Below are 230,686 nucleotides of genomic sequence, written 5' to 3'. Positions count from 1 at the left end.
CCTGATTCCCTTAAATGGGACATAAGAGTATCTCTGTCTAAACTCTTACTATTTAACAACAAGGAATAAAACCAGTGGTTATTTCTCGCCCTCTCACAAAATGGAAGGAGGGAAACGTCAGTCCAGTCTTTCAATATACTCTTATAGTAATTGTAGTTATAAGTCTTTCGATCAATGTAATCCTCCAGACATTCCAACTGACCAACGCCAAGAGCCGCCTGAATATTCGTCATCCGGTAGTTATAGCCGATTTCATTGTGAACATAAGAAAAGGGATCATCCTTTGCCTGAGCAGAGAGATAGACAGCTTTTATAAGATCCTCATCCCGCCTTGCGGTTATCATTCCGCCACCGCCAGTGGTGATGATCTTATTGCCATTAAAGGAATACGCTCCAAAATCTCCTATGGTACCTGCAAATTTCCCTTTTAAGCTACCTTTGGTATATCTGGTGCCAAGTGCCTCCGTGGCATCTTCAATGAGTTTTAAATCATACTGGCTGCATAGGCGTAGAAGGGTTTCCATATCAGCCATATTTCCAAAGACGTGTACCACTAAGACTGCTTTTATGATCCGACCGGAAGAACGGTTTAAGAGTCCTTCTTTCGTTTTTTCACATTCTGATTTTAAAAACTCTGAAAGCTTTACGCAATCCAGATTCAGGGTGTCGTCACAGTCCATGAAAACTGGATGGGCACCTAAATACGCAATGGGATTAATGGCAGCTATAAAAGTGAGAGTAGGAACAATGACCTCCTGATTTCGTTCAATACCAGAAAGGAGCATGGAAAGGTGGAGGGCGGCAGTTCCGCTTTGTAGGGCAGCAGTGGCCGGTACCTTTAAGTAGTCAGCCATTTCTTTTTCAAATCTGGTCACATAGCTTCCTGCGGTTGAGACCCAGCCATTACAAATGGCATCGTCCATATAGTTTTTTTCATTTCCTTTTAAAACAGGAACAGATAAAGGTATCATTTGACTCCCTTCCTATTTCCTTAGATATTGTATCGGTCTGTCCGAAAGTGGTTTTGGTTCTTTTCAATCCACGCGATGGTGTTTTTAAGGCCAAGTGAAAGGGGATACTCCTGTTTCCAATGGGTTAACCTGGTAAGTTTTGCATTGGAGCCAAGAAGTCTGGTGACTTCGCTCATCTTTGGGCGGAGCCTCTGATCCTCGCAGACGATCTTTGCTTCCGGATTGATCTGCTTGATAAGCTCTTTTGCCAGATCGCCAATGGAGATCTCTATGCCGCTTGCTATATTAATTTCTTCCCCTATGGTGTTTTTAGATGTTTCGATTTCCATAAAGCCATTAGCAATGTCCTTTACATAATTAAAATCCCTGGTAGGTGTCAGACTCCCCAGATGGATCTCCTTGTTTCCAGCCAGAAGCTGACTAATAATGGTCGGTATGACCGCTCTGTCAGACTGCCTGGGTCCGTAGGCATTAAAAGGACGGACAATGGTGACTGGCAGGGAGAAGCTGCGGTAAAAGGATAGGGCTAGCTGGTCCGCACCAATTTTTGTGGCGGCATAAGGAGACTGGGCCTTCTTTGGATGCTCCTCGTCTATGGGAACGTACTCCGCACTTCCATACACCTCAGAAGTAGAGGTGATTAATACCTTTTTTGTTCCCAAGTCTCTGGCTGCCTGTAGAACGTTTAAAGTGCCTTTTATATTGGTATCCACATAAGAATCCGGTGACTCATAACTGTATGGAATGGCAATTAAGGCAGCTAAGTGAAATACAGATTCCACATGGGAAAGAGCAGATCTTACTCCGCTAGGATCTCTGATGTCTCCGCTGATGATTTCTATTTCATCTTTGATGTGAGCCGGTAACGTATCCAGCCAGCCAAATTGATGAAATGAATTATAGCAGGCAAATGCCTTGACCTGATATCCCTTAAGAACTAGTTCTTCCGTTAGATGGCTTCCAATAAAACCATCGGCCCCTGTGACAAGCACTTTTTTCATTGCAACCTCCCTTCGCCATGACCATTGTCGAATACCTTGATTCGATACGTGCTAGTTCTGTCAGAAACCGGAAAGCAGAATTCCCCATATCGGTTGGTGAGGGTATGACCCAGATAAACACCAGAAAAATCTTCTTCCTGAAGATCCTCATTATAGACCGGAACCAGACGTTCCAGTATAACTACGGCTTCTCGAACCGGTGCCCGGCTGGTATCTCGTACCAGACCTTTAATTACTGCGTATGCCATGGCTTGGTCCTTTCCTCATCTCTTAGGATTGGCTCATAAATGTCAAGTTGATAATCAATGTTAGAATTTTTCTCCACTGTCACAGCAAATTCGCCAAACTGATTGGTCACGACATAACCCAAAATCTTTCTCTGCCAAAGAGAATTAACCGCCGTGATTCTTACCACAGCCCCTTCAATGGCCTCACCGCGTGTATTAAAGACCGTGCCAGTTAACAATACTTCACAGAAGGCTTCCATGGAAATTACAACCTGAGCTACGTTACAGTTATTAAATTTGCCAGGCGGGATAATCAGTTCTGTATAGCCGCTCAAGAGAAGACCTCCTTTTATTTAGAAATTATGGGAGCAAAAACCGTCAGTTCATACTTCATCTTTGGATTTGCTTCAAGGGAGAAAAGATAACATCCTGCCTCATCGGTCACTGCAAAGCCAAGTAAGATCCGTTCTTGTTTTTCATCATCAATCTGAGTGACTAAAACCGTTGCGCCAGTGCAAGGAGTCTGGTTTTGGGTGTAAATAGTTCCCTTAATAATCTGGTGATGTTTTCTTGAAAGCTGAAAGTTATAGTGGTTTTCTTTCCATGGCAGAAGCTTAGAACCACTGATTATAAAAGAATTATTCCTGGAAACGCCCATATCAGATGCCCCCCATTACCCAATTATTCGTTTTGCGTATAGACGGTTACGTTTAGTTCCTGAATGTTCTTAGTGTCATCTCCGTCTATGATATTGCCTTCTTGCTCTTTGCCGTTTACAATCATTTTATTAATCTTAATTTCTTTATATCTACTGTCAATGATATCGCTCTTATTCTCACTTTCCATATAAAACCTCTTTCTTCTTGGCAGATTTACTAAACTATATGCGATTCATAGAATTCTGATACCGTGATACTGGCTGTCTCCTTTACTTCGGACAGGATCTGATGCAACTTTAAAAAGTATTCATTAAAAAAGCTGGCCTGGTATTGCAGGTCAGAAGTCAGCTTGTCGTAATCCTTAGCCTGCATGGAAATGTTCTTTTCCTTTATTTCATAGAGAAATTCACTGAAGTAGCCGCCCAAATAGCTGCTGTAAGAGTTGTTCTCAAAGGAGTTTACAAGTTGCAGGATGTAGAGGATGCGTTGAAGGTCAATATCATCTTCTTCCACCTCTACCAGGGATTTTGTCTTGTTTTCCAAACGAATGAGTTGACATAACTCCAACCCTTGGTCCGTTTTTGTTAAGGAGTCTTCTAAAAAATCCATAAGAGAATCAATGGTCTCCTTTGCATCCAAAGTTAGCTCATGGCTTGGAAGGCATGGAATCTTTTTCTTAGAAAAGTCAGTTTGAAAAAGAATCTCGCTCAGCTCCTTGTGGGGCGCTCCCTCTATCCGGGCTCCATAAGAGCAGTTATAAAAACGGACTCTTTCTAGGTCTTTATATTGGCTGATATAAAGTTCCAGGTTCTTTCTAAAGTAATCAAGGGTCACGGTTGTTCCAATCAGATTGCCGTAGATATCTTTTACAAAGGTCTGAGGGCGATAATCCAAAGTACTGTCATAAGAAAAGGTAGCGCTGTCTGCATGATGCTTTTGATGGGTATAAGCTAGATCCTGCCCGGTTAAAAGTATAGGAGAGCAGCCAAGCATATTTGCGATATCAATACAGGCATGGGAGACAGAGCCGCCGCAGTAGACTGCTTTTAAATGTTCCATACCCTTTATGGTGCGGGAAAGTAACATGGAAATAAATATCTTTTCCCCTTGATAATTTTTTAAAAGGTAGCGGTTGCTGTATTCATAAAAGGCCAGAGGCACCTTAAGGCCTAGATGATCCTTCATCATATCAAAATTGGCATTCACAGGGTCCACTGAAACGATCATATCAGGGAGGATGCCATTTTTAATCAGGGCGTCCACCGTTCTGCTTCCAGTGATGACAAAACAATTCTTTACCAGATCTTTGTACCGCTTCATATCTTCCATGTTCTTATCAAGAGAAGCCCCCCCAGATACTACGATGGCGGGAACCCCTGTGTTTGAAAATAGATAGCGATGAATAGGGGTGGACTCAGGGATTATCTTCATATTTGCAATCATATTTTTGACGAATATCTTTTTGAAACGTTTCGCCAAAGACACCTGGGAAGCCGATTTTATAATGGTCCAATCCAGATGTTCAATGAGCCGCTCATATTCTTTTTTATAAAGCGTGCTATAGTTTCCAAAAGAATAGAAAAAAATATTGTTAAAGTTCTTAAAATTAATAGTTTCTTCAAAGATTTGTTTTACGATATCTTCCTGATAATACACCAGCTTGATATTGTCCTCAAGATCCAGGGTAAAGCGACGGTGTATTGTTTTGTTCGGCTCAAAGATGAAAACTTGGTTCTTTTGGCACAGCCTCTTTTTTAATTCTGGCAAATAAGAGCCTGTATCCACACCAAACAAAAAGATCAAGGAATCAAATTTTAGGTCCTCCAATGTCTCAAGAAGATTTGTAATTTCATTCCTATAATTTGTCTGATCTGCCAGGAAATGATATTCCCGTTCCTTTTTTATGCGGGTAACAAAGAATCCATCAGAAGTTTTTATTTTTTTCATTGTATCCTCCCAAAAGGATGCCTTATCGGCTTTTTTCATATGGCTGAAAATGCCAGAAGCTTATATTGTCTGCCAGGAATGTTGGGAAGAGTGATTCCATAGGAGCCGTCTAAAAGAGTGAAGGTTATTCCCAGACGGATGGTCTTATTAGGATCAGCGGTGTCAAGAATACGGATTTCAACAGCCACATTTGGCAAAGGCTCTCCTTTTGGACTATATACGATTCCGGTAAGAAACAAAAAAGAATTACAATGTAGAGTTACATCCGCAGTAATAATTCCAGAACAAATCACCTGACAGCCCGTGAAGCATAAGTTTGACATTATTCATCGCCTCCTTTGTAAGGGGTGTCCTGGCACTGTGCTTTGGACACCCCTAAGTGTTTATTTGCTGTAAAATCTCAATCTAAGTGCAACGCCAGCTCTGGTCGTAATGCCATAAGTTGCATTCGCATCAGTAAAGGTCACTAGATCAGGTTCAGCCGTTGTCGGGTTTGTGCTTTCCCAAATAGCAACAGCACCACTTCTTAAGATCGTATTACTGAAAACCGCAGTACCTCTAAGCAGTAGAAGTCCCCAGCTCGTTGTAGATAGCTTTGCAATAATCACTTGTCCGGAATCAGCAGCGGAAGCCAAAATTGATTTTGTAATTGGTTTATAATTAGCCATAAAAACGCCCCCTTATATTCTCATTAGAAATACGTATTTCTATTTTATAGTATGTTTCTATTTAGATAGAGTGACAGGGCAGTCCAAATATGGACTCTCTGTAATTATTTAAAGATTAGAACACAAAAAATGGCAGGCATGGATAAGTCCATACCTGCCAAAAGTAAAGTGTTGATGTCAAACATATAAGATTACCGTTTCTTAAAGAACCCCTTGTCATAAAGCAAACCAAGGACCAGTCCAAATACCAATCCAATTCCAAGATTATTAATAATTGACCCGAAAACTAAGCCCATGCAGAGGCCCATGGCTAAGCCATTTTGATAAGAATCATCTTTATTATTAGAGAAATTTGACATATTATGTACCCCTTATTTATTTTAGTTTATTGTACCTCAGGGGTAGGGGGAAGTACACTGGTATATTCTGAGAAAGTAAGCAAATAGTCGTGTCCATATATAAGTATAGACATAGAAAGTACAACAGATTATAATGGTAAAGAGTATTTAATATGGTAACGTTAAAAAAAATCAGATTCTGCAAACATAACTTAAAGGGCTTTTCTTAGCCTCGTAATGATAAAAATATTAGAAGACTGAGGTAGGAAAAATGACACGATTATTCGAAAAAATAGAAGTTACCGATCTAAGACCAATCAGGCAAATCGTACTAGAAAAACTTAGAAAGGCGATTATGGATGGAAGTTTTGAACCAGGCGATCGATTGGTGGAAACTGCCATAGCAGAGGGGATGGGAGTAAGCAGAACCCCTGTAAGAGAAGCATTCCGGCAATTAGAAATTGAAGGACTCGCGGAAAATGTCCCAAGAAGAGGAACCGTTGTAAAAGGAATCTCCAAATCAGATATTTTAGAAATCTACCAAATCAGGGAAGTTCTTGAGGGGCTTGCCTTCCGGTTGGCATGTTCGAATATATCGGAAGCTAAAATCATAGAACTAAAGAATAAACTGATTAAGATGGATGAGTGTATTGATCATGACGAGATCTATGAATACTGGAAATACCATGGAGAATTTCATGATAGTATTTTGTATCTAAGTAACAATCAAAGACTCATTGACCAAATGAAGCAAATCTATGAATATCTATCTAAGCTGAGAAATTTCACCCTGGTTATGAATAAAAGACGAAGAGTGGCAATGACAGAACACAAAGCATTGATAGAGGCCTTCGAGAAAAAAGATAAGGATTTAGCAGAACAAATAGGCCGGGATCATACCTTAAGTGCCAAGCAATTTCTAACAAATGAAATCCATTTGTTTTAATCCGTTTGAGTGAAACCTATGTTACAAAGCAATTCTAATAGATAGAATTGCTGTTAAATGGATAAAATTGCATCATATTTCAAAGGATTTTTACAGGCATCATATAACGTGTATACAAAGTGCATAATAAAACACTAAAAAATCACTTTTTTTTGTAAAAGTGATTGCAAATATGAAAAACATATACTATAATACGCTTAGCTAGCAAACATTTTTCGACACAATACGTGTCATTTTTTAAATTGTATACAGGGATACAAGTACACAATAAAAATTGTATACAGGGATACAAAAGAGAATATACAGATACGCTATGGTATTACGTTCCATTTAAATTTGAAGAGGTGTTCTACTATAGTACGAGTGTTCCTGTAGATTCAGAAGAACAATAACAATTGATACTCTTTTAAAGGTACTCAATATATTTGTTTGGATTAACACCATAGTAATTTGTTAAGGAGTGAGGATTGATGAGAAATTTAAACTGTAGTATTTACCGAGGTGGAACTAGCAAAGGGGTCTTTTTACTAGAAGAAGATTTAAAAGCGTTGTCATCTGATCTGGACCAGGTACTTCTTAAAGTCATGGGTAGTCCTGATATTCGTCAGATTGATGGTTTGGGAGGTGCTGTATCTACAACCAGCAAAGTTGCAATTATTTCAAAGGAGATTGAGAACCATTGGGATGTAAACTACACGTTTGCGCAAGTGTTGGTAGATAAGCCAATCGTGTCATACGCAGGGAACTGTGGGAATATCTCTTCTGCGGTTGGAATCTTTGCAATTGAAAATAAGCTGGTGGATATAAAAGATCCAGTAACAACCGTCAAAATCTACAATACTAATACAAAAAAAGTAATTGAAGAAAGCATTCCGACCCCCAATGGTGAGCTTCTGTATACGGAAGATTTTCAAATTGCTGGTGTTCCAGGAAAAGGATTGAAAATAGACTTAACGTTTGTAAAGCCTGCAGGTTCCCTCACTGGAAAATTGCTTCCTACTGGAAATCCAACCGACGTTTACCAGGTAGATGGAGTTGGTGAGGTAGAGGTGACCATCGTTGATGCAAGCAACCCTTTGGTATATGTTGATGCCAGACAAATCGGCTTAACAGGATATGAAAAGGTAAGTGACATTGATGGTGATAAAGCATTATTGGAGAAGTTAGAACGAATCAGAGGAATGGCAGCAAAACAACTGGGGTTGGTAAGTCGTGTGGAGAATAGTTCCACAGAATCACCAGGAGTTCCAAAGTTAACATTAGTAGCTCCTTCCAAGGACTATCAAGATGTGGAAGGAACCCTGATCAGTGAATCAGACTATGATTTGTCTATTAGGATGATGAGCATGCAAAAGGCACATAAGAGCATTGCATTAACAGGGGCATTGTGCACGTTTGCGGCAAGCGTTATACCAGATACGATTCCAAATCGTTTGGTAAAAAAGCATACATCTGACCATGAAAAAAGCACCTTTACATTAGGTCATAGTAGTGGGACGATTAGCGGCAGTATAGATTATGAGATTTTAAATGATGGTGGTGTGGAGGTACATTCTGTTACTTCTTACCGCACAGCCCGTAAAATTTTTACTGGCACTGTGTTTTTTAACTAAAATACTTATTTAAGGAGAGTGGAGTCGTATGTTAGCATTGTTGGGTTACTTAATGATTATCGTTTTTATGGTTTTACTTTTGAAGAAAAAGATTTCTCCGTTTGCAGGCTTGATTTTGGTTCCATTGGGGTTTGGATTTATCGTAGCGGCATACATGAAAGTTCCTATGCTTGATGTGTTTGATTGGATTTATCAAGGTCTCTATTACCAGTTTAATGGCACTAAAGTAAAAACTGGTGTAGCACCTACAATTACTCTATTATTATTTGCAATCTTATACTTCTCTATCATGCTTGATGTTGGTCTTTTTGATCCACTAAGCAAGGTATTGATCAAATGGGCTAAAGGTGATCCTCTTAGACTCTGCTTAGCAACTGCAGCAATTTCAATGGTAGTATCCCTAGATGGTGATGGAACAACTACAGTTCTTATTGTAACCGCAGCTGTTTTATCCCTGTTTAAGAAGATGAAGATGAAGCAATTATATCTCGCTGTATTAATCGCGATTCCTAACTCCATCATGAACCTGGTTCCTTGGAGTGGACCAATGGCACGAGCGATGCCGGTTTTAAACATCGGACCTAAGGAATTTTTTGTACCACTGATTCCTGGAATGATTGGAGCCATTGTATTAACCGTTTATATGGCTTACTCCTACGGTAAGAAGGAGCGTGCACGTTTAGGATACTCATCTGGTTCCAGCATTATTAATGATAAAGACTTAGAAAATATTATCACCTCCATTAACGAAGATCCAGAAGGATTAAAAGCACCTAAATTATTACCATTCAACTTTGCATTAACCGTACTTATTATGGTATTACTGATTCTTGATGTTATAAATGGCGGAATCTTATTCTTAATCGGTACCGCAATTGCTGTTATTGTGAACTTTAAAGATCCTAATCTTCAGCAAAAAAGACTTACTGCAAATGGCGCAGAAGCATTAGGACCAGTTAGTTTGGTATTTGGTGCAGGCGTAATCATGGGAATCTTAAACGGCAGTGGCATTAGTTCCGCAATGGCACAGCAGATCGTTTCTCTTTTACCAGCAAACATGGGTGGATATATTCCATTGTTACTTGCCTTAATCTCATTACCTGGATTATTCTTCCTTCCTAATGACGCGTTCTACTTTGGTATTTTACCTGTAATTGCACCAATTGCATATAGTTTCGGCGCTACTCCAGTGGATATTGGTGTTGCATCTTTAATGGGACAAGCCGTTCGTTTTGCCAGCCCATTGGTTGCTTTCTTATATGTATTGGTAGATCGTACAGAAGTAAGCTTTGTTGATTATCAAAAAGAGTATTTAAAATGGGGAATCCCAAGTTTCTTTATCCAGTTGGTAATAGCAGTTTTAATTGGTGCGATTCCAGTACCATTCTTATATTAATTTTATACGAAGTAGAAGGTGGCTGTCACAGTAGCTGGATAACACAGCATCTGTGACAGCCAAATTATAAATACTGCAACAGTATGTTACAAAGAAATGCCGTAGATTGCAGCCGATATATTTCAGGCGTTATCTATATTCCTTTTAAGAATTTGGTACAAACGTGTTATTCATTTAAAATGATAGTAACATGCGGTTTTTAATTGTAAACACAAGGAGGACAAAATGATAAATTTATTTAATAAAGGAGCTTTTCTTGTTGATAATAAGGAACTTATCTCTGAGGAGAACATTGCAGAGTTAGAAAATTACAGCAAGGAGCCAATTGATAAGGAACAAGCAAAAAAGGGAACGATCACTTATGATATTTTAAAAAAGCATAACCAGTCCGATTCCATGAAGAGCTTAAGACTTAAATTTGATTCTATGACCTCTCATGATCTGACCTATGTAGGAATTATCCAGACTGCAAAGGCTTCTGGAATGACTGAATTTCCAATTCCGTATGTGTTAACCAATTGCCACAACTCACTTTGCGCAGTTGGTGGCACCATAAATGGAGATGATCATACCTTTGGTATGTCCGCCGCAAAACGATATGGTGGAATCTTTGTACCTCCTCATGTTGCCGTCATTCATCAGTTCATGCGAGAGACCATGGCTGGTTGTGAGAAGATGATTATTGGCTCTGACAGCCATACCAGATACGGTGCACTAGGTACCATGGCAGTTGGCGAAGGCGGAGGCGAGCTGGTGAAACAGATTTTAGGTGATACCTATGATATCGAATATCCAGACGTTGTAGCTATTTATTTAGATGGAAAACCACAGCCAGGAATTGGACCTCAAGATATTGCATTAGCAATTATCGGTCAAGTATTTAAAAATGGCTATGTAAAAAATAAAGTTATGGAATTTGTAGGCCCTGGTATCGCAAATCTTTCAACTGATTTCCGTAATGGCATTGATGTAATGACAACAGAGACCGCTTGTTTAACCTCCATCTGGCAGACAGATGAAGATACGAAACAGTATTTAACCATTCATGGCAGAGCAGATGATTACAAAGAGCTGCAACCAAAGTCAGTGGCATATTATGACGGCGCAGTTTATGTGGATCTAAGCAAAGTGGAATCAATGATTGCTTTACCATTCCATCCAAGCAATGTATTTTCAATCAAGGCTTTGAATGAAAACTTATCTGATATTTTACACGGCGTAGAGGTTGAAGCCAAAAAGCTGATTAACAATCCTAAGATTGACTTTAAGCTGACCGATAAGATTCAAAATAATCAATTAAAGGTACAGCAGGGAATCATCGCTGGATGTGCCGGTGGAAATTATAATAACATTATTGAGGCAGCGGAGATATTATCCAGTGCAGGTTCCATAGATAAAGATTACAGTTTGTCTATTTATCCATCTTCCATACCAGTTTATATGGAATTAGCCCAAAAAGGAATTGTATCTGAATTAATGGCAACTGGTGCGATTGTTAAGACCGCATTTTGTGGTCCTTGCTTTGGTGCAGGAGACACACCTTCTAACAATGGGTTAAGTATTCGTCATACAACAAGGAACTTCATTAACCGAGACGGTTCTAAGCCAGGAAATGGACAGATGACTTCAGTGGCGTTAATGGATGCACGTTCCATTGCAGCAACTACAATTAATAATGGCATACTGACTCCAGCAACTGAGGTCGTAAAGGATTATCCAGTCTACGACTACACCTTTGATGGTTCCGCTTACGAAAAAAGAGTATATCAGGGATTCTTGGAACCTCATGAAGAAGATGAATTAGTCTATGGCCCTAATATAAAGGACTGGCCAAATATGAGTTCCTTGGGTGATCATGTGCTCCTGCGTGTCTGCTCTAAGATTCTTGACGATGTTACGACCACAGATGAACTGATTCCTTCTGGAGAAACTTCTTCTTACCGCTCTAACCCACTTGGGTTAGCAGAGTATACCTTATCAAGAAGAGATCCGGAATATGTTGAAAGAGCTAAAGCCGTAGCTGCCTTAGAAATAGACAGAGCTGAAAACAACGTGGTACCTTCTGAGTTAAGCGCTGTTTACAATCAAATCAAATCCATCTATCCAAATGTTGAACATGAACTTCAATCCATAGAGATTGGTGGTGTCATCTACTGCACAAAACCAGGTGATGGGTCTGCACGTGAACAAGCTGCCAGTTGCCAAAGAGTGTTAGGCGGATTAGCAAACATCTGTAAAGAATATGCCACAAAACGATATCGTTCCAATGTGATCAACTGGGGAATGCTGCCATTCCAGATGGTAGAAAGTCCAGAGTTTGAAGTAGATGATTATATCTTTATCCCTGACATTAAAAAAGCCATTGCTACAGGTGAGAAGAAAATAACTGGTTATATCATCGGAGACACAATCAAGGAGATTCATTTATATTGGGAAGCGTTAACCGATAATGAAAAAGCGATTGTTTTATCTGGTTCCTTAATTAATTATAACCGTGATAAGATTTCATTAGAGAATCAATAATTCTACCCCCAGACCAAATGTTACCCTATTCCAAGCTTATTAATTACTGCCCCGAATGCCAAACCCGACAGAGGTCCATGGCTAATCCATATCATTTTAGTTCATTGTACCTCAGGGCGGGGGCAAGTACACTGACATTATGAGTGTACCAGTAAAATAGCAGGCGCTATTGCGTGACCAAATGAAAAATGGTATACTTTCTAACATATTATTTTATAAGAATTAAGGAAGAGTGGTTTATGAATAGATTAGAAAAGGTTAGAGAATACGTAGATAACGTGCTGTTAAAGGTCTTGGATGAAGAGTACAGAAGATGTGGTTACATGCACCTATATGGGGTCTCCCAGGCGTGTGTTATGATAGCTATGAAACGGAAGGAAAATGCAGAACTGGCAGCAATTGCAGGTATGCTTCATGATATATATTCCTATATAACCATGGATACAAAAGATCATGCTCATAAAGGTTCAGCAATGGCCAGAGAGATCTTAAACTCTCTTTCTGTTTTTGAATCCCAGGAGATCGAGCAGATCTGCAGTGCGATTTACAATCACAGCAGCAAAGAGAATACACACGACTCCTTTGATGAAGTATTAATTGATGGGGATGTGATGCAGCATTGCTTGTACAATCCTTCCTTCCCGGTTCACGAGAAAGAAAAGGCCAGGTATGAGCAGTTAAAGGCAGAGTTTGGACTGTAAGCAGTAACATTAGAAGGAAGGTCATACCTGGTCTTTTTTAACTTTTATATTTGCCAATATACAATAAAGTACCTTGAAATCGTATTAAAAAGTATTTTATAGTTAATTTTCTCCAAATACTGCTTTATAATCAGCCTGAAATTTTGCAATGCCCTGAGTAGTAAGCGGATGGTTCACCATTTGTTCCAAAATCTTATAAGGAACTGTTGAAATATCGGCACCTGCTTTTGCGCAATCAGTTACATGAATGGGGTTGCGGATACTGGCAGCAATTATTTCGGTTTTTATTTGACCTATTTTAAAAATCTCGGCTATTTCCTTGATCAGAACAATGCCTTTCATGGAAATATCCTCAAGACGTCCTAGAAACGGCGAGACATAAGTAGCTCCTGCACGTGCAGCCAAAAGAGCCTGTGCAGCGGAAAATACCAGAGTTACATTGGTCTTGATGCCTTCTTCATTCAATACCTTAACCGCTTTGAGTCCATCTATTGTCATTGGAATTTTAACCACCATATTTGGATGAATGGCGGCGATCTTTCTTCCTTCCTGGATCATGCCTTCCGCATCAACAGTTGTCGCCTTAACTTCCCCGCTGATGGGTCCATCAACTATAGATGTGATTTCCTTAATAACTTCGCCGAAGACTCTCCCTTCTTTAGCAATCAGGGAAGGGTTTGTGGTAACGCCACAGATGATTCCCATATCATTGGCTTTTATGATATCTTCTACGTTGGCTGTGTCAACAAAAAATTTCATATTCTCCTCATCTTCCTTTATGCAAGACTTCTAATAGCTACAATTTGATCATTATCAAGCATTAATATATCGCTGTTTTCCATAGAAGTATTGGAATCCTCTATTAAAATCATTTTTGTATCTTTTTGTGTAATGGTATTGTGCCACAAGGTAGCCGGTATGTTAAATACCTTCCCAGGCTCCATTTTAACAGAACCAAATTCCAGACCCTTCTCTGTTTCATTGGCATAAATAAGGGTGCAAGCACCTTCCGTTAAAACAAAGAGTTCATCCGTTTTATTATGCCTTTCCAGACAATCCATACCTGTAACGTCATTGGCAGGTTTCCAGTTTTTTATGCCAACGGTCCATTTCTCATTCTCAAATACTCTCTGCATGCCTTCTCCGGCAAATTCATAATCTGCTATAATCATTTTTACTATAACCCTCCAATTTTTTAAAAGTTTAAAAGTTCTCTGCAAGCCTTTACCACGTGCCCGGCGGTTAGTCCATAAGCTTCAAAAAGCTGGTCTGGCTTTCCTGATTTTCCGAATTTATCCTGGATCCCCAGACTTTTGAATCTGGCTCCATTATGACCTGCCAGAACCTCTGCAACTGCTGATCCAAGGCCACCGATCACGGAGTGCTCCTCCAGTGTGACAATTGCTTTGCAGGTTTCATTCATTTTTAAGATGATGTCTTTGTCAATGGGTTTGATGGTATGCATGTTCACAACGCAAGTATGTATGCCTTCTTTCTCAAGTCCTTTGGCAGCCTTTAAAGCTTCGGGAATCATCAGACCGCAGGATATAATACAGAAGTCATTTCCTTCTTTCATTACATTGGCTTTTCCTGGAATAAAGGGTGTATCAGATGTAGTAATATCATCACAGACCGGCCTTGCTACACGGATGTAAACTGGTCCGTTGATTTCGGCTGCCGCCATGACCGCTTTCTCTGTTTCCGCAGGATCGCAGGGTACAAAAATGGTCATATGAGGCATCTCTCTCATAAGTGCAATATCTTCAATGGACTGGTGGCTTCCTCCGTCCTCTCCTACAGAAAGTCCGGAATGTGAAAATCCAAACTTTACATTTGCATTGGTGTAGCAAATGGAATTTCTTATCTGCTCATAGGCGCGGCCTGCACCGAATAGGGCAAATGTACTTGCAAAAGGGATATATCCTTTATTTGCAAAGCCTGCCGCCGTACACATTAAGTTCGCCTCTGCGATTCCCATATTAAAGAAACGGTCTGGAAATTCCTCTTTAAACATACAGGTCTGGGTGGCATGTGCAAGATCTGCATCAAGTACCACTACTTTTTCGTTTTCTGCCCCTAATTTTACCAGGGATTCTCCATAAGCAACTCTCAAAGACTTTCCCATTATACTACCTCCTGCTCTTTCATTGCCTGGTCAAATTCTTCTGCATTTATTGCTCTTCCATGCCAGCCATACTGGTTCTCCATAAATGAAACACCTTTTCCCTTGATGGTTTTGCAACAGATAAATTTCGGTTTTCCTGATACCGGAGTCTTTAAAGCCTTTGTTATAGCAACGACATCATGTCCTTCAACTTCCATGCACTCGAACCCGAAAGCATCAAATTTCTTAATGATATCTCCAAGGCCCATTACTTCTTCGTTGCTTCCGTCAATCTGAAGCCTGTTGTAATCCAGCATAAAAGTCAAATTATCCAACTTGTAATGCGCGGCTGCCATTGCAGCTTCCCATACAAGACCTTCCTGGCATTCTCCATCCCCAAGAACTGCGTACACATTATAAGACTCCCCTCCGTGCTTTGCCGCAAGTGCCATGCCCATTGCAAGAGATGCTCCCTGCCCCAAAGAACCGGTATTCATATCGATTCCCGGTGTCTTTGTACAGTCTGGATGCCCCTGAAGGTGACTGTCAATTTGTCTGAGTCCTGCCAAATCCTCCATTGGGAAATAACCGATGTCTGCAAGGATTGCATATAATGCTGGGCAAGCATGTCCTTTGCTTAATACAAGGCGGTCCCTGTCTTGTTTATCCGGATTCTCAGGGTCTACGTCCATCACTTCATAATAGAGCGCCATAAGCATCTCTACACAGGATAAGGAACCTCCTGGATGCCCTGACTGACAGGCAAATAACATTTTGAGTATTTCTGCCCTCAATTCCTTTGCTTTCAAATCGTACTGCATAAATATTTCCTCCTTATTATCGGCTTAACCTTTTACAGCTCCCGCTGTCAGGCCTTCCACTAATCGTTTCTGCGCAAAAAAGAACATAATACATACTGGAATGATGGTTATAATTCCTCCTGCTGTAAGCAAATCCCACTGAACTCCAAGCTGTCCGATCAGGCTTTTTAACGCGACCGGAATGGTACGTGTTTCTGCATTGGTAAACATCACGGCAAATGTATATTCATTCCAGGATGTCATAAAGATATAAACTCCGGTAGCAACCAAGCATGGTCCCAGAATCGGAAGGATGATTCTTACAAATGCGACACCTCTGTTGCAGCCATCTACCAGGGCTGCTTCCTCAAGGGACATGGGAAGGTCATTTAAAAATCCTAATAATAACCATACGGAAAAAGGAATGGTAAATGTAGTATAAGATAAAACCAGTGAGGTCGGTGTGTACAAAAGCCCCATCTTACGCATAATGGAATACAGCGGAATGAGCAGCAATACGGTTGGAAACATATTATTGCAGAGGAACGTACACATCAGAATCTTTCTTCCGGCAAACTGGTATCTGGAAAATGCATATGCCGCAAGGGTCGATGCTGTTAATGATACCAGGGTCGTCATAGTAGCCACAAGAAAGCTGTTTTTGATCGCCCCAAAGAAATTCACCGTTGTCGTAAAAAGCTTCCGGTAAGACTCAAGCGTAAAAGCTCTGGGCCAATAGGTAACTACCGTGCCGTATAATTCATCCTCAGGCTTTACCGATGTAATGAGAGTCCAATAAAATGGAAACAGAATAAAAAGCAGAATCACAATCAGAGGAAGGTAAACGCAAAATATCTTTTTCATATCCACTTGCTTCATCTTCTTATACCTCCTCTTTAAAATTCATTTTCAGATACGGTACTGCCACAAATAACAGTAGTACTGCCATTAATAATGCCATTGCGGATGCATAACCCAGATTCAACGCATTTCCCTTATTGAAAATATAAACACTGAGCGTCTGAGTAGAATAGGCTGGTCCGCCTTCTGTCATATTAAAAATCACATCTACAGAATTGGCAACCCAGATGATACGAAGCAGCGCCGTTACAAAAATAGTATTTTTAATGGAAGGAATGGTTATTAAAATAAGTTTCTGCCAGGCTGACGCCCCATCAATGTCTGATGCCTCGTAAATATCTGTCGATACTCCCTGTAAAGCTGCCAGAAGCATGAGTGCAAAAAACGGAATTCCCTGCCAGATAATCGTCACAATGACACTTGGAAACGCGGTTGTCACCTGAGAAAGAAAGGGTATTTTATCGGTAATGAAATGGACTTTTAACAGCAGGTCGTTTAATACGCCAAAGTTACCGTCATAGATCCATCTCCACATTAACCCGATTAAAACGCCTGGTGTAACCCAGGGGATCATGCTGACTGCCCGTACTACTCCCCTCCCCTTAAACTCCTTATTTAAAAGAAGGGCCAGAATAAAGCCGAACAGAAATTGAAAGCCCACACCACATACCACCCAGATTATGGTCCGGGTGAGAGAACCCCAGAAGAGCGGATCCCTGCATGCTGCCGCATAATTGGAAAATCCGTTAAATGCAATCTCCTTGGGTCTTCTAAGATCATAGTTCTGAAAGCTCATAATAATTGCATTGATAACCGGTATAAACACGACGCACAGGATAATAAACACAGCCGGAGCAACTAATACATACGGCCATATTGTTCGTTTCTTAACCATTCGTATTTTCCTCCTAAATGGATGGGGCTGCATAGGAAGCAGCCCTGACATATAAGTTATCTATTGATAAAGTCCATCCTGAAGGGTCCTCATGCACTGTTCGGGGGTAATGCTTCCGGTCAGCGCCTGAGAAACGGTATTCGGCCAAAGACTGGAAATCCATTCTGTTGTGGTATCAAGAATCGGAACAATACCTGCATAACCCTGTCCATCAATTGAGGCTTTCATAAAACGGTTATTCTGGAAGAAATCAGATGCCTGAATACTCTTGCTTACAGGAACATTTCCAGTTCCCTCACACCACATTTTCTGACCTTCTCCTGCCGCTAGATAGGATACCCACTCAAAAGCAGCCGCTTTGTTCTCACAGGAGTTAAATATAACGGTTTCCGTATCTCCCATTGAGGTCCACTGTCCCTTGCCTGTCGGGAATGGGAAAGCAGATACATCGTCTCCAAATACCTTTTCCATATCCTTGCTGGATCCAGTATGGTGAATGGTCATTGCAGTAAGCCCGGACTTGAAATTAGCAATGATTTCACTAAATCCGTCACTGATTGCTGTAGGAGGTACATAGCCTTTTTTATAAACATCAACAAAATCCTGCATCCCCTGTACTGCTTCCGGAGTGGTTAAATCCTTAAAACTTCCTCCCCGTCCATTGACAAAACTGCCCCATGGTTCCTGGCCTCCCTTTGCACCTCTCATACCAAAGCCGTATACGTCGGTCTTTCCGTCTCCGTTTGTATCCATGGTGCATTTTTCGATTGCCTCTAAAAATTCTTCGTAGGTCTTAGGTACCTCAATTCCTGCCTTTTTGAAGATAGATGGCCTGTAATATACATACAGAACCTGGATATTCCATGGCATTACATAGACTCGTTCCATGTCTCCAGCCTCTACCATAATGTTATAAATATTTTCATCAATATCAGATTTTTTGTCCCAGGCATCAATGAAAGGTGTTAAATCAGCTAAGAGATCATTGTTAACAAATAATGGCGTGGAAGTTAACTTCCAGGTTGCGCAGTCGATATCTCCCCCGCCCATCTTGGCATTAAACAGATTTTCGGAATAAGCACCTCCATCCCACGGGGTTTCTTCCCCAACTACCGTAATACCTTTTCCGTTTTCTGCGTTGAATTTCTTGATGATATCCTGCATGAGCTGGGAATAATCCGTATTATCTGCCCAGTAGCGGAATTTAATGGTACACGGTTTTATTTCGCCCGTAGATGCCTGTCCGTCCTTTGCTGTGGAGGTGGCTGTAACTGCCCCTGTCGTCTCTTTCTTCGTTGTCTCTGCTGTCTCTGTGTTCTCCTTGCCCCCCGCAGAACAGCCTGTCATTGTTCCAGCCGCCATAAGAGCCGCCATGGCAATTGCCATTGTTTTCTTACCAAGTAATCTTTGTTTCATGTTGGTTCCTCCCTCTCCCTTACATCATTTAAAGTTTCCCATACATGCCTTTCTGCCAGAAATTTAGCTTCCATATAGTTGCCGCTGGCTATTGCTTTATAGATACCCCTGTGGCTTCGTTTTGCCCGCTTAAAGCTCTCCAGGTCATTATGGGTTTCCACATGACTGCGCCGGATGGATTCATTAATAATAGGAACCACCCGAATCAATACTTCATTATGAGTACATTCAGCAACAGCCGTATGGAATTGAATATCCATCTCCGCCGTAGAAGTGCTGTTAATTTGAATCTGATCCATTTCCGCGACCAGTCTCTCAAGATTCTTTATATCCGAAGGCGTAGCTCTCTGCACGGCCAGACCAGCAATCTGTGGTTCAATGAGCATACGTGTTTCAAAAAGGTTCTTTAATAAATATCTCTGATCCGTAAAATGCAGTCCCAGAGGATCTTCTCCAATTCCCGTTCCCGCACTGACAAAAGTTCCACTTCCCTGACGTATGACTACAACATTTTCTGCTCTTAAAAACTTCATAGCTTCTCTTAAGGTAGACCGGCTCACCCCAAACAGTACGGTCAGCTCCTTTTCCGTAGGAAGTCGGTCGCCGGGTTTCATTTCCCGTTGTATAATCATTGTTTTTACCTTTTGTGCAGTCGCCATAGGAAGTACATCAATATTTTGCAACTCATTTGAATTTCTACGCATGCCCTACTCCTTTTTTATTATTCAATAGATAAAATGCATATAAATATTAAGTTTTTTGTAATTAATTTAGTAGTTTTGTCCTTGCATCTATCCATAGACTAGCATAACATATGATGTATGTAAATATCATTTTCACGTTTATTCTGATTTTTATTATTATATTACAATGTTTTCAGTTTATATTGTGCAAAATGTACATTTTTTAAGTAAAATTCATCATACCTTTGATAATAGATCATACCAATTGGTATGTTTTTAATCTTTTACCAATTGGGGAAGGATTTAGTTTATGAGTAAACTTGATATCTATATCAATAAAATCTTTAAATAAGTTTAAAAAAATCAGGATAAAATGTGGAATTCTATCCCTAATTTTATATATTTTATAATCTGTTTGAAGGACTAACTTACATAAGACCAGAGCAAATTAGGAAAAATAGTATTAATTATAGAATGTGACACAAACTGGTTAGCAATAACTAACTAAAAAACATAATTAACTCTTTCTTTTTTGAAAAAATAGATTTATTCTGTAAGGGTATGAAAAATTATAGAATATATGAGATCGGGTTTGCTGTAATAGAAAAAACATAGAAGGAGGATTTAATAATGGAGAATACAAATAGAAAAGAGAATAGAAAAGGTCATAATCCACAGCTTGGATTAAAAGAATTGCTTCATTATGTCGGTCCGGGGCTGTTAGTAACAGTAGGGTTTATTGATCCTGGTAACTGGGCTTCTAATATTGCTGCAGGTTCTGAATATGGATACAAGCTTCTCTGGATGGTAACGTTATCAACAATTATGTTAATTATCCTTCAGCATAATGTGGCTCACCTTGGGATTGTGACCGGTGATTGCTTAGCGGAATCTGCAAATAAGAATCTAAAGCCCTGGCTGTCAAAAATCGTTTTATCAACAGCAGTTTTGGCTGCAATTTCAACGGCGCTTGCAGAAATACTTGGTGGTGCCATTGCTCTTAATCTTTTATTTAAGATACCTGTTAAATTGGCCTCGGTCATGATATTGGTTCTAATATTATGGATGCTTTTTACAAATTCCTATCAGAAGCTGGAAAAGTGGATCATAGGTTTTGTTTCCATCATAGGTTTGTCATTTATATATGAATTGAGTCTGGTTCATGTGGATTTTAATCATGCGGTTGCCGGTTGGACGACGATTGACATCCCTCAGGGCTCCATGCTCATAATCATGTCTGTTTTAGGGGCTGTAGTTATGCCCCACAATTTATTTCTGCACTCGGAAATCATTCAGAGCAGACAGTGGAACCTTGAAGATGAATCAGTAAAAAAATTACAGCTGAAATATGAGTTTGCGGATACCCTGTTTTCCATGCTGATTGGCTGGGCAATCAACAGTGCTATGATCATATTGGCTGCCACCACCTTTTTTAATAAAGGAATACACATAACGGAACTAGGCCAGGCGGCAACCATGCTGGAGCCGTTGGCAGGAAAGGGAGCAGCTCTGATTTTTGCCGGGGCCTTATTATTTTCCGGAATTGCATCGACGACTACGGCAGGCATGGCCGGAGGCTCAATAATTGCAGGAATGTTTGATGAGCCTTATGATCCAAAGGATCCCCATACAAAGTTTGGAGTGATTGGGATTTTAGTATCTGCAACTCTTTTGATCTTTTTAATAACAGATCCATTGAAAGGATTAATCTATAGCCAGATGTTTTTAAGTATTCAGCTTCCAATCACTGTATTCTTGCAGATTTATTTAACCTCTTCGGAACGGGTTATGGGAAAATATAAAAATTCACTCAAACATAAAATGGCCTTGATTCTCATTGGTATCATACTGACGATTCTGAATATAATGCTGCTCGTCAGTATGATAAAAGGATAAAGGGTTGGAACTAAAATACATCTGATAGATGGTATAAGAAATGATAAACGGTACCCTAATAGTGAAACGCAGCCTTTTTTTCTGTGACTGTGGCTTCCTATTGGGGTACCGTTTCTCATTTAAATTCCTGCCATCTGGTAGGTAAACTGTCCGGCCTGATCGATTCCATAAAAGTCTGCAAAAGAGAGATGGAACACTTCGGTCTTTACCCCATCCAGGCAAATATCATTTTTAATCAGGTACTGATAGATGCCGGTATAGTCAATGTCACCCTGAATTAAAATGCTCTTTAAACAGCCGTTACGAAGAATGGCCTTTTTATAGCTTTTGGAATCTTCACGAATGATGACCTTATCCCCTTCTAAGGCAATCCCATCGCCCAGGGACAGGGTAGTAAGGCCATAGAAGTTCATGGTGTTTTTCATGCCGTATTTATCTTCGTAAAGCATTCGATTGCCGCACATGTTATACCCGGCAGTCTTTCCTTGCTTCATGGCATTTGGCCAGATTCCGGCAATTCCATTCACATCTCCAGCGGCATATACATGGTCGCATGAGGTCTTTAAGCAATCGTCTACTTGAATAAAACGATCCACTGCAATGTCGCTGTCACCAATACATGCCACAGAAGGGCTGACACCCGCAGCCACCACCACCATATCACACTCAATGAGAGAACCGTCATCAAGCATGACAGAAGTGATCTCATCGGTTTCAGGCATGGTGCTTAACACTGTTTTTCTCCCAAGAATGAACTTACAGCCGTGTTGTTCAAACAAGTTCTGATATGTATTTCCAGCCGTTTCATCGAGCTGTTTTGGAAGAATCCTGTCTGCCATTTCCAGCACGGTTACGTCCTTTCCTTGCTCCAGAAACGCATAAGCGGCATCCATACCAACAAGACCGGAACCCACAACTAAAATCCGCTGTGATTTCTCTGCAAACGATCTGATCTTTTTGGCATCGGATAGATGACGAAGTCCGAATACATTTTTCGCCTCTCTGAAATTCATAATAGGAGGAATGATGCTGTCCGCACCAGTGGCAATAAGGAGGAGGTCGTAAGGGATCTTAGACGCATCCTCAAGGCCTACTTCCTGATTCTTGGTATCAATGGCAACTGCCTTTTTCTTGATCCAGGTGATACGGGAACGATCAAAAAAGTCTTCTGGAACAAAGGAAAGAGTTTTTTCATCCCGTTCATGGCTTAAATACTTATGAAGCATACAACGGGAATGCACCGTTTCATCTGGCGATATCATAATGATTCTAGCATCCGCCTCCAGCTCCCTGATGGTTTTCGCTGCACTGATTCCAGCAGCGCCTACACCAATGATTACATGTGTCATACTTACACCTCCTCCACATAGATTGCTCCGGTTGGACATGATTTTACGCAGCTTGGTGAAAATCCATGGTCCGCGCAGAAATCACACTTAATCACCTTGGTTTTTGTGTTGGTATCTGCCTTTAACACTCCGTATGGGCAGTTCATGACACACATAAAGCAGGACCCGCATGCGGACTCATCATAGAGAACAAGCCCGGTATCCTTATCTTTTTTAAGCGCTCCGCTCATACAGGATATCACGCATTCCGGCTGATCACAGTGACGGCAAAAAATAGGAGTGTAGCCTCCGGGGCCGCCTTTTTCAATGTGATTGCGGGATTCGTGCTGAGGATCTGAAAGATTTAAGTTGTAAATAGAGCCTCCATCTGTCCGGTGTGCCTGCATACATGCTATAAAACAATTCTTGCAGCCATCGCATTTGGCTGCGTCTATGAATATCCGTTTCATATGCCACCCTCCTATATATTAAGACCCTCACGTTTCTCCATGATGATTTGCTCCAGGATATCAGCACTTTCTTTTGCATCCGGATTAATGATCACCTGTCCGCCTGTCAGACTCTTCATGCCTTCTGTTAATACCTTAACTGCGACATCACTTCCGGTCACAAATGGTGGTAAGCCTAAGTGAAGGGGAAGGCCAAGGGCAAGACCAAAGCAACCGTCTGCAATCGCCTGTTCCTCCAGCCACTGTGCAGCAGAAAGAACTAGAGGAAGCTTAGGAAGATCTACGCCAAGTTCAGCCGCAATTTCAGTTGCTACGATTTCCAGACGTCCGATGGCAAGACATGGGCCAAAGTTAAGCACAGGAGGAATTCCAAGTGTCTTACATACCTCTCTTAAGTTAGGACCAGCAAGCTCAGCCGCTTCTGGCGTCATAAGACCGCAGTTTTCAATGCCACCTGAGGAACAGCCTGCCGTTAAGACGATGATGTCTCTGGCAATCAGCTCTTTGGTAAGGGCTACGGTAAGAACATCATGGCCACCAGCCGTTAAGTTAGAACAGCCAACAATGCCTGCGATTCCTTTAATCTTACCAGCAACAATAAGGTCTATCAGAGGCTTCCAGTTTCCACCTAGGAAGTTTCTTAAGGAGCCTTCACTAACACCCGTAAGGGTATTGTCATTTCCGTGTTCTGGAAGCAGATTAAGAGGAATTATGCCACGGCGTTCGGTATAAGACTCAATTACCTTATCAATGATCTTTTCACTCTGTTCTCCCCTGTGCTCGAAGTCAAATTTCATTAACTCTGCGTTGGACTTCTTAGCCACATCATCAAGGCAGATCTGCTTAATCTTTAATTCGTCACAGATAGGCTCGATTCCAGGTAAGGTACAGTTAAACTCAGAGAGAACCGCATCAATGGCACCCGTAGCAAGAACCGCTTCGCTGGTGTAGTTGTTGCCGGCATGACCGTCAAATACTTCAGGGTAAAGAGCTCCTCTTAACTGCAGATCCTGTCCGACACAGGTACAGCCTACCAGCTTAAAGCCCTTGGCACCAACTGCTTTTGCTTTTGCAATCGCTTCCGGAGAAATTAATTTATCCTGTAGGTCCACAAAGATGGTATGCTGATGCCCGGTGATCATAATGTTTATGTAGTCTGGATTGATAACGCGAAGACCGACTGGAGCCAGACGAAGCTGAGGTTGACCCAGAAGTACATCGTTTAACAGGTTAGTCAGGGTAAGGCCGTAAATACCCGTGGAAATACCTAGTCTTAAACAGTCTACCAACATATCAAGGGGATCGGAGTTTAAGTTAGTAGAGCACTTTACTACGCCCTTAAATACCTCACTCTTTGCGCCGCCAGGCATAATGCCAAGCTCTCTCCAGCGTGCAACACGAGGAGCATAAGCAACCTTCTCAGTGAGAGCCATCTCCACGTATTCTGGCTTGTATAGATCAGCCAGTACCGCATCTGCAATCTTTTCTGCCTTCTGATAGATATCTGCCTCTTCAATGCCAAAAATCTCAGCCAAATGCTCCAGGGATTCCATTCCCTTTAATGCGCCTTTTGCCTGAGCTGTCTTTTTGAGATTGAGGGCTGTATTTTCCACTACATGTATGTAACAGCCGCTTCCGGAAGCCACTGCTCTTAAAAAGTTTCTTGCCACGATGGTGTCCGCATCCGCACCGCAGATTCCTCTTTTAGCATTTGGAGTGATCCGGCATGGCCCGTTGGCACAAAGGCGACAGCATACGCCCTGGAGTCCGAAACCGCATTTCGTACTCTGTTTTTCCACACGGTGATGGGAAGTTTCCATCGGCAGTGCAGAAATAAACGCTTCCAGTGGCTTGTCAGCACTTTCACACGTATTACATCCATAACATTGATTCATTTTCTTCCTCCTTATGAAACTGTACTGTTTTAGTATAGATTAAGACAAAAAATTTATTCTAAAAAAATCTTAGCCAAAGAATATTTTTTTAAGTCCTGGTTTAGATTTTTTTGAATTCTTGCAAATTCACAATGGACGTGACATGGGCTTTTATGAGAATGGACGGGACAATCAAACCCAGTCTGCATGCATTCAATCAGCAGCATCTTAGGATCAATGACGGTAATGATATCGTATAAGGTTATTTGTTTCAAGTCGCAATTGAGAGAATATCCCCCAGTACTTCCCCGATAGCTTTTAATATAACCCGATTTTTCAAGCTTTCTGGCAATCTTGTAGGCATTGGCAAGGGTGATCTGTTCCTTCTCACTAATAGAAGGAATGCTGTCAGTTTCCCCATTTGATAGTGCCCGGATAATGCGTATTGCGTAGTCACATTCTTTCGTTATGAGCATGAAACACCTCCGTGTTATAAGATTAACATACTGTACCTAAATGGTCAAGATTTATCAGTTAGTAATTTCCCCGCCGAAGCGGGGAGAATTGATTAAGATTCAGGATAAAGAAGACGTTCATCCTCAATTCCATAAAGTACGGTATCAAGGAATTTTCTGGCTAGATATCTTGCCATGTTAAGGTTCATATCCTGGTAATTGCCACAGTCTCTGGCACTGGCCCCTGGAATCTCCTCTTCAAAATCTCGGATAAATTCATACAGTTCTGTAATAAGCGGCACAATATCTCTTGATTTGTAGTCTCCGCTTAAAAGTAGGTAAAAGCCAGTACGGCATCCCATTGGTCCAAAGTAAATAATCTTGGAGCCGTAGGTTTCATGATTTCTTAAAAAGGTAGCAGCTAAATGTTCGATGGCATGCATCTCTGCTGTATTCATCACCGGTTCAAAATTAGGGCGAGTCATGCGGATATCGAATGTTGTGATAAGCGCTTCCCCGACCTGGTCTTTTCTAGAGACATAGATGCCCGGAAGAAGCTTTAAGTGATTAATGGTAAAGCTTGTGATCTTTTCCATATTATCATATCCTTTCTTATATGGTGATGGGTCATTGGTTTCATTTATGGTTTCTTATGGTGAAATTATAATAAAAATTCCGTTTTTCTGCAACCATTTCTACAAATAAGTGGAAAAGAAAGTGTTTTTAACATAAAAGCAACAAAATGTGGCGAAAAAGCAATGGTCAGGTGATTTATGTGAGTCACGGTTCTATGTTAATATATTAAAAAAACAAGGAGGTAGGTTCCTATGATTTTCTCGGATAAATTATTGATTTTAAGAAAAAGTAAAGGTCTGACCCAAGAGGAGTTAGCAGAACAGTTTCATGTATCAAGGCAGGCCATAGCAAAATGGGAGAGATGCTTCTTTCATGGAGGTAAGATTAAATAAAAAAAAGGTAAGTGGCTCTCTGGAAGTAAAGTTCAGAAAATCGCTTACCTTTTCACTTGGTTTTATAAAGGGTTTACACCGTTATCTCAATGCTACTGTAAGATCCCATCGAGTCACCAGGAAAAGACAGAGAAAATCATTCATGAAATTTAGGTTAGGGCTCATACCATAGTATGAGTAGTGGGAAGGAGCGTCATGAATGGAAGAATGGTTTCGATTATCAGAGGATGAAGCCCTGTCTCAGCTTCAAGCGAAGTGGTCTGGGCTCGATCCCGCAGAAATTATAAAGCGTAGAGAAAAATATGGAGAAAATGCACTGTTAAAAGCAAAGCGCAAAAGTGCATTCCAGGTCTTTTTGGATCAGTTTAAGGATCTGCTGGTAATCATTCTGATTATAGCAGCGGTCATTTCCATGATATCTGGTGACGTTGAAAGTACCGGTGTCATTTTTGCAGTGTTATTACTAAATGCGGTCTTAGGAACCGTGGAAAATCAAAAGGCAGAAAAAACGTTAGACAGCTTAATGGCATTGTCCGCACCAGTTGCCGTGGTTATGAGAGAAGGCACAATTCAGCAGATTTTATCTGCGGAGCTGGTGCCGGGAGACATCCTTCTTTTGGAAGCAGGAGATATGGTTGCGGCAGATGGAAGAATCCTTGAAAATTACTCCATGCTGGTCAATGAAAGCTCCCTTACAGGAGAATCCCTAAATGTAGAAAAAAGAACAGGGAAAATCCGGGATGAGAAGGTACCTCTTGCTGAGCAAAACAACATGGTTTTTTCCGGCTCTCTCGTGGCAGCAGGCAGGGCGAAGGTGCTGGTGACTGGAACAGGCATGGATACGGAAATTGGAAGAATCGCCTCCTTAATGAATGATACCGGAGAAAAGAAAACACCCCTTCAAATTAGCTTAGATCAGTTTGGTAGCAGGCTTGCAGCAGGAATTTTATTGATTTGCGCTCTTGTCTTTGGCTTAAGCATATACCGGCGTATGCCGGTTTTGGATTCCTTGATGTTTGCCGTGGCCCTTGCTGTGGCGGCCATTCCTGAGGCATTAAGCTCCATTGTCACCATCGTTCAGGCCATGGGAACCCAAAAGATGGCCCGGGAAAATGCCATTATAAAAGATTTAAAGGCAGTGGAAAGTCTTGGCTGTGTTTCGGTCATCTGTTCTGATAAAACAGGAACCCTGACTCAGAACCGTATGACGGTCCAACAGATTTATGTAAACAACCGACTTTACCCTCCCGAGCTTTTAAATCCGGAAATTCCAGTACATAAATATCTGCTCTACGATGCAGTTCTAAATAATGATTCCGCATACCATGATGGAAAACCACTTGGAGATCCTACAGAGGCGGCTCTGCTTCAAATGGCAGAGCGGGCTGGTGCAGAAGAAGAGGTCATTAAGTCCCATTATCCAAGAATTGGAGAGATTCCGTTTGATTCCCAGAGAAAGCTAATGAGCACACTTCACCCCATAGAAGGCAAAAAGATGCTTTTCACCAAGGGGGCACAAGATGTGCTTCTTCCAAGACTTACCGGCATCTGGACCAGTGAGGGCATTCGCCCCATAAGGGATGGAGACCTTCATACCTTGGTGGAACAAAATGAGGAGTTCTCCATTCAAGGTTTAAGGGTCCTCACCTTTGTATGCAGGGAAATGGGGGAGAATGAGACGCTATCTGAGAAATCAGAACAAGGTTATATCTTTTTAGGCATGGTAGCCATGATGGATCCGCCTCGGCCTGAGACAAAGAACGCCGTATTAAATGCCAGGAAGGCTGGTATCCGTCCTGTTATGATAACAGGTGACCATAAAATAACAGCCTCTTCCATTGCAGAAAAAATCGGAATCATGGGAGATGGAGATTTAGCCATTAGCGGCCCCGAGCTTGATGATATGACCGATGAGGATCTTGACAAAAGACTAGAAAAGATCAGTGTCTATGCCAGAGTATCCCCAGAGCATAAGATAAGAATTGTTCGAGCCTGGCAGAAAAAAGGCCATATCGTTGCTATGACCGGAGATGGGGTCAACGATGCACCTGCCCTAAAGCAGGCGGACATCGGGGTTGCCATGGGCAAAATGGGAACCGAGGTGTCAAAGGATGCCTCCGCCATGATACTAACAGACGATAACTTTGCAACCATTATAAAGGCAGTGGCAAATGGAAGAAATGTGTACCGGAACATAAGAAACGCCATTAAGTTTCTCCTATCTGGAAACATGGCAGGAATCTTATGCGTCCTATATACCTCCATACGGGGGTTACCAGTGCCCTTTGCCCCAGTTCATCTTTTATTTATCAACTTATTAACCGACTCCCTTCCAGCCATTGCCATTGGCATGGAACGGGCGGAGGCGGATTTGCTGGCTCAAAAACCAAGAAATCCAAAAGAAGGAATCTTAACCAAGCGGTTTGTCCTCCAGCTTCTCCTTCAAGGGGCATTGATTGCGGTCTTTACCATGAGTGCATACGGCACTGGACTGGTCACAGGAAGCGAAGCAGCGGCAAGCACCATGGCATTTTCCACCTTAACTCTGGCGAGGTTATTCCATGGCTTTAACTGCCGAAGCAGCCATTCCATATTAAAGATTGGATTAAGGAGCAACTTATGGAGCATCATGGCCTTTGAAGCAGGGGCTGTGCTTCTGGCAGCGGTGCTGTTTATTCCCGGACTCCATACTCTTTTTTACGTGGCAGATCTCACTGGGAAACAGTTTCTTACGATCCTCATATTTGCTTTTATTCCCACTCTTGTAATCCAGGCTTTTAAGACCATAAGGGAAAGCCTTTATTGATAAAATAGTGCTCTTAAAACTTGACATGATATATGAAATCATGTTAATATTAACTATATTTAATAAATAGCCTAAGAGATGAAAGAGCCAGGTGATGAGTGCGGGGAACCGTTCATTTCCGAGGCTCTTTCTTTGCAGTTTGGGAAAAATTTAACAGACCGCAGAGAAGGTATGATTGGAAGGGGAAATTATTATGGGAAGTTACGTTATTGCTCTGGATCAGGGTACCACAAGCTCTAGGTGCATCCTGTTTGATGAACAGGGAAACATCTGCAGCGTTGCACAAAAGGAGTTTACACAGATTTTTCCACAGCCAGGCTGGGTAGAGCATGACCCAATGGAGATCTGGTCCTCACAGCTTTCTGTGACTATGGAGGCCATGGGTAAGATTGGTGCTCATAACAGTGACATTGCTGCTATTGGCATTACCAATCAGAGGGAGACCACCATTGTGTGGGATAAGGAAACCGGAGAACCGATTTATCATGCCATCGTGTGGCAGTGCAGAAGAACCGCAGATAGAATTGAGCGGTTAAAGTCCGATGGTCTGGAAAGTCTGATTGTAGAACGTACTGGACTGATACCAGATGCCTATTTCTCTGGAAGCAAGATCGAATGGATTTTGGATCATGTTGAGGGGGCCAGAGAACGGGCAGAACGAGGAGAACTTCTCTTTGGAACGGTTGATACATGGTTAATCTGGAACTTAACCAAGGGCTGCATTCATGTAACGGATTATACCAATGCGTCCAGAACCATGCTTTTTGATATTCATAAGAAGTGCTGGGACGAAGACATTTTAGATTATTTCCGCATTCCAAAGTCCATGCTTCCAGATGTGAAGCCGTCAAGCTGCGTTTACGGATACACCTCTTCTGACGTTATGGGAGGAAAGATTCCAATTGCAGGGGCAGCAGGAGATCAGCAGGCAGCCTTGTTTGGCCAGTGCTGTTTTGAAGCGGGAGAAGTGAAGAATACCTATGGAACTGGTTGCTTCCTTTTAATGAATACAGGGAATAAAGCAGTTCGTTCCGAGCACGGCCTTTTGACCACCATTGCAGCCAGTGACCAGGAACAGATTCAGTATGCCTTAGAGGGCAGTGTCTTTGTGGCAGGAGCCGCCGTTCAGTGGCTTCGAGATGAGATGCGTATGGTTCGTTCCGCTTCTCAGACAGAGGAATACTGTGGAGCAGTAGAGGATACGGGGGGCGTATATATGGTTCCTGCCTTTGCCGGACTTGGAGCCCCTTACTGGGATCAGTACGCCAGAGGAACCATCGTTGGAGTGACTAGAGGAACCAGCAAGGAACAGTTCATTCGTGCCACCGTAGAGTCAATGGCTTATCAGGTGTCGGATTTAATAGAAGCAATGGAGCAGGATTCTGAGATTCATTTAAAGCAGTTAAGAGTCGATGGCGGCGCTTGTGCCAACAGTTTTCTCATGCAGTTTCAGTCCGACTTATTAAACACCCAGATTTTAAGGCCCAAATGCATCGAGACCACGGCTCTTGGAGCGGCATACTTAGCAGGCCTAGCCGTAGGGTATTGGAAGGACAAAGAGGAAATTAAGAAAAACTGGAAGGTAGCTAATACCTTTGAAAGCCACATGGAAGAGGAACGCAGGAAAAAGCTGATCAAAGGCTGGAAAAAAGCCATTAAATGCGCCCGCTTCTGGTCGGAAGACGAGGACTAGAAACATCTTGACACTAAGTCTTACCTGTGATAGCATGAAATTAATTAAATAACAACCCTTTGAGACGAGAGAGTAAGGAGATAACACGGAGAAATCCGTTTATTTTCCTTGCTCTCTTTTGATTTTAACTTGAATATTCACTGCATATATGGAGGAGAAAACATGAAGGAAATGTATTACGATGCGGCAATCATTGGAGGCGGAGTCATCGGGTGTGCAATCGCAAGAGAGCTGGCTCGTTACGATATGAAGATTTGTGTGGCAGAACGGGAGGAGGACGTCTGTTCTGGTACAACAAAGGCTAACAGCGCCATCGTCCATGCGGGATATGACGCATCCCCTGGTTCCTTAAAAGCAAGGTTTAATCTGGAAGGCAATCGCATGATGGAGGAACTTTCTAAGGAGCTTGACTTTCCTTTTATTAGGAATGGTTCCCTGGTGCTTTGCCTTGATGAAGAAGATCTGCCAAATCTCCAGGCTCTGTTAGAAAAAGGGGTTAACAACGGAGTGGAAGGTCTTACGATTCTATCTGGAGATGAAGTTCGTGCCATAGAGCCCAACGTGACCGATCAGGTAGTAGGAGCTCTTTATGCGCCTACCGGAGGGATTGTCTGCCCCTTTGGCCTTAATATTGCCCTTGCAGAAAATGCCTGTGATAACGGAGTGGAGTTTTTCTTAAACACAGAAATCCTCGGGATTGAAAAAACCACAGAAGGATTTGATTTAAAGACTCCAGATTCCATCATTCACGCTAAGTTTGTCATCAACGCAGCAGGCGTATATGCAGATCAGTTCCACAACATGGTCAGTGAGAAAACCTTAACCATTATTCCAAGAAAAGGAGATTATCTTCTTCTAGATAAACAGGCAGGAGCTCACGTGAATCATACTATTTTCCAGCTCCCTGGAAAGATGGGAAAAGGAGTTTTAGTCACCAAAACCGTTCATGGAAACCTTTTAATAGGGCCGTCTGCGACTGATGTGGAAAGCAAAGAAGATGTAAGGACCACAGCCGACGAGCTTACAGAAATCACCAAAAAGGCCGCCTATGTGGTAAAAGATATTCCATTTCGTAAGGTAATCACCTCTTTTTCTGGCTTACGGGCTCATGAGGTAGGTGGAGACTTTGTCATTGGAGAGGTATTAGACGCTCCTGGATTTTTCGATGCTGCGGGCATTGAATCCCCTGGTCTAACCAGTGCACCTGCCATTGGAGTTTATGTGGCTGAGCTAGTGGCAAAGAAAGCAGATGCGAAGAAGAGAGCAGACTTTAATGGGGTTCGAAAAGGAATTGTACACCCAGAAAAGCTGACCATAGAAGAGCGTGGAAATCTAATTAAAGAAGATCCAAGGTATGGCACCATCATTTGCCGTTGTGAAGGCGTCAGTGAAGGAGAAATCGTAGATTCCATTACAAGGACTCTGGGTGCTGTTTCCTTAGATGGTGTCAAACGCCGGGTTCGTGCTGGCATGGGACGGTGTCAGGCTGGATTTTGCGGACCTAAGACCATAGAGATTCTAGCTAGAGAGACGAACCGAGCGCCAGAAGACATCTGTAAGAACCGGCCAGGATCTAACATGCTGAAAAAGGAAGAGAAAGGGGCAGCAAATGACAGAGCATGACATTATAATCATAGGGGGTGGCCCGGCAGGTCTAGCAGCAGCCGTAGCCGCAAGAAAAGCAGGGATAACTGACATTTTGATTCTGGAACGAGATGAGTTCTTAGGGGGAATTCTAAATCAGTGCATCCACAACGGCTTTGGCCTTCATACCTTTAAAGAAGAACTGACTGGACCGGAATATGCTGCCCGTTTTATTCAGATGGTGGAAGAAGAGCATATCCCTTACCTATTAAATACCATGGTACTGGATATCAATTCCAATAAAGAAGTTACCATTATAAATAAGGAATCTGGCCTGACAATCATTAAGGCACGTGCCATCATACTCGCCATGGGATGCAGAGAACGCCCAAGAGGAGCCTTAAACATACCAGGATATCGTCCCGCAGGAATCTATTCCGCAGGTACCGCCCAGCGTTTTGTTAACATGGAAGGCAAGACCGTAGGAAAAGAAGTGGCTATCTTAGGTTCCGGAGATATCGGACTTATTATGGCAAGACGTATGACCTTAGAGGGAGCCAAGGTAAAGGTTGTGGCAGAATTGATGCCTTATTCCGGCGGTCTAAAGAGAAATATCGTCCAGTGTCTTGACGACTACGGCATTCCTCTGAAGTTAAGCCATACCGTCATAGCAATCGAAGGAAAAGATCGGTTGACTGGAATCACGCTTGCTCAGGTAGATGAAAATAGAAAACCAATTTCTGGAACAGAAGAATATATCAGTTGCGATACCCTTTTACTTTCCGTAGGTCTTTTACCAGAAAATGAGCTTTCCGAAGGAGCTGGAGTAGACTTAAATCCTGTGACCTCAGGTCCATTTGTGGATGATCGTCTGGAAACCAGCACAAAGGGCATCTTTGCCTGTGGCAATGTGCTCCATGTCCACGATCTGGTGGATTATGTATCCGAGGAGGCTTCCCTCGCTGGTGTCAGCGCAGCAGCTTTTCTAAAGGAAGGGCAGAAAAAGTATGCCGACATGGTAGAAATTGCAGCGGAACATGGAGTTCGTTATACCGTTCCTCAAAGGCTAGATAAAGAACACATGGAAGATCAGATCACAGTTCGTTTTCGGGTAGCAGACGTATATCAGGACCGTTATATCAGTGTATATTACGATGGAGAGCGTGTCTCCCATAAAAAGAAACGGGTTCTGGCTCCAGGTGAGATGGAACAGGTAATCCTTAAGAAGGAAAACCTAAAGGATTACCCAGACCTTAAAAAAATTGTTATCTGTACGGAGGTGGAGTAACATGGAGATAAGAGAACTGACCTGTATCCGCTGTCCTTTGGGTTGTCAGCTGAAAGTCACCATAGAGGAAGATGAGATTAACGTAACAGGCAATTCCTGTGGCAGAGGAATTGAATACGGGAAAAAGGAAGTCTTAAGTCCCACCAGAATGGTGACCTCCTCGGTCCGTGTCTTAGGAGGAAAACATGATATGGTTTCCGTTAAGACCAGTCAGGACATTCCAAAGGATAAGATATTTGACTGCATGGAAGAAATCCGTAAGGTTACAGTCAATGCGCCAGTTTCCATTGGTGATGTAATTATAAAGGATTGTGCTAAAACTGGTGTATCTATTGTTGCAACCAGAGATGTAGAAGTGGTATTATAAAGATACAATGAAGATAAATGGGCCCGGCTAGGTCAGAAAGTGAGGGGAATTCCCTCTCTTTTTCCACTCTGCCGGGATTTTTATTTTCAAATAAAATGGATAAAGGTTTAAAATAGCCTTGACGGTGGGGAAAAGGATTGATAAAGTAGAACAAGATCCATATTTTGTGGGTGTGGAGGAATTTTGATGAAAGCAATGGAACTGTTGGAGACATCTCCAGTGATTGCAGCGGTTAAGGATGAAAACGGACTTCATAAATGCTTTGAATCAGAATGCCAGATGGTATTTGTCCTGTATGGTAATATTTTAAATATTGGCGAAATCGTACGGCAGATTAAAGAACACGGAAAGTATGCGATTGTACATGCGGATCTGGCTCAGGGATTAAGCTCCAGGGATATTGCTGTGGATTTTTTAAAGCAGAATACATTAGCGGATGGGATTATCAGTACGAAACCTCTTCTGGTAAAGCGGGCTGTTGAGCTTGGCCTAATCGGGGTGCAGAGAACCTTTATCATCGATTCTCTTGCCATGAGTACCATGAAGAAACAGATTGATACCTTTCATCCGGATGTGGTGGAGGTTATGCCTGGTGTTATGCCCAAGGTGTTGAAAGAGATACGTGCCTATACAAATATTCCCATTATTGCAGGCGGACTGATATCTGATAAAAAGGATATCATAGCGGCCTTTTCCGCAGGCGCGGATGCAATCTCCACTACCAAGGAAGAGTTATGGTTCATGTAAAAGGAGGATGCAATGAAATTAGTTACATACGAGGTTGACCGAAGAAGAGATATCGGGGTCATGAGCAAGGATGAGACATGGGTCTTTCCTCTTAGGGCTTTTGGTATGGAGTACAAAGAGATGCTGGAGGTAGTAAAGGGACTGAGCCAGTCAGAGCTTGATTTATTAGATCATGCTTCAGGGCTTGACCCTTACAGCAATAACATCGTCGGAGCCGCTATGAGAAAAGAGGTAAAGCTTCTTGCTCCAATTTCCAGACCAGAACAAGATATTATCTGCCTGGGGATCAATTACATGGATCATGCTGAAGAATCCGCCCGCTTTAAAAAAGAACAATTCGACGGAACTCGTGCCAACGCTGTTTATTTCTCCAAGCGAGTGAATGAAGCAGTTGGTCCTTACGGAGACATAGAAAGTCATAGCGACATGGTAGACAGCCTGGATTATGAGGTGGAGTTAGCCGTTATCATCGGAAAAGATGCAAAGAATGTACCGGCAGAAAAGGTTCGGGATTATATCTTTGGCTACACCATCATAAATGATGTCAGTGCCCGTAATGTGCAAAACACCCATAAGCAGTGGTACTTCGGAAAAAGTCTTGATGGCTTTACTCCTATGGGACCTTGTATTTTAACTGCCGGCTCCATCTCTTACCCACCAGAACTTAACATTGAGTCCAGGGTAAATGGAGAATTAAGGCAGAGCAGCAATACAAGTCTCATGATCTTTCACATCGACCATATCGTCAGCGAGCTGTCTAAGGGCATGACCCTTCGGGCAGGAACCATCATTTCCACCGGTACACCAAAGGGTGTGGGAATGGGCTTTGATCCGCCTCGGTTTTTAAAGGCTGGTGACGAAGTGGAATGTAGTATTGATGGAATTGGAGTCATTGTCAATAAGGTAAATTAGAATTACAAAAGATGCGTTTCTGCAAAATTGGAAGCGCATTTTTTTTATCAGGACATGGGTTTTGGGGATTTATATTAAGAGTAAGGAGAATGGTATAATATGGATATCTTTGCTTTGATTGGGTCTTTTGGGGGAGGAATCATTGGAGCTTACATAGGGGCTGTTCCCATATTTATATTTGCGGCAATCCTTGCCATCGCAGGTGCAGTGTCAGCCATGTCAGGGGGAGGAAGCTTTATTCTGGAATACGTTGCCTTTGGCTCCTACTTAGGGCCTCACATCGCTTTTGCAGGAGGTGTGGCTGCTACAGCCTATGCCGGTAAGAAGAAGAAAATCAAAAGTGGTTTGGAGCTGTCCACTCCACTCTTTGGAATCGGGGATCCAATGACTCTCTTGGTAGGAGGTTTTTTTGGCGTTCTGGGATTTCTGATCCACTATGTGGCAGGCACTCTTCTTCACTTTAACACAGATTTGCCAGCCATTACGGTGTTCCTGTCAGCAATCATTGCACGATATGCCTTTGGAACCGGCGGGTTGATGGGAAAGATAAAACCGAAGGAGAAGAGGACGTATTTTACCGGGGGGAAAAGTTTTTGGTGTAATGTGTTACTTGGAGCAGGAGTGGGTACGGCAACAGGCTTTGTGTATCAGTCCATGGTAAATGGAGGGGTATCCACAGAGGCTATGGCCAGCTTCCCGGCACTTTGCTTTGGAATTGCAGGAACTTCTCTTATTTTTGCCCATTCTGGTGCTGATGTTCCGTCGACTCATCACATTGCCATACTTTCTGCCTTGGCAGCCGTCTCTTCTGGGAATCCGTTTATGGGCGTCGTATTTGGCATTGCGGCATCCTTGTTTGGTGATTTCATAGCCAGTACCATTAACAGCCATTGTGATACCCATGTGGATCCGCCGGCTTGTACTATCTTTCTTTTTACATTTTTAATCAATCTCTTGTTTGGAAGTGGACTTTTAAATATTTAATTTTACATAGAAAGGCGTCCCGTCAGCCGATAAGGCATTGACGGGGCGCCTATTTTTATTTTATAGGAAAGTTCTACGAACTCCCCTATAAAATAAAAAGCACTCCGTGCAGGATGCACATGACGCTTAAGAGGATGATGTCACTAAAGTGACAGCGCGTCAGCGCCAGAGTCTGACAAGTCAGACTCTATCTTGTAATTCTCGGACAAGCAACATGCAGGTTGTGCCTGAAATCATACCAGTTATGGGAAAGAAGGCCTCATAGCCTTTCTTATGTGTTAAAGTCTAACTACCACTCAAATTAGTGGTAATTAGTATGGAGGAGGATGAAAAAATGTTACAGATCAATATTGATGACGTTATGAAAATTGTCAATCTCTGCGTGCCTTATCTCATCGGCCTTGGCATAGCAGCCATTGCCGTAATCGCCGTATTTATCGCATGCAGAAAGAAAAAGGGTGCCGTAAAATATCTAATCAGAAGCCAGGGGATTATGGCTCTTGTTTTGGCACTTGTGATTACGGTGAATTTAATCTGCTGGGGGCCAATGGCAAGCCTTATATCCCTAGCCACTGGAAGTGGAACGATTTCAGAAGAGACTTCCAATAAGGCAACAAAGCTTTGTACTGAAATTGCAGAAGAAGGAATTGTACTGTTAAAAAATGATTCCGACCTTCTTCCCTTAAAAACAGATTCAAACCTGAATGTATTTGGCTGGGCTTCTACCAATCCATGTTACGGTGGAACCGGCTCTGGTTCTCTCTCAGATGCATATGAGACTGTGTCTCTGCTTCAGGGTTTGGAGCACGCAGGTTTTAAGTTAAATACGGCATTGTCTGACTTTTATAAGGCTTACCGGGCAGACCGTCCAAGTGTAGGAATGTGGGAGCAGGACTGGACTCTTCCTGAGCCAGTGAAGACATCTTACAGCCAGGAGCTTTTATCTGGTGCTAAGACTTTTTCTGACACAGCCATGATTGTCATTACTCGTGTGGGCGGGGAAGGCGCAGATCTTCCAGATGATGTGAGCAAAGTAACGTATACAGATAATTCCAAAGACTATAAGGACTTTGAAGATGGAGACCATTACCTGAAACTTAGTAAGACAGAAAAAGATATGGTAGATCAGGTATGCTCAAACTTTGATAATGTTGTTTTCGTATACAATGGTGCAAATGCCATGGAGTTAGGGTTTTTAGAGGATTACAAACAAATTAAAAGTGCCATCTGGTGTCCTGGAACCGGTCAATCCGGCTTCGAGGCATTGGGAGAGATTGTAAGTGGAACTGTAAATCCATCTGGAAAAACCAGTGACACTTTTGTAAGGGACTTAACAGATACCCCTCAATATAACAACTTTGGCAGTTTCGTTTACGACAACATGGAGGATTTCGCAGGAAAGGCATTTAAAGGGGAAGCTACCTATCCAAGCTTTATCAATTATGTGGACGGCATTTATGTAGGATACCGTTTCTTTGAAACTGCGGCAGAGGAAGGTTTGATCGACTATGATAAGTCCGTTATGTATCCGTTTGGCTATGGACTTTCCTATACTACATTCACCCAAAAGATGGGAGAGATGACCCAGTCAGACGGTAAGATTTCCTTTGATGTGACAGTCACAAATACTGGAAATACGGCTGGTAAGGATGTAGTTGAGGTTTATTATAATCCTCCTTATACAAACGGTGGGATTGAGAAAGCGTCTGCAAATCTAGCGGCATATGATAAAACCGGACTCCTAAAACCAGGAGACTCAGAGACGGTATCCATCTCATTCCTTGCAGAAGACATGGCATCCTATGATTCCAAGGGAAGCGGGGGTTACGTTTTGGATGCGGGAGACTACGGCATTTCCATTCGAAATGATTCTCATCGCGTCATAGAGGAACAGAACGTTACCGTTTCCTCCCAGATTGTATACAATGAATCCAATCCACGTTCCACCGATACTATAGCTACGGTAAATCAGTTTGAAGAGGCAAAAGGAGACTTAAAGGTTCTTTCCAGAGCAGATGGGTTTGCAAACTATAAAGAAGCAACAGCACCTCCTAAGACCATGACCATGCCGGAGAACTATAAAGAGACCTTTCTAAACAATAAAAACTACAACCCAGAGGATTATAATAATGCATCCGATGAGATGCCAGTAACCGGAGCAAAAAATGGATTGGCACTTGCCTCCATGCGAGGTCTGCCTTATGATGATCCTCAGTGGGAGAAACTTCTTGACCAGCTAACAGCAACAGAGATGGACACCATGGTCGCCATAGGCGGATATCAGACCTCTGCGGCTAAGAGTGTAAAGAAGGTAGGAACCGTAGATTGTGATGGACCTGCGTCTATTAATAATAACTTTACAGGGGTTGGCTCCATCGGCTTCCCGTCAGCCGTTATGATTGCATGTACATGGAACGATGATATTGCCGAAGCCTTTGGAGAGAGCATTGGAACCATGGCAGATGAGATGGGTGTATCCGGCTGGTACGCACCGGCTATGAATACCCACCGTTCCGCCTTTGGTGGACGTAACTTTGAGTATTACTCAGAAGATGGCTTACTAGGCGGCAAAATGGCTGCCAGTGCCTTAAGAGGAGCGGAGAAGCTTGGTGTATACGGTTATATCAAACATTTCGCATTTAATGATCAGGAAACAAACCGAAACAATATGCTTTGTACCTGGTCTGAGGAACAGGCCCTTCGTGAGATATATCTAAAGCCTTTTGAAATCGCAGTTAAGGAAGGTAAAGCAAAAGCTGTCATGTCATCCTTTAACTATATTGGAACGGAATATGCAGGAGCATCCAATACCCTTCTTAATACCGTATTAAGAGAGGAATGGGGCTTTAAGGGATTTGTACTCACGGATTATTTTGGTGGATACGGATACCAGAATGCAGATCAAGAAATTAGAAATGGAAACGATTCCATGTTGGTTGCTTATGATACGGAAACCAATCATCTAAAAGATACCACCAGCGCCACCAGTTTAAAAGCCATGAGGCAGTCTGCTAAGAATATTATGTATACGGTTGTCAACAGCCGAGCTTACGAAGGAGACAACGCAAAGGGAGGCTTAATGAACTGGCAGATTACAGCCATTGCAATCAATGTAGTTCTGGCGGCAGGCTTCCTATTCCTGGAGATGCGGATGATAAAACGCTATAAAAGCAAACTGGAGCTAGGACAGACAAAGGAAACAACCTCAACAGAAGGAAAAACAGATGAAGTATAAACACATTCTTGAAGCAATGACACTGGAAGAAAAGGCGGCCATTCTTAGTGGTAAAAACGTGTGGCAGACTCGCAACATCGACCGCCTGAATATTCCCTCCATCTTCTGCGCCGATGGACCCCACGGGGTCCGGAGGCAGGCTAGTTCGGGAGACCACCTAGGGCTGAACCCTTCTCTTCCTGCCACCTGTTTTCCAACCGCAGCCTCCGTTGCCAATAGCTGGGACGAAGCGCTGTGTGAAGAAATCGGCAATGCACTGGGTGAGGAGGCAAAATCCCAAGGAGTAAACGTTCTCTTAGGGCCTGGACTTAATATCAAAAGAAGTCCTCTCTGTGGAAGAAACTTTGAGTATTTCTCAGAAGATCCATACCATGCTGGGAAACTGGCTGCCTCTTATGTCAGGGGAATCCAGGAACAGGGTGTGTACGCCTGTCCCAAGCACTTTGCAGTCAACAGCCAAGAGCTTAGACGAATGGCAATGAATGCCGTACTAGATGAGCGTACCTTAAGGGAAATCTATTTAGAAGGCTTTGAAATTGCTGTCAAAGAAGGCAAGGCCAAGTCCATCATGACCAGTTATAATGAGGTGAACGGGACCTATACAAATGAAAATAAACATCTGCTAAAAGATATCCTAAGGGATGAGTGGGGCTTTGATGGCCTTGTCATCACGGACTGGGGCGGCTCCAACGATCATGCAAAAGGCGTTGCTGCAGGTTCCCACTTAGAGATGCCATCTCCTGGTCTGGATTCCGCCAGAGGCCTTTTAAAGGCCCTAGAAGACGGCAGCTTGACCATGGAGGAGCTGGATACTTGCGTAGAAGGTCTTCTAGAAGCTGTGTTTGACTTAAACCAGAAAGAAAATCAAAAGAAGACTTCATTTGATCAAAAAACACACCACAGGCTGGCGGAAAAAGCGGCAGAGGAAAGCGTTGTTCTGCTTAAAAATGAGGGGCAATTGCTCCCCTTACCATCAGGCTGTAAGGTAGCTCTGATTGGAGACTTTGCAGTTGAACCAAGGTATCAGGGCGCAGGTTCCTCCCTGGTCATGCCTTTGAACCTGGAAACAATGGAAGGAACTATAAAGCAATATCCCTTAAACGTAGTAGGAGTGGCAAAAGGATATCTGCGAAATGGAAAAGAAGATGCAAGCTTGCAATCTCAGGCAGTTGAGCTGGCAAAGAAAGCCGATGTGGTTTTATACTGCTTTGGACTAGATGAACTAAGTGAAACCGAAGGAATGGATCGCACCCACATGAGGCTTCCCAAAAACCAGATAAAGCTTCTTAAGTCCCTGGCTGATGCGAACCCTTCCATCGTTGGAATCCTTAGTGCTGGATCTGCCATTGAGATGCCTTGGCAGGAACATTGCAACTCGATTCTTCACGGTTACTTAAGCGGCGAGGCAGGACCAGGGGCCATCCTTCGTATCATCACAGGGGCAGTCAATCCGTCTGGACACTTAAATGAGACATATCCTCTAACGTATGAGGATACGCCCTCCTGTGAGTACTTCCCAGGCAAGGAACGAAACAGTGAATACCGAGAGAGTTTATACGTAGGATATCGCTATTACCAGACTGCAGAAATCCCGGTTCAATATCCTTTTGGATACGGTCTCTCCTATACCACCTTTGAGTATTCAGAACTTGAAGTCATAAAAGAAGGCGTCCGCTTTCGCCTAAAGAATACGGGAAGTTATGACGGAAAGGAAGTAGCCCAGCTTTATGTAGGCGGTCCAAATCAAAGAGTATTTCGCCCACACATGGAGTTAAAGGGATTTGCTAAGATATTCTTAAAAGCAGGAGAAAGCCAGCAGGTATTCATCGCGTTTGATGATAAGGCATTCCGTTACTGGAACACAGCCACAAAGCAGTTTGAAGTAGAAGGTGGCCAATATACCATATCCATTGGAAGAAACGTAGCCGATGTAAGGCTTAAGGGGACCATAGAGGTAGAAGGTACTACTGAGATTTTCCCCTATGATCCAGAGACGTTAAAATCTTATTATACCGCTAAGGTATGTGATGTTAAGACCGAAGAATTTGAAGCCCTATTAGGGCACCCAGTACCAGACGCAAGCTGGTTGGGAGACCTTGATTTAAACGATGCTCTCTGTCAGATGTATTATGCAAAGAGCCCTCTGGCAAGGCTGATTTATCGGATACTCACAGGGTTAAAGAATAAAAGTGAAGCAAAAGGAAAACCAAACCTGAACCTTCTATTCATCTATAATATGCCATTTCGCGGTATTGCAAAAATGACTGGAGGTGCAGTCAGCATGGAGATGGCAGAAGGAATGGTTTTAACGGTGAACGGGCATTTCTTAAAAGGAATGAAAAAGATCATCGTTGGATTCTTTGCCAATAGAAAAGCAAATCAGGCATATGAGAAAAAGCTTTCAGAGAAATAAAGGGGGGAATAACATGCTTACAGGCATAAAAGCAGGGTGGAAGACATTTTCCAAAAAGCACCCCACAGTGGCTCAGTTTTTAATCTTTTTTTTGGTATCCAACGGAATTACAGTACTTCAAATGATACTGATGCCGGTCTTTAAGGGCGCTTTTGGAATGACTTCACTGGTAAATACGGACTTTCAAGTATGGCACGTGGGGTCAAATACCGACGGTACGCCTTACTATATCTTTAATTATGCAGCAGGAGAGCTGTCAAAAGGCGGAGGTGGCGGCCTGGCCTACTTCCTGGCAGTTGAAATCACCATGGCAATCGCTCAGGTAATCAACTTTTTCCTGCAACGAAACGTAACATTTAAGGCAAATAACAGTGCAGCAAAGGCCGCCGTGTGGTATGTGATTGCTTATATTATCATAACCATAGGGGCAGCAGCTCTTCAAGGTGTTTATAAGGCTCCTATCTACAATCTCTTTATGAGTGGTTTGGATATGGGAGCAGGGGGAGAGGCAGTTGCTGACGTGATCACAATGCTGATTAATTCCGCAATTTCCTTTTGGGTATTTTTTCCTATATTTAAAGTTATATTTAAAAACTAAAAAGACATGGCCTGTGGTTATCCTACTAAATTAGTAGTGACCAAAGGTAAAAAGATACGTCTTGATACGGCATTTAAAAGCCCTATCAAGACGTATCTTTGTTAACCATATATCAATTATCTCTGCTATTTCTACCATTCAAATCATCCCAGATATCTTCGCCACCCCAGTTATTCCAAGGCCGGTATCAGAATCTTTAGGACAAACCACTGATCTCTTGAAGTGACCGTCATGGACCCGCCATATTTTAATGCGGCAGCCTGTATGCTCTTAAGACCATAGCCATGAAACCGCTTATTATTCTTTGTGGTAGAAGGCAGACCCCGGTCAGCCATAAGAAGCGGGTTTTCTAAATAATTCTCACACTGGATCATCAAAAACCCATTAATCTTGCATACCGTAAGAGTGACCAGTCGTTTTTCCGTGTCTTCATACTGGGAAACACATTCAATGGCATTATCAAGGGCATTGCCAAAGATAGAGCAGATGTCCTTTACGTGGAGAAAGGAGACCAACTTTCCATCTGCCATACAGGTAAAGGATATCTTATTTTGGCTGCAATAAGTACTTTTTGTAGTAAGCACCACATCAAGTACCTGGTTTCCGGTATTAACGAGAGCTTCTTGGGTCAAGATAGCATTCTCCATCTCCTTTAAGTATTGCTCCTTCTTTAAAGGATCGGATTCTGCCCGGATAGCAATCATGTAATGCTTTAAGTCATGAAACTCCCTTCGAAGCAGTTCTGTGTTGTCAAGAGCCATACGGTACTGATCGTATTGACGTTGTAAAACTACGTTCATGGCATGGTTTTCACCACGTATTTGAAGTTCCTTTCTCCTGTTTTGCTGGGCAAAGAGCATAATAAGCCCACCAAAATCCACCAGAGTACGGACATAGAGTAAAGAGCTTGTAGCGCTGGAAAATGGAGTGTTTGGCATGACAAAACTAATATTGCTAATAAGGAAAGCGCCAAGTCCCATGGATGCAGTGCCAAGGAGCTCCTTTCCTTCCACCTCCATGCCTTCCTCTTTTTGAATATGTTCCCGCTCCAGAAAGTAATATCCAACATAAATACATGAATAGGTGACCGCCATAACCGTAAGGGAAATGGTCTTACTTTCCCTCTGAAACATAAGAGCCCACCATACATAAAGCTGCCACTGTAGGGAAGCGGCAAACTCAGCCAGTACAAAGGCCCGAATACATAGGAATAAAGCATCATAATGAGAGATCTGACAGGAAATATAAATGCATAGATAAATCATAAGGATAGCAGTCATCATTCCCGGAAACCACAAAAATAAGGGAAGCTTACCTGCGATGTGATGAAAAGAAAGGAACAGGCCGAGCATGCCAGTAATAAAAGCAGCAAGCCAAAAGCCCTTTATTTTTCTTCTCAACATGAGGATATACAAAGAACATGCAATCCATTCCGCAAGGGCGGTGTAGGAACGGGGAGTATTCATCAGTTCCGCTAAGTTCATTTTAACCTCCCAGATAATCCGTCAGGCAGTCCATAAACAACTTTTTCCTGGTACGGCTTAAGGGTATCTGCTTTGTGGAAAGGAGCAGAACATGATTGTTAAGGATTCCTGTCACATGGCTTAGATTCACAAGATAAGCATGATGGCACTTGGAAAAACCATATGGTTTTAACGTTTCTTCCATCCGCTTCATGGGGCCCGGAACCACATGGTTTCCTTTTTCCGTGTGAATTAGAAGCTGGTGAAGCTGACTTTCAATATAGGAAACAGATTCTAAATTCACACGCATGGTGCCGCCATCCACATCAACCGTTATGTAGTGAACTTCCTTTTTCTTGTTTATTTTAAGCACTGCCTTTTTTAATAGCTGAGAAAAGGAGAGATAGGGAACTGGCTTTAATACATACCCAAGGGCATCCACAAGATAACCTTCCAGGGCAAACTGAGTGGAAGAGGTGATAAAGATAAAAGTCACTTCCTCATCAAATTCCCGTATCTTCTCTGCCGTTTTCATACCATTTAAGTGCTTCATCTGTATATCAAGCAAAATAATATCATAATCTGGGGTATAATCCGATATGATATCCAGGCCATCGGAAAACACCTGAATCCTAAAATGCTCTTCGTGTTCCGTTTCATACCTTAAAAGATAGCTTTTTAATGTTTCTACGTACTGGTCTTCGTCTTCCACAATAGCAATATTGATCATGGGTCATCCTCAATGAATTCCTGTATTTTTCTAATGTAAGTATACCATGATAAAGAGAAAAAACCAAGGCGCGAAAAAACCGGCCAGGGATTTCCCCAGCCGGTTTTACTCATTAATAATTTTCCACTTTTCTTTCAAAATAAGCTTTTGGGTGTGCACAGGTCGGACAAATTTCCGGGGCATCAGGTCCCTCATGGATGTAACCGCAGTTACGGCACTTCCAGCCAAGAGGCGCGTCACCCTTAAAGGTCTTGTCTTTTTTCAAACTGTCAAGAAGCTTTAAGTAGCGCTTTTCATGGGCAGCTTCCACTTTTCCAACGAATTCGAATCTGAATGCCAGCGCTTCAAATCCTTCATCTCTGGCGTCCTGGGCCATACGCTTATACATGTCGGTCCACTCATAGTTTTCCCCTTCGGCAGCCGCCTCAAGGTTTCCTTCCATGGTACCAACCCCATGAAGTTCCTTAAACCACATCTTTGCATGTTCCTTTTCCTGGTCAGCAGTTTCCAGATATAAGGCAGCCATCTGCTCATATCCGGCCTTTTTGGCTGCCGACGCAAAAAAAGTGTACTTGTTTCTTGCCATAGATTCCCCGGCAAATGCATCCTTTAAATTCTGTTCTGTTTTTGTTCCCGCATATTTTGACATCTTAAACCCTCCTACAATTAATTACTATTGGCTGATCTCGTATGTGAAATGGATGAGCGATTAACCGAAATATCTCTCCAATAAGCCCTTAAATGCCTTACCGTGACGAGCTTCATCCTTAGCCATCTCATGAACGGTATCATGGATTGCGTCAAGATTTAATTCTTTAGCCCGTTTTGCAAGATCAAACTTACCAGCAGTCGCACCGTTTTCAGCAGCAACTCTTAATTCAAGGTTCTTCTTTGTGCTAGAAGTTACAACTTCACCAAGTAATTCTGCAAACTTAGAAGCGTGCTCAGCTTCTTCAAAAGCAGCTTTCTCATAGTATAAGCCAACCTCTGGATATCCTTCTCTGTGAGCCGCTCTTGACATAGCAAGATACATACCAACTTCAGAACACTCGCCCTCAAAGTTAGCTCTTAAATCCTTCATAATATCTTCTGGAGAACCCTGAGCAACACCAATTTCATGCTCGCAGGCCCAGGACATATCTGCATCCTGTAATTTGAACTTTTCAGAACCAGCTTTACAAATTGGACAAAATTCTGGAGCCGCCTCTCCTTCGTGAACATAACCGCATACAGTACAAACCCATTTCTTCATGATCTCATGTCTCCTTTATATTTGATTTTTATTTATTATGTTGTTGCAATCAAAAACAGTAATGATTACTGATATTAATTTAGCACAACTTTATCCTGATGTCAAGTCTTATTAAGAATTATTTCTCAAACACTGATTGCAGGTACCATAAAAATAAATGGTATGGCTATCCACCTGGCCATCCGCATATTCCTGGGCCAGATGATTAATTTCCTCCATAGTATCGAGACGCAGGTCCTTCACCTGCCCACATGTTCTGCAGACAAAATGATAATGTGGTGATGTGACGGCATCAAAATGATCTGCACCGTCTCCGCATGTCAGCTTCTGTATCTCACCAAGTTCTACAAGGAGATTTAAGTTCCGGTAAACAGTACCGAGGCTGATGTTTGGGTAATCCTCTCGGATGGCGGTGTATAGAGCGTCGGCAGTGGGGTGGTCATGCCTTGCCATCAGACAAGCTTTAATCGATTCCCGTTGACGGCTATACTTTAATGTTTTCATGGCCGCTTCCTTCCTATAATGATAATTATATTAGTAATTGTTACTATTTAATAATAGTAGATTCCCCACGCTTTGTCAATGTGTTGCAAGAAACTGTTATATGTTTTCTTTGGAAATTCGTATAAACTCTTTTGTGGCTTGTGATAAGTATCTTCCCCGGTGACAACCAAAGGCAAGAACCCCATGGCTGCGACTGTAATTTAGGGAATAATAATTAAGTCCAGTTTTTCTAACAACTCCATCTTTGTTATCTGTATTTCCAGAAACAAACATTCTGGGATAAAAAGTAATTCCCATGCCCTTTGCTGCAAGTGCTAAAACCGTCTCGATATTTTCTGTCTCAAGTAGAATGGTAGGAGATAGCTGGGCATCTTCAAAGATCTCATCTGCAATGGTTCTGACCCTATTTCCTTTATGAATAAGAAGATAAGGGCAATCCCTTAACAAAAGGATATCAGGATTTTCTTCCAGCCTTTTTTTTATCTCATCTTGCTCCCCAGGAAAAAATAAATCAAGGATCTGATCAGGAACTACAAGTAGAATCTCTTCCTCACAGATTGGGATTGATTCCACGTTCTCTACCTTAAAGGGCAAAAGATCCACCATTAAATCAATCTCACCATGAATTAATGCAGAGCTTAGCTCCTGGGAATTCCCCTCCACCAGATTCAGCTCGATGTTTGGAAACTTCTCGCGGTAAGCAGGGAGAATGGCAGGAAGAAGAAATCGGCCTCTGGTATGGGACACCCCAATGGAAAGCTGTCCTGTAGTAAAATCTTTAATGTCTGAAAGTTCTCGGTAGGTCTCGTCCTTAAGATCCAAAAGCTGCTTGGCTCTTGTTTTTAATGATCGTCCCGCATAAGTTAAGGTAAGGGGCATGGTACGGTTAAAAAGCTGTACCCCAAATTCCTTTTCCATATTAGAAATATGATTGCTTAAAGACTGTTGGGAGATATAGAGCCGTTTGGCGGCTCTTGTAATGTTTAATTCTTCTGCAACTGCAAGAAAGTATTCAATGTTTAGGAAGTTAATCATAAATAAGCCTCCAGCTTGGGAATAAAGGGAAGAAGCAGGTCTAAGGAACCGTTTACAATAAGTTCTTCCGGAAAATCCAATTCTGTTATGAGTTCCCAGGCTCTTTTATGATTGCCCACATCAGCCTCAACATGGGCGTCGCTGTTAAGAATAATGCTGGTTTTGTAATGCTTGCATTTCTCAAGCAATGCAATGTAGTTTTCCTTTGCATTCTGGCGAACGCTTAAAGGGTGAAGGGAGCTTGCATTGACCTCAAGAAGTGTATGATTTGAAGCAGCTGCGGCTGCCAGGGTATCATAATCAATAGGAAAACGGCTGTCATCTGGATGTCCGATGATATGGATCGATGGATTTTCTATGGCACCTACGTAAGCACTGGTGTTTTCAGAAACTGTTCCGCTTTTAAAGCATGGTTCGTGAATACTTGCGACCCCATAATCAAGTTTTTCTAAAAGTCCCTTTCTTAAATCCACTCTTCCTTTATAATCCAAAATATTTAATTCTGCCCCCATTAAAATATTGATTCCAAAGAGCTTTCTTGGTATCACTCTAAAATTTATAAAATAAAACTCATTGCATGTTCCAGGCATCTTAGGAGCGTGGTCCGTGGAGCCAAAAAGGGTCAGACCTTTTTCGGAAGCTGATCTTGCCATCTCATATAACGTGTTGTATGCATGTCCGCTGGCAATGGTGTGGGTATGCAAATCCATTATGTCGTTCATGTTCTTGTCCTTTCTATATCGACGCCCGGCGTATGAGACCGGAACAACTATGGTCGATTAAGTAGAATATATCACACTTTTCCATAGAAAACTATAGAAATATCAGGCTGGATGTGTTAAAAATATAGTAAGATTTTACGCAAAAAATAAGGAATTATGAGTGGAGGAAAATAATATGAGCAAAGAACGAAAGGAAGCCGATTTCGTAGAAGAGAAAGTTGAAACTATGGCTGATTACATGGATGAGTTAGAAGCTTCTTTTAAGAGAGTACGAAAGGGAGATGTGCTGACAGGAACCGTTGTGAGTGTAACAGAAGAATCCGTGTTGCTGGATTTAAAGTATTTTTCAGGAGGTATCATTCATAAAGAAGATATAAACGGGGATCCTGACTTTCACTTAATTCAGGAAATCCATCCAGGAGATGAAATCACTGCCACCGTAGTAAGAGCGGATGACGGTGAAGGAAATGTCCTTTTATCTGCAAAGCTTTTAGGGGATCAAAAAGCATGGGAAACCCTAAATACATTATTAAATGAAAGAACCATTGTACCTGCTAAGATCACAGAGATCGTCAAAGGCGGAGCAGTTGCTTACTTAGAAGGAATCCGTGGATTCATTCCTGCCTCTAAGCTGGCTGCGGCCTATGTAGAAGACCTGGAATCCTACCAAGGAAAAACCATTGAGGTCACAGTAGTTACCGCAGACGAGGAGAACAAAAAGCTCATCTTATCTGGAAGAGAACCTGCACTCTTAGTTCAGAATGAGGAAAAAAAGGTAAAGATCTCCAAATGTCAGGTAGGAGCGGTCATGGAAGGAACGGTAGACAGCTTAAAGGACTACGGTGCTTTTGTAAACCTGGAAAACGGACTAACTGGTCTTTTACACATCTCCCAGATCAGCAACCAGAGAATTAAGAATCCTAGTGCCGTATTAAAAGAGGGTCAAAAGATAACCGTAAAGATTCTATCCACAGCAGACAATAAGATCAGTTTAAGCATGAAGGCGGTTGTAGAGGATGAAGAAGCCAATGTAGAGGTTTTTGATTATAAAGAAAGTGGCAGTGCCTCTACAGACTTATCCGCACTGCTAAAAGGATTAAAATTTTAGAAACTCGGGAAAAATATATAAAATACCTTGTTTCTATGGTATAATATCATTATGAGCAGGGGCTACCGGCGACGGGATGCCCCTGTCTCACTGATCCGTATTACGGGCAAAGGAGAGGGGGATGAGGAATGAATGTTCCCAATTCATTTAACCAGGTTGACCAATGGAAATCAGTCATGTTTTTGTATGACTCAGCATTAAAAGAAATCAGTACGAAAATAGAGATACTTAATAACGAGTTTGTTCATATCTATAATTACAACCCGATTGAACACGTAAAGTCTAGGCTGAAGACGCCAGACAGCATTGTAAAGAAGCTTAAGCGCTATGGCTTTGAGGTGACCATCGATAATATGGTGGAGAAGCTCAACGACATCGCCGGAATCAGAATTATCTGTTCTTTTACCTCTGATATTTATCAGATCGCTCAGATGATTGCAAAGCAAAGCGATGTTACGGTGCTTTACGTTAAGGATTATATTAAAATCCCAAAACCAAACGGGTACAAGAGTTATCACATGGTAGTGACCATCCCTATCTATTTAACAGATGGGCCGGTGGATACTAAGGTGGAGATCCAGATCAGGACCGTTGCCATGGATTTTTGGGCGAGTCTTGAGCATAAGATTTATTATAAATTTGAAGGCAATGCCCCTGCGTATTTACAGCAGGAATTAAAGGCCTGTGCAGATGTGGTAAATATGTTGGATGCAAAGATGTTTTCTCTAAACCAGGCTATTTTGGAGCTGAGCGCTCAAACCCATGAAGATTTAGGTGGGGAGAGACGGTTTCGGAAGGAAGATTTGGAAGAAAAGCCATGATGGATCGCTTTGACACAAAGAAGGTCATGTTATGAGCACATTAACAAAAGACACCATAAGGATTCTTAAATATAACAGGAAGAATGCGTTCTTTTTTTCTCTGGCATTTCGTCTGATAACGACTACCTTGTATTTGTTTGCTTTGGACAGGGGGCTTTTGATCGCCCTTAAATTAGCGGGGTATAGTTATTTGACGGTTGCCAACATCGGTGGTTTTCTCTTAAAGCCATGGACAATAATTATCATGGCAGTTCTGGTTTTTTTCGGCATGCTCATTCTCGTTTTAGAGACTGGATGCTTTCTTACGCTTTTCCAGGGAATTTATTATACCAGAAAGCTAAAACCGTGGGAGATTTTGGCAGGAGGCATTATTAAGCTTCGGGATGAGATCCTTAAAAGGAACTGGAGGTTGGGACTTTTGATCCTGGCCAACTATAGCTTGACGAACCTGTATCTCATATACCGGTTTTTTACTCATATAAAGCCACTTGATTTTATCATGACGCAGGTGCTTTCCCAGCCACTTGGAAAGGCGATCCTAATTTTCCTTATTATTCTGACTCTTGCCGCAGTCGTTCCAGGTCTTTATGCGTTTCATGCCTGTATGATTGAGCAGAAGAATTTTAAGGAAGGATATCTTAGAAGCTGGTGGTTGTTAAGACATAGGATTCCTAAGGTATTATTATTGCTGACAATTTATTACGGTACGTTTGCGGTGCTGTTAAAGCTAGTTTACTCTTTTTGCGTTTTGATTACTGCCGTGGCAGTGACTCTGTTTACGGACAACAGGCTGGCACTTGCGTTCCTTCCCGCCGCCTGCGGACGGATTGACTTAGTCCTTCTTTTTATAAGCAGTATGCTTCTCGCCATGGGAAATTATGGCGCATTAAGCGTCCAGTATTTTCAGTTTAGCAGCAGAGTTCTTAAAAAAGCAGGAAACATCTCTGATTCTGGTGCCCGTTGGGCAAATAAAAAGACTGCGCTTGCCTCCATCTCAGTGGCGGTGGTTTTCAGTCTGGCCACCTTGTTTTATGTGGTCTATAATGGTTCCGCTATCGCCGGGGGAATCCTTGGTACCGTACAAATTACAGCACATCGGGGAAGCTCAAAAGAAGCACCGGAGAATACCATGGCAGCCATTAAACAAGCGGTCAATGATCTTGCAGATTTCGTTGAGATTGATGTTCAAGAGACTGCTGATGGTGTGGTGGTGCTTGGACATGATTCCAGTTTAAGGCGAGTGGCAGGTGTGAACCGGTCCATAGGCTCTTATTCCCTTGAAGAGTTAAAAGGACTTGATGTGGGAGGATGGTTTTCTGGCGATTTTAAAGGAGAAGAAATCCCCACCCTGGAAGAAGTGATGGAATACTGTAAAGGTAAGATTAACTTAAATATTGAGATCAAGAGTGGGGGAGATGACAGTCTCCTACCGGAAAAGGTGGCATTACTCATAGACAAGTACCAGATGAATGAGCAGTGTGTGGTCACTTCCTCACGGTTTCTCTATCTTACCAGAATTAAAAAGCTTGATGAAAAAATTCGTACTGGATATATTGTCTCAGCCGCATACGGCAATTATTATTCCAGTGATGACATCGATTTGATTAGTTTGCAGTCAAGTTTTGTGACGGAACGACTGGTGGAAGCCGCCCATTTAAAGGGGAAGGCAGTTCATGCCTGGACGGTGAATTCAAAAAGTGAGATGGAGCGGATGAAGATGCTTTCCGTTGACAATATCATTACAGATTACCCGGTTCTTGCAAGAGAGATCATATACCGGGAGGAAGCCGCAGAGAATCTTTTGGAGTACTTAAGACTGGTGCTTAGATAGATGGGAGACAAGAAATGAAGGTTGTTTTACAGCGTGTGGCCAAGGCGGCTGTTACGGTGGACGGGACCGTTACAGGAGCAATTGAACGAGGCTTTCTACTGTTTATTGGCGTATCCCATACGGATACCAAAGAAATTGTAGATAAGATGGCAGATAAGATCTGTAAGCTTAGGATCTTCGAAGATGAAAACGGAAAGACCAATCTTTCTCTTTCTGATGTATCAGGAGAGATTTTAGCGGTGAGTCAGTTTACCTTGTATGCAGATTGCAAAAAGGGAAACCGCCCTAGCTTTACAGGGGCTGGCGAGCCAGAACATGCAAACCATCTGTATGAATATATGACAGAACGACTGAAATCCCACTCGATCCGGGTGGAAAAAGGAATTTTCGGGGCTGATATGAAGGTGGAACTTTTAAACGATGGACCCTTTACACTGGTCCTAGACAGCGATGAAATTTGCGGTTTGCAGGGCTGATACACAAAGCCCCTGCGCATACCTATAGAGAAAATGGAGGATTCAAACATGGAGAAAACAAAAGGACAGATATTACAGGAAGAACTGACTTTTAAGTTCCCTCATATCGGTAAAGATGCACCTCACCAGATGGAAGAAGCTGAGAGGTTTTGTGAGGGCTACAAACGGTTTTTAGACAATGGTAAGACGGAAAGAGAATGTGTAAGAGAAGCCGTAGCCATGCTTGAGATGCAGGGTTATGTTCCTTTTGCTTCCGGCGTTAAATACAAAGCTGGAGACAAGGTATATTATGTAAATAGAGGAAAGGCCATTATAGCCACAACCTTTGGAAAAGAAGGCTTAGAAAAAGGAGTTCGTATCAATGGAGCTCATATCGACTCACCAAGACTAGACTTAAAGCCAAATCCAGTCTATGAGAAAAATGATCTTGCTTATTTTAAGACTCACTATTACGGCGGAATCCGCAAATACCAGTGGGGAACCACTCCTTTAGCCATGCATGGCGTCATCATTAAAAAGAATGGAGAAGTGGTAGAAGTCAACATTGGTGAAAAGCCAGGAGATCCAGTTCTTTGCATTACCGATTTGCTTCCTCACCTTGCAGCAGAACAAAATGATAGAAAGTTAAGAGATGGCTTAAAAGGAGAAGAGCTTAACATCCTCATCGGCTCCATTCCTTTTGTAGATGATGCAGATTTAAAAGATCCTGTAAAACTTCTCGCCTTAAAGCTTCTTCATGACCGTTACGGAATTACAGAAGCGGATTTCTTACGAGCAGAGATTGAACTGGTACCAGCACAGAAAGCAAGTGACGTGGGATTTGACCGTAGCATGATCGGTGCTTATGGACAAGATGACAGAGTGTGTGCCTACACCGCACTTATGGCAGAGATTGATGCCGTAATGCCAAGGTATACCACGGTTACCGTTCTTGCAGACAAAGAAGAGATCGGTTCTGATGGAAATACAGGACTTAATTCTGATTTTGTGCTTCACTTTATTGAGGACCTAGCTGAGATGGCAGATGTGCCTGTAAGAAACATTCTTCGCAATTCCATGTGCTTATCCTCTGATGTGAATGCAGCGTATGACCCAACCTTCTCTCAGGTATATGAAGAACGCAATGCCTGCTTTTTAAACAAGGGCTGTGTTATAACAAAGTATACCGGTGTAAGAGGAAAAGGCGGTTCTAACGACGCCAGCGCAGAGCTGATGGCAAAGGTAATCGCTATGATGGAAGAAGATGGAATATACTGGCAGATCGGAGAACTTGGAGCAGTTGACCAGGGCGGCGGCGGCACCATTGCCAAGTACATAGCAGCTATGGATGTGGATGTAGTAGACCTTGGTGTGCCGATTCTTTCCATGCACTCACCTTTCGAGCTTTCTTCTAAACTTGATGTGTTTAATACATTTAAAGCGTTTCGAGCTTTTTACAAATAAGAAAAGAAATTTTGAAATTTTTGTTAATTTCCGTAAAATGCTTTTTTTCCCATTCCCAATATGGTATAACAGACAGGAAGTGTTTTTATTGTTAAACATTAAAATAGAAAGAAAAAGGATTGTATGATGAAGAAAATTTTTAAAGTATGCATGTGTGGTCTTGTGGCCGCTACCCTTATTTCAGGCTGTTCCAAAAAAGAAGTAAAAGAAACAACACAGGCAAGCACAGAAGCGACTGAGTCCTCTGCCCAGGAAACGACGGCATTAAAGGATCTGACAGATATTGAAAACGGAAAAGTAACCCTTGGTGAATATAAAGGCATTGAAGTGAAAAAAGATGCAGTAGAAGTAACGGATGATGAGCTGAAACAGGCCATTGACCAGGATCTTGCTGCTCATGAGAAAAAGGTTGATGTAGACCGTGCCATCAAAGACGGAGACGTGGTTAATGTTGACTATGCTGGTACAAAAGACGGCGTTGCATTTGACGGAGGAACAGCACAAGGTTATGATCTTACCATCGGTTCCAACCAGTTCATCGAAGGATTCGAGAGTGGATTAGTTGGCGCAAAAAAAGGGGACAAGGTATCTTTAAATCTTACATTCCCAGAGAATTACCAGAATAAAGACCTTGCAGGAAAGCCAGTTGTATTTGAAGTGACTGTAAATTCCGTAAAGGAAAAACAGGTTGCTGAATTAAATGACGCTTATGTACAGGAAAATACAAAGTCAAAGACAGTTGACGAGTATAAGGAAGAAACAAAGCAGACTCTTCTAAAGAAGAAAAGCGATGAAGCAGATCAGAAGGTAAAGAATGATATTTATACTGCTATTTCTGCGAATGCAAAGGTTGAGCCAGATCAGAAAGCGGTTGATGCCAATTATGATAACCTGATCACCAGATATACCAATCAGGCAGCTACCTATGGTATGGACTTTACTACCTTTATAGGAGCATTTACCGGAATGAAAGAGGAAGACTTTACAAAAGCTGCTAAAACTCAGGCAGAAGAAATTGTAAAGCAGAGACTTATCGTAAATGCAATTGCTGAAAAAGAGAAAATCGCTATTACCGATGATGATCGTAAAGAGGTTGCTACCCAGTTAGGTTATGAGAACGCAGAAGAACTGGTTAAGGCAGAAGGACAGTTTGAAGTCAATGACTATGTTATGAATAACAAGGTAATGGAATTCCTTTTGAAGAATGCAGTAGTTAAATAATATTTTACGACAGGAGGAACCTTTATGCAGCTTTTAAAGGACAGAATACGTAAGGACGGTAAGATCAAGTCCGGTGACGTACTTAAGGTAGATAGTTTCTTAAATCACCAGATGGATATTAAACTGTTTGTTGAGGTCGGAAAAGAGTTTAAAAGACGATTTGCTGATTGTGAAGTCAATAAAATCTTAACGATTGAGGCCTCCGGAATCGGAATCGCCTGTATTGTTGCCCAGTATTTTGATGTGCCAGTGGTATTTGCAAAAAAATCAAAGACAAAGAATATTGCAGGTGACGTATACACCACACAGGTGGAGTCTTATACACACGGAAGAACGTATGATGTTTTGGTCTCTAAGGAGTTTATTGGTTCAGGAGACAAAGTACTACTGATTGATGATTTCTTAGCCAACGGAAAAGCGTTGGAAGGACTGGCTGCCATTGTAAAGGATTCTGGCGCAGAGTTAGTAGGCGCAGGCATCGTGATTGAAAAAGGTTTTCAGCCGGGCGGTGATCGGTTGAGAGCGGAAGGTGTAAAGGTGGAATCCCTTGCGATTGTAGAAAGCATGGACGAGACTACCGGCACCATTTGTTTTAGAGGTGATAGATGAACAAAGGACGTAAGGCGCTGTTCTTTGACATAGACGGCACTCTGACTTCTGAGTCAACCCGGCAAATCCCGGTGAGTGCTATGGAGGCCATCGCTCAGGCAAGAAAGAACGGTCATCTGGTATTTATCAATACCGGAAGAACTTATAGCCTGATCGAGCCTGTGAGGCGTATGATAGAAGTAGACGGATATTGCTGCGGCTGTGGTACCAGAGTCGTAGCTGGCGAGAAGGTCTTATATTCTACTACCATACCTCGTACAAGAGGCAGCGAGATTAAAAAAATCATAATACAACATAAACTTGACGGAATGCTGGAAGGAACTGAGGAATGCTATTTCAGAAAAGAAGAACCTTGGATGCCGGAGGCAGTGAGAATGAAATCCCAGATGATCAAGGAAGGAAAAGTTTCCTCCTTTGGCTGGGAAGAGGACTGTTACGATTTTGATAAGTTCTTTGTCCAGGCTGATGAAAACAGCGATGTCAAAGGATTTTACCAGGCTCTGGAAAAAGACATTGATATCATCGACCGGGGAAATGGCTTCTATGAATGCGTCCCTGAAGGACATTCTAAGGCCACCGGGATTGAACTGGTCATGAAACATTACGGCATTGAGTTATCCGATGTCTATGTGTTCGGAGACAGTACCAACGATCTTCCCATGTTCCAACTTGCTAAGAACTGCGTACTTATGGGACATCATAGTGTAGAGTTAGAGCCGTATGCCACTTTCTTTACGAAGAATGTGGAAGATGATGGTGTGGCTTATGCGATGAAGGAACTAGGACTTATCTAGTTTAATAAAGAAAAAGAGGAAAGACCAATAGCTTATATTTAGCGGTGGTCTTTCCTCTTTTTTTATAGCGAGCAATAATTAATTTACCTTTTGTCTTTTTGCACCATGAAATCTCTTACATTTTAACAATGGTACATGTCTTTGTTTGGTTCTTTTATGGAGCTACATATATTTTATTGCGTTAGCAGGAGATAATAGCTTTCAGTTTTTTCTGGGGTATCTCCATTAAGGATAACTATTCTATCTGAGAGAGTAACAAAAATATAGGGGGGATTGTTCCGATGAACATATACAGAGCAATTGTTATATCCCTGTACATAAAAGCTTCCTATATAAAAATTATTGCCATCTCCGCCATTGCGTTTTCTCATTTTAGGTAGATCTTTCACCTGCTTAACTTCTTGTATGTCAGACAAAGAAAAAGAGTCATTGCGCATTGGTGCATTTACAAAAACAACATTATTTTTCACCTCAAGATCAACAGATCCAAAGTCCAGCGGCATTATAAATATAGAAAGAGCTATGGTTCCTATTATAATTGCGGCAAGAAAAATATAAGTCAGCTTGCCAAACCATGATGCCATATTAGTTGTTGTTCCGATGCCAAACCGCTTTTCAACCCATATGCGTTTGTCGTTTGGGTTATAGTAGTTTCCCGTCACCCAAAACTGACTCTCATCTGTGTCAATTCCAATATTCTGTCTCTCTTCAATATACCATCCCTTATCTTTTTTCAATTGATATAATTTGTTGAAATATTTTTTCTGAATGATAAAGTTACGATAGAAAACGAGACAACACCAAGCCAAAACGTATAAAATACTAATCGAATCATATTTAGAAATGATTAGAAGGGGAAGTATAAGCAAAGCAGATAATAATCCTGCTGAAGTGTAGGTTTTATGATAATCTTGAATAATTTTCAGTACTTCATTATTCTCAAGCTCTGAGTGGGGCAGTGACACGCCAAGAAGAATATCTCCATTTGCTTTTTCGGCAGTTTTGTTTGTCAAGAGTATGGTTAACAAAATCACTGTTGTAACAAATACGTAAATTATAATAGAAATCATGTATACCTCCTTCAAATTTGAAAAAGAATCCGCGTACAAATATACGAAGAAATTAATATAAGTACAATAAAATATTTGTTTTTTAACTATTGCTTTAGTTCTAACTTTATTATAACACTCATTATAATTACTGCTAGCTATTTTTATGAAATTCGCTTTGGCATATGTAACTATATTGTGATATTGGTTGAGGTTTATTATTTTATAGAATATAATTAGAGTAACAATGTTAAATAGGGGGATTTGTATGAAAAAGTTAATAATTTTAGTATCTTTGGTGTTCTCAATCTTCGGTTCTATTGTAAGTTATGCAGATGAATGGAAACAGGATTCTACTGGTTGGCAATATGTACTGAATGATGGTTCTTCTCTAAGAGATAGATGGTTTCAGGAACCGGGAACCGAACAAATTTATCATTTTGATTCAAATGGGTATATGCAGTCAGGGGTCGTGACTGCGGATGGAAAGGAATACTATTTTAATGAATCAGGAGTGCTACAGACCAGTGCAGTAATACCAGATGGGCGTATGACATCTAGTAAAGGAGCAATATTTAGTGACGTAAATGATGGAGTGACGTTCCTTATAACTTGGGCCACTGATGTGAAAGTTGGAAATAGTAAAACTGTTTCGATAGCCATTAAGAATATATGTGATAAACCGATTACGATTAAAAGCAATCTAAAAATAGTTAGAAATGAAAAAATGAATAACTTATATCTGTTTGACCCTAATTCATATAGTTTTTATGAGGAAAAAACTATAAATCCCAATGAAGTCGTTGGTATGAATTTTGTTGCACCTAATATATCAGAATTTTATACAGACGAAACCAGCTTTATTGTGATACCAGTTGTAATAGGTAATAAAGAATATGGTTGTTACGTATATACACGAACAAAAATCACCCTTCATGAATCGGCGGAGAGATTGAATGAGATTGGTAGTGTTATCAATCAATAATTTTACTGGATACGAAGTATCGGATTAGTCCGTAAAAAGTGCATTAAAAGAGGAAAGACCATCAGCGGTAAATTTGCTGATGGTCTTTCCTTCTTTTATAGAATACATTTTATGCTGTGCATCACTACTTGGGTAGTATATTACTTATTTAAACATGTAATTGCCCATCAAGATTGCGTGAGGTGGTTAAAGGATTCTTCATCTAAGTTAATGGTTTCCTTGTTTTCACAAAGAGATAACATATATTGTAAAAATTGCTCCCTGTGTCCGTCTCTTTCACAGTAGTATTGATTGACTTTGGGGTCATAATGAAATGTAACCTTTGTATTAACTGCAGGCTTGTATTCAATAATTGAATCTGCAAGGCATACCAAATCGTCTTTCAATTCTTGATCTGTTATTTCCCTATCTAAGCTTAAGATTAGTGCAGATATTAAGTTTCTGTTATCATACCATTCTGTTTCAGAAGCATAATAATTTGGGTATAAAAAATGAAAATCCCACATTAATTCTCCGGGACGATGATGATCTTCAAATAAAATCAATGCAATATCCTTTGACTGATATTCTACAGCGAAAATCATTTTATTCTTTAAATTGGCTTCCAATTTTAATATATAATTAACCATTATTATCTATTTAAAATACTCCTAGCCACACTAAGTCCATTAGCAGATGCCTGCTGAAGTCCTCTGGTTACAGAAGCCCCATCACCAATAGCCCGAAGTCCTTTGACACTGGTCTCAAAGTCAGTATTTACCACAACTTTATTGGAGTAGAATTTAACTTCAACGCCATATAATAAAGTCTCATCACTAGCAATTCCTGGAGTTACTTTATCAAGGGCCAGAAGCATCTCTTTTATGTCAACCATAATACGATGTGGGAATACCAAAGATAAGTCTCCTGGTACGGCATCTTTTAAGGTAGGAATGATGTTATTTCTGCATAATCTCTCTTCCGTAGTTCTACGACCTCTCTGGAAATCACCAAAGGTCTGTACTAGAATTCGGCCATCGCAAAGCATGTTGCTGAGCTGGGCAATGTGTTTGCCATATTCAATCGGGGTCTTAAATGGTTTTGTAAAGTTTTTGGATACAAGAATGGCAAAGTTTGTGTTGTCCGTCTTGTATTCCTGGGATTTATAAGCATGACCGTTAACAACAGCCAGTCCATTTTCATAATATTCTGTGGCTACTTCACCGGATGGATTGGTGCAGAAGGTGCGCACCTTATCGTCAAAGGTAGGAGTGTAATACACAAGCTTGGCTTCGTAAAGGTTCTTATTTAAGAACTCCATGACCTCGTCCCGGACTTCAACCCGGACACCGATGTCTACGGTTCCAACCATTGTTTCAATGTTATGATCGTTGCAGATGTGACTAAACCAGTCAGAGCCTTCTCTACCGATTGCGGAAACGATTTCATCAGCGTAGATTACTTCGTCCTTGTCGGTAATGATGCCGCTTGCCTGATTGTCCTTAATGATAATGTCTTTTACCATGGTATTAAAGGACATCTCCACGCCCTGATCCAGCAGATGCTCTTGGAGGCGGGTATAGATTTTATAGCCTTCTTCCGTACCTAGATGGCGGATGGGACATTCAATCAGCTTTAAGTTGGCGTTAATGGCTTTTCGGCGGATCTCCTGGATCTCCTTTTGCTTGTCAATGCCGTAAACATTCTCATCGGCACCGAATTTCAAATAGATATTATCAGATTCTTTTAGTAGTTCTACGGTTTTATCGTATCCTAAAATTTCAGGGAGATTCCCTCCAACGTCAGGAGATAAGGAGAGTTTTCCGTCTGAGAAAGCTCCGGCTCCGGCAAAGCCTGTGGTGATGGAACAGGGCTTGCAGCCAACGCATGCCTTAGTAGTACGTTTGGGGCACTTTCGGTTCTCGATTCGGCGTCCCTTTTCAATCATAAGTATCTTAAGTTCCGGTTTCTTCTCAATCAGTTCATAGGCGCAGAATATGCCGGAGGGGCCCGCACCAATAATGATCACATCGTATTTTTTGTTTGCATCCTTCATGAACATCACTCCTTTTTCCTTCTAACCCTTAGAAATAGCCACTATGCAGTCAGTAAAAATAAATACCATTATGGAACATAAATAAGCGCAACGGTATCATTTTATCATAATAAATATAGGAAATACAAGGGATAAGATCTTAAAACTTCTGTGTTGGCCTTTACATCTTTTTTTGGAACTGTTAGAATGATAAAAGCAGCGTTAGATCCTAATCGGGAAAATCTAGCGCTTTTCAGGCGTTTAAAAGCCATTCATGTCATGAATCAAATATACCGTTAATATAGACAATAATAAGGAGAAACATCATGTTTATCATCGCAGGATTAGGCAACCCATCAAGAGAATATGAAAAGACCAGACATAACGTAGGATTTGAAGCCATTGATCTTCTGGCGGACAAACTTTTAGTTAATTTAACCGATAAAAAGCACAGGGCTTGCTGTGGGATCGGAATGATCGGTACGGAGAAAGTTATATTATCAAAGCCTCAGACTTATATGAATTTAAGTGGAGAGAGCATTGGTTCCATGGCAGATTATTATAAGGTGGAACCAGATCATATCATCGTAATCTGCGATGATATTAATTTAGAAGAAGGTCAATTAAGAATCCGGGCAAAAGGAAGTGCAGGAGGCCACAACGGTCTGAAAAGTATCATCAATCATTTAGGATCACAGGAATTTTTAAGAATTCGTGTAGGTGTCGGTGAGAAACCAAAGGAAATGGATCTTGCAGACTATGTCCTTGGACGTTTTCCAAAGGCGCAGGAAGCCTTGATGGAGGATGCCTATAAGGCTGCGGCAGAAGCTTCTATCATGGTGGTGGAAGACGGTGCTGATGCGGCTATGAATTTGTATAATAGGAAGAAATAAGGAGATCTCATGAGCGGACTATTTGAAAAACCATTGAGGGAGCTTAAGGATTTTGAAGACCTCTCAAAAGATCTGGAGAAAAAGGCCGGGCCAATCGCGGCCAGCGGCTGCATGGATTCCCAAAAGGTTCACTTAATGTACGAAGCAGCAAAGAATGCTGGAATGAAGCTTGTGGTGACCTATGATGATACCAGAGCCAGAGAGATTTTTGAGGATTTAAGCTATTTTGATAGCAATGTTTGGTTATATCCAGCCAGGGATCTTTTGTTTTTCAATGCTGATATCCATGGAAACCTGCTGACCAAGCAGCGTATGACTGTGTTTCGCCGTTTGATGGAGGAAACCTCCGGCTGGGTAGTTACTACTATTGACGGTCTTATGGATCACTTACTTCCATTAAAATATATGAAACACCAGGTGCTTTCCGTAAAAAGCGGTCAAACCATTGAAGTGGAGACCTGGAAGAAACGTCTTTTAGAGCTGGGATATGAGCGCATGGGACAGGTAGACGGCATGGGGCAGTTTTCCATACGAGGAGGAATTATTGACGTATTTTCCTTAACCGAAGAACTTCCGATTCGAATCGAGCTTTGGGATGACGAAGTGGATTCCATTCGTACCTTTGACCTTGAAAGCCAAAGATCCATTGATCAGCTAGAAGAAATTCAGATTTATCCTGCGACTGAGATGGCGTTAACAAAGGACCAGATCGAAGAAGGCATAGAAGCGATTCAAAAAGAAATAAAGAAATATGAAAAGGATTTAAAGGCGCAAACCAAGGTAGAAGAGGCTCTGCGCATCCGTTCCATCATCAATGAACTTTTAGAAGGGCTTAAGGAGGGATTTAAGCAGCAAGGACTTGATGGCTATATCCATTATTTCTGTCCGGACAGTGTTTCCTTTTTTGAGTATTTTCATAAGGAAGATTCTGAAATATTCCTGGATGAACCGGAGCGGTTAAAGGAAAAAGGGGAAACCGTGGAAATGGAGTTTCGGGAAAGCATGATTCACCGTCTGGAGAATGGTTATCTGCTTCCTGGTCAAACCAGCCTTCTTTTTACCGCAAAGGAAATGCTTGCAAGAACCCAGACAAAGTCAACCGTCTATCTCACTGGACTGGAGCAGAAACTCACTGGGTTTGCAGTAAAAAATCGCTACAGCTTTCAGGTGAAAAATGTAAGCGCTTATCAAAATGGCTTTGAGCTTTTAATTAAGGATTTAGCCAGATGGAAAAAGGAAGGTTACCGGGTAGTATTATTGTCCGCCTCAAGAACCAGAGCAAGCCGCCTTGCCGGTGATTTAAGAGAGTATGACCTAAGAGCCTATTGTCCAGATGACGGCGGAGAAAACCATGAGGTAAAGCCTGGAGAAATCCTAGTTACCTACGGCAAACTCCACCGGGGCTTTGAATATCCTATGATCAAATTTATCGTGATTACCGAAGGCGATATGTTTGGAGGAGAGAAAAAGAAGCGGAAGAAGAAAAAGACTGCTTATGAAGGCACCAAGATTCAAAACTTCTCTGACCTTTCCATAGGAGATTACGTGGTTCATGAAGACCATGGCCTTGGAGTCTACCGGGGAATTGAAAAGATAGAGCAAGATGGAGTGATTAAAGATTATCTAAAGGTAGAATACGCGGATAACGGAAATCTTTATCTTCCAGCTACCAGACTTGACGGCATCCAAAAATATGCTGGGGCAGAAGCCAAGAAGCCAAAGCTTAACCGTTTGGGCGGAGAACAGTGGAACAAGACAAAGACAAGAGTGAAAAGCGCAGTAAAAGAGATCGCAAAGGATCTTGTCATGTTGTATGCCGCAAGACAACAGACCCATGGCTTCCAGTATTGTGGTGATACCGTTTGGCAAAAGGAATTTGAAGAAATGTTTCCTTATGATGAAACAGAGGATCAGTGGGATGCGATTGAAGCCACGAAGGAAGACATGGAAAGCAAGAAAATCATGGATCGACTGATCTGCGGTGATGTAGGCTACGGAAAAACAGAGATTGCTCTAAGAGCTGCATTTAAAGCCGCACAGGATGGAAAACAGGTGGTCTATCTGGTTCCTACCACGATTTTAGCTCAACAGCATTACAATACCTTTGCTCAAAGAATGAAGGATTTTCCTATTCGGGTGGATTTGATGTCAAGATTTCGTACACCGGGACAGATAAAGAAAACCATCGAAGATTTAAAACGTGGCATGGTAGATATCGTAATCGGAACTCACCGGGTATTGTCAAAAGACGTGTTGTTTAAGGATTTGGGGCTTCTTATCATTGATGAGGAACAGCGTTTTGGTGTAACACATAAAGAAAAGATCAAGCAGCTAAAGGATAATATCGATGTTCTTACCTTAACGGCAACCCCGATACCAAGGACTCTTCACATGAGTCTCGTTGGAATCCGGGATATGAGTGTGTTGGAAGAACCACCTGTGGACCGAATGCCCATTCAGACCTATGTCATGGAACACAACGATGAGATGGTTCGTGAAGCCATTCACCGCGAGCTATCCAGAGATGGTCAGGTGTATTATGTATACAATAGGGTTAGCAACATCGATGAGATTGCAAACCACATCGCAAAGCTGGTACCAGAAGCCAATGTAACCTTTGCTCATGGACAGATGCATGAACACGAACTAGAAAAGATCATGTTTGACTTTGTAAATGGAGAAATTGATGTTTTGGTCTGCACGACCATCATTGAGACAGGTCTCGATATACCGAATGCTAACACCATGATCATACAGGATGCAGACCGTATGGGCTTATCCCAGCTTTATCAGCTTAGGGGCCGGGTAGGACGTTCCAGCCGTATTTCCTATGCGTTTCTCATGTACAAACGAGATAAGCTTTTAAGAGAAGAGGCAGAAAAAAGACTGCAGGCCATTCGTGAATTTACAGAACTTGGTTCTGGTATTAAGATCGCCATGCGTGATTTGGAGATTCGAGGAGCTGGTAATGTTTTGGGCGCCGAACAGCACGGACACATGGAATCGGTAGGATATGATCTTTACTGTAAGCTGCTAAATCAAGCTGTGTTAGAGCTGAAAGGAGAGCGAAAAGAAGAGGAAACCTACAATACCGTGGTGGACTGTGATATCGATGCTTATATTCCCACATCCTATATTAAGAATGAGTATCAGAAGCTTGATATTTACAAGCGGATTTCCAGCATTGAGAGTGAAGACGAATACATGGATATGCAGGATGAATTAATGGACCGTTTTGGAGATATACCAAAGCCGGTTGAGAATTTACTAAAGGTTGCTGCCATTAAGGCATTGGCACACAGTGCCTATGTGATTGAGGTTAATATAAACAGGCAGGAAGTACGCCTGACCATGTATAAGAATGCCAAGCTCAAAGTGGAGGGAATACCAAAGATCGTGGAGCAGTACCGGGGGGATTTAAAGTTCCTTATGGGAGAGGAACCCAGGTTTACCTATCTGGATCGGAAGAAAAATCTGTCTACAGATATCATGATAGGCCAGGCAGAGACGCTATTAAAGCAAATTGGAGAGTTGTCAGAAAAGTTTGTGTAAAATAACAAATTTAAACAAAAATAAAATGCCGTTTGGTTGATTTTTTGGTATTTTGTGATATACTAATAGTAGAAGAAGGGATTTAGTCCCAGATGCTTTCTTACTTTCAAAGTTTTCTTTTCGGAGAAAGGTGGTAGCTATGGACGTTTTAAGTATGTATCTTCTACAAAGAGTATCAGATGAACTGACGATTCAACGGAATGGTTCTTTTGAGAACCGATTTGTTTCTCCCATTCCGGACAATGCAGCAGCAAGAGTCGCTCATGAAGGTTATATAACTTCCTCAAAAGAGGTTTCTCAGCGCGTCAGACAAGGTGATTATTAACCTGGGGTGCTAACAGTCTTTCTTCTAAAACCTTAAGTTTCATAACAATTTAGACTAAGAATCAGGGTACGGTCTTTTTTTAAGCACCGTACCCTGATTTTAAATTTTGGGAAAAATGGCAGACTTAAGTATAATCTTCCACTTTCGTAGCAAAATAATATTAGTGATCTTAAATTGCACAAGATGGAGGAATTTTAATTATGAAAGCAACTGGTATTGTAAGAAGAATTGATGACCTGGGACGGGTGGTTATACCAAAAGAGATCAGAAGGACACTTCGATTAAGAGAAGGAACTCCGCTTGAGATATTCACAGACCGTGAAGGAGAAATCATTCTTAAGAAATATTCCCCTATGGTAGAGCTGACAGCATTTGCCTCACAGTATGCAGAAGCAATGGCACAGTCAACAGGACTTACTGTTTGTATCACAGACAGAGACCAGGTCATAGCGGTAGCAGGTGGTTCCAAAAAAGAGTTGATGCAAAAAACAATCAGCAAGCAATTAGAGACCGTCATTAATGAAAGGACGGTAATGATTGCAGGAAAAGATGAAAAAGGATTTATCCCTCTTACTGGGGAAGTTTTAGAAGGGATAACTGCCCAGGTGATAGCTCCCATTATCTGTGAAGGTGATGCCATCGGTGCAGTCGCTCTTTTAAGCAGAGAAGCAAGAGCTCGTTTTGGAGATATGGAAACAAAGCTTGCAAACACGGCTGCCGGTTTCTTGGGTCGCCAGATGGAAGGATAAAAAATAGCAATGGAACCGTTAGGAGGTGACTAAGATGAAGATAATTATGCCGGAAGAAGATGATTATAGTGATGGCGATATTCCAGAAATTGATACAGAACCATACGAAGATGGATTTTACGTAGAGCCACTGCCAGAATCCGAGCGCCCAAGAAGGGATGGCCCGGGGGGAAATTAATAAAAGACAGCCGCCGATCGGACAGAATGTAGATCTGTACCAACCGGCGGCTGTCTTTTGTAATTTATTTAATAGATCGTTTGATCTCCATCTTTAATGCAGTAGTTAAGCTTTACGCCAAGCTCATCCATCCACTGCCTTGTTTCAAGAGTTTTCCAATCACCACTTCCGATGCCAGAGCCGCCATCGTTATTCCACAACCAGAGAGGGCAGGGCCAAAGGGCAATCTTAGGATTGATGGCTGCGTAGACGTCTCTGTTAACGCCGTACTGACCGTGATGGGACATCTGTACGATATCACTCTTTAAATCCTCCTTTGTGGTCTGCTCCAGGAGAATCTTTCCAGCATCTGGTCCCATGTCTCCCAGAACCAAGATGCTTACGTTATTTAAGAAAAATTTATAAGCAACGGAACTATTATTGACAGAGGTAGCATCTAAAAGGTAAGGATCATTTAATACCTTTGCACGAATTTGTCCTACTTTTATTTCCTCTCCTTTGCGGACTACATGGAGCTTCTCCGCAGGAAGTGTAGCAAGAGCAGATCTTAAATCATTGACCAGATTGGATCTTGATGATTCTACCTTGTCATACCAGGACTGATCTGCCAAAGAGTAATAGACATTGTCAATGGTAATCTTTCTTCCTGGATTGTTAAGAATCTGCACCAGTGCTCCTACGTGATCTGAGTGAGGGTGGGTAATGAACCAGGCAGAAACTCGTCCGCCTTTCTTTTCAATGACGTCTGTCAGATGATCCGCATCAATATCCCAGCCTCCGTCAATGACAATCAGATTTCCATTCTTATCTTGTAAGACCATAGAGAGCATCTGTCGTTTGTCGTAGTTGGCTAAAAGAGATAAGCTGCCACCATTAAAGAGCCGTGATCCAGGCCCGGTTGCAATGGATGGGCCAAATCCCATGGAATTTGCTTTTAAATTTCCGTCTCCTGATGTAGGAGAGATGGTCTGAATGTGAAACGCAGTAAATACAATGTTTAGAAACAGCATACAAGCCGCTAACTTTTTCCATATATTAAATTCTTTCATAGCTACCTCCGGTATCAATAAATTATTCCTTATTATATCGGAATCCGTTCCATTTTAACAGTGGATTAGGACAAATGTCAGAAAATCGTCAGAATTGGAAGGAACATCCAAAGGTATATGCTATAATCTTAAAAAAGGAGGTTTCGTATATGCATACTTTTGACGATTTAGTAAATATTACAAATAAACTGCGTTCCAAAGATGGATGCCCCTGGGATAAGGAGCAGACACACGAGAGTCTAAAACAATATCTGCTAGAGGAAGCCGGCGAGGTGATAGAAGCCATTGATCATAACGATCAGGAAAATCTGTGTGAGGAACTTGGAGATATTCTCTTTCAAGTTATGATTCACAGCCAGATCGCAAAAGAAAATCAATCTTTCACCATAGACGATGTTGTAAATGGAATCTGTGAAAAAATGATACGCAGGCATCCTCATGTTTTTGGAGATAAAAAGGTGATTTCGTCGGAAGAGGGAGAAGCCCTGTGGAAAGCTATAAAATTGCAGGAGAAAGCCCGTCAAAAGAGCGAAAAACCTTGACAAAAACAGGAGAAACAGCTATAAATGATATAGTAATCGTGTTAAAGCGAAAAGTCGTAGCTCGAAGCTACATTTTTAGGAGGAAGATATCAATGAACAAAGCAGAGTTAATCACAGCAGTATCAGAAAAGGCAGAGCTGTCCAAAAAGGATGCAGAGAAGGCAGTGAAAGCTTTGACAGATGTTATATCTGAAGAGTTAGTAAAGGGCGAGAAAATCCAGTTAGTAGGTTTTGGTACATTTGAAGTATCTGAAAGAGCTGCAAGAGAAGGAAGAAACCCAAAGAGCGGAGAAGTTATGAACATTCCTGCTTCTAAGACACCAAAGTTCAAAGCTGGTAAAGCTTTAAAGGACATGGTTAACGCATAAACTATGAGGTTGGACAAGTTTCTTAAGGTTTCACGCCTAATTAAGAGAAGAACCGTTGCCAACGATGCCTGTGATGCAGGCCGCGTGCTTGTGAATGACAAGCCAGCAAAAGCTTCCTTAAACGTCAAGCAAGGCGACGTGATCGAGATACATTTTGGAACCAGTTCGGTTAAAGTAGAGGTTCTTGATGTATTGGAAACGGTGAAAAAGGATGAGGCGAAGGAACTTTACCGGTATCTTTAGCTTTTAATCTTATACGTATGATAAATTTCAGGAATAATGGAGAGTCCCTCCTAATATACTTAAGACAGGTATATTAGGAGGTTTTTCTTATGGATGAGAAGATGAATATTCGCCCTCACAGGCTAACAATAGAAAACCGTGCCTCCGGTACGTTAACAGGAATACGAGAAGTGGTGTCTTTTGATGAGAATCAGGTGATTTTGGACACAGATCAGGGGCTTTTAACCTTAAAGGGAAAAGACCTTCATGTCAGTCGCTTGACTTTGGAAAAGGGAGAAGTGGATCTAAACGGTAACATTGAAAGTTTAAATTATTCCTCCAATGAGGCACTTCGCCGGTCCGGCGAATCCCTGTTTTCCAGGCTGTTTAAATAAGGATCAGAAGGAGCCATATGAGTATTCATATCGTATATGAGGTAAAACTTCTGCTCTACAGCTTTCTAACGGGAGCAGGGCTTATGATGACATATGACCTGTTGCGTGTTTTCCGCATCTTTATCCCCCACTCCTATGTATTTATTGGGATCGAGGACATGGTATTTTGGATTTATGCTTCTTTGACCTCGTTTTCTCTTCTTTATGAACAGATAGATGGTGGACTAAGAGGTTATGTGATTGTCGGAATCTTTCTTGGGATGTTTATTTATGACAAGACCATAAGCAGGTTTTTTCTAAAGTTCTTGAAAAAATTTTGGAAATATCTTAAAATGAAAATGCGTATATTATTCCGCCGAAAAAGGCGACAATAGGGGCGACTGGTGAATGTATGAGCGTGATAGGAAAAACAAGAAGAAAAAGAAAAGACAAGTGGGGTAATCGTATGGCCCTCATTGGTATTACTTTTGTTGTATTTAGCCTAGCTGTGACAGTTACGATCAAAGGCACATCTTTAAAGGGAAGAGAGCGAGAGTATGCCATCCGTCTTGAAAACCTGGAAGCGCAGGTGGACAAGGAGAAGGAGCGAGCCAAAAAGCTGGAAGATTACCGGGTTTATGTCCAAACAAAACAATACATAGAAGAGGTGGCAAAGCAAAAGCTTGGCCTTGTAAAGCCTGATGAAATTTTGCTTAAGCCCTCTCAAAGGCAGTAATTTTTTCTGACCGTCCCTTAAAGTCCTAAAAAACGTGGCTTATGAAGGAAAATCACCCTTTAAGTACAACTTAATGTCCATAAAAACGTGGATATTTAAGTGGAAAGCTGTCGTACGATTTTAAATGATGAGTCAGCTATTTTGACAAAATATATTCCTTCCGTCTGTATATAATGTGGTCTAAAACATGTAACAGGCAGGAGGGATTTTTGTGTTCAGACGTAAACCAGCACATTACGATATGGCGAATGTGAACGTATATACGGCAAAGAGATTAAACGACATGGCAAATTCATTGGGTGAGCTTGCCAGGGCGTGCACAGATGAACTGTCAGCAGATCAGGGACTTACAAAGGAAGATGGTGTGGCTGCATTAGAGACCGCGGCAGCGATGGTATGTGCAGGATGCAACAAGTGCTTTATACAACCGGGAAAAGAGCAGGACAATCAGTATTATATGCAATATCTGATTCGTGCGTTTGAACAAAAGGGGAGCGTGGACTACGGGGATATGCCCCGTTTTTTTCTGGAAACCTGTAAAAGAAAAGATGAATATATGGTTCATTTAAATCGGGGCCTTGGAAGAGCCACCATGAATCTGGCGTGGAAAAACCGTTTTCTGGAAAGCCGTGATGCGGTCATCGTCCAGTTTAAGGAACTTGCTGTAATCTTAGAGGAATTTTCCCATCAGGTGGAGCATGCTGTTGACATCACCCCAGAATGGGAGGATGAAGTAAAGAAGGCATTTAAGCGAAACCATATTGTGATAGAAAAGATGCTCATTCTGGAATATGAAAACCGTCAAAGAGAAGCATACTTAACCATGAGGACCATGAACGGTCGTTGTGTGACTGTAAAAGATGCTGCGGAAATTTTAGAAGATGCCATGGAAGATGGGGAGTGGACGGTGGCACCAGACGGAAGGAATCTGGTGACAAAGCAATCCGATACCCTCCGTTTTGTAGAAAAGGGAGAATACAGGGTCATCTACGGAGCAGCCAAAGCCGTAAAGAGCGGAGAAGAGGTATCTGGAGATAATTATACCTTTGGACAGGTACAGCCTGGACAAGTCATTATGAGCCTTTCAGACGGTATGGGAAGCGGTAAGGGGGCAGAGGAAGAAAGTCGCCAGGTCATTGAGTTAACCCAAAGGCTTTTAGAAGCTGGATTTTCCACAAGGGCGGCCTTGAAAATGGTGAATACCGTTCTTTTATTAACTGGGATATCCCAACACCCTGCGACTCTTGATATGTGCTGCATCGATTTAAAATCTGGTATTTTAGAAGCCATGAAGCTGGGAGCAGCAGCAACCTACATACTTAGTGAAAAAGGGGTGGAGCTTTTAGAAGCAGGGGAGGTGCCAATGGGTATCTTAAACCCGGTGGAGCCGGTGCTCCTGTCTAAAAAGCTATGGGATGACAACCGGATCATCATGGTAAGCGACGGGATATTAGATGCCCTTCCTGATGATGACAAAGAGCTTATGCTAAAAGAGTTTATTGCCCGCATGCCAGTGAAAAATCCTCAGGATATGGCAGACCGGATTTTGTTGTTTGCCAGATCCTTTACGGAAACAGCAGCCGACGATATGACGGTTTTAACTGCTGGCATTTGGAAAAGAAAATAATAATTGCAACAGACATGTTTTACGGGTATATTTATAATAAAGAGGGGAGAGAATCAACTAAGGAAGGTGGCTTAATGTACAAAACGATATTGGAATTTATCAGACGGAACCGGCTTTTGCTTCCGGGGGACCGCGTCATCGTGGCGTTTTCCGGAGGAGCCGATTCGGTCTGTCTTCTTGTAATTTTAAATGAATTAAAAGATGTACTGGAAATTTCGTTAAAAGCGGTCCACGTCCATCACGGGCTTAGGGGCCTGGAAGCAGACAGGGATAGTGAATATGCAAAGGAGCTTACGGCGTCCCTTTCCCTGCCTTTTTCCTGCGCCCATGTAGACGTTACAGGCTATGCCAAGGAGCACAGGCTGTCGGTAGAGGAAGCCGGAAGGCATCTGCGTTATGAGATATTGGAACAGGAACGCATTCTTTTTGGTGGCAACAAAATCGCAGTTGCTCATCATAAAGATGATCAGGCGGAGACCATTTTATATCATTTGTTTCGGGGGACCGGTTTAAAAGGGCTTGGAGGAATAAGGCCAGAAAGAGACCGGATTGTCCGGCCTTTGCTGTCTGTTGGCAAGAGGGAAATTCTTGCATATCTGGAGGAAAAAGGGATATCTTATTGTGAGGACTCTACAAATTCCCACACCGACTATGCCAGAAACCGGATACGAGGAATTCTTCTTCCCGCCATCAAAGAGCAGATCAATGCCCGCGCTGCGGATAATATTATTCATGCCGGGGAGATGGCTGCCAAAGCCGACGAATATCTGGAAAAACAGGCACAAGTCCTCCTAAAGGAGTGGGGATGCTTTAAACGGGATGAAAATGACGCCCTTGTTTCCAGTGGAATTAAGATAAAAGGGCTTATATCCCAAGAGGATATTTTAGTGACCTATGTCATAAGGGCCATGATTCGTATGGTTTTAGGTTCCATGAAGGATATTTCAATGATTCATGTGGAAAGTGCAAAAGCCTTATTAGACTCACCTGCAGGCAAGCAAGTTGACCTCCCAGGTATGGTAACGGCTCTTAGAAGTTCCGACTGCTTGTGGATAAAGAGTCAACATAAGAAGGAAGCTGTGGATAATCCTTTAGATAACATACTTCCCAAAGTTGATTTTAACGTCTTTCCCTATAAAAAAGGTCAGGAAATTCCCCAAAACGGGTATACGAAATGGTTCGATTATGATAAAATCAAATGTGCACTCTCTGTGAGGTATCGGCAAATCGGAGATTACCTGACACTGACCGGAGGCGGCAGAAAGACCGTCAAGGCTTTTATGATTGATGAAAAGATTCCCAAAGAGGATCGTGGAAAAATCCCATTAATTGTGGATGGTTCCCATGTCCTATGGGTCATCGGATACCGGATCAGTGAATACTATAAGATAACAGAAGATACCCATACAGTAATAGAAATGCAATTAGACGGAGGAAAAAACAATGGATGATAAGATACGTGTAATGTTATCAGAGGAAGAGGTAGCAGCAAGGATTAATGAGATTGCAGCACAGGTCAGTAAGGATTATGAAGGAAAGAAACTTCATTTGATTTGTATTTTAAAAGGAGGAGTCTTCTTCACCTGCGAACTTTCTAAAAGAATCACACTGCCACTTACTATGGATTTCATGTCCGTATCAAGTTACGGCTCAGGTACCGTTTCTAGCGGTATCGTAAAGATAGTAAAGGACCTTGATGATCCCATCGAAGGAAAGGATGTTTTGATCGTCGAGGATATTATCGATTCCGGAAATACTCTATCCTATTTAATCGAAGTGTTAAAACAGAGAAATCCAAACAGCATTGAGCTTTGTACCCTGCTTGATAAACCGGAACGTCGGGTGAAGAAGCAGGTTCAGGTAAAGTATACTTGCTTTACCGTACCAGATCAGTTTATCATTGGATATGGTCTTGATTACGATCAGATATACAGGAATTTGCCATATATTGGAGTTATAGAACAGCAATAAGGAGGCAGCATGTTGAAACAACAGCAACCATTTAAAGGCTTGGGATTTCTGCTCCTTCTGGTTATCATGCTTATATTTGCCAGCAGGCTACCCCAGAAAAGTGAGATTATCACCAACCAGGAGCTTATGCAGGTGATTGATAATGGAACCATAGCTTCGGCTACCATCCGGCAGAGCGACCCGCCACCAACGGGAAAAATTGATATGACGATGTCCGATGGCACGTCAAAGCAGGCCAATGTATCCAATGTACTTGGAATCCAGGACCGCTTGGACCGCAATGGAATTACCTATACAGTGGATGCAGTTCAGAAGGAAAACCTGTTTTTGACCATTACACTGCCGCTTATACTTACAGCAGTAGCAATGGTGTTTTTGTTCATGGTCATGAATGCCAGAGCAGGAGCAGGAAGCGCCAATAACAAGATGATGAATTTTGGAAAAAGCAGGGCGCTGCTTGCAAAGGAAGCCAACAAGGTGAATTTCAGCAAAGTGGCAGGACTTGAAGAAGAAAAAGAAGAGCTGGAGGAAGTGGTGGATTTCCTCAAAAATCCCCAGAAGTATACCAGTGTAGGCGCCAGAATTCCCAAGGGAATTCTTTTAGTAGGACCTCCAGGAACCGGTAAGACCCTTCTTGGCAAGGCAGTAGCAGGCGAGGCCGGCGTGCCATTTTTCTCTATTTCAGGTTCCGACTTTGTGGAAATGTTTGTAGGTGTTGGTGCATCCCGTGTTAGGGATTTATTTGAAGAAGGTAAAAAGCATGCCCCTTGTATCATTTTCATCGATGAAATTGATGCTGTTGCCCGCCGAAGAGGTACGGGTATGGGCGGCGGCCATGATGAAAGAGAACAAACTTTAAACCAGCTTCTCGTAGAGATGGATGGGTTTGGAATCAATGAAGGCATCATCGTAATGGCAGCCACCAACCGTGTGGATATTCTAGATCCTGCCATCCTTCGTCCCGGCCGTTTTGACCGGAAGGTTGGAGTAGGAAAGCCAGATGTAAAGGGAAGAGAAGATATTTTAAAAGTTCATTCCAAGGAAAAACCATTGGGCGAAGACGTAGATCTGAAAAGAGTTGCTCAGACCACATCCGGATTTACAGGAGCAGATCTTGAGAATCTGATGAATGAAGCCGCCATTTATACAGCCAGACACAGTAAGAAGTTTATCAGTCAGGCAGATATTGATAAGGCATTTGTAAAGGTTGGCATTGGTGCCGAGAAAAAGAGTAAGGTCATTAGCGAGAAGGAAAAGAAGATCACAGCCTACCACGAAGCAGGCCATGCGATTTTATTCCATCTGCTTCCGGATCAGGGACCGGTTCATACCATTTCCATTATTCCGACGGGAATGAGTGCTGCCGGATACACCATGCCTCTGCCGGAAAAAGATCATATGTTTAATACCAAGGGTACGATGCTGCAAAATATTATGGTAGATTTGGGTGGTAGAATCGCGGAAGAACTTATCTTCGGCGACATTACAACCGGAGCTTCTCAGGATATCAAGCAGGCTACCGCAATGGCCCGTGCCATGGTGACCCAGTACGGCATGTCTGATAAAGTGGGCATGATTAATTATGGCGACGACGGTGATGAAGTCTTCATTGGAAGGGATCTGGCCCATACGAAGAACTTTGGAGGTGAGATTGCCAACACCATTGACAATGAAGTAAAGCGGATTATTGATGAATGCTATGAGAAAGCAAAGGAAATCATCGTGAAACATGAAGATGTGCTTCATAGCTGCTGTAAACTGCTTATGGAAAAAGAAAAAATTGGCCAGAAGGAATTTGAAGAACTTTTCGAAAATCCTACGGAAGTGATATAAGCTTAAGATGGCTTAAACAAATTAAAAGTGCAGTATCCGGTAAATTATCTAAGTTTACGCTCCGGAAACTGCACTTTTTTGTGATCTATCGCTATGAGTTGAAAAAATGCATAAAAATCTATTTTGAAAAAAATGATGTTTGTGCACACTTATTTTCATCATCGTGGTATATTAATAAATGTAAACCCCCCCAATACATTATATAGTTTTTGCTACACCCCATAAGAAACGAAATACCTTCTCCGAAAAACGGTCAGCTACCCCGCTGACCGTTTTTTATTATATAGGGGAGTTCTACGAACTCCCCTATATAATAAAAAGCACTCCATGCAGGATGCACATGACGCTTAAGAGGAAGATGTCACTAAAGTGACAGCGCGTCAGCGCCAGAGTCTGACAAGTCAGACTCTTTCTTAATATCTTTTTTAAGGAAAAGGCGGGGTTGTATAATTGAAACCAATCAGATAAAATAGAGATAGAGTAGGAATGAAAGGAAAGAAAGAGCATATGTGCGTTCAGCCAGAGGCTTTGAATAGAGAGGCGTTATTTACCGACGAGACTGGCAACTTTCGGTTTCCTGCGGAGCCAGAAGAAGGGGAAGAAGTAGCATTTCTCTTCCGTACTGCCGCTAACAATGTGGATACAGTGGCTTTTGTAGAGGAAAGCAGTGGAAAAGTGACTGCTATGAGTAAAACAAATTCGGATGAGATATTTGACTATTATGAAAGCAGACTGACCGCAGGCAAAGAACCCATTCGGTACTGTTTTCAGGTAAAGAAGGCAAATGAGGTCTGCTATTACAGCCGTCTAGGTGTGGAAGATGAACTTCCTACTAACGGTTGCTTCCTCCTTGTTCCTGGGTTTTCCACACCAGACTGGGCAAAAGGCGCTGTTATGTACCAGATCTTCGTAGACCGTTTCTGCAATGGGGATTTGGCTAACGATGTAGTGGACAATGAGTATGTGTACTTAAAACAGAATGTTGTCCATTCAAAGGACTGGAATAAGTATCCTGATCAGTTTGATGTATGCAGTTTCTATGGTGGAGATTTACAAGGAGTATGGGATAAGCTTGATTACCTTGAGAAACTGGGTGTTGAGGTCATCTATCTAAACCCCATATTCGTATCTCCCTCAAATCACAAATACGATTGCCAGGATTACGATTATATTGATCCCCATTACGGCGTGATTGCAAGAGATGGTGGGGAGACAGTAAATCCCGAGGAGTTTCACAATCGAAATGCCACTAAATATATGATCCGAACCACCGCTGAGGAAAACTTAAAAGCCAGCAACCAATTCTTTTCCAGATTGATAGGAGAGATTCACAAGCGGGGCATGAAGGTCATACTTGACGGAGTATTCAATCATTGCGGTTCTTTTCACAAATGGCTGGACGGAGAAGGAATCTATGATCTGTCAGGCAAGTATGAGCCGGGAGCATATAAAACAGAAGGCAGTCCTTATCATTCTTTTTTTAAATTTAACGAACAAGTTTGGCCTGATAATAACTCTTATGAGGGCTGGTGGGGCCATTTGACATTGCCAAAGCTTAATTATGAGGGCTCTAATACTCTTTGCCAGAATATCCTTGATATCGCTACCAAATGGGTCTCAGAACCTTATTGTGCAGATGGCTGGCGCCTTGATGTAGCTGCTGATTTGGGTCACAGCAGTGCCTTTAATCACAGCTTCTGGAAGGACTTTAGAAATGCGGTGAAAGCAGCCAATAAAGATGCCATCGTGCTTGCGGAGCATTATGGTGATCCTTCTGAATGGTTAAAAGGGGATGAATGGGATACGGTCATGAATTACGATGCATTCATGGAGCCGGTATCCTGGTTCTTGACCGGAATGGAAAAGCATAGCGATGAGAAGAATTTAAGGCTGTTTGGAGATGGGAATGCCTTTTTCAAATCAATGAATTATCATATGAGCCGAATGATGTCTGGTTCCTTGTTAACTGCCATGAATCAGTTGTCCAATCATGATCATTCCCGCTTCCTGACCAGGACCAACCAAAAGATCGGTCGTATCACAACAGATGGGCCAGAGGCTGCTTTAGAAGGCATCAGCTACGGAGTATTTCGCCAAGGCGTGATGATTCAGATGACCTGGCCGGGAGCACCCGGTATTTACTATGGCGATGAAGCAGGCGTTTGCGGCTGGACAGATCCCGACAATCGAAGAACGTATCCATGGGGGAATGAAAACATGGAGCTCATCGAATTCCACCGCTATATGACTGGGCTGCATCGGACAGTTAAGGCTCTGCGCCTTGGCTCCTTAAAGCCTCTTTTGGCAGGAGATCATTTGATCGCCTACGGACGCTTTTTGGGCGAGAGTATCTGTGTGGTGGCGGTAAATGGCCATACGAAAGAGCAGGAAATGCAGATACTAGTATGGCAGCTTGGATTAAAGGACGGCGAGAGCATATCCAGGGTTATGTTGACTTATGAGAGTGGTTATAATGTAGGGAAAATATCTGTTCCAGTGATAGACGGCAAAGTGGTGGTTACCATGCCACCAGTCAGTTCGATTTTACTGGCTACAGACTAAAATTGTAACTTGTACAAATGTTGGGATGTTCATTGAATTCCATAATACGCCTATGATATAATAAATTTACTTACAAGGAAGGAGTGATGATATGTCAACGAATGATGCCTTGAAAATGTTATATAAAGAGTGCCTGAAATTAGATCCGAATGAGGCCACGCAGTTGATCCTTGGGGCAGAGACAGAAGAAGAGCAGGAGTTTTATTCTATGGTCAGTGACCTTGTCCTCCAGCAAAGGCAGAGAAAAGTAATTGAGGAGAATCGGTTTTGATGAAACGATATGTTATTTTTGCAGGTGTCAATGGGGCTGGAAAGTCTACACTGTACCTAACTTTTCCCAAATATCAGCAGATGCCCAGAATTAATACTGATGAAATTCTTAGGACGTTTGGAGATTGGAGAATCACAGGTGACGTTATGAAAGCCGGAAAACTGGCTGTTCAGGAATTGAAGCGGTGTTTGTCTGATGGAATTTCCTTTAATCAGGAAACAACGCTCTGTGGTAAGACCATCTTTAAAACAATAGAAACAGCTAGGAATCAGGGATATTACATTGAATTATATTATGTGGGAGTTAACTCTGTGGAACTGGCAAAACAGAGGATTGCTTACCGAGTATCTAAAGGCGGGCATGGAATACCGGACAAAGATGTTGAAAAGCGGTATCTGGAAACGTTTCAGAACCTAAAGACTATTCTTCCCATGTGCAATCTGGCTTCTCTGTATGATAATACTAAGCAATTTAGAAGAATTGCCATCTATAAAGATGGAATACCGGTCCGCATTTCTCATAATATGCCTGAGTGGTTTCAACGAATACAATAGGAATTACCTTTGCTGTTTTCGTTTGTGAATTAATATTTTTTGTCGAAATAACTTGATTTATTTAGGATGATATGATAGAATAACAATCGCTTGTTAAAAAGCATGGGCGGGTTCCCGAGCGGCCAAAGGGGGCAGACTGTAAATCTGTTGTCGACGACTTCGAAGGTTCGAATCCTTCTCCGCCCAGTTATAACTTTATATGTGAAATAAAAACCGGTATGTTGCAATCAACATACCGGTTTTTTGTATTTGTTTTATATTCTTTTTGCCGCAAGCCGTTTGTATAGCTGAAAGAAATATTTATTCCGCCATCAAAGCTGCCATAGTAACGTAGTTGTAAGGCTTATTAAAATGAGGAAGGAAGAAAATATCCGTCAGTTTTAATTTGTCGATGGTCACCTGTTCCTGAATGGCAAGAGAGAACATATGGATGGCCATTGAAATATCATATTCGGAACACATCTGAGCACCTAAGATGATACGTGTCTTCTTGTCGTATACGATGCGGATCTTGACCTTGTAATTGTCGTGCTCGATAAAATCTGGTTTTTGAGTATCTTCATAATCTGTAGCAACTGCATCGTAACCTAGACTTTTGGCTTTATCCAGTGTGATTCCTGTTGATACCATCTTCAGATCCCAGATGCAGATACCGTTGGAACCTTGAACACCAATGGATTTTAGTGGTGTTTCACAAGCATTATGAGCCGCTACGATACCAGAGCGTACTGCATTGGTAGCTAGAGCGATGTAACTTGTTTTTTGAATGGCATTATCATATACGGTAGCACAGTCACCGATTGCATAGACATCTGGCTGACTTGTCTGCTGATGTTCGTTTACCAGATAAGCTCCATTTTTAAACAGCTCCAGACTATCTTTTCCCAACTGACTGTTTGGTTTAAAACCGATTCCTAGTACTACCATATCGGCTGGATATTCATGCTTGTCTGTAACGATCTTCTCAACTTTGCCGATTCCCTTGATACTAGTGACGGTCTCTTCGTAGGCCAGTTTGATTCCATGGCTTTCTAAGTTCTTTGACATAATATCTGTAAACTCTCTGTCGTAATAACCTGACAGACAGGTGCTGGCGGTATCAATTAAAGTAACCTTTTTACCAATCCGGTTAAATGCTTCTGCAAGTTCAACGCCAATATATCCGGCACCTACCACAACCACATTTCGGATCAAGCCATCGTGAAGCTTATCGATGACTTCTTTGGCATTTTGAAATAATTTTACATACTGAACATTCTTAAGATCGGTGCCCTCAATGGTTGGTGCGATTGGAAGAGATCCTGTTGCAAGTATGAGTTTGTCATAAGGGGTCTGATAGTTCTGCCCGTCTTTACCGGTTGCAAATACCAGTTTTTTATCAAAGTCAATATGATATACGATGGTCTCTAAATAGACCTTAGCACCCTTTTGTTCAAAGATTTCTTTGCTACAATAAAACAACCCTTCTGAAGATGAAATCTGATTTCCGATCCATAGAGCCATACCGCATCCAAGGAAACTGATGTTGTCATTGGAATCAAATATAGTCACTTCTTTATCCTTATAGTTATCTAAAATCGTGTTAATCGCCGCGGTACCGGCGTGGTTTGCTCCAATTACTACGATACGTTCCATATAATACCTCCTAAAATGGTTTATTCTCATTTATTATTGTATTAGCAGAAATACAATTCTGCTTAAGTTGATTCTACCACTTATTTGACAAGTGGACAATTGCTTCTTAATTTATTTTTTATCATGAACCAATTTTTGCAGCGGTATCCTGAATTATTCTCATTCTTAATAAGAGGGTTTATAAAAAAAGGATGCAATCGAATGAAGTTCAGAATAAATTTCCCATGAAAACAGTTGACAAGAACGGTGCGGTTTTGTATAATACATTATGTTGTTCATTGGTGAGTTCTTTTGTTTTGGCAAATAGGATAAGCTTATGATTACGTTTGATGCCGGCGTGGCGGAACTGGCAGACGCACAGGACTTAAAATCCTGCGGGCTTAATCGCCCGTACCGGTTCGATTCCGGTCGCCGGCATTCATTGTGGGAAACCTTGTACTCGATTTTGAGGACAAGGTTTTTTTGTTATCTGAATATATTAAAGGTTCTTTCGCATGTAAAAAATGTTGATAGTTAAAATCTACAAGTTTCAATGACCGTCTGCGCTCCTAGAACTACTGGCGTGGCACAAGCGGCTGAGACAGAGCAATGCCAGGTGGAAAGTAAATAACGTTAAATATTTGCGAAAAATGGAACATGTATCAATCGATCATAAACATGAAAAGGAATAGGTGAGTAAGAGATTTACAATTCAATTGTAAAAGTTGCGTAAGTTATTGTAAAACGTTGGTAAAGTCCCTATAGTTATCTGAAAACTAACCGATATATTTACTGGATCTCAAGAAATACCTGAGACAAAGGCTAAATATACATTGGAGGTTAGAAGCATGAACAGACACCGTAAGGGAATAAAAAAGGATTTGGTATTATTTACTTTAACCTGTATCGCCTGTATTGTATTTCTGTTGTCTGTAAGTTCCATTTATCTTATCTATGATACCGCTCACCGATCCCTTGCCAAGAGTTTAAAGGAAACCTCAGAGCTTGTCTCAGAAAAGATTACACAGCAGTTAAAAGAATACTCCATCATTGCAGAGTCCATTGGTCTCTATGAGAAGGGCAATGCCGAGCGTGGGGGAAATATTGGCATATTCCTTACTATTTCAAGTTCTCAGTATGGGCTAAATAAGATCGATATCATATCGGAGGACGGTACCTCCATGGCGAGCAAAAAGTCTTACAAGGACAACGGTGCCTATCAAAAGGCAAAAGAGGGAACCCCCTTTTTATCCGATCCCATCGTGGGAAATGACTCGGTGTCTTTTCAATACGCATATCCTTTTGGGGATCTTGTGATCATGCTGGAAATACCGTACTCCGTATTTGAATCCATCATAAGCCAAGCAAAGCTAGGAAGCACTGGAAGTACCTACATATTGGATAGCAACGGATTGAAGGTGGCAGCCGACGAATTTTCTGTTGTACTGGGACGGCAAAACAGCATTGAGGATGGGAAAAAAGCTCCGGGTAAGAGTCCTGAACTTGCCTCCCTTGAAGCGGACATGATAGGAGGTGGGTCTGGATTTCGTTTTTATAAAGATGGAGGAGTTAAAAAGATTGGTTCCTATGCCCCGATTAAAGATACCAACGGTTGGTCCGTGAATGTGACGGCTCTTCAGTCTGAATTTATGTCTGGGATAAAGACCTCAGTCATCTCGGCTGCAGTTTTGGGAGTCTTATCCCTATTGGTCAGTATTTTTGCCGTAGTGCAAATTACAAATCGGATTACAAGGCCAATTAACCATGTGGTGGATTCCTTAAATCGATTCTCAGAGGGAGATCTTAATATGGAACTAACCATCAAACGTGATGATGAGATCGGAAGAATCTCTCATAGCATCAATGAAATGGCAGCTAAATATAAAGATATCATTCAGGATATCTCCATGTATCTTCATCAGATTTCAAAGGGAAATCTGTCCGTGCAAAGCGGCTGTGAGTATCCGGGAGAGTTTAACAGCATCCGCACAAGCATGGAGTCTATATCTGTTGCCCTAAGCAGTACCTTAAGAAAGGTCCAGATCTCGGCTCAAGCCGTAAACAACGGAGCAGGCCAGGTATCCGATGTCTCCCAGGCCCTTGCATCAGGAAGCCAGGAACAGGCGGCGGCCGTAGAGGAGCTTAATGCCTCCATACAGGCTGTTCACCAGCAGGCAGAGATGAATGTAGAGCATGTTCGTATGGCTTCTACCTATGCAAGTCAGTCTGGCCTCAAAGTAGGGTTGGGAAATCAATATATGGAAAGTCTTAAGGAGGCGATTGAGGATATTAGTACCTCTTCCGGAAAGATAAGCAATATCACAAAGATGATTGAAGACATCGCATTCCAGACAAACCTGTTAGCATTAAATGCAGCCGTGGAGGCCGCTCGGGCAGGAAGCGCAGGTAGTGGATTTGCGGTTGTGGCAGGAGAGGTAAGGAATCTGGCTGTTAAATCAGCAGAAGCCGCAAAGCAGACTTCAGGATTAATTGAACATTCCGCAAAGGCTGTATTAGAGGGGAAAAGGCTTACTTTAGAGACTGGGAGAGTGCTGAAAGAGATTGCGGATCAGGCTGGTCAGATGGATACCTCTATGAAAGCGGTAGAAGCGTCTTCCATGGATCAGGTGCAGGCCATAGAACAGATTAATGACGGTTTATCCCAGGTTTCGGCAGTCATTCAGGCGAATGCATCGACTGCAGAAGAAAGTTCTGCGGCGGGAGAGGAACTTGAGGGACAAGCTCAGATGCTCTACGGTGAGGTGGACCGATTCTGCTTGTGTGAAGAGGTTGTTTTCCAGAAACCGGGTGAGGAAGGGTCATTTTCATAAAAATGTAGTTTTTATCTCATACTAAGAAAAAAGAAATGAGGTAATTACATGAATGCAGACGCAGAGTTGCTAAATTTTATATACCAAAATTCCCAGATGGGAGTGGAAACCATTGGACAGCTTCTCTCCATATCAGAAGAGGAAGATTTTAAAAATCATCTTTCGGAAGAACTTCAGGAATACAAGCAGATCCATGAAACAGCGAGAGAACTTTTAAACCAGCATGGGCTAAAAGAAAAAGACATCGGCACAATGGAAAAGATCATGGCTTACCTAGCGATCGATATGAAAACATTTGTGGATAAAACCCCTTCCCACATGGCAGAGATGTTGATAATGGGAGGAACCAGGGGAATCATCGACTGTATCAAGAGGATTCGACAGTATGAGGGAGAATCGAAAGAGGATATTGTATCCCTCATGAACCATCTCCTGAAGGTGGAGGAGAATCATTTGGATCGCTTGAAGAAGGTATTATAACATCGTATAATAGAGATATGTCTATATGCGAGGAGGAGTCAGGTGAGAAGATTAAGGGTGAGAAAAATAAAGGTACGAGTGAAAACGCAGGTACAAAGAAGGAGCTTATGCAAGAGGCTGAAACTCATTTTGCATAAACTCCTTTTGTTTAGGCTTCTGTTTTCCAGAAACCGTGAAGATTGCAGTAGGCATAAGCAGCTTTTGGAGAATCGCCTTCTTCTAAGGTGAAGTAAGCCACTGGATCACAATCCTTATCAAGACAAACTCTCATCAGGCAACCAGCAGTTGTGAACAGACTGACCCAAGCGATGCTGTGTTCCTCGGACATGGGATGAAAGATACTTCCTACCTTAACGGTTACATGATTTCCATTGGTTTCAATCACTGGAGTATGTTTTTCTGTGGCGCCGTCAGAGGTATTTGGCTCTAGGATCTCAAAGGGTCTTAAGCTATCGGGAATTGCGGCGTTTGGGGTGCCTAAAATGGCTTCCATAATAATGTTGTGGTTTTGGTCGGTCAAAAATACAGGTTCGTTTCTCATGGGAATCCTCCAATCATATTGATATCATTTATCAGAATTCCCAAATGAAGGCAGAAACATGATACCAACTTTTACCAATAAGAGAGGAAAGGATTTATTGCAATCAATTTTTTGTTCCTGAAAAGTAGGAAAGGTAAATTATACTTATCTCGATGGAAAGATATTTAATTTCATTATATTTTTTGTATAATTTAGAAAACTTCCCTTGACAAAAAGGCGGAAATCTTGTAAAATTACTCATGTTCCAAGCGGTTAGCCCAGATAGCTCAGTTGGTAGAGCAGTGGACTGAAAATCCACGTGTCGCTGGTTCGATTCCGGCTTTGGGCATTGTACAATTTGTACAATTATTTTCAAACTTAATCATACATGCGGGTGTAGTTCAATGGTAGAACACTAGCCTTCCAAGCTAGATACGTGGGTTCGATTCCCATCACCCGCTTTTTTCATGCCAACAAACCGGTGATACGAGATTTCCTTTAGAAGTCTTGTATCACCGGTTTTTTTGTTTTTGCGAATACAGGCACATGGAATCCTTAATACAGAGTTCTTCCTTGGGAAAAAGATAACAATGCCCAATGAAAGTGAGAAAGTTGGATCGTTAGAATAAAATCTTTATAAAAATTATTGATAGACTTTTAGAATTATATAAAAAGACAATCTTAAAACACCAAAGACTTGATATTTGGTCATGATATTGTGAAATAAATAACATTAAATAATCGATTATGTTCTATTTCAAATCACATTTCCTCCAAATAACCTGATAAAGATAAAACAATAGTTTAAATATAAAAACCTATAAAATAACTGGGTTTTAGGTAAAATCAAAAAGAATCAAACGGGAAGTCGCTTAAACTTGTTGCTACTTTGTCAAATAAAAAACAGAGTAAGTCAATTAAATATCAATCCTATGTTAAAATTTTAATTAATTTGACATAACAGATCTCTAGCATATAATGAACAGTACAGAAACGTACTAATAAAAGCGGCTACAAACATATATATGAGGTTATGAAAGGAGATTGAATTATGGCGAACATAGAACTTCAAAAGAAATATCAACTTTTTATAGGAGGACAGTGGAAGGATGCTTCCGATGGGAAGACCTTCGTTACCACATCTCCTGCTGACGGTTCCATTCTTGCAGAATGTGCGGAAGCAACAAGAGAAGACGTAGACGATGCTGTGAAAGAGGCATGGAAGGCATTTGAAACATGGAAGCATGTATCCGTGAAAGAAAGAGCCGCTATTTTAAATAAAATCGCAGATATTATAGATGAGAACAGAGAACACCTTGCTAAGGTGGAATCTTTGGATAATGGAAAGCCAATCAGAGAGACCATGAACGTGGATATTCCTTTGGCTGCTCAGCACTTTCGGTATTTCGCTGGCTGTATTTTAGCGGATGAAGGAACTGCCAATATTCTTGATGGTAACACCTTAAGTCTGATCTTAAGAGAGCCAATCGGTGTAGTTGGTCAGATCGTACCTTGGAACTTTCCTTTCTTAATGGCTTCCTGGAAGCTGGCGCCGGTACTGGCAAGTGGTTGCTGTACTGTTTTTAAAAGCTCCAGTACAACTCCATTAAGCGTTTTAGAGTTAGCAAGACTAGTTCAAGATGTGATTCCAGCAGGTGTATTTAACGTAATTACAGGTGCTGGTTCCAAATCTGGACAGTATATATTAGAACATAACGGATTTAGAAAGCTTGCCTTTACTGGATCTACAGAAGTTGGTAGGAGTGTAGCACTTGCTGCGGCTGAAAAGTTGATCCCAGCAACTCTAGAGCTTGGTGGTAAATCAGCTAATATTTTCTTTGAGGATTGTGACTGGGAGATGGCTATGGATGGAATCCAGCTTGGAATTTTATTTAATCAGGGCCAGGTCTGCTGCGCAGGCTCCAGAGTTTTTGTTCAAGAAAGCATTTACGATAAATTCGTAGAAGAGGCTGTGAAACGATTTAACCAGGTTAAAGTTGGGCTTCCTTTAGAAGACGATACTCAGATGGGGAGCCAGGTTAACAATGGTCAGTTAAAGAAGATCTTAGGTTATGTAGATATTGCGAAATCCGAAGGTGCTACTGTACTTTGCGGAGGTGAAAAACTGAGTGAAAATGGCCTTGAAAATGGTGCGTTTATGAAACCTACTTTGCTTGGCAATGTAACCAACGAGATGCGAGTGGCACAGGAAGAAATCTTTGGGCCGGTGGCATGTATCATTAAGTTCAAAACAGAAGATGAAGTTGTAAAGATGGCAAATGACAGTGAATTTGGCCTTGGCGGAGCCGTATGGACACGAGACATCAATCGTGCGATACGAGTAGCAAGATCCGTAGAGACTGGTCGTATGTGGGTGAATACCTATAATAGCATCCCTGAGGGCGCACCGTTTGGAGGCGTTAAAACTTCCGGAGTTGGACGTGAGACTCATAAGGTAATGCTTGAGCATTACAGCCAGATGAAGAATATCATAATCAATTTAAATGAAGTTCCTTCCGGTTTTTATCCAAAGAAGTAATACATTATTTATATAAAATAAAGTAGATCCCCAATTTTCCGGATTCATAAGGTAAATCATGGTTTAAAAAATGCCGTAGGATTTTTCGTCCTACGGCATTTCTCTTGTCTAAAAAAGATTCATGTCTGTCTATTCCACAAGGTGAGATGGTTGTTGAGAATGGCGATATCTACATACACCGATTGTATGGTTTATAACTTTTATTTTTTCGTTGCAAGTACAGCATTGGTAATGATATCAAGCTGTGTTGACATGGATATTATGTCATTAAACCAAAACATATTACTGGAGGCTTGGATTAGACGACCTTCCTTTACGGCAGGCAAATTATTCCATACGGGATTGCCGGACAAAGCATCTGCACTGGTATTTAAAAGAATATAATCACCGATATATTCTGGCATTGCCTCGAAGGAAAGATCCACACTTTGAGTTGTTTTAAACTCTTCTGTTTCAAAAACGGCCTGGAGTTTTTCAGGAGCCGAAAAGCCGATAAAGTCATATACAAGTGCGCCCCCTCGCCCTCCTTGAAATGCCCGAAGAAAACCTTCCCGTATGTCGATACAAATCATGTTTTTTTCAAGCAAACCAGCTTCTTTCAGTTCTTTTTTTGCTGATCCAAGCTTTTTCTCAAAATCCTGAATTAGTTCTTCTGCCTCTTCCGTGCGGTTAAACACATCCCCGAAAAAACGGAGTCTTTCCTGATACTCCATATTAAAATAGTCACATGCCAACGTTGGAGCTATCTTAGAAAGAGATTGATAGACCTGTTCGTCCTTTGTGTTCCATAAGATCAGGTCAGGGTCCAATGCCATGATCTCTTCCTTGTTTATGGAAAATGCATCAATGACTGTAATATCTTCTGCTTGGCTTTCAAACGCGGAACCGGTATTAAAAGAAGTTGCAACAGGTGTTACGCCAAGTGCCAGTAAATCACCTTGTACAAAAATAACGACTACCCGCTTTGGATTCACTGGTATTTCTACGTCCCCATACTCCATATGAATCGTTCTTGTTTCTGGATTAGCCCCATTTGTTGCCTCCGCTTTTGGTGCTTGTGTTTCCACTTTAGTGGTTGGCTCGGAATTGGCACTGCTGGTATTTGCTGGGGAAGCAGCGCAAGCTGACATCATAAGCATCAGCGACAGTGCAGCTAGAACGACTGCTTTGCTTCGTATCTGTTTAAACATTAAATTTGCTCCTTTTTCTTTGGGTTTTTATCTCCGCGCTTGCAGATGGATTTTAATAGAGGCGAAGTGTGCCCTAATTATAGTCACTAGTTCATAATATGTGTATAGCTAAACTGATTGAATCAACTTGTATGCAATGTTATATGAATAAAACAAAAAGGCATTTTTGTGTAAATAGGATAGTATATTATAAAAGTTTAAAAAATATATGGTTAAAATGATTATAATGTGATTGATTTTTGTCGAATTATGTGTTATGTTTTACAAAAGAGAATGAGATGGTGTATTTCAATTAAAACAATATTGGAGAGCTGATGTGCAATTATCGGGATACTGATGTGCAATCATCATTCTTGATACATAATAGGATCTTCAAAGGGGGTAAAACGAATGACAGAATTAGATATCGAAAAGAACAGTTCCAGAGATGATGTTTATGATCAGCTTCGCAATCAGATATTAAATATGGATATTAAGCCTGGTGAGCGGCTAAGTGAAAATCTATTATCCACTCAGATGAATGTGGGAAGATCCTCGGTCAGGGAAGCTCTTTCCCGACTGGTGGAAGAGGGCTATATTGTTGTTTATCCTCAAAGAGGGAGCGAGGTTACATTGATTGATACAGAACGCATCCGCCAGGCTGTCTTTTCCCATACGGTATTGGAACAGGCAATGATCGTAGAGCTTTGCCGCCAGGGACTAAAAAAGGAACAGCTTAGCTGTCTGGAGGAGGTCTTAACAAGGCAAAAGTCAGAGAGTAACCAGCTAAACATCATGGATTTTCTCATGATGGAACAGGAGCTTCATTATCTCTTATCCTCATTTTGTGGAAGAGAGTATTCCTGGGAGATGTTTCGCACCTTGGACTGTGATCTTTTAAGACTTAACTATCTGCAATATACCACATTTAACTATAGAATCGATATGTCTTCTTTAACCAGCTGGGAGCACTCTCAGGTGGAGGGGCGTCTTTTGGTGGATCATTTAAGACGGCGGGATGCGGAAGCAGCCTCGCTCATCTGCGCCAACCATTTTAATACTATTTTATGGAATGCAGGGACGCTTCAGGAAATCTATCCACAGTTCTTTTCCGGACAGGCTTAAGGTACCTGACCGGATAGAAATAAATGCATCAATGAATTTATGAGAAGAAAGGAGATTGGGGTAACAGGGGGGTAAGGAAAAGTGATGTTTTTACGAGGCCATAGTAGCGAGAGTGTATGGAGAATGAAAAGTTGAGGAGGTATTTGCGTGGAGTACATCATTGGTATTATTCTATTAATTTCTTTCTTTGGTCTGGCGTATTACTGTATCAAAGGACATAACCTAATGGTTGGTTTTTTACTTATTACCCTTTTATGGACAATTATACCGCTTGGCGGAACTTTGTTCGTAAGCCAGGGATTTCTGGAATCCAATCCGGTGCTTAATTTCGGAAAGGACAACACCTTAATCGCGGCTCTTAATAAGATTTATCAGTCTGCACCTGAAGGATGGGGAACAACGCTGGTTAATGTGTGCTGGGGCGCCTGGTTTGGACGGGTTCTTATGGATACAGGAATTGCTTCCACATTAATTCGTAAGACTGTAGAGCTTGGGGGAGATAAGCCCTTTGTTACGGTAGCGCTTCTTAATACGGTTACTGCTTTGATCTTTACCGCTATGACAGGAGCTGGCCCGGTTATTGCAATCGGTGTTATCGTTCTACCAATTTTAATGTCACTTGGTATTCCAAAATCCATTGCTTTGTTTACCTTTATGGGTTCAGTTGCAGCGGGAATTTATTTGAATCCTGTAAACTTTGCCCAGTACCGTGCATTTTTTGTAGCACCAGATCAGCTTGCTGATTTTAATCTCGGCTGGTATGCGTCTCACTGGGGTTATGCAGCCCTTATTATCATGCTTATCAGTACCACGCTGTTGTCTGCTTTCTATCTAAAACGTGCAAAAACCGTTCATGCCTGGGCGGCTCAGACGCGTGGGGCGGCTTCCGAACAGAAGAATGCACCGTTTTATACCTTGATTCTTCCAGTCGTTCCGGTCATTCTTAAGATTTGGCTGGATTTCTCCGTAATTGGTGGTTTTGTAATTGCTGGATTTTTGGCACTGTTCCTGTGCGGAAGAATGAAAGGCAACTTTAAAGAAAATTGCCAGCTTGTAAACAAACTGTATTATGATGGTGTGGTCGATACAGCTCCACTGGTAGGATTTTTGCTTACACTTCCCATGTTCAACGCAGTGGCAGCCCTTGCATCTCCATATTTTAAGGTGATCCTTGGAAATGTTATGCCTAGAAGCGAGATCGTAGTTTGTATCGTATTTGCAGTACTGCTTTGCATGGGATTGTTCCGTGGCCCTATGACATTAGTCGGATGTGGTGCGGCAACACTTGGAGTATTATCAAATGTCGCATCCTTTTCCGTTCCTTTCTTATATGCAGTTTTCGTCATTCCGACCATTACAGTTAACATCGGCTGCTGTATTACCCAGTCCTGGGTGGCCTGGGGACTTGCATATACAAAGGTGGAATCAAAGGACTTCCTAAAGCTGTCCATTCCCAATGCATATCTTACCGGTATTTTGCAGTATGTCGCAGTCTTTATAATGTTGGGAGGCTTGGGAGCTACATGGTTTTTGAAGTAATATAATCCATAAAATATAGATGACATGTCCGGGCGCAGCGATTGCACTCGGACGGTTTTCACCATTAGAAAATGAGGATTTTAAGACAAGGGAAAGGGAAAAAGCAAAATGGCAGAACGTATTCAAAGAGCGGTACGCATGGGAATTGACGTAGGCGGTACATATACCAAGTGCGTGGCCATGGACAATGATACCCATGAGATTATAGGGAAAAATGAAGTAAAGACAACACATGATCATAAGGATGGCGTGGCTGCCGGAGTAGTAAAGAGCTTTCAAAATTGTATGTCGGAAAATAATATCTCACCTGAGGATGTGGTATTCGTAGCCCATTCTACCACACAGGCCACCAATGCCTTTATTGAAGGTGACGTAGCCAGCGTAGGTGTGGTTGGAGTGGCTGGAGGCGGAATCGAAGGATTTTTAGCAAAACGCCAGCTGGCTTTAAAAGATATCATACTAGATGAAAAAGTCGGGCGGATGATTAAGGTATATAATTCCTTTGTTAAGAAAAAAATGCTTACGGAAGAGGTTATTAATAAAAATATTGGGGAACTTCTAGCCGAAGGCGCCCAGGTGATCGTTGCTTCCATGGCCTTTGGAGTAGATAGCATGGGAGAGGAACAGCTCATACACGATTGTGCCAAAAAAAGAGGCGTTCCCGTAACGATGGCTTCTGATATTACAAAACTGTATGGACTGACCAGACGAACCCGAACGGCAGCAATCAATGCTTCCATTCTTCCAAAGATGATGGCAACCGCCAATGCAACGGAAAGTTCCGTAAAATCAGCAGGAGTAAAGGTTCCCTTGATGATCATGAGAGGTGACGGCGGTGTAATGGAAATCAACGAAATGCGCAAACGCCCCATTTTAACGGCGCTTTCCGGTCCGGCTGCTTCGGTTATGGGTTCCCTTATGTATCTTCGGGCCTCCAATGCCATCTATTTTGAAGTGGGAGGAACCACCACAAACATTGGCGTTATTAAAAATGGACGCCCTGGGGTGGATTATGCTAAGATTGGTGGGCATGATACTTATATCAATTCCCTGGATGTACGGATTCTCGGCTGTGCGGGAGGCTCCATGGTTCGGATCAATGACAAATGTGTGGTTGACGTAGGCCCTCGTTCTGCTCATATAGCCGGATGCGAATACGCCTGTTTCATGCCTGAGGATGAGATTGTGAATCCTCAGATTGAGATGGTTAGCCCAAAGCCTGGAGATCCGGGAGATTATGTCACCCTACGGCTGGAAAACGGCAAAAAGATCTGTTTTACCAATACGGATGCTGCCAATGTTCTGGGGTTGATTGATGAAAAATATTTTGCTCACGGCAATGCAGCTTCTGCCCGCAAGGCCATGAAGCCTGTGGCAGATAAGCTTGGAATCACAGTTGAGGAACTGGCTACCCAGATTCTTGATAAAGATTTTGAAAAGGTAAGTGCCTGCATCAAAGCCCTTGCCGAAAAGTACAAGCTAGATCATGACAGTATGCGTCTGGTAGGCTGCGGCGGGGGAGCCGCCTCTCTGGTGCCATATTGCGCTGGGAAATTAGGTCTACAGTACAGCATTCCTGAACATGCGGAGGTAATATCTTCTATTGGCGTTTCCCTCTCCATGGTTCGAGACGTGGTAGAACGAGTCATCCCAAATCCCACACAGGAAGACATCAAAGAATTGAAAAAAGAGGCTTCCGATCTTGCAGTCAGCTCTGGTGCTTCTCCGGATACGGTAGAAGTCCATATTGAGATTGATAACCAGACCGGAAAGGTTACAGCCATTGCCACTGGTTCAACCGAAGTAAAGACCACAGACTTATTAAAAGAGTGTGAGGAAGCAGAAGCCTGTAAGCTTGCCGAAGAGGATTTTGGCCCTAAGGTAACAGGAATACATCTGGCTGAAAAAACAAATAAGTTCTATGTATACACAGGGGAAAAAGAAGGGAAAAATCCTCTTCGTATCGTAGATAAAAAAGGATTTATTAAGGTGCAGTGTTCCGAAGGTCTGGTAGAAAAATGCAAGGTAAAAGATTACGAAGAAGTAGTGGAGCAGATATGGAAAGAAAATGCCATATTTAAAACGGATACGGTGCTTCGGCCTGACTTTTTCGTATGCATAGGCCCAAGAGTCTGCGATTACAGTGCTGTGGACTTAGAACAGATCATGCTGCTCATGAATCTGGACCTGGGAGATCGAGAACCAGATGAGGAGATCATGATCATAGCTTCAATCAGGGAGAGTTAAATCAATTATGACGAGGCAAGAATTCCGAAGTGCATTAAAACCCATAACAGACGGATTGTTTGGAAAACAGAATACAAGGGGTTATGAAAGACCAAAGTTTACCGTGCGCCCCTTAGAGGAGATGTTAAAAGATCTGGCAGATATTCCGGTGGAGGAATGGTACGGCTATGCTTTTTCCAGGGAGCCATTAAACGGGAAATTTACGGATGAGCAGAGACGAGACTGGATGAGAAAGAGTCTGGACTGCGGACGGGAATACGCACAAAAGGTAAGAAAAGAGTATGGGACCAGTGATCCCGTTAAGCTTGCTGACTCGCTTTCCATGAGCGTTTCCTACCCGGAGGTTCCAGATAAGACGGATCGGGTGCTTTTTGCAGAGTATCGGATTCCCAATAAAATCTGCATCTATATGGATGCGGTGAATAAAGCAAACAAGCTATTGTTAGAACCTCAGGTATTAGAGATCCTTACAGAGGAACTTGATGTCTGCCGCCTTCTTTTATCCCATGAGCTTTTTCATTTTGTGGAAGAAACGTATCGGCAGGAGATCTTTACCCAGACAGAAAAGGTGCGCCTGTGGTCTTTGGGATTTCTTCATAATGATTCCATCGTCATTGCCTTAAGTGAGATTGCAGCCATGGGATTTGCGAAGGAGCTGATGGGACTTTCCTATTCTCCTTACTTAATGGATGTTTTCTTAGTCTATGGGTATTCTCCCCAGGAGGCCAGCGGTCTTTATGAGGAGATGATGGAGCTTTCGGGAAGAAAAAATCACAACTATAAATTGATATAAGCAAAAGGAGATATTATGAGTCTGAAAATTCCGTATGAAACCGTACTTGAGACAGTAAAAAAAGCGTTGATAAATAGTGGCCTTTCAGAGGAACAGGCACAAACATGCGCCGAGATCCACGCCCAGTCCAGTGCAGATGGAGTTGAGAGCCATGGATTGAACCGGGTTCCCCGCTTTGTAGAATATATTCAAAAAGGTTTTATTAATCCAAAGGGAGAACCAGAGCTGGTAGGAGGAAAAGGTGCTGTTGAAAATTACGACGGACATCTAGGAATCGGAATCACCAATGCACTTTTTTGTGCAGACAGAGCAATGGCTCTTGCTAAGGACCATGGAATTGGCTGCGTTGCCTTAAAAAATTCTACTCATTGGATGAGGGGCGGCACTTATGCGTGGAAAATGGCGGAAGCAGGCTTTATGGGAATTAGCTGGATTAATACAGAAAGCTGTATGCCTCTGTGGGGCAGCGATGAGCCGGGAGTAGGCAATAATCCCTTCTGTATCGCCATTCCAAGAGAGGATGGGCCAATTGTTCTTGATATGGCTATGAGCCAATACGCTTACGGAAAGTTGGGAGTATACCGTCTGGCAGGTAAGAAGCTGCCGTTTCCCGGTGGATTTGATCAGGATGGAAACTTAACGGATGATCCGGGCGCCATTGAAGACAGCAGGAGAATCCTTCCTACGGGTTATTGGAAAGGAAGCGGTATGGCCATCGCTCTTGACCTTGCAGCGGCTTTAATGGCAAATGGATACAGCGGTTTGGATATGGATGAAGCTGACAAAGGAAGCTGTACCGGATGCTGTCAGATATTTATCGCTTACGATCCTTATTTATTTGGTTCCAAGGAAGAGATCCAGGCAATGTTAAACCGCCGCGTAGCAGCAGCCGATGCCAGCCATCCAGAAAAAGAAGGTGCGCATGTTACCTGTCCGGGAGAAAGAACCTATGCGTCCAGAGAACGCAGCATGAAAGAAGGGGTTTCGGTTGATGAGACCATCTGGCAGCAGGTGGTAGCGATCTCAGAAGGAGATTTAAACACAAAAGATATTGCAAGTAAATAAGAATGGTTGCCAGTTAACAGGCAAATAAAACGATAGGAGAAAGCTCATGTTCTATTCAAATATAGGAATTGCTGAGAAGTATAATTATCTGGAAGAAAAATTCAAAAAGGGATATCAGTGGCTGAAAGAGACGGATATATTATCCCTGCCAGAAGGAAGCTACCCGATTTCAGGAGAAGAAGTGGTTGCCAATGTTCAGGAATATACCACAGTATTAGCAGACCAGGGCTTCTTTGAGACCCATGAAAAGTATTTTGATATCCAGTATGTGGCATCAGGAAGAGAACAGTTTGGCGTATGCAAAAGAGAAGGGCTGAAGGTTAAGGAGCGGATTGAGGAAAAGGATTTAATCTTTTATGAAGAACCTCTTCACAGCGGAAGTGTCCTTTTGGAAGAAGGAGATTTAATCGTTGTGGCACCAGAAGATGCCCATAAGCCACGCTTAGTGGCTGGAGAGCCTTGTAAGGTTAAAAAGGTGGTCATTAAAGTGGCTTTGTAAAAAAAACCTCCTTTTTTGGAGGCCTGACGGAAAACTATATAAGATTCATCTTAAGGGGCATCATCAAATGACGAATTAGTGCCTGATAGGCCTGTTCGGTATCTCCCTCTATTAAAAGCTGGTATATCTGACAGTGCTCCTCGTAGGTGGTTTCAGCCCGCCCTGTAATGGTTAATGCGCCGTAAGTGGTTAAATGAATCGTATAGAGAAGCCTCTGGAACAAGTGGTTGAACTCATTGTTTCTTGCAAATTGGACCAGGGACATATGAAACTGATGATCCGCCTCGGTAAATGACTCCGGAAAGCTTTTGGAGGTGAGGGCCGCCTTCTGGCGGCTTAGAGATTCTTTCATATCCTCTAGAAGCTTTTGCCTGCGGGATTCGTCCTCACAGAAAGCAAATAAATGGACGCAAAAGCCCTCGATGGCGCACCGGGCTTCAATGGATTCTGTCATGGTCTCCTTATTGAGACTTCGGATTTTAAAGCCCCGACTAGGCATGATCGTGATATAGCCGTCCTGGGAAAGACATTGAAGTGCTTCCCGAAGAGGCGTTCTGGAAATACCAAGTTCCTTTGCAAGCCTTGTCTCCGAATACAGAACGCCGGAGTCAAGGGATTTTGATAAGATCAGTTCTTTAATGGTATGGTAAGCCTGGGATTGAAGGGAACCTGTTTCGTTCATGGGAATCTCCTGACATAGGTTTTTGTTGACAACCGGTGCCATCTGGCCCGGGTCTTATGGGGAATATCATACCTTAGAAAAATAGGTAAGTCAATAAAAAAACATTGACCGGTATACCGGTATACCGATATAATAAAGGGACTGGATGATTACATATAATACAAAACAGGAGGAATTAATATGAGCGTATTTCAGTTAGGCAATGGATTAAGAGTAATTGATTTGACAAAGGAACTGGATCCAGCAACAGAATCAAGAAGATGTCATTTATTCCGTTTCAATACTGGTGGACCGATTCCGGATTTCCATACCATTATGGATCTGACCAGCCACTTGGGAACCCACGTGGAATGTCCTTATCATCACAATGACAACTGGACGGATGTACAGGGACTTCCAATCACTGCCTTTATGGGACGTGCCATTTATGTAAATATCACTCATATGGCTCCCAATGAAAAGATTAAGGGAGAAGATTTGGAAAAAGCTTGCGGTGACCGGATTAAAGAAGGGGATATCGTGATTTTAGATTCCCAGTATAAGGTGCCCCCATTTACCCCTGTTTCCAATACTCCTGGAGATAAGAGACTCTTTATCTGCAAAGAGACGGCTGAATGGCTGAAAGAAAAGAAAGTAAAATCCGTAGGCTTTGGCGACGGGGTTTCCATTGAAAGCAACAATACGGATGTGTCCGCATTCCACGATGTGCTCATGGAGGTTAATGTGGTGTTCCTTGAAGTGCTTAAGAATTTAGAAGAGTTGAAAACGGATACTTTCTTTATGTCCTACACCCCTCTTCCAATCAAAGGACTGGATTCCTGTCCAATCCGCGCCTATGCCATTGAGGGCATTGCAGAGTTTTCCAACTAACAGAAGGAGAGATTATGAAAATTGCAGTAATCGGAGCGGGGGCTATGGGTTCCATTTATGGCTGTCACTTATCTCTTAATCATGATGTGTATATGGTAGATACTTCACCCTCTGTGGTGGAGCATATTAACCTGGAGGGAATCCGCTTAAGTGAGAATGGAGAAGAGAATGTTTACTTACCCAAAGCGGCTTTAGCACCTGCGGAGTTAGGAAGTATGGACCTTATTCTCTTATTTGTCAAATCCCTGTATTCCAAAACTGCGTTAACCTCCAATCAGGGACTCATTGGCCCAGATACTTATGTGATGACCTTGCAAAATGGTTCTGGCCATGAAGATATTTTGGAGGAATTTGTTTCCAGGGACCATATCATAATCGGTACCACAGAAGATAACGGCGTAGTGATCAGTACCGGCTGCATCCGAAGAGGAGGCGCAGGCAATACAAACATAGGGATGCTCACTGAGGATAAGGAGGCGTTCCTCCCCAGGCTTAAAGAAGCATTTGAAAGCTGCGGCTTTTTGGTAAGGATTCACGAGAACATACAGCAGCTTATCTGGGATAAACTCTTTACCAATGTGTCGTTAAGTGCAGTTACGGCTATCTTGCAGGTGGATATGGGGTATATCGCAGCCAATGAACATGCATGGAAGATGACAACATCGCTGATCAAAGAAGCGGCAGAGGTAGCAAGGGGACTGGGTCTTATGGCAGATGAGACTGAAATCATGGATAAAGTGAGGAAAACTTCTCAGATGTCGCCAAACGGCTGTACCTCGATTCGTTCCGACCTACAGAATGGACGAAAAACAGAGGTGGATAACATCAGTGGTTCTGTGGTAAGAACCGCAGGGAAGCTAGGCATTCCGGTACCAACTCACGCGTTTGCGGTGGAGACGATCCATGCCATGGAGGAGAGAAGCCAGGCTTAAAATCTGGCTTTTCAGGGGTGATATGATGATAAGGGGGATTATACATCATGAAAAAATTATATGTTGCTTCCGTAACACCTTTTGATAAAGAGGAAAGGATCAATGAAGCGGCTTTAAGAATGCTATGGGAAAGGAATCTTTCTGAAGGAGCTAGCGGTTTTTTTATCGGGGGAAGCTCAGGGGAATGTTTTTTATTGACCAGAGAGGAGCGGGTCCGCTCCTTTGAACTGGCGTCAGAATACAAGGACAGAGGAGATATCTTTGCACATGTAGGCGCAATCAGCACAGAAGAAGCAGTTTTTTATGCGAAAGAAGCGGTAAAGGCGGGAATTGAAAACATCGCAGCTACGCCACCCATTTATTTTGGATTTTCGGAGAAGGAAATCGCAGGTTATTACTATGATATTGCAGAGGCGGCTGGACGCCCAGTCCTTTATTATAACATTCCGTCCAGTACTCACAAAGATCTTGATGTGAACCACCCTGAAGTAAAGGCGCTTTTAAAGTCTGGTGCGATCAATTCCATCAAGCACACCAACTTAAACCTTCTTCAAATGGATCGGATTCGCAGCGTCAATCCAAAAATCCAATGCTTTGGAGGATTTGAAAGCTGTATGGTAGCATTCCTTGCCTTTGGATGCGAAGGTTTTATCGGCAGCAGCTTTAATTTCATGCTTCCCCAGTTTAAGCACCTTCTAAATCTGTTTCAGGAGGGAAAACTGGAAGAGGCCAGAATTTTGCAGACGAAATGCAATAACATACTAGATGTACTGTTGAAAAATGGACTTTGTGCGAATTTAAAATATATCCTGTCTGCTCAGGGGATACCGGTGGGAGAGGTGCGAAAGCCTTTTATGCCACTGACACAGGACCGTGCGGCGGAAATGGATCAGGTGCTATCTGAGTACCTGGAGATTCGGTAACAAAAGGAATGCAAGAAAACGAATAAAGGAGAAAATCAATATGAAAGCCGTACAAATCGTAAAACCCGGGCAACTAACAATCATTGACATAGAAAAACCGGAGCTTTCCGGTCCGGATCAGGTATTGGTTAAAATGACGGCAGCAGGGATCTGTGGATCTGATGTAGGGATTTATCATGGAAGCAATGCTGCGGCTACCTATCCCAGAATCATTGGTCATGAAATGGTAGGAAAAGTCGTGGAAACGGGTTCCGGGGTTACCCATATAAAGGTGGGGGAACGGGTCATTGTCAATCAGGTAACAAGCTGCGGACACTGTTATCCATGTCGGATCGGACGTGGAAATGTCTGCGATCATCTTGCTGTTCGGGGAGTCCATATTGACGGGGGCTATCGGGAATACATTGCTGTGCCAGAGTCGGACTGTTATCTTTTGCCTGATTCCATCTCCGATGAGGATGCGGTTATGATCGAGCCTACAACCATAGGCATCCAGGCCTGTACCAGGGCGGAACTTAACAAGGATGACATGCTGTTGATTTATGGTTCCGGTGCTCTGGGAAGCTCTATTTTAAAGACGGCGAGCCTGATCTGCGAACATATCATTGTGGCAGATGTTCAGGAAAGCAAGCTGGAGGCGGCAAGGAGAAATGGGGCAGTCTATACCATCAATACCAGAGAAGAGGACCTAGTCTCAAAAGTAAAAGAATACACAAATGGACATGGAGCTACGGTTTCGATTGATGCGGTGTGCAATAAAGATTCTTTAAGCCAGCTTTTAGATGCAACAGGAAATGCCGGACGTGTAATTACCATGGGATTTTCAACTTCCCCCACAGAGATTAGCCAGTTTGCCATAACCTCAAAGGAATTGGATGTAAGAGGCTCTAGACTTCAGAATAAGATGTTTGGAAAGGCCATTGATTTAATCCGGGAAGGAAAGCTGGACCTTTTGGGCTCCGTTTCCCATACCTTCCCTCTTACGAAAGCTCAGGAAGCATTTGATTTTGTGGACAGCCGTGATCCTTCCATTCGGAAAGTGGTTTTGACCTTTGATTTTTAAAACTGGCATTCTGCCGCAAAAAAAAAAGGTTCCTCCTGCATCAAAACAGAAGGAACCTCTTTTTTTTCTCCGGCAATGTTAATGCACTATCTAAGAGATAATTATAAACCCTGGTCATAGCCTCTTTTTGCACCCATTCTGGTGAATCCCGGTATCCGCCATGCATGGTGGTGGTTACCTCCATCTGAGATAGGATCATGTCAAATTCCGGAGAGCGAAAAAGGGAGTTACCCCCCATACGAGACAATGCATTTAGATACTGGATATCCCAATGGGGAACGATGGCGATGCTGATGGCTGGAAGTCTTTTTCCGGTAAAGGAAACCTCATCACTGGGAGGAAGATATTTTACAAGAAGGCCATTGTGGGAATCTAAGACTTTTTTGGAACAAAAGGAGCGGACTGGCTCCTTTTTTGCATTTCCACGGTCATAGACTGCAATGGTATCCCCGTAGCCGCAGACATCTAAATTAATTACCCCGGAAATGGTGTCCATCTCATGACTAGAGGCAAAAAGGCGGCTTCCTGTATTGCCAGTCTCCTCCCCGTCAAAAAAAGCGAAGCGGGCAGGAATTTCCTTTTCCCGTAGAGTTTTTGCCAGTTCAATTAAAATGCACATAGAGGCGGCGTTGTCGTTTGCCCCAAAGCTGCCTGGGACTGCATCGTAATGAGCACAGAACAAAAGACCGGGTTCACCGCTCCAGGGAGTTAATAGATAGTTCACGATCCCTCTTGGCGCTTTCGAGGAAGGCCCTTCTTCCTGAATGTAAAAGGATAGGTTTTCTTCTTTAAGGACTGCCTTTAAGGTTTCTCTTCGTTCGTCTGGATCTTTTAAAGAAAGCTGGCGTATAAACTTGTCTACTATCATAGCACACTCTCCTGTGAAGGATGTTCCGTTAGACAGCTTTTTAGTGGCACTTTAATGACGATCTTGCGGATGGGAGCCGGGGAACTGCCTGTCCAAATAGCGGGAATGTGGACATCCCAGGGGAAATAAATAGCAAAAGAACCTGGAATCAGACGAATTCGCCCTTCCGGTGCAGCTTCCTTGTTCTGATAAAACAGGATGTCTCTGGGGGTATCAAGAAGATCTTCGTCTACAATACCTGTGCCGTCATCGCTGTAAAAACCAGCCTCTTCCGGTCCGCCGGAGGCAAGAAATTGAACGTCTATGTTCTTTCGGTGGATTTCCGGGCGAAGGCTTTCTCTGGGTGCAGTGTTTAGATCTAATACCTGAAGGGTCATTGGCACTCCGGAAAGTTCCAACTGAAATACACCAGGCTCATGAGCAGCCATGTCGTGGTCTTTTAAAAAGCAGATGGCGTCGGAAAGCGGTTTTGGCATAAGGGACAGTTCCCCTTCAAGCATGGAGTTTTGAATGTTTCCAAAAATCATAAGTATTCCTCCCCAATTGTATTATATTATATTGTCAGGTATTTCGTCTGATTCTTTGTTCCTTTGGTCTGTAAAGTAATGTGGGTTAACTTCCATTAAGGCAGGAAGAAGGAGAAAGATTCTTGATAGGTGATGGTGATAAATGGTGCATGCAAGGTCCGTATCCCTCTGTGCCATTGCGTCGGTTAAGCTTGTCAGATCCAACATATAATTCCTTGTTGTTCCGATCTCTTCTGTGGAAAGATAAAGAAACCGCTGCAAATCCATTCCTGCGATCTGGACAGACTCCCATATATAATCCATCTTCCCCCCAAGCTCGTATAAATGTTTGTAATAGTCGGTGATCAGTCTGGCAGACTGGGTTAAATCACCGTGGGAGAGGTGGTCTTCCATTTCCTCAAGGATCAGGTAAAGGATATCGAATTGAGGGCGCTTTACATTGCGAATAAAAATATTTTTGATCATGGAAGATCCAAGCTGTCCATGAATCCAAAGTGTTTGTTCAATTCTTCTCGTATCAATCTTTGAAACAAAGGCCCCCTTTTGAGGGATGATGTCCACCAGATTCTTTCTGGAAAGCTTATTGAACGTATCATTGACGGGTGTACGGCTAATACCCAGAGCATCAGCAAACTCAATTTCATTCATCTTCCTACCGGGAGGAAGATGGAGATTCAGAATAAAATATCGGAGCACCCGGTAGGCGTATTGTCTGGCGTCTTCGCTAGCCTTCCGGGGGGATATTTTCTGAAGCGGTAAGAGTGACATGTAAAACTCCGTTCTGCCGTGAGATTTAGCGGCACTGTTTATAGAAACGATCCTCACAGGGATCGCCTTTTTGTTCTGCTTTTTATCTGTAATTATACCATGAAAGCGAATATAATGGAAACTTAAAAGGAAAAATAAGTGATCCATTTTGAATTATAAAAAAATTGGAAAATAAATGTTAGAATTTGGAGATATGGGTAAAATGACTAGGTAGGATGAGAGACTCAACTGATATATCATGAGGTAAAAAGGCAAAGCTTTGATAGTGAAACAATGTATAAAGTACAACAACAAAACGTGAGTTACAAGATAATTTTGTGAGTAATATACAAAAAAATAAGCTCAAAACCGGTATATTGACCATATACATACTGATATTTTAGTACTAATATATTAGTATCAACAGTGGGCATGAGCCCTCTGTGGGGAAGCAGAAAATAGGTCGATTTTTCTGCGGGTTACCAATCAAAACATTTTATTTTTAAGGAGGATTCGTATGAACATCAATGTAATCATCGGTATTATCATGATTTTGTCTTTCCTTGGCATGGTATGGTACTGTGTAAAGGGACTCAATCTTATGGTGGGGTTTGCGGTCATGGCTACATTCTGGACCGTACTTGCGATGGTGGGAAATTCATTTTCACCAAATTCCGCGATGGAAGGTAAGTCTATTATTGACGTGCTGACCTATGTGTACGCAGAAGGACCGGCAGGCTATGCAAAATCAATTCTCGTTAACGTATTTTTCGGTGCATTCTTTGGTAGAGTTCTGGTTGATACCGGAATTGCAGCAACCATAATCCGTAAGGTCGTTGAACTTGGCGGTGACAAGCCTAGATTTACCATGGGCCTGTTATGCGTCGCTACCGCAATCATCTTTATGTCAATGACTGGTATCGGTCCTGTTATCTCCATCGCAGTTATCGTGCTTCCAATCATGCTTTCCTTGGGAATTCCTGCACCAGTAGCTATGTTTAGTTTCATGGGTTCCATTATGGCAGGAATCTTTGGAAACATTGTAAACTTCAAACAGTATCAGACTATTTATGCAGGTTTTAATAAAGAAGCAGAGGCTTATACCTACAACGACTATTTTAAGATCGGAATAATCTGTATGATCGTTGCTCTGGTAGTAGTACTTATTGTAGCTAATATCTCCATGAATAAAAAGACCTCACATGCCTGGGCAGCATCTAAATCTCAGACAAGTGACAATGCTCCAGCTATTTCTTGGATTTCAATTATTCTTCCAGTTATTGGCGTAGTAGCATTTAAGCTTCCAATTATTCTTGGATTCTGCATTTCCGCTATTTTCGCACTTGTTACCACTGGAAAGATGAAAGGTTCTTATTCAGAAATCTGCAGACTTTTTGCAAAGCTGTTTACAGACGGTTCCATTGACGTGGCTCCTATGATTGGATTCCTTCTTTCCTTGTCCATGTTCAACAATGCGGCAACTTATGCAGCACCTTACTTCACCGCAATCCTTGGCGGATTGGTTCCAAAGACAGCCATTTTATTGGCAATCACCTTTGCAGTACTCACTCCTCTTGGCTTCTTTAGAGGCCCATTAAACTTAGTTGGAGCAGGAACCGCTATTTTAGCAGTTGTGATTTCTGTTATTCCAAATGCACCAGTAGCATTTTTATTCCCTCTGTTTGCAATTACAACCATTGCACCTCAGCATCTTGATATCACTCAGTCATGGGTAGCTTGGGGATTTGGTTACACCAAGGTTTCTACTAAAGACTATATGAAAATGTCAATCCCAACCGGCTGGATCATAGGTGCGATCTGCTGTATCCTCGTATTTGTTCTTTACGGCGGATTAATGTAAATCACAGGGAACTGGCGGCAATCGCCAGTTCCCTTGTTAAAAGGGATCAAAGGAAGAAAGGAGATTCTTAAAATGGGAAGATCAGTAAGAATGGGCATCGATGTGGGAGGCACCCATACCAAGGCAGTAGCCATAGACAATGCCACTCACGAAATCATTGGGAAATCTTCTGTGAAAACAACACATGATGATCCCAGAGGCGTAGCCGCAGGAGTTGTTAAATCGTTTATGAACTGTTTAAAAGAAAATAATATCAGCCCTGATGACGTGGTTTTCGTGGCACATTCCACGACTCAGGCTACCAACGCTTTGATTGAGGGCGATGTGGCAAAGGTTGGTGTTATCGGAATGGCAAAGGGAGGCCTTGAAGGCTTTCTTGCAAAAAAACAGACAAAAATTGCAGATATCGATCTGGGAAACCAGAAAAAGATTAATATTATAAACGAATTTATCAATGTAAAGAAAATGAATCATTCCGTGGTAACTAGTACCATAGATTCCATGAAGCAAGCAGGAGCGCAGGTATTTGTTTCCTCCATGGCATTTGGAGTTGATGATGGAGGTCCAGAGCAGGAAGTATATGAAGTAGCCAGTGAAAAGGGAATACCAATTACCATGGCTTCTGATATTACAAAACTCTACGGACTGACAAGACGTACCAGAACCGCAGCCATCAATGCTTCCATCCTTCCAAAGATGCTTGATACTGCAAGCTCTACAGAAAATTCCGTAAGGGAAGCCGGTGTTCATGTACCTCTTATGATCATGAGAGGTGACGGCGGAGTTATGGAAATTACCGAGATGAAAAAACGTCCGGTTCTTACCATGTTATCGGGACCAGCAGCTTCCGTTATGGGATCCCTGATGTACCTTCGTGCATCCAACGGTGTTTACTTCGAGGTTGGAGGAACGACAACAAACATCGGAGTTATTAAAAATGGTCGTCCAGCCATTGACTACTCTATCGTAGGTGGTCACCCAACCTATATTTCTTCTCTTGACGTACGAGTTCTTGGCGTAGCAGGTGGTTCCATGGTCCGTGCAAACAAACAGGGAATCGTTGATGTAGGACCTCGTTCTGCTCATATTGCAGGACTGGATTATTCCGTATTTACAGACACAGATAAAATAAAAGGCCCAAAAGTAGAGTTCTTTTCTCCAAAGGCCGGAGATCCCGATGATTATGTAAGAATCCGCATGGAAGACGGCTCTGCCGTAACGATTACAAATTCCTGTGCAGCCAATGTACTTGGGCTTGTAAAGGAAGAGCATTTTTCTCACGGAAATGTAGAATCCGCTAAAAAGGCCATCAAAGCCCTTGCAGATTACTGCAATACTACGGTAGAAGATATTGCCAAACAGATTATGGAAAAGGCTTATATAAAGATTGAGCCTGTAATCTTAGAACTGGCTGAAAAATACAAACTGGAAAAAGATCAGATTTCACTGGTAGGTGTTGGAGGGGGAGCTGCTTCCCTGATCGTCTATTTTAGTGAGAAGATGGGAGTTAAATACTCCATTCCTGAAAATGCAGAAGTTATTTCCTCTATCGGTGTGGCCCTTTCCATGGTCCGTGACGTGGTAGAACGTATCATTCCATCTCCATCAAAAGAGGACATCAAATCAATTAAGAATGAAGCTTTAAATAAAGCCATTGAATCAGGCGCAACTGCGGAATCTGTGGAAATCCACATTGAGATTGATCCACAGACCTCAAAAGTTACTGCCATCGCAACAGGTTCAACGGAAGTTAAGACAGCAGATCTTATGACAGAGTGCGATGAAAACGAAGCACGCCATCTGGCAGCTCAGGATATGAGAATCCCAGATGAGGCGGTGAAGCTTCTTACAAGTTCCAATTATTTCTATATATATGGAGACCTCTCTGATGCAGACGGCGCAGGCGGTATACGTATTGTAGATAAGAAAGGATTCATCAAAGTTCAAAGAGGCCGTGGTATGTGCTTAAAAGCCACTGCAAGCAACTGTAATGAGGGCCTTAAGAAACTTTGGGAAGATATGGCGGTATATCAGACAGACTTAATTATCAGACCGGATTTTTACCTCTGTATGGGCGCCCGAGTTATGGATTTCTCTGCTCAGGATTTCGAGCAGCTTGAACTGTTAGTAGACCTTGAGATTTCCTCTTTGGAAGAGAATGAAGAGATTCTTATCGTAGCGGCAAATAGAAAACAGGGCTAAGTTATTTGGAGAAAGATATGGACAATAAACAGCTTAAAACGATAGCAGAAGAACTGTTTCAGGTGAAAGACAAATCCTGGGGAATGTACGCATTCTCCAGGGATATTCTTAAAAATAAAGTAGCAGACAAAGACAAGGAAGCCATGATAGAACAGGCGATTCGCTGTGGCGAAGAGACTGCGGTCTGGGCAATGAAAGAATTTGGCACCAGTAATCCCTGGGAGATGGCAAAAAAACTGAAACTTAAAGTGGAATTTACAGACAGAGGGCAGATAGCAGACAGAGTGTTATTTGCCCTTTTTACTCCTCCTGACCGAGTTGAGATCATGACAGAACCAATCGAGCATTTGGGTGGTGAATCTGGATTAGACGGACTCATTACAAAGGAGGAAATCATAAGACTCATTCTGGGGCATGAGATATTTCATTACCTGGAAGATGAGATAGAGGGAATCTATACTAGAAATGAAAAAATTATCCTGTGGAACTTCCTTGGATATAAGAATAAATCCACACTTCGAGCCTTGTCAGAGATCGGAGGAATGTACTTTTCCAGGAAAATCAATGAAATTTCATATTCACCATTTGCTTTAGACATACTTTTGTATTATAATTATAGTCCAGATGAGGCCCTGAAGATGTACAGGGAAGTATTAAGCTTTTAACAGGAGGCATTAATGGGCGAAACAGACAACAGCCAGGTAGAACCTATATATGATATTTTGCGGACGGATATACTGGATTTAAGGCTGCGCCCTGGAATGATAATTAGCATTAAGGACATTAGCGAATCCTATCAGGTTGGCAGAACCCCAGTGCGTGATGCACTTATAAGCCTTTCCAAGGAAGGACTTATTACCTTTCTGCCTCAAAGAGGCACCATGATCTCCAAAATCGATTATGATAAGGTAAGGAATGAACGGTTCTTAAGAACCTGCGTGGAAGAAAATGTCATTCTGGAATTCATGGCAGTATGTAACTTAAAAGCTATAACCGCACTTGAAATGTCATTAGAGAGGCAAGAGCAGCTTGAAAAAGATGGTGATATCCGGGCTTTTCTATCCGAAGACTCTTATTTTCACTCCATTTTTTATGATGGAGCAAACAAAGGTTACTGCAACGACATTTTGACGGCCAATTCCGGCCATTACCGGAGAATACGACTTCTTTTTATGGCGGATTCCGGGATTGAAAAGGGAATTGTTAAGCAACACAGAGAACTTGTAGATGCTGTACTTGCAAAGGATTCGGAACGCCTTCACACCATATTGAATCATCACTTAAACCGGTTGGTTAGCAAGGAAAGACCTTTGGTAGCCAAATATGCAGATCTTTTTGATCATGAGCAGACAGAAACCAAAAGAGCTGCTGATATGCTGGGAGTGGATTTTCTTGTGGACACAAAACTCAAATATCATACATAGAGGGGGGTGCAAAAATGCATTTCCCCTCTTGCATTTCCCGGATACATATGGTATAATCTTTATGTCTTTAATTGAAGTATTTTTTACAAACATGCGCGAGTGGCTCAGTGGTGGAGCACGACCTTGCCAAGGTCGGGGCCGCGGGTTCGAGTCCCGTCTCGCGCTCTCTATTTTTTAATTTTGGGTTTCCAGATGATGGAGATCCTTTTTTTTTGTGGCAGGAAATTACGTCCTAGTACATAATAAGCCTTATTAGGCGGGATGCACATGACAACACATTTCAGGTAGATTCTCACTATCGTGACAGTATGTCACCCCTAGAGTCTGGCAATCCAGACGTTTGTTATTTATTGTCTTTGCAATTATTAAATGTTTATTTTAACAGAATAAGGCATTGCATTTAAGGATAGGAAATAATATAATACGGAATTAAATGATCGAAATAAATACCAAGGAGGTTGTTATGTCACATATAAAAAATATATGGAAGGTCTTTGTTGGCGATTTAAAGCATATTACCATGAATCCAGTGTCAATACTTATTGCGCTGGGACTGATTATCATACCATCCCTTTATGCCTGGTTTAACATCGCGGCAAGCTGGGATCCTTATGGCAATACAAAAGGGCTTAAAGTTGCAGTTGTGAATGAAGATAAAGGGGCATCAATTGACAGTATTTTCGATTCGGATATTGATGATTCCTCCATTAACATCGGTGAGATGGTCATGGATGAACTGAGGAAAAACGATAAAATCGGCTGGCAATTTGTGGATAATGCAAACGCCATCGACGGAGTGCAGTCAGGTAAGTACTATGCTGCAGTGGTAATTCCGGAGGATTTCAGCCAGAAAATATCAAGTGTTTTGTCCTCAAAGATTGAACGACCAGTATTGCAGTATTATGTAAATGAAAAAAAGAATGCCATTGCTACGAAGATTACAGGCAAAGGCGTGGAGACAGTTCAACTTCAGATTAACGAGACCTTTATCAATACAACATCAAAAGTCATGGCGAAGGTTTTAAACAAACGTTCGGAGGGTTGGAGTGTTGATAAAGAAACAAATAGAAACGATGCCATAGGCACCTTAACCGATGCGAAAAATGATTTAGCTCAGGTTTTGGATACCATTTCTATGCTTCAATCCACGTTAAAGACGGTAAATTCTTTAAACGATGGGGTGAAGGGAACCCTTCCAGATATGGATAAGTTAATCAGTTCTGGTGGGCAGACGGCAGGTAGTGCCAAGAATTTAATCGATTCAAGCAGAGGTTTTTCTGGCATCATGACGGATGCATTGAAAGACACTTTAGATAATATTGTTAAAATAGAAGAAACTGTTTATAAGACCTTTGATGCGGTTGGAAAGCTTTCCAATACATCGGCGGATGCAGCAGCTGATTCCTTAAAGAATTTACAGGGACTCTTACAAGCCGGCTTAGAGCAGATTAACGCGGTTAACAAGATTCTTACTGGAATTAATAAGCTTCTCCCGATTCCGATTCCGGATGGAACTGCGCTTTCGCAGCAGCTTACGGCTCTGGCAAAGCAGCAGCAGGATGCCATTGCAAAACTTGCCGCAGCTGAGAAGACAGTGCGTCAGACAAAACATTTACCAAGTGATGTGGAATCCGATATTGGGGATACTCTCGATGGACTTTATAATACTACTTCAGATACTTTGAATTTCTATACCGGAAGAGTTGAGGTTCCACTTAATGACACTCTGGATAAGACTTATGATGCCTTAGGTGCAACATCAGGAGCCCTAGATAGCATGGGTAGCTTAATTGGGCAGGTAGACGGAACCTTATCAAGTGTTACCGCTTCATCTCAGACTTTAATTGAGACTTTGGACAGCACCAAGAGCATGATTGGCAGAAGCCAGGAACGAATCGATGATATGATCGAGAACGTGAATAAGGTGGTTGACAGCAAGCAGCTCAATAAGATTATGGATATTATGAAGAACGATCCAGAGCAGTTTAGTGAATTTATGAAAACACCTACGGATATGGTTACCAACAAGATGTATCCGATTGAGTTTTATGGATCAGCCATGGTACCTTTTTATACCACACTTGCCATTTGGGTAGGTGGTATGCTTTTGGTGGCTTTGCTTAAATGCAAGGTTGAAGATAGCAGGGCTGTGGGGCTAGAGCTTTATGAGACTTATCTAGGAAGATATATGACATTTTTACTCATGGGAACGGCTCAGGCGCTTGTCGCCGCTTTGGGAGATATTTACCTGCTAAAGGCTCAGTGTCTCTACCCTGGAAAATTTATACTGGCGGCAATCATAGCCAGCTTTATTTTCAACAGCATTATCTATTCCTTGACGGTCTCCTTTGGAGATGTAGGTAAAGCTATTTCTATTATATTTATGGTAATTCAGGTTGCAGGCTCCGGTGGAACATTCCCCATCCAGGTAACACCTCGGTTCTTCCAGGTGGTGAATCCTCTGCTACCATTTACTCATATCATTAATGCGATGAGAGAGTGTGTCGGTGGAATGTACCAGAATGATTATTGGAGATATATAGGATACGTATTAGTCTTTATTCCTATTTCATTGCTGGTTGGTATTGTATTGCGGAAGAAGGTGCATGAACTTAATGAATTCTTTGAAGAAAAACTCAGTGAAACAGGAATGTTCTAAAAATAAAAAAAAATTCTACATACCAGGAAAGAAATCATGGGTAACTAGGTTGTGTGCCGTGGTTTTGACCTTGGCGATTGTCTTATGCGTTGCATGGTATGTGGTGCCTATGTATTACGCCAAATTTTATTTGACTCGTTCTGCACTTCAGACGAAAGAGAAGCTTTTCACCTTGTGGAATCAGGATGAGGGAGTTGGAAATGCTTACGAGGACCATCTAAAACTGGTAGCAGATGAAGTGAGGTGGAATGGACATTCTGTCCTTCTCCTTCCAGGAGGTCTTGGAATCTCCTTTACAGAGCAGCGCGGTGAGGATGACGGTTTTTCTCAGGGAAGCCTTAACGTGTATTTCCTGGGAGCCATCAGGGAAGGCATCTCTTATTGGGCGGACAACGAAAATGTAGTATTCCATATTCCTGGAATCACACAGATATCCGCTCAGACCACTCAGGAATCTTTGAAAAATTCTCTTGGATTTACCTTGACTCCAGGAAAGAAGAGCAAGGTGAAGAATCAGCTTGAGACCATTGGGAAGAATTCCATACATATGATGGCGAAAAGCCAGATCCGTTTTGTCAGTAGAGACAAAAGCGGTGTTGTCATAGAGGCTGATGTTCCTGCGGCTGTGTTTGATTCCTTCTTAAGTGAGGTGGGAGATTTTGTGTTAGACGGTCCATTAAAGGATATGAAGGAATGGGGGCAGATACTTAAAGATGATAAGACCCAAGGGGAGTCTAAGCGCATCATAATCTCCATTGATAAGAACATGAACTTAAACAAGATTGAAGTGGACGGACTGGGAACTTTTACGTTGGCGATGGAAAATAACCAAGGGCTTTCCCTAAGCGGGAATGTATCTCTAAATGACAGAAGTTTTGCGTTTGATTCCAAACTGTACTTTGGATATGGAATAGAAGGGAAACGTTCTTTTCAGATATCAAGTTTAAATATCGATACCGATAACGGCAAGTCAAGTCTCCGTCTAGAACTAAGTGGTGGATACCAGGGTGGCAAGATTTCTTCCGAGGCGATGGAGCGGGATAAATTCAATGCTGGAATAGAACAGCCGGAGCAGAATGGGATTGATAGTTACAAGGAAAACTTCTTGAAAAAAATCCGTCTTCTGGGCTTTGATATGAATGAATAAAAAAATGTGTTGACAAATACAACTGTAACTTTTATAATAACAGTAAGCAATCTGATATTACAAAGGTTACAGTTTTATATATTTATACTAAAACACAGGATAATCCAAACAATTATGATAAAACTATAAAATGAGTCAAATTACATGGTATAAGGATCATTTTAATTAAGGAGGAATATATATGGCAGTCGTAACATTAACACAGAATAATTTTGAATCAGAGGTAGTGAATAGTAAGGGCATCGTGCTCGTAGATTTCTGGGCAACTTGGTGTGGTCCTTGCAAGATGTTTGCACCGATTATGGATGAGATAGCATCAGATAATATTCCTGATTTAAAGGTTGGTAAAATTGACGTAGACGAAAACCAGGAACTGGCAGGCCAGTTTAAGGTAATGAGCATTCCGACCGTAGGCATCTTTAAGGACGGCAAGCTTGAAGTTACTTCTGTAGGTGTAAAGTCCAAAAAAGAGATCATGGAAATGGTAGATCGTTTAAAGTAATTCTTATGGCCGCAGGTGATTCGAGAAGATCAAGAGCCTGCGGCCTTTTTTTACATATTTTAATACTTTTCAAAATGTGTTTTATAGATTAATATAGTAGTATAAGTTGTGGTTGACCTTCCCCTATACAGGAAGGATTATACTTAGAATATATACATGGGGCGTGTAGAAAAGGCAAATGAACTAGATGATGTAGATAGGACTATGCTATGGGGGCTTACATGAAAGACGAAAAATTGTTTTCTATTGGAGAAGTAAGTAAGATTTGCAATATTTCTACCAAGGCTTTGCGTTTTTATGATAAGATCGGTATTATATCTCCCGATATGATCTGTAAGGAGAACAGCTACCGGTATTATAATAAAGAAACGCTTCTTACCGTCCCGGTTGTAAAGTATTATAAACAGATGGGATTTAAGCTGGAAGAGATGCAAGGGCTCGTGGAAGGAAATACGTATTATTATCTTGAGCAGAATTTCCACAACAAGATTGAACAGCTCCGTTTTCAGGAGCAGCAGATTCATAACAGCTATATTGCGGTAAAAGACTGGTATGAGCTGATCCAGGAAGCTAAGATGGTGCGTGAAAACGATGTCCACGACGTTGCGGTGAAGTATATTCCTGCAGTTACATACTGTTGTCTGGAACAGGATTTTGATTACAACTATATGGAATCAGTCATTAATATAGAATGGACGAATTACTTAGAACGGGCAGAGAATGAGATTACTGGAGCAGTGATCTTAAAGTTCCAGTCCTTTGAGGACAAGATGAAAGGCACCTGTAAGCGTGCCACCATCATGCAGGAAGCGATTCATCCCTGTACGGAATGTATGGACCGCCAGGTCTATGGAGGGTTTATGACTGCTTCCGTTTATCACATCGGGAATCTTGATACAATCGATGAAGAATACGAGAGGATACTTACCTGGGCCGAGAAAAAAGGTTATAAATGCGGCAAGGAGAGTTATGAGCGGTATGTGGTGGACTATTGGACCACTAGAGACCCAGATGAATTTGTTACTGAGGTCAATGTACCTATCTACAGGTAGTGTCTGCCTCTGACATAGAATCAAGTTGATTCTGTGTCAGAGGTTTTTTTGGGTTTTGACGGTTTATTGTTTTATGTGAACCTGATTTACATATATTTAGGCGCATATGAGGAATTATTATCACTCATCCAGTTTTTGGACTTAAAAAAAAACAAAAACAGGTTGACATTCCCCATAGGGGTAAGACCTATACTAAATGCATAGAAAAACGCATGACACCTTTTGAAAATTAGTAACATTAACTGATTAACTGGTGTGAGGTGTTTTCTAGACGTTTTCAGCTGAACGTAGAGTAACAAAAGAGTGTATTTTTGTGCTCAATCCAATTGGGGGAGGAATTTTAAAAATGACAGAAACACGAAAGAGATTTAAAAAAATCGGTATCACAGCAGGTATCATATCCGGTCTTATGTATGGTCTTTACACAACCTTCGTATTGATCGCTGGTAAATATGAACCGCTAAAGGGAGCAGCAGATGTTCTTCCAGGACTTTCAGGAGCGCTGATACTGGCTTATGTAGCTTCAGGTCTTAATGATTTTTTCGCAGGCATATGGCTTACGATCTACAACATTAAAACCGGACGTATTAAAGAACTGGGCAGAAGTCTTAAACTGTTTCCTGGCAAGATTTCACTTGTAGGATCTTTTGTTGGCGGACCGATTGCGAGTGGCGCTTATCTATTAGGACTTAGCATGGCGGGAGCGTATGCAATCCCCATCTCAGCGATGTATATCCTTTTTGGAGCGTTTTTCTCAAGAATCATCTTAAAGCAGAAGATTATACCAAGAGTAGGCGTAGGAATGATGATTTGTGTGGTTGGAGCGATTGTTATCAACTGGGTGAAACCAGAAGGAAGCACTAACTTTACACTGGGTATTATCTTCGCATTCATCGCAGCCGTTGGTTGGGCTCTGGAAGGTGTTTTTGCAGCCTACGGAAGTGCTATGCTGGATTCCGATGTACTTATCAACATTCGTCAGTTGTTATCAGGTATCGTAGATTTATTTGTAATTCTACCAATCTTAGGTGGAATGGGTCTTTTAGGAAGTACAATGTTATCTGTACCACCAATTGGCTGGCTTTTACTTTCTGGATTATGTGCGGCTGTTTCCTATTTATGCTGGTACAAATCCAACAGTACAGTAGGCTGTGCGGTAGGAATGTCATTAAACATCACCTACGCATTCTGGGGCGTGCTATTTTGTATTTTGTTCATAGATCAGCCTATCACCCCAACAATTGTAGTTGGCTCTATAATTATTATCTTAGGTGCTATTTTAGTTTCCCTAAACCCAATGGAACTGTTTACTAAAAAGGAGGATTAAGAAATGAAATATGATGCATTAGGAATGATCGAAACAAGGGGCCTGATCGGCTCAATTGAAGCTGCAGACGCTATGGTAAAGGCAGCAAACGTAACATTAATGGGTAAAGAATTTGTAGGTGGCGGACTTGTTACTATTATGGTAAGAGGTGATGTAGGAGCTGTTAAGGCAGCAACTGATGCAGGCGCAGCCGCAGCACAGAGAGTTGGAGAGTTAGTTTCTGTTCATGTAATTCCACGTCCTCATGCAGAGGTTGAGTCAATTCTCCCAAAGGATAAGAAGGAGATTAAGTAATGAGCAACCAAGGAATGACAGCCGCATCTGCGGATAAGCAAATGGCAGCTATCAACAAGAAGTTCAGAGTGACTGGTATATCTACCGGTGCATTTTCAGGACTTACCTACGGAATCTATACAGTCTTAGTACTCTTAGCGGGACGTTATGCTCCCCTTGCAGGTGCAGCTGGACTGTTAGCTGGACCTTATGTATGTTCCGGTTTAAATGATCTTTTCGCAGGCATCTGGCTAACAATCTACAATGCGAAGAGCGGCCGTATCCGTGAGATGGGAAGAAGTCTTAATACATTCCCTGGTAAAATGATTGTACTTGGTTCCATTCTAGGAGGTCCGATCGCCAATGGAGCTTACCTGGTAGGCCTTGCCCTAGCTGGAGCTTATGCGATCCCAATCTCTGCGTTATGCGCTTTGTTCGGTGCAATTTTTGCAAGGATCTTTTTAAAGCAGAAGATCACAAAGAGAGTTACTGCTGGTATGCTGGTGTGTGTAGTTGGAGCTATTATCATCAACTGGGCAAAACCAGAAGGCAGCCCTAACTTTACTTTGGGAATCATCTGTGCATTTATCGCAGCTATTAGCTGGGCTTTAGAAGGAGTTTGTTCTACTTATGGCGGAGCTATGATTGATACTGATGTTGCAGTTAACTTACGTCAGCTCATTTCAGGTATCGTGGATCTATTTATAATTCTTCCTATCGTTGGAGGTCTTGGACTTTTAGGCGGAACTCTCTCAGCAGGAGTACCTGTAATCTGGCTTGCAGTTGCAGGCTTAAGTGCAGCCGTATCTTTCGTATGCTGGTATAAGAGCAATTCAACCGTAGGTTGTGCAGTTGGTATGTCCTTAAATGTTACCTATGCCTTCTGGGGCGTATTCTTCTGTATCCTTTTCCTGGGACAGGCAATTACCCCTACAATTGTAATCGGTTCTATCGTAATCGTATTAGGTGCGATTTTAGTTACTATGAATCCACTTGATTTAATCAAGAAAGGGGAATAAACGTATGTTATTACCTGCAAGAACAGCAGTTTTAAATTATTTATACGGCGTTAAAAATGCAGACGTTGATCAGATTATGGAGGCATTAAAGCCAGAATATGGCAATGAACGTCAGTTTACAAAAGATCGTTACATTGATCATGTTATGTCATTGGAAGCCAACGGAATGGTAAATTTAAGCAGCCACGATCTGGACAAGAACGGAGTTTTGCGTATGTTCTACGAAATCAACGACGATGGAAAAACAGCTGTTGATAAATACGTAGACAAAAAGTACCGCCACAAATAATTCGAGGAGGTTTACTCAAGGTGAGATATTACGGAGATGAAGCGTTAGGGTTAGTGGAAACCATTGGACTGGTTCCGGCACTGGAAGCTGCAGATAAGATGTTAAAAGCAGCTGATGTTGAATTGATTTCTTATGAAAATGTAGGCTCCACATTAGTTACTATTATGGTAAAGGGTGATGTAGCAGCAGTACGTTCTTCCGTAGATGCGGGTGCAGAAGCAGCCGCAGCCATCGGTAAACTGACGGCACATAATGTTATGCCAAGACCAATCAAAGAGGTTGGTGACATTGTATCAGTACATGATATTGACGCATAAAGAGAGGGAAACAGTATATGGAAAGATATGAAGCCATAGGCGCGATTGAAACATTTGGTTTGGTATTCGTACTGGAAGCGGCTGATGCAATGTGTAAGGCAGCAGAAGTAGAACTAGTTGGATATGAGAACGTTGCTTCCGGCTATATCTCAGTTATCGTACAGGGTGATGTCGGCGCCTGTAAGACTGCGGTAGAAGCAGGAATCAAAGCTGTTAGCAATATGGGAGCTGAAGTATACAGCTCTGTGGTTATCCCAAGACCTCATCCTGATCTGGCTAAGATCGTGAAGAGATATGCGATCCCCACTGCTCCTGCAGAGGTATAACAGACATCCCGAACGAAGGGAGATATGGAAATGAGTTTTATAGATAAAGACCTGCTCTCCATTCAGGAGGCCAGGATTTTAATGGAAAGCGCACGAGAAGCCAGAGAAAGCATGCTTACCTTCCCCCAAGAGAAGCTTGATTCTATCGTAGGTATCCTTGCTGTGGCGGCTAAGGAAATGGCGGAGGAACTAGCGATCCTATCTGCAGAAGAAACTGGATATGGACGCTGGCAGGATAAATTTGTGAAGAACACATTTGTCTGTGAAACTCTAAAAGAACAGTTAGAAGACTTAACCTGTGTCGGAATTCTCAAAGAAGATTTTGAGAAGAAGACTATGGATATCGGTGTTCCGGTAGGAGTCATCGCAGCCTTAACACCAGCAGTAAGCCCCGTATCCACAGCGATTTATAATGTGTTAATCGCTGTGAAATCCGGAAATCCAATCGTGATTGCTCCCCATGAAAGAGCAAAAAAGGTAACTGGGAAGCTCCTTAGCCGGATGCAGGAAGCAGGAAGATCTTGCGGACTGCCGGAAGGTGCCATTGGTTATTTAAAGACAATAACAGAAGCGGGTGTATTGGAACTAATTTATCACCCCGCAGCGGCTATGGTGATCAACACTGGAGTGCCGGAGTTTTGCAAAAAGGCAGCACAAAGCGGAAAGCCTTACATCTATGGTGGAACAGGAAATGGTCCTGTGTTTATAGAACGGACCGCGGATGTAAGACAAGCCGTGTCAGATATTATTATCAGTCGAACCTTTGATTATGGAATCGTATCTGCAGCCGAGCAGTATGTGGTTGTAGATGGTGTAATCGCAGCAGAAGTAAAAGCAGAGATGTTAAAGAACAGTGCCTATTTCATGGACAGCCAAGAAGAAAAGATGTTAATTGATCTTCTTTGTCTGGAAAGCGGAAAGGCTGATACAGAGATTATGGGAAGACCGGCTGTCTGGCTTGCAAAGCGGGCAGGGTTTGATGTCCCTGACTCCACTACGGTTCTGGTTTCCGAACAGAAGTATATCTCTGAGAGAAATCCATTTGCGAAAGAACTTCTCTGTCCTGTTCTTGCTTATTACATTGAGCACGACTGGATGCATGCTTGCGAGAAATGCATGAGCCTTTTGGTAAATGAAAGCCATGGTCACACCTTGGTGATTCATTCCAGGGACGAGGAAGTAATTCGTCAGTTCGCATTAAAAAAACCAGTCGGTAGAGTTCTTGTTAACACTCCCGCAACCCTTGGAAGTATGGGAGCAACGACGAATTTGTTCCCGGCCATGACCTTAGGAAGCATCACGTCAGGTGCAGGAATGACTGCAGATAATGTCTCCCCCATGAACTTCATATATACCCGCAAGGTAGGTTATGGAGTCCGCAAAGCTGAGGAATTCTTAAAGCTGACGGATCGGTCTTTTAACGGTTATGAACCCGCTTCAAGCGAAAAAAACGGTGTCGATGAGACTAAGGCTCTGTTAAAACAGATCTTAGAGGCGCTGTCCAAAGAACTGGACGAGAAATAATAGAAAGAGAGGGAAATCGTATTGGATATTCGTGAATTTTCTAATAAATTTGTAGAAGCGACTAAAAGCATGTCTCCGGAAGAGAGATCTTCCCTGATGAAGATGTTCGAAAGTGTTTCTGATGAAATAAATAAAAAGGAGTCCGCTCCTAAGAATGACTTTGTAGGAGCTGAGGAGGGTACAGAGATACCTGATAGCATCACTACTAGACTTCAGAAATTAAAAGATAACTACTTAACACATAGACCTACCATTACAACACACCGCGCTCGTGCAATCACTAAGATTGCAAAAGAGAACCCTGGTATGCCAAAGATCATGCTTCGCGCGAAGTGCTTCCGTTATTGCTGCGAAACAGCTCCTCTTGTAATCCAGGATAACGAACTTATCGTAGGTGCTCCTAACGGCGCTCCTCGTGCAGGCGCATTCTCTCCTGATATTGCTTGGAGATGGATGTTAGATGAGATCGACACCATCGGATCACGTGCTCAGGATCCATTCTACATCTCTGATGAAGATAAGAAGATCATGAAAGAAGAACTGTTCCCATACTGGGAAGGCAAATCTGTTGATGAGTACTGTGAAGACCAGTACCGTGAAGCTGGTGTTTGGGAATTATCCGGTGAATCCTTTGTATCTGACTGTTCTTACCACGCAATCAATGGTGGCGGCGATTCAAACCCTGGTTACGACGTAATCTTAATGAAGAAGGGTATGCTGGATATTCAGCAGGAAGCGAAGGATCATTTAAAAGAACTTGATTATCAAAATCCTGGTGATATCGAAAAGATCTACTTCTATAAGTCCATCATCGATACCACAGAAGGCGTTATGATTTACGCGAAGAGACTTTCTGACTATGCAAAAGAACTTGCAGATAAAGAAACAAATCCAAAGCGTAAGGCTGATCTTTATAAAATTGCTGAAGTAAATGCTTATGTACCTGCTCACAAGCCAAGAACTTACTGGGAAGCAATCCAGTCAGTTTGGACCATTGAATCCCTTCTTGTAGTAGAAGAGAATCAGACTGGTATGTCCATCGGACGTGTGGATCAGTACATGTATGAATATTACAAAGACGATATCCAGTCCGGCCGTATGAATGATTTCCAGGCTTTCGAGCTTTCTGGCTGTATGTTAATTAAGATGTCTGAGATGATGTGGATCACCAGCGAGGGCGGTTCTAAGTTCTTCGCAGGATATCAGCCATTCGTAAATATGTGCGTTGGTGGTGTAACCCGTAGCGGACAGGATGCAACCAATGATTTAACTTACCTTTTAATGGATGCCGTACGTCTTGTAAAAATTTATCAGCCATCATTAGCTTGTCGTATCCATAATAAGTCCCCAAAAAGGTACTTAAAGAAAATCGTAGATGTTGTTCGTTCTGGTATGGGCTTCCCAGCTTGTCACTTTGACGATGCACACATCAAGATGATGCTTGCTAAGGGCGTTAGCATTGAAGATGCACGTGACTACTGTCTGATGGGCTGTGTTGAGCCTCAGAAGTCTGGACGTTTATATCAGTGGACCTCTACCGCTTATACTCAATGGCCAATCTGTATCGAGCTTGTTTTAAACAAGGGTGTTCCATTATGGTATGGCAAACAGGTTTGCCCGGATATGGGTGACTTAAATAGCTTTAAGACTTATGAGGAATTTGAAACAGCAGTAAGAGAAGAGATTAAATACATCACAAAATGGTCTTCTGTTGCAACTGTAATTTCTCAGCGTATTCATAGAGAATTAGCTCCAAAGCCATTAATGTCCATCATGTATGAAGGATGTATGGAAAAAGCTTTAGATGTATCTGCTGGTGGCGCAATGTACAATTTTGGACCTGGTGTTGTTTGGTCTGGTCTTGCAACTTATGCAGATTCCATGGCAGCAATTAAAAAGCTGGTATTCGATGAAAAGAAATACACACTTGAGCAGTTAAACACAGCATTAAAGGCTGACTTCGTAGGATACGAGCAGGTTCGTACCGATTGCCTCAATGCTCCAAAATACGGAAATGACGACGATTATGCAGATTTAATTGCAGCTGATCTGGTTGACTTTACCGAGCATGAGCACAGAAAATATAAAACATTATACTCTGTGTTAAGCCACGGAACCTTATCCATTTCAAACAACACTCCATTTGGACAGTTGACTGGTGCTACTGCCAACGGACGTCATGCATGGCTTCCTCTTTCAGACGGTATCAGCCCAACTCAGGGTGCTGACTTTAAGGGACCAACCGCTATCATCAAATCCGTATCTAAGATGTCAAATGACAGCATGAACATTGGTATGGTACACAACTTTAAGATCATGGCAGGACTTCTTGATACACCAGAAGGAGAAGAGAGCTTAATCGGACTTCTTCGTACCGCTTGTATGTTTGGTAACGGTGAGATGCAGTTCAACTATCTGGATAACAACACTTTAATTGAGGCTCAAAAGCATCCAGAACTCTACCGTGACTTAATCGTACGTGTAGCTGGATACAGTGCATTCTTCGTTGAGCTTTGCAAAGACGTACAGGATGAGATCATCAGCAGAACCATGCTCACACATTTCTAAAAGGAAACGGAGATTAATCACTATGGACCATGGAAATACAGGAGAGATTGAACGTAAGGCGCTAATCTTTAATGTCCAGAAGTACAATATGTATGACGGGCCGGGTATCAGAACTATGGTATTCTTTAAAGGCTGTCCGCTCCGGTGTAAATGGTGTGCCAACCCGGAAGGGCTGGAACGGAAATTCCAGGTGATGTATAAAAGAAATTCCTGTGTAGACTGCGGGGCATGCGTTGACGTATGTCCTGTGGGAATCCATGTGATACTTAACGAGACCGGTAAGCATGAAATAGTGCGGGAAAAGGACTGCATCGGCTGTATGAAATGCGTAAAGGTATGTCCAAATGCAGCGCTTAACATTGCTGGAGAGGTGAAAACCATTTCAGAACTGTTAAAGATCGTGGAGGAGGATGTAGCGTTTTATGACATTTCTGGCGGAGGGGTAACCCTTGGCGGCGGCGAAGTAACCGCTCAGCCAGAAGCAGCCTTAAACCTTTTAATGGCCTGTAAGCGGGAAGGAATCAATACAGCGATTGAAACCTGCGGTTATACAAAAACGGAAACGATATTAAAGATTGCAGAATACGTAGATTTATTTCTCTTTGACATAAAGCATATGGATCCCGTGAAACACAACGAGTTGGTAGGAGTAAGCAATGAGCTGATTTTAACCAATATAAAGGAACTTTTACACCGTCGCTATAACGTAAAGGTACGTATGCCTATGTTAAAGGGAATTAACGATAGCAGAGAAGAGATTGATGCGGTTATCAAATTTTTGATGCCGTTCCGTGACGATAAGAATTTTAAGGGAGTTGATTTACTGCCATATCATAAGCTGGGTGTGAACAAATACAATCAGCTTGATATGAAGTATCCCATTGACGGCGATCCAAGCTTAAATGCAGAGGATCTAGACCGGATCGAAGGATGGATGAAAGAATATCAATTTCCGGTTACTGTGGTGAAGCACTAGGAAAGGGGAAAACGTCGTGGTAGAGATGCAGCGTGTCATAGAGGAATCGGTTCCAGGAAAACAGGTAACCATTGCCCATGTCATTGCATCCCCCATCGGGGAGGTATATGAGTGTCTGGGCATTGATGCACTTGGCGCCATCGGAATTTTGACCTTATCTCCATATGAAACGTCCATTATTGCAGCGGATATTGCAGCAAAAGCAGCGGACGTGGAAATTGGATTTTTAGACCGGTTTACCGGATCTGTCATCATTGCAGGCGACGTGGATAGTGTGGAAACTGCTTTAACTGCCGTATGCGAAACTTTAAATCGCGTACTTGGCTACACGGTTCCACCTGTTACTAAGACATGAGAAAGAAGAGAATCATGATCATTGGTGCAGGCGGCAGTGGGAAAACTTCGTTGGCTAATGTTTTTAATGACATTGATGAGCCGGCGAGGCGGACCCAAAACATGGTATATGGGAAAAGAACCCTGGATGTTCCTGGAGTCTACTTAGAAAGTCCCTGGATGCACAAGCATATTATTGCAGCGGCCCAGGACGCATCTCATGTACTGATGCTGGTAGACCAGTCTTCATGCCGGGAAAGCTACCCGCCTGGATTTGCAAAAGCGTTCCGGGTTCCGGTAATCGGAGTCATTACTAGAAGCGGAGAAAAGCCTGAAAATGATGGCTGGTGTATCCGTCAGTTGAAAAAAACAGGAGTTACAGAACCTTACCACCATATAAATCTTGGGGACCAGACTGGTCTTAGTGATTTAGTGGAAGCAATCAAATAACATGAAATACCCAAGGGTATACCTGAATGTCCAGAAAGCAGGACAAATTTAGTGAAAGGAGGGAAATGTAACGTGGAGCAATTTGTAATGAACACAAAGGTTTATATGGGATCTTCTTGTCTTGATAGGATAAAGGAGCTTCCAATCAACAAGGCTTATATCATCTGTGATCCTTTTATGGCTCAGTCCGGAAAGGTAAGCATGATTACAGACCTGTTAACCGAAAAGGGAAGCAGCTTTGAAGTGTTTTCTGAAGTAGTACCAGATCCTACCATTGAAGTAGTTTCTAAGGCAATCGGTAATATGCAAAGCTTTGGACCAGATGCCATCATCGCACTTGGCGGCGGATCTGCCATCGATACAGCAAAAGCGGCAAGCCACATCTATACACAGATGTGCAATGCAAAGCTTTATCTGGTCGCAGTTCCAACCACCAGCGGTACTGGCAGTGAAGTGACGAATTTTTCTGTTATCTCAGATCCTCAGGCTCAGGCAAAATACCCGCTGCGTTCTGACAGCATGATGCCTGATGTGGCATTTTTAGATCCACGCTTTACTGTATCGGTTCCGCCTCATATTACGGCAGATACCGGAATGGATGTACTGACACATGCACTAGAAGCTTATGTTTCAACCAGTGCTGGTGATTTTACAGATGCATTTGCAGAAAAAGCAGTGAAGCTAGTTTGGAACTATCTTGCCACAACCGTAGAAAATGGAAACGATATAGAAGCTAGAACCCATATGCACAATGCATCCTGTCTGGCAGGTGTTGCCTTTAACGGTGCAGGATTAGGACTTTGCCATAGTATGGCTCATGCCCTTGGAGCAAAATTCCATATTCCTCACGGAAGAAGCAATGCAATTTTACTTCCTCATATCATCAGTTATAACGCAGGCTTAGAAGAAGCCGGAGAATACGATGCCTGCAACCGCTATATGGCGATTGCCAATATGCTTGGATTCGCAGCTGGAACAGATAAAGCCACGGTACACGGCCTGGTGCGTCATATAAAGAACCTTATGACTAAGATTAAGATTCCGCAGCAGATCACGGATTTAAACGTAGATCGTGATGAATTTTTACAGGCTGTAGAAGAAATGGCAGAGAAGGCTCTTCATGATAACTGCACATTAACGAACCCAAGAGTTCCGACAGCAGAAGATATTGCAAATATCTATCGCAAATTGTGTAAGGGGGGATTTTAATGAAATTCATCACAGAAGATGATTTAAGAATTTTGTTTCGTAGAGAACCCTTTACCTCTTATGATTTGTTAGGAGGAACAAGACTTACGCCCGGAGCAAGACAGTATTTGGTGGATAAGAAAATTTCCTTTTGTGACGATCCAATGTCCATAAAAAGAAAAACTTTTAAACCAGAAGAGAAAAAGGTAGAGACAAAAGAACCTGAGGCCAATAAGCAGGTTACAATAAGTGGACTGCTTGAGCTTAAGAAGAAAACGCTTCAGGCTCAGTTCTTAGAAACAGGACTTTTACTCATGGAACGGGACGTACTTTTAGCACAGCAAGTATTTGACCTTGAACGGAAGCTTTCGGACGTGGGGAAAGAAAGTAACGAAGAGGACATTACCATTCAGGTTTGTACCGGCTTTCATAAAGATAATATAAAAGAACCCTTTGATGATTGCTTTGATATTTCCGGCTTTCACGCCCAGTCAGAAAAAGGAAAAGAAATTGTGTTGCTTCACCGTTTGCGCTGTAGTGTAAGAGAGCTGGCGGCAGAAGCAGGAGACAATCGTTTTAACCCGGTGATTAACCGTTTATCTCAACTCATCTGTTTGGAATACGGAGGAAAAGCATGTCAAAGAAAGTAATTAATTTTGATAGCTGCAATGAGCTGGTAAGCCAGTTTGAAGCAGTCGTAAAGCATCCTGTATCAGGAAGCTCCTCTGTATACTATACGGGAGTCGATTTGGGAACCGCGTGTGTGGTACTAGCTGTGCTTGATGAAAATTATAAGCCAGTGGCAGGTGCTTACCGGTATGCAGATGTAGTCCGTGACGGTATGGTTGTCGATTATATCGGTGCGATCCGAATCGTTAGAGAGCTTAAGGCAGAACTTGAGGAAAAGCTTAATACAGAGCTGATTTATGCAGCAGCAGCAATTCCCCCAGGAACGGACGCTCTCGACGGAGGTGCTATAAAGAATGTGGTGCAGGGTGCGGGATTTGAAATTACTGCCCTTCTTGATGAGCCTACGGCAGCAAATGCAGTATTAAAAATTGAAAATGGAGCAGTCGTGGATATCGGCGGCGGAACCACAGGTATTTCTATCTTAAAGGATGGAAAAGTGGTATATGTTGCAGATGAACCCACTGGCGGAACCCATTTCTCTCTGGTGATATCCGGAGCGTATAATATGAACTTTCAGGACGCAGACGTTTATAAGCGAGAGGAAAAACACCACAAGGAGCTGCTTCCGGTCTTAAAACCGGTAGTTGAAAAGGTAGCATCTATTATAAAACATCACATCGAAGGTCATGACGTAGAAGAGATCTACCTGGTAGGTGGAACTTGCTGTCTGATTGGAATCGAAGGAATCATAGAAAAACAGACGGGAATCAAGACAAGAAAACCTGATAACCCAATGTTTGTAACTCCTCTTGGAATCGCATTCTCCTGTACACAGGAGGAAATGGCATAAAAAGGAAGTGGACGTATGGAATACCGGATCATTAAATCACCGTCAAAAGGAACCATTGATATTTTAAACCGCAGAAAAGGCTCCGGCGCCTCAACCCCCATCGGGCCGGTGGATGCAGTTGGGCTCATTCAGGGGCGAATCATAGAGATGGTCTGCGCCGCCGATGTAGCGGAAAAAGCTGTTGGCGTAACGGTAGAAGATATCAGGGGAAGCTGCCCACAGAACATGATTATGCTGGCGATATTTGGAGATACGGCATCGGTAGAGGCAGCGCTGGAAGAGATAAAAATAAGAGAGAAGAGAGGTACCATGGAATGGTAGCAGCAAGACTGATCGACAACATTTGGGCAACCAGAAAAGCCGACACCTTAAACGGTTATAAATTCATGCTTGCTGAGATTATCGGTGGTACCAGGGAAGGCGAGCGGATGATCGTAGCCGATATCATCAGTGCAGGCATCGGCGATCGTGTGATCGTTTCTACTGGCTCTTCTGCCAGACGAATGCTTGGAAGCGATGAGATTCCTATCGATGCAGTGGTAATTGGAATCATTGATGAAGATTGCCAATTTATATAGAAGGGAAGTGATCATATGAAGCAGTTGATTTGTGCAAAAGATGTAGAGATGCTCCATAAAGAAGGCAAAAAGGTTTGTTACATGGAATGCGGAAGCATTATCACTCCATCCGCAAAGGATGCAGCAGATGCTTTTGGTATTACCTTCTGTGACAAGGCAGAGGAAAAACCACAGATCCAGCCAGCACTTGCAGGTATGGATATTGACAGTGATAAAATTTATATGGTACTAAAGGCACTGATGGAAAAAGGAATGTTAAATGACATTTTAAAGCCATATGAGTCAGAAAACCATGGAAATGGCCTTAAAGTAGTACGTGGAAGCTCCGTGAAAATGGACGTATTTGACACAGGGGATCCTAATGTAAAAGCTTACTATCAGGAATTGGTAAGCAAAGAAGAATCCAAGATGAGCGCAGGTTTTCTCGTAATCGACCATTCTGAATTTGAATGGGAGTTAACATACGAAGAGATCGATTATGTCATTGAAGGAACTCTTACAGTGACAATTGACGGAAAGACTTATACGGCAAAGGCAGGAGATGTCCTTTACGTACCATCAGGATCTAAGGTGATCTGGGGTTCCCCGGATAAAGCGAGAGTATTCTACTCGACGTATCCGGCAAACTGGGCAGATCTGGTTTAAGGAGGTAGACGATGCAGGCACTTGGCTTTATAGAAACAAAAGGTCTGTTGGTTGCGATTGAAGCCGCCGATGCCATGTTAAAGGCAGCAGATGTATCTCTGGTAGAAAAGACTACGGTCGGCGGAGGTCTTATCTCTGTAACAGTAACTGGTGATGTGGCAGCAGTAAAAGCAGCGGTAGATGCAGGGGCAGCAGCGGTAGAGAGATTAGACGCCACCGCACTGATCACACGCCATGTGATCCCAAGACCTCATGAGGAGCTTGTGGTAGTCATTGGCGGTGGAACAGAACCTGATGATGAACCAGTGCCAGTACCGGCACAGGAGCTAGAAATCCAGGCACAACCAGTGGTAGTATTGACAGAAGAAGAACCTTCCTGTGATACAGAGACGGTGGGTACCATTAAAAAAGAGACCGTTGATGTTTGGATGAAACAGGATGGTCTTCACGAGACCATGAAGATACTTGAAGATATGAAGGTAACAGAGCTTAGGACGCTTGCCCGCGAATATCATGAATTCAGCATAGCTGGACGAGAGATATCAAAGGCAAATAAAACCCTGCTGCTGGAAGAATTCGGGAAATATTATGGACAAAATGATTAAGATTTTTAGAAGAGGAGAATCAGAACATGGAAAATTTTGATTATGATTTACGTTCCATTCAAGAAGCAAGGGATTTAGCAAGATGCGGAGAAGCAGCTTCAAAAGCAATCGCAAAATATACAGATGAGCAGATCGATGCTATCTTAAGAAGTATGGCAAAAGCAGGAGAAGAGCATGCTCTTTGTCTTGGCGAAATGGCAGCAGAAGAAACTGGATTTGGTGTAGCAATGGATAAGGCGTATAAAAACCACGCAGCATCCACTCTCCTTTACGATCAGATCAAGGGTATGAAGACAACCGGCATTCTTTCTGAGGATACTGTAACAAGAACCATTGAGGTTGCTGAGCCAGTAGGTCTTATCATGGGTATTGTTCCTTCCACAAACCCTACTTCAACTGTATTTTTCAAATCCATGATCGCAATTAAGTCAGGAAATGCAATTGTATTTTCCCCACATCCATCTGCTGCAAAATGTACTTTAAAAGCAACCGAAGTGATGCGTAATGCAGCGATCGCAGCAGGCGCTCCAGAAGGAATCATTAGCTGTGTGACAATGCCTTCTATGGGTTCTACCAATGAACTGATGAAGTGTAAGGAAGTTTCTATTATCATCGCTACCGGCGGCCCTGGAATGGTGAAAGCGGCTTACAGTGCAGGAAAGCCAGCCATCGGCGTTGGCGCAGGAAACTCTCCAGCATACATCGAAAAGACAGCAGATGTAAAGCATGCAGTAAGAACGATTATGGCAAGCAAGACCTTTGACTATGGTACAATTTGTGCTTCTGAGCAGTCTATCATCTGTGAGGAAAGCAACCATGCAGAAGTAGTATCCGAGTTAAAGAGCCAGGGCGGCTACTTTATGACAAAAGAAGAGACAGACAAGGTTTGCAACCTGTTATTTAAAAACGGACATAACATGAATGCAAAATTTGTAGGACGTTCTCCTCAGGTAATCGCTGCAGCTGCAGGAATCCAGATTCCAGAAGGAACCAGAGTTTTAATCGGTAAGCAGGAAGGCGTAGGAGAAGGATATCCGTTATCCTATGAAAAACTGACTACCGTACTTGGCTTCTATACCGTTAAAGATTGGGAAGAAGCTTGCGGACTTAGCATCCGTCTGTTACAAAACGGTATCGGACATACCATGAGCATTCATACTCAGGACCGTGATAAGGTTATTAAGTTTGCTGCGAAGCCAGCTTCCAGAATCCTTGTTAACACAGGCGGAAGCCAGGGTGGAACAGGAATCAGTACAGGTCTTCCAATTGCCTTCACCTTAGGCTGCGGAACCTGTGGTGGAAGTTCTGTTTCTGAGAATGTAAGTCCAAAGCACTTAATCAACATCAAGACAGTTGCTTATGGTTTAAAAGATTGTTCTACCATTGTAGAAGATGATAATACTTTTATGTGGAAGAATGGAAACACAAAGACATCTAGCAGCCCAGCAGATTTTGTATCTTCCTTTGATAAGAAGGAAACAACTCCGGCAGCATCTTGTCAGAGTGGTTGTGATGACAATGAAAAGTTAGCAGCTCTTGTAAAAGAGATCGTGCTGGCTATGAAGGGTCAGTAATCACAACTGGGAAAGGAAAGTATTATGGATAAATACGAAGCAGTGATTCAACTTTTAATGGAAGCTGTGAAAACAGATTCTACAAAAGATGATTCCAAAATACCAGTAGGTGTTTCCAATCGTCACATACATCTGTCCCAGGAAGATTTAGATGCTCTTTTTGGTAAGGGATATGAGCTTACCAATATGAAGGAGTTATCTCAGCCAGGACAGTATGCCTGTAAGGAGACAGTGACCATCTGTGGCCCTAAGGGAGCCATTGAGAAGGTTCGTATCTTAGGACCAGTCAGAAAGCAAACTCAGGTGGAGATTTTAGCAGCCGATATCTTTAAGCTTGGTAAAAAGGCTCAGCCAAAGATGTCCGGTGATTTAGCCGGCACACCAGGAATCACACTGGTTGGACCAAAAGGTTCTATCGAGACAAAAGAGGGCTTAATCATCGCCCAGAGACATATTCACTTGAATCCATCAGATGCGCTGAAATTTGGCGTTCACGATGGTCAGGAAGTAAGCATTAAGACAGAAGGAATCCGCGGAGGCATTTTTGATCACGTAGCCATTCGTGTAACAGATACTTCCAGTTTGGAAATCCATTTAGACACAGAAGAAGCCAATGCCATGGGCCTTGGCGGATCTTCAACCGTTACCATTGTTAAATAAGTGAACCAATAAAAATTTATATATATAATCAGGAGGATTAATAATATGAAATATGATGCATTAGGAATGATCGAAACTAAAGGTTTAATCGGATCCATCGAAGCAGCAGACGCTATGGTTAAGGCAGCAAACGTTACATTAATTGGTAAAGAATTTGTAGGCGGCGGACTTGTTACTATTATGGTAAGAGGCGATGTTGGTGCTGTTAAGGCAGCTACTGATGCAGGTGCTGCAGCAGCTCAGCGCGTAGGTGAACTTGTTTCTGTACATGTAATTCCACGTCCACACGCAGAAGTAGAAACAATTCTTCCAGGAATAAAAGAGGTTTAATTAAAGCCTTTTGTGGGGTCTGTCGTTCTCCGGTAATAGGAGAACGACAGGCCCCTTTTCCTATTTCATCTTTTATCTGGGAATCTTGTTCCCATGGACAAACCAGATCGAACCCGGTATAATATCAGTTGCATGAAATAAAAATACATCCATTCGACCCCATAGATAACGTAATAGAAAGAAGAGGTTTTATATGATAAAAGAGGACAAGGCGCTGACTCTTGAAATTGTTGCAGGAATTGGGATTTTTACAGGAGTTGCCATGGTTTTGGCACTTTTTATCTCCCCTCGTCCGGCTGTTTTTGCAGGTCTTATTTTAGGCATGGTTATGTCGTTAGCAATGTTTTTGTCCATGGCAGCCGTTCTTAAACTTTGTTTAAAAACCCAAAGTAAGAAGTTTACAGCTGTATTTAGTGTAACAAGCTCAATGACTAGATATATGATTATGTTCGCGGTTCTTTTAGTGGTGATTAAGCGGTATTCAGACTTGTTTGATCCTATCGCTTTGGTAGTGGGGATTTTTGGAGTGAAAGCTGGGGCTTTTTTACAGCCGGTGATTCACCGTATGATAAATAGAAAGAAGTAATTCTCCATAATCTGGATAAAAAGCCATATAATATAGATGAAAATAGTGATTTATGGTATACTATAAGGCAGATAAAACAGAACAGGGAGAAGGTATACATGAAAAAGACGTCATTGGTTATTATGGCTGCTGGTATTGGAAGCCGGTTCGGGGGTGGAATTAAGCAGCTAGAACCGGTAGGTCCAAGTGGTGAGATTATCATGGATTATTCCATTCACGATGCACTGGAAGCTGGATTTAACAAGATTGTGTTTATCATTCGTAAGGATATTGAACAGGATTTTAAAGAAGTGATTGGTAAGAGAATAGAGAAGGTCGCACCTGTTTCTTATGCGTATCAAGATGTCAATGATCTTCCTAAGGGTTTTATAAAGCCGGAAGATCGAACAAAGCCATGGGGCACCGGTCAGGCCATCCTGTGTGCAAAAGAGGTAATCAATGAACCTTTTGCAGTAATCAACGCAGACGATTACTACGGAAAAGAAGGCTTTGTAAAAATTCACGATTATCTTGTAAACCACATGGATTGTAAAGCTCTTCCTTATGATATTTGCATGGCAGGATTTGTCCTTGGCAATACCTTAAGCGAGAACGGCGGAGTGACTCGTGGAATTTGTCAGGTGGATGAAGGCGGCATATTAAAGGAAGTCATTGAAACCTATGAGCTAAGAAGAAGTGGGATAGAAGCCGAAGGAAAAAGAGAAGGAGGAGAATCCGTTCTCGTACCTCTTACCCAGAATGTATCTATGAATATGTGGGGGCTGTCTCCAGAATTTTTAGAGGAGCTGGAGAGGGGATTTCCTGTATTTCTTCAGGGAATTGAAAAAGGAGATATAAAATCTGAATATCTGCTTCCTAAAATCATTGATAAGCTCGTGCAAAACAATGAGGCAAAGGTCCAAGTTCTTGAGACAAAAGACAAATGGTTTGGAGTGACCTACAAAGAAGATAAAGAGGCGGTTGCAGCGTCCATAAAAACCTTGATTACGGACGGTGTTTATAAAACTCCATTGTTTGAACTGGGCAAATAAATAAAAAGGGTGTTTTTCTGAGGATTGTGAAATGATCAGAAAAGCGCCCTTTTTTTGTAAATCAACACACCATTGTATCAAATGTTTCATAATATGGTGTTGTATAAGATTATAGCAGGGAGTGAGAACAGCCGTGCCGAATGACTCGGATTATACTTATGGTAATGATATGGACCAAATGGAGCCATATATGTTTTCTGACGACAAGAGCCTTGTCAAAAGCCCCGTAGAGAATAAGGATTTTATCGTTCAGGATTTGGAATACTTACAGGGGTTGTACCCAGGACATATCAAACGCCTGCAGGAATATGTGGTTTCTGCATGTGATCATCTGGATTATAAGAACAGTCCCATTTATGATGAATTTCCAGACCGCATACTGATTCACCAAATTTGTGATTCCATCTGCAGTCAAATTCTTACGGATGGTATTTTACCAGAGGGACAACTGCCGGAAGCTGGCAGTGAAGCCTTTGATCCTGGTAATTCTTCCGTAGAGATTGAGGAGTGGGGGGAGGAAGCGAATGAGCGTGAGCTGCTTTCCAAACAAAACTCCAATTCTTGGGGACCACCCGGACCAAATCGTCCCTGGGGCCCACCTTGGGGGCCACCACCTGGACCAAACCGTCCCTGGGGGCCACCGTGGGGACCGCCACCTGGACCAAACCGTCCATGGGGTCCGCCTTGGGGACCGTCTCCCGGACCAAATCCACCGTGTGGAAATCCATGGGGGCCACCGTGCAAAAATCCATGGGGACCAAATCCTGGGCCAAATCCACCATGGGGCCCACCTTGGGGACCACCTGGACCAAGACCTGGAAAGAATAACCCGTGGTTAACCGATGTGGTTTCCGTACTGCTTTTAAATGAGATGCATCGCAGAAGATGCGCTTCAGGACGTTGTAGATAATAAAAGAGGCGTGTTTCATCCTAACTATCAATGTTAGTGTTGAAACACGCTCTTTCTATTATAATAACGGCAGATATGCAATGCCCAATCCCCCTGTAACAGGATTTGTATAAATCTCGCAGGACACATCATAAACCTCACCAATTAGCTGACTGGTTAGCAGCTCTTTTGGAGTTCCCTGTGAAACTAACTTTCCTTGTTTCATGACATAAAGATAATCACAGTATTCTGCAGCAAGCTCCAAATCATGGAGAGCGGCTAGTGTGCCGATATTCATTTGCTTGACAATGGATAGGATCTGCAACTGATATTTAATATCCAGATGATTGGTGGGTTCATCCATGACCAGAAAGGAAGGCTGCTGTGCGATGGCACGTGCCAAAATAACACGCTGCTTTTCGCCACCTGACAGGGTAAGATAACTTCGATCCTCATATCCGTTTAAACTAACCTGTTCTAGTGCAGACGTAACAATCTTATGATCCTCCTCCGTATCCCTTTCCATAAATTTCTTATGGGGAGTCCGGCCCATTAAAACCATCTCTTCTACGGTAAAGTCAAAGCTAAGATCATTAAACTGGCCAACCACGCCCATGATACGGGAGACTGACCGAGGTTCTGAATTTAAGACATCCAAATCGCCCAGATGAATGCTTCCCTCTCTAGACTTAATGACCTTGTAAATGCTCTTAAGAAGCGTAGACTTTCCACAGCCGTTTGGTCCTATTAATCCAACAAACTGATTATTCTTTACTCTAATCGAAATATCATTAACAATATCCGTATTGGCCAATGTAACAATCATATTCTCTGCTCTAAGTTCCATCTTGTTATCTCCCTCCAAAACCATACCCCTTTTTCATAAGCATGTACATGAACATAGGAGCACCAATCATGGATGTAATGATACCAATCGGCAGCTCACTTTGGTGAATCAAAGTACGTGCTAAAATATCAGCCCAGATAAGAAAAACAGAACCAAACAAAATAGAAATAGGAACTAGTTTTTTATGGTCAGACCCCATTACCCCTCTAATAATGTGTGGAATAATGAGCCCAACAAAACCGATGGTACCGCAACTGGCAACAATAATTCCAGTGACTAACGCAGAAATCAGCATAAAAATACGAAGATTTCGATTTAAGGATATACCAAGTGTGACAGCAGCTTCACTCCCCAGTAACATGGTGTTTAGAACCCTGGACTGAGTTAAAAAGAATATAGAAGCAGCTCCGATACTAACTGCTACCAAAGGAAGTTTATCCCAAGTTGCAGAAGCAATGCTTCCCATAGTCCAGAAAGTTACTGTTTTAATGCTTTCTGAATTGTTTGCAAAATATACAATAAAATTAGAAAAGGAATTGCACAATGCATTGATCACCATGCCTGCAAGTACAAGCTTCACGGAGGTTACCTTACCCTTCACACCAGCAATGGTCAACACTAAAAGTGCAGCTCCAAAAGCTCCTGCAAAAGCCCATACAGCCACTCCCATCTGCCCAAGTACTCCAGGGATACTAAACCCTAACATAATGGCAAACGTAGCGCCTAATGCACCGCCAGAGGAAATACCCAAGATATAAGGGTCTGCCAGAGGATTTTGTACGGAAGCCTGTATTACCACACCGCAAAGTGAAAGTCCAGCGCCAATAAGCATGGACATTAAAGCCCTGGGCATACGGATATGCCAGATAATATCAGCAAAGGACGCTTGGGAAATCCCTTCCAATGAACCAATTCTCATACCGGAGCCCTTGTAAAGTAAGATACGAAAGGTATCACTAAGAGAGATGGAAACTTGCCCGATTGAAACTGAACAGCCAATGGAAAATACTATAAAAACAATTAGGAAGAGGATCAACAGTACAAATGTCCTGTGTTGTCCTCTCCCTTTTTTATGATACCCTGTTGTTATGTGACTTTGTGTCTTCATAATAATGACTCCTTAGTAATTCTCATTCTGTTTTTCGCCAGTTAGCTTAGTCTAACTAAAGTTCAATATAACATACCATAAATCTGCTGTCAATATAAATGACTATCTCATAGCCGAGATAAAAATTGAGAGAACGGGTTGACAAAACGGCTCATTCCTTGTATATTTTACTGGTTAGTCAAAACTAACTAATAACCCATAAAAAGGAGAAATACATTTGAACGTTACTTGGAAAAAACAGATTGTAGGCGTTTCTTTGCTTGCACTTATGGTCGCAGGGGTGACTGGATGCGCTACCAAATCTCCCTCAGGCAATACAAAAAATGAACCTGCCAAAGAGCAGATAAATGATTCAGCAGCCTATCCTTTAACGGTATCTAATTATAGTATTAATGATGGCGTTTGGACAGCAAAAGAACAGGTATTTCAGGCGGCACCTTCTCGTGTGGTTGCCAACAACCAGTCCACGGCAGAATTATTAATTCGCCTGGGACTTACGGATTCCATGGTGGGTGTTGCTGCTCTTTACGGAGAAACGGAAGAAGATATAGCAAAAGAATTTGCAAAAATCCCCGTACTCAATCAAGAATATGTTGGAAAAGAAATAACACTTGGAGCAAATCCTGATTTGGTCATGGGTCGAGGTGATTTGTTTGCAAATTCAGAATGGGGCGTGGGAACGGTTGATGAATTAAATTCATTGGGTGTTCATACCTATATCTTTAATACCTGTAAACGGGGAGCCACCCTTGACGCTTTGTTTCAAGATATTGAGGAGATTGGCAAAATATTTAATGTTCAGGATAATGCTACCACCTTTGCAGACGGTCTGCATACAAGAATCGATCAGTTGACTAAAAAGCTGTCTGGCACGGAGAAAACCCTTACCTTTTCCTCCGTTTCTTATAGCGATGGAACAGTCACTGCCTATGCAGGAACCTCTGACACCTTCCAAAACGATGCATTGAACCTTATAAAATTGGATAACGCATTTAAGGATGCATCAGGTGAAATTACATTAGAACAACTTATTTCAACCAACCCTGACATTTTGCTTATTTCCCGTTATGCCGGTGGTCCTAGTCCGGAGGAGTCGATTGAGTCCATTTACAACATGCCCTCACTTCAATCTCTCACTGCCGTTAAAAACCGTCAGATTTATATCATTGATTTCAGTCATTTCTGGGGCTACAGTTACCAGATTTTAGACGGCGTAGAAAGGCTTGCATCAGAGATCTACCCAGAACAAATGAAATAATGCCTTTAAAGATAATACAAATCGGTGCCAGGACCCAAATCCTGACACCGATTTGTTTTGTTTCCTATAGTAAATAAACCATCTTTTAAACTAATGTGTCCAAACTAGCTTTCGCTTTCAGTAAAACACCTCCAGTGATTTACATAACTTTAGCAAGAATCTTTCCATAAAACTACTTATAAACCCCGGATAAGCCAGTGGATTAACGAATGTTTAAGAAAGTTTTCATTGTAGTTTTGTCTATAATTGTATACAATAATAAGATAAAATGTAAAATCAAAGGAAGTCCTACTATGAATCGAACGATTAAAAAAATTGCAATATTATCTGCGGTTTTTCTTGCAGCCACCGCAGCTTATTTTATATGGAATCAAAATACCACGGAAAGAAAAGATGCCATGGTTTATACCTCCATGGATGAATCATCTCTACCCGTTGTTTATACCGATATATATGGCAAAAAGATGAATCTGCTTCACGGATATAACCAGGACATGAAACAAACCGTTTCCAGAGAAGCGCTGACACTTCTTCCTGCTGACCGGTCTTTAGGCATTCAGATCTCAGATTACAGTGGTGGCATAAAAGGCATCAGCTATGAGGTCCGCAGCCTTGATATGCAGCGGCTGGTGGAGCGGACAACCGTGGATAAATGGAATCAGGAGGACAACGGTGTCTTAGCTTCCCTTCCCATCCAAAACCTTTTGTCAAAGGATAAGGAATACCTTCTTGTCCTTAGTTTGGACACATCAAACAATGGAACGCTCCAATATTATACAAGGATCATGTGGACGGACAACAGCAATGCAAAGGATATGATTGATTTTGCTGTGGACTTCACCACCAAGACATTTAATTACGATCAGGCAAAAGACCTCACTACCTATTTAGAAAGCAATAATACCGAGGACAATACCTCTCTAAGCCATGTTTCCATACGATCTAGCTTTTCCCAGCTCACCTGGGGAGGCCTTTCGGTCACACCAGTTGGAGAGATTCAGGCGACCCTTAAGGATCTAAATGGAATCATGTGTAGCGTTCAGTTGAAATATATGGTGTCCAGAGGGGAAGGCGATTCAAAAGAGCTTTACGAAGTTGAAGATAATTTCACCATGAAATGGGACAGCAGAAGAATCTATCTTATGGATTTTAACCGGGATACCAGTCAGGTCTTTTCTGGACAAAGAGACCTGTTTTCCGGGAAGCGGATTCTTCTTGGAATTGTTGATCCAGATGAAGTAAGAACGGCAAAAAGTCCTTCTGGAAATATTCTTTCCTATGTGGTGAACCGGGACCTTTGGACCTTTGACCAAAAGGGAAAACATGGAGTCAAAGTATTTTCCTTCCGAAGCAAAGAGGATGACAATCTTAGAAGCGGCTATAACCAACATGACATCAAGGTTCTTTCTATCAGTGACAATGGAGATGTGAATTTTCTGGTTTACGGTTATATGAACCGTGGAATCCATGAAGGAAGCATGGGAATTGCCATGTATCAGTATAGTAGTCAAAACAATGCCATTGAAGAACAATTTTTTACTCCGGTCACCTTGTCCTTTGAGATGCTAAAAGAAGATATGGAACAGCTTGCTCATATCGGGAGCAATGGAATGCTTTATCTAATGGCAGACCGGTCCGTGTATGGTATTGACTTAAACAGCAACGAATATATGGTTCTTGCAGACTCCTTATTGGAAGGGGGATATGCAGTCAGTGGTACGGAACGCCATTTGGCATGGCAGGAGGGAAGCGATATCTACGGAGCCGGAGTGATCCATCTTATGAACCTTGATACTGGAATAAAAAGAGAGATTACAGGTGGGCAAAAGGATAGGTACCGTCCTCTTGGATTCGTTGGAGATGATTTTATCTACGGAATAGCCGAAGATGGGGATAAATGGATCCAAAACGGCAGAATCATAGATGCGCCCATGCACCGAATCGAAATTGTGGATCAGAGTGGAAAGATCCTAAAAGAATATGAACAGGAAAATGTCTATATTTCTGATGTATCAGTCGATGATAGCAGAATCCATCTGACTCAGGTGGTGAAGTCTGGAGAGCAGTCTTATGTTCCTTCCAAAAGGGATACCATTGTCTGCAATCAGGAGATTACCAATGCGGATATGGAAGGAATTGGTTCCGTCGCTTCACAGGACCGGAAAAAGGTTTACTTTATCCAGCTTGGAAAAGAAGCAGAAAGCAAAGATGTAAGGATCACGGTGCCCAAAAAGGTTGCCTATGAGACCACGGAGGTAGTGGAGTTAAAGGGCAATCAAAAGACACAAGAAAACCGTTATTATGCCTACAGTGGCGGCCATCTTATTGGAAGCAGACGTGATTTTACAGATGCACTGGAGCTAGCCTATGACAGAATGGGAGTTGTGACGGATCAGAATCAGGAGATTTTATGGAACCGTGTCAATCGTCCTCCTATTCGGAATATGAAAGACCCTATGAAAAACGGTGCCACATTTGTACGCAATCTAGAAGATTTTAACGGGGATAGAACCGTAAGAGAAGGCGTTCTTATGATTGATGCCAGAGGCAGCAATTTAAACCAGGTTCTGTATTTTGTAGGTAGGGGTTGTCCAGTGGCAGCCTATACAGGTCAGGGCGGTTATCTGCTTATATCTGGCTACGATCAGTACAATGTAACACTCTACAATCCGACGACTGGTGACAGTCAGAAGATGGGGATTAATGATGCATCTTCTTTCTTTGCAGAGCGTGGAAATGACTTTGTCTGCGGGCTATTTCGGGAATAGAAAAAGCGTTCTCTTTACAAATTCTCAGGATGTGTTATAATTGTGAAAGACTAATCAAAAATACGTAAGAAATTTTTAATAGATAAAGTGATAATCAGAGGTGTGAAATGGAGCAGTATATTATGAAGGGCGGAAATCCCCTGGTGGGCGAAGTGACCATCGGTGGAGCGAAGAATGCCGCTTTGGGAATTCTGGCAGCAGCTATTATGACAGACGATGATGTTCTGATTGATAATTTACCCGATGTTCGGGATATAAACGTATTACTGGAAGCAATTGAAGAGATCGGTGCAAAGGTAGAGCGCATCGACAGACATACGGTTCGCATCAACGGAGGAACCATTCGTGAAGTATCAGTTGATGACGAATATATTCGTAAGATCAGGGCTTCTTACTATTTTATCGGAGCCATGCTTGGCAAATACAAAAGTGCTCAGGTTCCTCTTCCGGGAGGCTGTAACATTGGAAGCAGACCCATTGATCAGCACTTAAAGGGATTTCGTGCACTTGGCGCGGAATTAAAGATTGAGCGGGGGGCGGTCATTGCCCATGCAATAGATCTTGTGGGAAGCCATATCTATTTAGATGTAGTCAGTGTTGGAGCTACCATTAATGTAATGATGGCGGCAACTCTTGCAGAAGGACAGACTATTTTAGAGAATGTGGCAAAAGAACCTCACGTCGTTGACGTTGCAAACTTTTTAAACAGCATGGGTGCAAGCATCAAAGGAGCTGGAACAGATACCATCCGCATCCTCGGGGTTGACAAACTTCATGGAACTGAATACTCCATTATCCCTGATCAGATTGAAGCAGGAACCTTTATGTGTGCTGCAGCAATCACCAGAGGGGATGTTATGGTTAAGAACGTAATTCCAAAGCATTTGGAAGCCATTACAGCCAAGCTCCTTGAGATGGGTTGTGAAGTGGTAGAGTTTGACGATGCCGTTCGAGTGGTTGGTAAGACCAATCAAAAACATACAGACATAAAGACTCTTCCTTACCCTGGATTCCCTACGGATATGCAGCCTCAGATGGCGGTTACTCTGGCGCTTGCAAATGGAACCAGCGTAGTGACAGAGAGCATATTTGAAAACCGTTTCCGTTACGTGGATGAACTGTCCCGCATGGGCGCTAGCGTAAAGGTTGAGGGGAATGTAGCTGTAATTGACGGAGTTGGCGGCTTTAGTGGTGCCTTTGTTAATGCTCCAGATCTTCGTGCAGGTGCAGCTCTGGTTATCGCAGGACTTGCAGCAGATGGATATACAGTGGTTGATGAAATCGGTTATATTCAGAGAGGTTACGAGTGTTTTGAAGAGAAGCTTCAAGGACTTGGAGCCATGATTGAAAAGATAGATTCCGATAAGGAAGCGAAAAAATTTAAATTAAAAGTAGGCTAGGCGGGGATATTTCCGCTATGTCAACAGAGGGGGTGGAATTCTTAGGATTCCACCCCCTCTTTGCGTTTGCACCATTTTAAATTCATGTCATTAAAATAATCGAATTTCACAACTTCTGGAATTGCATGCTCCAGCACATTTCATAAGCACTGTATATTTTAGAGTAAAATGATCTAAAGACCGTGATTATAAAGGGAAAGGACATTTCTCTGTATAACCGTGCAGAAAAGGTGAACACTCTGGTCTGAGCAATAACATTTTTAAACAGCACTTGACAAGTGTAATGCGGTGTAATATAGTGTTATACATGGAGGATATATGAATAAAAAACTTGAAATTATCATTAATTTTAAAACTAGTGTGCCATTTTATGAACAGATTGTTAATCAAATAAAGGCATCTATTTTAAATAGGGAGTTGGATGATGGAGAATTGCTACCTTCCGTAAGAACTTTAGCAAAAGAACTTGAAATAAGTATATTAACTGTTCAGAAGGCTTTTGAATCACTTAGACAAGAAGGAATAATTGAGTCTGTGGTTGGAAAGGGAAACTATGTGAAATACGATTATATACATAAAATAGAGGATGAAGATATTCAAAGCTTTGAATCTAGGATTGAGAGTATTGTACGTGAGGCAAAAAAACGAAATTTATCTGAAAACGAATTAATTAACTTAGTAAGATTGTTTTATTGTGATTAGAGTATGAAGAGATGGGGGTCATAATGAGTAATATTCTGGAAATAAACAATGTATCGAAAAGCTATCAAAATTTCATGCTGCAGAATGTTAGTTTCGCATTACCTGAAGGTTGTATAATGGGACTTATTGGTATAAATGGAGCTGGAAAAACTACACTTATTAATTCTGTATTAAATCTTATTAGAATTGATCAGGGAGACATAAAAATATTTGGTATGGAACATGGCAACTTAACAACTGATGCTAAAGAAAAACTAGGCGTTGTTTATGATGAGAACTGTCTTCCGGAAGGATTAAATATTAAGGAAATTTGTAATGTTTTTTGCAGGATATATAAAAGTTGGGATGAAAAATTGTATTATAGTATAATAGAGAAAATGGAGATACCAAGCAGTGTGAGTATTGGTAAAATGTCCCGTGGAAATAAAATTAAAGTGAATTTAGTCGTTGCATTAACCCATCATCCCAGATTGTTAATTTTAGATGAGATTACAGCCTCGTTAGATCCTATTATGAGAAATAATGTACTTGCCATATTTAGAGAGTTTGTCCAAGATGAGAAGAATAGTATACTGTTTTCTTCACATATAACGACTGATTTAGAAAATGTGGCAGATTATATTACGTTTATTGATAATGGAAAACTGATTTTTTCAATGAATAAAGATTCATTGCTTGATGATAATTTGTTGATTCGATGTAAAGAATCTGAGTTTGCGAGACTTGATAAGACATTTATTACGGCGTATGAGAATAAGCCAAACGGGGTTATTGCTTTAGCTTCGAATCAACTTAAACAGTATTGTTTAGACGAATTGATTAATTTTGAAGAACCTACAATTGAAGAAATCATGTTATTGATAACTAAGGGGGTAAGGTGATGAGTGGATTAATGATTAAGGATCTATATAATATAAAAGGTGCTATTAAATTATATACAATAATAATTGTATGTTTAATAGCATATTGTGTGTTTACAAATAAAGGTTTTGTTATCCCTATTGTTCCAATTATTATTGGGAGTACGATTTTAACTTCAACATTCCGAATAGATAGTCAGGTTAAATGGACAAAGTATATTGTCCAATCACCTTTGTCAAAAAAAGACATTATAATTTCTAAATATTTACTTCTTATCTTTCTTATAGTGATTAGCACTGTAATAGGAATCTTATTTTCAATTCCAAACCTTATAAGTAATAGGATATCCATGCAAGCTTTAGGTCAATTGTCCCTAATGGGAATTAATATTGCGTTATATTCCGGTACACTCTTAACATCAGTAAATTATCTTTTTGGAGAAGCAACTGAAAAAATTGAAATTTTTACTATTCTTTCATATGTGGTTTCAACAGCCACAATTCTTGGAATATATAAGTTGATTAAGGTGATATCAGATTTTTCTTTTATCAACATAGGGGCCAGTGTGTTAATTATTAATGTTGTTATCTGCCTTATATTATGGAGTATCACAATAAAAATTTATCAGGAAAAAGAAATATCATTACAAAATGTTTCTCAATAATTCTTAATGAAGGAAAAGCCAGTACTTAATCAGACTTAATCCTAAGATTAACCAAATCAAAAGAGGTTAGACGAATTATCAAAAACACCTTTTTAGACAAGGATTCTTTTGGCAATCAGGCATTGGATTACATAAAAGAATACATGGATGTGGATATTGTTTTTTATGGATATCCTGATGGCGAAAAAAAGGATTATGAAGTTGCGAAACAGATTAGTATCATTACCCCCAAAAGCAAAATTATTATTTTATCTTAAACATCTGCATTGTCCTATGGGATAGTTGTTTTTTAGGGCTTTTGCGCTGTGCGAGGATTAGAAGATAAGCTGAAACAATCAAAACTCAATTTTCATTATTGTGTTATAATTTAATATCATTTATTCTAAACGTGTAATGTTGCATAATATTTAACCAAATGGTCAGATTTGTACGACTAAATGGTTGGAATGCAGAGTTAATGCTACCAAACTAATGGTAAGTCGTCTGTTGCTGCCCATTATTGAATTAGTTGGCAATTAAGACATACATGTGTAAAGGAGGTACATTTGTTATGCGTTACAAAAAATTATATTTAGTGCAGGTATTTTTGATTTTGATTTTGTTGCTGCTATCAACGGGCTGTTCAAGAAAAACGTATAAGATCAATAATAAATCCATTGTTCTTGATACAGAAAATAAAGAGTTTAGAGACGGAGAGACGAGGTATGGGTACAAAATTTATGATTCAACGATAACGTTATACTATCCGGAGGGATATAGATTCACGTATGATCCGTATACTGATGATTCTGCTGTTTTTGATGGAGACAACGATGAATATTTACAACTGAAGGAAAAATATGCTGATCCAGAAGAATTGATTAGAATTCTCCGTTCACAGCCTAAGCGTGAAGGCGTCTTAGGATTCATGGGAATTATGTTTTTAGGTATAGGGATGATATATTGTTTTTATCCTAATATGTTTTATACTATACGTGGAAGAGGACAAAGTCAATTTCGTGTTCCTTCTAAAGGTGAATTTCCAACTATAAAAAAAATATCTATTTTTCTAATTATACTTGGAGTCTTATTAATAATGTTATATTTAATTGGTTAATGAACTTATTTTCGCTCCTTCAATTAATGATTTTCTTTACAGCTACAACGGTTTTTTACTGGAACAATTATAGTGTCACTTTTCTTTGGGCGGTATTGGCCGATACCCTTATTTTGCGACTAAAGAAAGTGTGCATCTTTGTATTATTACAGTCATAAAGGAAAGTAAAGGATAATTATTCGCAGAAGGTGTTGATATCTACGTTATTGTAATAAGCCCACTTGCCAGTTAGGCAGATCATATAGACACCACACCACAAATTATGTTAGAATAACTGAGGAAATAAGGAATGCCTACTTTGACCAGTAAGAGGCAGGGGTAGGCAGTTAAGCGGAGGTAACAACAATGAGTAAAAAACCGGTTCTAGTAATCATGGCGGCAGGTATGGGGAGTCGTTACGGAGGATTAAAGCAGATTGATCCAGTGGATGAGTATGGGAATAAGATTATCGACTTTTCCATATACGATGCTGTTTCAGCTGGATTTGAAACGGTTGTTTTTATCATAAAGAAAGCCATTGAAAAAGAATTTAAGGAAAACATCGGAGACAGATTAAAAGATCATGTAAAGGTGGAGTATGTATACCAAGAGCTTGATAAGCTTCCTAAGGGGTATGCGGTTCCGGAAGAAAGGGTGAAACCCTGGGGAACTGGTCATGCCATTCTTTGCTGTCAGGATGTGATTGACGGTCCTTTCGCCGTAATCAACGCTGACGACTATTACGGAAGAAGCGCATTTCAGGCCATCTATAATCAGCTTGTAAACGTCTCTGATGATGAGAATATATATCACTATGCCATGGTAGGTTATGAACTTTACAATACGCTCACCGAAAATGGCCATGTGGCAAGAGGTGTTTGTACCGTAGATGAAGATGGAAAACTTCAAGATATCCATGAGCGGACTCGAATTGAAAAGCATGGAACTATGGCTGAATATACAGAAGATGACGGCAAAAACTGGACTAAACTGTCCGAAGAAACTCTGGTTTCTATGAACCTGTGGGGATTTACAGAAAGCATCTTAAGAGAGTTATCTTCCCGTTTTATCAGCTTTCTAGAGGGGGAGCTGCCTAAAAACCCAGTTAAATGTGAATACTTCCTTCCCTTTGTAGTGGATGAACTGCTAAAAGAAGAGAAGGCTTCCGTATCAGTGTTAAAAAGCTCAGACCGCTGGTATGGCGTGACCTATAAAGAGGATAAGGAGACGGTGGTAGAGGCTATCAGACAACTTAAAAAATCAGGTCTTTATCCGGAAATTCTTTGGGAAGAGAAGAAAAGTTACAGATAGAAATGCACTTGACAGCCAATTATGAATAGGTTAGAATATAGGTGCAATAATTAGTACCTTACAATTGAATAACAAATGAAAAGTACGTAATATCCCTTATTCAGAGTGATGGAGATACAAAGGATCTGTGAAGTCACGGCAACCCCCGCAACACGATGGCATAAAGCCATAAGATAGCTGCTGGAAGGTGCCAACCTGAGCGAGAAATCGAGCAATAAGAGGATTTGATTCAGTTTATCAAGTCCGCATTTGCAGCGGACTTTTCTTTTTGTTATTCCCCCATCTAAAAAAAGGAGGAATTACATCATGGAAAAATTATTATTTACATCCGAGTCAGTTACAGAGGGACATCCGGATAAAATGTGTGACCAGATCTCTGACGCCATTCTTGATGAGCTGTTAAAGCAGGACCCTATGAGTCGTGTGGCTTGCGAGACTTGTACCACAACTGGTATTGTTATGGTTATGGGAGAGGTTACCACAAATGCCTACGTGGATATTCAGAAGATCGTACGTGAAACCGTTAAGGAAATCGGCTATGACCGTGCAAAATACGGTTTTGATTACGATACCTGCGGCGTAATGGTAGCTCTTGATGAACAGTCCAAAGATATTGCTATGGGCGTTGACCGCGCACTGGAAGCAAAAGAAAATAAAATGTCTGATGCAGAGATCGATGCCATCGGAGCAGGAGACCAGGGAATGATGTTCGGTTTTGCAACTAACGAAACCGAAGAATTTATGCCATATCCTATTTCACTGGCTCACAAGCTTGCTCTTCAGCTGACAAAAGTTAGAAAAGATGGAACCTTAACTTATCTTCGTCCAGACGGTAAGACACAGGTAACCGTTGAATATAGTGAAGGTGGTAAGCCAATTCGTTTGGATGCCGTAGTCTTATCCACACAGCATGATGAAAATGTAAGCCAGGAGCAGATTCACAAAGACATCAAAAAGTATGTATTTGATGAAATTCTCCCAGCAGAATTAGTAGATGATAACACGAAATTCTTTATTAACCCAACTGGCCGTTTCGTTATCGGCGGACCTCACGGTGACAGCGGTTTAACTGGCCGTAAGATCATTGTTGACACCTACGGCGGCTATGCTCGTCACGGCGGCGGTGCCTTCTCTGGTAAGGATTGTACCAAGGTAGACCGTTCTGCTGCTTATGCAGCCCGCTACGTGGCTAAGAACATCGTTGCAGCAGGCCTTGCTGACAAGTGTGAGATTCAGCTTTCTTATGCCATCGGAGTTGCTCACCCGACTTCCGTTATGGTAGATACCTTTGGAACCGGAAAGTTAAGCAATGAAAAGCTGGTAGGTATCATACGTGAAAACTTTGACCTTCGTCCAGCAGGTATCATTAAGATGTTAGATCTTCGTCGTCCGATCTATAAGCAGACCGCTGCTTACGGACACTTTGGAAGAAATGATTTAAATCTTCCTTGGGAGAAGCTAGATAAAACAGAACTTCTTAAAAAATATTTATAATATAGCCATTAATTGTTAAAAGCTGCGGCAGCAGGTAGGGTAAAACCACCTGTTGCCGTAGCTTTTTAAATTTTAGAATTGTTTTATAAATTGTTACGGCCATTTGTGTTATAATATCATTACATTATATAATTTTTTTGTTATGTATTAAGACAGTAGCATAGGAGAAGTGAGAATAGTGAAATTAAAATTAAAAACCCGATTGGTGGTTGCATTTATAATTATCACGGTGATCCCCCTGACTCTTATATTCGGTGTTGTGACAGGACTTAACAGTTATCAGAGGAATGCTTTTCGAAAAGCATATAATCTGACGGATCAGATCGATCTGATTTCCGGCAATACCATTCAGATTTTTAGCCGCTTGACCAGCCACGAGGTAAATGAGATCGGCCAGTTGATTCAAAGCGATCCAGAGCGGCTTGGCGACAAGGAATACCTGGACAAGTTAAATAACACATTGTCAAGAAAGTACGCCTATGTGATTGTTCGAAAGGGCGATACGGTAATCTTTGATGGCAACAGTCACATCACCCAGGCCCTATATGACCAGCTCCCAAAGTATGAGGAGATGGACAGCACTCTGGATGGTGCTATTTATCTAGATGGGGAAAGTCAGCATCTGGTGAAGCAAATTGATTTTTTATTTCCGGATAAAGGTTTAGGAAGCGTATTTATCGTATCCAATATAGATGGGCTCCTTCCTGAGATCAAACTAATGATGTGGGAGATGCTTCTTGCTGGTATTATGATCATTGTATTTACCGATGCTATCCTTATGATGTGGGTATATCGTTCTGTCATAAGCCCCTTGGGACGTCTAGAGGTAGCCACGAAGAAGATACGGGATGGAAACTTAGATTTTTCACTAGAGATTGAAGAGGATGACGAGATCGGACAACTTTGTCAAGACTTTGAAGAGATGAGGATCCGTCTAAAGGAATCGGCAGAAGAAAAGATTGAATACGATAAAGAAAATAAAGAGCTGATCAGTAACATATCCCATGATTTGAAAACACCGATTACAGCCATCAAAGGGTATGTAGAGGGAATTATGGATGGTGTTGCTTCGTCTCCTGAAAAGCTGGATCGTTATATCCGCACCATTTATAACAAAGCCAACGATATGGATAAGTTAATTGATGAGCTGACCTTTTATTCTAAGATCGATACCAACAAGATTCCCTATACCTTTTCAAAAATCAGTGTTTCCAATTATTTTAGGGACTGTGTCGATGAGGTTGGGCTTGAGATGGAGGCCAGAAGCATTGAGCTTGGTTATTTCAATTATGTAGATGAAGATGTGGTGATTATAGCCGATGCAGAACAGCTTCGCCGTGTGATTAATAATATTGTCAGCAATTCAGTCAAATATATGGATAAGAGAAACGGAATCATTAATATTCGGATTAAGGATGTAGGTGATTTTATCCAGGTAGGCATAGAGGATAATGGCAAGGGGATTTCAGCAAAGGATCTACCCAATATTTTTGACCGGTTCTATCGAACGGATTCCTCAAGGAATTCGTCTCAGGGAGGCAGCGGAATCGGTTTGTCCATCGTGAAGAAGATTATTGAGGATCATGGCGGAAGGATTTGGGCCAGCAGCAAGGAAGGGATTGGAACGGAGATCCATTTTGTGTTAAGAAAATACCAGGAGGTCATATAGAAATGAGCAGAATACTGATTGTAGAAGATGAGGTTAGCATCGCAGAACTTGAGAAGGATTATCTGGAGCTTAGCGGCTTTGAAGTAGAGATTGAAAATAACGGGAAGGAAGGACTGGCGTTAGCGTTACGTGAGGATTTTGACCTGTTGATACTGGATCTGATGCTTCCTGGGATCGATGGCTTTGAGATCTGCCGAAAGGTGCGCGAGGTAAAGAATACTCCTATTATTATGGTATCTGCAAAAAAAGAGGATATAGATAAAATCCGTGGTCTTGGACTGGGAGCCGATGATTATATCACAAAGCCTTTTAGCCCCAGTGAGATGGTAGCCCGAGTGAAGGCTCATATGGCTCGCTACGAGCGTCTGATTGGAAGCGGAACACCGGACAATGAGATTGTAGAGATCCGTGGACTTAAGGTCGATCGGACAGCCAGAAGGGTATGGATCAACGGAGAAGAAAAGAATTTTACGACTAAGGAATTCGATCTTTTAACATTCCTTGCACAAAATCCCAATCACGTATATACAAAAGAGGAATTATTTAATAAAATATGGGATATGGAATCCATTGGGGATATTGCCACGGTAACCGTCCATATTAAGAAGATCAGGGAAAAAATCGAATTTAATACGGCGAAACCTCAGTATATTGAAACCATCTGGGGCGTTGGCTACCGGTTTAAAGTCTAAGGTCTGTAAGTTTGGGCGAAAAGCAAATATGCTGGCTGTGCGAAGGTGTAATCCTGGCACAGCCATTTTTGTTTTGAGGGAAAGGGAAGCGAAGATGAAGGAAAAATTATATGAAATACCATTAAATGATGCCATGGATGAGAATGATGAATGCCCATTTTGTTATTTGGAGCGGAAAGCGGAGCAGGAATTAATGGACTTTGCGCTGGGCTCCTGTGCCTCTTACATGGAACCTGATACCAGGGAATCGACTGACCAGGAAGGATTTTGCCGTACCCATCAAAAAAAGATGTTTGATTACGGAAATGCCCTTGGTAATGGGTGGATTCTTAAGACTTATTATAAAAAACTGATGAAAGAGATGAAGGAAGAGTTTGGCAGCTTTGCCCCACAAAAGACTTCCTTAAAAGATCGATTGACTAAAAAAGTGAGTAACGGAAATTCTATCCGGGATTGGGTCACTTCCAGAGAAAAGACATGTTATATCTGTGACCGCTTTTCAAAGCGTTATGAACGTTACGTGGTTACCTTTTTTCATCTCTATAAGAATGATTCTGCTTTTCGCGAAAAGCTAACAAAGAGCAAGGGTTTTTGTTTTCACCACTTTGGGGATTTATGCAACGGGGCTGATAAGTACTTGACTGATGGGGAACGGAAGGAATTTTACCCTATCCTATTTCAGTTGATGGAAGAAAATATGGAACGGATGTCAGGGGATATTGACTGGTTCATAGAAAAATTCGATTATATCAATAAGGATGCAGACTGGAAACAGTCAAAGGACGCCATACAAAGAGGAATGCAAAAGATCCGGGGCGGCTATCCTGCCGACCCAGTCTATAAGCTCAAATAATTCGTTACTGGTTGAGACGCTTAAATTGCCCAGGGGTACAGCCTGTTGTCTGACGAAAGGTGCGGATAAAGTTAGAATAATCATGAAACCCAGATAGATAACAGGCTTCGGAAACGGTATGTCCCTTTAATAAAAACTCCTTTGCCAGGGCCACCCGTTTTACCACAATGTACTGGAAGATGCTGCTTTCTGTTTCTGATTTGAATAAATGGCTTAGATAATACTTGTCAAGAGATAAGGCGTGGGAGATCGAATCCAGTGTCATGGGTGATGTTAAATTTTCATCAATATAACCCATGATGGCCTGTGCCTTATGAGGTCTTGGTGAGGTATTCTTGGAGCCAGTCTTTTTGTATGTTTTATTAATCAGGATTAAGATCTGAAGTAACGTTGTAAGTTCCGTTAAATCACTGCCAAATGAGCCGTGATTTTTTTTTGCCTCAATTAAAGTGTTTGCCATGGCAATCAGGGAATCATTTTCTTCCTTGGAAAGAGAGATTAAGTTGTTTACTCCTGGCTCCCTGTGGAAACAATCAAGTAAATTGGTGTGGGGTGTGGAGTAAGGGCGTATAAAAGCTGGTTTTACGTGGATAACAAGGCGGGTAAAGGGTTCGTTGTTTGTATTAATGGCTTTGTGTATCTCTCGGTTGGAGAATAGGATTAAGTTTCCAGGACTCATGTCATAACACGCATTCTCCACAAAATACTGGATATGTCCGTCCAAAAGGAGATAAATCTCATGGCTGTTATGCATGTGAAAATCTACATTTCCTGCCGCATGGCTGGTGGTGAAGTCACAACTAAAGGGTTCGGAAAATTCACTGTAGTGGTAAAGATTTTCCTTTTTCATGGGAGCCTCCTTAAAAAGACAATCTGTGCATGTTTCTAGTCAATCTACGCAAACAAATTGCGTTAATAAAAGTATATAATAAATCTATCATAGAAACGGCAAAAAGAAAAGGGGATGGAATCATGGTTTGGGTTGGCATCGTTGGGTGTGGTGGTATCGGAAGGGTTCATGCCAAAAGTTTAAAGGGACTTTCAAACGTCAATCTTTGTGCTTTTGCAGATATCCAGAAAGAACGAGCGGAAGAATACTCCAAGGAATATACGGGAGGAGAAGCAGGGGTCTATGGCTCGCTGGAAGAGATGCTTGAATATGGGGATTTGGATGCAATCCATATCTGTACTCCACATTCTTGTCATGTAGACCTGGCTGTAGCAGGATTAAAAAAAGGAATATCTGTATTTATGGAAAAACCTCCTGCAATAACCAGAGAGCAGTTTTGCTTGCTTTCTGAGGCGGAGAAAGAAAGCAAAGGGCGACTTGGCATTTGTTTTCAAAACCGTTATAACGAGACGAGTAAAGAGGTTGGCCGGATTTTAAGAGAAGGAATTCTTGGTAAGGTAAAGGGAGGAAGAGCCTTTGTAACCTGGAACCGGGGGGAAACCTACTATACAGAAAGCGGCTGGCGGGGAAGCCTTAATACTGAGGGTGGCGGAGTCTTAATTAACCAGTCGGTTCATACCCTGGACCTTTTGCTTTATTGGCTTGGGAAGCCGATGAAAACGGAGGCAACTATTAGTAACCATCATCTAAAAAATGTTGTAGAGGTAGAAGATACGGTAGAAGCTTATATGGAATTTACCGAAGGAGAGGATCCGGTACGGGCCACATTTTACGCCACAACGGCTTTTGGATATGATGCTCCTATCTTGATTGAACTGGTATGCGAAAAAGGCGTGGTGAGACTGGAAGGTGGCTCTGTTTGGTACAGGACCTGGGAAGAGGAAGAACCGATTTATTTCCAGGAGGCAAAGGGATTGGCTCCTGGAAAGGAATACTGGGGGAGAGGACACGAAGCTTGTATTAAGGACTTTTATCACTGCATTGAAACAGGAGAGGCTTATGGAAATGATTTGCCTTCTGTTGAAAATACATTTAATACGGTAATGGACATTTATGAATCAGCTAGAAATAAGGAGAGATGATGATGGAAAAGGTAAAACTAGGCATTATTGGAATCGGGAATATGGGATCTGGTCATTTAAAGAGCTTATTGGAAGCAAAGCTTCCTGAGCTTACCGTAACTGCGGTAGCAGACAGGCAGGAGAGCCGAAGGACCTGGGCGAAAGAAACCTTGCCGGAATCAGTGGCTATCTTTGAGGAAGGGATAGATTTGATCGATTCAGGAGCTTGTGATGCAGTGCTGATTGCAGTTCCTCATTATCAGCATCCGGAGCTGACCATATACGCCTTAAATAAAGGTCTTCACGTATTGTGTGAAAAACCGGCTGGCGTTTATACCAAGCAGGTACGGGAAATGAATGAGGCGGCAAAGAAAAGTGACCGTGTGTTTGCCATGATGTTTAATCAGAGAACCAATTGCATTTATCGTAAAATGCATGAGCTGGTGACTGGTGGAGAACTTGGAGCCATTAAGAGAGTCAACTGGATCGTAACCGATTGGTATCGCACCCAGTCCTATTATGATTCTGGAAGCTGGAGAGCAACCTGGGATGGAGAAGGTGGCGGAGTTTTATTGAATCAGTGTCCTCATAACATGGATCTTCTCCAGTGGATCTGTGGAATGCCAAGTAAGGTGAGAGCATTCTGCCACAATGGGAAATGGCATGACATTGAGGTGGAAGACGACGTGACGGCTTACATGGAATATCCAAATGGGGCCACGGGCGTATTTGTGACCACTACAGCCGATGCACCTGGTACCAATCGGTTTGAAGTCACCCTGGAAATGGGCAAGCTTGTCTGTGAAGATAATAAGCTAACGCTTCACAAGCTGTCTGAGAATGAGCGTACTTTCTGTAAGACGGCAAAAGGCGGATTTGATACGCCGGAATGTACCGTAACCGAAGTGGAGACAGATGGGCTTAATGAGCAGCATATGGGAATAATGAAGGCATTTGCCAATCGAATTCTTCATAAAACACCACTTGTGGCAGAAGGGGTGGAAGGCATCAATGGCCTGACCTTATCAAATGCCATGCATTTATCTAGCTGGCTGGAGAAAGATATTGAACTTCCTTTTGATGAAGATCTATTCTTAGAGGAATTGACAAAGCGCCGTAAGGCTTCTAAGAAAAAGGAAGGCTCTGGAGTGGTATTTAGCACAGAAGGAAGCTATTGAGATAGACACATTTAATCGTAGAGAACGATATAAAAAATAGGCTGTTACTGGCACGAAAAAAGGAGAATTGGTTATGTGGGAAGGGATTAAACTATCTGGATTTGCAGATGAAATTGATACGGACTTAAGCAAGCAGATTCAGGTCTTAAAAAAGCTTAATATACATCATGTAGAGATGCGTGGGGTCAATGGAAAAGGCCTTGTAGAATATAGCGTGGGTGAAGCAAAGGAAATCAAAAAGCAGTTAACGGATTCGGGAATTCAACTATCTTCTGTTGGTTCTCCCATTGGTAAAATCAAAATCACCGATGATTTCACACCACACATGGAGCTTTATAAGCATACCGTTGAGATTGCCCATGAGATGGAGACACCTTATATACGTATGTTTAGCTTTTTCATGCCTGAGAATGAAAGTTATGACCCATACCGTGGAAAGGTTATGGACCAGATGGGACAGTTTGTGGATTATGCAAAAACCAGCAATATCATTCTTCTTCATGAAAATGAAAAAGATATCTATGGAGATATGGCAGATCGCTGCTTGGAACTTATGAAGGAGTTTTATGGAGAGCATTTTAAGGCAGTGTTTGACTTCGCAAACTTTGTCCAGTGCAAACAGGATACCATAGCGGCATACGAGATGTTAAAACCGTATATTGCTTACATTCACATTAAGGATGCCTTGTGGTCTGACGGCAGCGTAGTTCCAGCAGGTTATGGGGATGGGAATGTGGAAAAGATTCTTATAATGTTAAAAGACAGTGGATATCAGGGCTTCTTATCTCTGGAGCCACATCTGGCTGATTTTGCTGGATTTAGTGCTTTAGAGCAGAGTGCGGTAGAGAAGAAAAAGCTGAGTGGGGAAGAATCGTTTACCATTGCTTGCGAAGCACTTAGGAAGATACTTGAGAGATTATAGAATACACACTATAGTTACAGATTATAGACTATGGATTACAGATTAAAGACTATAGATTACAGATTAAAGACGATAGGTAATAGAGTGGAATGCCCTGACAGTGGTTTGAAAGACCAGTCAGGGCATTTTTGGACTTATTCTCCTCCGTTCATTTTCTTAATAAAAGCGGTGGGAGTCATTCCCGTATGCTTTTTAAAGATCTGGCTGAAATACTGAGGATTGTTACCGCAGCCCACCTGCTCTGCTACCATTTGAATCTGCTCTGCATTTCCTTTCGTTAGGAGCTGTTTCGCTTTTTGTATGCGAAGCGTTGTCAGGTAATTGGAGAATTTCTGCTTTGTTTCCTTCATGAAACGAGCACTGACATAATCCACATTCATAAATAAATAATTTTCTGCGATCCATTTTAAAGTTAAATTGGGATTATTTAAGTTAGTCTCTACATATTGCATGACCTTCTCAATGAATGTGCTGCAGGACTGGGGATTTTCATAGGGACGTTTTAGGATATGTAAAATCTTTTCTAGGAGCATGGAGCGTAGGTTTTCAATGTCGGTTTGTTCATTTAGGGACATTAAGTATTCGGTGGCTTCCAGAGAAGAGTAATACCGGTTTCCTGTTGTGAACTTAATTACCATGCGAGAGCCTGCCTGCTTTAAAAAATCCAGATTATTAATATTGTCTAGCGTATTTTTTAATTCCTCTAGGAAGATATCGGCCTGGGGGCTTTTTGATTGCATAAGGGAAGTAGTGAGCTGTTCAATTTTAGCAATCAGATTCTTATAATTGCAGATAGGAACTGGCTGAAGACCATTCATAAAATAAATCATGCCGTACCGTCTGACCTTGCCGGTCAATGTCTCAATTAGGCTGGAAAGGTTTGAAAATGTAGTTCTTATGTACTGGAGCTCAATAGGCAGTTCTCCCAAAGACAGTGACTTCATAAAGGCATCAAAGGTTTCATAGGAGACTTGATGGCTCTCAAAAAACAGGATCAGGGTATTCTTTACATAAAGGCTGTAAATCGTGATTCCTGGCGCATGTTCCTTCATATAGAAGGAAACCTGGTCTAAAACCGATGTTAAATATTCCTCTTCCAGATAATGCAGATAACACATCTCGTAGCCAGTGTTAAAAAAATCCATGAAGCCAGAATAAGAATTCCATTCCCGTTCGGAGGACTCTTGAAGAAAGATCCCCTCATTTATGACGTTAGCCAAAACGCTGTGATGGAGGTTGTCGGTCAGGGCCTTTTGCCTGTCCTTAAGATCCTGAAATGCGCGACGGTGGTAATACTCCTTTACCACATCCTTCATGCTTTCAATAATCTGGCCTTCGTTGCAGGGCTTTAATAAATAGTGATGGACCCGGTATTTCATGGCCTGTTTGGCGTATTCAAACTCTCCAAATCCAGAAAGAATGATAAATTGAGTGCTCAAATCAGTTTGTGAGATCCGACTCACCAGATCAAGACCGGATAAGCCTGGCATGCGGATGTCGGTAAGAACAATGTCAGGTGTTTCATCAAGGATCATGTTATAGGCTTCAATCCCGTCGCTGCAGGTGCCAATCAGTTCAATCCCCAGACTCTTCCAGTCAATTAGAGTGGAGATGGATTCCCGTATCATCCGCTCATCGTCTGCAATCATTAATTTTAACATGGTTCTTCTCCTTTCTGGCACTCCCCCTCTTCCATTTCTATGGGAAGAGGAATGGTGAGTCTTGCAATGGCTTGCTCCTTTTCATTATAAAGTTCAAGGCTTCCTGCAGATCCATAGGTCAGCTCCATCCGCTCCTGAATGTTTAAAAGGCCAATCCCAAACCCATGAGGGGTAATCTGATGGGCTTTTAACTTTTCTAAGAGCTTGTCTTCAAAGGTGGAGCCATTATTGATTACCAATACATGAAGGACGTTGTCCTCTTGTTCTGCCACAATCTGTATCTTGCATCCTTCCGTGTTTTCTTCCAGGCCGTATCTTATGGCATTCTCAACCAGAGGTTGAAGGGTCAGCTTAAGGACGCAGCAGTCTAGAAGATGGGGAGGTACTATGACCTGGTATTCCAAACGGTCCTCGTATCGGTATTTTTGAATGGTCATATAACACTGTACCATCTCAAGCTCTGTACGAAGCGGCACCTGCTTGCATTTTTGATCCAGTGTGATTCTTAAGAGGGTTCCAAGGGCCTCTGCCATAGAGGAGATATCCCTGGCTCCAAGGGTTTTTGCTCTCCAGTTAATGGATTCTAAGGTATTGTATAAAAAGTGAGGATTCATCTGGTTTTCCAGGGCTTTTAGCTGGGCTTCCTTTTTTAAGATCTCGTTTAGATAATTGGTCCGTATGAGGTCATTGACCGCTAATACCATCTCGTCAAAACGAGTATGTAAGACTCCGACCTCATCATTTCGCCCTCGGTAATCGTAATGTACGAAGAGACTATGGTTGTTGCCGTCAGCTAAATTGTTCATCTTAAGAAGTAGGATATTAAAATGCCTGGTGATGGAATCAATAAGAATGGAGGATAGGGACATGGCAGCAGCTACTGCTAAAAGGGTAATGATGATGCATAGATTAAGGCTCACCTTAAGGGAAGTTACGATGTTATCATAGGGAATCATGCACACGAAATCCCAGTTCAGATCAGGCACTCCTCTCTTCACATAGAAATAATTTCTGGTTTCTAATTTCACCTGTCCATACCTGGAATCAAAAAGCTTTAAAAGTCCTTCTTCAGACGGCAGAGTTGAAGAGTTATAAATAAATTTGCCATCGTGATAAAGAATATATCCAGCCTTTTCATTGAGTCGGCTGGTATCCGTAAAGGAGTTCATAAGCTGGTTAATGTCAATGTTAACAATTAAATTCCCAATGGAATCCAGTTTCAAAAACTGAGAACGTCTTATGTTCTTTACCATGAAAAGCCCATATTCCTGGCTGTAGTCCGTGACCCACAAGGTTTTTCCTTTTCCTTCCTCTGCCCGCCGAATCAAATCTTTTTTTATGGTATCGGGAAGTTTTTCCCTGCTCATGATGTGGGTATGTATGGAAATGTTATCTTGATAAAGACTCATGTAATTAATGTTGTTTTTACGGAAGTTAAAGTAATACTCATTTAAGGTTGTATACAGGGTTTTGTAAGCAATGGTGCGGTCCTGGGTCAAGGTAGAATCTTTATAGACTCCAAGGCCTTTTTGCATGGAGTTATCAGCTAAGAGCATATCTGCCATGGTGCCGATGTTCTCCAGCCGATTATTTAACTCCTGTGCAGAAAAGGAAAGTGTGGTGGCGACGGTCTGGTGCAATACCTTTTGATGAGCGAGAGAGGTTATGTGAATACTAAGGAAGGAGGTAAGAACTAAGAGCAGGATACTGATAAACACAATGGACTGTATCTTCTTTTTTAAGGACAAGTTGCGGATAAAAGCTTTCATAGGCTGCCCCTCTTTTCCTGTGTAGTAATATCTATAAGGAAATTATATACAAAATATAGAACAAACACAATTAATAAGTCGTGAAAATATACATTATATACAATGAACTCGGTTTTTTCCACTTCTAACTCGGTTTTACGCATATACGTCTGGAAATACGAAACGTATAATGAAATTACCTAAGATGAGTTAAAAAGGAGGAAGGTATTATGAAAAAAAGAATGGCATTGCTCATGACAGGGGTTCTTGCTGTAGCATCTCTTGCGGGTTGTGGGGGAAGCAAGACTTCTGCCACAACTGCAGCTCCTGAGACCACCAAGGAGACACAGACTACGGCAGCGGCAAAGCAAGATGGGGGAAAGCTTACTATGAGCTGGTGGGGGAACCAGGTCCGTAATGAAAGAACCCAGGCAGCACTTGATCTGTATGCAGAAAAGAATCCTGGAATTACCATTGAAGGACAGTTTTCAGAGTGGTCGGATTACTGGAATAAGCTTGCTACATCGGCAGCGGGACAATCCATTCCTGACATTGTCCAGATGGATTATATGTACATCGACCAGTATGTGAAGAATGATTTGCTGGTGGACTTAAAGCCGTACATAGACGATAAGACTCTTGATGTTTCTAACATTACAGAGAATACCATGGCCACCGGTACCGTGGAGGGAGGGGTATATGCCATCTGTGCGGGGATTAACTCACCGGCTATGATGTACAACAAGACACTTCTTGACCAGAACGGCATTACAGTTAAGGATTATTTAACCATTGATGAGTTTGAGGAACTTTGCCGTCAGATTTATAAAAAGACCGGATATAAGACCTCCATCGTTTATGGAACCGCTCAGACCTATCTGGATTACTTTATGAGAGCCTATGATGTGGTGCTCTTTGGAGATAAAAAGATGGGGGGAACAAAGGAAAGCTACATTCCTTTCTTTGAGATGTATACGAGAGGCTTAAAAGAGGGCTGGCTCATAGATCCGGGCGTATTTGCTGAAATTTCTGTAGGTTCCGTGGAACAAGATCCTATGGTTTACGGCTCAAGCCCAGACACCATGTCCTGGTGTGCGTTTGCAAACTCCAACCAGCTTACTGCGATTCAGAAGGCAGCACCAGAAGGTGTGACCGTAGGAATGACCACATGGCCATCTCCTGATCCAAAGAAATCCGGCTACTTAAAATCCAGCCAGTTCTTCTCCATTGGTGCCCATACAAAGAATGCGGAAGAAGCTGTTAAGGTATTAAACTTCCTGGTAAATTCAAGCGACGCAAACAACATTCTCTTAGGCGAGCGTGGAGTTCCAGCTTCCAGTAAGATTGCAGAGGAACTTTCTCCTAAGATGGATCCAATCAACCAGGAAATCATTCGATATATCAATGAAGTCATAACTCCAAACAGTTCACCCATCAATCCACCTCAACCTGATGGAGCAAGTGAGGTATTCAACCTCTTAAATCAGGTACAGGAACAGTTATGCTACGGCGCTTACGATGCTGCAACCGCTGCAGAGGAATTCTACAACGGTGCCAATAAGATCATGAGCCAGAAATAATGAATTGGGGCAGAGTAGGCTCTGCCCCTTTTTTCGAGATCTTTTCTTTGAGAACGGAGGGGACGTATTTGAACCATAGGAAAAGAGAGAGTTTCAGACAATTTATGAATAAAGAAAGCACGGCAGGATTTGTGTTCAGCCTTCCGTTTACCATTGGATTTTTTGTGTTTATGGTAGTTCCCATGGGACTTTCTTTGTTTTATTCTTTTTGCGATTACAATATATTGGCACCACCAGTTTTTGTAGGAGCGAAAAATTACATTAAGATGTTTACGGATGATGTCATCTTTTTAAAAACCATTGGGGTCACCTTTTATTTTGCACTTGTATCCGTGCCCCTTCGTCTTGTATTTGCCTTAATGGTTGCCTTGATCTTATATAAGACCACCAGAATAACCGGATTCTACCGAGCTGCTTATTACCTGCCCTCCATCATTGGAGGTTCTGTAGCCGTAGCCATTCTATGGAAGCGTATGTTTGCTACTGATGGGGTGGTAAATCAGCTTTTAAGACTTTCCGGTGTTAATTCCAGCTTTCCATGGCTTGGCAATGTGAATACGGCAATCTGGACCCTCATTATTTTGGCGGTGTGGCAGTTTGGTTCTTCCATGTTGATTTTTCTATCCTCTCTAAAGCAGATTCCGGTGACTCTTTATGAGGCTGCCAGAGTGGATGGAGCGGGGAAAGTATCCCAGTTCTTTCGAATTACCCTGCCTCTATTGACCCCCACCATCTTCTTTAATCTAGTGATGCAGATGATTAACGGATTCCTTGCCTTTACCCAGTGCTTTATCATCACCCAGGGAAAGCCTTTAAACTCTACCTTATTCTACACCGTTTACATGTATCAGCAATCCTTTGAATTCTACAATACAGGATATGGTGCGGCACTGGCATGGGTCATGTTAGCGATCATTGGTTTTATTACTATGATATTATTTGCAACCAAGAGATTCTGGGTTTATACGGGAGGAGTGTGACACCATGAAGACAAAGAAACGAATGGGTGACATTGTTTATCATATCCTGGTATGTGGATTTGGCCTTATTATGGTCTATCCTCTGATCTGGATGATCATGAGCTCCTTTAAGGAAACCAGCACTATCTTTACCACAGCCGGACAATTAATTCCTAAGAAGTTCGTCCTGACTAATTATGCCACGGGCTGGAGGGGATTTGCAAAGACTGGTTTTGTGGTGTTTTTTCGTAATTCCTTTTTTATTGCGGTGGTGGCTACTCTAGGAACCGTTTTTTCTTCTGCGTTTGTTGCTTACGGCCTTGCACGGTGTAAGTTCTTTGGTAGAAAGTTTCTCTTTGTTGCCATGCTTTTGTCCATGATGCTGCCAGCTCAGGTACTTATGATTCCTCAGTATTTATGGTTTCAGAAGCTTGGCTGGGTGGGGAGCTATCGTCCTCTTATCATCCCTTATTACTTTGCCATTCAGGGCTTTTTCATCTACCTGATGATTAATTTCATTGATGGCATTCCAAGAGAGCTTGATGAAGCAGCAAAGATTGACGGCTGTTCCTATTACAGTATTTTTGCCCGGATCATGCTGCCATTAATAACTCCGGCTATGATTACAGCCAGTATATTTTCCTTTATGTGGCGTTGGGATGACTTTTTATCTGCCCTGCTCTACGTCAACGAATCTGCGAAGTATCCAGTCAGCTTGGCACTAAAGCTTTTTAGTGACCCAGGTTCTTCCTCGGATTACGGCGCTATGTTCGCCATGGCCACCTTATCCATTCTCCCGGCAGTGATTATCTTCATCTGCCTGCAGAAATATTTGGTGGAAGGCATTAGCACTTCCGGTTTAAAGGGTTAAAAAACGGCAGAGGACTTATAAAAAACAGCTTTTTTATAAGTCTTTGCCGTTTATTTTTCATTTCAGCTATTTTTCTTCGGATAGAATTGATATAATTGGGCCAATTTAAACACATTCGTAAAAAGACAGAACATTACAGATGAAATTGTCAGATTGGAGGAAATTATGAGATACAATGTATTGGATTTCGGAGCTAAGGGCGATGGAATCACCAATGATGCAGAGGCAATTCAAAAAGCCATAGACACATGTACCAGTGAGGGAGGCGGAAGAGTCTTTCTTCCCGGCGGTCATACTTATAACAGCGGTTCTATCCTACTTAAGTCCAACGTGGATTTCCACCTGGAGATGGGGGCGGTGTTAAAGGCCAGCGACAACTTAAATGATTATTACCCTCTGGCAAACGGAGGCAAAATCGTAGCCCATGAATCCGGGCTTCCTTCTTTTTTAAACAGCGAATACAACGGCAGACCATTTCACGCGTTTCTCTATGGATTTGACCAGAAGAATGTGGCAATCACTGGTTTTGGCACCATTGATGCCAATGAGAAGATTTTTTACGGGACAGACTCTGGTTATCATATTGAAGGAACTTATTATCCAAGAATTCCGCTTATGCTTTTGGAGAAATTTGAGCATCTGACCATTCAGGATGTGACTCTCATTAACTGTGCGTTTTGGACCGTTCATCTTGTGGGCTGTAACGATGTATTAATCCAGGGTATCCGTCTTCTTAATAACCTACAGATGGCAAACTCGGATGGAATCGACCCAGATCACTGTACCAACGTCCGTATCATCGGATGCCACATTGAGTGTGGAGACGATGCCATTGTTTTAAAAAACTCAGGAGATTACAATCAATATGGTCCTTGCGAAAACATCGTAATTTCAAACTGCACCTTAATCTCCACCAGTGCAGCCATTAAGTTTGGCACCGAAGGGGAATGTAGCTTCCGTAACATATTGGTAGAAAATTGTACCATCAGCAGAAGTAATCGTGGTATCTCTCTTCAAATTAGAGATGGTGGAAACGTGGAAAATGTTGTGTTTTCCAATATCGTCATTGAGACACGCCGGTTTTCTCATGAGTGGTGGGGAAGAGCCGAGCCGATCTGCATTACCGTACAAGATCGTAAGCCTGGGGTAAAGGCTGGAATGGTCAGAAATGTCCGGTTCCAGAACATTACCTGCAAAGGGGAAAATGGAATCTTTATTCGAGGAAGTGAAGATAATTACGTGGAAGATGTGAGCTTTGACCACATCCATCTGACCCTGGAAAAGACTTCCCGTTGGGACATTGAGGGATATGATATCCGTCCTTGCCAGGGTGATGGTGTGATTCGAACTAAGATATCTGGAATCTATGCGGATTATGCAAGAGATATCTCATTTGAACATATAAAAATCAATGTGGAAGAGAGTATGCAGCCCTATTATAAAGAAGATGTCACTCTGCTTCATACAGAGGAAATTATAATCTAACTACTGCCTCTGTGGCAATGCGGATGGCGCAACCTTGTTCCTCGCAGTAGGAGCAGAATGCATCATCTGGCATCTGATCGGTTAGTATCGAGTCAAACTGACTCACATCTCCAAAGGTCATAAGGGAGGCACGGCCAAACTTTGAGGAATCAGCCAGAAGATAATGCTTCTGGCTTTTTTTAATTGCCGCTTTTTTTACGTTATATTCTTCCGTAGAAGCATTACAGATTCCGGCCTGGGTGGAAATTCCGGTGCAAGCCATAAACGCCCTGACAATATTAAAGTCCTCTAAATATTCCACGCAGGAGCTTCCCACAAGAGAAGCAGTATCTCTTTTTAAGGAACCAGGTAAAACGATCAAGTTGATGTTTGCATAATTCATGGCCTTATTTATGACCTGAACGCTGTTTGTTATGACAGTAACCGTATTCAAATGGGTCAAGTAGTCCACAATATTCATGGTCGTAGTTCCGCTATCTATAAATATGATATCACGTTCTCTGACATAGGAAGCGGCTAAGGCTGCGATCTGCTGTTTTTTATGTGCATTCTGATTGGCCCTCTCGTGAAAGGTAATTAGTTCTGGAATGGGAGAGACCGATTCCAGGGCAATCACACCGCCGTATACCTTTTCTACCGTTCCTCTTGATACCAGGACCTCTAAGTCTCTTCTAAGTGTATTTTTTGATATTTCAAAGACTTCGCACAGGCTATCAATGGAGGCAGTCTTGTGTTCCAGAATATATTGTTCTAATTCGTCAATACGGGAAATTCTCATGTTAAACTCCTTTTATGGCTGCCCCATTGGCAACCTTTCTGATGGAATTATAACAGATGCACAAAAAAATATCAACAAGTAACCAAGAAGTGATCATATTGTGGAAAAAAACTGGAAGAATCTCTTGACCATACCCATGAAAAGTGCTAGAATATAACCAAAATACAACAACAATTAAATCAAAACATTATCATAAATAGGAAAGGAGCGTAATAATGGGAAGAGAGTTTATTATGCCTGGAACAATCTTAAGTGGAGACAATGCCCTCTTTGATGCCAGGGCTCATTTAAAAGAACAAGGGAATAAGGCCTTAATTGTCACCGATGAGATGATGGTGAAGCTTGGAAATGTGGAGATTTTAACGGGACTTTTAAAAGATGAGAACATTTCCTATTCCGTATTTGACGGGATTAATGGAGAGCCTACAGATACCATGATTGAAGCAGGTTTATCCTCCTATCAAGAGGAAGGTTGTGATTTCCTAATCGCACTGGGAGGCGGAAGTCCCATTGATTCCATGAAGGCAATTGCTGCGTTATCTGCTTGTGGTGGCGTGATCTCTGATTACATGGGTAAGGTCATCAAAGGAGAACTTCCTCCTATGACCGCCATTCCTACCACAGCCGGTACCGGTTCTGAGGCAACACAGTTTACCATTATTACAGATACCAAAAAGGACATTAAGATGCTTTTAAAGGGTCCGGTGCTGATGCCAGATCTTGCAATCATTGACCCAAGGTTTACCATGACAGCTCCACCTAAGATAACAGCGGCAACGGGACTTGACGCCTTAACTCATGCAATGGAGGCTTATACCTCAAGAAAAGCACAGCCCTTATCTGACTCCTTTGCCTTATCAGCCGTAAAAAGAATCTTTGCCTGGCTTCCAAAGGCTTACCATAATGGGGAGGACAAAAAAGCCAGAGAAGAGATGGCTCTGGCTGCTTTAGAAGCTGGCATCGCTTTTAACAATGCTTCAGTCACCTTGGTTCATGGAATGAGCCGCCCCATTGGAGCACTATTTCATGTTCCCCACGGTATTTCCAATGCCATGCTTTTAAAAGAATGTTTCCGGTTTGCTCTTGATGGAGCGTATGACCGGTTTGCAGTTATGGCAAGAGAGATCGGAGTAGCAGGAGAAGCGGATACGGATGAAGTGGCTGCAAAGGCATTTTTACAGGCTGTGATTGGAATTGTAGAGGAACTTGAGATTCCCTCACTTTCTGGATATGGTATAAACAGGGAAGCATTTTTTACAGTCATTGATAAGATGGCAGGGGATGCCATGGAAAGTGGAAGTCCTTCCAATACCAGGAAAGACATGACAAAGGACGATGTAACCGAGATTTACCGCAGACTTTTCAATTGAAGCGGGGATAAAGGAGAAGCGTATGGCATTAGTAACAATGAAGGAATTGCTTGATCAGGCAAAGATGAAACATGGGGCCGTTGGAGCCTTTAGCGTGGGGAACCTTGAGATGGTAAAGGGAGCGGTGAAGGCGGCTGAGGATATGAATACCCCTATCATTTTACAGATTGCAGAGGTTAGGCTTCCTCATTCTCCACTGGCTCTCATGGCTCCCATGATGGTGGAGGCGGCAAAGAAATCTTCTGTGGATATTGCCGTTCATCTGGATCATGGGAAGACACTAGATGTGCTTCATCAGGCGCTGGAATATGGGTTCACTTCGATTATGATGGACGGTTCCACCCTTCCTTTTGAAGAGAATATAGAAAAGACGTTGCAGGCGGCTGACCTTGCTAAGAAGTACGGAGCCACACTGGAAGCGGAGCTTGGTCTGGTGGGCGGAAGTGAGGATGGCAGTGTTGATGAAGGGATTCGCTGCACCAACCCAGAGGATGCTAAGGTTTTTCTAAAACGGACCGAAGTGGACGCCTTGGCAGTTGCCATTGGAAACGCCCATGGCAATTATCCGGTGGCGCCTCGTCTGGCCTTTGATGTGTTAGGAGCCATTGGTAAGATCACAGATGCACCTTTGGTGCTTCATGGAGGAACCGGGATTACACCAGAGGATTTTAGAATCGCCATTTCACTTGGCATACGCAAGATCAACATTGCCACTGCAAGCTTTGACAGCTTGACCAGAGAGGCAATCAAATATCTGGGGAGTGAAGGAAAACACGATTATTTTGGGTTAAATGAAGCTATGGTAAAAGGCGTTTACGATAATGTTACACAGCACATCCGCATTTTTAATTGTGCAGAACCGCTGTAGTCAGGAGGGAAAGCATGCAGTATATTACATTTGATGAGAAAAGACCGATGGATTTAGTCTTACTAGGCAGAGTTGCCGTTGATTTTAACCCGGTGGATTATTTCCATCCCCTGGCAGAGTGCACCACCTTTAAAAAGTATGTGGGCGGATCGCCGGCTAACATCGCAGTTGGTGTTTCCAGACATGGATTAAAGGCAGGATTTTTTGCAAGAGTATCCGATGATCAGTTCGGAGATTTTGTAACAGACTTTTTCAAAAAAGAAGGAATCGATGTAACCAAGATCCGCCGCTGTGAGCACGGAGAAAAGATTGGCCTGACATTTACGGAAATTTTATCTCCTACGGAAAGCAGTATTTTAATGTATCGCAACTGCATTGCAGATTTGCAGCTTGATCCGGCGGATATTGATGAAGAATATATAAAGAATACAAAGGCAATCCTGATTTCCGGAACGTCTCTTGCAGCCAGCCCTTCCAGAGAAGCAGCTCTTAAGGCAGTGATGCTTGCAAAGAAGAATGGCACAGTCATTATATTTGATATTGATTACCGTCCTTATAACTGGGTCAGTGAGGATGAGATATCCATCTACTATTCTTTGGTAGCAAAGGAATCGGATATTATCATGGGTTCTAGAGAGGAATTTAACTTAACGGAACGATTAATCGAAGAAGGTCGTTCCGATGAGGAGAGTGCGGCTGCATGGCATAAGGAACAGGCAAAGATCGTCATTATTAAGCATGGGAAGGAAGGCTCCACTGCTTATACAAACGATGGAAACCGCTATAGCATCAAGCCTTTCCCAGTTACGGCTCTTAAATCCTTTGGTGGCGGGGATGGATATGGTTCCGGTTTCTTATATGGATTGTTTGAAGGCTGGGAGATGATTGATTGTCTGGAGTTTGGTAGTGCAGAAGCAGCGATGATGGTTGCAAGTCACTCTTGTTCTGAGGATCTTCCGGGACCGGATGAAGTTCATGCATTTATCAAAGAAAGCAAGGAAAAATACGGCGAAATGATCGCCAGAGCATAAAGAAGGGAGACAAGGGTTATGGGGTACACCAAAATGACGGTTGCGCAGGCACTGGTAAAGTTTTTAGATAACCAGTATGTGGAGCGAGACGGAGAAGTAACAAAGTTTGTAGAAGGAGTCTTCACCATTTTCGGTCACGGAATCGTGGTAGGTCTTGGTCAGGCTCTGGATGAAAATCCAGGAAGCTTAAAGGTATATCAGGGACGAAACGAACAGGGAATGGCTCACGTGGCAGCAGGATATGCCAAGCAGAACAACAGAAAGAAAATCATTGCCTGTTCTTCCTCCATTGGACCAGGTGCAGCCAATATGGTAACAGCCGCAGCCTGTGCCACCGTAAATAACATTCCTCTTCTCCTCCTTCCTGGTGATACTTACGCCACCAGACAGCCAGACCCAGTGCTGCAGCAGTTGGAGCAAAGCTATGGCCCATCGATCACCACCAACGATGCCTTCCGGTCTGTGTGCAAGTTCTGGGACCGCATCGTTCGACCGGAACAATTGATGTCAACTATGATCAATGCCATGAGAGTTCTTACGGATCCAGCAGAAACAGGCGCAGTCTGCGTCGCACTTTCTCAAGATGCGGAAGGGGAATCTTATGAATATCCAGATTATTTCTTTGAGAAACGGGTGCATAGAATCTCCCGTCCGGTGCCAACCAAAGAAGACTTAAACGACTTGATCGCAATGATTGTAAAGAGCAAAAAACCAATGGTGATCTGCGGCGGTGGCGTTCGGTATTCAGAAGCCGGTGAGGAACTGATGAAGTTCTGTGAGACATTCCACATACCATTTGCGGAAACTCAGGCTGGTAAGAGTGCTTGTAAATCCTCTCATCCTTATAACCTAGGAGGGTTAGGCGTGACTGGAAACTTATCTGCAAATACCATTGTAGAAGAGGCCGATTTAATTATTTCCGTAGGAAGCCGTTTGTCAGACTTTACCACTGGCTCCAAGAACCAGTTTAAAAATCCCGAAATGAAAATGGCATCCATTAACATTTCCAGATTCCATGCCTATAAGATGGACTCATTTCCAATCGTGGCGGATGCAAAGGCAGCTCTTAGTGTGTTGTCAGAACGTTTGGAAGAACAGGGATATGTATCTGGTTATGACGGTGAAATTGAGGCAGCAAAGAAAGCTTGGGATGAGGAGATGGATCACCTTTCCACTTACTGTTATGATGATGATTTTGAACCTCTGGTGAAAGCCAGAAACCCTGTATCCATTGAGGAGTTCGTTGCACTGACTGGCGGTATGATCACTCAGACGGCGGCAATTTCCTTAATCCGCAGTGAGATTGATTCTGACGCCATCGTAGTCGGGGCATCCGGTAGTCTTCCAGGATGCTTACAGAGAATGTGGACCACGGATCAAACAGATGCTTATCACATGGAATACGGTTATTCCTGTATGGGCTATGAGATTGCGGCAAGTCTTGGCGCAAAGATGGCATCACCAAAGCAGGAAGTATACTCCATGTGCGGAGACGGAAGCTTCCAGATGCTTCATGGCGAACTTTTAACCTCTCTTCAGGAGGGAATGAAGATTAACGTTCTTTTGTTTGACAACTGCGGCTTTGGCTGTATCAACAATCTCCAGATGTCAAATGGCATTGGAAATCTGGCAACAGAATTCCGTTATCGCAGTGAAGACGGGGCACTAAACGGTGGACTGATACCAGTGGATTATGCAAAGGTATGTGAAGGATATGGGGTTAAAACCTACACAGCAAAAACACTGGATGAATTAAAGGCAGCACTTGCAGATGCGAAGAAACAGACCGTTTCCACCTTAATTGATATCAAGGTACTTCCAAAGACCATGACAGAAGGTTACAATTCATGGTGGAATGTGGGACTTGCAAGTGTGACCGGAGATGAAGGGCAGCAAAAAGCATATGAAACTCTGATTGAAAACCGCGGTAAGGCAAGGCGGTATTAAATAATAAAATAGGGAAGGGATACCAATATGTTAAACAAGGAGAAAGTAAAATTAGGAATTGCACCAATCGCATGGACCAATGATGATCTTCCAGATCTTGGAGGGGAGAATACCTTTGAGCAGTGTGTCAGCGAGATGGCACTGGCCGGATTCACTGGCTCTGAGGTGGGAAATAAGTATCCAAAGGATGTGGAGGTCTTAAAAAAGGCCCTAAAGTTAAGAGGAGTCGAGATCTGCAACGCATGGTTTTCCACCTTCTTAATCAGCAAGCCATACGAGGAGACGGAGGCAGAATTTAGAAAGCATGTGGCTTTCCTTGCAGCTATGGGGGCGAAAGTAGTTGGAGTTTCGGAACAAAGCTATAGCACACAGGGAATGCTTGATCAGCCTGTATTTGAAGGCAAACATGAGATGGATGATAAGGAATGGGATCTTTTATGCAACGGTTTAAATCGCCTTGGAAAAGTATCCAAAGAAGAGTATGGGGTTCATCTTACCTTCCACCATCACATGGGAACCGTTGTTCAAAGTGCAACCGAGGTAGAGCGCATGATGGCAGGAACTGATCCGGAATACGTTAGCCTCTTATTTGACAGCGGACACTTTGCTTACTGCAACGAGGATCCGGTGGCTATGATTACCAAATATGTGGACCGCATTAAGCATGTACATTTAAAGGATATTCGTCCAGATGTGGTAAAACAGGTAAGGGAAGAAAAAATGAGCTTCCTTGCAGGGGTACGGGCAGGTGCTTTCACCATTCCTGGAGATGGCTGCGTAAGCTTTGATCCTATCTTTAAAGTATTAGAGGACGCTTCTTATGAAGGCTACATGGTAGTGGAAGCGGAGCAGGATCCAGCAAAGGCAAACCCACTGGAGTACGCCATGAGTGCAAGAAAATTCATCTCAGAAAAAACTGGTCTTTAATACATCAAACATGAAAAGGAGAAGGAAATTATGGTAACTGTAGGAATTATTGGAGCTGGAAGAATCGGAAAAGTTCATACGACTAGCATCTGCAACATAGTAAAGAATGCAACAATCAAAACCATTGCTGACCCATTTATGAACGAGGAGACTGCCAATTGGGCAAAAGGCATGGGTGTCAATCATACCACCAAGGATTATAAGGAGATTTTAGCGGATCCTGAAATCGATGCCGTTTTAATTTGTTCTTCCACCAACACCCATTCCCCTATCTCTGTGGAAGCAATTAAGGCTGGTAAACACGTTTTCTGTGAAAAGCCAATTGACCATGACGTTGATAAAATCAAAGATGTCATTGAGGCATTAAAGGATAGCAAGGTGAAGTATCAGGTAGGTTTTAACCGTCGTTTTGATCACAACTTTGAGGCAGTTAAGAATGCAGTCGTAGCAGGTAAAATTGGAGAGCCTCATATCATTAAGGTAACCTCCAGAGATCCAGAGCCACCAAGTGCAGAGTACGCAGCCGTTTCTGGCGGTATGTTCCTTGATATGACCATTCATGATTTTGATATGGTGCGTTTCCTTGCAGGCTGTGACGCAGAGGAGATCTACGTTCAGTCAGCAGTCTTAGTTGATCGAGCCATTGGAGAAGCAGGAGACGTGGATACCGCAGTCATCACCATTAAGATGGAGAATGGCGCCATAGCAGTGATTGATAACTCCAGAAAGGCTGTTTATGGCTATGATCAGAGAGCAGAGGTATTTGGCTCCAAGGGTATGGTGGCAACTGCCAATGATACCGAATCCAGTGCAGTACTCAGCACCGCAGACGGTGTGACCGGAGAAAAACCTCTCTACTTCTTCTTAGAGCGCTACATGCAGTCCTTTGCAAAAGAAGTAAACTGCTTTATTGAAGCCATTGAAAACAATACAGATACTCCTCTTGGGGTGTTAGATGGATTAAAGCCAGTACTTATGGGAATCGCAGCAAAGAAATCCGTAGAAGAGCACAGACCTGTTAAAATTTCAGAAATTACAATGTAAGTGATAGAAAGGAAGAAAGGAGTTGCCATGAGCCAATTATTTAGCTACCCGGAGTTTGATCAGGAGGGAGTTAAGACCCTGTGTAAAGCCGGAGACGCGAACAATGATATGTTAATGGATATTGCTGTCTATGAGTTAAAGAAAGGAGAGGAACGCACCTTTTCCTATCCTCTAAGCGAGATGGCAGTCCTACTTCTCACCGGGGAAATCACCTTTTCCTGGGAAGGGAAGGAGGAGTGTGGAACGCGTAGCAGTTTCATTGAGGAAGGCCCTTACTGTCTTCATGTTTCCAAGGAAATAACCGTTACTGTGACTGCAAAGGCCGACAGCCAGGTCTTAGTTCAGTGTACCGAAAATGAGAATACATTTGAAAGCATATTCTACCGGCCAGAGGATTGCACCAATGATACGTTTGGTGAGGGACTTTGGGAAAATAAAATGAAGCGTACGGTTCGCACCATCTTTGATTACAGCAATGCTCCTTATTCCAATATGGTAAATGGAGAAGTAATTACCCATCAAGGCGGCTGGTCAAGCTACACCCCCCACGAGCATCCCCAGCCAGAGGTGTATTACTATCGTTACGAACGGCCAGAGGGCTTTGGCGCCTGCTTTATTGGCGAGGAAGCCTTTAAGATCAAGGACGGAAGCTGTGCAGCCATTCCTGGAGGGAAGACCCACCCTCAGACAACTGCACCTGGATTTCCCATGTATTACTGCTGGATGATCCGCCATCTTCCTGGTAATCCCTGGACAACAAGAGTCGATGACCCAAGATATAACTGGGTCAAGGAAGTGAACTAAAAAACAGAGAGATGCCCTTTCGATTGACAGGGCATCTCTCTGTTTACATAGCGGCTATTTTTATCAGAATAGAAGCCTTTTTTGATTTTCATCAAAATCCTGACTGTAAGTGCCGGTTTCCAACTTATCGTCCCCCGGTTTGTACTGGTCAAATGAGTCTCTGGAAGAGGATGAAGCCTTTTCTTTCTTTTTGGTATCGGCTTTTAAGTCATCGATCTTACGCTCGACTTCGGCTAATTCTTTTTTCAGGCTGGCATATTCCTTACTGGGCTTGGTTGAGAATGGTTCATTCGCCGCTTTCAATTTTTGTTCCAACTGGGCCTTTTTTCCTTGTAAGTCCTTAATGGCTGCGTTGTTGTCTTCAGAATCAATGCTGCCAATAGAATCGGTATTTGCGCCAAATTGGTTTGGGGCGGCACTTGTGGTACTGCTTATGTTCATAATAAAACCTCCTGTCTTTTGTGATGGTTTCATTATAAAAATATAGCCATTTTACTGCAATGGATTTGGTGTCAATGGTATGTTTGGTGTTGTGGAATGAGAAACAGGACATTTAACCGAAAAAAATCAGGTCCATCTTCGATGGAAATAGTGCCATTGTATTTTTGTGCAACTGCTTTTATGTTATTTAGGCCAATGCCAAAAACAATGGGTGAACTGTCTTTCATACACCGACTGTTTTCTGCTTCAATCATAAAGAAGCTTCCCTTTTGCATGGCAGATAAGAGAAGGTATTTGTTTCCTTCTGTTAAGGTACTTAATGCATTGATTGCATTGTCTACCGCGTTGGAAAAAACGATACATAAATCAAGATCATCCAAGGAACTCTTAGCTGGGATTTTAACCGTACAGTCAACATGGATTTCTTTTTGGGCGGCTAACCCCAGCTTGCTGCTTAGCAGCATATCGATGACAGTGTTGCCTGTGCTGCAGGGAAATGAGGTCTTATCTGTTACATCTTTTAGCTTTCCAAGGTATTCCTGAGCCTTAATCAGTTCTTCTTTCTGAATCAGGTTTTCAAGGATGGTCCAGTGATTTTTAATATCATGACGAAAAGAGCGAGTCTGCTCGTAACGGTATTTTAATTCATCAATGTAATCCTGCTGGGAGGCGGCCTGCTGTTCTAACATGGTGTTTTTTAGCTCCAGTTCAAATCCGGTGAGAAGCCGGTGATAGGCATATAGAACTGCTACTAGGCACCCCAGAGCAGACAATTCCAGAATCATATGGCCTGCGTTCGTAAGCTGTGACAGAAAGCCTATGCTGGAGGAGCTACTGATAATAAATTGCAGAATCAGCAGTATAAATAGAGTTGGGAGCAATAAGATCAGTACCTGCTGTGTCAATGCTATTTTCCGCCCGTAAAAGGACTTTATAGTATACCGGTAAGCAATAAAGACCGAGATTACGGAAGTAAGAGAAATGGCAGCAAGAAGCAGTTTTTCAAAATTGCCAAGGGGAACCCCCCAGCCATAAACAATTTGAGTCATTGTCTGAAATAATCCGTTTATGATCTGCATGATGGTTATGGCTAGGATTGCGGTGATTCCCGACAGCCAGGGCCTGCATCTTAAAATAAGGCAGCCAAATGAAAACAAAGCAAGCACTTCTATTGCTGTGGTGAAAATAAATGACATCTTAACGTATATTTCCAGGCCATATATGATATACATCAGAGCGGTGTAGAAAACATAGTGGTGCTTCTTTAACGGCACGTGCGTGAATGTTCCGAAAAAATACAGTTCAGAAAGAGCCAGAAGGCCGTTTAACAAACAAAAGAAGAATAGAATGTTTATAAAGTCCATGGTATCACCGGCCTTTCATATAAAGCAGCACAGCGGAAAGAAATTCCTGCTGTTTTAATCTTGAAATTGGAATCTGCTCGCTGTTTTCTAAGTGAGCCATTCCCTTTTCACAACTGTTGACAAATTTTAAATTTACCAGATAGCTGCGATGGCATCGAAAAAAGCATGGATCAAGCTGTTTTTCCAGTTCTTTGATTTTACAGTAGTAATCAATGACCTCATTTTTGGTATGTACATAGATAATCCGGTTAATGATTTCGCAGTAAAGTATATCATCAAACCGGACGATTTTGCAGTAGGATCCTTTTTGTATGGAAAGACGCCGGTTCTTCTGCTCGCTGATATAATGGAGAATCCGGTCCATGGTGCGGGAAAAACGCTTTGGCGATATGGGCTTTAATATATAATCTGAGGCTTCCACTTCAAATGCGTCATATACATATTCCGGAGATATGGTAACAAAGACCAGAAAGGAATTCTTCCCGGCCTTACGCATTTTTTGCGCGGCTTCCATTCCGGTTATTCCATTCATTTGGATATCCAGAAATATAATATCGTAATGAGTATCTTTTTGAAGCAGGGATCTTGCGTCTTGAAATAAGTCAATTTCAAATTGGCAGGACTGCATCATGAGATAACCCGTTATTCTTTCTTTTAAGTCGGAAACCATAGTTTCCTCGTCATCACATATGGCAAGTTTAATCAAAATAGTACCTCACTTTTATATTGATACAAGTTATCATACAATTAATAAAATGCCTATGCAAGATAAGAATACAAGAAATGCACAGTAAAATAGGTAAGAATCGCAAATTCTGAGGTGACGGATCCAATCAAACATGATAAATTAGTAGCATATTTATAATATATCAGTATGAACAGAAAAGGGGTAAGGAAATGATTTATGTCAAACAAATGCTGGTGGGAGTAATCGAGAAGTACGATCTCGTCTATCAGACCAGCTTGTTTATAAGAATCATTGTGGCAGGGATTTTTGGTTATCTCATCGGGTATGAGAGAAAAAACCGCTACAAAGGTGCCGGAATGAGGACTCATGCCATTGTGGCCATGGGAGCTGCCCTTATGATGGTAGTTTCTAAGTACGGGTTTCGGGATATTCCTAATTTTGACCCGTCAAGAATTGCGTCTCAAATCGTTTCCGGTATCGGTTTTCTGGGTGCAGGAGTTATATTTATAAAAAACAACTCCGTAAGCGGACTGACTACAGCTGCTGGTATTTGGGCAACGGCAGGAGTTGGCATGGCAATTGGATCTGGCTCTTATTTTGTGGGTTGCGGGGCAAGCTTGCTTCTTATCTTCACCCAGATTATCCTTCATGATGTGCCCTTTTTATCCAAAGAGCCTTACCGGAGTATGCTAAAGATCAACACCTCCCACTACGATTCCATTATCACAGAACTTTTTAATATGTTTACCGAAGAAAAGATCAAGGTTTTAAATGTGAAAATAGGGAAATCTAAAGATAGTACCAAGGTAGAATTAGACCTGCTATTTCCACCGGGATATGAAAAAAACAATTTGATTATCAAGTGGTCTGCGGATAAGCGGATTGATTCCATCAGCGGATAAGAGTTAAATTGAACCCTGCTAATCCGTGTAATTAAGAAACCATAACAAGGACAATTAAAAAAGCAGGTTAAAATGATAAAACATCTGACAGCGGATTTACACACCCATACGGATGTGAGCAAACACGGCTACAGTACCGTCTATGAGAATATTATGGCTGCAAAGGCGGCCGGGCTCTCCTATATAGGAATCAGTAACCATGGCCCGGCCCACGAAGACGGAGCCCCTGAGGGACATTTTCGAAATTTACGAATTTTACCTGAAATCGTAGAAGGAATTCGGGTCTACCGGGGAGCAGAATTAAACATTACAGATTATAATGGAAGCATTGACCTAAGCGGGGACACCATGAAAGACAGGCTTGATTATACCATTGCCTCCTTTCATGACGAGGTGATACTTCCAGGAACAAAAGAGGACCACACAAGAGCCTATCTAAATGTGGCAGCAAATCCCTTGGTGGACATCATCGGCCATAGCGGGACTAAGTGCTTTACCTATGATTATGAACGTGTCATACCTGAGTTTGGGAAGTATGGGAAGGCAGTAGAAATCAATGAGGCGACCTTTCATGTAAGAAAGGAATCGAGAGAAAACTGCATGAGGATTGCCAGATTATGTGCCATTCATAAGGTTTTTGTGATGGTCAATTCAGATGCCCATTTTTGCAAGCTGGTGGGAGTTTTTCCAAATGCCTTAGAAATGCTTGAGGCAATAAATTTCCCGGAAGAACTGATTGTCAATGGGGACGGGAAGCGACTGGAAACGTGGCTGCAAAGGAAGAAATTACAAAAGGAGCAAGGAACATGAGATATTACGTTGGTATCGATCTTGGGGGAACAAATATTGCAGCAGGACTGGTGGGAGAGGATGGCACCTTAATAAAGCAGATGTCCGTTCCAACGAAAAGCGGGAGAAGCGCCAGAGAAATCGTAAAAGATATGGCAAGTCTTGCAAAGAAAGTGGCTGAAATGGGAGAGATTCCATGGGAGAACATAGAAGCAGTAGGGGTTGGCGTTCCAGGAACGGCTAACCGGGATACAGGCATGGTGGAATATGCCAATAATCTTGGGTTTTATGATGAACCAATGGTCTCCATGTTAAAAGAGGAACTTCCAGGCAAGTCCATTCGGTTTGATAACGATGCCAATGCCGCCGCATGGGGAGAATATGTGGCAGGCAGCGGAAAAGGAAGCAAATCCATGCTGGCAGTCACTCTTGGAACTGGGGTGGGTGGTGGTATTATTTTAGATGGCAAACTGTTTCGCGGTGTGAATTATGCAGCAGGAGAGTTCGGTCACTTTGTTATCGACAGAAATGGGATTCCTTGTAACTGTGGGAGACGAGGATGCTTTGAAACTTATGCATCCGCTACCGCATTGGTGGCCCAGACAAAGGAAGCCATGGAACAACACCCAGAATCCCTTTTGTGGGAGCTGTGCGGCAAGAACATAGACCTAGTTGAAGGAAGGACCTTGTTTGACGGTGTGAGGCAAGGAGATGAGATTGCAAAGCAAGTTTTAAGTCAATTCATCGAGTACCTGGCTACGGGTTTGGTAGATTTAATTAATATTTTTCAGCCAGAGGTCCTCTGCATTGGCGGCGGGATCAGTAAGGCAGGGGACCTTCTATTAAAACCCCTTCAGGCCATCATTGACAAAGAAGATTACGCGGCTACCTCCCGTAACAGGACGAAAATTACGGTTGCAACGCTGGATAACGATGCAGGCCTTATTGGTGCAGCACTGTTAGAATCATAGAAAAGAGGACAATCAGGATGAAACGATACATGGAACATATGATCCGTTCTGCAGAAATAAGAGTGGATCAATTTATAAGCCTGCAAGTGAAAGATGTAAGAGATGTTTTTTACGGAGGGATGAAACGTCCTCTTTTAGAAGTAAAGCCAACCATATATGTTATGGCGGATGCAGCCAGCGTCTATTTGAATGAGAAAAGCCGCTATTATAAAAATGAGACTCTCTTAAAGGCAATGGAGGCAGCTCTCACCTTTATTAAACGCTGCCAGAGAGAAGACGGAAGCTTTGATTACCCGTCTTGTAACTTTAAATCAGCGCCAGATACTTCCTTTTGCTTTAAGCGCCTCATCGCCACGTATCGTCTGTTTTTAAAATACACCGGGGAAGAAGAACTTGTGACCTTAAAAACAGGTTACCGTTCTGTTCTCATTAAGGCACTGAACGCACTTTTAATCGGAGGCTTCCACACACCGAATCATCGCTGGGGCATTACGGCTGCCCTTATGCAGGGAGCCAATCTGGTAAAGGAGGAAAATCCTGAACTGTCTCTGGCGCTTACAAAACGGGCACAGCAGTATCTTTTAGAGGGAATAGACGGCAACGAAGAGGGAGAATACGCAGAGCGCTCCACAGGCAATTACAATGCAGTGGTTAACAATGCCATGATGGCGATGTATGAGGAATCTGGTGATGACTCCTACCTTTTATATGTAGAGCGAAATTTAAAGATGATGCTTTACTACATCGATCCGGATGATACCATATTTACCCAGAATTCCACAAGGCAGGATCAAGGCAAGGCGGATTACCCGGACAAGTATTTATACCAGTATTTATACATGGCGGCTAAGACAGGCCTAGAAGTTTTTGATCATGCAGCTCATAAGATTATAAGGGACAATACAGAGCGTGGAGATATGGCACCAGAGTGTCTTCATATTATTATGCTTCATGATTTTATGATGGAGTATGAGTTCAAAGGTTATGGATTTTTAGAGACCTATCATAAACACTTTGAAGAGGCAGGCGTAATCCGTGGAAAAACACCAGAGTATGGATACAGTATATTAAAAGGAAGAAGTTCCTTCTTATTTCTCAAATTTAAAGAGACTCTTATCTACTTAAAAATAGGTGAAAGCTACTGTGATATCCGTAATTTTATTCCTCATACCATAGAAGAAAAAGATGGTGTTTGTGTACTTACTTCTGTAGCAAAAGGCTGGTATTATCTTCCTTTTTCAGAAAAACAAGACACCAGTGACTGGTGGAAGATGGATCATAGCAAGAGAGAAATTCTAAACAGCAGTGAGATTAAGATGACCGTTACCTTAAAGGAACTTTCCGATGGAATGGAAATTAATGTAAAAGCGGAAGGGCTTGATCAGGTGCCATTACGTGTTGAAATCTGCATTCCGGCTGGGAGCATTCTGGAAAATGAACATTTCCATATCCGGGGAGCAAAGGGAGAAGAAATGGTGCTCCGGGATGGATTCTTGACTTTACATCATGAAAATCAAAAACTATTGTTAGGCCCTGGTTATGGAACCCATGAATTTGGGGGACATTATTCTGGAGAAGAGATCAACGAATCCGGTTTCACCATATACTTTAACGACTACACTCCTTATGATAGAACCTTTTCCATCCGAAGTGTGTAAGTTGTAAAAGAAGAATAAGGAGAAGATTCCGGTGCAAAGATGCACCGGAATTTTTGCAACTAAGGGAGATTTATCAAACGGCGACAAGAGGAAAATCCAGAAAATATAGGTATAAACATTTAAACATATAAAAAATATAGGAAATTAAAGAAAACCAGTTGCAAAAACCTATGAAGTGAGTATATAATAAACTATATTTTTAATAAAAGACGGCTACCAGAGTTACTGGATTTTCATATACGTCGTGGATTGACTAGAATAGGAAGGAGTTATTTATGAAAAAAACATTAAAAAGAAGTGGGTTAGCTCTCATATCATCTCTCGTGATTCTTGGAGTTCTAACTGCTTGCGGAGGAAAAGATCCGGGGGCAGGAAATAATACAACTGCAAGTGGAGCAGGTGAAACAACAAAGGCAGGGGAAACCACTGCTGGAACCAAGACCGGAAGCGAAAGTACATTTACTTATGCCATCGCAGGTGATCCAGGAGCCAATGTAAATGTTATTACAACAAGCGATCGTTTTGGACTTATGACACTCAAGATGATCTATTCCCCCCTATATATGTATAACGCAGATGGAATCAATTACTTCCTTGCAAAGAGCATCGATGCTTCTGATGATAACTTAACTTACACCGTACACTTAAGAGATGATGTGAAGTGGTCTGATGGTGAGAAATTTACGGCTGATGATGTAGTATTTACCTTTGAAGCCATGGAAAAAGAAGAGAATGTAGGTTGGGCTTATTCCCAGCTTGTTTATCCAGAAGGAAGTGTAAAAGTTACAAAAGTTGATGATTATACTGTTTCCTTTACCATGCCAGTGATCAATGCAGCAGCGGAAGAGATGCTTTCCCAGATTTTCATCATGCCAAAGCATGTTTATGAGAATGTGACCAGTTTTGAAAACAATGAAGTGAATTCAAAGCCAGTTGGAACTGGACCTTATGTGATGTCTGAGTACTCCGCAGGTTCTTATGTGAAATTCACAAAGAATGAGAATTATTTCCTTGGAGCACCTTCCATCGATAACATTGTTTATCGAATCATTGAAAATGAGAACACAGCGAAAACAGCCATTCAAAGTGGTGAAGTAGATGCCTGGATTGGTACCCCTGCTCAGGTAGAGCAGATGGACTTAAAGTCTAACAACTTAACTGTGAAGCCTTATCAGGAAGGCCGCGTTGGCTATCTGATGATGAATGCAAAGCGTATGAATGATGAAAACTTAAGAAAAGCGATTCTGTATGCGATTGATAAAAAGGCCATTGCAGACGCTATCTTCTTAGATGCTGCTAACTACGATCTGCCATGGAGCTTTATGCCTCCTAACAGTGAGTTCTTTACAGAGGACGTTGAAAAGTATGGTCAGAATCTGGAGAAGTCAAAAGAATTCCTTGCAGCTTCCGGTAATAAAGCACCAGAACTTACTCTTGCATACAGTGCCACAGACAGCATTCAGTCAACCACTGCAATTTTAGTTCAGGAACAGCTTCAGAAGGTAGGCATTAAGGTAAACTTAACGGGAGTGGACTCCACTGCATTAAGTCAGCAGATGAAAAAGGAAGATAACTCCTACGATATGTACTTTGGTGGTTATATTATGGGAATTGACCCAGATACCTTTACCAGCCTCTTTGAAAGCGGCAACAGCCACAACTATATGCATTATGATTATCCTGAAATCGATGACCTTTTCTCTCAGGGACGCAAAGAAACTGACAAAGCAAAGAGAAAAGTGATCTATACAGAGCTTCAGAAGAAGTTACAAGATACGGCTTGTTTTTATCCGCTGTATTCCAATAAGCGTCTTTTAGTGGTATCAGATAAAATCGCAGGGATTGAGGAAGCGAAGTTAGTTCCTGTTTATACCTTTGAAGACACTTCAAAACTTAAGCTTAAATAAAATTTGAAAAAGGGGGTGTTTGCTGCTTCGATTCCTGCGGCAGATACCCTCTTTTTATAAGGAGAAATCATATGGCCAAATATATATTAAAACGAATATTGACAGCCATACCCATGGTCCTATTCATAACAATTCTTTGCTTTACCTTAATGCATTTTGCTCCCTATGATGCCATAGACGCGATGACAAATCCAAGGATGTCACAGGAGACCATTAATCTAATCAAGGCAAAGTACGGATTTGACCAGCCGCTTTTTATCCAGTATATCCGCTGGCTGGACGGACTGATGAATGGAAATTATGGATATTCTATCGTTACAAAGCAAAGCATTGCAGCGGATCTTTCCGTGAGAATTCCAAATACAATTAAGCTAGTACTTCCGGCATATTTTACGGCCTATTCTCTGGCGGTAGTGCTGGGACTTTTAGCAGGATCTCGTAAAAACCGTGCCACAGATAAGCTGATTGACGGTTTTTCTTCCGTTGGTATTGCAGTTCCTTCCTTCTGGTTTTCCATGCTTCTTATCTTTGTGTTTGGATATAAGCTAAAGCTCCTTCCCTTTGTTGGAATGAATTCTGTTGGTATGGAATCATCTGTGGTTGATTTTCTAAGACACTACATCATGCCCTTTGCGACTTTGGTATTTACCTTCTTGCCAGCCAATATAAAGTTTGTCCGTTCCTCCACTCTGACTCAGTACTCAGAGGATTATGTGTTGGTACAGCAGGCTTTTGGGGCCAGCAGGCGGGAGATCATGTTTAAGCATGTGAGTAAAAATGTTCTCTTACCAGTAGTGACAAGACTTGGAATGGCACTTCCCCTTTTAGTAACCGGAGCGATTATTACAGAGACTGTATTTGGCTGGCCTGGGGTAGGACCTTACTTTATCAAAGCCATTCAAGGACTTGATTATCCCATCGTCATGATCATATTGGTACTTTCTGCAACCCTGGTGATCATCGGCAATCTTTTGTCAGATATCCTTTACTGTCTCATCGACCCAAGAATCCGGGAAATGGGGTGATGACAAATGAGAAAGAATGAAACAATGAAAAAACACACAAGGTCTACCAGAATGGACAGCGTTCTTCTGGTGTTAAAACACGATAAAGCAGCGGTAATTTCTCTGATTATTCTTGCCGTTGTCATCCTGCTTGCACTAATAGCGCCATTCCTCCCAATGGATCCCAATGCTACCGATGTCATCAATCGTCTGAAATCACCGTCCATAAGTTACTTTTTTGGAACGGATGAAGTAGGAAGGGACTATTTTGCCAGGGTGATTTACGGAGGCAGAGTCTCTCTATTAGTCGGTTTTCTTGCCATGCTTACAAGCCTTACCATCGGCGTAGCGGTAGGAACCATCTCTGGTTTTTGCGGTGGGATCATTGATACGGTACTTATGAGAATCGTTGATATCCTCCATTCGATCCCTTGGATGATATTAGTAACGGTTGTCAGCATCTTTTTAAAGCCGGGCATACAGTCTATTATTCTGGTAATCGGCCTCTTTACCTGGATGGAGATTGCAAGGCTGGTACGTGCGGAAACCCTTTCCCTAAAGGAACGGGAATTTGTTCTTTATGCAAAGTTTTCCGGTGTCAGCGTATTTCATATTATTCTCCGCCATATCATACCTTCTGTATTTCCAACCATCATCGTCTCAGCGACGACTAGCATGGCAGATGCCATTATGACAGAGTCCTCTTTAAGCTTTCTAGGGGTTGGAATCCAACAACCTATGTCTTCTTGGGGTAGCTTGTTACAAGATGCTCAAGGAACTATGCAGAATAACTTTTTTATGGCTCTGATTCCAGGACTGCTAATCATTATTACGATTTTTGGCTTTAATAAGCTTGGTAATTTACTCCGGGTCTATGTGGAACCTAAGGTTATGAACGATGAGAAAGAATAGAGTGAGGAAATAAAGTGGAAGAAAACAATAAAAATCATGCGGTCCTGTCTGCCAGGAATGTACACACCACTTTTCACACCCATGGAAGGTCGGTGCAGGCAGTACGAGGCGTCAGCTTTCATGTAGAACATAAAGAAATTCTTGCCGTGGTAGGAGAATCAGGTAGCGGTAAAAGTGTCCTGATGAAATCGATCATGGGGTTAATGCCTGATAATGCGGAAGTAGTCGCAGATGAAACCAGGTTTCAGGAGCAGGAGCTTAGCATCATGACTCCGGAGCAGCTACGAAAGATACGGGGAAAGGAAATCGCCATGGTATTTCAAGATCCCATGACAGCCTTAAACCCCTTAAGAACCATAGGATACCATCTTGTTGAGGTCTTAAAAAGACACCGGAAGATGAATGGAAAAGAAGCACAAAAAGAAGCCATTGAAGTATTAAAACAAGTGGGAATCTCTTCTCCAGAAAAACGGCTGATGCAATATCCTCACGAATTTTCCGGCGGTATGCGTCAAAGAGCCTTAATCGCAATGGCTTTATGCTGTAAGCCAAAGCTTTTAATTGCAGATGAACCAACCACAGCCCTTGATGTGACAATACAAGCTCAGATTCTTGAGCTCCTAAAAAAGATTCAAGAAGAAAATGGGATGAGTGTAGTGCTCATCACGCATGATCTTGGTGTGGTGGCAAGTTTAAGCCATAGAATCTGTGTTATGTACGGTGGACTTATTATGGAAGAGGGGCTAACGGATGAAATCTTTTATGCTCCCAAACATCCTTATACAAAAGCACTGTTAAGAGCCATTCCTAGGCCCCAGTCAGGAAGCAGAGAACGTCTAGAATCCATTCCAGGAATGGCCCCATCTCTGGCCTCTCCACCCCCAGGATGCCCCTTTGCAGAGCGCTGTAAATTTGCCCGCGAAACCTGCAATGAGGGTATTCCACAGTACCGTGTGTATTCGGATACTCAAAGGGCTATGTGCATCTTTTCAGACGAAGAGCTTTCTGCCATGGAAAAGGAGGTGCAGTGATATGGACCAGAATAACCATGAGATCTTACTAGAAGCAAAAAACCTCTGTAAATACTTTCCAACGAAGGACTTTTTTGGGCGTAAAAAGGCAGAGGTAAAGGCCGTGGATGGCATTCATCTTGCCATTCGAAAAGGGGAGACCTTTGGCCTTGTTGGAGAGTCTGGTTGTGGAAAATCCACTCTTGGACGGACCCTCATCCGGATGTATGAACCTACCAGCGGTTCCATCCATTTTAAAGGGCAGGATATTACTGGATGGAAGGGGAAAAAGCTTCTGCCCATCCACAAACAGATGCAGATCATATTCCAGGATCCATATTCTGCTCTGGATCCCCATTTAAATGTAAGAGAAATCATCAAAGAGTCCCTGACTGCTGGAGGAAGTATGCCTGTTAGCGAAATGGATGGAAGAATCGAAGAACTCTTAAAAAGGGTTGGGATGAAACCAGATGATATGCATAAGTATGCATATGAATTTTCTGGCGGACAGCGTCAAAGAATTGGAATTGCCAGGGCACTTTCCGTGGAACCAGAATTTCTTCTCTGTGATGAACCGATTTCAGCTCTGGATGTATCCATTCAGGCACAGGTTGTAAATATGCTGGAAGAACTCCAGGAAGAGATGGGACTGACCTATTTGTTCGTTGCCCATGATTTGTCCATGGTGCGCCACATCTCCACAAGGATTGGCGTCATGTATTTAGGCAGGCTGGTGGAGGTGGCAGACAGTGATGAACTCTATGAAAATCCGCTTCATCCTTACACAAAAGCCCTGCTTTCTGCCATACCTGTAGCTGACCCCAAAATAGCAAGAATTACAAACCGTGTGGTACTTACCGGGGATCTTCCAAGTGCCATGGATGTACCCAGCGGATGCCACTTTCATACCAGGTGTAAGTATGCGGAAAATGGGTGTAAAGAATCGGTTCCCGAACTGCGTGAGATATCTCCAGGCCACTATGTTTCATGCTCTTGCATCCAAGGAATTATGCAGAATGAATCAAACACGTTAGAAAAATAATTCTTGACTTTTTAATCAAAACTTTTTATAATAACAACAATTAAACAACAAAAATAAGCGAAGACGCTTAAGAGTATTTACCCTTAGGCGTTTTTTTGCATATTCGCAGTCTTTTGCATAGAAAGGAGATGAAAGTATGCCAGATATGGTAAAAGTCGAAAACTTAAAAAAGAACTTCGGAGACTTGGAAGTTTTAAAGGATATCAGCCTTACGGTTAAGGAAGGTGAGAAGCTCGTTATTATAGGTCCTTCCGGTTCCGGTAAGTCCACTTTTATCCGGTGCATCAATTACCTGGAGGAGCCAACAAGCGGCAAAATCACAGTAGCAGGCACGGAAGTAACAAAAAAGAATCATCTGGAATTAGCAAAGAAATATTCATCCATGGTCTTTCAGCAATTTAACTTATATCCCCATCTTACCGTCTTAGAAAATCTGACCCTGGCACCCATCAAGTTGCAGCATGTTCCCAAAGAAGAGGCAAAAAAGAACGCCTTAAGTTGTTTGGAACGAGTTGGTTTAAAGGAAAAAGCTGGTAATTATCCCATTCAGCTTTCTGGCGGACAGCAGCAGAGAGTTGCCATAGCAAGATCATTGTGCACCAAACAGCCGCTCATTCTTTTTGATGAGCCAACTTCAGCCCTTGATCCTGAGATGGTTCAGGAGGTTTTAAGTGTTATGGTGGAGCTTGCTCATGAAAATATTACGATGATCTGCGTCACTCATGAGATGGGATTTGCCCGTCAGGTAGCAGACCGAGTAATTTTCATGGATGGAGGGTATATTCTTGAAGAGGGTACACCAGAGCATTTCTTTGATTGCCCGGAACATGAAAGAACCAAAGCGTTTTTAAGCAAGATCCTGCACTAGGATGTTTGTTTAATATAATATCATGATTGAGGAGGAAACAGATATGATGAAAAAGATGTTATCACTTGCACTTACAATAGCCATGGCGGCTACCTTAACAGCGTGTGGTGGTTCTAAACCGGAACAGACGACTACCAAAGCAGCTACAGAAACTACCAAGGCAGGGGAGACTACCGCGGCTGGCACAAAAGACGTGGCAGCTGACGTTAAAAAGATTATTGATCGTGGTACTTTAAAGGTTGGTTGTAAATCCGATATTCCAAAGTTCAGCCTTCAAAATACAGCAACAGGAGAATATGAAGGGTTTGAAGATGATCTTGCTTATGAGATCGCAGGCAAGATCTTTGGTTGTACACCAGAAGAAGCAAAAGAGAAGAAACTGGTTGCATTCCAGGGTGTTACTGCTAAAACGAGAGGTCCTCTTTTAGAGAACGGAGAAATTGATTTAGTTATCGCTACCTTTACCATCACAGATGAGAGAAAGGAAACTTATAACTTCTCCACACCTTACTATACCGATGCTGTAGGCCTTTTGGTAAATAAGGATTCTGGTATTACTTCCATCGAAGGACTTGATGGCAAGGTTGTAGGAATTGCTCAGTCTGCCAATACAAAAGAAGTAACCATGAAGTATGTAGATGAGAAAGGCTTAAAAGTTAAGCCAGAGTTCCAGGAATTTGATGGTTATCCAGCACTTGCTCAGGCTCTTGCAACCAAGCAGATTGACTGTTTCTCCGTTGACCGCGCCATTTTAGCAGGTTATGTAAATGATAAGAATCAAATCTTAGAAGATCGTTTTGCAGAACAGGATTATGGAGTTGCATCTGCAAAAGATAATACAGGTCTTGCAGGATTGGTAGAAGAGAAAGTCACCTCCATGATTTCTGATGGTTCTATGAAGAAACTTCAGGATAAATGGGGATTACAGTAACCTGTAATGTAAAGGAACGTTGATATGATTAAAGGTCTTTTTGATCCAAAACGCTGGAATGCCCTGTTTCAGGCATTTCCCGAATATTATATACCAGGCTTTCTTATGACTCTTAAAATATCACTGGTAGGGCTTGCGGTTTCGCTTGCCCTAGGAGTGGTATTCGGTCTGTTATCTACGGCTAAATTCAAACCGTTTCGTATTATTTCACGAATCTATGTGGAATTAATACAGAATACGCCTCTGGCTTTGCAGGTGGTCTGCTATTACTCTATCCTGCCCATGCTTTTTACAAACACGGGTTTTCGCATCCCTAAATTCATACTGGGCGTGGTGGGAGTTGGTGTTTATCATGGAGCCTATATCGCTGAGGTTATTAGAACCGGAATTGAAGCTATCCCGAAGGGACAGTCTGAGGCAGCATCTTCTCAGGGGTTTTCTTATCTGGAGACCATGTATCACATCGTTTTGCCTCAGACCGTGAAGATAATCCTGCCGCCTCTAGCCAATCAGGCTCTTGGGCTTGTTAAGAACACCTCTATCCTTGCCATGGTTGCAGGTATGGATCTCATGTATTTTACAGATTCTTGGGGTTCTGAAAGAGGCTATTTTGCTCAGGCATACTTTACAAGTGCGGTTATGTACTTTATCATCTGTTTCCCTCTGGCAAGGCTTGCCCGCTACTTAGAGATTCGTTCTATGAAGCTGCCGACTGCAAAAAGGCTTGAAATTACAGCAGATGAGGAGGTCGCATGATAGAATTATTTCATCAGATCTTCACTCAGGCAAATGTATTCTTTATGTTAAAAGGATTGCAGATGACCGTGTTGATCGCAGTGTTATCTACTATCTTCAGTATGTTTTTTGGTACTGTGTTTGCCTTAATCCGTACCTATGCATCTGGTAAATGGAAATGGGCAGGAGTGCTGGTTGCAATTTATACTGAATTTTTCCGCTGTACCCCCAATCTTTTGTGGATCCTCTGGATCTATTTTACGGTCAAAGGGAATAAAGTAGGAGTGTCGGTATTTGCAATTACGCTCTTTACTTCTGCTGTTATGGCAGAAATCGTTAGAGGAGGGTTAAACGCCATTCCCATGGGTCAGTTTGACAGCGCCCGGTCTCAGGGATTTGGGTTTTTAATGACCCTCTGGTACATTATACTTCCCCAGACTTTTAAGAAGGTGATACCTGCACTGTTAAGCCAGGTCATCACAATCATTAAAGATACCTCCTTCTTAAAGATGGTGGACGTTGCAGAATTTATGAGAAACAGCTCTGTTGTTTTAGGCAGTATCTACGATGTACGTGGCATGATGATGCTGTTTGCCTTCGAGGCACTTTGCTATTTTATCATCTGCTTTGCACTCAGTACTGTGGTGAGGCGTTATCAAAAAACTATCGTAACTGGTTAGGGAGGAACTTTTGAATGAAAAAGTTTACAATCACGATTGCCCGTGAGTTTGGAAGTATGGGGGGCCCTATTGCCAGGGAACTTTCAAAAGAACTTGGAGTAAAGTTTTATGACCGTGATATTGTGGAAGAGGTATCAAAAAAACTGAATCTTCCGATTTCAACCATAAGTGAAGAAGAAGAAAAGTCGAAACATCTATTATTCTCTCATATGTTTCCACTTGGAACCGATGAGGATTACATGCAGGACATCATTTTTGATGTTCAAAAGGATATCATTTTGGATCTTGCAAAGAAGGAAAGTTGTATCCTGGTGGGCAGATGCTCCAATCACATACTGGAAAAAGAAAAGAATAATATTAATATCTTTATTTATGCTCCGTATCAAAAGCGGATTCAAAACTGCGTCAATTCTTTAGGCATGACAATCAGTGAAGCCAAAAAGATGATTCAGTCCGTGGATAAAGCGAGAAACACATATCATAAAAAATATGCCGGTTACCTTCCAAATAACCCGGAACATACAAACCTTATGATCGACTCCTCACTCCTCGGAGTTACCGGAACGGCTAAGTTAATTGCCGGAGTTGTGCAACAGTTATACGGGGAATGATAAGATGAAAGCTTCCTATTAAATAGGCCCTTCTAGTAAGATTAAGATCTAAATCTTGATTCTTTACTGGGAAGGTCTGTTTTATTTTTAACAACGGATGGAAATATATACCATGAGCCATTCTTCTGTATTTTAGGGAAGACAATAAAAAAATAAAGTTATGCCCCTTGACACTTAAAATAAAACCTGCTATAGTTTACATTTGTGAAACGAGAGGATTAAGGTCTGAAACGTGCCTGTTCCATCTCGTTTTGTTTTGTGAAAGTGCGTGTGTGCGACCGTCGGCAACATGGGAACCCGGCAGGTCATGAGAAAGGAATTAATTATTTATGGAAACAATGAGATTTGATGAATTACAGTTAGATGAAAGAATTCTGCGGGCTGTAGCAGATATGGGATTTGAAGAAGCGTCTCCAATCCAGGCCCAGGCAATTCCAGTCCAGGTAGAAGGAAGAGATATTATCGGTCAGGCTCAGACAGGAACCGGTAAGACAGCAGCTTTTGGTATTCCCCTGTTACAGAAGGTTGACCCTAAAGTAAAAAAGCTTCAAGCGATTGCACTCTGCCCTACAAGAGAACTTGCAATTCAGGTAGCAGATGAGATCCGCAGGCTTGCAAAATATATGCATGGTGTAAAGGTCGTTCCAATTTATGGAGGACAGGATATTGTAAAACAGATCCGTTCTTTAAAAGATGGAACACAAGTCATTATCGGAACTCCTGGACGTGTTATGGATCATATGCGCCGTAAAACTGTTAAGTTTGATACGGTTCGTACCGTTGTTATGGATGAAGCAGATGAGATGTTAAACATGGGATTTTTAGAGGATATGGAAACTATCTTAAGCCAGCTTCCAGAAGATCGTCAGACCGTAATGTTTTCTGCAACCATGCCTTCTGCAATTATGGAAATCGCAAGAAAATTCCAGCAGGATCCGGTAACAGTTAAAGTAGTTAAGAAAGAACTGACTGTTCCAAATATTACTCAGTACTATTATGAAGTGAAGCCAAAGACCAAAGTAGAGGTTATGTGCCGTCTTTTAGACATGTACGCACCAAAGCTTTCTGTTGCATTTTGTAACACCAAAAAGCAGGTAGATGAACTGGTACAGTCACTTCAGGGCCGTGGTTATTTCGCAGAGGGGCTTCACGGTGATTTGAAGCAGATCCAGCGTGACAGAGTCATGAACAGCTTCCGTAACGGTAAGACAGAGATCCTTGTGGCAACAGACGTAGCGGCCCGTGGAATCGACGTAGAGGACGTAGAAGCGGTATTCAATTACGATCTTCCACAGGATGATGAGTACTATGTACACAGAATCGGCCGTACTGGCCGTGCAAACCGTGAAGGTATTGCATTTAGCTTTGTTGTTGGCAAGGAAGTTTATAAGCTTCGTGACATTCAGCGCTATTGTAAGACCAAGATCGTACCTCAGCCAGTTCCTTCTTTAAATGACGTAACAGCCATTAAAGTGGACAAGATTTTAGTGAACGTAGCTGATACCATCGCTGATTCAGATTTAAGCAAGATGGTAAACATCATCGAGAAGAAAATTCTGGAAGAGGAATATACTTCTTTGGATCTGGCAGCTGCCCTTCTAAAACGTCTGATGGGTGAAGAGAATGAGGATATCATTGATGTGAAACAACCTCGTTCCCTTGATGCTCTTGAGAATCTCTTTGGCAGCGCCGGAGGCCGTGGTAACAGTCGTGGAGGCCGTACAGGTGCAGGTGGCCGAGGCGGAAGAAGTGATTCTTCCTCTAGAGGCGAGAGAGATGATATGGCTCGTCTTTTCATCAACATCGGTAAGAACCAGAATGTTAAGCCAGGAGATATCCTGGGAGCTATCGCTGGAGAGTCCGGTATACCTGGAAAGATGGTAGGTAGCATCGACATGTATGACAAGTATACATTTGTAGAAGTTCCTAGAGAAAATGCAGATGTTGTGCTTCAGGCCATGAAAGATGTAAAGATCAAAGGTAAGAATATCCATATGGAAAAGGCCAACGGAAAAGGCTAATAAATTTTTCTAGAGCGAAGCAGGAAGGAAAGGCATAGCCTTTCCGGGAATGTTTCGCTCTTTTTTTATTTCACTTATTTCATTGCGATCACCGGGGAAAAAGGTACTCTTGCTTCCTGATGAAAAAAAAGATACAATAGGCACATAGAAAAATTTTAAATTTGCCATAAATGAAAGCTTGCAGGCTTCTTTGGCAAGAGTATTAAGATGGAGGATGTTATGTCAGAGTGGAAGAAAAATGACAGGATTGAAACAGTCATTGAAGATATGAGCGAGACAGGGGAAGGAATCGGTAAGACCGATGGATTCACCTGGTTTATTAAAGATACCGTAATCGGGGACAAGGTGGAAGCAAAGGCCATGAAGACCAAGAAGTCCTATGGCTTCGCAAGGCTGGAGAAAATACTTGTGCCTTCCAGTAACCGTGTAGAGCCAAAGTGCCCGGTTGCAAGGCAATGTGGAGGCTGCCAGCTTCAGGCCATGGAGTACAAGGAGCAGCTTATGTATAAGCAAAATAAGATATACAATAATCTGACAAGAATTGGCGGTTTCACTGAGATTCCCATGTCACCGATTATGGGAATGGACGAGCCATGGAGATACCGGAACAAAGCTCAGTTTCCTTGGGGAACCGACAAGGAGGGCGATATCATAACTGGATTTTATGCTGGACGTACACATTCCATTATTGGGTGTGAGGATTGTCTCCTTGGCATAGAGGAGAATCAGGAGATTCTTAAGATTATGAAAGCCTATATGGAGTGTTATGACTTACTCCCATATGAGGAGGAATCTCATAGAGGGTTGATGCGCCATACCTTGATTCGTAAAGGCTTTAAGACCGGAGAACTTATGGTGTGTCAGGTGATCAATGGGAAAAGTATGCCTCACAGTGAGAAGCTGGTAGAGGAGCTTCTTAAGGTACCGGGAATGACAAGCATTTCCTTTAATGTAAATAGAGAGAGAACCAATGTGATTATGGGAAGCCAGGTGGAGAACCTTTATGGGCCTGGATTTATTACAGATTATATTGGAGATGTAAAATATCAAATTTCCCCAATGTCCTTTTACCAGGTAAATCCGGTACAGACAGAGAAGCTTTACGGCACAGCTCTTGAGTATGCTGGACTGACTGGAGGAGAAACTGTCTGGGATCTTTACTGCGGCATTGGAACCATCTCCCTGTTCTTGGCTCAGAAGGCGAAGAAGGTGTATGGGGTTGAGCTTGTTCCACAGGCCATTGAAGATGCCAAGGAGAACGCAAAATTAAATGGTATGGAGAACGTGGAGTTCTTTGTAGGGAAAGTCGAAGAGGTATTGCCTGAACAGTTTGAGAAGAATCAGGTGCACGCTGATGTGATTGTAGTTGACCCGCCAAGAAAAGGGTGTGATGAGGTTTGCCTGGAAACCATTGTAAAGATGGAACCGAAACGGGTGGTTTATGTGAGCTGCGATTCTGCCACTCTTGCTAGGGATTTAAAGTATCTGGCGGAGAGAGGGTATGAGCTTAGTAAGGTTAGTGGGTGTGATATGTTTCCTCATTCTGGGCATGTGGAGAGTGTGATTTTGATGACATCTTGTAGTGACAAGAAGAAATAAGACTAAATCATCACAAAAAGTTGTGGTTTTAAAACCAAAAAATAATAGAAAATGTAGAGGCTAAGTTTTAGGTCAACTTTAATGACCCATAGACTTAGCTTTTTTATATATAATTTTGAAAGAATGGAAATTCTCAATGATTTTAACGGCAACCTGACCAACCTGTTCTACTGTGTAAAAAGTTAGACGCTTGCATCTCTCGAGGAGCTGGGCTTACGACCCATGAACTCCCGACATGAATTTGGTGTCCCTATCATCACGGTATCATAGGAATATCTTTTGCGGAAAGCAAAGTCAACCAAGGATTTTATCAGTCAATCTTTTGATTTTTCGCCCATTGGTAGATACAAAATCATATCTTTCTAAAAAGGTCCTATATTTGCATTGATGATTTGCGTTATACTATACTTCTGGAAATAATCAATAAAATAAAGTAAGGTATGTAGACGATAGATAGAAAATGAGATTTAAAAGTAAGAATCTTATGAAAATCTTAGTAATTCCTAATGCAAGAATTCATAAATAGAATGGCTACCTTTGATACAATAATAAGATACCTTAATATGCCTGAAAGGAGGATACCAGTTATGAATGATAAAATTCTTGTAGTAGATGATGAACAAGATATTGCAGACTTGATAGAAGTCTATTTACAAAATGAGAACTGTACCGTATTTAAGTATTATTCAGCTAAGGAGGCTCTTGTCTGCATAGAAAGTACGGAGCTTGACCTTGCTATTTTAGATATTATGATGCCGGATATAAACGGATTTGAGCTCTGCCGGAAAATCCGTGAACATTATACATTTCCGATTATTATGCTGACCGCGAAAGATGAGGAAACCGATAAAATAACAGGCTTAACTTTAGGAGCTGATGATTATGTGACAAAACCATTTCTTCCTCTCGAATTAATAGCCAGAGTAAAGGCGCAGCTACGCCGATACAAAAAGTACAATACCGGGAAAGAAGAACCGGATATAAGATCCACTATGTGCTATTCAGGTCTGGAAATAAACACAAAAACACACGAATGTCTGATCAATGAAAAATCTATCTTATTTACACCAACGGAATTTTCTATACTCTGTATCTTGCTTCAAAATAAGGGGACGGTTGTAAGCTCTGAGAAGTTATTCCGTGAAATATGGCAAGATGAGTATTACAGTAAAAGCAATAACACCATTACCGTTCATATTCGGCATTTGCGTGAAAAAATGGGTGATACCGCAGAAGATCCGAAATATATCAAAACGATATGGGGAGTGGGGTATAAAATTTAGCTTCTACAAGTTATGGAGAAAGGAATACTTTGCTATGGAGAAAAAAGAAAAGAGATTAAGAGCTATTGCTTCAATCCTATTTGTAATTTATTTAGTGCTATTGGTATGGATCATACTGTTTAAGCTGGAATTTTCATTGATTAATTTAGATTACAGAAGAAGTATCAACCTGATACCGTTTCATTATTCTACTGCTGTAGGTGAACAATTTCATATTGGAGAAGTTAGGGATAATGTCTTGATTTTTATTCCTTTCGGAATTTTCTTGTCTATGCTGGCTTTCAAAATGAAGCTACGAAGTAAAATTCTTATTCTTTTGGGTACAAGCCTTGCTTTGGAAACGATGCAGTATGTTCTTATAATTGGTGGGACGGATATTACGGATTTAATAACCAATGTATCCGGCGGAATCATTGGAATAATTTTATATGCACTCTTGTTGAAAATGGTCAAAGATAAGCAGAAAATAGATATATTAATTTTAGTGGTTGCGGCAGTCGTTACTGTTCTATTCTTGGGTTTAATCGCAGTCCTAATACTAGCCAATTAAAAATATATAAATAGAGGTATAGCAATGAAGAATAATATAGAAATGAAATTGCTTGTCAAGCTTTTTGTTACCTTAATCCTTTATACTTTGGCTGGCTATATTTTGACGATACTATTAGATTATGGATTCGGAAAATTTTCAAATTCATTTTTTCGGTGGTTGCAACTTAGAGTAGAAATAATCTATTTTCTATATCTGATTGTTGGCTTTTGCTGTTTTTTCTATCATTACTGGAAAAAACCATGGTTATATTTAGATGAAGTTGTCAATGCCACTAAAACCGTTTATCAACTAAATGACAGCTCAATTGAATTATCCGAACCGCTCAAAGATGTGGAAAAGCAGATGAATCAAATTAAAATGGCTGTCCTTCTCAGTCAACAGGCCGTAAAAGAGGCAGAAAACAAAAAGAATGAAATGGTAATGTACCTGGCGCATGATATTCGCACGCCGCTCACCTCTATAATCGGTTATTTGAGCTTGCTTCATGAAGCGCCTGACATGCCGGTGGAACAGAAAGCAAAATATATTGGGATCACATTTAAGAAAGCCATGCGTCTGGAAAAACTCATTAACGAATTCTTTGAAATTGCACGGTATAATACACATCAAATCAAGTTGAAGAAAACAAATATGGATCTATATTATATGCTTGTCCAGTTGATTGATGAATTTTATCCAGTTTTATCGGCTAAAGGAAATTATGCCATACTCCACGCTGATGAAACGCTAACGGTTTATGCTGATTCTGAAAAATTGGCCCGGGTGTTTAATAACATTCTTAAAAATGCAGCTGCTTATTGTAGCCCTGATACGGAAATTCTAATTTCGGCAGAACAACAACAGGATAAAGTTATTATTATTTTTAGAAACCAAGGGAACACAATTCCGCCAGATCAGTTATCCACAATCTTTGAAAAATTTAACCGTTTGGATGATGCCCGTAAATCAGATACTGGCGGTGCAGGGCTTGGTTTATCCATTGCAAACGAAATTGTCCGTTTGCATGGTGGAATAATTACTGCTGGCAGTGAAAACAATATGGTGACCTTCACAGTTTCTCTTCCAACCAGTTTTTAGGAAAATATCAATTGGATGTTAGGATTTTCTTAGGAAATTATTCTCTTCATCTTAAAGTATAAAACGTCCTTGCTCGGTAAAATAAAACAGAGCAAGGACGTTTGCCGTTGTAATTTAGAAAAGCGAGGAGAAATGACGTGGAACTGACAATTACAAATCTTAGTAAACAGTTTAAGGATAAAACTGCAGTTGATGATGTTTGCTTAAGTCTTACGCCGGGGGTATGGGGGTTGCTAGGGGCCAACGGAGCCGGTAAGACTACTCTGATGCGGATGATTGCAGATATTTTGAATCCAACCAGTGGGAAAATTCTTTATGATGGTAAGGATATTCGTACAATGGGAGAAGAATATAGAAATTTATTCGGATTCTTACCTCAGGATTTTGGATTTTTTCAAGATTTTACAGTAAAGGATTATTTAGAGTATATAGCTGCGTTAAAGGACGTTCCTGCAAGGGAAACGAGAAAAAAAATTGACAGTCTGCTGCATACACTGACCTTGGATGATGTAAGGAATAAAAAAATTATCAAGTTGTCCGGTGGTATGAAACGCCGGGTAGGAATCGCGCAGGCAATGCTGAATGATCCTAAAATTCTGATTATGGATGAACCAACAGCGGGCCTTGACCCCGGGGAGAGGGTTCGTTTTCGAAACCTTGTTTCGGAATTTTCCCACGGACGTATTGTTTTAATTTCAACCCATATTGTATCCGATATTGAATATATTGCTACAAAAAATGCAATAATGAAGGCTGGTAAAATTGTTAATGTAGGTACAACTGACGAATTGGTAAATCAAGTAAAAGGAAAGGTCTGGACTTGTGTTGTACCTGCCGAAAAGATAACTATGTATGAAATGCAGCTTCGCATTATTAACCAGAGAAGTGAAGGTAATAATCAGGTATCGATCCGTTATTTGTCAGATGAGGGCAAAACCAGTAATTCCGTATTGGCACCTCCTCGTTTGGAAGATTTATATTTATGGTTATTTCCGCAAGAGGAAATCATTGAAAGGGGGATATAGTATATGCGTATTTATTGCCTGGAAATAAAACGCGTGCTTAAGTCACGCCGTGTTATCATTTTATTAGTCATTGCATTATTAATGTCTGTGGTAATGGCTTGGCTTCCTGTTATCTATGAGGATATCAATCAATATGACGAAAACGGAAACAAAGTGGCCGAATTAAATGGTCTGGCAGCGATTACCTATAAAAAATCGCTACGTCTCTCCAATAACGGAGAAGTCACCCCGGAAAAACTTAAAAAGGCTTTAATAATCTATCAAAGTACAGTTTCACAATATGGAGAGAACAGTCTTTATAGCGGAGATTTTCCGAAAGGCCTATATATGGAAAAGGTTTTTCCAGTTGAATCGCTTTTAGGAAGACTGCCGGAAGCGTTTTCAAATCCGAAAACTGGTCAGGCAGCAAGTTTAATGGATATTGCCCCAGAAAAGACAAACAATTTTTATAAACAAACAGAACAACACTTAAAAGATATCATGCAGATGGAGCTTAAAGATCACCCCAAAGCACAAGAACAGGCCCTAAAAAAATATGCTGAGGTAAAAATGCCATTTCAGTTTTATACTGGATATTCAAGAGATGCTTTTGATTATGTTATGCTTTATATTTTCCTTCTAGTCCTTCTATGTACAGCGGCTGCCACGCCTACTTTTTCCAATGAATATCAAACGGGATCAGACAGTATTTTACGCTGTACCAAGCACGGGCGTTGCAGATTGGCAATCGTGAAGGTATTTGCTGCATTGACTGTTTTTTCAATCACATTTATTATTTGTCTTCTACTGCACTTATTAATTTCAAACCTGGCGTTCGGACCGGAATGCATGAAAACATCCATGCAGATGTTGTTTTCTGTTATCAGTCTGCCTGCGCTTAATTTAGGTCAGCTTCAAGCTGTCTTAACTATTGGAGGACTTGGCTCCTTGTTGGCGACCGTTAGTTTTACATTATTTTTGTCAGCAAAATTTAAGGATTCTATTTCAGTTATTCTAAGTGCAATTGTAGTGTGTTTGCTCCCCATATTTACGTATTCAGCTGGATCTGGTTGGCTTGGTTTTATTTTGCCGTCAGGTGGAATCGGTATGCAGAACAGCTTACTTTATCAGTTGACAGGCTTTAATTATCTTCATGTTGGTTCAATAAGCATTTGGTCACCTTATGCTATAATGGCGGCTACAGTAATTGAAATACCAGTATTTTTTTTCCTTGCTGTATCCACTTATTGCAAGCATCAGGTAGATTGATAACTATTAATTCATTTATAACTTCCATGCCCTTATAATAAGACACAGAGACTGTAACTGTGACTTACTATAAGGGCATTTTTTATTGAATATCAAGGCCTAAAGTAAAAGGGTATATTTGATTATTTGAAAAAGGCTATTAATTTTAGAAAAACATTAGTATTATATACGAAAAAGTTTAAGTTACATAATGAAAGTTACGTGCTATAATTATAGATAAATTGTTGTGGTTAGTAATAAGGGGGGGTTAAGTATGTCTAATAAAATTTTAGTTGTTGAAGATGAAAAAAGCATAGTTGAATTCATAGAATTATACTTGGAAAATGAGAATTTCGAAGTATATAAGTGCTTTACGGCCGAAGCCGCTTTGAAAATTATTGAAACAATAGAATTTGATCTCGTGCTCTTGGATATTATGTTACCAGGGAAGGATGGCTTCTTTTTATGCAAAAAAATCAGAGAAGAATATCGGTATCCAATTATTATGCTGACGGCAAAAAATGATGAAGTGAGTAAAATTAATGGATTAACATTAGGTGCAGATGACTATATTACTAAGCCTTTCTTGCCATTAGAAATGATTGCAAGAGTGAAAGCACAGCTTAGAAGATATAAAAAATATAATCAGATAGATGTAGAAGACTATTCTAGCGTTTTGTCATATTTAGGACTTGAACTCAACATCAAAACAAGAGAGTGTAATTTAAAGGGAGAGCAGCTTAACTTGACACCAAGTGAATATGATATATTACGATTACTGTTGGAACATAAAGGTGAAGTAGTTAGCTCAGATGAACTATTTAGAATAATTTGGCATGATGGTTATTATACAAAAAATAACACCATATCTGTTCATGTGCGCCATTTACGAGAAAAGCTTGGTGATAAGGCAGTAAACCCGAAGTACATTAAAACAGTATGGGGGGTTGGTTATAAAATTGTTTAAGGAAAATCAGAAGCATATAAAATGTAGCAGAAAACTGGTGTGCCATCTTATTATAAGTCTGTCTCTTTATATTATAGCTGGTTGGTTTTTGAGAATTATTTTTGATTATTACTCAAGCAATGTTCATACATCAATTATTAAATGGTTAACTCTTAGAATTGAATTAATTCAGTTCCTATATTTGATTTTAGGTTTTATTAGTATATTTATGTATTATTGGCATAAGCCATGGAGATATTTATATGAAATTATCGATGCTGCAGAGAGTCTATATAAAAAAAATGATTGTGTCGTTAAGTTATCTGAACCATTAAAAGAAATTGAAATACAAATGAACCAGATAAAGATGTCTGTTATAATGGCAGATCAGGCAATAAAAATTGCAGAAAGCAAAAAAAGTGAATTAGTTGCTTATATTGCTCATGATATTCGAACACCGTTAACCTCGATTATTGGATATTTAAGCCTAATTAAAGATATGCCAGAATTAACAGTAAATAAAAGGCAGGAGTACGCAGAAATATTACTTGATAAGGCTATGCATTTAGAGCAGATGGTAAATGAATTTTTTGAAATCACTCAATATAATACTCAGAAAATTGAAATTAATAAACAAAATGTAGATTTATACTATTTGTTTATACAACTAACAGATGAGTTTTATCCTATGCTGAAGGAAAAGGGCAACACTTTGAAGCTTGAGATAGATGAAAATTTGTATTGTAGTATTGATCCAGAGAAAATGTCTAGAGCATTTAGTAATTTACTGAAAAATGCAATTAATTATAGTTACTTAAAAACCGAGATATTTATATCAGCAGAGATTTATAATAATAAACTTGTTGTTGTTTTTAAAAATCAGGGTGAGACTTTATCGGATGAGGACTTATCACATATTTTTGAAAAATTCAGTAGATTAGTTAATTCAAGAACTTCAGGTTCAAAGGGAGCCGGTCTGGGTTTATCAATTGCAAAAGAAATTATACACTTGCATAATGGTGAAATTGTTGCACAAAGTAAAGATGAGACAATTACATTTATAATTACTATACCGATTTAATAGCAAATGATTCAAAATTTCTTTTCAATATTGGTTGATTGCTGTCTTGCAGACATACATGAAAGATTGTAACAATAACACAAAAACACTCCCTAAATAATAAAATTTTGCATGATATTTAATTAATTTTCTTAATCAATTCTCATGATTTTTAATATGAAATCTTAAAATAGAAATCTTTTTTGTTTGGTATCATAATACCAGACAAGAAAGATTTTTTCTTTGAGTAGCTTTCATCTAAAAGAGATTGACAATGGAAGGAGAATTAATATGGTCGCTGTTAACAATAGCATTAAAGACTTTTATCATGAACTTTGCTCCAGTGGTAGACCGGGTAGACTGGGTAAGGTTTTTAAAACGGAAAGTAACTATTATTTTCTGGATTCCGGAACAGGTAAAGTCGCATGTTTGAAAGAAAATGTATATAAAGTTTTGAACTGTCTGATGCAAAGCGATAGCTGTGAAGATTTGAAGGATCTTGACTTGAATAATGAGGAAATTGAAAATGCAATAAATGAAATAAAAGAAGCAGTGATGGCAGAGCATATATTATCAGCACCAGTTCTCAAAACATTAACCGGGTCCGCAGTAACTCACTTAAGGGAAACTTTAGAAAGTGGAGTGGAAAATGTCACACTAGAGGTTACGGAAAAATGTAATCTACGATGTAAATACTGTATTTATAATCCATCACATAAAGAGTATCGGGAATTTGGGCATAGAGATATGTCTTGGGAAACCGCTAAAAAAGCAATAGATTTATTAATAAGTCATTCAAAAGATGCAGAGCAAGTCCATATAGGCTTTTATGGTGGAGAACCTTTATTAAATTTTACATTGATTAAACAAGCGGTTGGATATGCAAAAAGTAATTTTAAAGAGATTACGTTCGCAATGACAACCAATGCAGCTTTGGTAACTGATGAAATTGCTGAATATTTATTGCAAAATGACTTTGATATTATTGTTAGTTTAGATGGCCCTGAGGACATTCATGATGCTAATCGAATAACCGTAGAGGGAACGGGAAGCTTTAATAAAACCGTTACAGGCGCTAAAAATTTATTAAACACACAAAGCAGGTTAGGAAAACACTCAAAAATATCTTTTAATATGGTGGTATCTGGTCCAAATTATGAAGAAAACTACAATAAAATACAACAGTTTTTAGAACATGAAGATTGGATTCCTGAAGATATTATGGTTTTGACGGCGTCTGTTGATCATGGTCCTAAGGATAGTGCATATTTTATTCCACAAGGTACTCAGGAACGTGAATTTACAGAAGGATCATACGATCCCTTAAATGAATGGGATTGGAATTGTCGAAGAAATAAGAAAAACGATAATGAAAAAATGGGGCTTTTCTCAGATGGTGTTATGGATAAAGGAATGTTAATTATACATAAACGTCTTTTATCAGAGTATCCAGTTAAGGCGTATGGAATGAACGGTTGCTGTGTTCCGGGGCAAAGAAGAATATACGTAACGGTTGACGGCAAATTTCTCCTCTGTGAAAAAGTTGGCAATATTCCAGATATCGGAAATGTTGATACTGGATTTGATTTTGAGAGTATTCAGAAATTTTATGTTGATGATTTTATAGATAACGCGAAGGAATTCTGTAAGGATTGTTGGGCAGTTAATCTTTGTACAATGTGTTATGTGAATTGTTATGATAAAAAAGGTCCTCATTTTTCATTTAGGCACAATTCTTGTCGTAATGAGAGGTTGTATTTAGAAAATAATCTAATACGCTATCATATAGCGTTAGAAGAAAATCCTGAAGAACTTATGGAATATAATAAAAAGGATTTTCATTAAGTGGTCAAATACGTTTGTTTTTACATAAATGTATTTAGAATGAAATGGAAAGGAGATTTAACTATGAAATTTATCAATCCAATCGGAAGAAACCCAGGAAGTGGAATTCAGCCTCAAGCGTGTACATGCTCTAGCGGATATGCTGGATACAGGGGTAATGATGATGGCTGTGTTCACTGTGGCTGTGGCTGTAGTGGCAGTGGTGAATATCGTACAGGTAATAGAGTAAAATCTATTAGTACCATACGTTCCTCATCATAATCAACTTGCCGGTGAAAGACAGTAGCATCTGGGAATAATTCTCAGATGCTACCTCTTTTCTAGCTAAATTATCTAAATAATATCTGAGGAATATAATGAATAAATTTAAAAGCAATATAAAATTATTTATATACACGATACGGTTGCTTTGTAAAATAAATAAAAAGATTTTTGCTTTTTCTGTCATACTGTCCATCATAAATGGGGGGTTCCCTATTGCCACTCTTTTATTAAGCCAAAGAATTATTAATGAGATCCAATTACTTAAAAAACCATTCGGTATTTTATTACAATTAATAATTATATATTTTGTAATATCTAGTATTGGAACTATATTGCAAAATATAAATGGATATATATTAGGCAAACTGAATATCATATTGCAGTATGGGATTAATAAAATTATTATTGAGAAATGTTCAAAACTATCCTTGGAAACGCTTGAAAGAACAGAGACGTATGATATAATAGCACGACTAGAGCAGGATATAGCTACGAAGCCGTATCAAACTTTACAGGCTATAATGAATATATTTTCTAATGGAGTATCTGCCGTATTAGCTTCTATAATAATAATTTCTTGGAATGTGTGGATAGAAATTATTTTGCTTATTATCTCTATTTTAATGTTTTTAGGTGAGATATTCATAGGAAATAAAGAATTTATTATGAAATACAAAAGAAGTGATAAGGAAAGAGAATCATGGTATTATTCGTATCTTTTAACTCATGACACGGCGTTTAAAGAGATAAAATCTTTTGGGCTGAAAAATCACTTTATAAATAAATATATAAAGCTGAGCAATATCTTTATCTCCCAATCCAACCAAATTGAGAAGTTTAAAACCATCCTAAATATATCAATTGCTCTCATCCAAGATGTGTTTAGTCTGGCAACAATGATTTTGGCAATCCATGCTGCTTATATCGGTTCTATAATGATTGGTACAGCTATGTCATATTTAAATGCAATCACGATGGTTCAAGGATCTACAAATGCTTTAGCGTCAGGAATTTATACTATATATAATTCAAATCTGTATATCAGATTACTAAAAGAGTTTTTGGAGGATTTTGACGGAGAAGAAGAGACAGACAATGATGCTAAATTAAAAGTTGAAAGAATTTCTTCGTTGGAATTATTTGGAGCTGGATATGATTATCCTGAATTTAAAGATGCTTTGAGGAATGTTAGTTTAAAAATCAACATCGGAGAGCAAATTGCTATTGTAGGGAAAAATGGATCAGGCAAGAGCACACTATTTAAAATTATATGTGGACTATATAAAACATCAAGGGGTTGCTTTTTGGTCAATGGTCAGGATATTAATAAATATAATGTTGAATCATATAGAAAAAGTACCTCAGTATTATTTCAAGATTTTTTGAAATTTGAAGGGTCACTAGAAGAGAATATTATAATTGGAGATATCAACAAGCAAGGTAATCCTGACGATATATATATGGCATTGGATAAAGCAAATGTAAATTTCTTAAAAAGTAATGGTTATTATGATCTGACTAAGACATTGGGAAATTGGTTTGACAATGGAAGTCAGCTTTCAGGAGGACAATGGCAAAAAATAGCTTTAGCTAGAGCTTATTACAGAAAAGCAGATGTTATTTTACTAGATGAACCGAGTTCGGCACTAGATGCAATGGCTGAAATGAAAATATTTAAAAGCTTTTTTGAAATAAGTAAAGATAAAATTGGAATTTATATAACTCATAGAGTGAAAATAGCAAAAAATGCCACTAAAATAATTGTCTTAGAAGGTGGTGAAATTGTGGGAATTGGTAGCCATGAAAAATTAATGGAAGATTGTTCTGTTTATAAGGATATGTATTATGAAGAGTTAAAAGATATTAATGGTTAAAACTGAATAGTTATGGTGTTATACCAAAGAGTTTATAAATTACATAACTGATAATAGATAGATCTACATGGTTTGGAGATTTTATTGATGTCAAGAAAGAATGATTCACCACAGTAGACCTATCTTACATATAAAAGTAAATTTTTTAGTGGATACTAGCCATAGGGTTAAAACTCTGTGGCTTTATTTTTAATGTCACACAAAAACCAAGCAATAAGTATACGGTAAATAGTTAGTACCGTGTAAAATAGTTGCATCCATGCGATAATACCTTCAAAAATCAAAGGAGGTTTATCCAAGAAACAATGGTGCTTACAAAACCAGAAAAACTAATTCTAGTGGATAAAGGTTTGAAGAACCAAGAAAACCAGCCACTTTTTAAGAAGTTATGCACCGTCAAAAGGGCCATTGCAACATATGTTTGTGTTCGTTTTTTATCTGCATTTATCGTATAATAGATGACAGAAAAGGAGTGGAAAAATGGTGAAAAAATATGCTGTTGATGAATTGAGTCACTTAAATGTAGACTCTATGAAGATCATCATTTTATCCATGCAGGATCAATTGGAACAATTGAACCAGAACATGGAACGCCTCATTGAGCAGAACGCAGTTGCAAACAACCAGCGTTTTGGCCGCTCCTCCGAAAAACTAGAGGTAATTGATGGACAGCTGAATCTGGATTTTATATTCAATGAAGCAGAGGCCCTTACCGAAACACTTTATGTCGTTGAGCCGGCGCAAGAAGATGTACTTCTTCCAAAGAGTCTTCTACGCAACAGCATTGCAACTCCATCACTTGTTGCAAGCATTTATAACGCAAAGTACGTCAACGGCATGCAGTTAGACCGTAATAATAAAGAGTATTTACCGAAAGTGAACGCTTTGGCAAGGGGTTGAATTTCGACATATAAGCACTTTTGTTATTCTAAACAATTAATTATATGATTATAGAGGAGATGGATGACATTGAACGGAAAAAATGTAAGAGTAGGCGCCTGCATATATGCTGGCAATATGGACAGTATGGTTCGATTCTACAGAGATACATTGGGCTTTGATACTCAATGGGATGGTGGAGATTTCGCAGGGTTTGAAACAGCAAGCGGCCAACTATCCTTGTTCATGTATAGCAGGGAAGCATTTGTGCAGGCAATTGGGGAGAGCTACGTTCCTCCAAAAGGAATCAATCAGACATTTGAAATTGCCCTTTGGTTGCCCTGTTTTGCCGATGTGGATGCGGAATATGTGCGACTATTGAAGCTGGGCGTGCAATTTCCAACTGGAGAACCTATAACCTATCCTTTCGGCATCCGTAACTTTTATGCTGCCGATCCGGAGGGAAACTTACTTGAGATAGGCAGTATGAGCGAAATGTAGTTCGGAAACTTGCTTGGCAACAGGGTCAGATAATGGTGGTTCTATTCGTATACCCGCCACCTGTTGCGGTGTTGTTGGATTGAAGCCGACCTATGGCCGGGTTAGCAGGCACGGTATTATTGATATGTCATGGCTACTTGATCATTCCGGACCTCTGACACGTAGCGTATTAGATGCCTCTTTGTGTTTGGATATTATGTCTGGACAAGACCAGAAGGACAGAGCAACGATTGATCATCCAATTCCAGGGATTCGAGATTATCAAAATAGCCTAAAAGGTGTATGTATTGGGTTGCCAATGCAACCGTACTCGGCATTGGGTATGTTTATGAGCGAAACGCAGACTGGAATACGAACATCTAAATTTGTAATCTGTGTAAGTATAGGATATTAACTTAATAGATATGGGGGAAAGAAATAAAATTTATGGGTCCTATTATACTGATTGAAGATCTTGAACTTTCAAAAAATTTCTATGAGAAGGTATTAAAGCAAAAAGTGATGTATGATTTTGGGGTAAATGTTTCTTTTGAAGGCGGCTTAGCCATTCATTTAAAAACTCACTTTGAAGAAACACACAAAATGAAAGGTTCTCATATCATTTCGTACGGATCTAATAGCGTTGAGCTGAATTTTGAATCGGAGGCATTAGATGATATATATATAGGGAACTCAAACAATTAAAGGTCGAATTTATAAATGAAATACAAGAAGCACCTTGGGGACAAAGGGGAATAACATTCTATGATCCTGATAAACATATGGTTTCAATTGGAGAAGCGATGGAAAGTGTAGTAAATCGTCTTTATAAACAAGGACTAACCGTTGATGAAGTAGTTAGCAAAACTGCCATGCCAAGGGGATTTGTAGAAAAAGCCATTAAATAGATATATCTATAGAAAGAGTATTTTATAAACTAAGGTGAACGTGGACCATTTAAAACAAATAATAAGTTACTCTGTTATCATTGTACCTTCTATCTGCTTAAGATTCAACAAAAGACTGTTATATTAGAGATGAACACACATGTACTTTGCTTTTCCTATTAAGTATCACACATTAGAATGATTAGAGTTAGTAGTTTTGACGTATCATACCCCCACTGTCAGCTAAATTTTTAGCAGACAGCGGGGGATTTTTCATATAAAATAGATACTTGACATAATTGTGCATATTAAGTAAAATAAGTAATGACTCAATGAGTCGGAGGTTATCGAATGAAACAAAACAAAAGGCAAATCCAAAAGGAAACTACTCGTAAACTAATTTTACAAACAGCTTATGAAGTATATTCGAAAAAGGGGTTTAGTGCGACTACAAATATGATTGCAAAAGAAGCTCAGATTTCTCATGGGAATATTTTTGTCCATTTTCCAACGGTAGAAAATCTTCAAATATGTCTTTTGGAACAATTCGGGATAGATATTAATGAACAGTTACATGAAATGTCAGAGAATAACAACAGCCTCGAGGATATTTTGTATGCCCATATAGAAGTACTAATTAGACATCAAGATTTTTACAAAAGACTTGTTTCTGAAGGCAGTTCCTTGCCTGAGCAGACAAAATATGTCTATATATCAATTCAATCATCCGTTTCCTTTCACCTAAGCCAAGTGATCGAAACATATCAAAAAAAGGGTAAGATTAAAATGTTACCTATGCATTTTATTTTCAATACCTGGTTAGGTCTTATACATTACTATCTTTCCAACCAAGATCTATTTGCACCAGATGGTTCTGTATTAAATAGGTACAAAAAGGAACTGGTCAGTAACTTTATAAATCTATTGGAAATTTAAAAAGAAAAGGATTACGGAAGCTTATGATATATTTTTTACTCGTAAGTGATCTAGAACAGGAAAACAGTTGTGCTTGGTAATCGGTTTGGAATAGCTGATTCTATTAAATAATGAATAAGAGGAGATAATTTTATGAAAACATGTATTTCTTGCGGTATGCCAATTGTAAAACTGGAAGATTATCCTTTAAATGATGAGACGAAAGATTATTGCATTCATTGTGCAAGGCCGGATGGCTCCATGCAGTCATTTGAAGAGAAAAAAGAGAGTATGGCTGTTTTTATTATGAAAACCCAAGGCTTTGATAATTTAGTTGCACATAATGCAGCAAAAGAATTAATGCGTAAACAGCCTGCATGGGAAAGTTATTTTGACATTGCAGATAAGTGATTTATGTCAGGTGGGATTTAGTAAAGGTTAGGATGTCTTGCCTTAAAGGAAGAAGTTTAATTATCCCAAAATTGATATATTTTATCAATATATACAGAATAAGATAAAACCATTTTTTCAAGAATGGAAAGGAAGTGTTACATGGCAAATATTTTTAGTCAAGGCATGGATACTGCATATCAGCGAAGAATTGAGCAAATAACGGCTGAATGCAAAAGTCAGAACATCGAATTAGTAGATGTAAAAGGTCTTATTCTACGAGAAGTAAATGAGGTAAAGTCTACACTCGGATCGGCTGTTACCTCATTTGTAGGTGGAAATGCGCAATATGAATATCTTCAGATTTATACGATGCGTCAAGGAAGTGATCTTCAGTATTTCTTTCAACCATTTAGTGGGTTAACGGCACTTCCTGGTCAGCATTTCAAGGTGATTCCCGGTTCATTAAAATACCCAATTCAGTACGGAATTAAAAAGAAAAAAAGTTTCTCAGATCATTTTTATGAATTCTTTATGGATCATATCCCTGGAGTAAATTTGAAGAAAATTCGTGCCTGTGAATTTCTATCTGAAGCAGAAAGTGAAACGTCAAATCTAAAAAGACAAAATCTACCGGTACTAAAAGAAGTTTCCCATGTGTGGCAGAACGGGACAACATTGATAAATCTGGATTGGACCTTTCAAGCATGTGCAATCAATCAAGATTCTACTTTAGTGTCCATGCAGACAGGAAGATACGGAATCTTCGCTGAAAAATCAGGACTAATTCAGTTTAATAAATTTTGCGCCTTTGTTTCAAGTTATGCGAAACATTTAACTGGGGACGGGTCAAGTAATGTATTAATCACCAATTCCTTTTTAAGCTACATATTTAAGAAAAATTATCTGAACGGGAAGACGGATAATTTATGGGGTGAAAGTATTGAATGGCTACAAACTAATAAAGTCAAGTTAATTGTAGAACATCTGAAAAAATTTGATCGTCTGAAAAAGCTCCACCTAAATGGAGATATGAACGAAAAAAAGATGGCAAATCTCAAAGAGTGTATTCTTAATAAGTATGGAATTAGTGGTGACGAAGTGATTGCAGCCGTACCCATGGATTTTTTAGGAAATATGAAAGGAGCAGCAGTGCTCACTGCTGATAAGTTATACATTTCAGATGCGGATGAGTATGAATGCTGTATCGATTTAGATAATATCTCAGATTACAACGGAACAAAAGGATTTACAGAAAGTACGATGGAACTGGTTTTGGCAGATGGTAGTACAACTGAAGTTAAGATAGAACTTGCCAGCGAAGTTATGAATGCTTTCTTTACACAATACTGCTATCTATAAAGAAAGGAGGCGTAACTATGGGCGTATCAATGTTAGATAAAGTGATTAATATAAGTGCTTGCGTATTCCTTTTAGGAGGTGTTTCTTTATCACTTTCAATTGTCAATCTTCAATTCAAGTTTATGAGCTTTTTAGGCGATTACAAAAGCATGTTTGATTATACGGCATTGGGGTTGGGTCTTTTGGTATGTATAGTAGCTACACAAATTAAAAAGCATAAGAAAAAAAATTCCATTGATTGATTTAGTATGCGATGACATTTTTAGACGAGAACCGGAACGTTCAGGCTTAATAAGAATATAATTGTCTTAACGTTAGGCGATATAGTGCATGGAATATAGGTAAATAGTGTGAGCTTTAAGGAGTACTGTGAAAAGGTACTCCTTTTCGTGTTAAAAAAGGTTTTTGTGGCATTCGCCTTAAAACGCTAATTTACAACAAATGTACATATAAAATAAGACTTATACAGTCCCTAATTATTATGATACAAAAGCATAAGATTATAGGTTTTTTATTCACGTTTGCGATAATTCATTTTATTAAAAAGTGCATTTTACATGAATCTAGAGTGAAATAGGTGTAAAATACAAGAATTAACAATGACAAAGGCACGATAAGATAGTATAATAAGAGGGTAGCTTTAAAAAGTCATTAGCAATACCCAATGAAAAACGTTGATACATTCCATAAGGAGGACTTTTGAGTAAAACAATAAATGACCCCTGGATCAAACTTAAAAACAGCCTGAACCAAGAGGAATATGAGCTGATTCATGCACTAGAGATGCTATGTGTTCTTGAGGATCAAGTCGCTTTTAAGCTTGAACTTGATTATAAACTTATGGATAAAGGAAATAGCACGGATAAAGGAAATAGCACGGATAAAGTATGCTTGCGCAACATCAATGATTTTATGTACTTTGATGGTGAACAGTTGATTGGATATATTGGCATATGCTACTTTGGTGGCGCAGCTATGGAAATTAACGGTATGGTGCACCCTGATTATAGACGGCAGGGGATTTTTTCTAAGCTTCTAAAGCTGGCCATTTCCGAATGCAAAGGGAGAAATGCAGGTAGTATACTTGCTTTGTGTGATAACAAATCTGTCTCTGGCCTGAGATTCTTAGATAGGGCAGGAGCAGTTTATCAATCTTCTGAATTTGAGATGTATCTGAATCAGGAGGCCTATGAGAAAATTCAGAAGCAGACCCATGACATTATCTTTAGAAAAGCAACCAATGAAGATGTCAGTGAAATAACCAGACAAGATCAGATTTATTTTGGTGATGACACGGATGAAGAGAATGGGGATGATGTTGAAAACGGAATCATTCTACCGGAAGACGAGGAAAAACGAGGTAATATAGTTTATCTGGTGCAAATAGAGGATGAAGTGATTGGCAAGGTCAAGCTGGAATTAATCAATGGAATCACCGGAGGAATCTACGGATTAGGAGTACTGCCGGAACACCGTAGTAAGGGATATGGACGGGCCATCTTGTTAAAATCCATAGAAAAACTCAAGGAGGCAAAAGCTGCGGAAATTATGCTACAGGTTGCCACAGAGAATTCCAAGGCCCTCAACTTGTATCAATCCTGCGGATTCCAGGAAACATCCAGAATGGATTATTTTGAGATAAAATGAATCTACAAAGACACATTTAGAAACTAAGAACAATTAATTTATATTTGAATGGAGAAAACAAAATGTCAGTAAATGATATGGAAAAAATGAAGAAATTTTTAGAAGAGAAGAAAGCCAAAGGCGGTTATTTAAAGGCTGAGAAAAAGATTGGTTCTGGTACCGTTGAAAAAAGACATAAGAATATTGGAATTGATTCAACAAGGACTCATAAAATATCACAGTAGGACTGAGAACCAAGAATTGAAAAGTCGGCAAGCGTTTTAAATATGCTTGAGCCGGCTTTTTGTGATAGAAGCAATTTAAAAGATGATTTAAAAGAAAGCGAAAAGTGAATGCTTAAGTTCGAGAAATCAATTTAATTGTTTCTTGTATAAATTGCACAAAAATATAAATTTATTTTGATTAAAACTGACATGTTGACATAACAATGCTTATCAATTATAATAATCGTAGAAGTAAGGTTTGTTACTCTTTGAGGCATCACCTGTTTTATTTGGTGTGCTATCAAGGAGTTTTTTGTTATCTAAAACTATGATGAAAGGAATAATCATGAAGGCGATTAAGAAAATCAACAACAATGTGGCAGTATGTGAAGATAATAATAAAAAAGAACTGATTGCCTTTGGAAAAGGCATCGGATTCCCTTCTATGCCCTATGAGATAACAGACCTTGGTTCCATTACTATGACATTCTATCGGATGGATAAAAGCTATTACAAGTTGTTGGAGGAAATCCCGGAGGAAGTGTTTGAGGTGTCAGCCTTAATTGTAAAGAGGGCTCAGAATACTCTGGACTGCAAGCTAAACCCCAACCTGTTGCCAGGACTTGCTGATCATATTAATTTTGCATTGATTCGTCTAAAGAAATTTAAGAAGATGAAGATGTTATTTTCCTATGACGTGGAGCAGCTTTATCCAGAAGAGACGAAACTAGGTAAATATGCAGTGGACTTGATTCAAAAAAAGCTTTTGGTAAAACTACCGGAAAGCGAGATCACAAACATTGCCATGCATTTTGTCAATGCAGAAGAAGAAAACATCAGCGAATCCTCAGAATGGAATGTGGAATTATTAATTGATGAAATTACAAATAAAATCGAAATATGGTTTGAAGTCTCTATTGATCGGAAGGGATTTAATTATAACCGATTTGTAATGCATCTTAGATATTGTCTGAAGCGGATTGAGGAGAAGAAACAATTTGTCGACGATAACGGAACGCTTTTTACAGTTATGAAGGAAGAAAGCCCCAGAATCTATGAATGTGCAGTGAAGATAAGCTCCATGATAGAAAATAAGTTACAAGCACAAATTACACAAGATGAGATTTTGTATCTGATGATACACATGAGTCGAATCTTAAAAAATAATACAGCAAATTAAGGATTGTTACTCTTAGGGAGGCATTACCGGAGCTGACGCAGGGATTATTGCGTCTCTTCGGTTTTTTTAATTTCTTAATGATGAATCAATATAAGAAAGGGAGAAACGTTATGGCAAAAAAAGAAAGGTATGAAGAACTTGCTGGGAAAGTACTGGAACTCATTGGAGGAAAAGACAATATCAGTTACTTTGGTCATTGCATGACACGTTTGAGGTTTAATTTAAAAGACACCAGCATTGCTCACATTGAAGAAATTAAGAAGATAGAAGGAGTCATAGGCGCTCAATGGTCCAATGAACAATTACAGATCATTATTGGGCAATCCGTTGGTGATGCATATAAGCTGATCTGTGAAAAGGCTGGACTGGCTGCTGAAAAAACGGTAGATGAAAATCTAGATGACAAAAAGAAAAAGTTTAGCTTAAGTGCTGTTTTAGACGGAATCTCCGGAAGCTTAATGCCATTGATCCCAGCGCTTATTGGCGCCGGTATGTTAAAAGTTATTATCATACTAGGGGAATTGATTGGAATTTTGACCCCTGATATGCCAACTTATTCGGTATTGACCTTTGCATCGGATGCAGGATTTTATTTCCTTCCTGTCTTCTTAGGTGCGACAGCCGCCAATAAATTTAAGACCAACATGGGACTAGGTATGTTGCTAGGAGCAATTTTAATCCACCCGAAAATGGTGTCAAGTGTTGCGGAAGGGGTAGGAATGTCTATCTTCGGTCTTCCGGTTTATGCGACCTCTTATGCAAGTACCATTTTCCCGGTCATTATGGCAGTATTTATCATGTCCTATGTGGAGAAGTTTTTTAGGAAGATTTCAAGAGATTCCATAAAAGCCATTGTTGTGCCTCTGGGAACTATTTTAGTCATGCTTCCATTGACGTTATGTCTCATTGGACCAGCCGGTTCATTTTTAGGAGTTTATTTAGCAAAAGGAATTATGTTTTTATATAACACCACCGGTTTCTTTGGTGTGGCATTGCTGGCAGCCGTATATCCGCTGTTAGTAATTACTGGAATGCATGGCGCATTATTCCCATATATGATGCAATCCTTTGCAACCTTCGGTTATGAGCCCATTGTTTGTGCGGCAGCCGTTATTGCAAATATTAATCAGGGAGCAGCCGCAGCAGCGGTAGCAGTAAAATGTAAAGACAAAAAGACAAAATCAACGGCGGCCTCCAGTGCCATCACAGCAATTATTGGTGGAGTGACCGAGCCAGCCATGTTTGGTATTAACTTAAGGTTAAAGAAGCCGTTATATGCAGTCATCATTGGAAACTTTTGCGGTGCGGCCTTTGCAGGTTTGATGAAAGTATATGCTTATGCCTTATCTGGAAGCGCAGGAATCTTTGGAGTTCCAGGGTTTATAGGACCTACGGCTTTAAATGTAGTTTATATGGGCATTAGTCTTTTAATCGGTTTTATCGTGACATTTGTAGTAACATTATTTATGTACAAAGGTGAAAGTATCTATTAAATGAATGGAGGTAACAAAATATGAGTTTTCCAAAAGGATTTTTATGGGGGGGAGCTACGGCTGCCAATCAATTTGAAGGTGGCTGGAATGAAGATGGAAAAGGCGATAGTGTCTGTGACCATATGACAGGCGGAACAGTCAGCGCACCACGTTACTTTACCAATACAATCAATGAGGAAAAATATTATCCATCTCATGAAGCTGTTGACTTTTTCCATAGATATAAAGAAGATATTGCTTTAATGGCAGAGATGGGATTTGGCGTATATCGTCTGTCTATCAACTGGACCCGCATTTTTGCAAAAGGAGAGGAAGAAACTCCAAATCAAAAAGGACTAGATTTTTATCGATCTGTGTTTGAAGAATGTAAAAAGTATGGGATTGAGCCACTTGTTACTATCTCCCATTATGAGTTACCGTATCATTTGATGGATCAATATAATGGCTGGACAAATCGCAAATGCATTGACTTTTTCCTGAATTATTGTAAAGTATTGTTTATGGAATACAAAGACCTGGTAAAATACTGGCTGACATTTAATGAAATCAATTGTCTGGTCATGGGGGTAGGAGATATCTTATCTGCTGGTATCAAGTGTGAAGATAGTCCAGCTCAGGTGCTTGGCCTTCCTAGTACAAAAGAACAGTTGACCAATCGTTATCAGGCTCTTCATCATCAATTCCTTGCCAGTGCAAGAGCGGTGAAATTAGGGCATGAGATCAACCCTGAGTTCCAGATTGGCTGTATGGTTGCAGGAGGTTCCGTTTATCCTTACACTTGCAATCCAGATGATGTGTTAAAGGCTCAGCAGGATATGAGAATGAATTATCTTTGCGGAGATGTACAGGTACGGGGAGAATACCCACATTTTACAAAAAGAATGTTTGAGGAACTTGGTATTTCAATCATCATGGAAGAGGGAGATCTAGCCATTCTAAAAGAAGGAAAGGTTGATTTCTACAGCTTCAGCTATTACATGAGCACCTGCTCTACGGTTGATACAGAGGCACTGAAAGCATCTGGTAATGTGATTATGGGTGTGAATAATCCTTATCTAAAATCAAGCGAATGGGGCTGGCAGATCGATCCAAAAGGCCTTAGATATCTCTTAAATGAATTATACGGCAGATATCAGCTCCCAATGATGGTGGTTGAAAATGGATTAGGCGCCATCGATAAAATGGAAGCAGACGGTAAAATCCATGATCACTATCGAATTGAATATCTTCGTGAGCATATTAAGCAGATGGAAGAAGCGATTAAAGATGGCGTAGATCTAATTGCTTTTACCCCATGGGGCTGTATTGATCTGGTGAGTGTGTCTACCGGTGAGATGAAGAAGCGTTATGGATTTGTTTACGTAGATAAAGACAACGATGGGAATGGAACATTAGACCGGGTTCGTAAGGATTCCTTTTACTGGTATAAAGATGTGATTGCATCAAATGGTAAAATGTTATAATAGAACTTATTTAAATAAGGCAAAGGAGATACAATGGGATTATTTGATAAATTAGCAAAGAAATTTTCAAACACAACAACCGTCTATGTACCGATTCCTGGGGAAGTGATCTCCTTAAAGGACATCGCAGACGGTGTGTTTTCCGAAGGGATACTTGGACAAGGCGTTGGAATTAAGCCAAAAGATGGTCTGGTATACGCGCCCTTCGACGGTAAGGTAGTTCAGATTGCAGATACCAAACATGCGATTTGTATCCAAAATAGCGCTGGCGTCCAGTTAATGATACATGTGGGATTAGATACCGTTAATATGCAGGGGAATGGATTTGAGCAGCAGGTACAGTTGGGGGATACGGTGACCGGTGGTCAGCAGATTATGACATTTTCAATGGATGAGATTAAAAAAGCTGGATATCCTACCACTGCAGTGGTTGTTATCTTAAATTCCAATGAATACAGCTCCATAGAGATAATAGGAGATGGAGAAGTAACTAAGGCAGATAAACTGATTCAGGTTTCATAAGGGAAAGTTTTTATAAAATAAATAATTCGGAATAATGGAAATGGACTCCAAGCAGCAATGCAACGTCTGCCTATTTATAATAATAAGGATAAGCTCTTAAGGCCAGGGAAACGAAAAACGTTTCCCTGGCCTTAATCTATGAACCTTTGGAAAGACCACAACGTGTCGAATTAAGGGGGAAGTTAGTTGTTGACATCGGACAGGCTAAAAGATACCATAGATACAAAGAAAAGCAAGCATTAAGATCTATTCAATGCAATCAAATACATATTTATCAGCGTTTGACTGATACTGGCTTATAAGTAGATTACTGTGAAAAAGGAGAACAAATATGGAACCATTTGATTCAAAATGCCTAAATGACCTCTTAAAGATACAAAAGGATTTTTATCGTCATGGACATACCCATAGCATTTCCTTTCGTCTAAAACAGTTGGTAAAGCTAAGGGCGGCCCTTCATTGTTATGAAGAAGCCATAAAAGAGGCGCTATATAAGGATTTAGGCAAAGGTGAATTTGAAGCATATGTAACTGAAATCGGATTTGTGTACCACAGCATTGGTTATATGATCAAAAACCTGCGTAAGTGGGCAAAACCTCAAGCGGTGAGGACACCGCTCCACCTGCAGCCGTCTAAGAGTTATATTTTAAAGGAGCCTTATGGAACCGTTCTAATTATAGGCCCGTTTAATTATCCCTTTCAGCTTTTAATCGAGCCTTTAATCGGTGCAATCGCTGGGGGCAATTGCGTGATATTAAAGCCATCGGAACACACCCCTCACTTATCCGCAGTGATTGGAAAGCTTATTGGTGAAACTTTTCATAAGTCCTATATTCGAGTGATTCAGGGAGGTAAGGAGGAGACTTCTTTGCTCATTCATGCGCCTGTTGACTATATCTTTTTCACTGGCAGCCCTATGGTTGGAAAAATTGTTATGGAGGCCGCAGCGAAAAATCTGGTGCCAGTTACACTGGAACTAGGTGGGAAAAGTCCTGCAATTGTGGATCGCACCGCAAATCTTACTCTGGCGGCTAAACGAATTATCTGGGGAAAATTCTTAAACGCTGGACAAACCTGCATAGCACCAGACTATGTTCTGGTTGAAGAAGGAATAAGGGATGCGTTCATAAAAGAGATGAAAGCGGCTCTCTTTGAATTCTTTGGAACTTCCCCAGTAAGAAGCAAGGATTTTGGCAGAATTGTAAACCAAGGGCAATTTGACCGTTTGGTGACAATTCTTAAAAAGGATCATTCCCATATTCTACACGGGGGACATTATAAAAAGGAATTACTATTTATAGAGCCTACCCTGACGGAGGCAGTTTCCTGGGATAATGCTGCTATGGAAGAAGAGCTCTTTGGGCCGATACTTCCAATTATGACTTACAAATCACTGGATCAGGCAATTCTCATGATACAGGAACATGAAAAACCATTGGCTCTTTATCTATTTACCAGGAGTAAGCGTGTGGAGCGAAACGTGTTGACAAAGGTTTCCTTTGGTGGAGGTTGTGTCAATGATACGATTTCCCATGTTGCCAACCACCATCTTCCTTTTGGTGGAGTAGGTAATTCAGGAATAGGTGCTTATCACGGCAAATATAGCTTTGATTTATTCACCCATGCAAAAGGCATTATGAAAAAGAGTTTTTGTTTGGAGACTGGTCTTACGTTTCCTCCTTACAAGAATAAGTTAAACCTGATTCAGAAGATATTAAAATAAGTGATTATAAAAGTAGCAGCCACGGTGAAGGTTATAATAATAAAAGCAATTGCTAATGATGGAAAGGGAGCGTCTTATGATTAGTATTTATGATTGGTTTGGTTACGATCTGCCGATGAAAGAGCGGTATCACTTAATTAAGGAAGCTGGATTTGAAGGTGTTATGTTGTGGTGGAGTGACGGATTTGGCCGTAATTATTACCGAGATGCCCCTGAGTTAGCAAGGGAAGCGGGTCTGTTTGTAGAAAACATTCATGCCCCACTTCAAAATCAACATGATCTTTGGAGTGACAATCCAGGCGGAGAAGCGTTAACGGATTGCTATTTGCAATGCATTGCTGACTGTTACGAATTTAAAATCCCCACCATGGTAATTCATCTGCCTAGTGAGGGACATCCATATAATGACCTGGGAATGAGTAGAATTGGGAAAATAGCAGAACAAGCAGAGCAATTTGGTATAAACGTAGCTTTGGAAAATTTGCAAAATTTTTCCAATCTATCTCATGTACTAGAGCAGATTGATTCCAAACGCATTGGATTTTGCTATGACTGCGGACATCACTATCACTACGTTCCAGACAAGGATTTGTTATCTATGTATGGCTCCCGGCTAATGGCGCTTCATCTGCATGACGATAATGGAAGTTACGGCATGCACGGGCTTCCCTTTGATGGTACGATAGATTGGGAAACCGCCATGAAAAACATTGAAGCAACAGGTTATACAGGGCCCACGGCAATTGAGGCGATGTATTGGGATTATGAAGATTTGACGGCTAGAGAATTTTTACATAAAGCGTCTGAAAAAGCAAAACGTCTGGAATCTTTGAGGATATAATGTTCAAGAAAAATGAAAAATGAAAAGGATACTTGACAAATGAGTTGGTTGTAACTATAATGGTTACAGGAGGCGATGCAAATGAAAATTAGTAGCCGATTCACAGTTGCCGTTCATATTTTGTCTCTCCTGGCTATTTCAAGTAATGTTTTATGTACTTCAGAATGGATTGCCGGAAGCGTAAATACCAATCCGGTTGTAATTCGAAGGATTATGGGAATGCTGAAGAAATCAGGCATGGTGAGTGTCACCTCTGGAACAGGGGGAGCTTCTCTATTAAAGAATCTTAATGAGATTACTCTACTTGATGTTTATAAAGCTGTGAAAGTGGTGGAGGAAGGGGAATTGTTTCAATTCCAGGAACATCCAAACCCTAATTGCCCGGTAGGAGCTAACATTCAGGGAGTTCTCGAACTGGTATTATTCCGGTCTCAGGAAGCCATGGAAAGCGTTTTAAAAGAAGTGACCATGGAGGAACTTGTGAATAATTTAAGTAAGAAAATTGAATCTTAATGCATTCAATTTTTTTTACCTCCCAGTTGTAACAAAAGAGGTTACAACTAAAATGATAAATAATTAATTATGATAGAAAAATAGAGATAGGAGATATTAATATGAAAATAGGAGTAATTGGTGCTACCGGTAAAGCTGGAAGCCTTATAACAAAAGAAGCGGTAAATAGAGGCCATGAGGTAACTGCCATTGTCAGAAATGCTTTGAAAGTAGATAATAAAGACGTTAAAGTGCTGGAGAAAGATATATTTGATTTGGTATCAAGTAATCTGGAAGGATTTGATGTTATTGTTAATGCATTTAATTCTGCGCCAGGGGAAGAGGCTCTTCACGTGGAAGCTGGTGATAAGTTGATTGGATTGTTGAAAAATGCTTCCAATACAAGACTTATTGTGGTTGGCGGAGCAGGTAGCTTGTTTGTAGATGAGGGAAAAACAGTACGTCTTGTTGAAACTCCAGATTTTCCAGAGGCTTATCTTCCTACCGCAAGTAACATGTTGAAAAATTTATTGGAATTAGAAAAAACAGAAGGCTTAAACTGGACTTATATCAGTCCATCTGCTTTCTTTGATCCCCAGGGAGAAAGAACTGGAAGCTACGTAGCTGGAAAAGACCATCTTCTGGTTAATGGAAAAGGTGATAGTTATATTAGCTTTGCTGATTATGCCATTGCTGTTATAGATGAAATCGAACAGCCTGAACATATAAAAGAAAGATTTACGGTAGGGTCCAAAGGTTAATGGGTCGTTTGACCTAGGAGAAAGACAGTCTATGATGTGGTTTGATTTTTTATAAACCATATCAAAGGCTGTTTTTACATTGGTTAACATGTATTTGATTCCTACCATTGAAAAACATTCAGCAATTTTTAAAGTTGGTAAATGAGACTGGAAACGCATTCTTTACTCAAACGGTATACAAAGGTACACCTGGAATCTGGGCGGCTATCAGCAATTGGAGGGGGAAAAAAGAGGATATGGAAGTTGGCTGGGAGATATTGAAACAGGCGTATGATTCTTATGTTAAGTTATTTATGCGAAATGATTAAATCATCATGAACTACGTAAACTATAATAGTATTCTTTGATACATCCAATGGAGGAAACTATAATGACTGAGAATAAAAATGATAGAAAAAAGGAGTTATCCGTGCAACAGTGTGAGGAGCTGCTTAGAATATTAAAGGTTCGTTTTGAAAAAAATGAAAAATTACATCAAGGCATTCAATGGGAATTGGTGCAAGCAAAACTTGAAGCAAATATGGAAAAGCTCTGGTCACTGAACGAGATGGAAACAACCGGAGGTGAACCAGATGTGATTGGTTATGATGAAAGTAAAGAGGAATACATGTTTGTTGATTGTTCTTCTGAAAGTCCCAAAAATCGCAGAAGTCTTTGCTACGACCGAGATGCCTTGGAATCAAGAAAAGAACATAAACCGGAAAATAGTGCCATTGATATGGCAAATGCCATGGGCATAGAGATTTTAACAGAGGATCAATATCGGGAACTTCAAAAACTTGGAAGCTTTGATACAAAAACCAGTAGCTGGGTAAAAACACCGGCTCATATAAGGGAACTGGGTGGTGCCATCTTTTGTGACCGCCGCTATGATACTGTGTTTTTATACCATAATGGGGCAGATTCTTACTATGGTGTCAGAGGGTTTCGAGGTTTTATAAAGATTTAAATAAAAAATCATGGAGCAGACAGATGGTCAATTAGAGATGTTAAGTGAAAGCAGGCACGTAACGATGCCTGCTTTTTATTTTTTACAAATGACACTTATAACAGACTTAAACATTTGGATTATAATACTGTCCTCTTTTTTCTGTTTTATCTCCATATTGAATAGCTCTAACGGGGCAGCGGTGTAAGCATGCCATACATTTCGTGCAGTCTTTTCCCCATGTAGGATATTTGTTTTTTAGATGAATGTTCTTTGTTGGACAAATCCTTTCACATAAGCCGCAGGAGATGCAATTACTTTTAACCTGAAATTTTTTCGTTCCTAAACAAAATCCATTAAAATATGGGTTAAACATATAGGTTCTAAACCAAGGAAAACTTCCGCTATAGCAGTCAAAGATATCCTCTGTTTTATTTGATAAATGATGGTTGATGTCTTCCACCCTTTGTTTCGCCTGTTCCAACTTTTTATGTTCCAACTCTTTTGAATCTAAATCATAATCAATAACATAATTATTGGGCATGAAAACAGAAAATCCACTATTTAATTTGATGTTACTTTTCTGTAGATTTGCTGACAAAACGTTCATGGTTAGCCCAACATGGTCCCCGCAAGTACAGACGGAATATGTATAGTGCTCATCCATATTAGTAATGACTAGATTATTTATAAACTCCGATACTATTTTAGGAGGTGCCCAGGCATAGACTGGAAATACAAATCCAAGCATTTCACCCTGCTTTAAAGTAAATGAGAACGGTCCACGTTTTTCTTTCATGAGCTCTGGGATAGATAATATTCGATCATCTTGAAGTTCAGCCAGCTTTTTAGCCACCCATAAGCTATTTCCTGTACCTGAAAAATAAAATATCATTCTTCTCTCTCCTTTAAATTTCCATGTTTTAGTGTTACTATATTTTAGAGGCCCTGTCATAATATTATAATTCAAAACTGCATTTTACAAGTACGCACAATTTTGTGCCCACAAAATATCATAATGAGGTGGTTAAAATGGAATCAAGTGATTGGTACGATGGCTCATGTGATCTCGTTCATACTTTTAACTATATTTGCAAAAAATGGAGGCTCCCCATTCTATGGTATTTGTCTCAAGGAAATTTTCGATATTATGAGCTAAAGAGACAACTTTATGGTATTACCAATATTATGTTAACCCGTTCCTTGCAGGATTTAGAGAGCCATGGAATGATCTGGAGAAAACAGCATTCAGAAACCCCTCCACACGTGGAATATGGATTAACGGAACAGGGGAATCATATTATTCCTGTGCTAGAGGTATTAGAAGCTTGGGGAGAGATGCAAGTGGAATATGAAAAGAGAGTTGATTGTAACTAGGGAAAAGGTTGCAGTGATTTTATGAAGTAAAGTTCCTCCATTTTTTGACGCTTCGGTAAATGTAATAATGGAAGAGGTTGTTAGTTCAAGAGTTACAGGAGTATTCATCTCTAATTTCTCAGTTTTAGGGCAACCTTTAACTGGAGACTGACATCACATGTCCATTGAATTACCTAGCATGTTCATTTCCGACTCAAAACTTAAAACGTCTCAAGAATTGATAATTTTTCGGTAAAGGAGGAATTAATATGTCTGTTCTAAATATTAAAAATCTTACAAAGGTTTATGACAATAAAAAGAAAGCCGTTGATGATTTGAGCTTATCCATTGAAGCCGGGGATATTATGGGATTCATTGGAGCAAATGGAGCAGGAAAAACAACCACATTAAAGGCGGTAGTGGGGATCCATGGTTTTGAAGAGGGTGAAATTACCATAGGCGGACATTCCATTAAAAAAGAACCCATTCTATGCAAATCCATGCTTGCTTATATTCCTGACAACCCGGATCTTTACGAACATTTGACTGGTTACCAATACATTAACTTCATAGCAGATCTATACAACGTTTCAACGTCTTTACGATCACAGGCCCTAAAAAAATATGGAGATATGTTTGAAATGACATCTAATCTTACACATGTCATATCCTCTTACTCCCATGGTATGAAGCAACGAACTGCAATTATTTCCGCTTTGGTCCACTCGCCTGATCTGTTGATTTTAGACGAGCCATTTGTTGGACTTGACCCCAAAGCAACATTCTTACTAAAACAGGTGATGCAGGAACGGGTGTCAAGTGGCGGTGCAATTTTCTTTTCTACCCACATCCTTGATGTTGCGGAGAAGTTATGCAACAAGGTTGCTATTATTAAAGATGGGAAACTAATCGCAAGCGGTCCCATTGAAGCAGTAAAAGGAAATCAATCATTGGAGGCCTTTTTTATGGAGGTGCAGGACGCATGAAAATAACATGGTTGTTGCTTCGAACGCAGATAATAAATTATCTTTCCATAAATGAAATCTTGCAGTCCAGAAACAGGAAGAAGTCTGCTGTTATGATGGGGATTGGAATGGTTGCGATGGTGGTGTTTTTATTTACCTATAATGTCTTAACCGCTCAAGCATTAGTTCGAATGGGAGAACAGGATATAATACCAGCTTATATGGTTGCTACTTCCAGTTACGCAATCTTGTTTTTAACAATGCTGCGTGCAAATGGTATTTTATTTGGAAGTCGAGATATGGACCTGTTACTATCTCTGCCCATAAAACCCAGTCAGATTGTAAGCAGTAAATTTATGTTTATGTATCTGCTAAATTTTTTTATTGGCTTTATATTTATGGCTCCTGGGGGAATTGTATGGATGGGAAATGCTCCACAAGACTATCTCCTATTTTTGCTGTACTTTGTATCCATATTTTTCGTTCCGTTGATTCCTATGTGTATTGCATCATTTATTGGGCTTTTGGTGGTGCTTGCCTCTTCTCGTTTTAAGAACAGAAATCTCTTTTCGCTCCTGTTTTCCTTTGCTGCACTTGGTCTGATTGGGTATATAGGGGTCTCAAATATGAAATCAGGAATTGAGATTGAAAATCTAGGGGCTATGCTTGCAACGCAGATTACAGGAATCTACCCTTTGTCAAAGTTATTCCTTTCTCAAACCGCTTTTTCTCAAGTCGCAGGTCCCTTTGCATTTATCGGGTTGTCAGTCATTGTATTTTATTGTTTTATGAAGGTTATCTCAGTGAAGTACTCTATTTTTGATGCTCTTGCAAAAACGTCCTCTCGCTACATTGGAAACCGCAAAGTAAAGCTGAAACAGCAATCTCCGTTCCTCGCACTGTATAAAAAAGAATTTGCACGATTTCTCAGCTCCTATATGGCGGTATTAAATACAGGGCTTGGTGTAATCCTACTGTGTGTAAGTAGTCTCCTTTTAATCGTGATGTCCCCAGAGAAATTGGGACACTATATGAACGTGAAAGATATGAATGGGTTTCTCACTAACTATGCTCCTATTGTAATTGCTGCTATGATTTCATTAAGCTGTCCGGCGGCCTCCTCGTTATCTTTGGAAGGGAGAAATATCTGGATCTTGCAGAGTTCCCCAGTTTCGGTTAGAAAGATATTAGATAGCAAACTTGCAGTAAATTTAACTCTACATGCCGTTGCCTATTTGTTAGCAGTGTTTGCTCTTATTACACGTCTGAGATTAAATTTTTTGCAGATTTTGGGCTTGTTGTTTATTTCCATCGCTTATTCAATATTTACATCTGTGCTTGGAGTTGTCCTCAATAAAAAGTTTCCAAATTACGCCTGGGAGAATGAGATGGTGGTAGTAAAACAAAGCCTTCCAGTCATTGCAGCCAACACGATCAGTATGATAGCCGTTGCCTTGCCGGTTTTGCTTCATTTAATTCTGTCTTTACCAATGATTCAAACCTTATGGGGAATGGCAATTGTTCTTATCATTGCATCAACGATCATGTATCAAAAAGCTTGTAAATTAAGTTTTATTTAAATCATATTAAGATGACTATAATATAATTATTATATATAATAATCTTGTAACGAATAAAACAAAATTCAATGACATAAAGGAGGACTAACCATGAAAGCATTTAAAAAATATGTAATTATGACCACGTTAATAGCTTTTAGTGCTATGGCCCTATATGGTTGTGGTAAGAATCAGGTAAAATTACCAGAACCTACAACTACCATTGCACCAACAGATCCATCATCAAATACAGTAGAACAAACAAAAGACAGTACTGTAGATCATACAGAAAATGTGACAAAAGAAGGTTCTGCAGATAACGAAGGAAATGATAGTTTAAAGCAACTTGCATTTCTAAATCAGGAGAAAACCATTACCCTTTCAGATGTTGTAGACGATGAAAAGATGGAGAGTCTGCTTGGAAAGGCAGATGAGATAAAATCCCACACTTACTCCCCAGATGATGGCAAAAACATGGATCAGTTAAATGGAAAGACAGAAAAAGAGTACCATTATCAAGGTCTTGTGATCAAAACTATGGATGGCGCAGAGAATAAGAAGTCATATATTTTCAACATTGAAATCATAGACCCGAAATATCCAACAGTAAGAAATATTAAAGTAGGCGATAGCTATGAACTGTTAAAAGATACTTATCCCGAAGGAAATCTGTTGGGAGGGGAGATCAGTAACGAAGAGGATGATTATCGATATGAGCCAGCAAATTATGTGGACGTCATGAATTTTCATATCAAAGATAAAAAGGTAGAAAGTATCCAGATATATTCTCTGATCGATTAAACCGAATCAATGATGAAGATTCCCACAATGTTAAATTGTGGGACTTTTCACTTTTATTCCCCCATTAATACGTGTTGTGATATAATAGCATAGCAAATAGAAACAAGGACGGTGCAAAAGGATACATGCAACCGTTTCAATGGAATGAGAGGCATAAACATGATTCATAAAAGTTTTAGTAGTTTTTCTTTGAGCGAGGATATTAAAAAGGCACTTCAGGTATTAGAGTATAAGGTACCAACCGAAGTTCAGGAAAGTGTCATTCCATTGGCGTTAGAAAAAACGGATCTAATCGTAAAAGCGCAGACAGGTAGTGGAAAGACGGCTGCATATGCGATACCAATTTGTGAAATGGCCGAATGGCTTGAAAATAAACCCCAGGCACTGATTTTAACGCCGACTAGAGAACTTGCTGTGCAGGTAAAAGAAGAAGTTACCAACATCGGTAGATTCAAACGAATAAAAGCAACTGCTATCTATGGAAGACATCCATTTTCCATTGAAAAAACGGAGTTGAAACAAAAAAATCATGTTGTAGTAGGGACACCAGGACGAGTGATAGATCACATTGAAAAAGGAACGCTGCCACTAAGTAAGATCAGCTACTTGGTCATTGACGAGGCGGACCGGATGTTGGACATGGGATTTATTGAGCAGGTAGAGACGATTATAAAAGAGCTGAAAGTGGAACGGGTAACCATGCTATTTTCTGCCACCATGCCAGATAAAATTAAAAAGATGTCAATCAATGACATGAGGACCCCGGTATACATTGATATTAATGAGGCCAGCGTTACGACTGGGGATATTAACCATTCTATCTGCAATACATCAGAGGCAGATAAATTTGAGCTGTTAAATGATATTACCATAATGGAAAATCCAGATAGTTGCATCATCTTTTGCAGTACCAAGGACCGTGTGGATATGGTGTGTGAGCGTCTGAATCTTATGGGATACGGCGCTAGAAAGATCCATGGCGGTATGGAACAAGATGATCGTATATCCGCAATGCAGCGGTTTAAGCGAGGCGAATTCCGGTATCTGGTGGCTACAGATGTGGCGGCGAGAGGTATTGATGTAGAGAGTATCTCCTTGGTTATTAATTATGATATTCCAATGGAAGAGGAAACCTATGTTCATCGTACGGGAAGAACCGGTCGTGCAGGACAAAAGGGAAAGGCAATTACCTTCGTGACCCAGACCCAAACCAGATTTTTAAGAGGAATTGAAACTTTAATCGGGTTTAAGATCGAGGAAAGACCAAATCCTGAAAAAGACCAAGTATCTCGGGTGAAATCATCTTTTGAAGAAAAAATCAATGCGGCTCCTGAGATTAAAAAGGCAAAGAGCGACCAGTTAAATAAGGGCATTATGAAGTTACAATTCAATGGCGGTAAGAAAAAGAAGCTGAGAGCAACGAATTTTGTTGGAGTGCTGTCCAATCTTGACGGAATGACGGCAGAGGATATTGGTATTATAACCATTCAGGAAACCCTAACGTATGTAGAGATTTTAAATAGCAAGGGTCCCCTGGTATTAAAGCAAATGAAAGACACAAAGATAAGCGGAAAGCAATTAAAGGTAATGAAAGCATTGGATAAACGCTAATCACGTGGTATAGTATTGAGTAAATGATAATGAAGATGCAAAAGGGGATTTTATGGAAAATCACGATATATTAAAAAGATTACGATATGCTTTGGATATAAAAGACGTTGATATGGTTGGGGTATTCAGGCTGGGTGGAGTTACCATAACAAAAGAGAAAATTCAAGAGATGTTATTAAGTGCCACTGCAATCAGTAAGTTCGCTCCAACCACGAAAGAAGCTCCTTCAGACGCCCAGAAAGTATGCAGCAATCGCATGTTTGAGTCCTTCTTAAATGGTTTTATTATTTATAAAAGAGGGAAAAAAGAAGAGAAACCAGGGGAATCGGACAAGCAGGCATTCATGATAACCAGCGATAAAGACGTGAATAATGTGGTCTTGAAAAAGCTTAAGATCGCACTGTCACTCACCAGTGAGGAGATGCTGGCTATTTTTAAAGATGGCGGACTTGAATTATCCAATAGTGAATTAAGCGCAGCGCTTCGTAGACAGGGCCAGCGAAACTATAAGATAAGCGGTGACCGGTATGTGAAATCATTTTTAAATGGGCTTACAGAAAGAAACAGAAAGAAATAATTAAATGGAAGAAAACGCCCAGAGTAATGATTTCTCTGGGCGTTTCCTATTACTGGTTATTATAGGTAAATCCATAATATACCGTATTTATAGGTAGCAAAAATGCTCAATAAATGCTACTATAAACAAGGCAAATCGAATTTTGAATGTTTTGACGACATCATATTAAGAGAATTACTACAAAATAAATGAATAAACAAGGAGCTAATATGCAATTTAAAGAATTAAATGTTATACCTGAGATATTAAAGGCTTTGGAGATGGAAAACTATTCCACACCAACTCCAATACAGGAAAAGGCAATCCCAATTGTATTAAGCGGTAGAGATTTACTAGGGTGTGCCCAGACAGGTACAGGTAAAACAGCTGCATTTGCAATCCCAACCTTACAACTCCTAAGCGAGGAAAAAGCACCTCAGAAGGCAAATCATGCAATAAGGGCATTAGTCGTAACTCCCACTAGAGAGCTTGCGATTCAGATATATGAAAGTTTTTGTACCTATGGAAAATTTACAAAGTTAAAGTCTTGTGTGATTTTTGGAGGGGTATCCCAAAAGACTCAGGAAGATAAATTAAAACAGGGAGTGGATATTTTAATTGCCACACCTGGTCGATTAAATGACTTGTTGAATCAAAAAGTCATCGATTTAAAACACTTGAAAATATTTATATTAGATGAAGCGGACCGTATGCTGGATATGGGATTTATCCATGATGTTAAAAAAATCATTTCCAGAATCCCTGCAGAAAGACAAACCTTGTTCTTTTCCGCTACCATGCCAGCAGATGTGGCTAGACTTTCCGATACCATGTTAAAGAATCCTGCTAATGTAAAGATAACACCAGAGTCCACAACAGCGAATACCATCGATCAGTATGTGTACTATGTAGATAAAGAAAATAAAAAGGATTTACTTCTGCACATCTTAAATGATCAAAGCATTGAATCCCTTCTTGTTTTCACCAGAACAAAGCACGGAGCCGATCGTTTGGTTAAGCAGTTATCAAAGAATAAAATAACAGCAAAAGCCATCCATGCGGATAAATCCCAGGGAGCACGTCAAAGTGCCTTAAGCAGCTTTAAAGAAAGAAAAATCAGAGTATTGATCGCAACGGATATCGCTGCAAGAGGAATTGATATCGATGAGCTTACTCATGTGGTTAATTATGATCTTCCAAATATTTCTGAGACCTATGTACATCGTATTGGACGTACCGGACGTGCAGGATTAAATGGAATCGCAATTGCATTTTGTGATTTTGATGAGAAAGAACTTCTTTCTGATATTGAACGGTTGATCAGAAAGCATTTAAAAGAAGTAAAAGATCATCCGTTTCCATTGTTAAATAATTTCCCGGCTGTAAAAATAACACAACCAAGAAGAGATCCATCAAAGGCTAAAGCGGCTGCAGCTGCCCCCAAAAAGAAGATGAGAATGACAGCAGATGGTGTACTGAAAGAAAAAACTGGATTTTCAAAAACGCCTAGAAGCAATAGAAAGGGATCTACAGATTCCAAACGAGTTTCAAGATAAAGAGATGATTCGATAAATTTATTATAAATGATAAGCGCTTAGGGTGATTCATACCTTGGCGCTTTTTTGTTTACATAAGATGATTGGGAAAAAGAAATAGAGCACATCAAACGTTTTTATCCATTGAGGAATGTTTAAATCATGTAAAAAAGTAACATTTACACATATATATTTAACAAAAAACCATACAAATTAACCAAATATAATGTTATGATAAAAAAAGAATAAGACATAAGAGGTATTAGGGGGGAATGAAATTAGTTCTGCTTGTTATAAAGACACAAGGAAAGGAGGAAATGATAATCTGTAAAACAGAGAAAGGCGGAACAATATTTTCATAGATAGATATGTTTAAGGGGACAATTTAAACAAAAGTTGAGGAGGTATTCGTATGATTAAGTTTAAAAGGCCTGCTGCCTTGCTGCTCAGTGTCATGCTCATCTTATCCATGATACCGGGAATACCGGCAATGGCTGCAAATTCGCTAACCGTTGATTGCAACAATGTGTTCCGAGATGTAACTCATTGTGCCAATGGCTCTCTGTATGGAATTACAGAAAGTATACCGGCTGATGTTAACTCTCTAGTAGCACCATTAAAACCATATGTGATGAGGAATCCGGCCAGGGGTGGGAACGGAAACCAACATCCATATGGAGATGCAATCCTAGTATCCAAACGGCTGGAATCCATTCCAAGTGCAAAGGTTTCCATCGATCTGGCAGATATGCTTCCAAACTGGCCTTATAAATGGCCGGGCATGACTAGCTGGCTAGACCAGGTGAAATCCTTTATCAAGGATAAAAAAGCCTCAGGACGTGATAATTATTATGGCTATGAAATCTGGAATGAGCCGGGTGGTACCTGGAATAAAGCCAATGGAAGCTTTCATGATATGTGGAAACAGACCTATGATGTGATCCGGGCCAACGATCCGGGAGCTAAGATTATAGGACCATGTGAAAGTTATTATAACAATAGTCAAATGAAAGAATTTCTGACCTTTTGTAAGGCCAATAACTGTTTGCCAGACATTATGAGCTGGCATGAGCTCTCAGGAGGACCTCAAACGATTGCTCCAAACATCAGAGCCTACAGAGCGCTTGAATCATCTTTGGGAATTAGAACACTGCCTCTAAGCATCAATGAATATTGTGATCCCAATCATGACCTAGAAGGACAACCTGGCTCTTCTGCTCGCTTTATTGCTAAATTTGAGCGCCATATGGTAGAGAGCGCCTCCATCACTTGGTGGTTCGTACCAACTCCCGGAAGACTGGGTAGCCTTCTTGCAACCAATTCTCAAAAAGGAGCAGGCTGGTTTTTCTATAAGTGGTATGGAGATATGTCCGGAAAAATGGTTTATGTAACTCCTCCAAATGATGATAGCAACCTGGTGGATGGTGCAGCTTGCGTTGATTCCAATGCAAAATACATCAGCCTTATTTTCGGAGGACAAAATGATGGTACGATTAACACCACATTTAAGAACATCCCTTCCTTTATTGGTTCCACTGCCTCAGTTAAAGTGGAAAAGATAGATTGGGTGAGCAAGGATACGGTATCAAATGGACCGGCTGTCCTGTCAAATATCAATTATTCCGTAGTTAATGGTCAGATTTCCGTGAACTTATCCGGCTGTAACGCAAGCTCCGGTTATCGCATCTATATCACTCCAGGCAGTGGCACAGTTCCAGATACTGGAATCGTATCCGGCGGTACTTATAAACTGATCAACAGAGGCAGTGGAAAAGCTCTTGATGTCAGTAACGGTTCCACCGCTGACGGAGCCGATGTAGTCCAGTGGGGTTATAGTGGCAATATAAATCAAAAATGGGTCTTAACGGATACTGGCAATGGATATAAGATCATCAATTCAAACAGCGGTAAGGCTCTGGACGTCTATAAAAGTTCTACTGAAGATGGAGCCGATGTAATCCAATGGACAGACAAAGGTCAGAATAACCAGAAATGGAATTTGGTTGACGTAGGAAACGGTTATTACAATCTGGTTAATGTAAACAGTGGTAAGTACCTAGATGTTGAAAAAGGCTCCACTGCCGATGGCGGTAATGTAATTCAATGGAGCAGCAACAATGGTTCTAATCAGCAGTGGCAGATTATAGCGCCTTAGTTTGAGTAGGGCTGGGGTGAGCTGGTGCAGCAGTGAAAAATCACTTATTTGCTCCTAAAATTAATCGTTAAGAAGAGTAATGGATAAAAAGGCAGGATCATGGCGAAAGTCATATTCTGTCTTTTTTCTTGTAAAGAAACCTTGGTAAAGTTTACCATTGAACGATTTTTATGATATGGTGTATATTGTAATATACATGATTGCATTTCCAAAGGGTATAGTAATCTGATTGGTGTGATTGAAATTTATATCTGAACTGGTGTATAATGTTATTAGCATGTACTAACTGCTTCTTGCAAAATTTTAACTGGAACTATCATTTTAGTGTTTTAAGAAATGAGGAAAAGGATGAAGAAAGAATTAACATATTTTAAAATAGAGAATGCATTTGGGGGAAGTCAAGATTGGTTTCGGGACCCAATTATGAATATGGGAGGCTGCGGGGCAGCAGCAGCGTGTGATGTCTGCATCAATGCTGCACTCCATCACAAGAAAGAACATCTTTACCCCTATGACGTTCATGGACTTAATAAAGAGGATTATATTAAGTTCTCTGCCAAGATGAAGCCCTATCTCAGGCCCCGTATCAAAGGAATCGATACTTTGGAAATATTTATGGCTGGGTTTCATGACTATTTAGACGATGTGGGAGAACATACAATCAAGTTGTCAGGATGTCATGGAGATGCGCCTGTTACAGAAGCAATTCGTGCCGTAAAACAACAAATTGATCAGGGAATATCAATCCCTTACTTGCTGCTTCGTCATGAAAATGTCAATTTTAAGGATCTCGTATGGCATTGGTTTATGTTAGTGGGATACGAAGAAGTGGATGGTGAGTTTTATGTTAAAACAGCCACCTATGGTGGATATCGCTGGATCTCTCTTCGGGAACTTTGGGCAACTGGTTACCAGAAAAAGGGTGGAATGGTAATGGTAAATTATTCCTAATTAAAATTATTGGGTTTACAACATAAGGAAAATTCATAAAACAGGCAGGTAATCAAGAAAAGTGGTTACTTGCCTGTTTTGATTTAGATTGCACCAGGTAACAAAAAGCTTACCATACACCATAAAAACCTCTTTAAATTCGGAGGAAATATATGGTATTATATTAATATTAATTTTCTTATTTGATAGGGCGTACTAAGTTGTATGTCGGTGCGATGGAACAAGTAAGAAGTACGATATCTATCTTTAATGAATAAAGTTGTTTATTAAAAAATGAAAGGAGTTATAAGAATTATGTACGTATACTTAATGAAAAATTTAAAGCCGCTAAACGAGGAAGTCGTAAAGAAACATGTGGCGCATCTAAAAGAATTAAAGAGCCAAGGAAAGCTTGTGCTTTGTGGGCCATTTACGGATTATCCCGGAGGAATGGTGGTAATTACGGCAGAGAATTTGGAGGAGGCGACTAAAATAGCAGAAGCGGATCCATTCATGGCCTCTGGATACAAATCCTTTGAGATCAGAACCATGGAACAGGCAAATGAAGAGAATTATTATCTGTTGGAAGAATAAAACCATTGCCTAAGATATAAAATGATGCCCATCCACCATGCAAAATCTGTACAAAGAATGGAAAGCAAAAAAACAATAACTGCCTCATAATAAACAGGAAGGGAGGGATAACAATGGAAGTATTGAATCAGACTCAAAAGGTCATAGACATGCTGGAAGCGGACATAATGAACGTGGATTATGAAAGAATCACGAAGCTGACGGGAATTCCACTGGGTCTTTATCAACGGATATTCACCTATATCTGCAATATCTCTATATCCGGATATGTGCGGAAAAGAAAATTAACCTTGTCGGCAGAGCTGCTTCTTAGAGGGAATAAAAGTGTGACCGAAGTTGCAATGGAATGCGGATACGAAAATAGTTCTGCGTTTACAAGGGCCTTTAAAGAACATTTTTCAATTCCGCCTGTATTGATTACAAATGATATATATCTGAAACATGCGACCAATCCTCTCTCCTTAACCAATCAAGATACATATTATGTTCTGGAGGGAAAAAGAGTGATGGCAGATATTGCAAAGCTGGAGTATGAGGATATGCAGGATGTGCTGCTCATTGGAATCAGCAGCAAAGATTATGGCGTTACCACAAAAGAATTGTGGGGGATATTCTGGGAACAGGGGTTTGATCAGGTACTTCACGAATATCAGGATCGTTATGTTTCCATGGAGGACTGTATTGGAGTTGGGTATATGACTGATTTTGCAGATGATACAGGGCTTGGAGAGACTTATATTGTGGGGAAGTATTTTAAGGTAGGAACGCCTATTCCAAAAGGGATGACTGGAAGAATTATTAAGGGCGGAACCATTGCAAAGGCTCAGATAGCGGCAAAGAATCTGGATGATATTGTGAATAACGCATATATCCTTCTTTCTGGTATGGTTCAGAAAAATGGATATAAACTGCTTTATGACAATTTTTATTGGGTGGAGTATTATTCCGTCAGCAGATTTTGCGAACCTGCAGAAAATGGTGCAGATCAGCTTATTCTTGATTTTCATATGCCTTGTATGAAAATATAAATGTAAAAAGTATCTGTATTTATGGGTTTCATCAATAAAGGAGTAAAAAATGGGTAATCCTTATGATAAGGTTCCGTACATGGTTACGGATGGAGTGATACTTAGAAAGATCGTTGCATCGGATCTTGATGGATTGTATGAGATTTACAGCAATGAGAATATATTTACGTATATCCCCGGAGATGTGAAGAAGAATAAAGCCACGGTGGAACATATGAT

At 41.2% G+C, this 230,686-nt stretch carries 225 protein-coding genes, 5 tRNA genes, 1 pseudogene and 1 riboswitch (2 of these 232 running past the window's edge); of the genes and pseudogenes, 180 read left to right on the top strand and 51 right to left on the bottom strand.

All coding sequences use genetic code 11. The annotated features are described in order from the left end of the window. The 10 genes from BET01_RS02495 to BET01_RS21690 form a co-directional block, all read right to left on the bottom strand. Positions 1–971, bottom strand: the 5' portion of a protein-coding gene (locus BET01_RS02495; protein WP_120195163.1) for a LegC family aminotransferase. It extends 178 nt beyond the left edge of the window; the window shows 971 of its 1,149 coding nt (coding positions 1–971); it begins with the start codon at positions 969–971; its stop codon lies beyond the left edge, outside the window. 20 nt (positions 972–991) lie between these two features. Further along, entirely contained in the window at positions 992–1,972 is a 981-nt protein-coding gene (locus BET01_RS02490) for an NAD-dependent 4,6-dehydratase LegB (RefSeq protein ID WP_120195162.1), read from the bottom strand. Further along, positions 1,969–2,220, bottom strand: a complete 252-nt coding sequence (locus BET01_RS02485) for a hypothetical protein (protein ID WP_120195161.1) — start codon at positions 2,218–2,220, stop codon at positions 1,969–1,971. The genes BET01_RS02490 and BET01_RS02485 overlap by 4 nt, the downstream gene beginning before the upstream one ends. Further along, positions 2,205–2,534 carry a peptidase associated/transthyretin-like domain-containing protein gene (locus BET01_RS02480; protein WP_120195160.1) on the bottom strand — a complete coding sequence of 110 codons (330 nt, stop codon included), beginning with the start codon at positions 2,532–2,534 and terminating at the stop codon, positions 2,205–2,207. The genes BET01_RS02485 and BET01_RS02480 overlap by 16 nt, the downstream gene beginning before the upstream one ends. 14 nt (positions 2,535–2,548) lie before the next feature. Then, positions 2,549–2,857 carry a peptidase associated/transthyretin-like domain-containing protein gene (locus BET01_RS02475; protein WP_120195159.1) on the bottom strand — a complete coding sequence of 103 codons (309 nt, stop codon included), beginning with the start codon at positions 2,855–2,857 and terminating at the stop codon, positions 2,549–2,551. Between the two features lie 23 nt (positions 2,858–2,880). After that, on the bottom strand, positions 2,881–3,045 hold the full coding sequence (locus BET01_RS21500) for a hypothetical protein (protein ID WP_158584969.1): 165 nt from the start codon (positions 3,043–3,045) through the stop codon (positions 2,881–2,883). A 29-nt stretch (positions 3,046–3,074) separates the two neighbouring features. After that, entirely contained in the window at positions 3,075–4,805 is a 1,731-nt protein-coding gene (locus BET01_RS02470; RefSeq protein WP_158584968.1) for a motility associated factor glycosyltransferase family protein, read from the bottom strand. A 35-nt stretch (positions 4,806–4,840) separates the two neighbouring features. After that, on the bottom strand, positions 4,841–5,128 hold the full coding sequence (locus tag BET01_RS02465) for a carboxypeptidase regulatory-like domain-containing protein (RefSeq protein WP_120195157.1): 288 nt from the start codon (positions 5,126–5,128) through the stop codon (positions 4,841–4,843). Positions 5,129–5,188: 60 nt separating this feature from the next. Next, complete coding sequence (locus BET01_RS02460; RefSeq protein WP_120195156.1) at positions 5,189–5,473, bottom strand: hypothetical protein; 285 nt, start codon at positions 5,471–5,473, stop codon at positions 5,189–5,191. A gap of 191 nt (positions 5,474–5,664) precedes the next feature. Next, positions 5,665–5,832, bottom strand: coding sequence for a hypothetical protein (locus BET01_RS21690; protein ID WP_166428713.1), 168 nt, complete (start codon positions 5,830–5,832; stop codon positions 5,665–5,667). Between the two features lie 250 nt (positions 5,833–6,082). Between BET01_RS21690 and BET01_RS02455 the strand changes: the two genes are divergently transcribed. The 5 genes from BET01_RS02455 (at position 6,083) to BET01_RS02435 (ending at position 12,990) form a co-directional block, all read left to right on the top strand. Continuing rightward, positions 6,083–6,757, top strand: a complete 675-nt coding sequence (locus tag BET01_RS02455) for a GntR family transcriptional regulator (protein WP_120195155.1) — start codon at positions 6,083–6,085, stop codon at positions 6,755–6,757. 470 nt (positions 6,758–7,227) lie between these two features. Then, the gene (locus BET01_RS02450; protein WP_120195154.1) at positions 7,228–8,370 is read left to right on the top strand and encodes a 2-methylaconitate cis-trans isomerase PrpF family protein; all 1,143 of its coding nucleotides are present in this window, start codon (positions 7,228–7,230) and stop codon (positions 8,368–8,370) included. A gap of 28 nt (positions 8,371–8,398) precedes the next feature. Beyond that, positions 8,399–9,766 carry a CitMHS family transporter gene (locus BET01_RS02445; protein WP_120195153.1) on the top strand — a complete coding sequence of 456 codons (1,368 nt, stop codon included), beginning with the start codon at positions 8,399–8,401 and terminating at the stop codon, positions 9,764–9,766. A 225-nt stretch (positions 9,767–9,991) separates the two neighbouring features. Next, a complete protein-coding gene (locus BET01_RS02440; RefSeq protein ID WP_120195152.1) occupies positions 9,992–12,289 on the top strand; it encodes a hydratase in 2,298 nt (765 codons plus the stop codon). Positions 12,290–12,528: 239 nt separating this feature from the next. Beyond that, positions 12,529–12,990, top strand: a complete 462-nt coding sequence (locus tag BET01_RS02435) for an HD domain-containing protein (RefSeq protein WP_120195151.1) — start codon at positions 12,529–12,531, stop codon at positions 12,988–12,990. Between the two features lie 102 nt (positions 12,991–13,092). On the opposite strand, the gene fsa is transcribed toward BET01_RS02435, so the two are convergent. From fsa to BET01_RS02395, 8 genes are read right to left on the bottom strand one after another with little or no spacing between them, the layout of a single operon-like run. Then, positions 13,093–13,749 carry a fructose-6-phosphate aldolase gene (gene fsa, locus BET01_RS02430; protein ID WP_120195150.1) on the bottom strand — a complete coding sequence of 219 codons (657 nt, stop codon included), beginning with the start codon at positions 13,747–13,749 and terminating at the stop codon, positions 13,093–13,095. A gap of 17 nt (positions 13,750–13,766) precedes the next feature. After that, positions 13,767–14,162, bottom strand: a complete 396-nt coding sequence (locus tag BET01_RS02425) for a cupin domain-containing protein (protein ID WP_120195149.1) — start codon at positions 14,160–14,162, stop codon at positions 13,767–13,769. 23 nt (positions 14,163–14,185) lie between these two features. Beyond that, a complete protein-coding gene (locus BET01_RS02420) occupies positions 14,186–15,115 on the bottom strand; it encodes a transketolase family protein (RefSeq protein WP_120195148.1) in 930 nt (309 codons plus the stop codon). Beyond that, a complete protein-coding gene (locus BET01_RS02415) occupies positions 15,115–15,915 on the bottom strand; it encodes a transketolase (RefSeq protein WP_120195147.1) in 801 nt (266 codons plus the stop codon). The genes BET01_RS02420 and BET01_RS02415 overlap by 1 nt, the downstream gene beginning before the upstream one ends. Before the next feature lie 24 nt (positions 15,916–15,939). Continuing rightward, the gene (locus BET01_RS02410) at positions 15,940–16,773 is read right to left on the bottom strand and encodes a carbohydrate ABC transporter permease (RefSeq protein ID WP_120195146.1); all 834 of its coding nucleotides are present in this window, start codon (positions 16,771–16,773) and stop codon (positions 15,940–15,942) included. A gap of 4 nt (positions 16,774–16,777) precedes the next feature. Further along, the gene (locus BET01_RS02405) at positions 16,778–17,650 is read right to left on the bottom strand and encodes a carbohydrate ABC transporter permease (protein WP_120195145.1); all 873 of its coding nucleotides are present in this window, start codon (positions 17,648–17,650) and stop codon (positions 16,778–16,780) included. Between the two features lie 60 nt (positions 17,651–17,710). Continuing rightward, on the bottom strand, positions 17,711–19,066 hold the full coding sequence (locus BET01_RS02400; RefSeq protein ID WP_120195144.1) for an ABC transporter substrate-binding protein: 1,356 nt from the start codon (positions 19,064–19,066) through the stop codon (positions 17,711–17,713). Then, positions 19,063–19,770, bottom strand: a complete 708-nt coding sequence (locus BET01_RS02395; protein ID WP_120195143.1) for a FadR/GntR family transcriptional regulator — start codon at positions 19,768–19,770, stop codon at positions 19,063–19,065. The genes BET01_RS02400 and BET01_RS02395 overlap by 4 nt, the downstream gene beginning before the upstream one ends. A gap of 609 nt (positions 19,771–20,379) precedes the next feature. Here BET01_RS02395 and BET01_RS02390 point away from each other — a divergent pair. Then, on the top strand, positions 20,380–21,645 hold the full coding sequence (locus BET01_RS02390) for an Nramp family divalent metal transporter (RefSeq protein ID WP_120195142.1): 1,266 nt from the start codon (positions 20,380–20,382) through the stop codon (positions 21,643–21,645). A gap of 119 nt (positions 21,646–21,764) precedes the next feature. On the opposite strand, the gene BET01_RS02385 is transcribed toward BET01_RS02390, so the two are convergent. From BET01_RS02385 to BET01_RS02365, 5 genes are all read right to left on the bottom strand, one after another. Then, positions 21,765–22,994, bottom strand: coding sequence for an NAD(P)/FAD-dependent oxidoreductase (locus BET01_RS02385; protein ID WP_120195141.1), 1,230 nt, complete (start codon positions 22,992–22,994; stop codon positions 21,765–21,767). A gap of 2 nt (positions 22,995–22,996) precedes the next feature. Then, complete coding sequence (locus tag BET01_RS02380) at positions 22,997–23,443, bottom strand: 4Fe-4S dicluster domain-containing protein (protein ID WP_120195140.1); 447 nt, start codon at positions 23,441–23,443, stop codon at positions 22,997–22,999. An 11-nt stretch (positions 23,444–23,454) separates the two neighbouring features. Next, positions 23,455–25,338 carry an anaerobic carbon-monoxide dehydrogenase catalytic subunit gene (gene cooS, locus BET01_RS02375; protein ID WP_120195139.1) on the bottom strand — a complete coding sequence of 628 codons (1,884 nt, stop codon included), beginning with the start codon at positions 25,336–25,338 and terminating at the stop codon, positions 23,455–23,457. A 53-nt stretch (positions 25,339–25,391) separates the two neighbouring features. Continuing rightward, the gene (locus BET01_RS02370; protein WP_120195138.1) at positions 25,392–25,793 is read right to left on the bottom strand and encodes an RrF2 family transcriptional regulator; all 402 of its coding nucleotides are present in this window, start codon (positions 25,791–25,793) and stop codon (positions 25,392–25,394) included. A gap of 92 nt (positions 25,794–25,885) precedes the next feature. Beyond that, positions 25,886–26,368: an S-ribosylhomocysteine lyase gene (locus BET01_RS02365; protein WP_120195137.1), complete on the bottom strand. Its 483-nt coding sequence runs from the start codon at positions 26,366–26,368 to the stop codon at positions 25,886–25,888. Positions 26,369–26,599: 231 nt separating this feature from the next. Between BET01_RS02365 and BET01_RS02360 the strand changes: the two genes are divergently transcribed. The 12 genes from BET01_RS02360 (at position 26,600) to BET01_RS02305 (ending at position 43,367) form a co-directional block, all read left to right on the top strand. Next, a complete protein-coding gene (locus BET01_RS02360) occupies positions 26,600–26,740 on the top strand; it encodes a helix-turn-helix domain-containing protein (RefSeq protein ID WP_120195136.1) in 141 nt (46 codons plus the stop codon). A 199-nt stretch (positions 26,741–26,939) separates the two neighbouring features. Further along, positions 26,940–29,546 (top strand): cation-translocating P-type ATPase, encoded by a 2,607-nt coding sequence (locus BET01_RS02355; RefSeq protein ID WP_120195135.1) that lies wholly within the window; start codon positions 26,940–26,942, stop codon positions 29,544–29,546. Between the two features lie 193 nt (positions 29,547–29,739). Next, entirely contained in the window at positions 29,740–31,239 is a 1,500-nt protein-coding gene (gene glpK, locus BET01_RS02350) for a glycerol kinase GlpK (protein ID WP_120195134.1), read from the top strand. A gap of 162 nt (positions 31,240–31,401) precedes the next feature. Beyond that, positions 31,402–32,862, top strand: a complete 1,461-nt coding sequence (locus tag BET01_RS02345) for an NAD(P)/FAD-dependent oxidoreductase (RefSeq protein WP_120195133.1) — start codon at positions 31,402–31,404, stop codon at positions 32,860–32,862. Further along, positions 32,849–34,111, top strand: coding sequence for an NAD(P)/FAD-dependent oxidoreductase (locus BET01_RS02340; protein ID WP_120195132.1), 1,263 nt, complete (start codon positions 32,849–32,851; stop codon positions 34,109–34,111). Before BET01_RS02345 ends, BET01_RS02340 begins: the two co-directional genes overlap by 14 nt. Before the next feature lies 1 nt (position 34,112). Then, positions 34,113–34,478 carry a DUF1667 domain-containing protein gene (locus BET01_RS02335; RefSeq protein ID WP_120195131.1) on the top strand — a complete coding sequence of 122 codons (366 nt, stop codon included), beginning with the start codon at positions 34,113–34,115 and terminating at the stop codon, positions 34,476–34,478. Between the two features lie 186 nt (positions 34,479–34,664). Then, complete coding sequence (locus tag BET01_RS02330) at positions 34,665–35,225, top strand: glycerol-3-phosphate responsive antiterminator (RefSeq protein WP_120195130.1); 561 nt, start codon at positions 34,665–34,667, stop codon at positions 35,223–35,225. Positions 35,226–35,237: 12 nt separating this feature from the next. Further along, positions 35,238–36,137 (top strand): fumarylacetoacetate hydrolase family protein, encoded by a 900-nt coding sequence (locus tag BET01_RS02325; protein WP_120195129.1) that lies wholly within the window; start codon positions 35,238–35,240, stop codon positions 36,135–36,137. Positions 36,138–36,236: 99 nt separating this feature from the next. Beyond that, a complete protein-coding gene (locus BET01_RS02320; RefSeq protein WP_120195128.1) occupies positions 36,237–37,121 on the top strand; it encodes a hypothetical protein in 885 nt (294 codons plus the stop codon). Between the two features lie 334 nt (positions 37,122–37,455). Continuing rightward, the gene (locus BET01_RS02315) at positions 37,456–40,356 is read left to right on the top strand and encodes a glycoside hydrolase family 3 C-terminal domain-containing protein (protein ID WP_120195127.1); all 2,901 of its coding nucleotides are present in this window, start codon (positions 37,456–37,458) and stop codon (positions 40,354–40,356) included. After that, positions 40,346–42,769: a glycoside hydrolase family 3 C-terminal domain-containing protein gene (locus BET01_RS02310; RefSeq protein ID WP_120195126.1), complete on the top strand. Its 2,424-nt coding sequence runs from the start codon at positions 40,346–40,348 to the stop codon at positions 42,767–42,769. The genes BET01_RS02315 and BET01_RS02310 overlap by 11 nt, the downstream gene beginning before the upstream one ends. A 13-nt stretch (positions 42,770–42,782) precedes the next feature. Continuing rightward, on the top strand, positions 42,783–43,367 hold the full coding sequence (locus BET01_RS02305; protein ID WP_120195125.1) for a hypothetical protein: 585 nt from the start codon (positions 42,783–42,785) through the stop codon (positions 43,365–43,367). 170 nt (positions 43,368–43,537) lie between these two features. On the opposite strand, the gene BET01_RS02300 is transcribed toward BET01_RS02305, so the two are convergent. The 7 genes from BET01_RS02300 to BET01_RS02270 form a co-directional block, all read right to left on the bottom strand. Continuing rightward, entirely contained in the window at positions 43,538–44,851 is a 1,314-nt protein-coding gene (locus BET01_RS02300) for an ATP-binding protein (protein ID WP_120195124.1), read from the bottom strand. Between the two features lies 1 nt (position 44,852). Next, on the bottom strand, positions 44,853–45,560 hold the full coding sequence (locus tag BET01_RS02295) for a LytR/AlgR family response regulator transcription factor (RefSeq protein ID WP_120195123.1): 708 nt from the start codon (positions 45,558–45,560) through the stop codon (positions 44,853–44,855). 112 nt (positions 45,561–45,672) lie between these two features. Then, a complete protein-coding gene (gene rbr / locus BET01_RS02290) occupies positions 45,673–46,209 on the bottom strand; it encodes a rubrerythrin (RefSeq protein WP_120195122.1) in 537 nt (178 codons plus the stop codon). 60 nt (positions 46,210–46,269) lie between these two features. Further along, positions 46,270–46,812: an NADH peroxidase gene (locus BET01_RS02285; protein ID WP_120195121.1), complete on the bottom strand. Its 543-nt coding sequence runs from the start codon at positions 46,810–46,812 to the stop codon at positions 46,270–46,272. A gap of 111 nt (positions 46,813–46,923) precedes the next feature. Continuing rightward, positions 46,924–47,316 carry a Fur family transcriptional regulator gene (locus tag BET01_RS02280; protein WP_120195120.1) on the bottom strand — a complete coding sequence of 131 codons (393 nt, stop codon included), beginning with the start codon at positions 47,314–47,316 and terminating at the stop codon, positions 46,924–46,926. A 96-nt stretch (positions 47,317–47,412) separates the two neighbouring features. After that, the gene (locus BET01_RS02275) at positions 47,413–48,351 is read right to left on the bottom strand and encodes a LysR family transcriptional regulator (protein ID WP_120195119.1); all 939 of its coding nucleotides are present in this window, start codon (positions 48,349–48,351) and stop codon (positions 47,413–47,415) included. Continuing rightward, entirely contained in the window at positions 48,348–49,073 is a 726-nt protein-coding gene (locus BET01_RS02270) for a phosphatase (protein WP_120195118.1), read from the bottom strand. Before BET01_RS02270 ends, BET01_RS02275 begins: the two co-directional genes overlap by 4 nt. A gap of 175 nt (positions 49,074–49,248) precedes the next feature. Here BET01_RS02270 and BET01_RS02265 point away from each other — a divergent pair, with 175 nt between their 5' ends. The 8 genes from BET01_RS02265 to BET01_RS02230 all read left to right on the top strand — a co-directional run bounded on the left by BET01_RS02265 (position 49,249) and on the right by BET01_RS02230 (position 57,376). Further along, complete coding sequence (locus BET01_RS02265) at positions 49,249–50,181, top strand: S1 RNA-binding domain-containing protein (protein ID WP_120195117.1); 933 nt, start codon at positions 49,249–49,251, stop codon at positions 50,179–50,181. Between the two features lie 128 nt (positions 50,182–50,309). After that, complete coding sequence (locus tag BET01_RS02260; RefSeq protein WP_243117094.1) at positions 50,310–51,002, top strand: GTP pyrophosphokinase; 693 nt, start codon at positions 50,310–50,312, stop codon at positions 51,000–51,002. Positions 51,003–51,033: 31 nt separating this feature from the next. Continuing rightward, entirely contained in the window at positions 51,034–52,833 is a 1,800-nt protein-coding gene (locus BET01_RS02255) for a glycerophosphodiester phosphodiesterase (RefSeq protein ID WP_120195116.1), read from the top strand. A gap of 14 nt (positions 52,834–52,847) precedes the next feature. Then, a complete protein-coding gene (gene dtd / locus BET01_RS02250; protein WP_120195115.1) occupies positions 52,848–53,309 on the top strand; it encodes a D-aminoacyl-tRNA deacylase in 462 nt (153 codons plus the stop codon). A gap of 48 nt (positions 53,310–53,357) precedes the next feature. Beyond that, positions 53,358–54,752: an aminopeptidase gene (locus tag BET01_RS02245; protein WP_120195114.1), complete on the top strand. Its 1,395-nt coding sequence runs from the start codon at positions 53,358–53,360 to the stop codon at positions 54,750–54,752. A gap of 123 nt (positions 54,753–54,875) precedes the next feature. Then, complete coding sequence (gene tig, locus BET01_RS02240) at positions 54,876–55,973, top strand: trigger factor (protein WP_243117093.1); 1,098 nt, start codon at positions 54,876–54,878, stop codon at positions 55,971–55,973. Positions 55,974–55,997: 24 nt separating this feature from the next. After that, the gene (locus BET01_RS02235; RefSeq protein WP_120195113.1) at positions 55,998–56,582 is read left to right on the top strand and encodes a xanthine phosphoribosyltransferase; all 585 of its coding nucleotides are present in this window, start codon (positions 55,998–56,000) and stop codon (positions 56,580–56,582) included. After that, positions 56,579–57,376 carry an HAD family hydrolase gene (locus tag BET01_RS02230; RefSeq protein ID WP_120195112.1) on the top strand — a complete coding sequence of 266 codons (798 nt, stop codon included), beginning with the start codon at positions 56,579–56,581 and terminating at the stop codon, positions 57,374–57,376. Before BET01_RS02235 ends, BET01_RS02230 begins: the two co-directional genes overlap by 4 nt. A 173-nt stretch (positions 57,377–57,549) precedes the next feature. Here the strand turns inward: BET01_RS02230 and BET01_RS02225 are convergent, their stop codons facing one another. Continuing rightward, a complete protein-coding gene (locus BET01_RS02225; RefSeq protein WP_120195111.1) occupies positions 57,550–58,446 on the bottom strand; it encodes a DUF5808 domain-containing protein in 897 nt (298 codons plus the stop codon). 247 nt (positions 58,447–58,693) lie between these two features. On the opposite strand from BET01_RS02225, the gene BET01_RS02220 reads away from it, so the two are divergent. Beyond that, positions 58,694–59,410: a hypothetical protein gene (locus tag BET01_RS02220; protein ID WP_158584967.1), complete on the top strand. Its 717-nt coding sequence runs from the start codon at positions 58,694–58,696 to the stop codon at positions 59,408–59,410. 167 nt (positions 59,411–59,577) lie between these two features. Here BET01_RS02220 and BET01_RS02215 read toward each other — a convergent pair whose 3' ends face one another. Both BET01_RS02215 and BET01_RS02210 read right to left on the bottom strand, forming a co-directional pair. Beyond that, positions 59,578–60,039, bottom strand: coding sequence for a hypothetical protein (locus BET01_RS02215; RefSeq protein WP_120195109.1), 462 nt, complete (start codon positions 60,037–60,039; stop codon positions 59,578–59,580). A gap of 2 nt (positions 60,040–60,041) precedes the next feature. Next, positions 60,042–61,445 (bottom strand): NAD(P)/FAD-dependent oxidoreductase, encoded by a 1,404-nt coding sequence (locus BET01_RS02210; RefSeq protein ID WP_120195108.1) that lies wholly within the window; start codon positions 61,443–61,445, stop codon positions 60,042–60,044. A gap of 305 nt (positions 61,446–61,750) precedes the next feature. Between BET01_RS02210 and pth the strand changes: the two genes are divergently transcribed. From pth to BET01_RS02185, 5 genes are all read left to right on the top strand, one after another. Further along, positions 61,751–62,317, top strand: a complete 567-nt coding sequence (gene pth / locus BET01_RS02205; protein WP_120195107.1) for an aminoacyl-tRNA hydrolase — start codon at positions 61,751–61,753, stop codon at positions 62,315–62,317. Between the two features lie 9 nt (positions 62,318–62,326). Beyond that, positions 62,327–65,869 carry a transcription-repair coupling factor gene (gene mfd, locus BET01_RS02200; RefSeq protein ID WP_120195106.1) on the top strand — a complete coding sequence of 1,181 codons (3,543 nt, stop codon included), beginning with the start codon at positions 62,327–62,329 and terminating at the stop codon, positions 65,867–65,869. A 139-nt stretch (positions 65,870–66,008) separates the two neighbouring features. Continuing rightward, the gene (locus BET01_RS02195) at positions 66,009–66,194 is read left to right on the top strand and encodes a hypothetical protein (protein ID WP_120195105.1); all 186 of its coding nucleotides are present in this window, start codon (positions 66,009–66,011) and stop codon (positions 66,192–66,194) included. A 200-nt stretch (positions 66,195–66,394) separates the two neighbouring features. Continuing rightward, entirely contained in the window at positions 66,395–66,943 is a 549-nt protein-coding gene (spoVT, locus tag BET01_RS02190; RefSeq protein WP_120195104.1) for a stage V sporulation protein T, read from the top strand. 34 nt (positions 66,944–66,977) lie between these two features. Further along, positions 66,978–67,121: an AE-binding protein gene (locus BET01_RS02185; RefSeq protein WP_120195103.1), complete on the top strand. Its 144-nt coding sequence runs from the start codon at positions 66,978–66,980 to the stop codon at positions 67,119–67,121. A 68-nt stretch (positions 67,122–67,189) separates the two neighbouring features. Here the strand turns inward: BET01_RS02185 and BET01_RS02180 are convergent, their stop codons facing one another. After that, a complete protein-coding gene (locus tag BET01_RS02180; RefSeq protein WP_120195102.1) occupies positions 67,190–68,170 on the bottom strand; it encodes a ComEC/Rec2 family competence protein in 981 nt (326 codons plus the stop codon). A 149-nt stretch (positions 68,171–68,319) separates the two neighbouring features. On the opposite strand from BET01_RS02180, the gene BET01_RS02175 reads away from it, so the two are divergent. From BET01_RS02175 to BET01_RS02110, 14 genes are all read left to right on the top strand, one after another. Continuing rightward, positions 68,320–68,712 (top strand): MazG family protein, encoded by a 393-nt coding sequence (locus tag BET01_RS02175; RefSeq protein ID WP_120195101.1) that lies wholly within the window; start codon positions 68,320–68,322, stop codon positions 68,710–68,712. A gap of 92 nt (positions 68,713–68,804) precedes the next feature. Continuing rightward, complete coding sequence (locus BET01_RS02170; RefSeq protein ID WP_120195100.1) at positions 68,805–69,080, top strand: HU family DNA-binding protein; 276 nt, start codon at positions 68,805–68,807, stop codon at positions 69,078–69,080. A gap of 3 nt (positions 69,081–69,083) precedes the next feature. Continuing rightward, a complete protein-coding gene (locus BET01_RS02165; protein WP_120195099.1) occupies positions 69,084–69,323 on the top strand; it encodes an RNA-binding S4 domain-containing protein in 240 nt (79 codons plus the stop codon). An 89-nt stretch (positions 69,324–69,412) separates the two neighbouring features. Beyond that, positions 69,413–69,697, top strand: a complete 285-nt coding sequence (gene yabP / locus BET01_RS02160; RefSeq protein WP_120195098.1) for a sporulation protein YabP — start codon at positions 69,413–69,415, stop codon at positions 69,695–69,697. 17 nt (positions 69,698–69,714) lie between these two features. Continuing rightward, positions 69,715–70,071 carry a spore cortex biosynthesis protein YabQ gene (gene yabQ / locus BET01_RS02155; protein ID WP_120195097.1) on the top strand — a complete coding sequence of 119 codons (357 nt, stop codon included), beginning with the start codon at positions 69,715–69,717 and terminating at the stop codon, positions 70,069–70,071. Between the two features lie 17 nt (positions 70,072–70,088). After that, on the top strand, positions 70,089–70,412 hold the full coding sequence (locus BET01_RS02150) for a septum formation initiator family protein (RefSeq protein ID WP_120195096.1): 324 nt from the start codon (positions 70,089–70,091) through the stop codon (positions 70,410–70,412). A gap of 211 nt (positions 70,413–70,623) precedes the next feature. Then, positions 70,624–72,039 carry a SpoIIE family protein phosphatase gene (locus BET01_RS02145; RefSeq protein WP_330512336.1) on the top strand — a complete coding sequence of 472 codons (1,416 nt, stop codon included), beginning with the start codon at positions 70,624–70,626 and terminating at the stop codon, positions 72,037–72,039. Between the two features lie 74 nt (positions 72,040–72,113). Continuing rightward, positions 72,114–73,490, top strand: a complete 1,377-nt coding sequence (tilS, locus tag BET01_RS02140) for a tRNA lysidine(34) synthetase TilS (protein WP_120195095.1) — start codon at positions 72,114–72,116, stop codon at positions 73,488–73,490. Further along, on the top strand, positions 73,483–74,010 hold the full coding sequence (gene hpt, locus BET01_RS02135; protein WP_120195094.1) for a hypoxanthine phosphoribosyltransferase: 528 nt from the start codon (positions 73,483–73,485) through the stop codon (positions 74,008–74,010). The genes tilS and hpt overlap by 8 nt, the downstream gene beginning before the upstream one ends. Before the next feature lie 12 nt (positions 74,011–74,022). Beyond that, a complete protein-coding gene (gene ftsH / locus BET01_RS02130) occupies positions 74,023–75,843 on the top strand; it encodes an ATP-dependent zinc metalloprotease FtsH (RefSeq protein WP_120195334.1) in 1,821 nt (606 codons plus the stop codon). 486 nt (positions 75,844–76,329) lie between these two features. Beyond that, complete coding sequence (locus tag BET01_RS02125; RefSeq protein WP_243117092.1) at positions 76,330–78,405, top strand: glycoside hydrolase family 13 protein; 2,076 nt, start codon at positions 76,330–76,332, stop codon at positions 78,403–78,405. A 91-nt stretch (positions 78,406–78,496) separates the two neighbouring features. Further along, positions 78,497–78,676, top strand: a complete 180-nt coding sequence (locus BET01_RS02120; RefSeq protein ID WP_120195093.1) for a hypothetical protein — start codon at positions 78,497–78,499, stop codon at positions 78,674–78,676. Further along, on the top strand, positions 78,676–79,230 hold the full coding sequence (locus BET01_RS02115; protein WP_120195092.1) for a zeta toxin family protein: 555 nt from the start codon (positions 78,676–78,678) through the stop codon (positions 79,228–79,230). The genes BET01_RS02120 and BET01_RS02115 overlap by 1 nt, the downstream gene beginning before the upstream one ends. Before the next feature lie 104 nt (positions 79,231–79,334). After that, positions 79,335–79,416, top strand: a tRNA-Tyr gene (locus BET01_RS02110). Between the two features lie 114 nt (positions 79,417–79,530). Here BET01_RS02110 and nox read toward each other — a convergent pair. Then, a complete protein-coding gene (nox, locus tag BET01_RS02105; protein WP_120195091.1) occupies positions 79,531–80,865 on the bottom strand; it encodes a H2O-forming NADH oxidase in 1,335 nt (444 codons plus the stop codon). A 331-nt stretch (positions 80,866–81,196) separates the two neighbouring features. Here nox and BET01_RS02100 point away from each other — a divergent pair. The 3 genes from BET01_RS02100 to BET01_RS02090 all read left to right on the top strand — a co-directional run bounded on the left by BET01_RS02100 (position 81,197) and on the right by BET01_RS02090 (position 84,155). Further along, positions 81,197–81,282, top strand: a tRNA-Leu gene (locus BET01_RS02100). A 410-nt stretch (positions 81,283–81,692) separates the two neighbouring features. Then, positions 81,693–83,675 (top strand): methyl-accepting chemotaxis protein, encoded by a 1,983-nt coding sequence (locus BET01_RS02095; protein ID WP_120195090.1) that lies wholly within the window; start codon positions 81,693–81,695, stop codon positions 83,673–83,675. 48 nt (positions 83,676–83,723) lie between these two features. Next, on the top strand, positions 83,724–84,155 hold the full coding sequence (locus tag BET01_RS02090) for a hypothetical protein (protein WP_120195089.1): 432 nt from the start codon (positions 83,724–83,726) through the stop codon (positions 84,153–84,155). A gap of 148 nt (positions 84,156–84,303) precedes the next feature. Here the strand turns inward: BET01_RS02090 and BET01_RS02085 are convergent, their stop codons facing one another. Then, the gene (locus BET01_RS02085; protein ID WP_120195088.1) at positions 84,304–84,696 is read right to left on the bottom strand and encodes a desulfoferrodoxin family protein; all 393 of its coding nucleotides are present in this window, start codon (positions 84,694–84,696) and stop codon (positions 84,304–84,306) included. A gap of 255 nt (positions 84,697–84,951) precedes the next feature. On the opposite strand from BET01_RS02085, the gene BET01_RS02080 reads away from it, so the two are divergent. The 3 genes from BET01_RS02080 to BET01_RS02070 all read left to right on the top strand — a co-directional run bounded on the left by BET01_RS02080 (position 84,952) and on the right by BET01_RS02070 (position 87,214). Further along, positions 84,952–85,024, top strand: a tRNA-Phe gene (locus BET01_RS02080). A 41-nt stretch (positions 85,025–85,065) separates the two neighbouring features. Continuing rightward, positions 85,066–85,136: transfer RNA gene (locus BET01_RS02075), tRNA-Gly, on the top strand. A 590-nt stretch (positions 85,137–85,726) separates the two neighbouring features. After that, positions 85,727–87,214 carry an aldehyde dehydrogenase family protein gene (locus BET01_RS02070; RefSeq protein WP_120195087.1) on the top strand — a complete coding sequence of 496 codons (1,488 nt, stop codon included), beginning with the start codon at positions 85,727–85,729 and terminating at the stop codon, positions 87,212–87,214. A gap of 200 nt (positions 87,215–87,414) precedes the next feature. On the opposite strand, the gene BET01_RS02065 is transcribed toward BET01_RS02070, so the two are convergent. Further along, positions 87,415–88,404, bottom strand: coding sequence for an ABC transporter substrate-binding protein (locus BET01_RS02065; RefSeq protein ID WP_120195086.1), 990 nt, complete (start codon positions 88,402–88,404; stop codon positions 87,415–87,417). Between the two features lie 390 nt (positions 88,405–88,794). Between BET01_RS02065 and BET01_RS02060 the strand changes: the two genes are divergently transcribed. The 6 genes from BET01_RS02060 to BET01_RS02035 all read left to right on the top strand — a co-directional run bounded on the left by BET01_RS02060 (position 88,795) and on the right by BET01_RS02035 (position 95,651). Then, a complete protein-coding gene (locus BET01_RS02060; protein WP_120195085.1) occupies positions 88,795–89,508 on the top strand; it encodes a GntR family transcriptional regulator in 714 nt (237 codons plus the stop codon). A gap of 147 nt (positions 89,509–89,655) precedes the next feature. Next, positions 89,656–91,047, top strand: coding sequence for a citrate transporter (locus BET01_RS02055; RefSeq protein WP_120195084.1), 1,392 nt, complete (start codon positions 89,656–89,658; stop codon positions 91,045–91,047). 108 nt (positions 91,048–91,155) lie between these two features. Further along, a complete protein-coding gene (locus tag BET01_RS02050; protein WP_120195083.1) occupies positions 91,156–93,294 on the top strand; it encodes a hydantoinase/oxoprolinase family protein in 2,139 nt (712 codons plus the stop codon). Positions 93,295–93,301: 7 nt separating this feature from the next. Then, complete coding sequence (locus BET01_RS02045) at positions 93,302–94,087, top strand: hypothetical protein (protein ID WP_120195082.1); 786 nt, start codon at positions 93,302–93,304, stop codon at positions 94,085–94,087. A 15-nt stretch (positions 94,088–94,102) separates the two neighbouring features. Next, positions 94,103–95,152, top strand: a complete 1,050-nt coding sequence (gene yiaK / locus BET01_RS02040) for a 3-dehydro-L-gulonate 2-dehydrogenase (RefSeq protein ID WP_120195081.1) — start codon at positions 94,103–94,105, stop codon at positions 95,150–95,152. Positions 95,153–95,198: 46 nt separating this feature from the next. Further along, positions 95,199–95,651: a YhcH/YjgK/YiaL family protein gene (locus tag BET01_RS02035; protein WP_120195080.1), complete on the top strand. Its 453-nt coding sequence runs from the start codon at positions 95,199–95,201 to the stop codon at positions 95,649–95,651. Between the two features lie 34 nt (positions 95,652–95,685). On the opposite strand, the gene BET01_RS02030 is transcribed toward BET01_RS02035, so the two are convergent. Continuing rightward, the gene (locus BET01_RS02030) at positions 95,686–96,333 is read right to left on the bottom strand and encodes a GntR family transcriptional regulator (protein ID WP_120195079.1); all 648 of its coding nucleotides are present in this window, start codon (positions 96,331–96,333) and stop codon (positions 95,686–95,688) included. A 180-nt stretch (positions 96,334–96,513) separates the two neighbouring features. Between BET01_RS02030 and BET01_RS02025 the strand changes: the two genes are divergently transcribed. Genes BET01_RS02025 through BET01_RS02010 form a run of 4 tightly spaced genes read left to right on the top strand, consistent with a single transcriptional unit; the run spans position 96,514 to position 100,121 of the window. After that, positions 96,514–97,203, top strand: a complete 690-nt coding sequence (locus tag BET01_RS02025) for a cyclase family protein (RefSeq protein WP_120195078.1) — start codon at positions 96,514–96,516, stop codon at positions 97,201–97,203. 14 nt (positions 97,204–97,217) lie between these two features. Next, complete coding sequence (locus tag BET01_RS02020) at positions 97,218–98,135, top strand: ketopantoate reductase family protein (RefSeq protein ID WP_120195077.1); 918 nt, start codon at positions 97,218–97,220, stop codon at positions 98,133–98,135. A gap of 47 nt (positions 98,136–98,182) precedes the next feature. Next, the gene (locus tag BET01_RS02015; RefSeq protein WP_120195076.1) at positions 98,183–99,058 is read left to right on the top strand and encodes a dihydrodipicolinate synthase family protein; all 876 of its coding nucleotides are present in this window, start codon (positions 98,183–98,185) and stop codon (positions 99,056–99,058) included. Positions 99,059–99,098: 40 nt separating this feature from the next. Continuing rightward, entirely contained in the window at positions 99,099–100,121 is a 1,023-nt protein-coding gene (locus BET01_RS02010; RefSeq protein ID WP_120195075.1) for a zinc-binding alcohol dehydrogenase family protein, read from the top strand. A 40-nt stretch (positions 100,122–100,161) separates the two neighbouring features. Here the strand turns inward: BET01_RS02010 and BET01_RS02005 are convergent, their stop codons facing one another. Genes BET01_RS02005 through BET01_RS01995 form a run of 3 tightly spaced genes read right to left on the bottom strand, consistent with a single transcriptional unit; the run spans position 100,162 to position 102,284 of the window. Further along, on the bottom strand, positions 100,162–100,989 hold the full coding sequence (locus BET01_RS02005) for a M28 family peptidase (protein WP_120195074.1): 828 nt from the start codon (positions 100,987–100,989) through the stop codon (positions 100,162–100,164). After that, the gene (locus tag BET01_RS02000; RefSeq protein WP_120195073.1) at positions 100,986–101,516 is read right to left on the bottom strand and encodes a YhcH/YjgK/YiaL family protein; all 531 of its coding nucleotides are present in this window, start codon (positions 101,514–101,516) and stop codon (positions 100,986–100,988) included. The genes BET01_RS02005 and BET01_RS02000 overlap by 4 nt, the downstream gene beginning before the upstream one ends. Before the next feature lie 21 nt (positions 101,517–101,537). After that, the gene (locus tag BET01_RS01995) at positions 101,538–102,284 is read right to left on the bottom strand and encodes a GntR family transcriptional regulator (protein WP_120195072.1); all 747 of its coding nucleotides are present in this window, start codon (positions 102,282–102,284) and stop codon (positions 101,538–101,540) included. Positions 102,285–102,780: 496 nt separating this feature from the next. Here BET01_RS01995 and BET01_RS01990 point away from each other — a divergent pair, with 496 nt between their 5' ends. From BET01_RS01990 to BET01_RS21685, 33 genes are all read left to right on the top strand, one after another. Beyond that, a complete protein-coding gene (locus tag BET01_RS01990) occupies positions 102,781–104,124 on the top strand; it encodes a citrate transporter (protein WP_120195071.1) in 1,344 nt (447 codons plus the stop codon). Between the two features lie 72 nt (positions 104,125–104,196). Next, positions 104,197–106,326 (top strand): hydantoinase/oxoprolinase family protein, encoded by a 2,130-nt coding sequence (locus tag BET01_RS01985; protein ID WP_120195070.1) that lies wholly within the window; start codon positions 104,197–104,199, stop codon positions 106,324–106,326. Positions 106,327–106,343: 17 nt separating this feature from the next. Beyond that, on the top strand, positions 106,344–106,991 hold the full coding sequence (locus BET01_RS01980) for a hypothetical protein (RefSeq protein ID WP_120195069.1): 648 nt from the start codon (positions 106,344–106,346) through the stop codon (positions 106,989–106,991). 12 nt (positions 106,992–107,003) lie between these two features. Further along, positions 107,004–107,750, top strand: coding sequence for a GntR family transcriptional regulator (locus tag BET01_RS01975; protein WP_120195068.1), 747 nt, complete (start codon positions 107,004–107,006; stop codon positions 107,748–107,750). A 93-nt stretch (positions 107,751–107,843) separates the two neighbouring features. After that, positions 107,844–107,915, top strand: a tRNA-Gly gene (locus BET01_RS01970). A gap of 298 nt (positions 107,916–108,213) precedes the next feature. Next, positions 108,214–110,409, top strand: a complete 2,196-nt coding sequence (locus tag BET01_RS01965; protein ID WP_120195067.1) for a YhgE/Pip family protein — start codon at positions 108,214–108,216, stop codon at positions 110,407–110,409. Beyond that, on the top strand, positions 110,357–111,556 hold the full coding sequence (locus BET01_RS01960) for a hypothetical protein (protein WP_120195066.1): 1,200 nt from the start codon (positions 110,357–110,359) through the stop codon (positions 111,554–111,556). The genes BET01_RS01965 and BET01_RS01960 overlap by 53 nt, the downstream gene beginning before the upstream one ends. Before the next feature lie 181 nt (positions 111,557–111,737). Beyond that, positions 111,738–112,058 (top strand): thioredoxin, encoded by a 321-nt coding sequence (trxA, locus tag BET01_RS01955; RefSeq protein WP_120195065.1) that lies wholly within the window; start codon positions 111,738–111,740, stop codon positions 112,056–112,058. A gap of 221 nt (positions 112,059–112,279) precedes the next feature. Next, complete coding sequence (locus tag BET01_RS01950) at positions 112,280–113,110, top strand: MerR family transcriptional regulator (protein WP_120195064.1); 831 nt, start codon at positions 112,280–112,282, stop codon at positions 113,108–113,110. A gap of 346 nt (positions 113,111–113,456) precedes the next feature. After that, positions 113,457–114,437, top strand: a complete 981-nt coding sequence (locus tag BET01_RS01945) for a DMT family transporter (protein WP_120195063.1) — start codon at positions 113,457–113,459, stop codon at positions 114,435–114,437. 3 nt (positions 114,438–114,440) lie between these two features. Then, a complete protein-coding gene (eutM, locus tag BET01_RS01940; protein ID WP_120195062.1) occupies positions 114,441–114,731 on the top strand; it encodes an ethanolamine utilization microcompartment protein EutM in 291 nt (96 codons plus the stop codon). Next, positions 114,731–115,729, top strand: a complete 999-nt coding sequence (locus BET01_RS01935; protein WP_120195061.1) for a DMT family transporter — start codon at positions 114,731–114,733, stop codon at positions 115,727–115,729. The genes eutM (BET01_RS01940) and BET01_RS01935 overlap by 1 nt, the downstream gene beginning before the upstream one ends. Before the next feature lie 4 nt (positions 115,730–115,733). Next, positions 115,734–116,018: a hypothetical protein gene (locus BET01_RS01930; RefSeq protein ID WP_120195060.1), complete on the top strand. Its 285-nt coding sequence runs from the start codon at positions 115,734–115,736 to the stop codon at positions 116,016–116,018. 20 nt (positions 116,019–116,038) lie between these two features. Then, positions 116,039–116,335, top strand: coding sequence for a BMC domain-containing protein (locus BET01_RS01925; protein ID WP_120195059.1), 297 nt, complete (start codon positions 116,039–116,041; stop codon positions 116,333–116,335). 17 nt (positions 116,336–116,352) lie between these two features. Continuing rightward, the gene (locus tag BET01_RS01920; RefSeq protein WP_120195058.1) at positions 116,353–116,661 is read left to right on the top strand and encodes a BMC domain-containing protein; all 309 of its coding nucleotides are present in this window, start codon (positions 116,353–116,355) and stop codon (positions 116,659–116,661) included. 30 nt (positions 116,662–116,691) lie between these two features. Beyond that, the gene (locus BET01_RS01915) at positions 116,692–118,185 is read left to right on the top strand and encodes an aldehyde dehydrogenase family protein (protein ID WP_120195057.1); all 1,494 of its coding nucleotides are present in this window, start codon (positions 116,692–116,694) and stop codon (positions 118,183–118,185) included. 21 nt (positions 118,186–118,206) lie between these two features. Then, positions 118,207–120,753 carry a choline trimethylamine-lyase gene (cutC, locus tag BET01_RS01910; protein WP_120195056.1) on the top strand — a complete coding sequence of 849 codons (2,547 nt, stop codon included), beginning with the start codon at positions 118,207–118,209 and terminating at the stop codon, positions 120,751–120,753. 22 nt (positions 120,754–120,775) lie between these two features. Further along, positions 120,776–121,729, top strand: coding sequence for a choline TMA-lyase-activating enzyme (gene cutD / locus BET01_RS01905; RefSeq protein WP_120195055.1), 954 nt, complete (start codon positions 120,776–120,778; stop codon positions 121,727–121,729). Between the two features lie 25 nt (positions 121,730–121,754). Further along, positions 121,755–122,084: a BMC domain-containing protein gene (locus tag BET01_RS01900; protein ID WP_120195332.1), complete on the top strand. Its 330-nt coding sequence runs from the start codon at positions 121,755–121,757 to the stop codon at positions 122,082–122,084. 14 nt (positions 122,085–122,098) lie between these two features. Then, positions 122,099–122,512, top strand: a complete 414-nt coding sequence (locus BET01_RS01895) for a EutP/PduV family microcompartment system protein (protein WP_330512335.1) — start codon at positions 122,099–122,101, stop codon at positions 122,510–122,512. 72 nt (positions 122,513–122,584) lie between these two features. Beyond that, complete coding sequence (locus tag BET01_RS01890) at positions 122,585–123,721, top strand: 1-propanol dehydrogenase PduQ (protein WP_166428712.1); 1,137 nt, start codon at positions 122,585–122,587, stop codon at positions 123,719–123,721. Continuing rightward, the gene (locus tag BET01_RS01885; RefSeq protein WP_120195053.1) at positions 123,721–124,350 is read left to right on the top strand and encodes a hypothetical protein; all 630 of its coding nucleotides are present in this window, start codon (positions 123,721–123,723) and stop codon (positions 124,348–124,350) included. Before BET01_RS01890 ends, BET01_RS01885 begins: the two co-directional genes overlap by 1 nt. Continuing rightward, the gene (gene eutJ, locus BET01_RS01880; protein ID WP_120195052.1) at positions 124,335–125,180 is read left to right on the top strand and encodes an ethanolamine utilization protein EutJ; all 846 of its coding nucleotides are present in this window, start codon (positions 124,335–124,337) and stop codon (positions 125,178–125,180) included. Before BET01_RS01885 ends, eutJ begins: the two co-directional genes overlap by 16 nt. A gap of 15 nt (positions 125,181–125,195) precedes the next feature. Beyond that, on the top strand, positions 125,196–125,501 hold the full coding sequence (locus BET01_RS01875) for a BMC domain-containing protein (protein ID WP_120195051.1): 306 nt from the start codon (positions 125,196–125,198) through the stop codon (positions 125,499–125,501). Beyond that, entirely contained in the window at positions 125,495–125,758 is a 264-nt protein-coding gene (locus BET01_RS01870; RefSeq protein WP_120195050.1) for a EutN/CcmL family microcompartment protein, read from the top strand. The genes BET01_RS01875 and BET01_RS01870 overlap by 7 nt, the downstream gene beginning before the upstream one ends. A 15-nt stretch (positions 125,759–125,773) precedes the next feature. Beyond that, positions 125,774–126,403, top strand: a complete 630-nt coding sequence (locus BET01_RS01865; protein WP_120195049.1) for a cupin domain-containing protein — start codon at positions 125,774–125,776, stop codon at positions 126,401–126,403. Between the two features lie 11 nt (positions 126,404–126,414). Continuing rightward, positions 126,415–127,008 (top strand): BMC domain-containing protein, encoded by a 594-nt coding sequence (locus BET01_RS01860; RefSeq protein ID WP_120195048.1) that lies wholly within the window; start codon positions 126,415–126,417, stop codon positions 127,006–127,008. A 26-nt stretch (positions 127,009–127,034) separates the two neighbouring features. Then, positions 127,035–128,582 (top strand): acetaldehyde dehydrogenase (acetylating), encoded by a 1,548-nt coding sequence (locus BET01_RS01855; protein ID WP_120195047.1) that lies wholly within the window; start codon positions 127,035–127,037, stop codon positions 128,580–128,582. A gap of 24 nt (positions 128,583–128,606) precedes the next feature. Continuing rightward, positions 128,607–129,242, top strand: coding sequence for a phosphate propanoyltransferase (locus BET01_RS01850; protein WP_120195046.1), 636 nt, complete (start codon positions 128,607–128,609; stop codon positions 129,240–129,242). Positions 129,243–129,287: 45 nt separating this feature from the next. Beyond that, positions 129,288–129,572: an ethanolamine utilization microcompartment protein EutM gene (gene eutM, locus BET01_RS01845; RefSeq protein ID WP_120195045.1), complete on the top strand. Its 285-nt coding sequence runs from the start codon at positions 129,288–129,290 to the stop codon at positions 129,570–129,572. Positions 129,573–129,765: 193 nt separating this feature from the next. Then, a complete protein-coding gene (locus BET01_RS01840) occupies positions 129,766–130,158 on the top strand; it encodes an ATP synthase subunit I (protein ID WP_120195044.1) in 393 nt (130 codons plus the stop codon). Positions 130,159–130,256: 98 nt separating this feature from the next. Beyond that, positions 130,257–131,189, top strand: a complete 933-nt coding sequence (locus BET01_RS01835; RefSeq protein ID WP_120195043.1) for a sugar phosphate nucleotidyltransferase — start codon at positions 130,257–130,259, stop codon at positions 131,187–131,189. Positions 131,190–131,322: 133 nt separating this feature from the next. After that, entirely contained in the window at positions 131,323–132,099 is a 777-nt protein-coding gene (locus tag BET01_RS21685; RefSeq protein WP_120195042.1) for a hypothetical protein, read from the top strand. Between the two features lie 58 nt (positions 132,100–132,157). Here the strand turns inward: BET01_RS21685 and BET01_RS01825 are convergent, their stop codons facing one another. Then, a complete protein-coding gene (locus tag BET01_RS01825; protein WP_120195041.1) occupies positions 132,158–132,925 on the bottom strand; it encodes an ABC transporter ATP-binding protein in 768 nt (255 codons plus the stop codon). A 4-nt stretch (positions 132,926–132,929) separates the two neighbouring features. Then, a complete protein-coding gene (locus tag BET01_RS01820) occupies positions 132,930–134,033 on the bottom strand; it encodes a FecCD family ABC transporter permease (protein ID WP_120195040.1) in 1,104 nt (367 codons plus the stop codon). 217 nt (positions 134,034–134,250) lie between these two features. On the opposite strand from BET01_RS01820, the gene BET01_RS01815 reads away from it, so the two are divergent. The 12 genes from BET01_RS01815 to BET01_RS01760 all read left to right on the top strand — a co-directional run bounded on the left by BET01_RS01815 (position 134,251) and on the right by BET01_RS01760 (position 148,780). Beyond that, positions 134,251–135,291 carry an ABC transporter substrate-binding protein gene (locus BET01_RS01815; protein WP_207667548.1) on the top strand — a complete coding sequence of 347 codons (1,041 nt, stop codon included), beginning with the start codon at positions 134,251–134,253 and terminating at the stop codon, positions 135,289–135,291. 293 nt (positions 135,292–135,584) lie between these two features. After that, a complete protein-coding gene (locus tag BET01_RS01810) occupies positions 135,585–138,059 on the top strand; it encodes a hypothetical protein (RefSeq protein ID WP_120195039.1) in 2,475 nt (824 codons plus the stop codon). Positions 138,060–138,166: 107 nt separating this feature from the next. Next, complete coding sequence (locus BET01_RS01805; protein WP_120195038.1) at positions 138,167–139,459, top strand: UDP-N-acetylglucosamine 1-carboxyvinyltransferase; 1,293 nt, start codon at positions 138,167–138,169, stop codon at positions 139,457–139,459. Positions 139,460–139,777: 318 nt separating this feature from the next. Further along, a complete protein-coding gene (locus BET01_RS01800) occupies positions 139,778–140,161 on the top strand; it encodes a GntR family transcriptional regulator (RefSeq protein ID WP_120195037.1) in 384 nt (127 codons plus the stop codon). 23 nt (positions 140,162–140,184) lie between these two features. Further along, positions 140,185–141,042, top strand: coding sequence for an ABC transporter ATP-binding protein (locus BET01_RS01795; RefSeq protein ID WP_158584965.1), 858 nt, complete (start codon positions 140,185–140,187; stop codon positions 141,040–141,042). After that, positions 141,042–141,686, top strand: coding sequence for an ABC-2 transporter permease (locus BET01_RS01790; RefSeq protein WP_120195035.1), 645 nt, complete (start codon positions 141,042–141,044; stop codon positions 141,684–141,686). Before BET01_RS01795 ends, BET01_RS01790 begins: the two co-directional genes overlap by 1 nt. Before the next feature lie 550 nt (positions 141,687–142,236). Further along, positions 142,237–142,782 (top strand): hypothetical protein, encoded by a 546-nt coding sequence (locus BET01_RS01785; protein WP_120195034.1) that lies wholly within the window; start codon positions 142,237–142,239, stop codon positions 142,780–142,782. 345 nt (positions 142,783–143,127) lie between these two features. Further along, positions 143,128–144,072 (top strand): nucleotidyltransferase family protein, encoded by a 945-nt coding sequence (locus BET01_RS01780; protein WP_120195033.1) that lies wholly within the window; start codon positions 143,128–143,130, stop codon positions 144,070–144,072. Positions 144,073–144,165: 93 nt separating this feature from the next. Continuing rightward, positions 144,166–144,293, top strand: a riboswitch (SAM riboswitch). 85 nt (positions 144,294–144,378) lie between these two features. After that, positions 144,379–145,566 (top strand): methionine adenosyltransferase, encoded by a 1,188-nt coding sequence (metK, locus tag BET01_RS01775; protein ID WP_120195032.1) that lies wholly within the window; start codon positions 144,379–144,381, stop codon positions 145,564–145,566. Between the two features lie 178 nt (positions 145,567–145,744). Beyond that, on the top strand, positions 145,745–147,235 hold the full coding sequence (locus BET01_RS01770; RefSeq protein ID WP_120195031.1) for a sensor histidine kinase: 1,491 nt from the start codon (positions 145,745–145,747) through the stop codon (positions 147,233–147,235). A 2-nt stretch (positions 147,236–147,237) separates the two neighbouring features. Further along, entirely contained in the window at positions 147,238–147,927 is a 690-nt protein-coding gene (locus BET01_RS01765) for a response regulator transcription factor (protein ID WP_120195030.1), read from the top strand. 94 nt (positions 147,928–148,021) lie between these two features. Continuing rightward, complete coding sequence (locus BET01_RS01760) at positions 148,022–148,780, top strand: DUF6062 family protein (protein WP_120195029.1); 759 nt, start codon at positions 148,022–148,024, stop codon at positions 148,778–148,780. A 4-nt stretch (positions 148,781–148,784) separates the two neighbouring features. On the opposite strand, the gene BET01_RS01755 is transcribed toward BET01_RS01760, so the two are convergent. After that, entirely contained in the window at positions 148,785–149,630 is an 846-nt protein-coding gene (locus BET01_RS01755; RefSeq protein WP_120195028.1) for an AraC family transcriptional regulator, read from the bottom strand. Between the two features lie 122 nt (positions 149,631–149,752). Here BET01_RS01755 and BET01_RS01750 point away from each other — a divergent pair, with 122 nt between their 5' ends. The 3 genes from BET01_RS01750 to BET01_RS01740 all read left to right on the top strand — a co-directional run bounded on the left by BET01_RS01750 (position 149,753) and on the right by BET01_RS01740 (position 152,851). Then, positions 149,753–150,772 (top strand): Gfo/Idh/MocA family protein, encoded by a 1,020-nt coding sequence (locus BET01_RS01750; RefSeq protein ID WP_158584964.1) that lies wholly within the window; start codon positions 149,753–149,755, stop codon positions 150,770–150,772. Between the two features lie 2 nt (positions 150,773–150,774). Beyond that, positions 150,775–151,929, top strand: a complete 1,155-nt coding sequence (locus tag BET01_RS01745; RefSeq protein WP_120195026.1) for a Gfo/Idh/MocA family protein — start codon at positions 150,775–150,777, stop codon at positions 151,927–151,929. 73 nt (positions 151,930–152,002) lie between these two features. Further along, positions 152,003–152,851 (top strand): sugar phosphate isomerase/epimerase family protein, encoded by an 849-nt coding sequence (locus BET01_RS01740; protein WP_120195025.1) that lies wholly within the window; start codon positions 152,003–152,005, stop codon positions 152,849–152,851. 134 nt (positions 152,852–152,985) lie between these two features. Here the strand turns inward: BET01_RS01740 and BET01_RS01735 are convergent, their stop codons facing one another. Continuing rightward, a complete protein-coding gene (locus tag BET01_RS01735) occupies positions 152,986–154,512 on the bottom strand; it encodes a response regulator transcription factor (protein WP_120195024.1) in 1,527 nt (508 codons plus the stop codon). Further along, complete coding sequence (locus BET01_RS01730; RefSeq protein WP_120195023.1) at positions 154,506–156,281, bottom strand: cache domain-containing sensor histidine kinase; 1,776 nt, start codon at positions 156,279–156,281, stop codon at positions 154,506–154,508. Before BET01_RS01730 ends, BET01_RS01735 begins: the two co-directional genes overlap by 7 nt. Before the next feature lie 209 nt (positions 156,282–156,490). Between BET01_RS01730 and BET01_RS01725 the strand changes: the two genes are divergently transcribed. The 4 genes from BET01_RS01725 to BET01_RS01710 all read left to right on the top strand — a co-directional run bounded on the left by BET01_RS01725 (position 156,491) and on the right by BET01_RS01710 (position 161,155). After that, positions 156,491–157,840 (top strand): ABC transporter substrate-binding protein, encoded by a 1,350-nt coding sequence (locus tag BET01_RS01725; protein ID WP_120195022.1) that lies wholly within the window; start codon positions 156,491–156,493, stop codon positions 157,838–157,840. A gap of 104 nt (positions 157,841–157,944) precedes the next feature. Beyond that, positions 157,945–158,820, top strand: coding sequence for a carbohydrate ABC transporter permease (locus BET01_RS01720; RefSeq protein WP_243117107.1), 876 nt, complete (start codon positions 157,945–157,947; stop codon positions 158,818–158,820). Positions 158,821–158,824: 4 nt separating this feature from the next. Continuing rightward, complete coding sequence (locus tag BET01_RS01715; RefSeq protein ID WP_120195020.1) at positions 158,825–159,670, top strand: carbohydrate ABC transporter permease; 846 nt, start codon at positions 158,825–158,827, stop codon at positions 159,668–159,670. 165 nt (positions 159,671–159,835) lie between these two features. Next, positions 159,836–161,155, top strand: coding sequence for a glycoside hydrolase family 28 protein (locus BET01_RS01710; RefSeq protein ID WP_120195019.1), 1,320 nt, complete (start codon positions 159,836–159,838; stop codon positions 161,153–161,155). Here the strand turns inward: BET01_RS01710 and BET01_RS01705 are convergent. Continuing rightward, positions 161,145–161,933 carry a DeoR/GlpR family DNA-binding transcription regulator gene (locus tag BET01_RS01705; protein ID WP_120195018.1) on the bottom strand — a complete coding sequence of 263 codons (789 nt, stop codon included), beginning with the start codon at positions 161,931–161,933 and terminating at the stop codon, positions 161,145–161,147. The two genes, BET01_RS01710 and BET01_RS01705, sit on opposite strands and share 11 nt — an antisense overlap. A gap of 215 nt (positions 161,934–162,148) precedes the next feature. Here BET01_RS01705 and BET01_RS01700 point away from each other — a divergent pair, with 215 nt between their 5' ends. The 7 genes from BET01_RS01700 to BET01_RS01670 are packed head-to-tail and all read left to right on the top strand — an operon-like array spanning position 162,149 to position 169,924. Next, entirely contained in the window at positions 162,149–163,303 is a 1,155-nt protein-coding gene (locus tag BET01_RS01700; RefSeq protein WP_120195017.1) for an iron-containing alcohol dehydrogenase, read from the top strand. Positions 163,304–163,325: 22 nt separating this feature from the next. Further along, on the top strand, positions 163,326–164,171 hold the full coding sequence (locus tag BET01_RS01695; RefSeq protein ID WP_120195016.1) for a class II fructose-bisphosphate aldolase: 846 nt from the start codon (positions 163,326–163,328) through the stop codon (positions 164,169–164,171). Between the two features lie 14 nt (positions 164,172–164,185). After that, the gene (iolC, locus tag BET01_RS01690) at positions 164,186–165,202 is read left to right on the top strand and encodes a 5-dehydro-2-deoxygluconokinase (RefSeq protein ID WP_120195015.1); all 1,017 of its coding nucleotides are present in this window, start codon (positions 164,186–164,188) and stop codon (positions 165,200–165,202) included. 18 nt (positions 165,203–165,220) lie between these two features. Then, a complete protein-coding gene (iolD, locus tag BET01_RS01685; RefSeq protein ID WP_120195014.1) occupies positions 165,221–167,149 on the top strand; it encodes a 3D-(3,5/4)-trihydroxycyclohexane-1,2-dione acylhydrolase (decyclizing) in 1,929 nt (642 codons plus the stop codon). A gap of 27 nt (positions 167,150–167,176) precedes the next feature. Beyond that, positions 167,177–168,076, top strand: coding sequence for a myo-inosose-2 dehydratase (iolE, locus tag BET01_RS01680; protein ID WP_120195013.1), 900 nt, complete (start codon positions 167,177–167,179; stop codon positions 168,074–168,076). Between the two features lie 30 nt (positions 168,077–168,106). Next, a complete protein-coding gene (iolG, locus tag BET01_RS01675; RefSeq protein WP_120195012.1) occupies positions 168,107–169,120 on the top strand; it encodes an inositol 2-dehydrogenase in 1,014 nt (337 codons plus the stop codon). Positions 169,121–169,147: 27 nt separating this feature from the next. Beyond that, on the top strand, positions 169,148–169,924 hold the full coding sequence (locus BET01_RS01670; protein ID WP_120195011.1) for a 5-deoxy-glucuronate isomerase: 777 nt from the start codon (positions 169,148–169,150) through the stop codon (positions 169,922–169,924). A gap of 63 nt (positions 169,925–169,987) precedes the next feature. Here BET01_RS01670 and BET01_RS01665 read toward each other — a convergent pair whose 3' ends face one another. From BET01_RS01665 to BET01_RS01655, 3 genes are all read right to left on the bottom strand, one after another. Then, positions 169,988–170,365: a hypothetical protein gene (locus tag BET01_RS01665; RefSeq protein ID WP_120195010.1), complete on the bottom strand. Its 378-nt coding sequence runs from the start codon at positions 170,363–170,365 to the stop codon at positions 169,988–169,990. Between the two features lie 71 nt (positions 170,366–170,436). Then, positions 170,437–171,561 carry a sensor histidine kinase gene (locus tag BET01_RS01660; protein WP_158584963.1) on the bottom strand — a complete coding sequence of 375 codons (1,125 nt, stop codon included), beginning with the start codon at positions 171,559–171,561 and terminating at the stop codon, positions 170,437–170,439. Positions 171,562–171,733: 172 nt separating this feature from the next. Further along, on the bottom strand, positions 171,734–172,435 hold the full coding sequence (locus BET01_RS01655) for a LytR/AlgR family response regulator transcription factor (protein ID WP_120195008.1): 702 nt from the start codon (positions 172,433–172,435) through the stop codon (positions 171,734–171,736). 191 nt (positions 172,436–172,626) lie between these two features. Here BET01_RS01655 and BET01_RS01650 point away from each other — a divergent pair, with 191 nt between their 5' ends. The 47 genes and pseudogenes from BET01_RS01650 to BET01_RS01425 all read left to right on the top strand — a co-directional run bounded on the left by BET01_RS01650 (position 172,627) and on the right by BET01_RS01425 (position 217,398). Continuing rightward, positions 172,627–173,319, top strand: coding sequence for an MgtC/SapB family protein (locus BET01_RS01650; RefSeq protein WP_330512330.1), 693 nt, complete (start codon positions 172,627–172,629; stop codon positions 173,317–173,319). Between the two features lie 72 nt (positions 173,320–173,391). Then, entirely contained in the window at positions 173,392–174,129 is a 738-nt protein-coding gene (locus BET01_RS01645; RefSeq protein WP_120195007.1) for a phosphatase, read from the top strand. Beyond that, positions 174,126–175,079 carry an ROK family protein gene (locus BET01_RS01640; RefSeq protein ID WP_120195006.1) on the top strand — a complete coding sequence of 318 codons (954 nt, stop codon included), beginning with the start codon at positions 174,126–174,128 and terminating at the stop codon, positions 175,077–175,079. The genes BET01_RS01645 and BET01_RS01640 overlap by 4 nt, the downstream gene beginning before the upstream one ends. Before the next feature lie 17 nt (positions 175,080–175,096). Further along, a complete protein-coding gene (locus tag BET01_RS01635) occupies positions 175,097–176,737 on the top strand; it encodes a hypothetical protein (RefSeq protein WP_120195005.1) in 1,641 nt (546 codons plus the stop codon). Between the two features lie 275 nt (positions 176,738–177,012). After that, positions 177,013–178,644 (top strand): ABC transporter substrate-binding protein, encoded by a 1,632-nt coding sequence (locus BET01_RS01630; protein WP_120195004.1) that lies wholly within the window; start codon positions 177,013–177,015, stop codon positions 178,642–178,644. 71 nt (positions 178,645–178,715) lie between these two features. Beyond that, positions 178,716–179,669 (top strand): ABC transporter permease, encoded by a 954-nt coding sequence (locus BET01_RS01625; protein ID WP_120195003.1) that lies wholly within the window; start codon positions 178,716–178,718, stop codon positions 179,667–179,669. A gap of 6 nt (positions 179,670–179,675) precedes the next feature. After that, positions 179,676–180,560 carry an ABC transporter permease gene (locus BET01_RS01620; protein WP_207667547.1) on the top strand — a complete coding sequence of 295 codons (885 nt, stop codon included), beginning with the start codon at positions 179,676–179,678 and terminating at the stop codon, positions 180,558–180,560. Between the two features lie 14 nt (positions 180,561–180,574). After that, complete coding sequence (locus tag BET01_RS01615) at positions 180,575–181,591, top strand: ABC transporter ATP-binding protein (protein ID WP_120195002.1); 1,017 nt, start codon at positions 180,575–180,577, stop codon at positions 181,589–181,591. 1 nt (position 181,592) lies between these two features. Next, positions 181,593–182,612, top strand: a complete 1,020-nt coding sequence (locus tag BET01_RS01610) for an ABC transporter ATP-binding protein (protein WP_120195001.1) — start codon at positions 181,593–181,595, stop codon at positions 182,610–182,612. A 136-nt stretch (positions 182,613–182,748) separates the two neighbouring features. After that, positions 182,749–183,480 (top strand): amino acid ABC transporter ATP-binding protein, encoded by a 732-nt coding sequence (locus BET01_RS01605; protein ID WP_120195000.1) that lies wholly within the window; start codon positions 182,749–182,751, stop codon positions 183,478–183,480. Positions 183,481–183,523: 43 nt separating this feature from the next. Continuing rightward, on the top strand, positions 183,524–184,411 hold the full coding sequence (locus tag BET01_RS01600) for a transporter substrate-binding domain-containing protein (protein WP_120194999.1): 888 nt from the start codon (positions 183,524–183,526) through the stop codon (positions 184,409–184,411). Between the two features lie 24 nt (positions 184,412–184,435). Continuing rightward, a complete protein-coding gene (locus tag BET01_RS01595; protein ID WP_120194998.1) occupies positions 184,436–185,167 on the top strand; it encodes an amino acid ABC transporter permease in 732 nt (243 codons plus the stop codon). Further along, on the top strand, positions 185,164–185,826 hold the full coding sequence (locus BET01_RS01590; protein ID WP_120194997.1) for an amino acid ABC transporter permease: 663 nt from the start codon (positions 185,164–185,166) through the stop codon (positions 185,824–185,826). Before BET01_RS01595 ends, BET01_RS01590 begins: the two co-directional genes overlap by 4 nt. A gap of 14 nt (positions 185,827–185,840) precedes the next feature. Continuing rightward, entirely contained in the window at positions 185,841–186,437 is a 597-nt protein-coding gene (locus tag BET01_RS01585) for a cytidylate kinase-like family protein (protein WP_120194996.1), read from the top strand. Positions 186,438–186,766: 329 nt separating this feature from the next. Beyond that, positions 186,767–188,458, top strand: coding sequence for a DEAD/DEAH box helicase (locus tag BET01_RS01580; RefSeq protein WP_120194995.1), 1,692 nt, complete (start codon positions 186,767–186,769; stop codon positions 188,456–188,458). A gap of 219 nt (positions 188,459–188,677) precedes the next feature. After that, complete coding sequence (gene rlmD, locus BET01_RS01575) at positions 188,678–190,057, top strand: 23S rRNA (uracil(1939)-C(5))-methyltransferase RlmD (RefSeq protein WP_120194994.1); 1,380 nt, start codon at positions 188,678–188,680, stop codon at positions 190,055–190,057. Between the two features lie 587 nt (positions 190,058–190,644). After that, a complete protein-coding gene (gene vanR / locus BET01_RS01565) occupies positions 190,645–191,340 on the top strand; it encodes a VanR-ABDEGLN family response regulator transcription factor (protein WP_120194993.1) in 696 nt (231 codons plus the stop codon). 34 nt (positions 191,341–191,374) lie between these two features. Continuing rightward, entirely contained in the window at positions 191,375–191,890 is a 516-nt protein-coding gene (locus BET01_RS01560; RefSeq protein WP_120194992.1) for a VanZ family protein, read from the top strand. 24 nt (positions 191,891–191,914) lie between these two features. Continuing rightward, complete coding sequence (locus BET01_RS01555; protein ID WP_120194991.1) at positions 191,915–192,970, top strand: sensor histidine kinase; 1,056 nt, start codon at positions 191,915–191,917, stop codon at positions 192,968–192,970. Positions 192,971–193,107: 137 nt separating this feature from the next. Beyond that, positions 193,108–193,995 carry an ABC transporter ATP-binding protein gene (locus BET01_RS01550; RefSeq protein ID WP_120194990.1) on the top strand — a complete coding sequence of 296 codons (888 nt, stop codon included), beginning with the start codon at positions 193,108–193,110 and terminating at the stop codon, positions 193,993–193,995. 3 nt (positions 193,996–193,998) lie between these two features. Further along, the gene (locus BET01_RS01545) at positions 193,999–195,243 is read left to right on the top strand and encodes an ABC transporter permease (protein WP_120194989.1); all 1,245 of its coding nucleotides are present in this window, start codon (positions 193,999–194,001) and stop codon (positions 195,241–195,243) included. A 253-nt stretch (positions 195,244–195,496) separates the two neighbouring features. Next, positions 195,497–196,189: a response regulator transcription factor gene (locus BET01_RS01540; protein ID WP_120194988.1), complete on the top strand. Its 693-nt coding sequence runs from the start codon at positions 195,497–195,499 to the stop codon at positions 196,187–196,189. Continuing rightward, positions 196,182–197,249, top strand: coding sequence for a sensor histidine kinase (locus BET01_RS01535; protein WP_243117091.1), 1,068 nt, complete (start codon positions 196,182–196,184; stop codon positions 197,247–197,249). Before BET01_RS01540 ends, BET01_RS01535 begins: the two co-directional genes overlap by 8 nt. A gap of 270 nt (positions 197,250–197,519) precedes the next feature. Next, on the top strand, positions 197,520–199,073 hold the full coding sequence (locus BET01_RS01530) for a radical SAM protein (protein WP_207667546.1): 1,554 nt from the start codon (positions 197,520–197,522) through the stop codon (positions 199,071–199,073). Between the two features lie 63 nt (positions 199,074–199,136). Beyond that, positions 199,137–199,334: an Apre_1838 family putative sactipeptide bacteriocin gene (locus tag BET01_RS01525; protein WP_120194987.1), complete on the top strand. Its 198-nt coding sequence runs from the start codon at positions 199,137–199,139 to the stop codon at positions 199,332–199,334. A 95-nt stretch (positions 199,335–199,429) separates the two neighbouring features. Then, positions 199,430–201,211, top strand: coding sequence for an ABC transporter ATP-binding protein (locus BET01_RS01520; protein ID WP_120194986.1), 1,782 nt, complete (start codon positions 199,430–199,432; stop codon positions 201,209–201,211). A gap of 480 nt (positions 201,212–201,691) precedes the next feature. Further along, complete coding sequence (locus BET01_RS21940; protein ID WP_243117090.1) at positions 201,692–202,111, top strand: transposase; 420 nt, start codon at positions 201,692–201,694, stop codon at positions 202,109–202,111. A gap of 69 nt (positions 202,112–202,180) precedes the next feature. Continuing rightward, entirely contained in the window at positions 202,181–202,591 is a 411-nt protein-coding gene (locus BET01_RS01510) for a VOC family protein (RefSeq protein WP_120195325.1), read from the top strand. 13 nt (positions 202,592–202,604) lie between these two features. Continuing rightward, a complete protein-coding gene (locus BET01_RS22480; RefSeq protein ID WP_120194985.1) occupies positions 202,605–202,985 on the top strand; it encodes an amidase family protein in 381 nt (126 codons plus the stop codon). A 32-nt stretch (positions 202,986–203,017) separates the two neighbouring features. After that, positions 203,018–203,275 carry a VOC family protein gene (locus BET01_RS21800; RefSeq protein ID WP_207667545.1) on the top strand — a complete coding sequence of 86 codons (258 nt, stop codon included), beginning with the start codon at positions 203,018–203,020 and terminating at the stop codon, positions 203,273–203,275. After that, positions 203,251–203,322 (top strand): annotated as a pseudogene (locus BET01_RS22475) (hypothetical protein); the annotation flags it as partial. The gene BET01_RS21800 and the pseudogene BET01_RS22475, both read left to right, overlap by 25 nt. 486 nt (positions 203,323–203,808) lie before the next feature. Continuing rightward, positions 203,809–204,393 (top strand): TetR/AcrR family transcriptional regulator, encoded by a 585-nt coding sequence (locus BET01_RS01495; protein WP_120194984.1) that lies wholly within the window; start codon positions 203,809–203,811, stop codon positions 204,391–204,393. A 132-nt stretch (positions 204,394–204,525) separates the two neighbouring features. Continuing rightward, positions 204,526–204,783: a zinc ribbon domain-containing protein gene (locus BET01_RS01490; RefSeq protein WP_120194983.1), complete on the top strand. Its 258-nt coding sequence runs from the start codon at positions 204,526–204,528 to the stop codon at positions 204,781–204,783. Between the two features lie 141 nt (positions 204,784–204,924). Next, the gene (locus tag BET01_RS01485) at positions 204,925–206,124 is read left to right on the top strand and encodes a hypothetical protein (RefSeq protein WP_120194982.1); all 1,200 of its coding nucleotides are present in this window, start codon (positions 204,925–204,927) and stop codon (positions 206,122–206,124) included. 17 nt (positions 206,125–206,141) lie between these two features. Continuing rightward, positions 206,142–206,366 carry a hypothetical protein gene (locus tag BET01_RS01480; protein WP_120194981.1) on the top strand — a complete coding sequence of 75 codons (225 nt, stop codon included), beginning with the start codon at positions 206,142–206,144 and terminating at the stop codon, positions 206,364–206,366. Positions 206,367–206,823: 457 nt separating this feature from the next. Then, the gene (locus tag BET01_RS01475; protein ID WP_243117089.1) at positions 206,824–207,771 is read left to right on the top strand and encodes a GNAT family N-acetyltransferase; all 948 of its coding nucleotides are present in this window, start codon (positions 206,824–206,826) and stop codon (positions 207,769–207,771) included. A gap of 62 nt (positions 207,772–207,833) precedes the next feature. Further along, positions 207,834–207,995, top strand: a complete 162-nt coding sequence (locus BET01_RS21490) for a hypothetical protein (protein ID WP_158584962.1) — start codon at positions 207,834–207,836, stop codon at positions 207,993–207,995. Positions 207,996–208,320: 325 nt separating this feature from the next. Then, on the top strand, positions 208,321–209,154 hold the full coding sequence (locus tag BET01_RS01470) for a PRD domain-containing protein (protein WP_120195323.1): 834 nt from the start codon (positions 208,321–208,323) through the stop codon (positions 209,152–209,154). A 110-nt stretch (positions 209,155–209,264) separates the two neighbouring features. Further along, positions 209,265–210,647 (top strand): PTS transporter subunit EIIC, encoded by a 1,383-nt coding sequence (locus tag BET01_RS01465; protein ID WP_120194980.1) that lies wholly within the window; start codon positions 209,265–209,267, stop codon positions 210,645–210,647. 20 nt (positions 210,648–210,667) lie between these two features. Next, complete coding sequence (locus BET01_RS01460; RefSeq protein WP_120194979.1) at positions 210,668–212,110, top strand: glycoside hydrolase family 1 protein; 1,443 nt, start codon at positions 210,668–210,670, stop codon at positions 212,108–212,110. 33 nt (positions 212,111–212,143) lie between these two features. Further along, the gene (locus tag BET01_RS01455; RefSeq protein WP_120194978.1) at positions 212,144–212,632 is read left to right on the top strand and encodes a PTS sugar transporter subunit IIA; all 489 of its coding nucleotides are present in this window, start codon (positions 212,144–212,146) and stop codon (positions 212,630–212,632) included. A 331-nt stretch (positions 212,633–212,963) separates the two neighbouring features. Next, on the top strand, positions 212,964–214,355 hold the full coding sequence (locus BET01_RS01450) for an aldehyde dehydrogenase (protein WP_120194977.1): 1,392 nt from the start codon (positions 212,964–212,966) through the stop codon (positions 214,353–214,355). A gap of 76 nt (positions 214,356–214,431) precedes the next feature. Next, on the top strand, positions 214,432–215,196 hold the full coding sequence (locus tag BET01_RS01445) for a sugar phosphate isomerase/epimerase family protein (RefSeq protein WP_120194976.1): 765 nt from the start codon (positions 214,432–214,434) through the stop codon (positions 215,194–215,196). Positions 215,197–215,277: 81 nt separating this feature from the next. Continuing rightward, positions 215,278–215,709: an Rrf2 family transcriptional regulator gene (locus tag BET01_RS01440; protein WP_120194975.1), complete on the top strand. Its 432-nt coding sequence runs from the start codon at positions 215,278–215,280 to the stop codon at positions 215,707–215,709. Positions 215,710–215,810: 101 nt separating this feature from the next. Beyond that, positions 215,811–216,449, top strand: coding sequence for an NAD(P)-dependent oxidoreductase (locus BET01_RS01435; protein WP_120194974.1), 639 nt, complete (start codon positions 215,811–215,813; stop codon positions 216,447–216,449). Between the two features lie 107 nt (positions 216,450–216,556). Beyond that, on the top strand, positions 216,557–216,757 hold the full coding sequence (locus tag BET01_RS01430) for a hypothetical protein (protein ID WP_120194973.1): 201 nt from the start codon (positions 216,557–216,559) through the stop codon (positions 216,755–216,757). A 62-nt stretch (positions 216,758–216,819) separates the two neighbouring features. Beyond that, positions 216,820–217,398, top strand: a complete 579-nt coding sequence (locus BET01_RS01425) for a DUF4256 domain-containing protein (protein ID WP_120194972.1) — start codon at positions 216,820–216,822, stop codon at positions 217,396–217,398. Between the two features lie 106 nt (positions 217,399–217,504). Here the strand turns inward: BET01_RS01425 and BET01_RS01420 are convergent, their stop codons facing one another. Then, positions 217,505–218,272 (bottom strand): EFR1 family ferrodoxin, encoded by a 768-nt coding sequence (locus tag BET01_RS01420; protein WP_158584961.1) that lies wholly within the window; start codon positions 218,270–218,272, stop codon positions 217,505–217,507. Positions 218,273–218,409: 137 nt separating this feature from the next. Here BET01_RS01420 and BET01_RS01415 point away from each other — a divergent pair, with 137 nt between their 5' ends. From BET01_RS01415 to BET01_RS01360, 12 genes are all read left to right on the top strand, one after another. Further along, positions 218,410–218,754 carry a winged helix-turn-helix transcriptional regulator gene (locus BET01_RS01415; protein ID WP_120194970.1) on the top strand — a complete coding sequence of 115 codons (345 nt, stop codon included), beginning with the start codon at positions 218,410–218,412 and terminating at the stop codon, positions 218,752–218,754. 248 nt (positions 218,755–219,002) lie between these two features. Next, positions 219,003–219,719, top strand: a complete 717-nt coding sequence (locus tag BET01_RS01410) for an ABC transporter ATP-binding protein (protein ID WP_120194969.1) — start codon at positions 219,003–219,005, stop codon at positions 219,717–219,719. Next, entirely contained in the window at positions 219,716–221,278 is a 1,563-nt protein-coding gene (locus tag BET01_RS01405; protein WP_120194968.1) for a hypothetical protein, read from the top strand. The genes BET01_RS01410 and BET01_RS01405 overlap by 4 nt, the downstream gene beginning before the upstream one ends. A 90-nt stretch (positions 221,279–221,368) precedes the next feature. Then, positions 221,369–222,058, top strand: a complete 690-nt coding sequence (locus BET01_RS01400) for a hypothetical protein (protein ID WP_120194967.1) — start codon at positions 221,369–221,371, stop codon at positions 222,056–222,058. 159 nt (positions 222,059–222,217) lie between these two features. Further along, entirely contained in the window at positions 222,218–223,669 is a 1,452-nt protein-coding gene (locus tag BET01_RS01395) for a DEAD/DEAH box helicase (RefSeq protein ID WP_120194966.1), read from the top strand. Between the two features lie 52 nt (positions 223,670–223,721). Then, entirely contained in the window at positions 223,722–224,246 is a 525-nt protein-coding gene (locus tag BET01_RS01390) for a YehS family protein (protein WP_120194965.1), read from the top strand. A 209-nt stretch (positions 224,247–224,455) separates the two neighbouring features. Next, positions 224,456–225,781, top strand: a complete 1,326-nt coding sequence (locus BET01_RS01385; RefSeq protein ID WP_120194964.1) for a DEAD/DEAH box helicase — start codon at positions 224,456–224,458, stop codon at positions 225,779–225,781. A gap of 391 nt (positions 225,782–226,172) precedes the next feature. Beyond that, the gene (locus tag BET01_RS01380) at positions 226,173–227,915 is read left to right on the top strand and encodes an RICIN domain-containing protein (RefSeq protein WP_120194963.1); all 1,743 of its coding nucleotides are present in this window, start codon (positions 226,173–226,175) and stop codon (positions 227,913–227,915) included. Between the two features lie 348 nt (positions 227,916–228,263). Then, positions 228,264–228,866 (top strand): hypothetical protein, encoded by a 603-nt coding sequence (locus BET01_RS01375; protein WP_120194962.1) that lies wholly within the window; start codon positions 228,264–228,266, stop codon positions 228,864–228,866. 294 nt (positions 228,867–229,160) lie between these two features. Then, the gene (locus BET01_RS01370; RefSeq protein WP_120194961.1) at positions 229,161–229,439 is read left to right on the top strand and encodes a YciI family protein; all 279 of its coding nucleotides are present in this window, start codon (positions 229,161–229,163) and stop codon (positions 229,437–229,439) included. Between the two features lie 113 nt (positions 229,440–229,552). Then, on the top strand, positions 229,553–230,467 hold the full coding sequence (locus BET01_RS01365; protein ID WP_120194960.1) for a helix-turn-helix transcriptional regulator: 915 nt from the start codon (positions 229,553–229,555) through the stop codon (positions 230,465–230,467). Positions 230,468–230,516: 49 nt separating this feature from the next. After that, positions 230,517–230,686, top strand: partial view of a GNAT family N-acetyltransferase gene (locus BET01_RS01360; RefSeq protein ID WP_120194959.1) — the 5' end (the start) only. Its footprint extends 388 nt past the window's final position; only the first 170 of its 558 coding nucleotides appear in the window; the start codon lies at positions 230,517–230,519; its stop codon lies off the right edge, out of view.

This window comes from Lacrimispora algidixylanolytica, assembly GCF_003609635.1.
GTDB classification, from domain to species: domain Bacteria; phylum Bacillota; class Clostridia; order Lachnospirales; family Lachnospiraceae; genus Lacrimispora; species Lacrimispora algidixylanolytica.
This window is presented reverse-complemented; position numbering and strand designations above follow the sequence as displayed.

Bases quoted from the DNA above. Each gene is read 5' to 3' on its own strand.
- BET01_RS02490 (WP_120195162.1), bottom strand. From the start codon at position 1,972: ATGAAAAAAGTGCTTGTCACAGGGGCCGATGGTTTTATTGGAAGCCAT.
- BET01_RS02485 (WP_120195161.1), bottom strand. From the start codon at position 2,220: ATGGCATACGCAGTAATTAAAGGTCTGGTACGAGATACCAGCCGGGCA.
- BET01_RS02475 (WP_120195159.1), bottom strand. From the start codon at position 2,857: ATGGGCGTTTCCAGGAATAATTCTTTTATAATCAGTGGTTCTAAGCTT.
- BET01_RS21500 (WP_158584969.1), bottom strand. From the start codon at position 3,045: ATGGAAAGTGAGAATAAGAGCGATATCATTGACAGTAGATATAAAGAA.
- BET01_RS02470 (WP_158584968.1), bottom strand. From the start codon at position 4,805: ATGAAAAAAATAAAAACTTCTGATGGATTCTTTGTTACCCGCATAAAA.
- BET01_RS02465 (WP_120195157.1), bottom strand. From the start codon at position 5,128: ATGTCAAACTTATGCTTCACGGGCTGTCAGGTGATTTGTTCTGGAATT.
- BET01_RS02460 (WP_120195156.1), bottom strand. From the start codon at position 5,473: ATGGCTAATTATAAACCAATTACAAAATCAATTTTGGCTTCCGCTGCT.
- BET01_RS21690 (WP_166428713.1), bottom strand. From the start codon at position 5,832: ATGTCAAATTTCTCTAATAATAAAGATGATTCTTATCAAAATGGCTTA.
- BET01_RS02455 (WP_120195155.1), top strand. From the start codon at position 6,083: ATGACACGATTATTCGAAAAAATAGAAGTTACCGATCTAAGACCAATC.
- BET01_RS02450 (WP_120195154.1), top strand. From the start codon at position 7,228: ATGAGAAATTTAAACTGTAGTATTTACCGAGGTGGAACTAGCAAAGGG.
- BET01_RS02445 (WP_120195153.1), top strand. From the start codon at position 8,399: ATGTTAGCATTGTTGGGTTACTTAATGATTATCGTTTTTATGGTTTTA.
- BET01_RS02440 (WP_120195152.1), top strand. From the start codon at position 9,992: ATGATAAATTTATTTAATAAAGGAGCTTTTCTTGTTGATAATAAGGAA.
- BET01_RS02435 (WP_120195151.1), top strand. From the start codon at position 12,529: ATGAATAGATTAGAAAAGGTTAGAGAATACGTAGATAACGTGCTGTTA.
- fsa (WP_120195150.1), bottom strand. From the start codon at position 13,749: ATGAAATTTTTTGTTGACACAGCCAACGTAGAAGATATCATAAAAGCC.
- BET01_RS02425 (WP_120195149.1), bottom strand. From the start codon at position 14,162: ATGATTATAGCAGATTATGAATTTGCCGGAGAAGGCATGCAGAGAGTA.
- BET01_RS02420 (WP_120195148.1), bottom strand. From the start codon at position 15,115: ATGGGAAAGTCTTTGAGAGTTGCTTATGGAGAATCCCTGGTAAAATTA.
- BET01_RS02415 (WP_120195147.1), bottom strand. From the start codon at position 15,915: ATGCAGTACGATTTGAAAGCAAAGGAATTGAGGGCAGAAATACTCAAA.
- BET01_RS02410 (WP_120195146.1), bottom strand. From the start codon at position 16,773: ATGAAGCAAGTGGATATGAAAAAGATATTTTGCGTTTACCTTCCTCTG.
- BET01_RS02405 (WP_120195145.1), bottom strand. From the start codon at position 17,650: ATGGTTAAGAAACGAACAATATGGCCGTATGTATTAGTTGCTCCGGCT.
- BET01_RS02400 (WP_120195144.1), bottom strand. From the start codon at position 19,066: ATGAAACAAAGATTACTTGGTAAGAAAACAATGGCAATTGCCATGGCG.
- BET01_RS02395 (WP_120195143.1), bottom strand. From the start codon at position 19,770: ATGCGTAGAAATTCAAATGAGTTGCAAAATATTGATGTACTTCCTATG.
- BET01_RS02390 (WP_120195142.1), top strand. From the start codon at position 20,380: ATGGAGAATACAAATAGAAAAGAGAATAGAAAAGGTCATAATCCACAG.
- BET01_RS02385 (WP_120195141.1), bottom strand. From the start codon at position 22,994: ATGACACATGTAATCATTGGTGTAGGCGCTGCTGGAATCAGTGCAGCG.
- BET01_RS02380 (WP_120195140.1), bottom strand. From the start codon at position 23,443: ATGAAACGGATATTCATAGACGCAGCCAAATGCGATGGCTGCAAGAAT.
- cooS (WP_120195139.1), bottom strand. From the start codon at position 25,338: ATGAATCAATGTTATGGATGTAATACGTGTGAAAGTGCTGACAAGCCA.
- BET01_RS02370 (WP_120195138.1), bottom strand. From the start codon at position 25,793: ATGCTCATAACGAAAGAATGTGACTACGCAATACGCATTATCCGGGCA.
- BET01_RS02365 (WP_120195137.1), bottom strand. From the start codon at position 26,368: ATGGAAAAGATCACAAGCTTTACCATTAATCACTTAAAGCTTCTTCCG.
- BET01_RS02360 (WP_120195136.1), top strand. From the start codon at position 26,600: ATGATTTTCTCGGATAAATTATTGATTTTAAGAAAAAGTAAAGGTCTG.
- BET01_RS02355 (WP_120195135.1), top strand. From the start codon at position 26,940: ATGGAAGAATGGTTTCGATTATCAGAGGATGAAGCCCTGTCTCAGCTT.
- glpK (WP_120195134.1), top strand. From the start codon at position 29,740: ATGGGAAGTTACGTTATTGCTCTGGATCAGGGTACCACAAGCTCTAGG.
- BET01_RS02345 (WP_120195133.1), top strand. From the start codon at position 31,402: ATGAAGGAAATGTATTACGATGCGGCAATCATTGGAGGCGGAGTCATC.
- BET01_RS02340 (WP_120195132.1), top strand. From the start codon at position 32,849: ATGACAGAGCATGACATTATAATCATAGGGGGTGGCCCGGCAGGTCTA.
- BET01_RS02335 (WP_120195131.1), top strand. From the start codon at position 34,113: ATGGAGATAAGAGAACTGACCTGTATCCGCTGTCCTTTGGGTTGTCAG.
- BET01_RS02330 (WP_120195130.1), top strand. From the start codon at position 34,665: ATGAAAGCAATGGAACTGTTGGAGACATCTCCAGTGATTGCAGCGGTT.
- BET01_RS02325 (WP_120195129.1), top strand. From the start codon at position 35,238: ATGAAATTAGTTACATACGAGGTTGACCGAAGAAGAGATATCGGGGTC.
- BET01_RS02320 (WP_120195128.1), top strand. From the start codon at position 36,237: ATGGATATCTTTGCTTTGATTGGGTCTTTTGGGGGAGGAATCATTGGA.
- BET01_RS02315 (WP_120195127.1), top strand. From the start codon at position 37,456: ATGTTACAGATCAATATTGATGACGTTATGAAAATTGTCAATCTCTGC.
- BET01_RS02310 (WP_120195126.1), top strand. From the start codon at position 40,346: ATGAAGTATAAACACATTCTTGAAGCAATGACACTGGAAGAAAAGGCG.
- BET01_RS02305 (WP_120195125.1), top strand. From the start codon at position 42,783: ATGCTTACAGGCATAAAAGCAGGGTGGAAGACATTTTCCAAAAAGCAC.
- BET01_RS02300 (WP_120195124.1), bottom strand. From the start codon at position 44,851: ATGAACTTAGCGGAACTGATGAATACTCCCCGTTCCTACACCGCCCTT.
- BET01_RS02295 (WP_120195123.1), bottom strand. From the start codon at position 45,560: ATGATCAATATTGCTATTGTGGAAGACGAAGACCAGTACGTAGAAACA.
- rbr (WP_120195122.1), bottom strand. From the start codon at position 46,209: ATGTCAAAATATGCGGGAACAAAAACAGAACAGAATTTAAAGGATGCA.
- BET01_RS02285 (WP_120195121.1), bottom strand. From the start codon at position 46,812: ATGAAGAAATGGGTTTGTACTGTATGCGGTTATGTTCACGAAGGAGAG.
- BET01_RS02280 (WP_120195120.1), bottom strand. From the start codon at position 47,316: ATGAAAACATTAAAGTATAGCCGTCAACGGGAATCGATTAAAGCTTGT.
- BET01_RS02275 (WP_120195119.1), bottom strand. From the start codon at position 48,351: ATGATTAACTTCCTAAACATTGAATACTTTCTTGCAGTTGCAGAAGAA.
- BET01_RS02270 (WP_120195118.1), bottom strand. From the start codon at position 49,073: ATGAACGACATAATGGATTTGCATACCCACACCATTGCCAGCGGACAT.
- BET01_RS02265 (WP_120195117.1), top strand. From the start codon at position 49,249: ATGAGCAAAGAACGAAAGGAAGCCGATTTCGTAGAAGAGAAAGTTGAA.
- BET01_RS02260 (WP_243117094.1), top strand. From the start codon at position 50,310: ATGAATGTTCCCAATTCATTTAACCAGGTTGACCAATGGAAATCAGTC.
- BET01_RS02255 (WP_120195116.1), top strand. From the start codon at position 51,034: ATGAGCACATTAACAAAAGACACCATAAGGATTCTTAAATATAACAGG.
- dtd (WP_120195115.1), top strand. From the start codon at position 52,848: ATGAAGGTTGTTTTACAGCGTGTGGCCAAGGCGGCTGTTACGGTGGAC.
- BET01_RS02245 (WP_120195114.1), top strand. From the start codon at position 53,358: ATGGAGAAAACAAAAGGACAGATATTACAGGAAGAACTGACTTTTAAG.
- tig (WP_243117093.1), top strand. From the start codon at position 54,876: ATGATGAAGAAAATTTTTAAAGTATGCATGTGTGGTCTTGTGGCCGCT.
- BET01_RS02235 (WP_120195113.1), top strand. From the start codon at position 55,998: ATGCAGCTTTTAAAGGACAGAATACGTAAGGACGGTAAGATCAAGTCC.
- BET01_RS02230 (WP_120195112.1), top strand. From the start codon at position 56,579: ATGAACAAAGGACGTAAGGCGCTGTTCTTTGACATAGACGGCACTCTG.
- BET01_RS02225 (WP_120195111.1), bottom strand. From the start codon at position 58,446: ATGATTTCTATTATAATTTACGTATTTGTTACAACAGTGATTTTGTTA.
- BET01_RS02220 (WP_158584967.1), top strand. From the start codon at position 58,694: ATGAAAAAGTTAATAATTTTAGTATCTTTGGTGTTCTCAATCTTCGGT.
- BET01_RS02215 (WP_120195109.1), bottom strand. From the start codon at position 60,039: ATGGTTAATTATATATTAAAATTGGAAGCCAATTTAAAGAATAAAATG.
- BET01_RS02210 (WP_120195108.1), bottom strand. From the start codon at position 61,445: ATGAAGGATGCAAACAAAAAATACGATGTGATCATTATTGGTGCGGGC.
- pth (WP_120195107.1), top strand. From the start codon at position 61,751: ATGTTTATCATCGCAGGATTAGGCAACCCATCAAGAGAATATGAAAAG.
- mfd (WP_120195106.1), top strand. From the start codon at position 62,327: ATGAGCGGACTATTTGAAAAACCATTGAGGGAGCTTAAGGATTTTGAA.
- BET01_RS02195 (WP_120195105.1), top strand. From the start codon at position 66,009: ATGGACGTTTTAAGTATGTATCTTCTACAAAGAGTATCAGATGAACTG.
- spoVT (WP_120195104.1), top strand. From the start codon at position 66,395: ATGAAAGCAACTGGTATTGTAAGAAGAATTGATGACCTGGGACGGGTG.
- BET01_RS02185 (WP_120195103.1), top strand. From the start codon at position 66,978: ATGAAGATAATTATGCCGGAAGAAGATGATTATAGTGATGGCGATATT.
- BET01_RS02180 (WP_120195102.1), bottom strand. From the start codon at position 68,170: ATGAAAGAATTTAATATATGGAAAAAGTTAGCGGCTTGTATGCTGTTT.
- BET01_RS02175 (WP_120195101.1), top strand. From the start codon at position 68,320: ATGCATACTTTTGACGATTTAGTAAATATTACAAATAAACTGCGTTCC.
- BET01_RS02170 (WP_120195100.1), top strand. From the start codon at position 68,805: ATGAACAAAGCAGAGTTAATCACAGCAGTATCAGAAAAGGCAGAGCTG.
- BET01_RS02165 (WP_120195099.1), top strand. From the start codon at position 69,084: ATGAGGTTGGACAAGTTTCTTAAGGTTTCACGCCTAATTAAGAGAAGA.
- yabP (WP_120195098.1), top strand. From the start codon at position 69,413: ATGGATGAGAAGATGAATATTCGCCCTCACAGGCTAACAATAGAAAAC.
- yabQ (WP_120195097.1), top strand. From the start codon at position 69,715: ATGAGTATTCATATCGTATATGAGGTAAAACTTCTGCTCTACAGCTTT.
- BET01_RS02150 (WP_120195096.1), top strand. From the start codon at position 70,089: ATGAGCGTGATAGGAAAAACAAGAAGAAAAAGAAAAGACAAGTGGGGT.
- tilS (WP_120195095.1), top strand. From the start codon at position 72,114: ATGTACAAAACGATATTGGAATTTATCAGACGGAACCGGCTTTTGCTT.
- hpt (WP_120195094.1), top strand. From the start codon at position 73,483: ATGGATGATAAGATACGTGTAATGTTATCAGAGGAAGAGGTAGCAGCA.
- BET01_RS02125 (WP_243117092.1), top strand. From the start codon at position 76,330: ATGAAAGGAAAGAAAGAGCATATGTGCGTTCAGCCAGAGGCTTTGAAT.
- BET01_RS02120 (WP_120195093.1), top strand. From the start codon at position 78,497: ATGTCAACGAATGATGCCTTGAAAATGTTATATAAAGAGTGCCTGAAA.
- BET01_RS02115 (WP_120195092.1), top strand. From the start codon at position 78,676: ATGAAACGATATGTTATTTTTGCAGGTGTCAATGGGGCTGGAAAGTCT.
- nox (WP_120195091.1), bottom strand. From the start codon at position 80,865: ATGGAACGTATCGTAGTAATTGGAGCAAACCACGCCGGTACCGCGGCG.
- BET01_RS02095 (WP_120195090.1), top strand. From the start codon at position 81,693: ATGAACAGACACCGTAAGGGAATAAAAAAGGATTTGGTATTATTTACT.
- BET01_RS02090 (WP_120195089.1), top strand. From the start codon at position 83,724: ATGAATGCAGACGCAGAGTTGCTAAATTTTATATACCAAAATTCCCAG.
- BET01_RS02085 (WP_120195088.1), bottom strand. From the start codon at position 84,696: ATGAGAAACGAACCTGTATTTTTGACCGACCAAAACCACAACATTATT.
- BET01_RS02070 (WP_120195087.1), top strand. From the start codon at position 85,727: ATGGCGAACATAGAACTTCAAAAGAAATATCAACTTTTTATAGGAGGA.
- BET01_RS02065 (WP_120195086.1), bottom strand. From the start codon at position 88,404: ATGTTTAAACAGATACGAAGCAAAGCAGTCGTTCTAGCTGCACTGTCG.
- BET01_RS02060 (WP_120195085.1), top strand. From the start codon at position 88,795: ATGACAGAATTAGATATCGAAAAGAACAGTTCCAGAGATGATGTTTAT.
- BET01_RS02050 (WP_120195083.1), top strand. From the start codon at position 91,156: ATGGCAGAACGTATTCAAAGAGCGGTACGCATGGGAATTGACGTAGGC.
- BET01_RS02045 (WP_120195082.1), top strand. From the start codon at position 93,302: ATGACGAGGCAAGAATTCCGAAGTGCATTAAAACCCATAACAGACGGA.
- yiaK (WP_120195081.1), top strand. From the start codon at position 94,103: ATGAGTCTGAAAATTCCGTATGAAACCGTACTTGAGACAGTAAAAAAA.
- BET01_RS02035 (WP_120195080.1), top strand. From the start codon at position 95,199: ATGTTCTATTCAAATATAGGAATTGCTGAGAAGTATAATTATCTGGAA.
- BET01_RS02030 (WP_120195079.1), bottom strand. From the start codon at position 96,333: ATGAACGAAACAGGTTCCCTTCAATCCCAGGCTTACCATACCATTAAA.
- BET01_RS02025 (WP_120195078.1), top strand. From the start codon at position 96,514: ATGAGCGTATTTCAGTTAGGCAATGGATTAAGAGTAATTGATTTGACA.
- BET01_RS02020 (WP_120195077.1), top strand. From the start codon at position 97,218: ATGAAAATTGCAGTAATCGGAGCGGGGGCTATGGGTTCCATTTATGGC.
- BET01_RS02015 (WP_120195076.1), top strand. From the start codon at position 98,183: ATGAAAAAATTATATGTTGCTTCCGTAACACCTTTTGATAAAGAGGAA.
- BET01_RS02010 (WP_120195075.1), top strand. From the start codon at position 99,099: ATGAAAGCCGTACAAATCGTAAAACCCGGGCAACTAACAATCATTGAC.
- BET01_RS02005 (WP_120195074.1), bottom strand. From the start codon at position 100,989: ATGATAGTAGACAAGTTTATACGCCAGCTTTCTTTAAAAGATCCAGAC.
- BET01_RS02000 (WP_120195073.1), bottom strand. From the start codon at position 101,516: ATGATTTTTGGAAACATTCAAAACTCCATGCTTGAAGGGGAACTGTCC.
- BET01_RS01995 (WP_120195072.1), bottom strand. From the start codon at position 102,284: ATGTCACTCTTACCGCTTCAGAAAATATCCCCCCGGAAGGCTAGCGAA.
- BET01_RS01990 (WP_120195071.1), top strand. From the start codon at position 102,781: ATGAACATCAATGTAATCATCGGTATTATCATGATTTTGTCTTTCCTT.
- BET01_RS01985 (WP_120195070.1), top strand. From the start codon at position 104,197: ATGGGAAGATCAGTAAGAATGGGCATCGATGTGGGAGGCACCCATACC.
- BET01_RS01980 (WP_120195069.1), top strand. From the start codon at position 106,344: ATGGACAATAAACAGCTTAAAACGATAGCAGAAGAACTGTTTCAGGTG.
- BET01_RS01975 (WP_120195068.1), top strand. From the start codon at position 107,004: ATGGGCGAAACAGACAACAGCCAGGTAGAACCTATATATGATATTTTG.
- BET01_RS01965 (WP_120195067.1), top strand. From the start codon at position 108,214: ATGTCACATATAAAAAATATATGGAAGGTCTTTGTTGGCGATTTAAAG.
- BET01_RS01960 (WP_120195066.1), top strand. From the start codon at position 110,357: ATGAACTTAATGAATTCTTTGAAGAAAAACTCAGTGAAACAGGAATGT.
- trxA (WP_120195065.1), top strand. From the start codon at position 111,738: ATGGCAGTCGTAACATTAACACAGAATAATTTTGAATCAGAGGTAGTG.
- BET01_RS01950 (WP_120195064.1), top strand. From the start codon at position 112,280: ATGAAAGACGAAAAATTGTTTTCTATTGGAGAAGTAAGTAAGATTTGC.
- BET01_RS01945 (WP_120195063.1), top strand. From the start codon at position 113,457: ATGACAGAAACACGAAAGAGATTTAAAAAAATCGGTATCACAGCAGGT.
- eutM (WP_120195062.1), top strand. From the start codon at position 114,441: ATGAAATATGATGCATTAGGAATGATCGAAACAAGGGGCCTGATCGGC.
- BET01_RS01935 (WP_120195061.1), top strand. From the start codon at position 114,731: ATGAGCAACCAAGGAATGACAGCCGCATCTGCGGATAAGCAAATGGCA.
- BET01_RS01930 (WP_120195060.1), top strand. From the start codon at position 115,734: ATGTTATTACCTGCAAGAACAGCAGTTTTAAATTATTTATACGGCGTT.
- BET01_RS01920 (WP_120195058.1), top strand. From the start codon at position 116,353: ATGGAAAGATATGAAGCCATAGGCGCGATTGAAACATTTGGTTTGGTA.
- BET01_RS01915 (WP_120195057.1), top strand. From the start codon at position 116,692: ATGAGTTTTATAGATAAAGACCTGCTCTCCATTCAGGAGGCCAGGATT.
- cutD (WP_120195055.1), top strand. From the start codon at position 120,776: ATGGACCATGGAAATACAGGAGAGATTGAACGTAAGGCGCTAATCTTT.
- BET01_RS01900 (WP_120195332.1), top strand. From the start codon at position 121,755: ATGCAGCGTGTCATAGAGGAATCGGTTCCAGGAAAACAGGTAACCATT.
- BET01_RS01895 (WP_330512335.1), top strand. From the start codon at position 122,099: ATGATCATTGGTGCAGGCGGCAGTGGGAAAACTTCGTTGGCTAATGTT.
- BET01_RS01885 (WP_120195053.1), top strand. From the start codon at position 123,721: ATGAAATTCATCACAGAAGATGATTTAAGAATTTTGTTTCGTAGAGAA.
- eutJ (WP_120195052.1), top strand. From the start codon at position 124,335: ATGTCAAAGAAAGTAATTAATTTTGATAGCTGCAATGAGCTGGTAAGC.
- BET01_RS01875 (WP_120195051.1), top strand. From the start codon at position 125,196: ATGGAATACCGGATCATTAAATCACCGTCAAAAGGAACCATTGATATT.
- BET01_RS01870 (WP_120195050.1), top strand. From the start codon at position 125,495: ATGGTAGCAGCAAGACTGATCGACAACATTTGGGCAACCAGAAAAGCC.
- BET01_RS01865 (WP_120195049.1), top strand. From the start codon at position 125,774: ATGAAGCAGTTGATTTGTGCAAAAGATGTAGAGATGCTCCATAAAGAA.
- BET01_RS01860 (WP_120195048.1), top strand. From the start codon at position 126,415: ATGCAGGCACTTGGCTTTATAGAAACAAAAGGTCTGTTGGTTGCGATT.
- BET01_RS01855 (WP_120195047.1), top strand. From the start codon at position 127,035: ATGGAAAATTTTGATTATGATTTACGTTCCATTCAAGAAGCAAGGGAT.
- BET01_RS01850 (WP_120195046.1), top strand. From the start codon at position 128,607: ATGGATAAATACGAAGCAGTGATTCAACTTTTAATGGAAGCTGTGAAA.
- eutM (WP_120195045.1), top strand. From the start codon at position 129,288: ATGAAATATGATGCATTAGGAATGATCGAAACTAAAGGTTTAATCGGA.
- BET01_RS01840 (WP_120195044.1), top strand. From the start codon at position 129,766: ATGATAAAAGAGGACAAGGCGCTGACTCTTGAAATTGTTGCAGGAATT.
- BET01_RS01835 (WP_120195043.1), top strand. From the start codon at position 130,257: ATGAAAAAGACGTCATTGGTTATTATGGCTGCTGGTATTGGAAGCCGG.
- BET01_RS01825 (WP_120195041.1), bottom strand. From the start codon at position 132,925: ATGGAACTTAGAGCAGAGAATATGATTGTTACATTGGCCAATACGGAT.
- BET01_RS01820 (WP_120195040.1), bottom strand. From the start codon at position 134,033: ATGAAGACACAAAGTCACATAACAACAGGGTATCATAAAAAAGGGAGA.
- BET01_RS01810 (WP_120195039.1), top strand. From the start codon at position 135,585: ATGAATCGAACGATTAAAAAAATTGCAATATTATCTGCGGTTTTTCTT.
- BET01_RS01805 (WP_120195038.1), top strand. From the start codon at position 138,167: ATGGAGCAGTATATTATGAAGGGCGGAAATCCCCTGGTGGGCGAAGTG.
- BET01_RS01800 (WP_120195037.1), top strand. From the start codon at position 139,778: ATGAATAAAAAACTTGAAATTATCATTAATTTTAAAACTAGTGTGCCA.
- BET01_RS01795 (WP_158584965.1), top strand. From the start codon at position 140,185: ATGAGTAATATTCTGGAAATAAACAATGTATCGAAAAGCTATCAAAAT.
- BET01_RS01790 (WP_120195035.1), top strand. From the start codon at position 141,042: ATGAGTGGATTAATGATTAAGGATCTATATAATATAAAAGGTGCTATT.
- BET01_RS01785 (WP_120195034.1), top strand. From the start codon at position 142,237: ATGCGTTACAAAAAATTATATTTAGTGCAGGTATTTTTGATTTTGATT.
- BET01_RS01780 (WP_120195033.1), top strand. From the start codon at position 143,128: ATGAGTAAAAAACCGGTTCTAGTAATCATGGCGGCAGGTATGGGGAGT.
- metK (WP_120195032.1), top strand. From the start codon at position 144,379: ATGGAAAAATTATTATTTACATCCGAGTCAGTTACAGAGGGACATCCG.
- BET01_RS01765 (WP_120195030.1), top strand. From the start codon at position 147,238: ATGAGCAGAATACTGATTGTAGAAGATGAGGTTAGCATCGCAGAACTT.
- BET01_RS01760 (WP_120195029.1), top strand. From the start codon at position 148,022: ATGAAGGAAAAATTATATGAAATACCATTAAATGATGCCATGGATGAG.
- BET01_RS01755 (WP_120195028.1), bottom strand. From the start codon at position 149,630: ATGAAAAAGGAAAATCTTTACCACTACAGTGAATTTTCCGAACCCTTT.
- BET01_RS01750 (WP_158584964.1), top strand. From the start codon at position 149,753: ATGGTTTGGGTTGGCATCGTTGGGTGTGGTGGTATCGGAAGGGTTCAT.
- BET01_RS01745 (WP_120195026.1), top strand. From the start codon at position 150,775: ATGGAAAAGGTAAAACTAGGCATTATTGGAATCGGGAATATGGGATCT.
- BET01_RS01740 (WP_120195025.1), top strand. From the start codon at position 152,003: ATGTGGGAAGGGATTAAACTATCTGGATTTGCAGATGAAATTGATACG.
- BET01_RS01735 (WP_120195024.1), bottom strand. From the start codon at position 154,512: ATGTTAAAATTAATGATTGCAGACGATGAGCGGATGATACGGGAATCC.
- BET01_RS01730 (WP_120195023.1), bottom strand. From the start codon at position 156,281: ATGAAAGCTTTTATCCGCAACTTGTCCTTAAAAAAGAAGATACAGTCC.
- BET01_RS01725 (WP_120195022.1), top strand. From the start codon at position 156,491: ATGAAAAAAAGAATGGCATTGCTCATGACAGGGGTTCTTGCTGTAGCA.
- BET01_RS01720 (WP_243117107.1), top strand. From the start codon at position 157,945: ATGAATAAAGAAAGCACGGCAGGATTTGTGTTCAGCCTTCCGTTTACC.
- BET01_RS01715 (WP_120195020.1), top strand. From the start codon at position 158,825: ATGAAGACAAAGAAACGAATGGGTGACATTGTTTATCATATCCTGGTA.
- BET01_RS01710 (WP_120195019.1), top strand. From the start codon at position 159,836: ATGAGATACAATGTATTGGATTTCGGAGCTAAGGGCGATGGAATCACC.
- BET01_RS01705 (WP_120195018.1), bottom strand. From the start codon at position 161,933: ATGAGAATTTCCCGTATTGACGAATTAGAACAATATATTCTGGAACAC.
- BET01_RS01700 (WP_120195017.1), top strand. From the start codon at position 162,149: ATGGGAAGAGAGTTTATTATGCCTGGAACAATCTTAAGTGGAGACAAT.
- BET01_RS01695 (WP_120195016.1), top strand. From the start codon at position 163,326: ATGGCATTAGTAACAATGAAGGAATTGCTTGATCAGGCAAAGATGAAA.
- iolC (WP_120195015.1), top strand. From the start codon at position 164,186: ATGCAGTATATTACATTTGATGAGAAAAGACCGATGGATTTAGTCTTA.
- iolD (WP_120195014.1), top strand. From the start codon at position 165,221: ATGGGGTACACCAAAATGACGGTTGCGCAGGCACTGGTAAAGTTTTTA.
- iolE (WP_120195013.1), top strand. From the start codon at position 167,177: ATGTTAAACAAGGAGAAAGTAAAATTAGGAATTGCACCAATCGCATGG.
- iolG (WP_120195012.1), top strand. From the start codon at position 168,107: ATGGTAACTGTAGGAATTATTGGAGCTGGAAGAATCGGAAAAGTTCAT.
- BET01_RS01670 (WP_120195011.1), top strand. From the start codon at position 169,148: ATGAGCCAATTATTTAGCTACCCGGAGTTTGATCAGGAGGGAGTTAAG.
- BET01_RS01665 (WP_120195010.1), bottom strand. From the start codon at position 170,365: ATGAACATAAGCAGTACCACAAGTGCCGCCCCAAACCAATTTGGCGCA.
- BET01_RS01660 (WP_158584963.1), bottom strand. From the start codon at position 171,561: ATGTCATTTATTTTCACCACAGCAATAGAAGTGCTTGCTTTGTTTTCA.
- BET01_RS01650 (WP_330512330.1), top strand. From the start codon at position 172,627: ATGATTTATGTCAAACAAATGCTGGTGGGAGTAATCGAGAAGTACGAT.
- BET01_RS01645 (WP_120195007.1), top strand. From the start codon at position 173,392: ATGATAAAACATCTGACAGCGGATTTACACACCCATACGGATGTGAGC.
- BET01_RS01640 (WP_120195006.1), top strand. From the start codon at position 174,126: ATGAGATATTACGTTGGTATCGATCTTGGGGGAACAAATATTGCAGCA.
- BET01_RS01635 (WP_120195005.1), top strand. From the start codon at position 175,097: ATGAAACGATACATGGAACATATGATCCGTTCTGCAGAAATAAGAGTG.
- BET01_RS01630 (WP_120195004.1), top strand. From the start codon at position 177,013: ATGAAAAAAACATTAAAAAGAAGTGGGTTAGCTCTCATATCATCTCTC.
- BET01_RS01625 (WP_120195003.1), top strand. From the start codon at position 178,716: ATGGCCAAATATATATTAAAACGAATATTGACAGCCATACCCATGGTC.
- BET01_RS01620 (WP_207667547.1), top strand. From the start codon at position 179,676: ATGAGAAAGAATGAAACAATGAAAAAACACACAAGGTCTACCAGAATG.
- BET01_RS01610 (WP_120195001.1), top strand. From the start codon at position 181,593: ATGGACCAGAATAACCATGAGATCTTACTAGAAGCAAAAAACCTCTGT.
- BET01_RS01605 (WP_120195000.1), top strand. From the start codon at position 182,749: ATGCCAGATATGGTAAAAGTCGAAAACTTAAAAAAGAACTTCGGAGAC.
- BET01_RS01600 (WP_120194999.1), top strand. From the start codon at position 183,524: ATGATGAAAAAGATGTTATCACTTGCACTTACAATAGCCATGGCGGCT.
- BET01_RS01595 (WP_120194998.1), top strand. From the start codon at position 184,436: ATGATTAAAGGTCTTTTTGATCCAAAACGCTGGAATGCCCTGTTTCAG.
- BET01_RS01590 (WP_120194997.1), top strand. From the start codon at position 185,164: ATGATAGAATTATTTCATCAGATCTTCACTCAGGCAAATGTATTCTTT.
- BET01_RS01585 (WP_120194996.1), top strand. From the start codon at position 185,841: ATGAAAAAGTTTACAATCACGATTGCCCGTGAGTTTGGAAGTATGGGG.
- BET01_RS01580 (WP_120194995.1), top strand. From the start codon at position 186,767: ATGGAAACAATGAGATTTGATGAATTACAGTTAGATGAAAGAATTCTG.
- rlmD (WP_120194994.1), top strand. From the start codon at position 188,678: ATGTCAGAGTGGAAGAAAAATGACAGGATTGAAACAGTCATTGAAGAT.
- vanR (WP_120194993.1), top strand. From the start codon at position 190,645: ATGAATGATAAAATTCTTGTAGTAGATGATGAACAAGATATTGCAGAC.
- BET01_RS01560 (WP_120194992.1), top strand. From the start codon at position 191,375: ATGGAGAAAAAAGAAAAGAGATTAAGAGCTATTGCTTCAATCCTATTT.
- BET01_RS01555 (WP_120194991.1), top strand. From the start codon at position 191,915: ATGAAGAATAATATAGAAATGAAATTGCTTGTCAAGCTTTTTGTTACC.
- BET01_RS01545 (WP_120194989.1), top strand. From the start codon at position 193,999: ATGCGTATTTATTGCCTGGAAATAAAACGCGTGCTTAAGTCACGCCGT.
- BET01_RS01540 (WP_120194988.1), top strand. From the start codon at position 195,497: ATGTCTAATAAAATTTTAGTTGTTGAAGATGAAAAAAGCATAGTTGAA.
- BET01_RS01530 (WP_207667546.1), top strand. From the start codon at position 197,520: ATGGTCGCTGTTAACAATAGCATTAAAGACTTTTATCATGAACTTTGC.
- BET01_RS01525 (WP_120194987.1), top strand. From the start codon at position 199,137: ATGAAATTTATCAATCCAATCGGAAGAAACCCAGGAAGTGGAATTCAG.
- BET01_RS01520 (WP_120194986.1), top strand. From the start codon at position 199,430: ATGAATAAATTTAAAAGCAATATAAAATTATTTATATACACGATACGG.
- BET01_RS21940 (WP_243117090.1), top strand. From the start codon at position 201,692: ATGGTGAAAAAATATGCTGTTGATGAATTGAGTCACTTAAATGTAGAC.
- BET01_RS21800 (WP_207667545.1), top strand. From the start codon at position 203,018: ATGGGTCCTATTATACTGATTGAAGATCTTGAACTTTCAAAAAATTTC.
- BET01_RS01495 (WP_120194984.1), top strand. From the start codon at position 203,809: ATGAAACAAAACAAAAGGCAAATCCAAAAGGAAACTACTCGTAAACTA.
- BET01_RS01490 (WP_120194983.1), top strand. From the start codon at position 204,526: ATGAAAACATGTATTTCTTGCGGTATGCCAATTGTAAAACTGGAAGAT.
- BET01_RS01485 (WP_120194982.1), top strand. From the start codon at position 204,925: ATGGCAAATATTTTTAGTCAAGGCATGGATACTGCATATCAGCGAAGA.
- BET01_RS01480 (WP_120194981.1), top strand. From the start codon at position 206,142: ATGGGCGTATCAATGTTAGATAAAGTGATTAATATAAGTGCTTGCGTA.
- BET01_RS21490 (WP_158584962.1), top strand. From the start codon at position 207,834: ATGTCAGTAAATGATATGGAAAAAATGAAGAAATTTTTAGAAGAGAAG.
- BET01_RS01470 (WP_120195323.1), top strand. From the start codon at position 208,321: ATGAAGGCGATTAAGAAAATCAACAACAATGTGGCAGTATGTGAAGAT.
- BET01_RS01465 (WP_120194980.1), top strand. From the start codon at position 209,265: ATGGCAAAAAAAGAAAGGTATGAAGAACTTGCTGGGAAAGTACTGGAA.
- BET01_RS01460 (WP_120194979.1), top strand. From the start codon at position 210,668: ATGAGTTTTCCAAAAGGATTTTTATGGGGGGGAGCTACGGCTGCCAAT.
- BET01_RS01455 (WP_120194978.1), top strand. From the start codon at position 212,144: ATGGGATTATTTGATAAATTAGCAAAGAAATTTTCAAACACAACAACC.
- BET01_RS01450 (WP_120194977.1), top strand. From the start codon at position 212,964: ATGGAACCATTTGATTCAAAATGCCTAAATGACCTCTTAAAGATACAA.
- BET01_RS01445 (WP_120194976.1), top strand. From the start codon at position 214,432: ATGATTAGTATTTATGATTGGTTTGGTTACGATCTGCCGATGAAAGAG.
- BET01_RS01440 (WP_120194975.1), top strand. From the start codon at position 215,278: ATGAAAATTAGTAGCCGATTCACAGTTGCCGTTCATATTTTGTCTCTC.
- BET01_RS01435 (WP_120194974.1), top strand. From the start codon at position 215,811: ATGAAAATAGGAGTAATTGGTGCTACCGGTAAAGCTGGAAGCCTTATA.
- BET01_RS01425 (WP_120194972.1), top strand. From the start codon at position 216,820: ATGACTGAGAATAAAAATGATAGAAAAAAGGAGTTATCCGTGCAACAG.
- BET01_RS01420 (WP_158584961.1), bottom strand. From the start codon at position 218,272: ATGATATTTTATTTTTCAGGTACAGGAAATAGCTTATGGGTGGCTAAA.
- BET01_RS01415 (WP_120194970.1), top strand. From the start codon at position 218,410: ATGGAATCAAGTGATTGGTACGATGGCTCATGTGATCTCGTTCATACT.
- BET01_RS01410 (WP_120194969.1), top strand. From the start codon at position 219,003: ATGTCTGTTCTAAATATTAAAAATCTTACAAAGGTTTATGACAATAAA.
- BET01_RS01405 (WP_120194968.1), top strand. From the start codon at position 219,716: ATGAAAATAACATGGTTGTTGCTTCGAACGCAGATAATAAATTATCTT.
- BET01_RS01400 (WP_120194967.1), top strand. From the start codon at position 221,369: ATGAAAGCATTTAAAAAATATGTAATTATGACCACGTTAATAGCTTTT.
- BET01_RS01395 (WP_120194966.1), top strand. From the start codon at position 222,218: ATGATTCATAAAAGTTTTAGTAGTTTTTCTTTGAGCGAGGATATTAAA.
- BET01_RS01390 (WP_120194965.1), top strand. From the start codon at position 223,722: ATGGAAAATCACGATATATTAAAAAGATTACGATATGCTTTGGATATA.
- BET01_RS01385 (WP_120194964.1), top strand. From the start codon at position 224,456: ATGCAATTTAAAGAATTAAATGTTATACCTGAGATATTAAAGGCTTTG.
- BET01_RS01380 (WP_120194963.1), top strand. From the start codon at position 226,173: ATGATTAAGTTTAAAAGGCCTGCTGCCTTGCTGCTCAGTGTCATGCTC.
- BET01_RS01375 (WP_120194962.1), top strand. From the start codon at position 228,264: ATGAAGAAAGAATTAACATATTTTAAAATAGAGAATGCATTTGGGGGA.
- BET01_RS01370 (WP_120194961.1), top strand. From the start codon at position 229,161: ATGTACGTATACTTAATGAAAAATTTAAAGCCGCTAAACGAGGAAGTC.
- BET01_RS01365 (WP_120194960.1), top strand. From the start codon at position 229,553: ATGGAAGTATTGAATCAGACTCAAAAGGTCATAGACATGCTGGAAGCG.